Below are 230,686 nucleotides of genomic sequence, written 5' to 3' on the forward strand. Positions count from 1 at the left end.
CCTTAGGTAGATGCTCCTACATCATGGTCCAAAAACATTGAGCCACAACAGCCTCGCTCCTACGGGGGCGAGTTGACCCGATTATTCGCGTCCACCATCAATCCCTGTAGGAGCGAGGCTTGCCCGCGAAGAGGCCATCAATCACACCGAAAATCCATCAGGCGGCCGCAAACCGCTTATCCAGATAATCAATAATCACCTTGGACTCATACATCCAGGTGGTCTGGCCATTTTCTTCAATCCGCAGACACGGCACTTTGATTTTGCCGCCCTGGTCCAGCAGCGCCTGGCGATCCTGTTCGTTGTTCTTCGCATCGCGCAACGCCACCGGCACGTTCAAGCGGCGCAGGGTGCGGCGGGTTTTCACGCAGAACGGGCAGGCGTGGAACTGATACAGGGTCAGGTCCTTGGCAGCGTTGTTGACCTGGGCCTGAACCTCGGCCGGGCGCTGCTTTTTGCCCGGGCGGGTGATGAAGTCGATGAAGATGATCAGTTGGCCAAGGCCGACACGAAGCGCTTTTACGAACACGTTGAAAGCCTCACGGTGGGAATCAGGAAAGGCGCGCAGCTTACCTGATTTTTCACAGACGAAAAAAAACCGGCGATGAGCGCCGGTTTTTTTCGTACTGCGGATTACTTGATCAGGCTGAGAAACTCGCTGCGGGTCGCGGCGTTTTCCCGGAACTCACCGAGCATCACCGAGGTGATCATCGACGAATTCTGCTTCTCCACACCGCGCATCATCATGCACATGTGCTTGGCCTCGATCACCACTGCAACGCCCAAGGCGCCGGTGACTTGCTGGACCGCATCGGCGATCTGGCGGCTGAGGTTTTCCTGGATCTGCAGGCGGCGGGCGTACATATCGACGATCCGCGCGACTTTCGACAGCCCCAACACCTTGCCGCTCGGGATGTAGGCGACATGGGCCTTGCCGATAAACGGCAGCAGGTGGTGTTCGCACAACGAGTAGAGCTCGATGTCCTTGACCAGCACCATTTCGCTGTTGTCGGAGCTGAACAAGGCACCGTTGGTGACTTCTTCCAGTGTCTGTTCATAACCGCGGCAGAGGTACTGCATGGCTTTGGCGGCACGCTTTGGCGTGTCGAGCAGGCCCTCGCGGGACACGTCCTCGCCCAATTGGCCGAGAATCGCGGTGTAATTCTGTTCCAGGGACATGAAACTACCTGTGGGATTTTTCGCAAAGGGCAAGGGTACGGTGGCGGACACGGCGCTGCAAGCGTGGCGCGACAGCTTTACTCGTCACGACCTTCCATCATGGTGCGTTTGAGCAGTACATACACCGCGCCGGCGCCGCCGTGTTTCGGTTGGCACGAGGTGAAGCCAAGCACTTGGGAATGCTGGCGCAGCCAGGTGTTGACGTGGCTTTTGATCATTGGCCGCTTGCCGTCCAGGCGCACGGCTTTGCCGTGGGTGACGCGCACGCAGCGGATTTCGAATTTGGTCGCTTCGGCAAGAAAGGCCCAGAGAGTTTCCCGGGCCTTTTCCACATTCATGCCGTGCAGGTCGAGGCTGCCTTCGAACGGGATCTGGCCAATCTTGAGTTTGCGGATCTGGCTTTCCTGCACACCGTCGCGGGCCCACATCAACTCGTCTTCCGGGCCGACGTCGATCACGAACTGATCAGACAGGCCGTCAACGGTGGTGGCATCGGTGCGCACGGTGGCGGCCTGGCGCAGCTTGGCGATCTGGGCGCGGTCGCTTTTGGGTTTGCCGGTTTCGGCGCGATCGTGCTTGATCGGCTTGATGCCTTGGGTCGCACTTTTGAACAGGGAAAAATCGTCGTCTTGCATGTCAGCCTCCGCGAAGGAGGGCAGTTTACCCAAGTCGGGACGCGATCCATAACAATTGGGCCCGGCAAACTGCCGAGCCCAAGAATTCAGTCGTGTTTTTTCATCAAATGCGGGGACATGTTCAGCGCTTGCGATTGTCGCGAACGGCGACGGCAGCGACGCCACAGCCATACGCCGACGTACAGCACGAACAGGCCAATCACCAGAATCACTGCCGAACCGACCTTGTTGGTATTCAACTCGCCCAGGGCGGGCGCGTGGCCGAGCAGGCTGCCGACACCGGCCAGCGTCATCAATACGCCGAGCATCGCCAGCAGGGCGGCAATGGCTGCGCCGATTCGAAAACGCCAGTTGCTTTGGCCTTTGGGCCGCAAGCGGCGTGCATCAAAACCATCGGATAACTTCATTCCGACCTTCCTCAATGGGTATCGGCCCTTCGACCGGGAGTTGACCGGGATGTTCCTGAGGCTAAGGCAATTGCAGCAAATGAGAGGCTTTTGCGGATGAGCGGCGGCATGAACCGCTCATCGAGCGTCGATCAGATCAGATCGTGGGTCAGGGCGAGGGTGGCGAAGTTATCCGCCATGATCGCCATTTCGGTCTGCTGAACGTGCTCGGCGCTGAGTATTGAGCCCTTGTAAGGCAGGTCGCGGGTGGCACAGGCATCCTCCACCAGGGTGCAACGAAAGCCCAGGTTCTTCGCCGCGCGCACCGTGGTGCTGACGCTGGAGTGGCTCATGAAGCCGCAGACGATCAGGTCCAGGGAGCCAAGCTCTTGCAGGCGATCGTACAGCGTAGTGCCGTGGAACGCGCTCGGCAGGAGCTTGCCGATAATGGTTTCGTCAACCAGTGGCTCCAGGCCCGGGATGAATTCGCCGCGCTCGCCTTGCGGATCAAACAGCCCGCCGACAGTGCCGAGGTGACGTACATGCACGATCGGCCGGCCGGCTGCGCGGGCAGCGGCCACGATTTGCTTGATGTTCGCGACGGCAGCCTCCATGCCACTCAGGGCCAGCGGACCGCTGAGGTATTCTTTCTGGGCATCGATGATGATGAGGGTCGCCTGGCTCAGTTTGGCCGCCGGGTAACCGCGACCGCTGAGTTGAAACATCGTTTGTGGAACGGACATTCTGGGGCTCCTTGGAGTGGGGCTTTTGCGACATTGTCCTCTGGCTGAGCGGTTCTGTGAATCGCTACCATCGTAGGCACCGTCGTTGCTGGCTTGCAGCCTTGTCAAGATACTCATTCTGTTCAATAGCCAACCGAAAAAATGGATGAGTCCTACATCTGATCCGGTGTTTTTCCTGCGTCGTCGTGGCGCGTTTTGGCTGTTAGAATCGCCAGTCGTTTTGTTTGCCAGCCGTTTTATTTGGAGTTGCCGCTGTGATCACTTCCCGCCTTCGTACCCTGCGTGACCATATCCGTTGGGCCGTCAGCCGCTTCCATGGGGAGGATCTGTTTTTCGGCCATGGCACCGACAATGCCTGGGACGAAGCCCGGCAACTGGTGTTGGGTGCGTTGCACCTGCCGTGGGAAATTGCCGACAGCTATCTGGACTGCAATCTGGAAGACGATGAGCTGGTCAATCTGCAACGCTTGCTCAAGCGCCGCATCGAGGAGCGCATTCCCACCGCTTACCTGTTGGGCGAGGCGTGGTTTTGTGGCATGTCGTTCATCGTCGACGAGCGCGTGCTGATCCCGCGTTCACCGATTGGCGAGCTGATCGAAAAACGCTTTGCGCCGTGGCTGGGCAGCGATCCGGTGCGGATTCTTGACCTGTGCACCGGTTCCGGTTGCATCGGTATCGCGTGCGCCTACGAATTCCAGGACGCCGAAGTGGTGCTGGCGGACCTGTCGTTCGAAGCGCTGGAAGTGGCCAACCAGAACATCGAGCGTCATGGTGTCGATGAGCGGGTGTACACGGTTCAGGGCGATGGTTTCGATGGCTTGCCGGGTCAACGTTTCGACCTGATCGTGTCGAACCCGCCCTACGTCGATGCGGAAGATTTTGCTGACATGCCGGACGAATACCAGCACGAACCGGAACTGGGCCTGGCCTGCGGTGATGATGGTTTGAACCTGGTGCGGCGGATGCTCGCCGAAGCGGCGAATCACCTGACCGAGAAGGGTTTGTTGATTGTCGAAGTGGGCAACAGCCAGGTGCACGTCGAAGCGCTGTACCCGGAAGTCGACTTCGCCTGGCTCGATTTCGAGCGCGGTGGGCATGGGGTGTTCATGTTGACGGCGGAGCAGTGCCGGGATCATCAGGCCGTGTTTGCTTCCCGTGTTTAACCGTTAGGACGCTTTCGCGAGCAAGCCCGCTCCCACAGGAGAACGCATTCCAATGTGGGAGCGGGCTTGCTCGCGAATGGGCGCGCCTCGGTCCTGGATCTTTACCGGTGCGTCGCAATCCAGATCAACAACCCCGCCTGAAACACCGCAAACGCCACCAGGCACGTAATCGTAAACCGCAGCCCAGCGTCTTCACGCTTGTACTTGCTGACCTTTTCTTCGTGCTTCTTGAGCTTCACTTCCTGCTCGGCCAGGTTCTGTTCAGCCTGCTGCAACATCTGCGCGGCTTCGAGAATTTCCACCTGTTGCAGCTTTTCTTTATTCCAGTCAGCCAGCAGATCGCCGACCAGCACCTCTTTGACGCTGCCCTTCAAATGCTGGGCATCGGCGTACGCCACTTCAAAACCGTGCACCCGCAAAAAGTGATCGCGACGCAGGCGAGTGTCTTCGTTCAGCGCGTCCTTGTTGTTCAGGTCGGTGCCGTCGACGGTGTAGGTGGGCCAGCGTTTTTTCGCCCAGGTGATGCCCTGGGCTGCCAGGTAGCGGCCGATGCCACGGTTCATCGGTTCGATCTGCAAACCGCTGGCCGGGCCGAAATGCACGCGTTTGGTGTCGTGATCGACCCAGATATCCAGATGATTCTGCTCTTTGCGCACCCGCTGGCCCGGCAGCGAAATGGTCATGCGCATCAGGCTGCGTTCCTTGCTGTTGCGCTCGGCGTAACCGAACTCGACAAAGCGCAGCGGCCGGCCACCGGTGTTGCGGTCGGTCTGCAACGGCGCCAGGCGGAGCATCTTGTGGTGCTCGACGTGGACGTCCGCCCACGGCAGCTCGACCGCTGGCGGTGTGTCTTGTTCAGCGGTGGTGTCGGGTGAAGTCGGGGTATCAGTCATAACGGCGAGATCCTGTCCAAGCGCTGCTTGCCGCCAGTCATAGCGCTGGCGACAAAGGCTTATCGGCCGTTTTTCGAAGGACTAGAGGGCAAACAGCGCTTAAACAGCGCTTAACTGGAGCGAAGTCCGTCAATAAACCCGAGGATGCGTGAGCCAAGTTCGGCGGCCAGGGGCAAATTCGGATCCTTGTAGGAAGCCAATTGCCGTTTCACGTCGTTGGGCACGATGCGCATCACGTGGTTCATGCCTTCAATCACCGCCAGTTCAGCGTCGGGCTTGGCTTCCTTGAGCAACTTGGCGTCACCCACCCCGACCTGAATATCGCTGGTGCCCTGGATGATCAGCGCCGGCATTTTCAACCGGGCGAAAGCGGCCGCCGGGTCCTGGCGGAACAGCGAAATCAGGTACGGCTGCACGCTCGGGCGAAAAATCACCTGCAACTGCGGCGGCACGTTGTCGTCGGTGTGACCGGCCTTGAGGCTGTCGAGCAGTTCATTACTGCGCAGCATCAGCGGCGGCGGCAGGCGATTGGCCAATTGCTGGCGCAGCACCTGATCCACTGGCCGGGCGCTGCCGGACATGGAAATCACCGCGGCCGCATCAACGCTCGGCGCCGCCAGGGTGGCGATCAAGGCGCCTTCGCTGTGGCCGAGCAGAATCAATTTTCCAAAACGCGGATCGGTCTTGAGCTTGCGGCTCCAGGCCTCGGCGTCGGCCACATAGGCTTCCACCGACAGATTGCGCTCGTCCGGGGTCGCGGCCAGGCTCGCCGCCACACCGCGCTTGTCGTAGCGCACGCTGGCGATGTTGTGTTTGGCCAGCACCCAGGCCAGGCGCTTGAGGCTGTCGTTGCGCCCGCCGTCGGGGTTGTTTCCGTCACGATCCGTAGGACCGGAGCCGGAAATGATCAGGACAACCGGCACCGGCGTGTCGGATTTGGGCAGCAGCAAGGAGCCGAAAAGCTCTCCGGTGCCGGTATCCAAAGTGATCGGTCGTTGTAGGACTGTCGCCTGAACGAAGCCGGTAAAGAGGGTAAGACTCAAGGCCAGAACTCGCAGCATCATCACGCCATCATGAACAAGGTGCCGGTTGGACTCGCGGACACCGGTAAGGTTCGAGGATGAACTACTTGGGTTGCCTGCGTATACTGGCGCGCATTACGTATTCAGGTTCGATTTCACGGAGCGTCCCGCATGTCCGGCAATACCTACGGCAAGCTGTTCACTGTCACCACCGCTGGCGAAAGCCATGGTCCGGCGTTGGTCGCCATTGTCGACGGCTGCCCGCCGGGTCTGGAGATTTCCCTGGAGGATCTGCAGCGTGACCTTGACCGCCGCAAGCCCGGCACCAGCCGTCACACCACCCAGCGCCAGGAAGCCGACGAAGTCGAAATCCTCAGCGGCGTGTTCGAAGGCCGCACCACCGGTTGCGCCATCGGCCTGTTGATCCGCAACACTGACCAGAAGTCCAAGGACTACTCGGCGATCAAGGATCTGTTCCGCCCGGCCCACGCCGACTACACCTACCACCACAAATACGGCGAACGCGATTACCGCGGCGGCGGTCGTAGCTCGGCGCGGGAAACCGCGATGCGCGTGGCGGCGGGGGCGATTGCCAAGAAATACCTGGCCAGCCAGGGCATCGTCATTCGTGGCTACATGAGCCAGCTCGGCCCGATCGAGATCCCGTTCAAGACCTGGGATTCGGTGGAAGACAACGCGTTCTTCAGCCCTGACCCGGACAAGGTGCCGGAACTGGAAGCCTATATGGACCAGTTGCGCCGCGACCAGGATTCGGTCGGCGCCAAGATCACCGTCGTGGCTGAGGGCGTGATGCCTGGCCTCGGCGAGCCGATCTTCGACCGCCTCGACGCCGAACTGGCCCACGCGCTGATGAGCATCAACGCGGTCAAAGGCGTGGAAATCGGCGCCGGTTTTGCCAGCGTCGCCCAACGCGGCACCGAACACCGTGATGAAATGACCCCGGAAGGTTTCCTCAGCAACAACGCTGGCGGCATTCTCGGTGGCATCTCCTCGGGCCAGCCAATCGTCGCGCACCTGGCGCTGAAGCCAACATCAAGCATCACCACGCCGGGCCGTTCCATCGACATCCATGGCAACCCGGTGGACGTGATCACCAAGGGCCGTCATGACCCGTGCGTCGGCATTCGTGCCACGCCGATTGCCGAAGCGATGATGGCCATCGTGCTGATGGATCACCTGCTGCGTCATCGCGGGCAGAACGCCGATGTGCGAGTGAGCACGCCGGTGTTGGGCCAGCTTTAATGGCTCACCGCACAGTCGCCGGGGTCTGAAGACCTTGGCGGCGCTCCCGTACTGGCGGCTCTCCAGTTTCTATCTGTTCTATTTCGCCTTGCTCGGTTCGACGGCGCCATTTCTGGCGCTGTACTTCGATCACCTGGGCTTTTCCAGCGCGCGTATCGGCGAGCTGGTGGCGATCCCGATGCTGATGCGCTGCGTGGCGCCGAACATCTGGGGCTGGCTCGGCGACTACACCGGACGACGCCTGGCCATCGTGCGATTCGGCGCAGTCTGCACGCTGCTGACGTTCTCGCTGATCTTCGTCAGCAAAACCTACGCCTGGCTGGCGATGGTCATGGCTTTGCATGCGTTCTTCTGGCACGCGGTATTGCCGCAATTTGAAGTCATCACCCTGGCGCACCTCAAGGGTCAGACCTCCCGTTACAGTCAGATCCGTTTGTGGGGCTCCATCGGTTTCATCATCACCGTGGTTGCCCTCGGGCGGGTCTTCGAATGGCTGAGCCTGGACATCTACCCCGTGGCGCTGGTGCTGATCATGGCCGGGATTGTTGTCAGCAGTTTGTGGGTGCCGAACGCGCAACCGGTGCAGAGCGAACGAGTGACCGGGGAGGGCTTCCTCAAGCAGTTGCGCAGCCCTGGGGTGTTGGCGTTTTACGGGTGTGTGGCGCTGATGCAGATGAGCCACGGGCCGTATTACACCTTTCTGACCTTGCATCTGGAACATCTCGGTTACAGCCGTGGCGTGATCGGCATGCTCTGGGCCGTGGGTGTCGTCGCGGAAGTCCTGATGTTCCTGGCCATGAGCAAAATCCTCGCGCGCTTCTCGGTGCGCCGGGTATTGCTGGCGAGTTTTCTGCTGGCGGCCCTGCGCTGGTTGCTGCTAGGTTCGTTCGCTGAATTTCTCTGGGTGCTGCTGTTTGCCCAGGTACTGCACGCCGCGACGTTCGGCAGCTTTCACGCGGCTGCCATCCAGTTCGTGCAACGTAGTTTCGGCGCTCGTCAGCAAGGCCAGGGCCAGGCGTTGTACGCGGCACTGGCCGGCACCGGCGGCGCACTCGGCGCGTTGTATTCCGGCTACAGCTGGAATGCCCTCGGCGCCACATTGACCTTTAGTATCGCCAGCCTCGCAGCCTTCGCGGCTGCCGTTATCATCGCCACACGTATGCAAGAGGACCGGCCATGAGCCTTACCCGAGAACACCTCGCCCAGGAAATCATCGACGCCGGGCGTTTTTTGTATGGTCGCGGCTGGTCGCCGGCCACCAGCAGCAATTATTCGACGCGGCTGTCGCCCACCGAAGCGCTGCTGACCGTGTCCGGCAAGCACAAAGGCCAGCTCGGCCTCGACGATGTGCTGGCCACCGACCTCGCGGGTAACAGCCTGGAACCGGGCAAGAAGCCGTCCGCCGAAACCTTGTTGCACACCCAGCTCTATAGCTGGCGCCCCGAGATCGGTGCGGTGCTTCACACCCATTCGGTGAATGCCACGGTGCTGTCGCGCCTGACGCCGCAAGCCTTCATCGAATTCGAAGACTACGAGCTGCAAAAAGCCTTCAGCGGTGTCTCCACCCACGAGTCGTTGGTGCGGGTGCCGATTTTCGACAATGATCAGGATATTGCGCGCCTCGCCGCCAAGGTGCAGCCTTGGCTCGACGCCCATCCCGATTGCGTCGGCTACCTGATTCGTGGCCATGGCCTCTACACCTGGGGCGCGCGCATGAGCGACGCCCTGCGCCAGATCGAGGCCTTTGAATTTTTGTTCGAGTGCGAGTTGAAGACCCGCAGCGTCATGAACCGCCAAGGCTGACTTCACCAGAAGTAGCCTATTTGCCTGATGAAACGCCGCGCCCGACCGGTCTGAAAGAACCGGACGGCGCGGTCGAAACCGAGGAATTGCCCCATGAGCAGCCTGTCCGTTTATCACGTTTCAAGCCCGGAAATACCGAACAAGGTCCTGACCCACTTCGAAGACATCGCCTCGACCCTGGCCGAACAGGGCGTGCGTTTCGACCGCTGGCAAGCCACCGCGAAAATCCAGCCCGGCGCCAGCCAGGAAGAAGTGATCGCCGCGTACCAGGAACAGATCGACAAACTGATGACCGAACGCGGCTACATCACCGTCGATGTGATCAGCCTGAACAGCGACCACCCGCAAAAAGCCGAACTGCGGGCCAAGTTCCTCGACGAGCACCGCCATGCTGAAGACGAAGTACGATTTTTCGTCGCCGGCCGTGGGCTGTTTACCCTGCACATCGACGATTACGTCTACGCCGTGCTCTGCGAGAAAAATGACCTGATCTCGGTGCCGGCAGGCACGCCGCATTGGTTCGACATGGGCGAGCATCCGCATTTCGTGGCGATCCGTTTGTTCAACAACCCCGAAGGCTGGGTCGCCAAGTTCACCGGCGAAGACATCGCCAACCGCTTCCCGCGTCTTGAGGACTGATTGAATGCCGATCAAAGCGATTCTCACCGACATCGAAGGCACCACCAGCGCGGTGAGTTTTGTGTTCGACGTGTTGTTTCCCTACGCCGCCAAACACCTGCCGGACTTTGTTCGCCAGCACGCCGCACGGGCGGATGTCGCTGAGCAACTGGACGCCGTGCGCCGGGACAGCAATGAACCCGAGGCCGACGTTGAGCGCGTCATTGGCATCCTGCTGGGCTGGATTGCCGAAGACCGCAAAGCCACGCCACTCAAGGCCTTGCAAGGCATGGTCTGGGAGCAGGGTTATCAGGCCGGGCAGTTGAAGGGCCATGTTTACCCGGATGCCGTTGAAGCGCTGAAGCGCTGGCACCAGAACGGTTTTCAACTGTTTGTGTATTCCTCGGGCTCGATCCAGGCACAGAAGCTGATCTTCGGCTGCTCGGACGCGGGGGACTTGTCGCCGCTGTTCAGTGGCTACTTCGACACCACGTCGGGACCCAAGCGTGAGGCGCAATCTTACGAACGCATCACCCAGGTAATCGGGTTGGAAGCGGGGCAGATTCTGTTCCTGTCCGATATCGTCGAAGAACTGGACGCGGCGGGTGCTGCAGGCATGGCGACGTGCGGGTTGGCGCGGGAGGGCGGCGAGTTGGCGGGGCATGTGACGGTCGACAGCTTTGCGCGGATCAACCCCGCCGCCATGTAACCCACATAACCTGTAGGAGCGAGGCTTGCCCGCGAAGGCGTCGGATCAGCCAACATCTATATCGACTGACACACCGCCTTCGCGGGCAAGCCTCGCTCCTACAGGGGACTGCGTGACTCCAGAAACAACTCAGGCCGTGAAGCGAAAGCTGTCACGGCCTGTTTGTTTAAAGCGTCGAACGATTTACACCGAATGATAGGTCGGCAAAGCAAACCGTTGCTGGCTCTGCAGCATGGAAATCTGTGGCAATTCGCTGGCCTGTTCAGCCAGGTCACGACGGATCGCGCTGATCACCCACGACAGTTGGTCGCCAGCATGCAATTGCTGGTAGGAAATCGAGCGTTTAAAGACTTTGCCTTCGGTACTGCGCAGCGTCAGCAGGATGCCACCGTCAGGGCGTGCCTGGGTGGTCACGTCGAAGTTGGAGAACAGCGAAGTAAATTTTTCTTGGATCAGGCTCATGTCTATCAGCTCCGTTAGCGCTTAATTAGCAAGCATGGAGAGGTAGTTGCAGCGATTGTGCCAGCACTGAACTTTTTAAAAGTTGTTATAAATCAACAAGTTATTTATATGATGGTTTTTTACTTTCGTGCAATCTGCATGAATGGCCATCGTGCATCCTGCATTTTGCGTGGTCACGCACGATTGGATGGAACGAATGGCGCAGCCAGGGATCACCCTTGCCCAGGTATCCAGGGCGGATACAAAACATTGCAAAAACCGCGTGTACAGCTCCAGAACGGCTGACGTATTTTCGGGCTCAATCAACGCCGCCCGACAATAAGAAAACCGACCGGGAGCCACCATGAGCGACACGATTACCTGGGGCATGATGCTCCGCAAATTGCCGACCATTGCCAAAGCCATTCCCCGCGTGGTGAAGGGCATGAAGGTCGCCAACGTCAAGGATCCGACCCAACCGTGTGGCCTCGGCTGGACCTTCGAGCAGGCAACCTTGCGCAACCCCGATGGCCTCGCCTTGCTGCAAGACGCGGTGGCGCTGACGTACACCCAGGTCAACCAGTGGGCCAATCGCATCGCCCATCACCTGATCAGCCAAGGCATCGGCAAGGGCGACGTGGTGGCGGTCTTCATTGAGAACCGTCCGGAATTGCTGGTGACAATCCTGGCGGTGGCCAAGGTTGGCGGCATCAGTGCCTTGCTCAATACCTCGCAAACCCGCGACGCCTTGACCCACAGTCTCGTCCTGGTGGCGCCGGCGGCGATCATTGTCGGCGAGGAACTGGTGCCCGCGTTTTCGGCGGTGCGTCAGCGGGTTTCCATCCCGGCGCAACGCACCTGGTTCGTCGCCGATCGCGACACTTACAGCTATCCGGGCATTTCGCCCGACAGCTTTATCAACCTGATGATGGCCAGCGCCGACGCCCCGGATCACAACCCGGCCAGCAGTCAGCAGGTGTTCTGCGACGACACCTGCTTCTATATCTACACCTCCGGGACCACCGGGCTGCCCAAGGCCGGCGTGTTCAAGCACGGGCGCTGGATGCGCAGCTCTGCCAGTTTCGGCATGATCGCCCTGGATATGCAGCCGCAAGATGTCGTGTATTGCACCTTGCCGCTGTATCACGCCACCGGGCTGTGTGTGTGCTGGGGCTCGGCCATCAGCGGCGCCTCGGGATTCGCCATTCGCCGCAAGTTCAGCGCCAGTCAGTTCTGGAGCGATGTGCGCAAGTACCACGCGACCACCCTTGGTTACGTCGGCGAACTGTGCCGCTACCTGGTGGATCAACCGGCCAGCGCCGATGACAATCGGCACGGCGTGACCAAGATGATCGGCAATGGCTTGCGTCCCGGGGCGTGGCGCGAGTTCAAGACGCGCTTCGGCGTCAGCCACATCTGCGAGCTGTACGCGGCCAGCGACGGCAACATCGGTTTCAGTAACATCCTCAACTTCGATAACACCATCGGTTTTTCCCTGATGTCCTGGGAGCTGGTGGCGTATGACCACGACAGCGGCGCGCCGCTTCGCAATGCCAAGGGCTTGATGAGCAAAGTGGCCAAGGGCGGGCAGGGCTTGTTGCTGGCGAAAATCGACGACAAGGCGCCGCTGGACGGCTACACCGATCCGCAAAAGACCGAGAAAGTCGTACTCCACGATGTGTTCGCCAAGGGCGACCGCTACTTCAACACCGGCGACCTGCTGCGCAATATCGGTTTCGGTCACGCGCAGTTTGTCGATCGCCTGGGCGACACCTACCGCTGGAAGGGCGAGAACGTCTCGACCACCGAAGTCGAAAACGTCCTGTTGAAACACCCGAACATTTGCGAGGCGGTGGCTTACGGCGTGGAAATCCGCAACACCAACGGCCGCGCCGGGATGGCGGCGATCACACCGGCCGAGTCCCTGGCGACCCTGGATTTCAGCGAACTGCTGAGTTTCGCCCGCCAGCAAATGCCTGCCTACGCCGTGCCCCTGTTCCTGCGGGTGAAGGTGAAAATGGAAACCACCGGCACCTTCAAATACCAGAAGACCCGACTCAAGGACGAAGCCTTCGACCCGGACAAGACCGGCGATGACCCGATCTACGCCTGGCTGCCGGGCACCCAGACCTACGTGCAAGTCACCGGGCAGGTGCTGGCCGATATTCACGGCGGCAAGTACCGCTATTGAATCTGGCTATGGCTGCCCTTTAGAAAAAAGGAGTGACAGGCACCGGGGCGCTCGGGAAACTGTCGGCTTTCCGATTGACCGAATAGAGAGTCCCCCATGTCAGACCAAAGCCGCCAGATGACGCCCGAAGAAGCTGCCGAATTCGCCGAACAGGTGTTCAACAAAGCGCGGGAGGGCGATGCGGCCATGATGGCGGCGCTGCTGACCAAAGGCCTGCCGCCGAACCTGCGTAACCACAAGGGCGACACCTTGCTGATGCTCGCCGCGTACCACGGCCACGTCGAGACCGTGAAAGTGCTGCTGGAACACAAGGCCGACCCGGAAATCCGCAACGACAACGGCCAGAGCCCGATTGCCGGCGCCGCGTTCAAGGGCGACCTGGCGGTGGTCAAGGCGTTGGTTGATGGCGGGGCGCAAGTGGAAGGCTCGTCGTTCGACGGCCGCACGGCGCTGATGATGGCGGCGATGTTCAACCGCGTAGAAATCGTTGATTACCTGATCAGCAAAGGAGCTGATCCGAAGGCCAAGGATGCCAATGGCGTATCGGCGCTGGATGCGGCCAAAACCATGGGCGCCGTAGACACCACTGCTCAATTGCAGAAATTGCTGGCGTGACCCTGTAGGAGCGAGGCTTGCCCGCGAAGGCGTCAGCAAATTCAACATCGACGTTGACAGACACACCGCCTTCGCGGGCAAGCCTCGCTCCTACAAGGTAAATGGAGGTATCCTTCGCGCCCTCAAAATTTCCCCTCGCTACAGGATCCATCCCCATGAAAACCGCACTCGTCGAACTCATCAGCAAAATCAGCTCCGGGTGCATGGGCGAAGACGAAATCCTGAAGATCGCTGACGAAGCGGCCCAGGCCTTCGCTGATCCCGAGGCTTTCCTGGCGGCCAATCCGGACATTAACTACGACGACACCTTCCCGATGCCATTGGGCGAATGGGTCGTTGTCGGCAGCCTGCCGGAAACCGTGCTGTTCCAGGCTGACACCTACGTTGACCTGTTCGCCCAGATCGTCGCTTCGTTCGGCCCCGGTGTGGACTTCAACATCAAGCCCAAGCAACTGGCCAAGACCGAAGCCCTGACCGCGCTCAACCGCATTCAGGTGCAGATGGGCAGCATGAACAAGGAAAAAGGCGGCTACACCCTGATGAACTTCAGCCAGTTGCTCGACGACGAACTGCAAGTGGTGCTGGTCTACGGCAACGACGTGCCCCGCGTGCTTGAGTTGTGCGCCCAGGTTGGCATCGCCGCCGCACCTTCCCTGGAAGCCCTGAAAGTGGCTATCCACGTTTAACACAATAAAACGGAACCCTCCCGAGGGCCGGCTATCCTAAGACTGCATGCCACTTTCTTGGGAGCAACACTATGGGTTCCAGTTTCAACGGTCTGGTTGGCCTGATCATTCTTGCCCTGGACATCTGGGCCATCATCAACGTGCTGAAAAGCGGCGCCGAAACCGGGATGAAGATCATCTGGGTGCTGCTGATCCTGCTGCTGCCGGTGCTGGGCCTGATCATCTGGGCCATCGCCGGGCCACGGGGGAATGTCAGGATCTGACGCCTTCCTGAAGGTCCACACTTTCCCTGTGGGAGCGGGCTTGCTCGCGAAAGCGGTGTATCAGTCAAAATAAACATCAACTGACACGACGCCTTCGCGAGCAAGCCCGCTCCCACAAGGGATTGCGGCACGTCATCACGTGACGTTCGACCTGTCATGTTCCGCAACGTAGAATGCGCGCCTTTGCCGGGCAATCGAGCCTTTCGATTGGCCATCATGGGCGGGTAACCGTCCGTTGCCGCCGCATTCATCGGAGCACTTCCCATGACCACCACCAAAACCAGCGAATACCTGGAAACCCTCTACGAAGGTTACGGCCAGCGTTTTCGCATGGAAAAACTGCTGCACGAAGTGCGCACCGAACACCAACACCTGGTGATCTTCGAAAACCCGCGCATGGGCCGGGTCATGGCGCTGGACGGTGTGATCCAGACCACCGAAGCCGACGAATTCATCTACCACGAAATGCTCACCCACGTGCCGATCCTCGCCCATGGCTCCGCCAAGCGCGTGCTGATCATCGGCGGTGGCGACGGCGGCATGTTGCGTGAAGTGGCCAAGCACGGCAGCGTCGAGCACATCACCATGGTCGAGATCGACGGCACCGTGGTCGACATGTGCAAGGAGTTCCTGCCGAACCACTCCAAGGGTGCATACGACGACCCACGGTTGAACCTGGTGATCGACGACGGCATGCGTTTCGTTGCCACCACCGCTGAAAAATTCGACGTGATCATTTCCGACTCCACCGACCCGATCGGGCCGGGCGAAGTGTTGTTCTCGGAAAACTTCTACCAGGCCTGCCACCGTTGCCTGAACGAAGGCGGCATCCTGGTGACGCAGAACGGTACGCCATTCATGCAACTGGGCGAAGTGCAAACCACCGCCGGGCGCCTGCGCAGCCTGTTTCCGGACTGGCACTTCTACCAGGCGGCCGTGCCGACCTACATCGGCGGCGCCATGACGTTTGCCTGGGGCGCGACCAATACCGCGTATCGCAAGTTGTCCCGCGAAACCCTGCAACAGCGCTTCGCCGGCAGCGGCATCATCACCCGCTACTACAACCCGGAAATCCACATCGGCGCGTTCGCCATGCCGCAATACGTGCTGAACGCGATCAACAAGCCAAGCAACGACTGAAGCCGACGCGTAATCCCCTGAATAACGCGTAACCCCTGTAGGAGCGAAGCTTGCTCGCGAAAGCGGTGTATCAGTTAAAACATATGTCGACTGGTACACCGCCTTCGCGAGCAAGCTTTGCTCCTACAGGGGTTTTGTGTTTTTTCATGAGTCAGCGCCGCAATCCGTTTGAACGATCAGTCAGGCCAAAAGTCCAGATAGTTGTAAGCCCATTTGCGGGTTTGATCGAGGAGGCACTGATGCAAAAGTGGAAAATCACTTTCGTGGATGATCACGGCGAAACGCTCGATGAAGTCTTTGAGTGCGACGAGTGCCCGGATAACGAGCACGCGGCCAAACTCATCAAGGCCCGGCTTTTGCCTGTCGCTGCCGAACTGGATCTGAACGATCTGGAAGGGCGAACCGCTGATGCTTGCGTTAAAAGTCTCAAGACCCAGAACAGCATTCAAATCCTCGGCATTACTCCTGTCTGAACCTCACCTGTCTCTTTCACAACCAGACCTTGGCAGCGGCTCCGAGATGGGGCTACTCTGCAAGCGAGATCAGCGAACGGATCGCTAAGGTCTGGTCTTGTCAGCTACATGCTTAAATCCCGGCGGCAACCTGGTTGCCGTATGGCCTCCACCAATCGGTTGCGGGCCTCGGGAGTACGGAAAGTCTATCCATATGGTGTTAGGAGGACGATTCATGAGCACAGCCTATCAAGAAGACATCAGTACCAGCGTACTGCGCCGCATGAAGGAAGGCGGTTTCGACTTTTCACGGTTCCATCCCATCGAGTTCTACGCGATATTCCCGGACGAGGAGCGGGCACGCAGGGCGGCAGGTCATTTTTGTGGTGAATCCTTGAATGCCCAGATCAGCGTGCGCGACGACGGCGCATGGCATCTGGAACTGAGCAAAGTGATGTACGCCACCTACGACGGCATCGGCGACTTTGAGCAGGACTTCGAGGCCGTGGTCGAACCTCTGGGCGGCATCATCGAAGGATGGGGCGTCAAGCAGGAGGTACGAGGGCTACTCGCATAACATTATGAACAGCGACAACATCCATTAACGGCTGACCTTCGGGTTGGCCGTTTTCGTTTGTGCGGTTCCCCGTCCCCTGTAGGAGCTGTCGAGTGAAACGAGGCTGCGATCTTTTGATCTTCGCTTTTGATTCACAACATTTCAAAACCCAAAAAAAAACCGCCTAAACAGGCGGCCAAAGGGAAGTTCGAGAGGTTTTGCAACGAATGCGCGGATTATCCGCATCAACCCCCGGGCAGTGAAATCAACTCTGACTATGCTGTTGATAGGCGACAACATTGCTTCGCAATGAAGCGGGGGCGATCGGGTTGGGGCGTTTGCCGCACAGCATTGGTGCGGTGCTTTTGGGGCGATTATCCAACTGATTGAAATTTAAGCGTTTATGCCGATGGCACGGGCCTTGCGATGCCTAGATGTCCGGGTGACAAGGAGTACGGCATGATCCGCACCTATTTTGATGAGATGTACGATGCCGGCGGCCTGGTCCGCCCGCATTATCGGGAGTTCGCCCGTTGGCTGGCCGAAACGCCTGACGAGCTTTTGGCACAACGGCGACGCGAGGCCGATCTGTTGTTTCATCGTGCCGGCATAACCTTCACGCTCTATGGCGATGAGCAGGGGACAGAGCGCCTGATTCCCTTCGACACCATCCCCCGCAGCATCCCCGCCAGTGAATGGCGGATCGTCGAACGTGGCTGCATCCAGCGGGTCAAGGCGTTGAACATGTTCCTCGCCGACCTCTATCACGAGCAGCGCATTATCAAGGCCGGCATTATCCCGGCCGAGCAAGTGCTGGCCAACGAGCAATACCAGTTGGCGATGCAAGGCCTGGATCTGCACCGGGATATCTATTCCCACATCTCCGGCGTCGATCTGGTGCGCGACGGCGACGGCACGTACTACGTGCTCGAAGACAACCTGCGTACACCGAGCGGCGTGAGCTACATGCTCGAAGATCGCAAGATGATGATGCGCCTGTTCCCCGAGCTGTTCGCGGCGCAACGCATTGCCCCCATCGACCACTACCCGAACCTGTTGCTCGACACCCTGAAAAGCTCCAGCCCGATCGATAACCCGAGCGTGGTGGTGCTGACCCCTGGGCGTTTCAACAGCGCGTTTTTCGAGCACGCTTTCCTGGCGCGGGAAATGGGCGTGGAACTGGTGGAAGGCGCGGACCTGTTCGTGCGCGATGACAAGGTGTTCATGCGCACCACGGACGGGCCAAAAGCGGTCGACGTGATCTACCGGCGCCTCGACGATGCGTTCCTCGATCCGCTGGCGTTCAACCCGGACTCGATGCTCGGCGTGCCGGGGCTGCTGTCGTCTTATCGCTCCGGCAACGTGGTGCTGGCCAATGCTATCGGCACCGGGGTTGCGGATGACAAGTCGGTGTATCCGTTCGTCACGGACATGATTCGTTTCTACCTCGATGAAGAACCGATCCTGAAAAACGTGCCGACCTGGCAATGCCGCAATCCCTCGGAACTGTCCCACGTCCTGGCCAATCTTCCCGACCTGGTGGTCAAGGAAACCCAGGGCTCCGGCGGTTACGGAATGCTGGTGGGGCCGGCGGCGACGGCAGCGGAAATCGAGTCGTTCCGCGCGCGGATCAAGGCCAAGCCCCACGCGTACATCGCGCAACCGACGTTGTCCCTGTCGACCTGTCCGACCTTTGTCGAAAACGGCATCGCGCCACGCCACATCGACCTGCGTCCGTTTGTATTGTCTGGCCGCGAAACCCGGGTTGTGCCCGGCGGTTTGACCCGTGTTGCTTTGCGTGAAGGCTCCCTGGTGGTGAATTCCTCCCAGGGCGGCGGCACCAAGGACACCTGGGTGGTCGAGGATTGAAGGAAGCCTGCCATGTTAAGTAGAACTGCCTCGGATTTGTATTGGATGTCGCGTTACCTGGAGCGGGCGGAAAACCTCGCACGGATGCTCGACATCAGTTATTCGCTGTCGCTGATGCCGCAGGACGGTCGCGGCGATGGCCTGCACGAACTCGCCATGCCGCTGTTGATCACCGGCACCCTCGACGATTACCTGGAGCGCCATGGCGAGTTGCATGCCGAACGGCTGCTGCATTTCTTCGCCCTGGACGCCGAGAACCCGGCGAGCATCTACAGCTGCCTCGGTTCGGCGCGGGCCAGTGCCCATGCGGTACGTGGGCGAATCACCGCCGACATGTGGGAAAACATCAACGCCACCTGGCTGGAAATTCGCGGGATCGCCGAGCAGGGCTTGAGTCGCTACGGCATGAGCCGGTTTTGCGAGTGGATCAAGGAACGTTCCCACCTGTTTCGCGGTGCGTCCTACGGCACGATCATGCGTAACGATGCGTTCCGGTTTATTCGTCTGGGCACCTTTATCGAGCGCGCCGACAACACCTTGCGCCTGCTCGACGCCCGCTACGAAATGGCCGGTGATCAGGCTGAAGCGGTCAGCGACGGCACGGCGCACGCCTATTACCAGTGGAGTGCGTTGCTGCGGGCGTTGTCCTCGTTCGAGGCCTACACCGAGATTTACCGCGATGCACCTGGCGCCCGGCATGTTGCCGAATTGCTGTTGCTGCGTGCCGACGTGCCGCGTTCGTTGCGCGCCTGCACCGAAGAAATCGACCAGATTCTCGCCCAGTTGCCGGGGGCCAACGGCCGTCCAGCGCAACGCCTGGCGGCAGAAATGGACGCGCGCTTGCGCTACACCGGCATCACCGAAATTCTCGACGAAGGCCTGCACGCCTGGCTGACCGAGTTCATCCCGCTGGTGCGCCAGTTGGGCAACGCCATACACAGTTCCTACCTGGAGGCTGCATGAGACTTTCCATTAGCCACGAGACCACCTATCACTACGAAGATCAGGTGCGGGCGAGCATCCAGTATTTGCGGCTGACCCCTCACGACAGCGAGCGCCAGCACGTGCTCAGTTGGCAACTCGATCTGCCGCGCCCGGTGCGCGCGCAACTCGATCCGTTCGGCAATATCCTGCACGTGCTGACCATGGACGAACCCCACGAAGCGATCATCATTGGTGCCCGTGGCCAGGTCGATATCGATGAGCTGCGCGAAGCCGAGCACGAGAGCCAGTCGGCGTTGCCGTTCCTGCGCTTCACCCGGCTGACCGAACCCGACGAAGCCTTGCGTGGGTTCGCGGAAAAAGAATGCAAAAAACGCCGGGATCGCACCGCGTTGATCGACTTGATGCAAAGCCTGAATCAGTACATGACCTACACGCCGGGCTCCACCGAAGTCGACACCACGGCGGCCAAGGCTTTCGCCGGGCGTTCCGGCGTGTGCCAGGACCACACCCACGCATTCCTCGCCTGCGCCCGTAGCCTGGGGATTCCGGCGCGATATGTGTCGGGGTATTTGTACAGCGAGAACAGCGAACACTTGGCCAGCCATGCCTGGGCCGAAGCCTGGCTCGATGACGCCTGGTACAGTTTTGACGTGACCAACCAATTGGCGCGGCCGGAGCGTCACTTGAAACTGGCGGTGGGTCTGGATTATCTGGACGCCTGCCCGGTGCGCGGAATGCGCCGGGGTGGTGGATGCGAGCAGATGCACGCGAAGGTGTTTGTCTCGCCGACGCCGGTGTTTGCGCCGGTGATCTCCGTCCAGCAGCAGTAATCGGGGATACCACTTCGCGAGCAAGCCCGCTCCCACATTGGATCTGTGAACGACACAAATCCCCTGTAGGAGCGAGGCTTGCCCGCGAAGAGGCCAGCCCAGGCAGCACAGAGCTAAGGCTTAACCTTACGCCCCGCCATATGCTTCAAATACCCCACCAGCAAATCCAGATCCCCCGCCGGCAACACCTGCTCGGAAAACGCTGGCATCTTCGCCTGCGGCCACTGGCGCAAACTCTGCGGATCCCGAATGTAGCGCTTGAGGAAGTCCGCGCCGAAATACTCGGTGGGGTTGTACGGAATGTTCAGGTCCGGTCCGAACTGCGCATCACCCGCGCCATTGAGTCGATGGCAGGCCAGGCAATTCTTCTGGAACAGCGCAAAGCCCTTGTTCACCGGATCGTCTGCCTTCAACGCAGGATCGGGCAGCAGGGCAGGGAAGCGCTCGGCCACCGGCGCCAGGCGTTTGATGCTGGCGACTTCGAACGGCCATTGCTCGGGGCTGATATTGCCGGCCTTGGGGTCGGTCCAGACCAGGTAAAACGGTCCGGCGCCGGGCTTGCCCTCGGACAGCGGCGGCCACGGCTTGGCCGGGTCTTCAATCGCCAGCCAGGCTTGCGCCCCTTTGGCATTGAGCAACGGTCCCGCCGCCAGTTCGGCGGCAAAACCATCCAGTGCCACGGCTTGCAGGTGGTCGTCAGGCTTGATGCCCGTCAACAACGCCGCCAACGGCACCGCTTGATAGCGCATGTCCCGTTTGTAGGAAACGTCGTCGTTGATGGTGATGGTCTGGACCTGAGGATGCTTGAGCAGCTCCTCGGTCTGCCAGGTGCGGCTGTTCGCGCCGAGCTCAAGTTTCAGCTCTGCGGCGTGCAGGGACGTGCCGAACAGCAAGGCCCCGAACAGAATAAATGCTTTCAAGTGATCGCCGTCCGTGTCGTGGAAGTGCCGCAAAGGTTGGCACACCCACGCTGGCCCGGGTAGCGAGCCATTCACATTTTTAATAGGCGATAAAAAACTCTAGAGCTTGAGTCAGCCAATCACCTTGGTCAGGTTCGGCAAAATCAACAACAGCGTAGTGGCGAATAGGATGAGTCCGGCTTGACGTACTTTCGAATGCTTGAACATGGCTGACCGCCTTTTTTGTTATTTCCCGATGCTTGCCTGCATATCTCCATGACGGCAAAGCGCTGAACTTCCTGTAGGACGAGTGCCTCAGCAAAACCCGACGACAACTTCGTACATGTTCACCTTAGAGCCCGCGTCACGCTTGGTTTAGATCCATTTAGTATGGTGCAAACGTAAAAAGCTCTTAAAAAGGCATGAGGCCTATTGCCAGCTTCTTGGGCGCCCGTTTGCTAGACAGCTTCGTCACCTGAATCGGTTAATCCGATAGCCGACTACCGTCCGTCTGAGCGTGACCGTCAACGCCTGTGAGCATTGCGGTCATTGAATCCTTGGCCTCTCGGCTTATGGTGAGAACTCAGCATTTATCACCGCACAGGTTCGAGGACCACATGACCGAAGCTCTGATTTTCGACGCGTTACGCACGCCCCGCGGCAAAGGCAAGGCCGATGGTGCGTTGCACAGCGTCAAACCGGTGAACCTGGTGGCCGGGTTGATGAGGGCGTTGCAGCAACGCACATCCCTGGACACCAGCCAGGTCGATGACGTGGTGCTCGGTTGCGTCACGCCCATCGGCGATCAGGGCTCCGACATTGCCAAAACCGCGACGCAGGTCGCCGATTGGGACGTCAGCGTGGCGGGTGTGCAGATCAATCGCTTCTGCGCCTCGGGGCTGGAGGCGGTGAACCTCGGCGCGATGAAAGTCCGTTCCGGTTTCGAAGACCTGGTGGTGGTCGGTGGCGTTGAGTCGATGTCCCGGGTGCCCATGGGCAGCGACGGCGGTGCCTGGGCCCTGGACCCGGAAACCAACCTGCACAGCCATTTCACCCCCCAAGGCGTCGGTGCTGACCTGATCGCCACGATTGAAGGCTTCAGCCGCGAGGACGTCGACGCCTACGCGCTGTATTCCCAGCAAAAAGCCGCACGGGCCCGGGCCGACGGTTCGTTCAACAAGTCCCTGGTGCCGGTGCAGGATCAGAACGGCATCATCCTGCTCGATCACGATGAGTTCATTCGCGCCGAGTCGACTTTGGAAGGCCTGGGCAAGCTCAAGCCGAGTTTCGAAATGATGGGGCAAATGGGCTTCGACGCCACGGCGCTGCGGGTCTACAGCCATGTGGAGCGAATCAACCACGTGCACACGCCGGGCAATAGCTCCGGGATTGTCGACGGCGCGGCGCTGATGCTGATCGGTTCCGAATCCCGTGGTCGGGCGCTGGGTTTGCAGCCACGGGCGCGAATCGTTGCCACGGCGGTGACCAGTACCGACCCGACCATCATGCTCACCGGCCCGGCGCCGGCCACCCGCAAGGCGTTGGCCAAGGCCGGGTTGCGGGTCGAAGACATCGACCTGTTCGAGGTCAACGAAGCCTTCGCCTCGGTGGTGTTGAAGTTCATCAAGGACATGGCCATCGACCCGGACAAGGTCAACGTCAACGGCGGCTCGATCGCCATGGGTCACCCGTTGGGCGCCACCGGTTGCGCGATCCTCGGCACCCTGCTCGATGAACTGGAAACCCGGCGCTTGCGCTATGGCCTCGCGACCTTGTGTGTCGGCGGCGGCATGGGCATTGCCACCATCATCGAATGCCTCTGAGCCCCCGAATTCAAGGAAACGCCTTCATGACTGAAGCCATTCGTTACGAAAAAGGCCAGGACGGCATCGTCGTCCTGACCATCGATATGCCGGGCCAGAGCGCCAACACCATGAACGGGGTGTACCGCGAGGCCATGGCGGCCCGTGTTGCCCAGTTAGTGGCGGACAAGGAAAACATCGCCGGGGTCATCATCACCTCGGCCAAGAAAACCTTCTTTGCCGGCGGCGACCTTAATGAACTGATCAAGGTCGGCAAACCCGAAGCCAAAGCCTTCTACGACATGGTGCTGACGTTGAAGGGGCAATTGCGCACCCTGGAAACCCTCGGCAAACCGGTGGTCGCCGCCATCAACGGCGCGGCCCTGGGCGGCGGTTGGGAAATCTGCCTGGCTTGCCATCATCGCGTGGCGCTGGACAATCCATCGGTGCAACTCGGCCTGCCGGAAGTGACCCTTGGCCTGTTGCCGGGCGGCGGCGGGGTGGTGCGCATGGTGCGCATGCTGGGCCTGGAAAAAGCCCTGCCGTACCTGCTCGAAGGCAAGAAAGTGCGGCCACAACAGGCATTGCAGGCCGGTTTGATCGATGAGTTGGCGGCGGACCACGAGGAACTGCTGGCCAAGTCACGGGCGTGGGTCCTGGCCAATCCAACCGCTGTGCAGCGCTGGGACGTGAAGGGTTATCAGATTCCGGGCGGTACGCCGTCGAATCCGAAGGTCGCGCAAATGCTGGCCATCGCGCCGTCGATCCTGCGCGCCAAAACCCAGGGCTGCATGCCCGCGCCGGAGAAAATCCTCTGCGCGGCGGTGGAAGGCGCGCAAGTGGATTTCGACACCGCGCACCTGATCGAAACCCGCTACTTCACCGAACTGACCACCGGCCAGGTCTCGAAAAACCTGATCGGCACGTTCTGGTTCCAGCTCAATGAGATCAATGCCGGTGGCTCGCGGCCCCAGGGGTTTGCGCCTTATGTCACGCGCCGGGTCGGTGTGCTGGGGGCGGGGATGATGGGCGCCGGGATCGCTTTCGTCAGCGCCTCGGCCGGGATCGACGTGGTGCTCAAGGACATCAGCCTGGCAGCCGCGGAGAAGGGCAAGGCGCATTCGGCGGCGCTGCTGGATAAAAAAGTATCCCGTGGCCAGTTGAGCGCCGAGCAGCGTGATGCGGTGCTGGCGCGGATCAAAACCACGGAGAACGATGCCGATTTGGCCGGTTGCGACCTAATTATCGAAGCGGTGTTTGAAGATCGCGAGCTGAAAGCCAAAGTCTCGTCGGCGGCACAGAAAGTCGTCGGCCTCGACGCGGTGATCGCCTCCAACACCTCGACCTTGCCCATCAGCGGTCTCGCCACCGCCGTGCCGGACCAGAGCAAATTCATCGGCCTGCATTTCTTCAGCCCCGTGGAAAAAATGCCGTTGGTGGAAATCATCAAAGGCGCGAACACCAGCGCCGAAACCCTGGCCCGTGGTTTCGATTTCGTCCTGCAAATCAAGAAGACCCCGATTGTGGTCAATGACAGTCGCGGCTTCTTCACTTCCCGGGTGTTTGGCACCTTCACCAACGAAGGCATCGCCATGCTCGGCGAAGGCGTGAGCGCGCCGATGATCGAGACCGAAGCGCGCAAGGCCGGGATGCCGATCGGTCCTCTGGCCATTTCCGACGAAGTTTCCCTCAGCCTGATGAGCCACATCCGTCAGCAAACGGCCAAAGACCTACAAGCAGAAGGGAAGCCGCTGATAGAACACCCGGCGTTCGCCGTGATTGACTTGTTGCTTAACGAATACAAGCGGTCCGGCAAGGCGGCAGGAGGCGGTTTTTACGATTACCCGGCGGGCGGCCAGAAACATCTGTGGCCGGAGCTGAAAACCCGTTTCGAGAAGGCTGACGGGCAGATCTCGGCGAAGGATGTGCGTGATCGGCTGCTGTTCGTGCAAGCCATCGAAACCGTGCGCTGTGTGGAGGAGGGCGTGCTGACCTCGACGGCGGACGCCAACGTCGGCTCGATCTTCGGCATCGGCTTTGCGGCCTGGACTGGCGGCGCGCTGCAATTCATCAACCAATACGGCGTGAAGGATTTCGTCGCCCGCGCCCAGTACCTGGCCGAGCAATATGGCGAACGCTTTACCCCGCCGGCGCTGTTGCTGGAGAAAGCGGCCAAAGGGGAGGCGTTCTAAGGGACCGATGACGCACTTCGGGGCTTGCCTTGCCACCACGTTTCAAGGCAGGCTCTGGGGTGTGCATTATTCCCATCACGTGTCAGGTATTTTTTATGTCGTTACGCATCTGCATTCTGGAAACCGACATCCTGCGTCCAGAACTGGTCGATCAATATCAGGGTTACGGGCAGATGTTCCAGCGTCTGTTTTCGCAACAACCCATCGAAGCCGAGTTCACCGTCTACAACGTGATGCAGGGCGATTATCCCAGCGATGAACTGACCTTCGACGCGTACCTGATCACCGGCAGCAAAGCCGATTCCTTCGGCACTGACCCATGGATCGAAACCCTCAGAACCTACCTGCTGAACCGCTACGAACGCGGCGACAAACTACTGGGCGTGTGCTTCGGCCATCAGTTGTTGGCGTTGCTGCTGGGCGGCAAGAGCGAGCGTGCGACCCAAGGCTGGGGCGTGGGCATCCACAATTACAAACTCGCTGCCAAGGCACCGTGGATGAGCCCGGTACGGGAAGAACTGACGTTGCTGATCAGTCACCAGGATCAGGTCACCGCACTGCCGGAAAACGCCACGGTGATCGCTTCGAGTGACTTCTGCCCGTTCGCCGCGTACCACATCAACGATCAGGTGCTGTGCTTCCAGGGCCACCCTGAATTCATTCACGACTACTCACGGGCGCTGCTGGAGATTCGTCAGGAAGCGCTGGGTGAGCAGGTGTATTCCAAAGGTGTGGCGAGCCTTGAGCATGAGCATCACGGCACCACTGTTGCGGAATGGATGATGCGGTTTGTGGCGCATAAGCCTCAGACTGTTTAAAGGCTAAAAGCTTCGCGGGCAAGGCTCGCTCCTACAGGGGATCGCTGACTCCTGTAGGAGCGAGGCTTGCCCGCGAATGTCACACACGACGCGGTTTTGACTACAACCACCCCGACCTTTTGAAACTCGCCCACAACCCCACACACCCCACCGCAATAAACCCCAACACCGCGAAATACCCGTAATGCCAACTCAACTCCGGCATGTTCTGGAAGTTCATCCCATAGATCCCGGCCACCGCCGTCGGGAATGCCAGAATCGCCGCCCATGCCGCAAACTTGCGTTGCACCACGCTCTGGCGTGATGCCTCCAGCAACACCCCCACCTCAATGGTCTGACTGGCAATGTCCGCCAGGGTTGTCAGGTCTTCCATCTGCCGCGTCACGTGAATCTGCACATCGCGGAAGTAGGGGCGCATGTTCTTGTCGATAAACGGGAAGCTCAGCTTCTGCAGTTCTTCACCGATCTCCACCATCGGCGCCGCGTACCGGCGCAAGCGCAGCACGTCGCGGCGCAGGCTGTGGAGTTTCTGGATGTCGTATTCATTCAGCGCACTGCACAGCACGTTGCGTTCCAGTTCATCGATCTCGGCGTGGATCGCTTCGCCCACCGGTTGGTAGTTTTCGATAACGAAATCGAGGATGGCATAGAGTACGAAATCTTCCCCGTGCTCCAGCAAAATAGGACGCGCCTCACAACGCTGGCGGACATGGGCGTAGGACGCCGAGTGACCGTTGCGGGCGGTGATGATGTAGCCCTTGCCGGCAAAAATGTGAGTCTCGATGAACTCCAGCTTGCCTTCATGGCGGATCGGCGAATACGTGACGATAAACAGCGCATCGCCGAAGGTTTCCAGCTTCGGTCGGCTGTGCTTTTCCAGGGCGTCTTCGATGGCCAGTTCATGCAGATTGAACTGGCGTTGCAGGTTGGTCAGCTCCTGGGCGTTGGGCTCTTCGAGGCCGATCCACACAAAGTGACCGGTCTTGGCCGCCCAGGCAGCGCCTTCATCGAGCGTGATATTGGTGATTTTTTTACCGGCGCTATAAACCGCAGCAGCAACAACTCTACCCATGATGGTGGTTCACTTCTTATTGATTCAATGGCAGTGGCAGGCAGTGTCCAGCTTAGCCTTCTGCTTGTAGAGATTCAGTGAAATCTGTGGAGTTCACGGACAAGCGTTTCACGGGCAAAAGAAAACCCGCACAGGGCGGGTTTCTTTTCAGGCGGCTTGCAGTTGCCGATCCATCGAGGCGATGCACTCGCGCATCTGTTCGCGGCACTGGGCGATCAGCAGCGGCATGTCGTCCATGCTCAACCCGGCGGTAGGAATCGCCGGCAGCGAACGAATCAGAATTTTCCCACTGCGCCAGCGGTTCAATCGCATGTGTTTGACGTAACTGCTGACACACACCGGCACGATCGGCACCCCGGCGGCAATCGCCATCTGGAACGCGCCTTTCTTGAACGGCAGCAAGTCTTCACCGAGGTTGCGCGTGCCTTCCGGGAACACCCAGATTGACGTGTCTTCATGCTGCAAAGTGTGGGTGGTGGTGAGCATCGACTGGCGCGCCTTGTGCGCATTGCCCCGGTCGATCAACACATTGCCCGCCAGCCAGAACAACTGACCGAACAGCGGCACCCACTTCAGGCTCTTCTTGCCGATGCACACGGTACGGCGGGGCACCACGTTGCCGAACACAAACAGATCGTAGTTGGACTGGTGATTGGCGATGATCACGCAGCTGTTCGGTTTGTCCATCAACGGACCGACATCGGTCTTTACCCGCAATCGCAAAATACACATCGCCGGCCAGGCATAGAGGCGGGCGCACAAACGGCTGTTGTCCGGGTTGAACGGCCGGCACAGGCCCAGGATCACCCCCAGCACACCGGCCAGAATAAAGTGCAGGCCCATCAATAACATACGAAACACAAACAGCATTTACAGGCCCCACCGGGACAAAAGGTGGCGCAGTGTACGGATGTGCACTGTTTTCGGCAATTGCCGCTATAGAGGTGGGAGATAGGCGATGTTTTAGCGCATGTTTCCGACCTGTGGGTCAGACGCGGCCTAGAGCGGTTGCTGACTTTTCAACAGCGCATATACGAAAAAGCCCGACACGACGGTCGGGCTTTTCGTTGCGGCAGGCGACCTGGGCTTAACCCAAATGCTCCTGATCCTGGATGATCGCGTTGTCCAGCGTCTCCAGCAGTGCCTTGCGCACTTTCAGCTTGGTGTTCTTGTGGGCGGTCATGTTGATCTTCTTCAACTGACGCGCCGCCGCCAGTGCAGTGTTTTGCAGCTCTTCGGCCGACACCACGACATCGAGGAAACCGGCGGCGATCGCGCTCTGCGGGTTGAACATCTCGCCATTGATCACCGAGCGATGGAACGCCGCGTTGCTCAGGCGATCACGGGCCAGCTCAATCCCGGCGTGGTGCATGGTCATGCCAATCTGCACTTCGTTCAGGCCAATGCTGAACGCGCCATCGACACCAATGCGGTAATCCGCCGACAACAACAGGAACGCACCCTTGGCCACCGCATGCCCAGGGCACGCCACGATTACCGGGAACGGGTGCGACAACAGGCGACGGGCCAGGGTCGAACCTGCGGTCACCAGTGCCACGGCTTCTTTAGGGCCCGCCGTCATCACCTTCAGATCATAACCACCCGACAAAATCCCAGGCGTACCGGTAATGATCACCACTGCACGATCAGTCACCGCCTGATCCAGCGCAGCGTTAAACGCCGCAATCACGTCCGGGGAAATGGCGTTGACCTTGCCATTGCTCAACGTCAGGGTCGCGATACCGTCTTCGAGGTGGTAGGAAATCAACTCACTCATGACGCTATTCCTTGTATGAAAGTTGAAGCAGACGTTACCCACCGCCGTCAGCCAGGTAAAGCGCCGTGACTGACCCGCCGGTCACCCTTTCCTCGCCCGCCAGGCGTAGCCGGCTGCACCCGCCGTGCATTCCCCTCTATATAGAAGAGGGCGCGACGCCGGAGATTGGCAGGTTTGCCATGCCCCGGAACCCGCCGCAGCGCCTGAATCGCTAACCGCATGAAAATTCTGAAAAAATATTTGCCATCGGAAAAGCTTTCGACTACATTAGCGCGCCTCGACAGACAGAACTTGTTTGAAGAGATACGGTGAAGTGTCCGAGTGGCTTAAGGAGCACGCCTGGAAAGTGTGTATACAAGAAATTGTATCGAGAGTTCGAATCTCTCCTTCACCGCCAAATTCGATGTAACCAGAACCCCTGATTTCGAGAGAAGTCAGGGGTTTTGTGGTTTTATGCTTTGGAAATTTTGCCTCGCCTCTTTGTTATCTGTATGCGACGTCGTTAATACGTAAAACACTACGTGCAAATGCCGATGGTTCTTGAATAGAAGAATCGGTGTTCAGTTTTGTGTATCAAGGTCGATACCCGATAGGATTTATCTGATGGTGTGGACCATTCGACAATATGAATTATTGTTTTATTGAACCGATTAGTTAAAATTGGCGGCTATTGTGGACCTGCGCAATCTGAAGGCATTCCCGGGTCGAAATAGGTGTCGTGGAGATGAGTATATTGGATCCAGTATTTGCTATTGTTGCTACAGCCGAGTATTTGCTTCTGGTTGATTTGTCTTCCAAAAGAGTCATCCCACTGGAAAGCGAACGCCCAGAATATTACGGCGTCTCTTGGTTTCCAGGTGGCAACGAACTCGTATTGTCCCACTCGGGTATTGATAACAACAAGCTCATGGATATTCACTCCTACGCCAATTCTGAGCTCGGTTGGCTTTCCCACGGCCAGTACCGTAGTGATTCTTTCTTATCCGCGCCCCATCAAATTATCTGTGCCTCTGATGGTCGGGTGGTCAGCACCAATACTGGCAGAAATGCCATCACCGCCCTGGATCTGAATAAGCCGGGTCATTTTCAAGAGAAAAAACTGTCAGAAGCGCGTTGGGACCGTTTGTCTGTTCAAGAGATAAAAGGTGATCACCTTAATTCTTTGTTTGAAAAAGATGGCCATTTATATGTAGTAGCTCATGGTCATCATAATGGCTCATTGCTTGCTGTTCTTACATACCCGGAGCTGGAACTTGTCAGTCTGGAACCCATTGAGGGAAGAACGGGACTGCACAATATCTGGGTGTCGGATGAGGGGCAGAAGATCGCCTGTCATAGCAATATAGGTGCGCTGATCGATGTGGATTCGAACCGTATCGTTTGGGAGGCGGGAAGCCCGATCTTTACACGAGGGTTGGCTGTAACCACCGATTTTATGGTGGTGGGTGAAAGCCAGATGACAGGACGTAACTTGCGCCGCAGCTCAATGAGCGGTCTGTGGATCCTGGAACGCGATAGCTACAAGCCTTTGGATTACTTTTGCCTCGGGCCTTATGGCGCGGTGAACGAAGTTCGTTTGTTGAATGTAAGCGATTTGGCACACCATGGTCATATTTTTCCTTTCGTGTCAGAGCTTATAGAAGATAGCTTGTTTGACCGTAAGTCTGAAGAACGGTTGACTACTTGCCAGCGTTTAATTAACGCTCAAAGTGACTGGGCCGATATGGAGCTCATTTATGGCGGTCCAAAGCAACTTGCGGACGGTGGAAAAGAGGCTCAGCCTGACACGCTTTGTTTAATTAAACAGCTTAAGGGTTCCGATCAGACTGAAAAGTGCCTGGAATTCAGTTATACCCTGGACAGTACGTCATCCGATGCTCATGTCGGGGTTGTGACTTATCAGGGCAGTGGCGGTGATACGGATATGCATGCCTTGTTGATCAAGCCTTTCAATGCCATTGAGGCGGGTTTGGTATTCTGGACCAATAATGGTGTTGAGTGGGCTCAAGATCCAAGCGTTAATATCCCGGGCTTGCCGTACTCTGGTGTTATTCGAGTGGTGGCCGACGAAAGAAGCCTGGAGTTTTACGTTGACTCAAAACTGGTGCTCAGCTTGAGTGCCGAAAGACTTCCTTTCTTGAAGGGTGCATTAGGTGTTCGATGGATCGGTTCCACCATTAGACGGATCGCCAAAGACGTTGAGGCTGTTCAAGTTTAACTAGTTTCGAAGCCTGATAAGAGCGATAGCGTATAACAAAAATACGCTCTAACAATGCTGGGCATGTAAAACGCGAACTCGAAGTGATGTTTAGGCATGAAAAAAACAAAAATGGATGTCAAGGATGATGTGGTATGGCATTCAACTCGAGTGACCCAAACCGAACGTGATCAGCTGTGCTTGCAGGAGCCAATGACCATTTGGCTCACTGGTTTGAGCGGTGCAGGCAAATCAACACTTGCGTTTGCCCTGGAAAAAATCTTCGTCGAAAGTGGTCGATCTGCGTTTGTGCTGGATGGCGATAATCTGCGACACGGTTTATGTAAAGATCTCGGTTTTTCCACTGAGGACCGTTCTGAAAATATACGGCGCATCGCAGAAGTTGCGCGTTTAATGAACGAGGCGGGGGTGATGGTGATGGTTGCCTGTATCTCTCCTTGCAGTGAACAACGCGAGCAGGCCAGATCTATCCTCGGCGAGGAACGTTTTCTGGAAGTCTATTTGAGTACACCGCTGAGCGTTTGCGAAAGCCTCGACCCGAAGGGTTTATACCGTAAAGCCAGGGCGGGCCTGATTCCCGATTTCACGGGCGTTAGTGCACCTTATGAAGTGCCCGTTGCGCCCGCGTTGATTTTAGATGCCAGTGAGAAGACCGTAGCCGAGTGCCTGGGAGAGATACTCTCCAAGGTCGCGGTAAAGTGAGGTTTTTGGTTATCGGATAACCGGCAATTGTCTGATAGTTTGAGGGGGACGGATTTATTTTAGGATTCGAATACAGTCGGCATTCAACAGGCATCCACAATTCTTACGACGCTCTCGGGTATGCGCACAAAGTTCTGCAACGGATTATGCAGAATGTGAGCGTCGCCACAGGTTATCAAGTGGGTGCTGTCAGGGAAGCGGTCGATGGCGCTTTGAATTTTGCGGCCAATGTTCGGATTGCCAGTGATGCGTGCGTTCATCACCGCCAGCGGTAGTTGCGCACCATAACTTCGTACTGGGTTTCAACGGCCAAGTTGCGCGGTATAGCGCCAGTTAGCCGGCGTTTGCTGTACTCGCGATACTGCCACGATATATTTTGCCCGTTGAAAAGTTCGGGAGGATTGGCCAACTCCCACAAAAGCGGATGGGCTTTAACGATGGCGCGGTCCAGCTCTTCCTCCCTTTCATGTGTGGCTGCCGAGGGCTCGTAATTACCATGCGCTTGCAGTTCATTGCATGACTCGAGCGCTGGCGCCAGCGCGCCAAAAACAGTCAGTTCCCAGCCGAATACCCGCTGCCGGTCAACCAATCCCCTCAGACGTTCCGGGCAAATCACTGCCTACCTGGATATCGTCAGCGCCGAATCAGTTCAGGGCGGTGGTGGGGCTTGATTTCGAGATCAGCATGCCAGCGGGCAAGGGCGGGATGGTGGTGGTGTTTGTGACGGGGACGGCGGTCAAGTTGAGATGAGACGGCCCGTGGCGGTTAGCGCACGGGCGTCGTCAGGCTGATCAGACGGTATGCGGTGCGCGCTCGCCCTTGGTGTAGACCTGGTTGAAAAAATAGTTGCTCATGTTCATGTTTCCCGACTTTTGATAGGTAAACAGTTGGCCGAGATCGATGGTTTTTTCGAAGTTGTCTTTGTTCAGAACAAAGCCGCCCGTGCCCAGGTACTCCGTGTCCTCCTTCACAAAATCGAACGAACTTTTAGCGTATTCGTTGGCGGCATCTTTCAACGCGCCGGACTGATTCATGAAGTCGGAAAGACGGGAGAGGTCCTCGGCGCTGATCGAGCCGGAGAGGGACGTAGCCTTGAGTTGGCCTTGCGGATCGACGGTAAAACCGAAGTCTTTTTCCTCAAGTGCCGGGTCGATGTTTTTCAGATCGTCCAGAAACTGCATGTAGGTAGTCTTGAGGTTGTCATGGGCTGCCATCAGGCGGTCATGGGCGGCCGGAAAGTCTTTGGTGGGCTCGGTGCGGCCGATATAGGTAATGACAGCGACCAGGGGAGTTCCTGGCTCGGTGGGCTGTGACGGCGACGGATTGCTCGGGTGATAGATGACGCTAGAGTTCGGCGGCATGCCTGCCGGGTTTTTCATGTCGATAGCGCCGGAGTCGATCATCTCCTTTATTTTTTCGCCACCTGCTTTACCGGCCGCGATCTGCTCGGGGGTGAGCGTGATGGGCGTGGTGTTGATCAGTGACGGCATTCCCTTGATGTCCATGTTCTCTCCCTGAGTTTTTTGCGTAGGAGTAAGGGCAGCGGCTTGTAGCTGAAAATCTTTAGGGGCTGGGACGCGGGATGTGTTTCTGTTTGTTGCACGGCCAGTGTGCAGGAAGCAGGCATCGGCCATTCGTCGGCCCCAGCAGGACCTGAACCGCAAGTCCAGTAATGACCAGCTAGTCTCAAAAGCCTTGGTGGTCGATATTTTTCAGGCAAATAGGGCTTGCCGGTATCGACCCTGTTTTGAAAGGGGCGAAAAGATGGCTGATCCGTATATCGAAGACGATGGGGCTGAGTTTCCAATCAACAATTGCGTGCAGTGTGGCCAGACCGAATATGTGGCTGGCTTTGGCGAGGATCAGGTCAAGACTGGCAAGATCAAATCGACGGCACCTCGGGCCACCAGGTCGAAATTCCTGCCCAAAGTGGCAGCACCTTCCCGGAAGTAACCGGCAACAGCGCAGACCCCGCCATTGAGCGGGGTTTTTCATTTTTGCTGGGTCGAAATAAAGAAATGCCCTACGGACGATTCGTGATTTTCTTTCACAAACTTTTCACAAGGACCTACGTAGTCTCAGCTCATCCGTTAGAAAGTAGTACTCCAGCCCGTTTCCCCAGCGGGCTTTTTTTTGCCTGTCATAAAACCTTTTCCATAAACGCTGTCCAACCGTCGCCCATAGCGTGGTTGAGCCGGAATGTGTCTGGACTTTGCCTTCACTAAAGCATTCAATCTCCGCCTTTTCGTTCCCCCTATTGTTGAGGTTTTCGTCATGCGTTTAACACTGCCCGCCCTGGTTCTGGGGCTTTTGGTTACTCAAGGTGCGATGGCTGCCGGTCAAGGCACTGCCGCGCTCGGTGGTGGTCTGGGTGGCGCGCTGGGTAATGTGCTCGGCCAGAAAATGGGCGGCAGCACCGGCGCAGCAGTTGGTGCTGGCGTAGCCGGCGCGGCGGGCAGTGCGATTGCCGCTCCGAAAGGCAGCCGTACCAAAGCGGCTATCGGCGGTGGTGTGGGCGCGGCGGGCGGTTCGGTGATCGGCAACAGCCTCGGCGGCAAGACCGGTGCAACCATCGGCGCCGGCCTGGGCGGCGCGGCGGGCGGCGCGGTAGGTACAAACCTATCGAAAGGCCACAAGCGCCACTGATCCAGAGGGTCAGCTCAAAAGCCCGGTGTGATGCCGGGCTTTTTCGTTTCGGAACGAAATCCCCCGCAAAGGCATCCAACCTCGTATAACTAACCACGCGTTCCGTCTGCGACGCGAGTCTGGTCCCTAATGCGGAAATCTTGAGGTTCATATCATGCGTTTGACATTGTCCACGTTGGTTTTGGGACTTCTCGTCGCCCAGGGCGCCATGGCGGCCGGCGATGGCACGTCAGCAGTCGGGGGTGGGTTGGGCGGAGCGCTGGGTAACGTAGTCGGCCAGCAAATGGGCGGCAGCACCGGCGCGGCCATCGGCGCCGGGGTTGGCGGTGCGGCCGGCAGCGCGGTCGGTGCACCCAAGGGCAGTCGCACGGCAGCGGCCGTTGGTGGTGGTGTGGGCGCGGCGGGTGGCTCGGTAGTCGGCCATAGTTTGGGCGGCTCGACCGGTTCGACCATTGGCGCGGGCCTGGGTGGTGCGGCGGGTGGTGCGGTCGGCAACAATCTGGGTAGCGACGGTGGCAGCTCTCACTCTGGCGGTGGCCATAAACACAAGAATAAACACAGAAACAAACATCGCTGATTCAAATCAAGCAACAGCAGAACCCGGCCCAGTGCCGGGTTTTTCGTTTCTGTGGGTAGGGCTCTGGAACGATTGGTTGTAGGACGCCTCGAACTTCATACACTCCCTGAAATATGTGAGGCGCGCCATGACGCTTGAAACCGAAGACAAGGACAAAGATAAGGAAGAGGACTCCAGCGGCGTGCCGTATTTGAACGATCCGGGTAATGAAGACCCGGGGTCGTTGATGGACGACGCGACAGTACCGCTCAACGACTCCGATGATGCCGGGGATGTGGGCAATACGGAGTATGAAGAGGAAGACTCGGACGAAGATTGACCGATCGTCCCTTGGATAGAACGCCTGCATAGCCCCACTTTCGAAATATCAGGGCCTGCTTTTCAGGCCCTTCGAGAGGTGCTTGATGAACGCTGATCTGAAAGTCACTGACGGTGAAACGCCTGAATACCCGCTGCCTTCGCCCACTGATTCCTTGAGTCGAGATCAGCGTCCGCCTGATGATGAGGATGAGGCAGGGGTTGAACAGTTTCCGGGTAGTGATGTGAAACGGGGGGATGTTGAGGCGAGTCCGGATGATCCTGACATTGCGGGGGAGGATGGGTCGGGGGAGCCGAGTTGAAGAATGAGGCGGTGATAAAGCCCAATAGTTAGTTGGGCTTTTTGATTTGATTAAAGCAGTACCCTTCAGTTTTTTGCTGCGCTAATTATAAAATTTTGCGCTTCGGTGATTTGCATCTTGAGGGCCGAAATCGATCTGGCCTTTGAAAAAAGCTGAGGTGCGCCCCAGTCATAATCTTTGATGACACTGATCTGAAAAGAGCCGTTGATATCAAACGAGGGATACCAGCCGACATCAAGCAAATAGCAATCAGAGTATTCAACTTGCAGCAGATCTTCTTTGAGGGAATCGATCTGACTAGAAATGTCGGTGTTCTCCAGTGAAGAAAGATCATCGTAAGTGATTTTTCCCTTGATAAAAGTCAGGTCTATCACTTTGTCAGCCTCCTAAATTCGTTTTCTGAAATCGGATGTCCATGGATTGTTTTTGCGCTTAATTCAATACGTATCCAGCGGCTGGGCTTTCCTGCGCTTGCGCCGATCTCATTCTTATATTCTTTACCTTCCATTGTTCCCGTTGGTGACAGGGGTGCCGCTTTCGGAAGCCTCTCTTTCTAGGTCTAAATGTATGTGCCGTGCTTATATTTTTCGAGGCCTGATTCCGTTGCGCTGATCGTTTCCTTCCATTTTAGGATTTTTAAAGGGCTGCGCTTTTAGTCGACCACTAGCATCTCATGTCATTGACCTAGCGAGTCGATCCAGCGTTCGTAAAATTCTCTTTGTTTTTCGATTTTGTCAGTGATGTCGGTATTCTCGAAGTCGAAAATATTGACGATGTCCTCCAGTTCAGAAGTTCTTCCCATCTGCAACTCGTAAGCTACTATGCCACCCGCCATTTGGGAGCACATGCGCGAAGGATAGACGTTCAGTTTTGCCCCTTTACAAAGAAACTTTATATGCGGAAAGTCTGCTCGTAGCATCCCTAGACAGATGAAAAGATCAGATGCGCTGTATTGCTTTTTCAATCCGTCTTTCATCATGAAAACTAACGAGGGTCTTTTTCGATCACATTCGATTTTGGCAGTCTCGACAACCCCACCGATATTTAAAGAAACTTCTATTGCTTTCATGGTTGCTTCCTGTACGGGTTGGGGATCGAGTAGCCCTTATAGCTGCCGTCAGCATAGACTGGTGTAACACCTACAATGTCTTGGTTGTTGATGCCCCCAGGGATAGCAATTTCAATCTCACGTCGGTGAGGTGACATCATTCCGAGTGCTTTGTTTACATCTATCCCTCGAACATTTTTTAGTACATAAACAAATCCATCTTCATAGCCATAACCGGTTGCGAATTTTATGGCTTCCTTTTCCGAGATTGAAGTACTTACAAAAAAGCTGGGAGGACTTCTATTGTCCAGTGCATGCAAGTATAGATCTGTACTGTCACCCAGAGGCTCAAATCCCGCCTCAAAAATCTCCCAAGACTCTCGTGAGTCGCCGCGATACGAGTAATGGTTATTGGGTTTGGGGCTTGGAGTTCCAGGCTCTCCTTCATCAACCTTCGCCCTCCCAGCCGGATCCTCCTCCCCAAAGGCCGGTCTCTTACACCCATCCCCACCCGGACAAGTATTCAACCCCAACGGATCAACCCACCCCGTCGGATTCAGCCCATACCGATACCCGTTCAACCCCCCAGCCAACTTCACCGGATCCTGCGTCAGATACCTTCCAACATCCGGGTTGTAATACCGATGCCGGTTGTAGTGCAGGCCCGTCTCCGCATCGAAATATTGCCCCTGGAACCGCAATGGCTGATCCAGCACTTGATGGGTATCGCGGTTCAAGCGGGTCAGGCGACCATAGGCGTTGTATTGCGCCGCCCAGACGATTTCGCCGCTGTAGTCGGTCAGTTCTTGTGGCGTACCGAGGTGGTCGAGTTGGTAGTAGAACGGGCAGGCGTGGTGCGGGCCTTTGCCGTCGAGCATGGCCAATGGGCGGAAGGTGCCGGGTTCATAGACGTAGCTGCGGTGATGTTCGCGGCTGCTTTCGGCAACGACCTGATCGCCCTGCCAGAAGAATTCGGTGGTTTTGCCGTCGACGGTTTTGGCGATGCGGCGGCCGAAGGCGTCGTAGCGATAATTCGCACAACGTCCATCTGGCGTTGTGACGCCCACTAACCGGTGCTGGCAGTCATACCGATACTGCGTAACTAACTTTTGCCCAGTGCCCCGACGCTCGCGAATCAGGTTGCCGAAGGCGTCATAGTCGTAATGCCGATCGCCCTGCATCAGCAATCGATTACCCGAAACCTTCGTCGCGCCCGGACGGTCCTGCATCAGCAGGTTGCCCGCCGGATCATGGGCAAAGCTTTCCGGCAGATCGTCCCGGGAGTGGCGGACGCGGATCAGTCGGTCGAGAGAATCGTACTGGTAGCTGCGTTGGCCGTGGCGGGTGTCGGCGATGTGTTCAAGGTTGCCGTTAGCGCTGTAGGCATAATCGCGGCGGTACAGCGGTTGTCGTTGTTGGCTGACAGCATGGGCCTTAAGGCGCCCTTGTTCGTCGTAGGCATATTCGCTAAGCAGCAGGCCCTGTTGGCGCTGTTGCTCGCGTCCGGCGGCGAAGGTGTGGGACGTCAGCCGAGCGCCGTTGAGGTCGATGGCGGTGAGGGCGCCACCCTTGGCGTGATGGTAGTCGAGCTTGCTGTTGTCGGGCAGGCGCAGGTAGTTGAGCTGGCCGCAGGGGTCATAGCCGTAATGCAACGTGCCCCAACCCTGGTGTTCGGTGATCAACCGATCCTGTTGGTCGTACTCGAATTCCAGCGGATGGTCATGGCTGTCATCAACACTGACGAGACGCCCGAGACCGTCGTAGCGGTATTCGACCGTCGTCCCGTCGGGCAGCGTCTTGACCAGCAACCGACCGGCCGAGTCCCGTTGATAGCCGGTAATCAGTTGCGAGCCATCTGCGCCAAACTCGGTTTTCTGCAGCAGATGGCCATTCAGGTCGTATGCGTAGGCCGTGCGCTGCCCGTCGAATCCGGTTTCCTGTCGGATTAATCCATTGGCGGTGTAGTCCAGCTGATATTTTTCGCCGGATTCATTTTCTATTTCTGTCAGCAGAAGTTGCGCGTTGTCGTAGCGATACTTGAGCTGGGTGCCGTCGGGATTGATTCGGCGACTGACCAAATGCAGATCGTCAGCATATTCGTAGCGGGTGATGCGCCCGAGTTCGTCCTGTTGGGCGGTAATCTTGCCGTAGGCGTTGTAGCTGAAGGTGCGGTTGGCGCCTGTAGGAAGCGTCGTCTGAATCAGTCGGCCAACGGCGTCCCACTGGTAACGAGTGACAGCGCCATGTTCGTCCTGGCTGGTAGTCCGACGTCCCAGCACGTTGTAGGAATACTTTCGCTGCCCGCCATCCGGCAGGGTCTCTTCGACCAGTTGCCCCAAACCATTCCACAAGAACACATGGCGACTGGTATCCGGGTAGCGGATCGATAGCAACTGCCCCTGAGCGCCGTAGTGGTAATGGGTGATCTGCCCGTCGGGATCAGTCGCTTCAGTGACATCGCCCTGCGCATTACGCTGATATTTCCATACCGCTTTGCCACGTCGTCGGGCATGCAGGAAACCGTTGCGATACTCGTAGGACGTCGGTTCATCTTCCGGTGGAATCAGCGTCACCAGGCGTCCGACTTCGTCATAGCGGTATTGGGTGATCGCACCGAGCGGATCTTGCTCGGCAATCAATCGTCCCTGTTCGTCGTAGGACTTGAGGTGTTCGCCACCATCCAACTCAACCTTGCGCACCAACCGCGCCCGGTCGTCATGGACGTAAACCTCTTCGCTACCGTCGACGTTTTTGACCACGACGCCGCCTTGGTCATCCCAGGTGTAAGCCGTGTCCATCTGCGAAAACGAAGCCCGGTGCCGGACACATCGCGCAGCCTTGCCGGACTTTTCCCACTCCCAGAAGAAACTCGCCCCACCGGCCAATTGCCGCTGCAGGATCACGTGCTGATCGTCGTAGTCGTAGCGTTCGCTTTCGCCCGCAGCGTTGGTCGCCTCGACCAGGCGATGCCGGGCGTCGTAGCGGTAGGAAACCAGCGTCTGCTCGGTACGCCAGGCGTCATTCAGCGTGTCGGCGGGGTGAAGCGTCTGATACTCGACCGCGACCAGATGTCGGCGCTCGTAGCACAACAGCAGCGAACGACCGGCACCGTTGTCGAGGCGTTGAATGCGATCCTGGCGATCGCGGGTGATCCGCAGCCGATTGCGGTAGGCGTCGCTGATTGCCGTTAGCCGCCCGTTGTGAAAGTGGTAAAACCTCGGCGCGTCGCCCGCCATGGCGACGATCAGTTCCTGCGGCTCGTCCCCCAAATAGATCGCCGCTCGCGACAGACTGTTATGAATCGCCGGCCGCTCGGCGCTCGGCAGCGGAAATTTCGTACGACGGTTTTCGTGGTCGACCCAGACGACGCTGTCGCCATCGATTTCCAGGCGATGGGCCAGGGAATGACTCCAACCCCAGCCCAACCCGCCATCCAGTTCCGCCGCGCTGGTGCGATACAACCGGGTGAAATCGAAGGGCAGTACACCGTCGAGAGTGCCGTCGGTCAGGGTTAGCAGTTCTTCGCCGGTGACCATGGACACCGGACAGCCATTGGTGCAGGTCAACGGCCCGCAATCGGCACTGTCACCGTTGGGGTTTTTCGCCTGATCCGGTGCCTCGTCATGAGGTTCGTGTCGGACCATTCGCGTTTGCGCGTCGGTTTTGTCGCGAGCGATGGGGGCCGGGTTTTTCACCACCAGAAGCGGTGACTCGCCGTTGCGGATCTCCAGCGGCACCGCCGGCGTCGGCTTCAATGGCGCACGGCGCGCATTGACCGCCAACGGTTTGAGCGCGCCCGCGTGGTCATTCAGTCTCGACGCGGCGGTCAGCTCGCACAGGCGCAAGGTGGCCGCCGCCAACCATTGCCGCGCCCGTGGCGATTTGACTTTGCCCAGCACCTTCGCGCTTAAACCGAGCTTCACGCCCAGTGGGCCGGTCACGGCCATCAACAAAAACGCGATCAGCATGTCTGTGCGGATTTGCGCCACCACCTCGGCGGCGAATTGTGGCGGCAACATCCTCAGCCAACTGGTAAACGCGGCGAGGTGAATGAACAGCAGTGGCTCATCGCTCAACACCAGCAGGCCATTGGCGATGGTCTCGGCGGAAGCCGCCAGCAGCGCGTCAAGTTCGGCCTGGGTCAGGTACTCCAGCAGCTTTTCGCTGTTGGCTTGCAGGTCGGCGAGCAGGGCGTAGACCTGTTTCACGTCATCCCAAACGCCCTGCAACGAATCTCCGACACCCTGCCAATCGGCTTCCTGCAACATGCCGTAGCGATCAAGAAACCCCGTGCTGGCGAACTCTTTCCATAACGGTTCGAACTCGTTGCTCCACTCAGCGCGCAGCCAGCCTTCCAGCTCGTCGATCAAACCCTGATAAGAGGCATAGAGCACCTTGACGTGCTCGGCAGAAACATCGGGAAAAAAGGTGATGCGATAACGCTGGCCCCGTTGGCAGGCGGAAACCTCAAGAATGCCGCTCGGGCCGATGGTGTCGTGGACGGGATCGCCGAATGTCAGCTCACCGTTGTGATCGGCGATCACCGGTTCCAGCATCACCGGCGTGTTGCCGATCGGTACGAAACGCGCAGCCTCGAACATGTGGACCAGAGTCAACGGGCCTTGGGCGGGGCATTGGGCAACGACAGCGCTGACAGGATTGTCGGGTTTCAGTGGCGCACTAAGGCGAACATCGTTGCCAACCTTGAACACCTGCTCGACATCAAGCGCCGGACCGCTCCAGAAGTTTTCCGCCCAGCGTTCGTAGTCGTTGAGGCAGAGGCGGAACTCACCGAGCAACCTTTCGACGTCAGGTTGTTCCGGGTTCATGGCGGCGACCACCAAAAGGCCGATGGTGTTGTTCAAGGCCAGGAGCCGATCGGGGTCGAACATTCGCAGTCACTCGCGCGCTTAAAAATAAGGAGCGCAAGACTTTGCGGGGGATCGGCGAGGAAAGAAGTCAGGAAAGGAGGCGTTTGTTGTAGGGATAATCGCTAAATCATCGACAGCACATCGGTACAGGTTTTTTCATCCATCGGGCATTGCCCGTTGCCCTGGGCCAGTTGCGCTCGTTATGCTGCTGAACCCTTTAATCGATCCGAGCACTGGCCGTACCTGAGCCGCCTGGGATGTCATTTAAAACGGATCAGATGCGATGAATGCACCACTGAAAGCGCTGGGCCCGATCAAAGCCGTGATTTTCGACATGGATGGCTTGCTGCTGGACACCGAGGGCATCTACACCGAGGTCACCTCGATGATTGTCGAGCGTTATGGCCGCACCTTCGACTGGAGCATCAAACAGAACATCATCGGCCGTGGCGCCGGTGACCTGGCGCGTTATGTGGTCGAGGCGCTGGATTTGCCGATCACCGCCGAAGAGTTTCTGGTGATCCGTGAGCCGCTGATGCGCGAGCGTTTCCCCAAGGCCCTGGCCATGCCGGGTGCCGAGGAACTGGTTCGGCACTTGAAGGCCAACAATATTCCGATTGCGGTGGGCACCAGCTCTTCGCGCCAGTCGTTCGGCCAGAAAACCACGCTGCATCGCGATTGGTTTGCGCTGTTCGACTTTGTGGTCACCGCCGATGACCCGGAAGTCGGTGCGGCCAAACCGGCGCCGGATATCTTCCTGACAGCAGCGCGGCGCCTGGGTGTCGCGCCCGAGGATTGCCTGGTGTTCGAGGATTCGCCGTTCGGCGTCACGGCGGCGAAAGCGGCGGGAATGACCGCGATTGCGATCCCGGATGCGGCCATGGCTGACGAAAAGTATGCACATGCTGATGGCATTCTTCGTACGTTGAAGGCGTTTACGCCGAGTGCGTGCGGTTTGCCTGCTCTCGAATGGGCCTGATGATGTAAGTGTGGGAGCGGGCTTGCTCGCGAAGACGGTTTAACATTCAACGACAGTGTTGACTGTTAGACCGCTTTCGCGAGCAAGCCCGCTCCCACATTGGGTTTTGCGTTTAGCCGATCAAGCGCCGAAACCACCATCGATCGTCAGGCTGGCACCGGTGATGTAACCCGCTTCCGGACCGACCAGATAAGCCACGAAACTGGCGATTTCTTCCGCTTTGCCGTAGCGACCCACGGCCATCAGCGGGATCAGGCTCTCGGCAAAGTCACCGCTGGCCGGGTTCATGTCGGTGTCGACCGGGCCTGGCTGCACGTTGTTGATGGTGATGCCGCGTGGGCCGAGGTCGCGGGACAGGCCTTTGGTCAGGCCCACCAGTGCTGCTTTGCTCATGGCGTACGGGCCGCCACCGGCGAAGGGCATGCGGTCGGCGTTGGTGCTGCCGATGTTGATGATGCGGCCGCCTTCGGTCATGTGTTTGGCGGCAGCCTGGCTGGCGATGAACACGCTGCGTACGTTGATGGCCAGGGTCTGGTCGAAGTCTTCGAGAGTGAAGTCTTCCAGCGGCGCGACGGCCAGCACACCGGCGTTGTTGACCAGGATGTCGAGGCGACCAAAGGCTTCGACGGTAGCGGTCACGGCGTTGCGAATGGCCTCGGCGTCGGCGCTGTCGGCCTTGATGGCGAGGGCCTTGCCGCCGTTACCGGTGATGCTGTTTTGCAACTCTTCGGCCTTGGCGGTGGAGCTGACGTAAGTGAAGGCAACTGCTGCGCCTTCAGCAGCCAGCCGTTTGACGATGGCGGCGCCGATACCGCGGGATCCACCTTGAATCAAAGCCACTTTGCCGCTGAGGTTCTGAGTAGTCATAACGATCTCCAAAGTCCCGAGGCGAGATGTCTCGGTTGATGGAGCCTAGTATCGATTGCGCATTACGGTCTGTGTAGACGGTAATTGCGATAGTCTGTGTAAACCAAAAGTTTATAGTGGCGATCATGGAAACCTTCAGCAGTATCGAATGCTTCGTCCGTAGCGCCGAGGTTGGCAGCTTCGCCGAAGCCGCGCGGCGCCTGAGTTTGACCCCGGCGGCGGTGGGCAAAAGTGTTGCCAAACTTGAGGCGAGGCTGGGTGTGCGGCTGTTTCAGCGCAGCACTCGGAGCCTGACGCTGACGGAGGCCGGCCAACTGTTCTTGAGCGAAGTCAGCGCCAGCCTGCACACCATTCAAAACGCCGTTGCCAACCTGGCCAGTGCCGAAGGGCGCCCGGCCGGCACGCTGAAAGTCAGCATGGGCACGGTGTTCGGGCGTTTGTATGTGGTGCCGTTGCTGGGGGAATTTCTGCGGCGCTTTCCGGCGATCAACCCGGACTGGCATTTCGATAATCGCCAGGTGGATCTGATCGCCCAAGGGTTCGACGCGGCGATTGGCGGCGGATTTGAACTGCCCCAAGGCGTGGTGGCGCGCAAGTTGACTCCGGCCCATCGGGTGCTGGTGGCATCCGCCGAATACCTGGAGGGGCGCGAGGCGATCATCGAACCTGATGACCTCAAGCTGTGCGACGGGATTCTGATCCGCTCCCCGCAAACCGGTCGCGTGCGCTCCTGGCAACTGACCAGCCGCACCCAGCAACACAGCCCGCTGGTGCTCAAGGCGCGGATGACCATGAGCGATTCGGAGGCAGCCTGCGCCAGTGCCGCCCAGGGTTTGGGCATCGCGCTGGTGAGCATGCCGTTTGCCGTGGGGTATCTGGAGGCCGGGACGTTGCAGCGGGTGCTGCCAGACTGGTATGTCGACGATGGCAACATTTCGATCTATTACGCGGAATACAAATTGTTGCCGGGCAAGACCCGGGCGTTTGTGGATTTCATTATTGAGCAGTTTGCGGAGCGGGGGTTGGGGGAGCGGTTTAGTGCTCTTTAGGTTTGGCTTGGGACCGAGGTGTGGCCTTCGCGAGCAAGCCCGCTCCCACATTTGGAATGCATTTCCCTGTGGGAGCGGGCTTGCCCGCGAAGAACGATAACGCGCTCTACCGACCAAACCGCCCCGGCCACCCAATAATCGTCTTCGGCCGCGGCGTCGCATACGTCCGCACCTTGGACGTCGACAACCCCAACCGCACCAACGATTCGGCAATGGTCACCGCCGCCGTCACGCCATCCACCACCGGTACGCCGGTGCGCTGACGAATCTGCTCATCCAGCCCGGCCATGCCGCCGCAGCCCAGGCAAATCACCTCGGCCTTGTCCTCCAGCACCGCCAATTCCGCCTGGCGAACAATCGCCTCCAGCGCCCGTTGCGGGTCGGATTCCAGCTCCAGCACCGCCAAGCCACTGGCCCGCACCGAGGCGCAACGGTCCCACAGCCCCGACAACTTGAGGCGGTCCTCGATCAGCGGCACGGTGCGATCCAGCGTCGTGACCACCGAGTACGCATGTCCGAGAAACATCGCTGTGCTGGCGCCGGCATCGGTGATGTCCACCACCGGCACGTTGAGCAATTCCTGCAAGCCTTCGCGCCCGTGTTCGCCGTAGCCGGCCTGGATCACTGCATCAAACGGCTGGTCGTAGGACATGACCCGATCCATCACGGCGATGGCGGCCAGGTAACTTTCAAAATTGCCCTCGATGGAGTCAGCACCGAAATACGGCGTCAGGCCGATGATTTCGGTGCCAGGCGCGGCCACGGACTGGGCCTGGCGGGCGATGGCCTGGGTGATGGATTCGGTGGTGTTGACGTTGACCACGAGAATTCGCATGGGAAGTCCTTATAACGGGGTGGTTCTGCGGCCCGACGTTGCCGGGCCGCCAGGGGATTAATGGCTGACGTTATCCACAGCGATGCTTTCACCGCTGACATCGGCGTAATGCGGCTGCCGTTTGGCGATGATCAGGTAGAGCATCCCTGCAATCCCGGCGCCAATCAGCCAGGAGAACGGCGACACGCTGTGGAAACCCGGCATCAGTGCCAGGACGATGGCGATCAACGCTGCAGGAATAAATGCCGCCACGGCGCGGAGATTGACCCCATGGCTGTAGTAATAAGCGCCGTCGGGGTCTTCGCTGTACAACTGCGGCACGTTGACCTGACCTTTTCGTACCAGCCAGTAGTCGACCATGATCACCCCGTACAACGGGCCGAGCAGGGCGCCGAGGCCAGACAGGAAATACACAATCACCAATGGGCTGTTGTAAAGGTTCCAGGGCAGGATCAGCACGGCGATGGTCGCGCTGATCAACCCGGCGCGGCGGAAGGTCAGGTACTTCGGCGCCAGATTGCTGAGCACGAAGGCCGGGGCGACGAAGTTGGCCATGATGTTCACCGCCACGGTGACGATCAGGAACGCCAGGCAACCGAGGACCAGGAAGAAGGTGTTGGGAATCGAGGCGATGATTTCGGTCGGGCTTTCGATGATCCGGCCGTTGATCTGAAATTGCGCACCGCAGAGCAGGACAGTGATGCTGGCGAACACCAGAATATTTACCGGCAGGCCCCAGAAATTTCCGACCTTGATGGTCTTGCGGCACGGCGAGGAGCGGGCGAAGTCGCAGAAGTTGAGGATCAGCGTGCCGTAGATCGACAGCCACAACGCGCCGCCGGCAAAAATGTTGCGCCACATCTCGCCACCGCTCAGCGGCTCGCGGATCGACCAGGCGATGGTCGCATCGGCCTGAAAGTACATCCACCCGGCGAGTGAGGCGACGGTCAGCAGAATCACCGGCCCGGCAAACGCCTCGTAGCGCCGCACCATTTCCATGCCGTAGGCCAGGATCGCCAGTTGCACGAACCAGATCGCCACGAAACAGATCCAGCCCAGGGTCGATAGACCAAGGATCGAGTTGTGGTCGTAATCGGCGAAGCCCGGATGCACCGCCGTCAGCAGGACGCGAAACACCACCGAGGCCAGGTACGTCTGAATCCCGAACCAGGCGATGGCGATAACGGCGCGGATCAGTGCAGGAATCTGCGCTCCGTGAATGCCGAAACTGATCCGGCTGATCACCGGAAACGGCACACCGGTTTTCTGGCCCATGTAGCCGGACAGGTTCATGAAGCAATACACCAGCGCTGCGCCGATCCCCAGGGACAGCAGAATCTGCCAGCCACCCAGGCCCAAGGCGTAGAGGCCGATGGCGAAGGAGTAGTTGGCGATGTTGTGCACGTCGTTGGTCCACAGGGCGAAGATGCTGTAGCGGCCCCAGCGCCGGCCTTCAGCTTTGGTCGGCGCCAGGTCTTTGTTGTGCAGGCGTGGGCTGAGCACCACCGGGGCTTGGTCGGGTTGGTCGTGAACGTTGAAGGCAGGTTGGGAGGAGGGCAGATCCAGCGCGATGTTGTTATTGGATAGGCTAGTACGCATTCCGGCAGGCTCCTGAGGCTTGGCATCGCGATGACTGTGCATGAGCGAGGGCTCGACAAATCTTCGTCGCGGGCGGTCAGCATCATTGGTTACGGGGCATCTGCAGCCTGTACGGGATAGGGCGCTTCAGGCTTGCGGATCGAAAGTGTGTGTATGTTTTGATTGTGATTGTATACAAAACATAAGTGCACTTAAGCCAGTTCTATGCCATCTCAGGATCTATGAAGTTCTTTTGTAATTTCGTTTTGTTATTGATGGAGACTAAGTTACTGAAATAAAGACAATATAAATTGACCGATTGAACAGATATTTATTTTTTGGCGGGATGTGTGGGAAAGATCGACTGAGGAAGTCTGGAAAGGGGAATGTAACTTTTCGGGGCGTTGAAACTAAAAGTGCACACATAAATGGCACCTATGGTGACATTCGTGTGTACACATTTATTAAGTCGCTTATGTAACCCTTGTGGGAGCGGGCTTGCTCGCGAAGGCGGCGTGTCAGTCGCCTTCAATCTTGACTGACACACCGCCTTCGCGAGCAGGCCCGCTCCCACAGTTGGATCTTTGCAAGGCTGGGGGTTAAGCCTTGGATTTGCTGATGATGTTCCCCGCATGCAACCCGCATTCTTTCTGCGTCGCTTCTTCCCACCACCAGCGACCTTCACGCTCATGCTGGTTCGGCAGCACCGGACGGGTGCAGGGTTCGCAGCCGATGCTGATGAAGCCGCGCTCATGCAGGCTGTTGTACGGCAGCTCGAGCATGCGGATGTAACCCCAGATCTCTTCGCTGGTCATTTGCGCCAGCGGGTTGAATTTGTACAGCGTGCGTTCCGGGGTCGAAAACGCAGTATCGATTTCCAGCACCGCAACGGCGCTGCGGGTGCCTGGGCTCTGGTCCCGGCGCTGGCCGGTGGCCCAGGCGGTGACCCCGGACAGCTTGCGGCGCAGCGGCTCGATCTTGCGGATGCCGCAGCATTCGCCATGGCCGTCCTTGTAGAAACTGAACAGGCCCTTTTCCTTCACGAACGGTTCAAGTTTCGTGTAGTCCGGCGACACCAGTTCGATGTCGATCTTGTAGTGCTCGCGCACCTGATCGATGAAACGGTAGGTCTCGGGGTGCAAGCGGCCGGTGTCGAGGCTGAACACTTTCACGTTCTTGTTCAGCTTCCAGGCCATGTCCACCAGCACCACGTCCTCGGCACCGCTGAAAGATATCCACAGGTCATCGCCAAACTCGGCGAACGCGAGTTTCAGGATGTCCTGGGCGGATTTGTTGGCATAGGTCGTGGCGAGTTCCACGACATCGAACGATGGGCTCATCAGGGCGGCTTCCTACAGGTCGGTGGCGCTGGGCGCTCTATATGGCGTCGATGGTAACAAAATCCCACAGACCCTGGCGCGCCCTCTGCGTTGCGCGGGCTGGCCCGAGTCGCTAGAGTTCGGCAGTCCTTTTGCTCGCTCGACTCAATAATCAATACAAATGGGAGTGTCTTGTGGAAATTGCCTGTCTGGATCTTGAAGGTGTGCTGGTCCCGGAAATCTGGATCGCCTTCGCCGAAAAAACCGGGATCGAATCCCTCCGGGCCACCACTCGGGACATTCCCGACTACGACGTGCTGATGAAGCAGCGCCTGCGCATCCTCGACGAGCATGGTCTGAAGCTCTCGGACATCCAGGAAGTGATCGCCACCCTGCAACCGCTGGACGGCGCCATCGAGTTCGTCAACTGGCTGCGCGAGCGCTTCCAGGTGGTGATCCTGTCGGACACCTTCTACGAATTCTCCCAGCCGCTGATGCGTCAACTGGGCTTCCCGACCTTGCTCTGCCATCGCCTGATTACCGACGATGCCGGGCGCGTGACCAACTATCAGTTGCGTCAGAAAGATCCCAAGCGTCAGTCGGTTTTGGCCTTCAAGAGCCTCTACTACCGGGTGATTGCGGCGGGGGATTCCTACAACGACACGACGATGCTGGGCGAGGCGGATGCGGGGATTCTGTTCCATGCGCCGGACAATGTGATCCGCGAGTTTCCACAGTTCCCGGCGGTGCACAGCTTTGCGGATTTGAAGCAGGAATTTATCAAGGCTTCCAACCGCGCCCTGACCTTGTAAACCCTGTTGCTGTCGCTGATCGTTCCCACGCTCTGCGTGGGAATGCAGCCCGGGACGCTCTGCGTCCCAAAGCGGACGCGGAGCGTCCATTGAGGCATTCCCACGCGGAGCGTGGGAACGATCAAAGGCCCTGAAGGGTATCGAGCAACACCTTCACCTTGGTGATCGATTCCTGATACTCGGCCTGCCACTCCGAATCCGCAACAATCCCGCCGCCACCCCAGCAACACACCTGCCCATCCTTGACCAGCAAGCTGCGAATGGCGATGGAGCTGTCCATCTCGCCGCGCACGTCCAGGTACAGCAACGAGCCGCAATACAGCCCGCGCCGGGTCGGTTCCAGTTCATCGATGATCTGCATCGCACGGATTTTCGGTGCGCCGGTGATCGAGCCGCCAGGGAAGCTGCCGGCGATCAGGTCCAGGGCGTCCTTGTCGTCCGCCAGTTCGCCGGTGACGCTGCTGACCAAGTGATGCACGTTGGGATAGCTTTCCAGGCTGAACAACTCCGGCACCCGCACCGAGCCGATGCGGCAGGTACGACCCAGGTCGTTGCGCAAAAGGTCGACGATCATCAGGTTTTCCGCGCGATCCTTGGGGCTGGCCAGCAGTTCGGCGGCGTTGGCGGCGTCTTCGGCGGCGGTCACGCCACGGGGGCGAGTGCCCTTGATCGGGCGGGTTTCCACCTGGCGCTCGCTGACTTTGACGAAGCGCTCCGGCGACAGGCTAAGCACCGCGCCGCCGTCGGGCAGGCTCTGGAATCCGGAAAACGGCGTCGGGCAGGCGGCTCGCAGGGCGCAATAGGCGGCCCATGGGTCGCCTTCACATTGCGCGCGAAAGCGTTGGGCGAAGTTGACTTGATAGCAGTCACCGGCCTGGATGTAGTTCTGGATGCGCTCGAGGGCCTGGCGATATTGGTCGGCGCTGAGGTCGGCGCGCATCGGTGCCTTTAGCTTGAATGACTCGACGGGTGCAGTCGCAAGTTGAGTGAACAGTGCGATCAGGCGTTGCTGTTCACTGTCGGCCAGTGTCGGGTGAAACACCAACTGACTGGTCAACCGCTGGTGATCACTGATCAACGCCCAGTCATATAAGCCGAATCGCGCATCGGGCAAATGCAGGTCGTCCCGGGCCTGGTGCGGCAGATGTTCCAGATGACGGCCGAAGTCGTAACTCAGGTAACCGATCAAACCGCCGGCGAAAGGTAGCTCATCAGGGACAGACGCTTCACCCAGGCGAGTCAGATTGTCCCGCAGGCGTTGCAGGAAGTCGGCGCCGCTTTCCTCCGGCAGCACCGCCAGTTGTTCCAGCGGCCAGGCGCTGAGCAGGTCAAAACGACCGCGATCAGCCAAGGGCCGACCACTGTCGAGCAGTACGGCGCCGGGGGCATGACGAATCGCCGCGAAGTAGTCGGCGGGGTTGGTGCGATAGGGGAGCGGGTGTACGGAACAGGTCAACATGGGCGGGGCGGATCAGCCATCGTGGCGGGGTGGCGATTGTAGTCCTCTGTAGGAATTGCTCCTAGAGGGGATGTCGGGGATTGGCAGGTGGGTGGCCGATCGTTCCCACGCTCTGCGTGGGAATGCATCCCGTGACGCTCCGCGTCACAGGCGGACGCAGAGCGTCCGTGGCGGCGTTACCACGCAGAGCGTGGGAACGATCATCGGCTAGCCCTCAACCGGCGGAATATGCCCAAACATCTCCTGCACAAACTCCACCCGTTGCTGCACGGTTTCGATAATCCCGCGAGCCTTCAACTCTTCCAGCCGCGCCTCGACCGCATGGGTACGCAAGGTCAGTCCGCAGTCATTGGCAATCTGGATGTTCAACCCCGGCCGGGCATTCAGCTCAAGGATCAGCGGGCCTTTTTCCTGGTCGAGCACCATGTCCACGCCGATGTAACCCAAGCCGCATAACTCATAGCAACCGGCGGCGAGTTTCATGAAACCGTCCCAATAGGGCAGTTGCACACCATCCACGGCGTTGGTGGTGTCCGGGTGTTTAGTGATGATGTTGTTCAGCCAGGTGCCGCGCAGGGTCAGGCCAGTGGCCAGGTCGACGCCGACGCCGATGGCGCCCTGGTGCAGGTTGGCCTTGCCGCCGGACTGGCGGGTCGGCAGGCGCAGCATGGCCATCACCGGGTAACCCATCAGCACGATGATGCGGATGTCCGGCACGCCTTCGTAGCTGATGCTCTTGAAGATCTGGTCCGGGGTCACGCGGTATTCGATCAGCGCCCGGTCACGGTGGCCACCCAGGGAATACAGGCCGGTGAGGATGCTGGAGATATGGTGTTCGAGTTCCTCATGGCTGAGGATCTTGCCGGACACCGTGCGATAGCGGCCCTCGAAACGATCGGCCACCACGATAATGCCGTCGCCGCCCGCGCCCTGGGCCGGTTTGATCACGAAGTCGCTGCGCCCGCCGATGATCTTGTCGAGGTTGTCGATTTCTTTCTCGGTGGAAATGATCCCGTACAACTCCGGCACATTAATGCCAGCGGCGATCGCGCGTTCCTTGGTGATGATCTTGTCATCGACAATCGGGTACAGGCTGCGCTTGTTGTACTTGAGCACATAGTCCGCGTTACGCCGATTGATCCCCATGATGCCCCGGGCTTCCAGGGCCTTCCAGGTCTTCCAGAAACCGAACATTACGAGTCAGCCTTGAGGAACGCTTTGAAGCGGATCAGCTCGGTCAGGCGGTAACCGCGATAACGACCCATGGCCAGCATGAAACCCACCAGGATCAACAGGATCGCCGGGAAGGTGAACACGAAGTACACCAGTTCCGGCACGCTCATGATCAGGTGCGCCAGGGACGCGGCGAACAGCGTACCAATCGCCACTTTCAAGGCATGCCCGGCACCGCGTTCTTCCCAGGTGATCGACAGGCGTTCGATGGTCATGGTCAGAATCACCATCGGGAACAGCGCCACCGACAACCCGCGCTCCAGGCCAAGTTTGTGGCTGAACAGGCTGATCGCCGCGATCAGCACCACGACAAAGGTCAGCACCACCGACAGCCTCGGCAGCATTTGCAGCTTCAAGTGCTCAAGGTAGGAACGCAGCGACAGCCCCAACGCCGTAATAATCGTAAACAGCACGATCCCGAAGCCCAGTTGCGTCTCGCGGAAGGCCAGGGCGATCAGCACCGGCGTAAAGGTGCCGAGGGTCTGCAGGCCGATCAGGTTGCGCAGGATCAGGATCACCAATACGCCAATCGGGATCATCACCATGATCATGAACGTCTGCTGGGTTTGCAGCGGCAGGCCGTACAGCGAGTATTCGAGGAAGTTGGCGTCGGTGTTTTCGTCGGTCAGCTTGGCCAGGCGAATGGCGTTCATTTCGCTGTTGTTCAGGCTGAAGGTGACGTTGGCTTTTTTGCCGCCATCGACGGTGATCAGGTTTTCGTCGCCGGTCCACCACAACAGGCGGTCGGTCGGCATGCCCTGTTCGCCGGTTTCCGGGTTGAAATACAGCCAGTCGGTGCCGTTGAAACTGCGCAGCCACAGTTCAGGGATTTGCGGTTGGTCGGCCACCAGACGGATGGTGTGGACCTTCTCGACCGGCACGTGGGCAATGGACAGGACCAGCTCGACGATCCGGGCTTTGTTCGAAGTGGACGGATCACCGCCGAGCAACAGCTTCACGTTGTCGTCGTTGAGATTGTTGACACGCTTGATCGCTTCGCCGACGAAGGTTTCAACGTCGGCCGAATGTTGGCGGATCGGTGCGAGCAGGGCTTCGGCGGCGACTTTTTCCGCGCCTTCGACGGCGATGCTGTCGCGGAAGGTCGGGCCTTTGATCTTGGATTTTTCGCCGGAGTAACGTTTGGTCAGCACCAGACGGTAATAAAGGGTCTGGTTGCCCTTGGCGCGACGGGCCGACCAAGTGACCTTGCGGTTGCCATCGATCCGGTTCACCGCCACGCCGTAGTTATTGGAGATGAAGCTTTCGTTCAGGCTCACAAAGTCGCGGCTCAGGGGCGGCACGAACATCTGGATCTTGACCGGGTCCTTGGCACTGGCGACGAACTCGACCTTGGCGTCGATGTTCCACAAGTCGTCCGTGGCGTCTTCGGTGACGGGGATGCCGAGCACGAAGATCTGGTAGGCCGTAACTGAAATGCCCAGCACCACCAGAATGGCGATGAGGATTTTCAGGTGGAGGTTAAGAGAGCGCATTGGAATTACTCTGCGGTATGAGCGTCGGTGGCGCAGGCGGGTTTGCCAGCAGCGTATTTAAGACTGGGGTCGACCAGCGCATCGAAACGTTTGAGCGCCTCGGAGCCGATCAGGAGCGGGTATTGAAAGGCGCTGCGGTCGGTCAGGTTCACTTCGATGCTGCGCAACGCCGTGCCCATGCAGATATCCAGCTCGATCACCGGGCGGGCCGTGTATTTCTTGCCTTCTTCCGGGTCGTAGTCGCCGGCCCGGCGCTTGATTTTGCTGACCCGGGCCAATGGCCGTTCGATCGGATGGGAATGCGCGGCGTCGATGGCCAGATAGAAGCGCACCCAGGATTCGCCATTGCGTTTGAAACGTTTGATGTCCCGTGCACTTAAAGAAGCGGTTTTCGCCCCGGTGTCGAGTTTGGCCGCGACTTCCAGGTCAATCCCGTTCAGCGAGGCGTACTCATTGAGGCCGTACACGGTCTTTTCCCCCGCGGCGGCGACACCGGGCAGGAACAGGAAATAAAGGAATGTGGGGAAGGGCTTGAGTCTCATAAATCCTGGTGCGCAGCGGTCCGTACTTCGATTCAAGGCCCTGGCATCACTGCGCAAGCTCCCTCGTATGCCTATCAGCTATTTATGACAAGCCGTGCAGATGCAGATGACAAGCAAATGCGGGCGGCATTCTAGCACGGTGGTTTTATGGCGCCACCGCTGGCAGGAGGCTATAAACAGTGGGCCTGCTTCGTTATGGTGCAAGCGGTTATTAGACGATTGTCGACAATACCTATTTATCCTTTGACTCTGCGGGCTGTATTCGCTAGTTTTTGCCGCATTGGCTCACAAGGTGTCGACAATATGCTGGATCAACTCGATCCCCCGGTGATAACGCAGGACGATTCGGAAACACTTTCCGAGAACGTCTTCCGGCGCATTCAGGCGGCCATCGTCAAGGGCGAGATCGCTCCGGGCAGCAAGATCTCCGAGCCGGAGCTGGCCCGCACCTATGGCATCAGCCGCGGGCCGTTGCGCGAAGCGATCCACCGCCTGGAAGGCCAGCGCCTGCTGGTGCGCATCCCGCACGTCGGTGCGCGGGTGGTTTCCCTTAGCCACGCCGAGTTGCTGGAACTCTATGAAATTCGCGAGTCCCTGGAAGGCATGGCCTGTCGCCTGGCCGCCGAGCGCATGACCCTCGAAGAAATCGACGAGCTGCGCCAGGTCCTCGAAACCCACGAACGGGACGCGGCGTTCCAGGCCGGCGTCGGCTACTACCAGCAGGAAGGCGATTTCGACTTTCATTACCGGATCATCCAGGGCAGCGGCAACCGCACCTTGACCCAGATGCTCTGTGGCGAGCTGTATCAACTGGTGCGCATGTACCGCATCCAGTTTTCAACCACGCCCAACCGCCCGCGCCAGGCCTTTGCCGAGCACCACCGGATTCTCGATGCCATCGCCGACCGTGACGGTGAACTGGCCGAGTTGTTGATGCGCCGCCACATCGGCGCCTCCAAACGCAATATCGCCCGTCACTACCAGGACGGCGCCAATAAGACAGCCACTGAACGAGGTGAGTCATGAGTTCGAACAAGAGCACTCCAGGCCAGCGTTTCCGCGATGCGGTCGCCAGCGAGCATCCGCTGCAAGTCGTCGGCGCGATCAACGCCAACCACGCGCTGCTGGCCAAACGCGCCGGTTTCAAGGCGATTTACCTGTCGGGTGGCGGGGTGGCTGCCGGCTCCCTCGGCGTGCCGGACCTGGGGATTACCGGTCTGGACGACGTGCTGACCGACGTGCGCCGCATCACGGATGTCTGCGACCTGCCGCTGCTGGTGGACGTGGACACCGGTTTCGGTTCCTCGGCGTTCAACGTGGCGCGCACCGTCAAGTCGATGATCAAGTTTGGCGCGGCGGCGATTCACATCGAAGACCAGGTCGGCGCCAAGCGCTGCGGTCACCGCCCTAATAAAGAGATCGTTTCGCTGCAGGAAATGGTCGATCGCATTAAAGCCGCCGTCGATGCCCGCACCGATGACAGCTTCGTGATCATGGCCCGCACCGACGCCCTGGCTGTGGAAGGCCTGGAGTCCGCCCTGGATCGCGCCGCCGCGTGCATCGAAGCCGGCGCTGACATGATCTTCCCGGAAGCCATCACCGAACTGGACATGTACAAACTGTTCGCCAGCCGCGTGAAAGCGCCGATTCTGGCCAACATCACCGAATTCGGCGCGACGCCGCTGTACACCACCGAGCAGCTCGCCGCTGCCGACGTGTCGCTGGTGCTATACCCATTGTCGGCGTTCCGCGCGATGAACAAGGCGGCGGAAAACGTCTACACCGCGATCCGCCGCGACGGCACGCAACAGAACGTGATCGACACCATGCAAACCCGCATGGAGCTTTACGATCGCATCGACTACCACACCTTCGAGCAGAAGCTCGATGCGTTGTTTGCCGCCAAAAAGTAACGCTTACCCCCGTAGGAGCAAAGCTTGCTCGCGAAAACTGACTGACATTCAACACTGATGTCGTCTGACACACCGCTTTCGCGAGCAAGCTTCGCTCCTACAAGTTTCCCTAAAAATTTCAAGATTGGAGACAGCAATGGCCGAAGCAAAAGTACTCAGTGGCGCCGGGCTCCGTGGCCAGGTTGCCGGGCAAACCGCACTGTCCACCGTGGGCCAGTCGGGCGCCGGCCTGACTTATCGTGGCTACGACGTTCGCGAACTGGCGGCTGACGCGCAATTCGAAGAAGTCGCCTACCTGCTGCTGTACGGCGAACTGCCGACCAAAACGCAACTGGCTGACTACATCAGCAAACTGAGCAAGCTGCGCGACCTGCCGCAAGCGCTGAAAGAAGTGCTGGAACGCATCCCCGCCGACGCCCACCCGATGGACGTGATGCGCACCGGTTGTTCGTTCCTGGGCAACATCGAGCCGGAGAAAGATTTCAGCGCCCAACACGACGTCACCGACCGCTTGCTGGCCGCGTTCCCGGCGATCATGTGCTACTGGTATCGCTTCAGCCACGACGGCAAACGCATCAATTGCGTGAGCGATGAACAATCGATTGGCGGCCACTTCCTGCACCTGCTGCACGACAAGAAGCCGAGCGATCTGCACGTCAAAGTGATGAACGTGTCGCTGATCCTCTACGCGGAACACGAATTCAACGCCTCGACCTTCACTGCGCGTGTCTGTGCTTCGACCCTGTCGGACATGTTCTCCTGCATCACCGCCGCCATCGGTTCCCTGCGCGGTCCGCTGCACGGCGGCGCCAACGAAGCGGCGATGGAAATGATCGAGCGCTTCAAGTCGCCGCAAGAGGCGATCGAAGGCACCCTCGGCATGCTCGAACGCAAAGACAAGATCATGGGCTTCGGTCACGCGATCTATAAGGACAACGATCCGCGCAACGAGGTGATCAAGGGCTGGTCGAAAAAACTCGCGGACGAAGTGGGCGATACGGTGCTGTTCCCGGTGTCCGAAGCCATCGACAAAACCATGTGGGAACAGAAGAAACTGTTCCCGAACGCCGACTTCTACCATGCGTCGACGTACCACTTCATGGGCATCCCGACCAAGTTGTTCACGCCGATTTTCGTCTGCTCGCGCCTGACTGGCTGGGCCGCGCATGTGTTCGAACAACGTGCCAACAACCGCATCATCCGCCCGAGCGCCGAGTACGTCGGCGTCGAACAGCGCAAGTTCGTGCCAATCGAACAACGCTGAATGGGGGAGGGGCACCGCGTGGGTTGCTGAATGAACCGGTAGCCAAAGTGGGAGCGGGCTTGCTCGCGAAGACGGACTGACATCCAACATTGATGTCGACTGATACGCCGCTTTCGCGAGCAAGCCCGCTCCCACAGTTGACCGAGTCACCTTCAGGACCCGCGCCAGGTTCCACCCTTTTGCAACTACCGTGACCGAGTCCTGACCTGATGAACACAGAATTCCGCAAACCGCTGCCCGGCAGCCATCTGGATTATTTCGACGTCCGTGCGGCGGTCGAAGCGATCCAGCCTGGCGCCTACGACACCCTGCCGTACACCTCCCGCGTACTGGCGGAGAACCTGGTGCGTCGCTGTGACCCGGCCACGCTCACCGATTCCCTGAAGCAATTCATCGAACGCAAGCGCGACCTCGACTTCCCGTGGTTCCCGGCCCGTGTCGTATGCCACGACATCCTTGGCCAGACCGCCCTGGTCGACCTCGCCGGTCTGCGCGATGCCATCGCTTTGCAAGGTGGCGACCCGGCGCAAGCCAACCCGGTAGTGCCGACGCAATTGATCGTCGACCACTCCCTGGCCGTCGAGCGCGGTGGTTTCGATCCGGAGGCGTTCGAGAAGAACCGCGCCATCGAAGACCGGCGCAACGAAGACCGTTTCCACTTCATCAACTGGACCAAAAAAGCCTTCAAGAACGTTGATGTGATCCCGCCGGGCAACGGGATCATGCACCAGATCAACCTGGAGAAAATGTCTCCGGTGATCCAGGTGCGCGACGGCGTAGCGTTCCCGGACACCTGCGTCGGCACCGACAGCCACACCCCGCACGTTGATGCGCTGGGCGTGATCGCTATCGGCGTGGGTGGTCTCGAAGCCGAGAGCGTGATGCTCGGTCGCGCATCGTGGATGCGTCTGCCGGAAAGCGTCGGCGTTGAACTGACCGGCAAGCTGCAACCGGGCATCACCGCCACCGACATGGTGCTGGCGCTGACCGAGTTCCTGCGCAAGCAAAAAGTCGTCGGCGCCTGGCTGGAATTCTTCGGCGAAGGCGCTTCGGCGCTGACCCTCGGCGACCGTGCGACCATTTCCAACATGGCCCCGGAATACGGCGCCACCGCAGCGATGTTCTACATCGACCAGCAAACCATCGACTACCTCAAACTCACCGGCCGCGAAGACGAGCAGGTGCAGTTGGTCGAGAACTACGCCAAGACTACTGGCCTGTGGGCTGACAGCCTGAAAAATGCGCAATACGAGCGCGGCTTGAGCTTCGACCTGTCCACGGTCGTGCGCAACATGGCCGGCCCGAGCAACCCGCACGCTCGCGTCGCGACTTCGGACCTAGCCGCCCAAGGCATCTCCGGCCAATGGACCGAAGTGCCCGGCCAGATGCCGGACGGCGCGGTAATCATCGCGGCCATCACCAGTTGCACCAACACCAGCAACCCGCGCAACGTGATCGCCGCCGGCCTGCTGGCGCGCAATGCCAACAAGCTCGGGCTGACCCGCAAGCCGTGGGTCAAATCGTCCCTGGCGCCGGGCTCGAAAACCGTCGCGCTGTACCTCGACGAAGCAGGGCTGACCACTGAGCTGGAGCAGCTCGGTTTCGGCATCGTCGCCTTCGCCTGCACCACCTGCAACGGAATGTCCGGCGCGCTCGATCCGGTGATCCAGCAAGAGATCATCGACCGCGACCTGTACGCCACCGCCGTGTTGTCCGGCAACCGCAACTTCGATGGGCGGATTCACCCCTACGCCAAGAATGCGTTCCTGGCTTCGCCACCCTTGGTGGTCGCTTATGCCATCGCCGGGACCATCCGTTTCGACATCGAGAAAGATGTGCTGGGCGTGGTCGACGGTAAGGAAATCCGCCTCAAAGACATCTGGCCGAGCGATGAAGAAATCGACGCTGTGGTGAAAGCCTCGGTTAAGCCGGAGCAGTTCCGTCAGGTCTACATCCCGATGTTCGCCATCCACGAAGACACCGGCCCGAAAGTCACGCCGCTGTACGACTGGCGCGAGATGAGCACCTACATCCGCCGTCCGCCGTACTGGGAAGGCGCTCTGGCCGGCGCCCGTCCGCTCAAGGGCATGCGCCCGCTGGCCGTGCTGCCGGACAACATCACCACCGATCACCTGTCGCCGTCGAACGCGATCATGCTCGACAGTGCCGCCGGCGAATACCTGGCGAAAATGGGCTTGCCGGAAGAAGACTTCAACTCCTACGCCACCCACCGTGGCGACCACTTGACCGCCCAGCGCGCGACCTTCGCCAACCCGAAACTGTTCAATGAAATGGTCCAGGAAAACGGCAAGGTCAAGCAGGGTTCCCTGGCCCGCGTCGAGCCGGAAGGCCAGGTCATGCGCATGTGGGAAGCCATCGAAACCTACATGGAACGCAAGCAGCCGCTGATCATCATCGCTGGCGCCGATTACGGTCAGGGTTCGTCCCGAGACTGGGCGGCGAAGGGCGTGCGCCTGGCCGGTGTGGAAGCGATTGCCGCTGAAGGTTTCGAGCGCATTCACCGCACCAACCTGGTGGGCATGGGCGTGTTGCCCCTGGAGTTTTTGCCGGGCACCGACCGTCACACCTTGGGCATCGACGGCAGCGAAACCTACGACGTGATCGGCGACCGCACGCCGCGTGCGCAACTGACGTTGGTGATCAATCGCCTGAATGGCGAGCGTGTCGAAGTGCCGGTGACTTGCCGTCTCGACACCGCCGAAGAGGTGTCGATTTACGAGGCGGGTGGCGTGTTGCAGCGCTTTGCCCAGGACTTCCTTGAATCGGCGGTCGCCGTTTAAAAATACAGAGCCGCAGGGGATTTTAAGTCCCCTGTTGGCTAATAGAGGAATGACATGGCTCACGCACCCCAGATCAAAATCCCCGCCACCTACATGCGCGGCGGCACCAGCAAAGGCGTGTTCTTCAGCCTCAAGGATCTGCCCGAAGCGGCCCAGATTCCCGGCCCCGCTCGCGACGCCTTGTTGCTGCGGGTAATCGGCAGCCCCGACCCCTACGACAAGCAAATCGACGGCATGGGCGGCGCCACGTCCAGCACCAGCAAAACCGTGATTCTGTCGAAAAGCATCAAGGCTGATCACGACGTCGATTACCTGTTCGGCCAGGTTTCCATCGACAAGCCGTTCGTGGACTGGAGCGGTAACTGCGGCAACCTGTCGGCGGCGGTCGGTTCGTTCGCCATCAGCAACGGTTTGGTCGACGCCAGCCGCATCCCCCACAACGGCGTGGCCATCGTTCGCGTGTGGCAGGCCAACATCGGCAAGACCATCATCGCCCACGTGCCGATCACCAACGGTGAAGTGCAGGAAACCGGTGATTTTGAACTCGACGGCGTGACCTTCCCGGCCGCCGAAGTGCAGGTCGAATTCATGGACCCGGCGGCGGAAGAAGAGGGTGGCGGTGGTTCGATGTTTCCTACCGGCAACCTGGTGGACGACCTCGAAGTGCCCGGCATCGGGACCTTTAAGGCAACCATGATCAACGCCGGGATTCCGACGATTTTCATCAACGCCGAAGACCTCGGCTACACCGGCACTGAGCTGCAAGGCGCAATCAACGGCGACCCGAAAGCCCTGGCGATGTTCGAAACCATCCGTGCCTACGGCGCGCTGCGCATGGGCCTGATCAAGGACCTGGACGAAGCGGCCAAGCGCCAGCACACGCCCAAGGTTGCCTTCGTGGCCAAGCCTGCGGCCTACGTTGCTTCGAGCGGCAAAGCGATTGCGGCGGAGGATGTCGACCTGCTGGTGCGGGCGCTGTCCATGGGCAAATTGCACCACGCGATGATGGGCACGGCGGCGGTGGCGATTGGCACGGCGGCGGCGATTTCCGGGACCTTGGTGAACCTTGCCGCCGGTGGCATCGAGCGTAATGCCGTGCGTTTCGGGCATCCGTCCGGCACGTTGCGCGTGGGCGCCGAGGCCAGCCTGGAACACGGCGAATGGGTCGTGAAAAAAGCCATCATGAGCCGCAGTGCGCGGGTGTTGATGGAAGGGTTTGTGCGTATTCCCGGCGATTCCTTCTGAAGAAACACCAAACCCTGTGGGAGCGGGCTTGCTCGCGAAAGCGGTGTGTCAGCTTGCATTGATGTCGGATGTGCCGCCGTCTTCGCGAGCAAGCCCGCTCCCACAGTTGACCGGATTTCCACAATAAGAATGTGTTGTTACTGACTGAGATTGCCCTGAACCGAGGTCCCATCAACGAACCACTGCAAGAGTGAATCGAACATGAGCGCCAACGTCGACCTGAACAACCGCCCCGACTACGACACGGTCCTGCAGGACATCGCTGACTACGTCCTCACTTACAAGATCGAATCCAGCGAAGCACTCGACACCGCCCGCAACTGCCTGATGGACACCCTAGGCTGTGGCTTGCTGGCCCTGCGCTTTCCCGAATGCACCAAACACCTGGGGCCGATCGTCGAAGGCACCGTCGTGCCGTTCGGCGCCCGTGTCCCCGGCACGCCTTTTCGTCTCGATCCAGTCAAAGCCGCATGGGACATCGGTTGCATCGTGCGCTGGCTCGATTACAACGACACCTGGCTCGCCGCCGAGTGGGGGCATCCGTCCGACAACCTCGGCGGGATTCTCGCGGTGGCGGATCACCTGTCGCAAAAACGCCTGGCCAATGGCGATGCGCCGCTGACGATTCGTGCCGTTCTCGAAGCGATGATCATGGCCCACGAGATTCAGGGCGTTATCGCGCTGGAAAACTCCTTCAACCGTGTAGGACTCGATCACGTGTTGCTGGTGAAAGTCGCCTCGACCGCCGTCACCGCCAAACTCATGGGCGCCAATCGCGAGCAACTGTTGTCGGCGCTGTCCCACGCCTTTGCCGACGGCCAGGCGCTGCGCACCTATCGGCATGCGCCGAACGCCGGGTCGCGCAAGTCCTGGGCGGCTGGCGATGCCTCCAGCCGGGGCGTGCGGCTGGCGGACATTGCGATGCGCGGCGAGATGGGTATCCCCGGCGTGCTGACCGCCAAGCAGTGGGGCTTCTACGACGTGTTGTTCAGCCACACCAACAACGATCTGGCGCTCAAACTCGACGACAAACGCGCCTTCAGCTTCTCCCGCAAATACGGCAGCTACGTGATGGAGAACGTGCTGTTCAAGATCAGCTTCCCCGCCGAATTCCACGCGCAGACCGCTTGCGAGGCCGCTGTCACCTTGCACCCGCAGGTTCGCAATCGCCTGCACGAAATCGACAAGATCGTCATCACCACTCACGAGTCGGCGATCCGCATCATTTCCAAAGTCGGTCCGCTGGCCAATGCCGCCGACCGCGATCACTGCATCCAGTACATGACCGCCGTGCCCCTGGCCTTCGGCAATCTGGTGGCCGAGCAGTACGAAGACGACTTCCACGCTGCGCACCCGATCATCGACGTACTGCGGGAGAAAATGGTCATCGTCGAAGAACCGCGTTTCACCCGCGAATACCTGGAAGCCGACAAGCGCTCCATCGCCAATGCGATCCAGGTGTTTTTGAAGGACGGCTCCAGCACCGAGAACGTGGTGGTCGAGTACCCGATTGGCCATCGTCGTCGCCGTGCCGATGGCATTCCGTTGCTGGAAGACAAGTTCAAGGCCAACCTGGCGACGCGTTTCACGGGGCAGCGCAGTGCCGAGATTTTTGCGTTGTGCAAGGATCAGGCGGCGCTGGAAGCCACCCCGGTCAATCGCTTCGTCGACCTCTTTGTGATCTGACGCAAATCCTTGTAGGAGCCAGGCTTGCCGGCGAAGGCGTATTTGAAGACGCCTTCGCCGGCAAGCCTGGCTCCTACAAGGGCGGTCGGCGTCTGGACCGCAGCCATTTCTCCACAGGCAATTTGGTAATAGCAAACCCCGCCAACAACACCGCCGAATACCCCATCAACTCCCGCGACAGGCTCTGCCCCTCGTACCACGCGCCAATCACCACCGCGAACACCGGAAAAATAATGAACACGAACGACAAAATGATCGGGCTCAAGCGCTTGAGCAGCAAAAAGTAAACGATAAACCCACCCACCGACGCCACCAGGCCCAAGTAGAACAGGGCACCCCACGAGCGCGTGGTGATGTCGCCGAACACCGGCGCCTCAAAACCCAACCCCGCGACAAACAGCATCAAACCCGCGAGGCCGATGGGCAGTGTGTTGTAGGTAATCACGCTGATCGCGCTGCCTTGCTTCTTGGTGATCACGTAACACAACGCATGCATCAACGCCGCCGCCAGGATCGCCAATACCCCGAAGAACTCGGCATGGTCCAGATGCAGGCCCTGGCTGCGGATGATCATGAACAAACTGCCAAAGCCAATGGCGATGCCCACCACCTGCGAGGGGTAGATTTTCTCCCGCAACAACACCGCGGAAAAAATCAGGATGAACACCGGCATGCAACTGAACAGCAGCGCCGTCAGCCCCGATGAGACATGCATCTCGCCGTAGTTGAGCAGGTAATACGGCAGGCTGAAATACGACAGCGTGACGAACACGAAAAACCAGCGACTCTGCCGTGGAAACAGCAGCGGCTCGCGACGCAGCATGGCAAAGCTCAAGAACAGCGGGAAGGCGATCAGGAAGCGCAGCCCGGCGGCGGTCAGGGGCGGCACGCTTTCCACGGCAATCTTGATGCCGAGCCATGTGGTGCCCCAACTCAGGCAGACGATCAGGAACAGCACACTGGTGACCAGTCCGGCCAGCCAGGGTTTTCGGGTGTTTGAAGAAATGCTGAGGGCCATGGACATGTGCGTGCTCCTTCGTCATCGGAATTGACCTGATCGAGGATTGGGTCTATTCCTGATTGAACCTGTTTTCAGCACGCTATTCGGGATGGAAATGACTGTCAAAACAAGTATTGCCACGGTGTCAATCCTGCGAGAAGGCCTGGCCCACGGGCGCGGCGTGAAGTACAAGCGCCTGGCCGAGGCCCTGGAAAAAAGCATCGGCGAAGGCTTGATAGAGCCCGGCAGCAAATTGCCGCCGCATCGCCTGTTGGCGGACAGCCTGGGCGTGACCATCGGCACCATCAGTCGTGCTTATGGCGAGTTGGAGCGGATAGGGCTGGTGGTGGCTCGTGTTGGAGATGGCACCTATGTGCGTCAGCGCGGGATGGAACGGACGCGGGATGTTGGCTTTCGCAATGTCAGCGAAGAGCCGCAGCCTTTCTTCGACATGAGTCGGAATCAGCCGATTCCGGGGCAGGAAGCCGCGTTTCTCAGTCAGAGCCTGCACACCCTGGCCAGCGACCCGCAAACCTTACAATCGCTCAGCGGCTATACCGCCGACAGCGGATTAGAGCGCCACCGGGAGGCCGGTGCCCACTGGCTGCGGCACCAGGCCTTCGTGCCGAGCGCCGAACAGGTGATTTGCGTGAATGGCGGCCAGCACGGCTTGCTCTGCGTGTTGATGGCGCTGCTAAAGCCCGGTGACACGCTAGTAACCGAGCACTTGACCTACCCGGGACTGATCAGCGTCGCACGCATGCTGGGGATAAAACTGATCGGTGTCGGCATGGATGACGAAGGACTGTTGCCCGAAGCGCTGTCGGACATTTGCCAACATCACCGGGTATCGGCGGTTTACTGCACGCCGACCATCCAGAATCCTACGGCGGCGGTGATGTCGGTGCTAAGGCGCGAAGCGATTGCCGAGGTCTGTCGCCAGCACAACCTGTTGATCATCGAAGACGAAGCCCACGCCGTATTGGCGCAACAACGGCCCTTGCCCCTGAGCCACTTTGCCCCGGAGCGCTCGGTGCTGATCGGCAGCCTGAGCAAGGCAGTTTCGGCCGGTTTGCGCGCCGGTTATCTGCACGCACCACAACCGTTGATCGGACGCTTGAGCGCGGCGGTGCGCGGCACCTGCTGGATGGCCAGTCCGTTGTCGCTGGAACTGGCGACAACGTGGATCGAAAACGGTATTGCCGAACGGTTGCTGGGGCAGCAAATCGCCGAAATCAGCCGCCGCAAGCGGTTGGTCAGCGAGGTGTTAAAAGAGGTCAGCTACAAGACCCATCCCGATAGCCCACACTTCTGGCTCGAAGTGCCAGAGCCGTGGCGGGCTTCGCAGGTTGCGGCGGAGCTGAAGGAAAATAATTATCTGGTGGCGACTGCCGAGGCGTTTGCGGTGGGGCATGCGGCGGTGCCGCAGTTTATTCGGGCGAGTGTGTGTAATTCGGCGGGGGATGATCGGTTGTTGCTGGGCGGGTTTGAGGCGCTGGCGAGGGCATTGAGGGAGACCGTGTAATCGTTCTTCGCGAGCAAGCCCGCTCCCACAGGGGATTTGTGCACGACACAGATCCAATGTGGGAGCGGGCTTGCTCGCGAAGGCTATCTAACAGGCGCTAAAACGCTACTTGAACCGCCGCTCAACCCCTTTCTCCACCAGAATCTTCGCCGATATCTCTTCCACCGAAAAATGCGTGGAGTTGATGTGCGGGATGTTCTCCCGGCGAAACAGATTCTCCACCTCGCGCACTTCAAACTCGCACTGGGCGTAGCTCGAATAGCGGCTGTTGGGCTTGCGTTCGTTGCGGATCGCGGTGAGGCGGTCCGGGTCGATGGTCAGGCCGAACAGCTTGTGCTGGTGGGCGCGCAGGGCGGCGGGCAGGGTCAGGCGTTCCATGTCGTCTTCGGTCAGCGGGTAGTTGGCCGCGCGGATGCCGAATTGCATCGCCATGTACAGGCACGTCGGGGTCTTGCCGCAACGGGACACGCCCACCAGGATCAGGTCGGCCTTGTCGTAATAGTGCGTGCGGGCGCCGTCGTCGTTGTCGAGGGCGAAGTTCACCGCCTCGATCCGCTCCATGTAATTGGTGTTGCTGCCAATGGAATGGGACTTGCCGACGGTGTAGGAAGAATGCTCGGTCAGTTCCTGTTCAAGCGGCGCCAGGAAAGTCGAGAAAATGTCGATCATGAAACCATTGGACGTTGCGAGGATCTCACGAATGTCCTGATTGACGATGGTGTCGAAGATGATCGGCCGAAAGCCGTCGGTTTCGGCGGCCTTGTTGATTTGTTGTACCATGGCCCGCGCTTTATCGACGTTGTCGATGTACGGCCGCGTGAATTTGCTGAAGGTAATGTTTTCGAACTGCGCCAAGAGGCTCTGACCCAGGGTTTCGGCTGTGATGCCGGTGCCATCGGAGATAAAGAAAGCAGATCGTTTCATTTGCACCTTGGGCCTTAAGCTAGTGAAGATTCTTGGATATGATAGGTGCGATTTGCTGGCCACCAGTGGTCCGCATTCTCACTTATTTTCCAGGTCCAGGCCATACAGTCGGCAAAGGCTCCCCCGAGCCGCCGGCTTCTGAGCTTTTCCAACACAGTTAGTGGAGAGATCACCTTGGTAGAGTACGTAGTTTCCCTCGATAAGCTCGGCGTCCATGATGTAGAGCACGTAGGGGGCAAGAACGCATCCCTGGGCGAGATGATCAGTAACCTTGCAGGTGTCGGTGTATCGGTGCCCGGTGGCTTCGCCACGACAGCTCAGGCTTATCGTGATTTTCTGGAACTGAGCGGCCTCAACGATCAGATCCATGCCGCCCTCGACGCCCTGGACGTCGATGATGTCAACGCCCTGGCCAAGACCGGCGCCCAGATCCGCAAATGGATCATTGAAGCCGAATTCCCCGAGAAGCTCAACGCCGAGATCCGCACCGCGTTCGCCACGCTGTCGGCCGGCAACCCTGACATGGCCGTGGCCGTGCGCTCTTCCGCTACTGCCGAAGACTTGCCGGACGCTTCCTTCGCCGGTCAGCAGGAAACCTTCCTGAACATCCGTGGTGTCGAAAACGTCATTCGCGCCGCCAAAGAGGTGTTTGCCTCCCTCTTCAACGACCGCGCCATTTCCTACCGCGTGCACCAGGGCTTCGACCACAAGCTGGTCGCCCTGTCGGCCGGCGTGCAGCGCATGGTCCGCTCCGAAACCGGCACTGCCGGCGTGATGTTCACCCTCGATACCGAATCGGGCTTCCGTGACGTGGTGTTTATCACCGGCGCCTATGGCCTGGGCGAAACCGTCGTACAAGGCGCGGTGAACCCGGACGAATTCTACGTTCACAAACAAACGCTGGAAGCGGGTCGCCCGGCGATCCTGCGCCGCAACCTGGGCAGCAAAGCCATCAAGATGATCTACGGCGAAGTGGCCACGGCCGGCAAGTCGGTCAAGACCATCGACGTGGACAAGGCTGATCGCGCACGTTTCTGCCTGACCGACGCCGAAGTCAGCGAATTGGCCAAGCAAGCGATGATCATCGAGAAGCACTACAAGTGCCCGATGGACATCGAATGGGCCAAGGACGGTGACGACGGCAAGCTCTACATCGTCCAGGCCCGTCCTGAGACTGTGAAGAGCCGCACCCAGGCCAACGTCATGGAACGTTACCTGCTGAAAGAAACCGGCACCGTGCTGGTTGAAGGTCGCGCCATCGGCCAGCGCATCGGCGCCGGCAAGGTCCGCATCATCAAGGACGTGTCCGAGATGGACAAAGTCCAGCCCGGCGACGTACTGGTTTCCGACATGACCGACCCGGACTGGGAACCGGTCATGAAGCGCGCCAGCGCCATCGTCACCAACCGTGGCGGTCGTACCTGCCACGCGGCGATCATCGCCCGTGAGCTGGGCATCCCGGCCGTGGTCGGTTGCGGCAACGCTACCCAACTGTTGAAAGACGGCCAGGGCGTGACCGTTTCCTGCGCGGAAGGCGACACCGGTTACATCTTCGAAGGCGAACTGGGCTTCGACATCAAGAAAAACTCCGTGGACGCCATGCCTGATCTGCCGTTCAAGATCATGATGAACGTCGGCAACCCGGACCGCGCCTTCGACTTCGCGCAACTGCCGAACGCCGGTGTGGGCCTGGCCCGTCTGGAATTCATCATCAACCGCATGATCGGCGTGCACCCTAAAGCGCTGCTGAACTACGATGGCCTGCAGCAGGACATCAAGGACAGCGTCGACAAGCGCATCGCCGGTTACGACGACCCGGTCGGCTTCTACGTCGACAAACTGGTTGAAGGCATCAGCACCCTGGCCGCAGCGTTTACCCCGAAAAAGGTCATCGTGCGTCTGTCGGACTTCAAGTCCAACGAATACGCGAACCTGATCGGCGGCAAGCTCTACGAGCCGGAAGAAGAAAACCCGATGCTGGGCTTCCGTGGCGCTTCGCGTTACATCAGCGAAGCGTTCCGCGACTGCTTCGAACTCGAATGCCGCGCCCTCAAGCGCGTACGCAACGAGATGGGCCTGACCAACGTTGAAATCATGGTGCCGTTCGTCCGCACCCTGGGCGAAGCGAGCCAGGTGATCGATCTGCTGGCGGAAAATGGCCTGGCCCGCGGCGAGAACGGTCTGCGCATCATCATGATGTGCGAACTGCCGTCCAACGCGATTCTGGCTGAAGAATTCCTCGAGTTCTTCGACGGCTTCTCGATCGGCTCCAACGACCTGACCCAGTTGACCCTGGGCCTGGACCGTGACTCCGGGATCATCGCTCACCTGTTCGACGAGCGTAATCCGGCGGTCAAGAAGTTGCTGGCCAATGCCATCCAGGCCTGTAACAAGGCTGGCAAGTACATCGGCATTTGCGGTCAGGGCCCTTCGGACCACCCGGACCTGGCCAAATGGCTGATGGAGCAGGGCATCGAAAGCGTTTCGCTGAACCCCGATTCCGTACTGGAAACCTGGTTCTTCCTGGCTGAAGGCCAAGCCGCCGTTTGATGGTGTGTGAACGGACCTGCTCCCTGTAGGAGCAAGGCTTGCCCGCGATGGCATCTTCAAAATCGCCATCGCCAGCAAGCTGTGCTCCTACAAGGGGTAGCCGTTTTTGAGATTGAAGTAGGGCGGGCTCCTCTGGACGCCGCCCTTTTTTGTGCAAGAGCATTATGCAAAGCAGCAGCAACCTATTTCCTGTCGCCCTGATCAGCGCCGAGCGGCGCGGCGATCTGAGCGAAGACGTGTATCGATTGAAACCCGGCAACAGCCCTGACTATACCGTCGAGCTGGCGGTGACACGCCTGGGCATGGCCGATGGCGCCCAAACCCGTGGCGTTCCGGTGATCTTGCTGCACGGCAGTTTTTCCAACCGGCGGTTCTGGTTTTCCCCCAAAGGCCTGGGCCTGGGCGCCTACCTGACGCGCCTGGGATTCGATGTGTGGATCCCGGAGATGCGCGGTCACGGCTTGTCCCAACGCAATCAGGACTACCGCAAGAACCGCGTCTCGGACTACGCCCGTTACGATCTGCCGGCCATTGGTGCATTCGTGCGCGAGCAAAGTGGCCAGGTGCCGCACTGGATCGGTCACTCCCTGGGCGGTATCACCCTGGCGGCCGCGTTGGGTGGCCAGTACATCGGCGAGCCGGTGGTGGCCTCGGCGGCGTTTTTCGGTACGCAGGTCAGCCGCACCTACTGGCCACTGAAGATTCCGCCGGTGGAGTGGAGCGGGCGCTTCATTCTCAAGCGCTTTGCCCAATTGTCGGGTTCACGGCTCAAGCGCGGTCCGGAGGACGAGCCGATTGGCCTGGCCCTGGAAAGCATGCGCTGGTACGGACTGTTCGGGCGTTTTGGTGATGCCGACAAGGACTGGTGGGCCGGTCTGGCCGAGGTGCAACTGCCGGTATTGGCGGTCAGTGCAGCGGGGGATCACCAGGATCCGGCCTGGGCTTGCCAGAAACTGTTCGATCAGCTCGGTTCCGAGCACAAGCAGTTCATCAATCTTGGACGCGAGCAGGGCTTTGCCGATAATTTCGGTCATGTTGAAATGCTGGTGAGCAAAGCCGCACAGGTCGAAGTCTGGCCGTTGGTGGCGCGCTGGCTGGCGGATCAGCAGGCGCCGTTACTCGGCGAAAAGCCGGATCTGGCCACGGCAGTCTGAAGGCAATGCTCTAACAAGGGCATTTCGCTCAAGTCGGCTTGCGGCTAAGATATGACGCATTGAGCTTTTCTGGTCACTTTGCGACATCCTCGATTGTCTTCCTCTTTACAGGAGTTTCTCGATGAACCATTACCTTACGCCTGACCTGTGCGACGCCTACCCGGAGCTGGTACAGGTGCTGGAGCCGATGTTCAGCAATTTTGGCGGCCGTGATTCCTTCGGCGGCGAAATCGTGACCATCAAATGTTTCGAAGACAACTCGCTGGTCAAAGAGCAAGTCGAGCTCAAGGGTGACGGCAAGGTGCTGGTGGTCGACGGTGGCGGTTCCCTGCGTCGTGCGTTGCTGGGCGACATGCTGGCCGAGAAAGCCGCCAGGAACGGCTGGGAAGGGCTGGTGATCTACGGTTGCATCCGCGACGTCGACGTCATCGCGCAAACCGACCTGGGGGTCCAGGCACTGGCCAGTCATCCGATGAAAACCGACAAGCGTGGTATCGGTGACCTCAACGTCGCCGTGACCTTCGCCGGCGTGACGTTCCACCCGGGGCATTACATCTATGCGGACAATAACGGCGTGATCATCTCGCCAAGCCCGCTGAAGATGCCTGAATAAAGCATCGATGCGAATTTTTGTGGTAACCATGGGGTGAGGATGTTCGAGGAAGAAAACGCGCAGTGGGGGCTGGTGCATGCCCTGGTGCTGGACGGTAAAGGCGGTGCGCGTTCGATAGCCCGGACTGATCTCGACGACTTGCAGCTGCAGGCCCATGAAAGCCTGTGGCTGCATTGGGATCGCAGTCACCCGCAAACCCAGACCTGGCTGCGTAAATCCAGCGGTCTGAGCGAATTCAGCTGCGACCTGCTGCTCGAAGAAAACACCCGTCCGCGACTTTTACAGCTTTCCGACAGCGAACTGCTGCTATTTTTGCGTGGGGTGAACCTGAACCCGGGTGCAGAGCCGGAAGACATGGTTTCGGTGCGCATCTTCGCGTCCGCCCCTCGGGTGATCTCCCTGCGTTTGCGTCCATTACGCGCCACCGATGAATTGCTGGTGCAGCTCGCGGAAGGCAAGGGGCCGAAAACCGCGTCCGAACTCATCCTTTATATGGCCCAGTACCTCACCAACAAGGTGCAGGATCTGGTCACTTGCCTCTCGGAAGTGGTCGATGAGGAAGAAGAAAAACTGGATGCCGACGAACGGTATACACCCGAGCATGGTTCCATTTTGCAGATCCGCCGCAGGGCGGCCGGGCTGAAACGTTTCCTGGCCCCGCAACGGGATATTTTCGGACAACTGACGCGGATAAAACTGCCGTGGTTTGTCGAAGACGACGGTGATTACTGGAACGAATTGAACAACAGCCTGACCCGTTATCTCGAGGAGCTGGAATTGACCCGGGAGCGGGTGGGGTTGGTCCTGGAGGCTGAAGACCGGCGTTTGAGCGTGCGCATGAACCGCACGATGTACCGCTTCGGGATCATCACCGGGATCTTTTTGCCGATGAGTTTTCTCACTGGTCTTTTGGGGATCAATGTCGGTGGCATTCCGTTCTCTGCCAGCCCCTACGGCTTCCTGATTGCGTGCCTGATGATGGTCTCGGTGGCGCTCGGCCAGTGGTGGTTATTCCGACGTTTGCGCTGGGTGTGATGATGAGCCATGTGACCCGGGCAAAATTGATCGCGTCTTTCACAGACATCACGAGAGGTGCGTATGCACGATCCGTTTGAACAGTCTTTGCGTGACATGCTCAAGGCATCTCCGTCCACCCGGGACGACGATGCGTGCCTTGGCCGTGTCCTGAAAACCGCCAACCGCCAGGTCGGCGCCGGCGATCTGTTCAGCCTGCTGGGCCGCTGGCTGCCCGCGCTGATGATCGCCTTGAACAATGGATCGGCCCACGTCGCGCCGGTCTCCCGCCACCGTAAACCTACCGTTCGCACTGCTGATAAGGCTGATTGAATATGGAACTTGATCTCTGGACTCAGAGCCTCGTCACTGCAATGACTGCGTTGTGGACCAAGGTTGCCAATTTTATTCCGAACCTCTTCGGTGCCCTGGTTGTCCTACTGCTGGGTTTTGTCGTAGCCAAGCTTCTTGACACCCTGTTATCCAAATTGCTCGCCAAACTGGGCCTTGATCGCCTGATGGGCGGCACCGGTTTGACCAAGTTGCTGTCCCGTGCCGGGCTTCAGGTGCCTATCTCGACCCTGATCGGCAAGATTGTGTATTGGTTTGTTTTGCTGATTTTCCTGGTTTCTGCCGCAGAATCCCTTGGACTTGAGCGAGTTTCAGCTACGCTGGATATGCTTGCGCTGTATTTGCCGAAAGTATTTGGCGCCGCGCTGGTGTTGTTGGTGGGTGTGTTGCTGGCGCAATTGGCCAATGGGCTGGTGCGCGGGGCGGCAGAGGGTGTAGGGCTGGATTACGCGTCTGGTCTGGGGCGGATTGCCCAGGGCCTGGTGATTATCATCAGCCTCTCGGTCGCGATCAGTCAGTTGGAGGTCAAGACTGACCTGCTCAACCATGTGATTGTGATCGTATTGATTACCGTTGGTCTGGCGGTTGCGCTGGCCATGGGGTTGGGAAGCCGGGAAATTGCCGGTCAGATTCTTGCGGGAATCTATGTGCGTGAGTTGTATCAGGTTGGGCAACAAGTGCGTGTTGGCGAGGTCGAAGGTCAGATCGAAGAGATCGGCACGGTTAAAACCACATTGCTGACCGACGAGGGTGAGCTAGTCTCTCTCTCCAATCGGATCCTCCTGGAGCAGCATGTGAGTAGCCGCTAACCCGGCAAACCCTGCTAATGTATGCCGCCGCAAAATGCCCTTAAGGGCTGCGGCGGACATTGACCTGACTGTCGGCCCGACTTGTTTTGAATAAAGCTCAATCGCTCTCCACGCGCTACGACCCCCGCGAGCTCTCTGATGAGGAGTTGGTCGCGCGCTCGCATACCGAGCTGTTTCACGTAACGCGCGCCTATGAAGAACTGATGCGGCGTTACCAACGAACATTATTTAACGTTTGCGCACGATATCTTGGGAACGATCGCGACGCAGACGATGTCTGTCAGGAAGTGATGTTGAAGGTGTTGTACGGCCTGAAGAACTTCGAGGGGAAATCGAAGTTCAAAACGTGGCTGTACAGCATCACGTACAACGAATGCATCACACAGTATCGGAAGGAACGGCGAAAGCGTCGCTTGATGGACGCTTTGAGTCTGGACCCCCTCGAGGAAGCGTCTGAAGAAAAGGCGCCGAAGCCCGAGGACAAGGGTGGACTCGATCGCTGGCTGGTGTATGTGAACCCGATTGACCGTGAAATCCTGGTGCTACGATTTGTCGCAGAGCTGGAATTTCAGGAGATCGCAGACATCATGCACATGGGTTTGAGTGCGACAAAAATGCGTTACAAACGTGCTCTAGATAAATTGCGTGAGAAATTTGCAGGCATTGCTGAAACTTAGTTCAGCGCAAATATCTCTTACGTGTAGGCAAGTTCTGATAGACTTGCCGCCGAGTTGTCCCCCGGTTTGCGGGACTGCTTCACAATCACCAGATGGGGATTTAACGGATGAAACTGAAAAACACCTTGGGCTTTGCCATTGGTTCTCTTATTGCCGCTACTTCGTTCGGCGCGCTGGCACAAGGCCAAGGCGCAGTTGAAATCGAAGGCTTCGCCAAGAAAGAACAGTTCGACAGCGCTCGTAACTACAAGAACAACGGCAACCTGTTCGGCGCTTCCGTCGGCTACTTCATCACCGACGACGTAGAACTGCGTCTGGGCTACGACGAAGTGCACAACGTACGTTCCGACGACGGTCGTAACATCAAGGGCGCCAACACCGCTCTGGATGCTCTGTACCACTTCAACAACCCGGGCGACATGCTGCGTCCATACGTTTCGGCTGGTTTCTCCGATCAGAGCATCGGTCAGAACGGTTCGGGCGGTCGTGACCGTTCCACCTTCGCCAACGTTGGCGGCGGTGCCAAGCTGTACTTCACTGACAACTTCTACGCCCGTGCCGGCGTTGAAGCTCAGTACAACATCGACAAAGGCGACACCGAGTGGGCTCCAAGCGTCGGTATCGGTGTGAACTTCGGTGGCGGCTCCAAGCCTGCTGCTGCTCCAGTTCCAGCACCAGCTGAAGTCTGCTCCGACAGCGACAACGATGGCGTTTGCGACAACGTTGACAAGTGCCCGGACACCCCAGCCAACGTAACTGTTGACGCTGATGGCTGCCCAGCAGTTGCTGAAGTTGTTCGTGTTGAGCTGGACGTGAAGTTCGACTTCGACAAGTCGGTAGTCAAGCCTAACAGCTACGGCGACATCAAAAACCTCGCTGACTTCATGAAGCAGTACCCATCCACCACCACTACTGTTGAAGGTCACACTGACTCCGTCGGTCCTGACGCTTACAACCAGAAACTGTCCGAGCGTCGTGCAAACGCCGTGAAACAAGTTCTGACCAACCAGTACGGTGTTGAATCTTCCCGCGTTCAGTCTGTTGGCTACGGCGAATCCCGCCCAGTTGCTGACAACAAAACTGAAGCTGGTCGCGCTGTAAACCGTCGCGTAGAAGCGCAGGTTGAAGCCAAAGCTAAGTAATTAGCCCGCAGCTCAGGAAAAGCCCGGCTTAGGCCGGGCTTTTCTTTGTCTGCGATTTGGGTTTCAGCAAATTTCTAGCCGTGAAACACCCAATACAACACCACCAGATTCACCAGCAACGACCCCAACGCCAGCGTCCGCCAGACCTTCAGCGGTTCGCGCTCCAGCAGTGGCCTGGGTCTCACATTCAGACTGGTGCGTTCGCCCTGTTCCAGCAGCAACAACCATTCTTCCGCCGTCTCAAAGCGCTGCTGCGGATCAACCGCGACTGCGCGTTCCAGACTCTGCGCCAGCCATTGCGGCAGATCGGGACGATAGCGACTGGCACTGACCGGCACGCCAAACCGTGGTCGCTGGAAAGCTTCGATTTCGCCGTAGGGATAGTGCCCGGTCAACAAGTAAAACAGCGTCACGCCGGCCGCATACAAATCCTGCCGGGGTGTCGGCGCGTCCCCGCGAAAGGCTTCCGGCGCGATGTAGCTCGGCGTGCCGGGCAGGGCTGAGGGCTGATCTTCGGACAGGCCAGGGCAATAGGCGAGGCCGAAGTCCAGCAGCCGCAGCTCGCCGTCATCCCCCAGCAATAGGTTCTCCGGCTTGATGTCCCGGTGCAGGATCTGCCGACGATGCAACATGCCCACCGCTCGCAGCAGGCGTTCGGCCAGTTCCTGCCACTGCACCAGCGGCAGTGGCCCGGCTCGGTCCAGCAGTTCAGCCAGGGTCGAGCCCGAATATTCGCGCATCACGTAGTACAAATGCTGACGCTGGCTAACGCTATGGACTTCAGGAAAATGCCGCCCGGCCACTCGTTTGAGAAACCATTCTTCCGACAGCAAGGCTTGCCCGGCCAGATGATCGTCGTGCAAGTGCCCGGGCAAGGTTTTAAGCAGCCAGGGTTGTTGCTGGATGTCCCGCACCCGGTATAGCAGCGATTGCTGGCTCTGGCCGAGGATTGCCTCGACCTGCCAGCCTTCGAACAACTGCCCCGGCTTCAGCGCCGGTGGCAGCGGCCATTGCTGTAAATGGATCAGCGCATCGCCGATGTTGGTTTCACCGAGGGCATCGACCCGCACCAGCAGGGCGCTGGCGTTGTCCTGACTGCCGGCCAGGTGAGCGGCGTTGACCAGGGTCTGTGCCGCGCTCTCCAGATCCGGTTGGTCGCGCAAAATCGCCGCGATGGCGGTGTCGCCCAAGACCGCCCAGACCCCGTCGCTGAGCAGCACAAAACTCTCATCAAGCTGCAATTCGCCATCGAGAAAATCCAGCACCAGGTGCTGATCCAGGCCAAGGGCGCGCTTGAGCACATGTTGCATGCCCGGCTGGTCCCAGACGTGGTCCTCGCTGACCCGCTGCAAGCGATCGGCATGCCAGCGGTACACCCGGCAATCGCCGACATGGGCCAGGGTAAAACGCCTGCCGCGCATCACCAAAGCGCTGACCGTGGTGAGCAGCGGCTGCCCGCCACCGTTGGCTTGCAGCCAGCGATTTTGCGCTAATAACAAACGCTCAAGGGCCTGGGCAACGCCCCAGGTTTGCGGGGTGGCGTAGTAGTCCAGCGCCAGCGCTTGCAAGGTGGAACGGGCGGCGAGACCGCCGTCGGCGCATTGGCTGACGCCGTCGGCGATGGCGAACAGGTAACCTTTACTCGCCGCCAGCGCCGGGGCCGGGGTGACCAGGCGCAGGGCGTCCTGGTTTTCCTCGCGAGGACCGGTGGCGCTGGCCTCGGCGTAGCTCAGTTGCAGGCCCATTGAGGCCTCAGACCCGAGCCGCCGTCATCGCTGCCGAGCCCCAGGTGGTTCTCCAGCGACGTTTCACCCCGTGCAGGCCGAACCAGGCCAGCACGCCCAGGCTGGCGAACAACCACAGGGCCATTTGATAGCTGCCGGTGCTCTGCTTGATCGCGCCCATGCCCGCCGCGAGGGCGAAACCACCGATGCCGCCGGCCATGCCGATCAAACCCGTCATGACACCGATCTCCCGCCGAAAACGCTGGGGCACCAGTTGGAAAACTGCGCCGTTACCCGCGCCCAAGCCAAGCATGGTGCAGACGAAAAGTGCCAGTGCGGCGTAGGAACTTGGCAGGTTGAAACCCACGGCGGCGATGCAGGTTGCCGCCACCGTGTACATCCCCAGCAAGGTGCGGATGCCGCCAAATCGATCCGCCAGGGCGCCGCCCAACGGACGCATCAAACTGCCGCCGAACACACAAGCGGCGGTGTAGTAACCGGCAGTTACCGGGCTCAGGCCATATTGATCGTTGAAGTAGCCGGGCAGGGCGCTGGCCAGGCCGATGAAGCCGCCGAAGGTCACGCTGTAGAAGAACATGAACCACCAACTGTCGCGGTCACCCAGGGCCTTGAGGTAGTCAGCCATGGACTTGGCTTTCGGTCGTTCCGGGGCGTTTTTTGCCAGCCAGGCGAAGACGATCAACGTCAGGATCAGCGGGATCAGGGCGAAGCCGAACACGTTGCTCCAGCCGAACGCGGCGGCCAGTACCGGGGCGATCAGCGCCGCGAACACCGTGCCCGAATTACCCGCACCGGCGATGCCCAAGGCCTTGCCTTGATGCTGCGGCGGATACCATTGCGATGCCAAGGGCAGGGCGACCGCGAAAGAGGCTCCGGCCATGCCCAGGAACAGGCCCAGCACCAGCGCTTGTTCGTAGCTGTGAATGCCGAGTTTCCAGGCGCCGAACAGGGCGCAGATGACGATGACCTGACCGATCAGCCCGGCGGTTTTTGGCGACAGTCGATCCGCCACCAGCCCCATCACGAAGCGCAATACCGCGCCAGCCAGGATCGGCGTGGCCACCACCATCCCGCGTTGCTGGGTGGTCAGGTGCAGGTCGGCGGCGATTTGCACCGCCAGCGGGCCGAGCAAGTACCAGACCATGAAACTCAGGTCGAAATAGAGGAAGGCCGCGAACAATGTCGGGGTATGGCCGGTTTTCCAGAAGCTTGAATTCATCGCGCACCTCAGCTGTTAAGCGTCTCGAGAAGGAGTCATGAGCTTGCAGGTGGGGCGCCACCACGGCCGCACCACCGGCCCCGGTCCGTGGGGCCAAAACAAAAAAACGCCGCCACCCGGTCCGCCATGGGCGAACGAGGTGAGCGACGTCTTTGTCGTAGGTGGGGCAACCGCCGTTGGTTACCTGTGGGGATTACATAGCCAGATTTGTGCCAACCAGTGGGACCGAGTCGCGGCCATTCGCGAGCAAGCCCGCTCCCACAGGGAAATGCATTTCAAATGTGGGAGCGGGCTTGCTCGCGAAGATGCCTTCACAGACGCCACAAAACTTCAGCCCAGCAACTCACTCATGGCAATAATCTGCTCCGCTACCTGAATCAGTTTCTGCTGGCGGCTCATGGCCTGGCGGCGCATCAGGGTGTAGGCCTCTTCCTCATTGCAGTCCTTCATCTTCATCAGCATTCCCTTGGCCAGTTCGATGCGCTTGCGCTCGGCCAGTTGCTGATCCCGCGCATGCAGTTGGGCGCGCAGGGCCTGGTCGCTTTCAAAACGCGCCATGGCCACATCGAGAATCGGCTGCAAGCGTTGTGCGTGAATGCCTTCGACGATGTAGGCGCTGACCCCGGACTTGATCGCCTGGCGCATCACGCCGGGGTCGTGTTCGTCGGTAAACATCACGATCGGCCGGGGCTGGTCGCGGGTGACCAGCACCACTTGCTCCATCACATCGCGGCTCGGTGACTCGGTATCGATCAGGATCACGTCCGGGCGCACCGTTTCGACGCGGGCGGGCAGGTCGATGGTCAGGCCGGACTCGTCGATGACCTCGAACCCGGCCTCGGTCAGGGCCGCCTTGAGGCGACCGACTTTCTTCGCGGTGTCGTTGATCAGCAGGATACGCAACATATTCGCAGTCTCCTGTCAGCGGCTGGCGAGCAGGGGCGAGCTGTCGCTCAGGGCGTGCAGCTTGAAGCTGCGTGCGTAACCGGCCGGGTCCGAGCCGTCCCAGACTTTGCCGTCGATCAACTGACTGCTACGCATCTCCTGACCCCACGCCGCCACCCCCACCGCTGTTGCCGCCTCGCGATACAGGTCCAGTTGCTGGACCTTGCGCGCCACGCCGAGGTAATCCGGGTCTTCGCGCAGCAACCCCCAGCGGCGAAACTGGGTCATGAACCACATGCCATCGGACAGATACGGCAAGTTGACCTCACCGCCGCCGTGGAAACGCAAGGCATGTGGGTCCTGCCAGCGATGGCCCAGACCATCGGCGTAATCTCCCAGCAGGCGCGGTTCGATGCAGTCCAGCGGTGCGTCGAGGTACTCCGGCGCGCTCAACAATTGCGCGGTGCTGCGGCGGTTCTCGGTGCTGTCCTCGATAAAGCGGCTGGCTTCGAGGATCGCCATCACCAGCGCACGGGCGGTGTTGGGGTATTGCTCGACAAAGGCGCGGGTGCAGCCGAGGACTTTTTCCGGATGGTCGGGCCAGATGGTTTGGCTGGTCGCCAGCGTAAAGCCGAGGTTCTGTTTCACCGCACTGGCGCACCAAGGTTCGCCGACGCAGAAACCGTCGATACGTCCGGCTTGCAGATGCGCGACCATTTGCGGCGGCGGCACCACCACGCTGTCGACGTCCTGCAACGGATGAATGCCCTGGCTCGCGAGCCAGTAATACAGCCACATGGCGTGGGTGCCTGTGGGAAAAGTCTGGGCGAAGGTCAGTTTTGGGCGAGTTTGGTGCACATGCCGGTCCAGTGCTTCAGGACTGGTCACCCCCAGCGCTTGCAAGCCGTGGGACAGGTTAATGCTCTGGCCGTTCTGGTTCAGGCCCATCAACACCGCCATATCGGTCGACGCCACGCCGCCGATGCCCAGGTGCACGGCATAGATCAGGCCGTAGAGGCTGTGGGCGGCGTCGAGTTCGCCGCTGACCAGTTTGTCCCGCAGATTCGCCCAGGACGACTGGCGCTTGAGGTTAAGGGTCAGGCCGTAGGGTTGGGCGAAGCCCTGAGTGGCGGCGACCACCACCGAGGCACAGTCACTCAGGGCCATGAATCCTACGTTGATCGCGGACTTTTCCGGGGCGTCGCTGCCATTGACCCAGGCCAGCGGGCCGACTGTGGTTTCGTTCATCGCTTAACACCTTGCAAAAAAAAGCGTCGTCCCAGGCCTGCGCGTGAGCAGAACCGGGTGACGACGCCATTGTCCGTCGACTCATCCCGCCGTTGGCATGAGTGCATATGCCTATGCCGGTGCAAGGCATATGCCATCGAGCGTTGATTTGCGTGTGCGCCTCGCTTGCGACCCCGATGCCCGGCTATAATCGCCGCCTCATTTCGCCGCCATCCGAGTCAAACCCGCCCATGTACACCCTGGCCCGTCAGCTGTTGTTCAAACTTTCCCCGGAAACCTCCCACGATCTGTCCCTGGACCTGATCGGCGCGGGCGGGCGTTTGGGCCTCAACGGCTTGCTGTGCAAGGCCCCGGCGAAAATGCCGGTGAAAGTCATGGGCCTGGAATTTCCGAACCCGGTGGGGTTGGCGGCCGGTCTGGACAAGAACGGCGCGGCCATCGACGGTTTTGCCCAGTTGGGTTTCGGTTTCGTCGAAATCGGCACGATTACTCCGCGTCCGCAGCCGGGTAATCCGAAACCACGGATTTTCCGCTTGCCGGAAGCCGAGGCGATCATCAACCGCATGGGTTTCAACAACCTCGGCGTCGATCACCTGCTGGCCCGGGTTGCGGCTGCCAAGTACAAGGGCGTGCTGGGCATCAACATCGGCAAGAACTTCGATACGCCGGTTGAGCGGGCAGTGGACGACTACCTGATCTGCCTGGACAAGGTCTATGCCCATGCCAGTTACGTGACGGTCAACGTCAGCTCGCCGAACACCCCGGGCCTGCGCAGCCTGCAATTCGGTGATTCGCTCAAGCAATTGCTGGCCGACCTGGCCCAGCGCCGGGCTGAACTGGCGTTGCGCCACGGCAAACATGTGCCGCTGGCGATCAAGATCGCCCCGGACATGACCGACGAAGAAACCGCACAGGTGGCGCAAGCACTGATCGAAACCGGGATGGACGCGGTGATTGCCACCAACACCACCCTGAGCCGGGTTGGCGTCGAAGGCATGGAACATGGCGACGAGGCGGGCGGCTTGTCCGGCGCACCGGTTCGTGACAAGAGCACCAATACCGTTAAGGTGCTGGCGGCAGAGTTGGCCGGGCGCTTGCCGATCATCGCGGTGGGCGGCATCACCGAAGGCAAGCACGCGGCTGAGAAAATCGCTGCGGGTGCGAGCCTGGTGCAGTTGTATTCGGGCTTCATCTATAAAGGCCCGGCGCTGATTCGTGAATCCGTCGACGCCATAGCCGCCCTGCGCTAAACCCCCTTGTGGGAGCGGGCTTGCTCGCGAAAGCGGTGTGTCATTCAGCGTTGACGTCGACTGATACACCGCATTCGCGAGCAAGCCCGCTCCCACAGTTGGCTCCCATAGTTGATAGGTGTGTGGCTTAAGATTGAGCAGGCATAAAAAAGGGCACCTCGAAGGTGCCCCTGGGCCGGAGCCCGCCGTCCGGATGGGACGTGCGTGGTTAAGGTGTTACGTATTCAGATGATTGTGTTGCAGTGTCAGGCCCTTTGTTAGCCAACGGCGTGAAGTTCGTTGAGTCTATGGATTCCCGCAGTGCCGGTCATACCGTCCCAGTTGTCGCCGCGTCCTTCGCGCCAGCCGTTAATCCAGGCTTGGCGTACCGACGGTAGAGTAAATGGGCAAAGCTCACGGGATTTGCCACCAACGCCATATTGATATCCGCGCAAAAATGCTCTTTCCAACGGATCACGCTTAAGTCTTCTCATAGGGTGTTGCCCTCACTTGTTGACTGTATTTATCGCGTCGACCTCAATCGAGGTCTGGCAGAAAATCTCTGCCGTTGGCGGCTCGCTGCCGGCGTCACGAGCCAAGGTGTTGACGCCGTTGCGACGTCAACCTGTGTTGAGTTCTAACCAATAGGTCACATCGAGGGAATGATCTTTTTGTCATAAGGACGTAACCATAAAGATGCTATGGCCATAAGTAACACGATGTTTGTCCCGTGTTTATTGGCCAAACCCCGGTATGATCAGCCCCGCAGTGTATGACGGGGTTAATCCTTTAGTGAGAATGACCCACGTTTGCGCTGGGGTACTATTCGACGAAGGGTCGCTTTATGACATTTTGTTGCATCAACTTTTTTATCTGCCCTGGCATCTAAGCTCTTTTAACCCGAGCAGCCAGGGTGGGACGGCACACCTTCGTGCCACGCGGGCGCTCTTTTAGAAAAGCGCCTGATTGAAAACCGGACCGGCAATGCGTTGTCGGTTCACTTAGCCAAAGGCTCTGAAATTCCAATGTCCGATCAATTCGAAATCTTCCTCACTTGCCCTAAAGGCCTTGAAGGCCTGCTCATCGAGGAAGCCGTCGGGCTTGGCCTTGAAGAAGCGCGTGAACACACCTCGGCCGTGCGCGGCATGGCCACCATGGAAACCGCTTATCGCCTGTGCCTGTGGTCGCGTCTGGCGAACCGGGTGCTGCTGGTGCTCAAGCGTTTCCCGATGAAGGACGCCGAAGACCTGTACCACGGCGTGCTCGATATCGAGTGGCAAGACCACATGCTCAACGACGGCACCCTGGCCGTTGAGTTCAGCGGCCACGGCTCGGGCATCGACAACACCCACTTCGGCGCCTTGAAGGTCAAGGACGCCATCGTCGACAAACTGCGCACCCCCCAGGGCGACCGTCCGTCCATCGACAAGCTCAACCCGGACCTGCGCATTCACCTGCGCCTGGACCGTGGCGAAGCGATCCTGTCCCTCGATCTGTCCGGCCACAGCCTGCACCAGCGCGGCTATCGCTTGCAGCAGGGCGCGGCACCGCTGAAAGAAAACCTCGCGGCCGCCATCCTGATCCGTTCCGGCTGGCCACGCATTGCAGCCGAAGGCGGCGCGTTGGCTGACCCGATGTGCGGTGTCGGTACTTTCCTGGTCGAAGCGGCGATGATCGCCGCCGACATGGCGCCGAACCTGCGTCGCGAGCAGTGGGGCTTCACCGCATGGTTGGGCCACGTCCCGGCCCTGTGGAAAAAACTCCACGAAGAAGCCACCGAGCGTTGCGCCGCCGGCCTGGCCAAGCCACCGCTGTGGATTCGCGGTTATGAAGCTGACCCTCGGTTGATTCAACCGGGCCGCAACAACGTCGAGCGCGCAGGCCTGAGTGAGTGGATCAAGATCTACCAGGGCGAAGTCGGCACCTTCGAGCCGCGCCCGGACCAAAACCAGAAAGGCCTGGTCATCTGCAACCCGCCGTACGGCGAGCGTCTGGGCGACGAGGCAAGTCTGCTTTACCTCTACCAGAACCTCGGCGAACGCCTGCGCCAAGCCTGCCTGAACTGGGAAGCCGCCGTGTTCACCGGCGCCCCGGACCTGGGCAAGCGCATGGGCATCCGCAGCCACAAGCAGTATTCGTTCTGGAACGGCGCGTTGCCGTGCAAGTTGCTGCTGATCAAGGTCACCCCGGATCAGTTCGTCACCGGCGAACGCCGCACCCCGGAACAGCGTCAGGTCGAGCGCGAGCAGGCTGAAGTCGAAGTCGCTGACAACGACGTGGCACCGGGCAAGTACGAGAAGTACAACAAGAACGGCAACCCGATCAAACCGGCCCCGGTGGTGATCGAGCAACCGCGCTTGAGCGAAGGCGGGCAGATGTTCGCCAACCGCCTGCAAAAGAACCTCAAGGCCCTGGGCAAGTGGGTCAAGCGTGAAGGCATCGACTGCTACCGCGTGTATGACGCCGACATGCCTGAATACTCGATGGCCATCGACCTGTATCAGGATTGGGTCCACGTCCAGGAATACGCCGCGCCGAAGTCCATCGACCCGGAAAAAGCCTCGGCGCGCATGTTCGATGCCCTGGCGGCCATTCCCCAGGCGTTGAACATCGACAAGAGCCGCGTGGTGGTCAAGCGCCGCGAGCGTCAGAGCGGCACCAAGCAGTACGAACGCCAAGCGGCCCAGGGCAAGTTTGTCGAGGTCAACGAAGGCGGCGTGAAGCTGCTGGTCAACCTCACCGACTACCTCGACACCGGGCTGTTCCTCGACCACCGGCCAATGCGCCTGCGCATCCAGAAAGAGGCGGCCGGCAAGCGCTTCCTCAATCTGTATTGCTACACCGCGACCGCCAGTGTTCACGCGGCCAAGGGTGGCGCGCGTAGCACTACCAGCGTCGACCTGTCGAAAACCTATCTGGACTGGGCGCGGCGCAACCTGTCGCTGAACGGCTTCTCCGACAAGAACCGTCTGGAGCAGGGCGACGTGATGGCTTGGCTTGACGCCTGCCGTGACGAGTTCGACCTGATCTTCATCGACCCGCCGACCTTCTCCAACTCCAAGCGCATGGAAGGGATCTTCGACGTGCAGCGTGACCAGGTGCAGTTGATCGACCTGGCCATGGCGCGCCTGGCCCCGGGTGGGGTGTTGTACTTCTCTAACAACTTCCGCAAGTTCGTGCTGGAGGAGAACCTCACCACCCGTTATGCGGTCGAGGAAATCACCGACAAGACCATCGATCCGGACTTTGCCCGCAACGGCAAGATCCACCGCGCCTGGAAAATCACGGCCCGCTGACACTTGGCTTGATTGGATCCACAGAGCCTTGATTTTTAAAGGCTCTTGGATTCTGTTCAGGGCTGGCCAAATTAGTGGCTAATAGCTATAACTCAACCCATGGCCAATGGGCTTTTCCGGCACCTGGCGTTTTGAGTTGCGTTTATGTCGTTGCACGCCGTGCGCCCCAAGATCCTGGGTTTTATCAGCGAAGATGTCTCGGCCTGGCTGGTCGCGATACTGGTATTGCTCGCTGGCGGGATTCTCACGGGATTGCTGGCCTGGGCCACGCTGAATCTGTTTCACCATCAATTGCGCCAACGCTTCCAACTGCTGGCCAGTGAGCGTTACAGCCGAATCGAAGAACGTTTCGATGATCAAGAGCAGCGCCTCGACGGCCTGCGCCGTTTCTTCGCCAACTCCGAATCGGTGTCCCGTACCGAATTCGATGGCTACACCAAACCTTTATTGCACCGCACCCAGGCCTACTCGTTCGCCCAACGTGTGTCCCGTGAAGAACGTCCGGCGTTCGAGCAGCAGGTGCGCGCCGAAGGGCTGACGGACTTTTCCATCCGTGAGCTCAATCCTGCTGGCGAACTGCAACTGGCGGCGGAGCGCGATGAGTACGTGGTGGTGCTCTATAGCCAGACACAAAGTCGCCTCGGTTCGCCCCTGGGCTACGATTTGCTCGCCCAGCCGTTGCGCCGGGCCACCCTGGAGAGGGCGGGCGCTCGGGGCGGCATGGCGGTTTCACAGCCGATGCACCTGGTGAGTGTCGAACCAGCCTATGCCCGGGGCGTGTTGCTGGTGGCGCCGGTGATTCGCCGTGAAGGTGGTGAAGACCCGACAGCCAAGCCGTTCGGCTATGTCATGGCGGTGATCAGCATGCGCCAGTTGCTGGCCGACGGTTTGCCGGAGGCCGGTCACGATTATCTGACGGTGCGCATTCTCGACCTGTCCACCAGCGATCAACACGAAGTGCTGTATGAGTCACCGAACACGCCGGCCGCCAGTGAGTTGTCCGCGAGCCGCTTGCTGCGTCTGGCCGACCATGACTACCAGGTTGATATCCAGCCCAGCGAAGCCTTCCTGCAAGCCAACCATTCGTCGGTGAGCAGCCTGGTGGTACTCGGCGGCTTGCTCAGCGTGTTGCTCAGTGCCTTGCTCTACGTGTTGGTGAGCCAGCGGCAACGGGCGTTGAAAATGGTCGAGCAACGCACCCAGGAACTGCGCGCCCGCGAACAAGAACTGCGCGGCACCCATGGTCAGTTGCGCGGCGTGCTGAATGCCGCGACCCAGGTGGCGATCATCGCCACGGACCTGCGCGGGGTCATCAGCACCTTCAACGCCGGCGCCGAACAGATGCTCGGTTATGACGCCGCCGAAGTGGTAGGGCACATGACCCTGGAGAACCTGCACTTTCCCCGTGAGTTGGTGGCGCGCTCGGCGGAGTTGAGCGCCCGTTACGGCAAGCTGATCCCGACCTGCCAGGCGATGCTGGTGGAGGGCGGCGAGGAGGGTGGTCACGAGGCCCGGGAGTGGACGCTGGTGCGCAAGGACGGCAGCCACCTCACCGTGAACATGCTGGCCACGCCGGTGCTGGATGAGCAGGGGCTGTGGGTCGGGCACCTGGCGATCTGCATCGACATCACCGAGCGCAAACGGGTCCACGAAGCCCTGGCGGCGCGGGACCTGTTGCTGAAAAAACTCAGTGCCCACGTACCCGGCGGCATTTACCAATTCAAGATGGAATTCGACGGGCGCTTCAGCGTGATTTACGCCAGCGACGGTATCCGCGACATCTATGAACTGGAGCCGGATGTGTTGCTACTCAACGCCGAGGCGATCTTCACCCGTATTCATCCACAGGACTCGACTCGCGTCCGCGCTTCGATCCGCGCCTCGGCGGACACCCTCAGCCCCTGGCGCGAGGAATACCGCGTGCAACTGCCAGTCGGCGGCTTGCGCTGGGTACGGGGCGAGGCAACCCCGGAGGAACTGCCCGGTGGTGGCGTGCTCTGGCACGGCTACATCTCGGACATTTCCGATCTGAAGCGGGTGGAAGAAGAACTGCGCGCGCTGTCGGTGACCGATTCCTTGACCGGCATCCACAACCGCCGCTATTTCCAGGAACGCCTGACCATGGAAATGGCCCGTGTCGAACGCGGTGGCGGCGAATTGTCGGTGATCATGCTCGACATCGACCACTTCAAACGCATCAACGACCAACATGGCCATGCGGTGGGCGACCGGGTGCTGCAAGCGGTGTGCGAACGCATCGGCCATCGCTTGCGCCGCACCGATGTGTTCTGCCGTTTGGGGGGGGAAGAATTCATGGTGCTGTGCCCGGACATCAACGGCGAACACGCCCACGTCCTGGCCCTGCAACTGTGGCAAGCGTTGCGCAGCTCACCGATTGATGGCGTCGGCACCGTCACCGCCAGCTTCGGGATTGCCAGTTGGCAAGTCGGCGAAGGCGCGGATGCGCTGTTGCTGCGGGCGGATTCGGGGGTTTATGCGGCGAAGCAGGCGGGTCGAGATCGAGTGGAAGCCCAGCCGCACTAACGCTGCCGGTTAACCCTGTGGGAGCGGGCTTGCTCGCGAATGCGATCTAGCATTCAGCGTTGATGTTGGCTGACACACCGCCTTCGCGAGCAAGCCCGCTCCCACAATTGATTTGTGGTTGATCAGAGGAATTGTGTCTGGCGCCGAACCCCTGTGGGAGCGAGCTTGCTCGCGAATGCGGAGTGTCAGTCAACGCGGATGTCGACTGACACGGCCTCTTCGCGAGCAAGCCCGCTCCCACATTTGGATCTGTGGTGATTTAGAGTACCGAAGCGGTAGCCGGGACTTTTGGCTGGCGATACAGGTCCAGCAGCACTTGATCCAGTACCGACGAGGCGCCAAACGGGGCTTTGTCGTTGAGGATCGCGACCACGGCCCAGGTGTTGCCATTGATGTCGCGGCTGAAGCCGGAGATCGCACGCACAGTGTTCAGGGTGCCGGTCTTGATGTGGGCTTCACCGCGCATGGCGGTGGTCTTCAGGCGTTTGCGCATGGTGCCGTCGGTGCCGGCAATCGGCAGCGAGCTGATGAACTCGGCGGCGTACGGGCTGTGCCACGCGGCTTGCAGCATACCGGCCATTTCGCGGGCGCTGACCCGTTCGGCGCGGGACAGGCCGGAGCCGTTCTCCATCACCAGGTGCGGCGCGGTGATGCCTTTCTGGGCCAGCCACTGACGCACGACGCGTTGGGCAGCCTTCGCATCGTCACCGTCGGCATCGTTGCGAAACTTCTGGCCCAGGCTCAGGAACAGTTGTTGGGCCATGGTGTTGTTACTGTATTTGTTGATGTCGCGAATGATTTCCGCCAGGTCCGGCGAAAACGCCCGGGCCAGGACCTTGGCGTCTTTCGGCGTAGGAGCCAGCACATCCTTGCCCTGGATGCTGCCGCCCAATTCCTTCCAGATGGCCCGCACGGCGCCGGCGGTGTAGGTCGCGTGGTCAAGCAGTGACAGGTAAGTCTGCGAGCTGCAGCCTTCACCCAACTGGCCGCCAACGGTCACGGTTACGCTGCCATCGGCCTGGGTCACCGGGTTGTAGCGCACGCCACCGGTGCATTGTTTGGAGTTGATCGCCTTGACCTGATTGTCGATGTTGATCGTCGCAATCGGCGGCTCTACCGACACCAGCACCTTGCCGTTGTCGTTGCGCGCCACAAAACGCAGGGCCTTGAGGTTGACCATCAGCGAGTCAGGCTTGACCAGGAATGGCTTGTTCTCGTCATTGCCGTCGTCATTGAACTCGGGCAGTTGCGGTTGCATGAAGAAGCCGCGATCCAGCACCAGATTGCCGGTGACCTGGGTCACGCCATTGGCCCGCAGGTCGCGCATCAGCAGCCAGAGTTTTTCCATGTTCAGCTTCGGATCACCGCCACCCTTGAGGTAGAGGTTGCCGTTGAGGATGCCGCCGCTGAGGGTGCCGTCGGTGTAGAACTCGGTTTTCCACTGATGGTTGGGGCCGAGCATTTCCAAGGCTGCGTAGGTGGTGACCAGTTTCATGGTCGAGGCCGGGTTGACCGAGACGTCGGCATTGAAAATGGTCGGGGTGCCGGGGCCGTCGAGTGGCAGCATCACCAGGGACAGGGCGCTGTCCTGCAACTTGCTGGCCTTGAGGGCTTTTTCAACATTGGGCGTCAGCGAGGTGTTGATCTGCGCGGCGGAAACAGGGAGGGCCAGGGGGAGAAGAAGGCTGGCGAGAAGCAGTGGGCGTAAAGATTTGATCATGTGAAATAAAACCCTGCAGTCGAGGGGAAAAAAGGTGAGGGCATGAAGATAAAATCCCCCGGTGGTCATGAAAGTGTCGGCATTATGCCCCAAGGTGTAACGGCTTGTGCCGTGCTTGAGCCTTCTAATCCGCTATTTTTTTACCGACGGTAGGCTGGCCGCCACTGCGGAACGGGCAATTGGCGCCTTAAACTGCTAAAGTGCCGCCCGTTATTACTTATGAGGATTGTTCCAATGGCGACTAACCGTTCCCAGCGTCTGCGCAAAAAACTGTGCGTCGATGAATTTCAAGAGCTGGGTTTCGAACTGAACCTGGATTTCAAAGAAGATTTGGCTGATGAAGCCATTGATGCTTTCCTCGACGCGTTCCTGAAAGAAGCCATGGAAGCCAATGGTCTGGGCTATGTTGGCGGCGACGACTTCGGTCTGGTTTGCCTGCAGAAGCGTGGCTCGGTGTCCGAAGAGCAGCGCGCTGCTGTTGAAGCCTGGCTCAAGGGCCGCAGCGAACTGACCGAAGCAACCGTCAGCCCGCTGATCGACGTCTGGTATCCGGAAAAGCCGATCAATCCGGTAGCTTGATGTTCTGAAAAACGGCGACCTAAGGGTCGCCGTTTTTTTATGCCTGTTTTTTGTGGGCGCATGGCTTGGTCTGCGATGGCGATCTCGAAAACGCCTTCGCCGTAGGAGCAAGGCTTGCCCGCGATGGCGATCTCAGGTGCGCCATCGCGGGCAAGCCATGCTCCTACGGGGCTTTACGCCAATTTAAAATCACCAACGTCAACACCCCCGCGACAATCCCCCAGAACGCAGAGCCGATGGAAAATAGCGTCAGCCCCGACGCCGTGACCATAAAGGTGATCAGCGCCGCTTCCCGTTCCTTCACTTCGCTCATGGCAATGCTCAGGCCATTGATGATCGAGCCGAACAACGCCAGCGCCGCAATCGACAGCACCAACTCTTTCGGCAACGCGGCAAACAACGCCGCCAGCGTCGCGCCGAACACCCCGGCAATCCCGTAGAAAATCCCGCACCACACTGCCGCCGTGTAGCGCTTGTTGCGATCTTCATGGGCATGTGGCCCGGTGCAGATCGCCGCGCTGATCGCCGCCAGGTTGATGCCGTGGGAGCCGAACGGCGCCAGCAGCAACGAGGCGATGCCGGTGGTAGTGATCAGCGGCGAGGCCGGCACGTTGTAGCCGTCGGCGCGCAACACGGCGATGCCCGGCATGTTCTGCGAAGTCATCGCCACCACGAACAGCGGGATACCAATGCTGATGGTCGCCGCGAACGAGAAGTGCGGCGTGGTCCAGACCGGCGTCGCCAGTTCCAGATGAAAACCGCTGAAATCCAGCAACCCCATGAACCCCGACAACGCCGTGCCAATCAACAGCGCGGCAAGCACGGCATAGCGGGGCGACAGGCGCTTGACCACCAGATACGTGAAGAACATCCCCAGCACGAGGGCGGTGCGGTGCTGGGCGGCGACGAAAATCTCGCTGCCGATCTTGAACAGAATCCCCGCCAGCAATGCGGCCGCCAGCGATGCCGGGATCTTTTTTACCAGCCGTTCGAAGCTGCCGGTCAAACCACAAATCGTCACCAGCACCGCACAGGTAATGTAGGCGCCGATGGCTTCGCCGTAGGTCACGCCACCGAGGCTGGTGATCAGCAACGCTGCGCCGGGGGTCGACCAGGCGATGGTGATCGGCGTGCGATAACGTAGGGACAGGCCAATCGAACACACCGCCATCCCGATGGAAATCGCCCAGATCCACGAAGAAATCTGCCCGCTGGTCAGCCCCGCCGCTTGTCCGGCCTGGAACATCAGGACCAGGGAACTGGTGTAGCCGGTCATCATCGCGATGAAACCGGCCACGATGGCCGACGGTGACGTGTCGGCCCATGGGCGCAGCTGGGTTTGCGTGGCGTCGTTCATGACAGCGGTGTTCCTTATACGTATGAAAATGTCCGTAGCGACGCTGCACCCCCTGTGGGAGCGGGCTTGCTCGCGAAAGCGGTGTATCTGGCGATATCTATGTTGACTGACACACCGCTTTCGCGAGCAAGCCCGCTCCCACATGGGAATTGCGTTTATGCAGCGGATTGCGGGTTCAAGCCTAAACTCAAATGTAACGGACCGTTGCAATACAGCCGAGGCCGCAAACAGCCATACAGTCGTGTTGCCACCATCCATTGTGTACAATCGCGGTGTTTTTTACGCGATACTTGCCAGCGACCCACTGTGCCGTATTACAGTCACGGTCTATTCGCCGCAGTTCTCCCGACTCGAGTGCCCATGAACGAACAGTTGCAGCCCCTAAAGAAACAACCGCGAGCAGGCAAAGCCGGCCGCAGCGGGACCCAGGACGATATTGTCTACGCGCATATCTTCGAGGCCATCCTCGAACAGCGCCTGGCGCCCGGCACCAAGTTGAGCGAAGAAGCGCTGGGGGAAATTTTCGGGGTCAGCCGCACCATCATTCGCCGTGCGCTGTCGCGCCTGGCCCATGAAGGCGTGGTTTTACTGCGACCGAACCGTGGCGCGGTCGTCGCCAGCCCGAGCGTCGAAGAGGCGCGCCAGGTGTTCCTCGCACGGCGTCTGGTGGAGCGGGCGATTACCGAACTGGCGGTGCAACACGCTACCGCCGAGCAGATTGCCGAGTTGCGGCAGATGGTTAACGACGAACGCGACAGCTTCTCCCGTGGTGATCGCGGCGCCGGCATCCGTCTGTCGGGGGAATTCCACCTGAAACTGGCCGAAGCGGCGAAGAACGCCCCGTTGATCAGCTTCCAGCGCAGCCTGGTGTCCCAGACCTCGTTGATCATCGCCCAGTACGAAAGCGGCAACCGCTCGCACTGTTCTTATGATGAACATACCCAGTTGATCGACGCGATCGAAGCGCGCAACGGTGAGTTGGCGGTGGACTTGATGATGCATCACATGGATCACATCGACAGCAAACTCAACCTCGACGAAGAAAGTGCGTCGGATGATTTGCATGCGGTGTTCTCGCATTTGTTGCAGACCAAAAAGCCTGGGCGGTCTTCCGCGAAAATCTGAAAGACCGAGTCGCTCCCTTCGCGAGCAAGCCCGCTCCCACATGGGATCTCTAGCGAACACAATATGTGTGGACGACGCAGATTCCATGTGGGAGCGGGCTTGCTCGCGAAGGCAGCCTCAAGGACACAAAAAAATCCCCCGCAACCAGCGATTGCGGGGGATTGATCGTTCCCATGCTCCGCGTGGGAATGCCTCTAGGGACGCTCCGCGTCCAGTGACGCGGAGCGTCACGGGCTGCATTCCCACGCAGAGCGTGGGAACGATCGGTGCGAAGAAACCTTAACGCTGATGCACCAATTTCCCCGCCGCATAGGTCTGCAACACCGTCCGGTCATCCCCCAGCGTCATCAACACAAACAACGTTTCGGCAATGTTATTGGCCTGTTTCAAGCGATAGCTGAGCAGCGGCGTGGCGTTGTAGTCCAGCACCAGGAAGTCCGCATCCGTGCCGGCGTGCAGCGTGCCGATTTTGTCTTCCAGCCGCAGCGCCCGCGCACCGCCCAGGGTGGCCAGGTACAGCGACTTGAACGGGCTCAACCGCGCGCCCTGCAACTGCATGACCTTGTACGCTTCGTTCAAGGTTTGCAGCAGCGAGAAACTGGTGCCGCCGCCCACGTCCGTACCCAAACCGACATTCAACTTATGCTTCTCGGCCATCGGCAGATTGAACAAGCCGCTGCCAAGGAAGAAGTTCGAGGTCGGGCAGAAGGCAATCGCCGAGCCGGTTTCCGCCAACCGCGCACACTCGTCTTCGCACAGGTGCACGCCATGGGCAAACACCGAGCGCTCGCCCAGTAACTGGTAGTGATCGTAAACGTCCAGGTAGCCCTTGCGCTCCGGGAACAGCTCCTTAACCCACTCGACTTCTTTAAGGTTTTCACTGATGTGGGTCTGCATGTACAGATCCGGGTATTCACTGAGCAACTGCCCGGCGAGGGTCAGTTGTTCCGGGGTGCTGGTGGGGGCGAAACGCGGGGTGACCGCGTAGTGCAAGCGACCCTTGCCGTGCCAGCGCTCGATCAGCGCCTTGCTTTCGACGTAGCTGGATTCGGCGGTGTCGGTCAGGTAGTCCGGCGCGTTGCGGTCCATCATCACTTTGCCGGCGATCATCCGCAGGTCCAGTTGCTGCGCGGCTTCGAAGAACGAGTTCACCGATTGCGGGTGCACACTGCCGAAGACCAGCGCGGTGGTGGTGCCGTTGCGCAGCAGTTCCTTGATGAAGATGTCCGCCACTTCATCGGCGTGGGCCTTGTCGGCGAACTGGCTTTCGCACGGGAAGGTGTAGGTGTTGAGCCAGTCCAGCAGTTGCTCGCCGTAGGCGCCGACCATCCCGGTTTGCGGCAAGTGAATGTGGGTATCGATCAGGCCCGGGGTGATCAGTGCATCCTGGTAATGGATGATCTCGATGTCCGCCGGCAGGGTCGCCAGCAGCTCGGTGGCGTGGCCGATGGCGCTGATCTGGCCGTTCTCGACCACCAGCAGACCGTCCTCGAAATACTCATAGGAGGCTTCGATGCCGACTTCGGCAGGGTCGGCGATGCTGTGCAGGATGGCGGCACGGTAGGCTTTGCGAGTCAAAGGCATGTCAGTTCTCAGTTGGAGGCTTGGCTGCGGCGTGAAACGGGCAGCAGTTTGGCAATCGATGATCCGGCGCTGGCGGTCTGCTGGCCGAAATTCGCGTTATAGGTGGCGATGATTTCGCCGGCGATGGAGATGGCGATTTCCACAGGCAACTTGCCTTTGACTTCGCCGATGCCCATCGGGCAGCGCATGCGTTGCAGCACGCTGCTGTCAAAGCCGCGGTCGCGCAGGCGATGTTCGAACTTCACCCGTTTGGTCTTCGAGCCGATCAGGCCGAAGTAGGCGAAGTCGTTGCGCTTGAGGATCGCGGCAGTGAGTTCGAGGTCGAGCTGGTGGTTGTGGGTCATGACAATGCAGTAGCTGCCGGCGGGCAAATTGTCGATTTCATCCACCGGTTCTTCGGCGACGATTTTACGCACGCCGTGGGGAATCTGTTCCGGGAACTCCGCCTCCCGGGAATCGATCCAGCGCACCCGGCAGGGCAGGCTGGCGAGCAGCGGCACCAAGGCGCGGCCGACATGACCGGCGCCGAACACGGCGATCTGCGCCTGGACCTGACCCATCGGTTCGAACAGCAACACCGTCACGCCGCCGCAGCACTGACCCAGGCTGGCGCCGAGGCTGAAGCGCTCCAGGTGCGTGTCCTGCTTGCCGCTGGCGAGCATCTCGCGGCCGATCTGCATCGCCTTGTATTCCAGATGCCCGCCACCGATGGTGTCGAAGGTCTGGGTGGCGCTGATGACCATCTTCGAACCGGCATTGCGCGGCGTCGAGCCGAGCTCTTCGATGATGGTCACCAACACGCAGGGTTCACCCTGGGATTGCAGGTCGGCGAGGGCGTCGATCCAGTTGTACATATTCACCTCGACATCGTTGTTGTCTGTTCGGGCCTCTTCGCGAGCAAGCCCGCTCCCACATTTGGAATGCATTCCCCTGTGGGAGCGGGCTTGCTCGCGAATGGCCACGCCTCGGTCTCAGAGCGAAGCCAACTCCGCCGGCTCAGCCTCGACAGCCTTCGCCACCTTCAACTGCCGCATCTGCTCACACCCCCACAACACCCGCTCCGGGGTCGCCGGCGCATCGATCTTCGGTTGATGCTTGTAGTCGCCGAGGCTGGCCACGGCGTCCTTGATCGCACACCACGAGGCGATGCCGAGCATAAACGGCGGCTCACCCACAGCCTTGGAATGGAACACCGTGTCTTCCGGGTTCTTGCGGTTCTCCACCAGCTTCACCCGCAGGTCCAGCGGCATGTCCGCCACCGCCGGGATCTTGTAACTCGCCGGGCCGTTGGTCATCAGCTTGCCTTTGTTGTTCCACACCAGTTCTTCCATGGTCAGCCAGCCCATGCCCTGGATGAAACCGCCCTCGACCTGGCCGATGTCGATGGCCGGGTTCAACGAGGCGCCGACGTCGTGGAGGATGTCGGTGCGCAACATTTTGTATTCGCCGGTCAGGGTGTCGACGATCACCTCGCAGCACGCCGCACCGAAGGCGTAGTAGTAGAACGGACGACCCCGGGCCTGGCTGCGGTCGTAGAAGATTTTCGGGGTCTTGTAGAAGCCGGTGCTGGACAGCGAAACCTGGGCGAAATACGCCTGTTGGATCAGCGCTTCGAAGGTCAGGATATGGTCGCGAACCCGCACGTGGCCGTTGTGGAATTCCACGTCTTCTTCGCTGACCTTGTACTGGCGGGCCGCGAATTCAACCAAACGTTTCTTGATGATTTCTGCGGCGTTCTGCGCGGCTTTACCGTTCAAGTCGGCGCCGCTGGAAGCAGCGGTCGGCGAGGTGTTCGGCACCTTGTCGGTGTTGGTCGCGGTGATCTGCACGCGGTCCATTTCCACCTGGAACACTTCGGCCACGACCTGCGCGACTTTGGTGTTCAGACCCTGGCCCATTTCGGTGCCGCCGTGGTTCAAATGGATGCTGCCGTCGGTGTAGACGTGCACCAGCGCACCGGCCTGGTTGAGGAAACTGGCGGTGAAGGAAATACCGAATTTCACCGGGGTCAGCGCCAGGCCTTTTTTCAGGATCGGGCTGTTGGCGTTGTAGCGCCGGATCGCTTCGCGGCGCTCGGCGTACTGGCTGCTTTCTTCCAGTTCGGCGGTCATTTCCTCGAGCATGTTGTGCTCGACGGTCTGGTAGTAATGGGTGACGTTGCGTTCGGTCTTGCCGTAGTAGTTGGCCTTGCGCACCGACAGCGGATCGAGGGCCAGATGGCGGGCAATCGCGTCCATCACTTCTTCGATGGCAACCATGCCTTGCGGGCCGCCGAAGCCACGGTAAGCGGTGTTCGACGCGGTGTTGGTCTTGCAGCGATGACCGTTGATGGTCGCATCGCCCAGGTAATACGAGTTGTCGGCGTGGAACATCGCACGGTCGACAATCGACGCCGACAAGTCCGGCGAGCAGCCGCAGTTGCCCGCCAGTTCCAAAGCGATGCCATGCAGGCGCCCGGTGCTGTCGAAGCCGACGTCGTACTCGACGTAGAACGGGTGACGCTTGCCGGTCATCAGCATGTCTTCAACCCGTGGCAAACGCATCTTGGTCGGCTGGCCGGTGAGGTGCGCAATGACCGCGCACAAACACGCCGGGCTCGCCGCCTGGGTTTCCTTGCCGCCGAAACCACCGCCCATGCGGCGCATGTCGACGACGATTTTGTTCATCGACACGTCGAGCACTTCGGCTACGAGCTTCTGCACTTCGGTCGGGTTTTGCGTAGAGCAGTAGACAATCATCCCGCCGTCTTCAGTCGGCATCACCGAAGAAATCTGGGTTTCGAGGTAGAAGTGTTCCTGGCCGCCGATGTGCAGCGTGCCTTGGATGCGATGTTCGGCCGTCGCCAACGCGCCGGCCGAATCGCCGCGCTGGTGGGTGTGGCTGTCGAGCACGAAGTGGCGCTTTCTTAACGCTTCAACCACGTCCAGAACGGGTTCCAGATCTTCGTATTCAATGATCGCCGCCATCGCCGCTTTGCGTGCGGTGTCCAGATCTTTCGCCGCGACGGCAATCACCGGTTGGCCAACGAATTCCACCGTATCGATGGCCAGCAATGGATCGCCCGGTAGCAACGGCCCAATGTCTTTCAGCCCCGGCACGTCTTCGTGGGTGATGGCGATGCGTACGCCTTCAAAGGCGTAGCACGGCTGGGTATCAATGCTGATGATTTTCGCGTGGGCGCGGTCCGACAGCCGTGCATAAACGTGCAACTGGTTGGGGAATTCCAGCCGGTCGTCGATGTACTGCGCTTCACCGGACACGTGCTTGGCGGCGCTGTCGTGCTTGACGCTGCGGCCGACACCGGTGGTCAGGTCCTTGGCGAACAATTCAGCCAGTTCGGCTTGGGTCTTCTCTACAGCGTGATGATTAGACATAAGCGGTCACCCGAGTCTCGATGTGCGGCGTTTGCAGTTCGATGAAGTATTTGCGCAGCAGGTTTTGCGCGCTGAGCAGGCGATATTCCTTACTGGCGCGGAAGTCCGAGAGCGGCGTGAAATCCTCGGCCAGAGCGGCGCAGGCGCGTTCGACCGTGGCATGGTTGAACGGCGCACCGAGCAGGACGGTTTCGCAGTTTTTTGCGCGTTTCGGGATGGCCGCCATGCCGCCGAACGCGACGCGGGCATCGGCGATAACACCGTTGTCGATGCGCAGGTTGAACGCGGCGCAGACAGCGGAAATGTCATCGTCCAGACGCTTCGACACCTTGTAGGCGCGGAACAGTTGTTCGGCACTGGCCCGAGGCACGATGATCTTTTCGATGAACTCGCTTTCCTGGCGTGCGGTGACCCGGTAATCGATGAAGTAATCCTCGATGGCCAGGGTGCGGCGGGTTTCGCCTTTGCACAAAACGATCTGCGCGCCCAGAGCAATCAGCAGCGGCGGCGAGTCACCAATCGGCGAAGCGTTGCCGATGTTGCCACCCAGGGTGCCCTGGTTGCGGATCTGCAGAGAGGCGAAGCGTTGCAGCAATTCGCCGAAGTCCGGGTATTCGCTTTTCAGCGCATCGTAGCAATCGGAGAGGGCGGTGGCGGCGCCGATTTCCAGGCGATCGTCGAAGCGTTCGATGCGCTTCATCTCGGCGACGTTGCCGACGTAGATCATCACCGGCAAGGTGCGGTGGAACTGCGTGACTTCCAGCGCCAGATCGGTGCCGCCGGCCAGCAGGCGGGCCTGTGGGTAAGCGTCGTAGAGGTCGGCCAGGTCGGCGACAGTCAGCGGCACCAGGCAGCGCTTGTCGCCACTGTTGAGTTCGCCGATGTCGGTGGGGGCGATGGCTTTGAGGCGGGCGATGGTGTCGGCCTCGCGGGCGTCGAACTGGTCCGGTTGCTTGCCGCAGCAGGACTGTTCGGCGGCTTGCAGGATCGGCCGATAGCCGGTGCAACGGCAGAGATTGCCGGCCAGGGCTTCGTGGGCTTTATGGGAATCCGGTGCGTCGCTGTTCTTTTGCAGGGCGAATAGCGACATGACGAAGCCCGGTGTGCAGAAGCCGCATTGCGAGCCGTGGCACTCGACCATGGCTTTTTGCACGCTGTGCAGTTCGCCCTGGTGCTTGAGGTCTTCGACGCTGATCAGTTGTTTGCCGTGCAACGACGAAACGAACGTCAGGCACGAGTTGAGGCTGCGATAGCGAATGTGTTCGCGGCCGTCGTCATCCGTCTGCAATTCGCCGACCACCACGGTGCACGCGCCGCAGTCACCGCTGGCGCAGCCTTCTTTGGTGCCGGGTTTGCCCACATGGTCGCGCAAGTAATTGAGCACGGTCAGGTTCGGGTCCAGGGCGTGCTCGCTACGGAGTTCCTGGTTTAGTAAAAACTGGATCACGGAAGGCCTCGCAGACTCATTATTGTTGTTAACCGATTGAGCCGAATTTATCAGGTCTGACTTTTCGGTCAATGATTTTCTGACTTAAAGGTCAGGAAAACCCGTTTTGGCGATCAACAGCGCGTTTCAACAGTATTGACCCTCACGCGCTAGCCTGCTTTTTGCTTAATTCGTGCCAAAAACCGCCGGGTGGGCACTCCGCCATGACGTACCAATTGCGCTACACTGCGCCGCTTGTGCAGATCGAAGAGTTTGAAGGACAACCATGACGTTCAAGGCGCCGGACAGCCTCGCCGAGCAAATTGCTCACCACCTCGCCGAACGCATCATTCGCGGCGAAATGAAGCCGGGAGAGCGCATCCAGGAACAGAAGGTCACGCTGGCCCTCAATGTCAGTCGCGGTTCGGTCCGTGAGGCCTTGCTGATCCTCGAGCGTCGCCACCTGATCGCGATTTTGCCGCGACGGGGCGCCCACGTGACCGAACTCACGCCGCACAAGGTCCAGAGCCTGTGCACGCTGATGAGCGAGTTGTACATCTTGCTCGGCAACGCCGTGGCTACCGGTTGGCAAGTCCAGGCCGACCTCGCGCCGTTCGTGCAGATCCAGCAGCGCCTGACCGCCAGTTACGAGCGCCAGGACATCCGCACCTTCGTTGACGACAGCTTCAGCGTGATGCGCGCCGCGTACCCGTTCGCCAACAACCCGTACTTGCAGGAAACCGTCGAGAATCTGCAGCCGGCCATGAGCCGCGCGTATTTCCTCGCCCTGGAACAGCGCAAGGCCGAGATGAGCGAGTTCCTGGAACTGTTCCAGCGCCTGCTCGCCGCCGTGATTGCCCGTGACTTCCCGCAGATTCGCGTAGTGCTTACGGCCTATGCCCAGCGCAGCTGCGATCTGGTGGTTTCCGCCCTGACGGTCGCTTAAGCGTGCGGCTCAAGTGCATCAAACTGGCGGGGTTCAAATCCTTCGTCGACCCGACCACGGTGAACTTCCCCAGTAACATGGCGGCGGTGGTCGGGCCCAATGGTTGCGGCAAGTCGAACATCATCGACGCCGTGCGTTGGGTGATGGGCGAGAGCTCGGCCAAGAACCTGCGTGGCGAGTCGATGACCGACGTCATCTTCAACGGCTCCACCAGCCGTAAACCGGTCAGCCAGGCGAGCATTGAACTGGTGTTCGACAACTCCGACGGCACCCTGGTTGGCGAATACGCCGCCTATGCGGAAATCTCGATTCGTCGCAAAGTCACCCGCGACAGCCAGAACAGCTACTTCCTCAACGGCACCAAATGCCGTCGTCGTGACATCACCGACATCTTCCTCGGCACCGGCCTGGGGCCGCGCAGCTACTCGATCATCGAGCAGGGCATGATCTCCAAGCTGATCGAAGCCAAGCCCGAGGACTTGCGTAACTTTATTGAAGAAGCGGCGGGGATCTCCAAGTACAAGGAGCGTCGGCGCGAGACTGAAAACCGAATCCGCCGCACCCACGAAAACCTCGCGCGCCTGACCGACCTGCGCGACGAGCTTGAGCGTCAACTCGAACGCTTGCACCGCCAGGCCGAGGCGGCGAAGAAGTATCAGGAATACAAAGGCGAGGAGCGTCAGCTCAAGGCGCAACTGTCGGCCCTGCGCTGGCAGGCGTTGAACGAACAGGTGGGGCAGCGCGAAGCGATCATCGGCAACCAGGAAATCACCTTCGAAGCCTTGGTCGCCGAACAGCGCAACGCCGATGCGGCGATTGAACGCCTGCGCGACGGTCACCATGACCTGTCCGAACGCTTCAATCTGGTGCAGGGGCGCTTCTATTCGGTCGGCGGCGACATCGCCCGGGTCGAGCAAAGTATCCAGCACGGTCAGCAACGCTTGCGCCAGTTGCAGGACGATTTGAAGGAAGCCGAGCGCGCGCGTCTGGAAACCGAATCGCACCTGGGCCATGACCGCACCTTGCTCCTGACCCTCGGTGAAGAGCTGGACCAGCTCACGCCAGAGCAGGAAGTCACCAGCGCCGCTGCCGAAGAGGCCGCCGCCGCGCTGGAAGAATCCGAAACCACCATGCACGCGTGGCAGGAGCAGTGGGACACTTTCAACCTCACCGCCGCCGAGCCCCGTCGCCAGTCCGAAGTGCAGCAGTCGCGGATCCAGCAGCTGGAAACCAGCATGGAGCGCCTGGCCGACCGGCAGAAGCGTCTGGGGGAGGAGCGGGCGTTGCTCTCGGCCGACCCGGAAGACGCGGCGATCATGGCGCTCAGCGAGCAGCTCGCTGAATCCGAAGCGACCCTTGAAGATTTGCAGACCAGTGAACAGGCTCAGGTCGAAAAGCTTGAACAACTGCGTCAGGAGTTGCAGCACGCGTTGACCGCGCAGCAACAGGCCCAAGGGGATTTGCAGCGCCTCAACGGTCGTCTCGCGTCTCTGGAAGCCTTGCAGCAAGCCGCTCTGGATCCGGGCACCGGCACCGCCGAATGGTTGCGCGAACAGAATCTGGCGGATCGCCCGCGCCTGGCCGAAGGCCTGAAGGTCGAGGCCGGTTGGGAGCTGGCGGTGGAAACCGTGCTCGGCGCCGACCTGCAAGCGGTGCTGGTGGATGACTTCGGTGATTTTGATCTGGCCGGGTTTGCCCAGGGCGATTTGCGTTTGCTCAGCCCCGCCAGCGATGGCGTTCGAGTGGCCGGCAGCTTGCTGGATAAGGTCGAGGCGCAGCTTGATTTGTCGCCATGGCTGGGGCAGGTCAAACCGGTGGAAAGTCTTGAGCAGGCCTTGGCCTTGCGCAGTCAATTGGCCGCCGGTGAAAGCCTGATCAGCCGCGACGGTTACTGGGTCGGTCGACACTTTTTACGCGTGCGTCGCGCCAGTGAAGCGGAAAGCGGCGTGCTCGCTCGCGGCCAGGAAATCCAGCAACTGGGCCTTGAGCGTGAAGAGCGTGAAGCCACGGTCGAAACCCTCGAAACCGAACTGCAAAACCTGCGGGCGCAACAGCGGCAGCAGGAAAACGGTCGCGAACATTTGCGCCGTCTGCTGCAAGACGAAGCCCGTCAGCAAGGCGAATTGAAAGCCCAGTTGTCGGCGGGTAAAGCCAAGGCCGAACAACTGACTTTGCGCCGCACTCGTCTCGATGAAGAACTCACCGAGCTGGGCGAACAACGCGCCCTGGAGCACGAAAACATCGGCGAGGCGCGCCTGCAATTGCAGGAAGCCCTCGACGCGATGGCGCTGGACACTGAACAGCGCGAATTGCTGCTGGCCCAGCGCGACAGCTTGCGCGAACGCCTCGACCGGGTGCGTCAGGAAGCCCGGCAGCATAAGGATCACGCCCATCAATTGGCGGTGCGTCTGGGCTCGCTCAAGGCGCAGCACGATTCCACGCGTCAGGCGTTGGAACGGTTGGAGATGCAATCCGAGCGCCTGACCGAGAAGCGTGAACAACTCAGTCTCAATCTGGAAGAGGGCGAGGCGCCGCTGGAAGAGCTGCGCTTGAAACTCGAAGAGTTGCTCGACAAGCGCATGACCGTCGACGAAGAACTCAAGACCGCGCAAACGGCCATGGAGGACGCTGACCGTGAACTGCGTGACGCTGAGAAACGCCGAAATCAGGCCGAGCAGCAATCGCAATTGATCCGAGGCCAGCTCGAACACCAACGCATGGAATGGCAAGCCCTGACCGTGCGCCGCAAAACTCTTGAAGATCAGTTGCTCGAAGACGGCTACGACCTCCACGGCGTGATCGCGACCCTGGTGGCCGAGGCCAACGAGAAAGAGGCCGAGGAAGAGCTGGAGCGGATTGCCGCACGCATTGCGCGCCTCGGCGCGATCAACCTCGCGGCTATCGACGAATACACGCAACAATCCGAGCGTAAACGTTATCTGGATGCGCAGAACGACGATCTGGTGGAAGCGCTGGATACGCTGGAAAACGTGATTCGCAAGATCGACAAAGAAACCCGCAACCGCTTCAAAGATACCTTTGATCAGATCAATGCCGGAATACAGGCACTTTTCCCGAAAGTTTTCGGTGGAGGCAGCGCGTATTTGGAACTGACGGGCGAAGATCTACTCGATACAGGGGTAACGATCATGGCGCGGCCGCCAGGAAAGAAGAACAGCACCATCCATTTGCTCTCCGGTGGCGAAAAAGCCCTGACCGCATTGGCCCTGGTTTTTGCCATCTTCAAATTGAACCCGGCGCCGTTCTGCATGCTCGATGAAGTTGACGCGCCACTGGATGACGCTAACGTTGGACGCTACGCACGGCTGGTCAAAGAGATGTCGCAGACGGTGCAATTCATCTATATCACCCACAACAAGATCGCCATGGAAATGGCCGATCAACTGATGGGGGTAACGATGCACGAACCGGGTTGCTCACGCTTGGTGGCAGTGGATGTCGAGGAGGCGATGGCGATGGTGGATGCCTGACCTTTAGTTTGTAGGACAGGTACTACGAGGTCCCAGGAGCTTTTTTACTTGTCTTTTACAGGTGGCCAATCGACATATTCGCTCAAGCCATTGTGACAGACGGTGTAAAGTTGCCTTTGGTCGTGCTAGTTTAATGTCAATTTTTCGTATACGTGGGCAAAACGCCTGTCAGAACATAGAGTTGGCGCCACGTTTTAAAGCGGTTTGCACGTTGTAAACCCCTTATTTTTCAGCATTTTTTATAGAGGCACGGGATTACATGGAAATCGGTCTGCGCGAGTGGCTGATCGTCATCGGCATTATTGTCATTGCCGGTATTCTTTTCGATGGCTGGCGTCGCATGCGCGGCGGCAAGGGAAAACTTAAATTCCGTCTTGACCGAAGTCTGTCCAACCTGCCGGACGAGGACACCAGCGCCGAGCTGTTGGGCCCGCCCCGGGTGCTGGATACCCATAAAGAGCCGCAACTGGACGAGCACGATCTGCCGTCGGTGAGCATGCCGGCCCGGGAGCCCCGTGAGTCGGGTTCCAAGCGCGGCAAGCGTGGCCACAGCGAACCTTCCCAGGGTGACATGAACCTCAGTCTGGACCTGGACGGCGGCCCGAGCTTCAGCAGTCGTGACAACGATTTTCCGGACGACAGCAAGCCTTCGCCATCGGTCAGCGACAAAGAACAGCCGCAAGCCGAAGAAGTATTGGTGATCAGCGTGATCTGCCGCGACGCCGCCGGCTTCAAAGGCCCGGCGCTGTTGCAGAACATTCTGGAAAGTGGCCTGCGTTTCGGCGAGATGGATATTTTCCACCGCCACGAAAGCATGGCTGGCAACGGTGAAGTGCTGTTCTCCATGGCCAATGCGGTCAAGCCGGGCATCTTTGATCTGGACGACATCGACCATTTCAGCACCCCGGCGGTGAGCTTCTTCCTCGGCCTGCCAGGCCCGCGTCATCCGAAGCAAGCCTTCGACGTGATGGTGGCCGCGGCACGCAAGCTGTCCCAGGAACTGAACGGCGAACTGAAGGACGACCAGCGCAGCGTTTTGACCGCCCAGACCATTGAGCACTATCGTCAGCGCATCGTTGAGTTTGAACGTCGCGCATTGACCCAGAAACGATAAAGGCAAAAGGGCTGTTGTGGCGAGGGGGCTTGCCCCCGTTGGGTTGCGAAGCGGCCCCAAAACCATGGCGCCCGTTGTGCCAGATAAAACACGATCACAATATTTGCGACTGCTTCGCAGTCGAACGGGGGCAAGCCCCTCGCCACATGGTGCAAGCCTTTAGGCTATCGTGATTAGAAAATTGAGCAGCCTCGGCTGCTCTTTTGCTTTATGAGAGAACACCCATGACCGCCGCCAAAAACCGCATTCTAGAGCTGCGCGCTGAGCTGGATCAGCACAACTATCGCTATCACGTGATGGACGAGCCGAGCATTCCGGACGCCGAGTACGATCGGTTGTTCCATGAGCTCAAGGCCCTGGAAGCGGCCAACCCCGAACTGATCACCAGCGACTCGCCGACCCAGCGTGTCGGCAGCGCAGCGTTGTCGGCGTTCACCCAGGTGCGCCACGAAGTGCCCATGCTCAGCCTCGGCAACGCCTTCGAAGAAACCGACATGCGCGAATTCGATCGCCGGGTGACCGAAGGCCTGGACCTGCCGGCAGGCGATCTGTTCGGGGGCGGCGCGGCGGTGGAATATAGCTGCGAACCCAAGCTCGATGGCCTGGCGGTCAGCCTGTTGTACCAGGACGGCGTGCTGGTGCGCGGCGCCACCCGTGGCGACGGCACCACCGGTGAAGACATCAGCGTCAACGTGCGCACCGTGCGCAACATCCCGCTCAAGCTGCACGGCACCGGTTGGCCGGCGACTCTGGAAGTGCGCGGCGAAGTGTTCATGTCCAAGGCCGGTTTCGAACGGCTCAACGCCACGCAACTGGAAGTCGGCGGCAAGACCTTCGCCAACCCGCGCAACGCCGCGGCCGGCAGCTTGCGTCAGCTGGATTCGAAGATCACCGCCAACCGCCCATTGGAATTCTGCTGCTACGGCATCGGCCAGATCTCGGCGGACATTGCCGACACCCACATCGGCAATCTCAAGCAATTGCAGGTTTGGGGCATGCCGATCAGTCATGAGCTGAAACTGGCTCACGGCATCGATGAATGCCTGGACTACTACCGCGACATCGGCGAACGACGTAATGCGCTGGGCTACGAAATCGACGGCGTGGTGTTCAAGGTCAACAGCATTGCTTCGCAGCGTGAGTTGGGTTTCCGTGCGCGCGAGCCGCGTTGGGCGATTGCCCACAAATTCCCGGCGATGGAAGAACTCACCGAGTTACTCGACGTGGAATTCCAGGTCGGTCGCACTGGCGCCGTGACGCCAGTCGCACGCTTGAAACCGGTCAAAGTGGCCGGCGTGACCGTGGCTAACGCGACGTTGCACAACATGGACGAAGTGGCGCGTCTGGGCTTGATGATTGGCGACACCGTGATCATCCGCCGCGCCGGCGATGTGATTCCGCAAGTGGTGCAAGTGGTCCTTGAGCGTCGTCCGGACAATGCCCGGCCGGTGCAGATTCCGGAACAGTGCCCGGTGTGCGGTTCCCATGTCGAGCGCACGCAACTGGTCAAGCGCAGCAAGGGCCGCGAAACCGTCAGCGAAGGTGCGGTGTACCGCTGTGTCGGCCGCCTGGCCTGTGGCGCGCAACTCAAGCAAGCGATCATCCATTTCGTCTCCCGTCGCGCCATGGACATCGAAGGCCTGGGCGACAAGAGCGTCGAGCAATTGGTGGATGAAGGTCTGGTCAGTTCTCCGGCCGATCTGTACGCCCTGAAATTCGAAGACATCGTTGACCTGGAAGGCTTTGCCGAGCTGTCGAGCAAGAAACTGCTCAGCGCAATCCAGGACAGCAAGCAGCCGAGCCTGGCGCGCTTCATCTACGCCCTCGGCATCCCCGATGTCGGCGAAGAGACGGCCAAGGTGCTGGCTCGGTCCCTGGGTTCGCTGGAGCGGGTCCAGCAAGCGTTGCCGCAGGTGCTGACGTACCTGCCGGACGTCGGCCTCGAAGTGGCGTATGAGATTCACAGCTTCTTTGAAGATGCGCACAACCAGCAGGTGATCGCGGAGCTGCTCAAGCACGGTTTGCAGATTCAGGATCAGGGTGAACTGGGCGCCGAGTTTTCCGCCAGCACCACGCTGGGTGGTTTCCTCGACAAACTGCACATTCCGTCGGTAGGACCGGGCGGGGCGCAGAAACTGGCGGACAAGTTCGGTTCGCTGGAAGGCGTGTTCGGCGCTGACTGGCTGGACATGCGTCAGGCATTGCCGGAGAAACAGGCGAATTCGGTTCGGGATTTTTTCGCGCTTCCGGAAAATCGCCAGATTGCTCAAGCCGCTGAAAAGCAGTTGCGTGATTTCGGCATGCATTGGCAAAGCGAAAAGAAAGTCGTCGAAGGCTTGCCGCTGGCTGGGCAGACTTGGGTATTGACCGGTTCGCTGGAATTGATGAGCCGTGATGTGGCCAAGGACAAACTTGAAAGCCTTGGCGCCAAGGTGGCGGGTTCGGTGTCGGCCAAGACCCATTGCGTGGTCGCCGGGCCGGGGGCGGGCTCCAAATTGGCCAAGGCCAATGAATTGGGCTTGAAGGTGCTGGATGAAGAGGCGTTTGTCGAGTTCCTGCGTAAGCACGACATTTCGGTGTGATGCCCTTCGCGAGCGAGCCCGCTCCCACAGGATTGCGTAAACCCTGTGGGAGCGGGCTTGCTCGCGAAAGCGATATTTGCCGTTGCGCAAAAAGCGGGAACGATCGGCTAGCTGAAATGATCTAGTCTTGGCACCCCTCAGGGAGAGTTCGCCATGTACCGTTTCTTCGAACAGCTCAGTTCCCGCATCGCCGCGCCCTTCGCCGGCGAGAGTTCGCGCAACAGCAAGGTCTGGCATTGCCGCTGCGGGCAATCGTTGTTCTTCAGCAACAGCCAATGCCTGGCCTGCTCGGCGGCGCTGGGCTATCAGCCGCAACAGAGTCGCCTGTCGTCGCTGCAACCCGGCCCGCAAGCGGACACCTGGCTGCTCGATGTCGATCCCGAGGCAGGGCTGTTTCGTCGCTGTGCCAATCTCGATTCCCCGGCGGCCTGCAACTGGCTGCTCCCGGCCAACGACCATGATGCGCTGTGCATCGCGTGCAGCCTGAACCACACCATCCCCGATCTATCGATCCCCGAAAACCCTGAACGCTGGCGCAAGGTCGAGACGGCCAAGCGGCGCCTCGTCGCGCAACTGGTCAGCCTCGGTTTGCAGGTCATCCCCAAGACCGTGGATGAAGAAACCGGCCTGGCCTTCGACTTCATTGGCGTCGACCTCGAAGGCAAGCCGCCGACCACCGGACACGCCAACGGCCTGATCACCCTCGACATCAAGGAAGCCGACGACGCTCACCGCGAGCAATTGCGGGTGCAGATGCATGAACCCTATCGCACGCTGCTCGGGCATTTTCGCCACGAAGTCGGGCATTACTACTGGGATCGACTGATCGCCAACAGCCAGTGGCTGGAGCCGTTTCGCGGCCTGTTTGGCGACGAACGCGCCAGCTATGCCGACTCTCTCGAGCGGCACTACCAACAAGGCGCGCCGCTGGACTGGCAGCAACATTGCGTCAGTGCCTACGCGACCATGCATCCCTGGGAAGACTGGGCCGAAACCTGGGCGCACTACCTGCACATGATGGACGCCGTGGACACTGCCCTGGGCTTTGGTATGAGCGCCCGGGAGATGGACTTCGATTACCAGCCATTCCCGCTCAGCACCCTCTACGACCCCCAGCATCCCGGCGGCGCGGCGTTTCTGTCGTTCGTCAACGCGTGGATCGAGCTGGCCGGCATGCTCAACGAATTGTCCCGCAGCATGGGCCAGCCGGATTTCTACCCGTTCGTCCTGCCGCCGGCGGTGATTGCCAAGCTGCACTTTATCCACCTGGTGATCCAGCAGGAGGGCGGTCGGGCGGATGAGGTGTTAGCGCAATAAGCGCGGCTTTTCGGGGCCGGCGCATGTCATTGACCTGATTCATATTTTTAATCTGGGCCGAACGGTTGTAACTTCGTCTCAGATAGGTACAATGGCGCCGTTCGCCGTCAGGTGAATGTCGTTATGGTGACTCCATCGGTCCCCCCGCAACGATTACCCGTGAACCTGGTCAGATCCGGAAGGAAGCAGCCACAGCGGGAACATTGTGTGCCGGGGTGTGGCTGGTGGGGTTGCCTCCATAACGCCATGTCTTCAGCCTCGAAGATGTGAGCGCGCAATACCCGCCGATGTATCTCGAATAAAAAACTCTATTCCTGTTTGTCTGCTGCGTTGTCCTGTAGCGGTTTTTTCATGCCTGGCGTTTGCGAATCCTGCGCTGCCAGGTCACCCGGCAGCACAGCATGCCAATAGGCTCAGGAAGACTTGCGGCTGAACAGCTTGCGCACAAATCCTGCGATGACCACCAGGCCGACGATCACGAACTTCTTCGCGGCCAGCAGGAAGATGCCGATCTTGGCAAACAGCCCGGCCTTGGCCGCCAGGCCGCCGCCCACCAGAGCTGCCAGGCCATAAGACGCCAATTTGTCGGTGCCGGGGCTGTAGTCGGTGTACAGGTTGCCGTCGGTGAAGTTGGTGAAGTCGATGACTTTCGGCAATTCCTGCTTGATGGTCGGCAGATCCGCCATGGCGGCGACGGCGTTCAGTTCCAGCACGCCTTTGCGGCCCAGCACGCGAATGCTGTAGTTCAGCGTGCTGTCTTTGGCGTCATCGGATTTCAGTTCCCGGGCCCAGTACATTTTGTGGGTGGTTTCGTCATAGTGCGGCTGCTCGGCCCAGCCCAGCAGGTGCAGGGCGGCATAGCCGTCCTTCTGGCGCGCCTTGTTGTCTTCCTCGTCCTCTGCCTGCATTTGCTTGAGCAGGTCGGCATAGTCGATTTTTGCCGCGTCCTCGTCGGAAATATGCCCGTCATCCTTGTAGCTGACGATCACGCCCCAGCCGCTGGCGGTCAGTGGGTTGACGGCTTTTGGAATGATCATGCCCAGGGTCTTGTGGCCAGGTGGATTGCCCCAACCCTCGGTCAGCAGGCGTTCCGTGTCTTTCGGGTCCAGGTAATAAAACTCGTCGTTGAGTTTCAACGTGGCAATGCCGGAGGGCAGGGTGATGGTGCCGTGCTGTTGTTTCAGGGTGGCGAGAAACTGTGCGGGCGTTTGCTCGGCCTGGACCGCTTCAGTCGGGGTTGTCGGCGGAGTATTGCTGGCGGCCTGCGCGGGGCTGTGCAATGCGCACAACAATGCGGCCATGAGGATTGGGCGGAGGTGTTTCATCGTATTCCCTTACATTTTGAATTAATTTCGCGCGGAGAATATCGGATGGCCACTATCGATGCACGTTCTTCAATGCGCCAGGTGTGAGGATTTTCAGGCGCTGCAAAGTACAAAAGGCAGATTTATCGATTTCGACAAATCTGCCTTTTTCATTACTGGCACTAAGGCTTGGACAAGGCCTGGTCAACCGCAGCGATCAGCTTTCCCAGATCCTTTGAGGTGGCTTTGTGTATGACGCTGAACAGGTACGCCCGCTGTTCGTCTTCATCGCCCAAATCTGCGAAAAACGCTTTCAGCTTCACGCCCAGCACATCGGCAAGCAGGAACAATGCCTCCACGCTGGGGGTATAGGTGCCGGTTTCGAAGCGGCTGATGGTTTTGGGGTCAAAACCGGTTTTTTCGCCGAGTTCAGCCTGAGTAAGCCCCGCGACCTTGCGATAGCGTCGGATGGCCGGACCCAAACTTGAAATTTGCATCGCTCAATTCCCATTTAGAATCAAGAACTTAACGATAGATTTTTGCATTAGACAACTGCATGATCCATCACCTTGTCTTGCAAAATGTGATGTATTTCGTAGAATCGCCGCTCAAAGGGGACATTTGGTGACCTGCTTTCAGAAGTTGAGGCGATACGAAACCGCCAGCGTTGCGTTCCATCGCCGGGTGTGGAGAAGCCATGAGTGGCCCGAAAGCCTTGCAAAATGTTGCCCGGACCGCCGTTTCCAACTTCGCCGAGGCCTTTGAGCCTAGTTGATCTTCGACTGCCCCGGGGCCATCAAATGCTGTCATGGAGTAAGCACGTGTCTCTGCGCAGTCCGTCTCAAAACATCTCTTCCGGGCATTGTGTGCTGGTCGAGCGGTATCACCGCTAGCGACAGCGAGCCTGACTCATGGATGAGAAATACCGCAGGGCCGTGGACGCCGCCGCCATCTTTTCCGAGACGGATCTGAACGGCCGGATTACCTACGTCAACGATCAGTTCTGCGCCATCTCCGGCTATCGCCGCGAGGAGCTGATCGGGCAAGACCACAGTCTGCTGAATTCCGGCCTGCACTCCGCCGATTTCTTCGCCACCCTGTGGCGCACCATCGCCCTGGGCAACGTCTGGAAGGGAGAGATCTGCAACCGCGCCAAGGATGGCAGCCTGTATTGGGTCGACAGCACCATGGTGCCGGTGCTCAATGACGCCACCGGCCGGGTGGACCGTTACCTGTCGATTCGTTTCGATATCAGCGAAAAACGCCAGTTGCTGCATTCCCTGCAATGGCGGGTCGGGCATGACGTGCTGACAGGGTTGCCCAATCGCGCGTTTCTCTCGGACCTGCTGGACCAGGCGCTGGAGTTTTCCCGCCAGGAAAACATTCCGCTGGCGGTGTGCATGCTCGATCTCGATGGCTTCAAAGCGGTCAACGATGGCTACGGTCATGCCAGTGGCGATCTGTTGCTGGTGGAAGTGGCCAAGCGCCTGCGCGCCATTGTGCGCGGCGAAGACGTGGTGGCGCGGCTGGCCGGTGACGAGTTTGTGTTGGTGTTGCGTTACGTGCGCGACCTGCCGGAACTTCGCGCGGCGCTGAATCGGGTGCTGGGGGCGATCTCGGCGCCGTATTCGCTGCATGGCAAGAGCATCAATGTGTTCGCCAGTATTGGCGTGACCCTGTTCCCCTACGACCACGAAGATGCCGAAACCCTGTTGCGTCACGCCGATCAGGCGATGTACGTGGCCAAACAGCGCGGGCGCAACCGTTTTCACCTGTTTGATGTGTCCCGGGACCAGGAGGTCAAGGTCACGCACCAGACAGTTGCGCGGGTGCGCCAGGCGTTGGCCTCTGGGGAATTGCGCCTGTATTTCCAGCCCAAGGTGAACATGCGCCGTGGCGAAGTGGTCGGTTTCGAGGCGTTGCTGCGTTGGCAGCACCCGCAAAACGGCCTGGTGCCACCCCGGGATTTCCTGCCGCTGGTGGAGGAAACCGACCTGATCATCGACATCGGCGAATGGGTGATGGATCAGGTCCTGACACAATTGCACCGCTGGCAGCAGGCGGGGCAGGGCTGGCCGATCAGCATCAATATTGCAGCGCGGCATTTTCAGCGGGCGGATTTCGTCGAACGGCTGCAGCAGGTACTCGCTCGCCATGCCCAGGTCCCGCCGCAAATGCTGGACCTGGAAATCGTCGAGTCGGTGGCGGTGGAGAATATCCAGCATGTCAGCGCCTGCTTGCAGGCCTGTCAGGCCCTCGGCGTGCAGTTTTCACTGGGGGATTTTGGCACCGGTTACTCGTCCCTCAGCTACCTCAAGCGCTTGCGCACGCAGACCATCAAAATCGATAAATCCTTTGTGCGCGACATTCTTCACGATCGTGACGACCTGGCCCTGACCACCGCCGTGATCGGCCTGGCCCGGGCGTTTGGCCGGCAGGTGATTGCCGAGGGGTTGGAGAGTGTCGAGCATGGTCGATTGCTGCTGGAACTGGGCTGCGAAGTGGCCCAGGGGTATTTCATCGCCAGGCCGATGCCGCCTGCCGAAGTGCCGGAGTGGGTGGCCGGGTTTGTTGCGCCGGTGGAGTGGCGGGAATTGGATCAGGTTGGCTGAGTCTTCTGATCACCACGAATCCCGGGTGGGAGCGGGCTTGCTCGCGAAAGCGGTGTATCAGTCAACATCAATGCTGTATGACACACCGCTTTCGCGAGCAAGCCCGCTCCCACAGGGTTTCAGTGTTAATCGGTAAGATCGGCTCAAGGCGTACCAGGCCCCTCACCGGTATACAGTCCAATAATGTCATCAATCTCCCCCGACATTTTCATCCGCAGCAACGTGCGCAATATCCGCTGCACCGGCACACCCGGGTCGTTGCGCACGTAGCAGCCGACATTCTGTTCCTGCAACACCGCCACCGCTTGCAATTGCCCGCCGGACATCAGGCGCTGGTTGAACCAGTCCAGGGTCCATTGATTAGTGACGGCGTAGCGATAGCGTCCGACCAGGAGTTTATCCAGGACCTGTTCCTGATTACGCGCGTCTTCGCGTTGCAACTGGCCTGCGTCGAACAGCGGTTGCAGTGTCGGATAGATGTAGCCGAGCACCGTGCCGATGGACTCATGTTTCAGGCTGGCGGGGACAACTGACGTGGGCGCGCCTTGTCGGCTGACTAGCAGGTCGCGCTGCAGAAACAGTGGAATGCTCCAGATGTAATCCCCGGACTGGTTCGGCAGCCACGACTGCGCGGCATAGCAGCGCACATCGACTTCGCCGTGTTCCATGGCGCCCTGCACCCGGGCCCGGGGCAGCACGTGAAATTCGGCAGGCACGCCAACCTGGGTCGCGAGGCTGAGCATGATGTCGTAGAGGATGCCTTGGGTCGGTCGGCCCCGCTCCAGTTGCACCATCGGCATGGCCCAACTGTCGGCCATGACAAAACGCACAGGCGCGTCGGCGGCTGCGACATTCAGGCTGATCCACAATAAAGCCCCCAAGGCCAACCGCATAAACGCTCCGGTACTGATAAACCCCGAGCCGAAAATAGCCCCCCAAAGTGCAGCTTAGCCAGATTAGACGAGCACACCGGATGCAATTTCGGGCCTGCTCCGCTAGCATTAGCCGCTTATGTTCCTTCGTTGCGACGGTTTTCGATGAGTTATCAGGTTCTTGCACGTAAATGGCGTCCGCGCTCGTTCCGCGAAATGGTCGGCCAGACCCATGTGCTCAAGGCTCTGATCAATGCCTTGGACAGCCAACGGCTGCACCACGCCTACCTGTTTACCGGGACGCGCGGTGTCGGCAAGACCACCATCGCACGAATCATTGCCAAATGCCTGAACTGTGAAACAGGTATCACTTCGACGCCCTGCGGCGAGTGCTCGGTGTGCCGCGAGATCGATGAAGGGCGCTTTGTCGACCTGATCGAGATCGACGCCGCGAGCCGGACCAAGGTCGAGGACACCCGCGAACTGCTCGACAACGTGCAGTACGCCCCGAGCCGCGGGCGCTTCAAGGTCTACCTGATCGACGAAGTGCACATGCTCTCCAGCCATTCCTTCAATGCGCTGTTGAAAACCCTCGAAGAGCCGCCGCCCTACGTCAAGTTCATCCTGGCGACCACCGATCCGCAGAAACTTCCGGCAACGATTCTTTCCCGGTGTCTGCAATTCTCGCTGAAGAACATGACCCCGGAACGGGTGGTCGAGCATTTGACCCACGTCCTCGGTGTCGAACAGGTGCCGTTCGAAGATGACGCACTGTGGCTGCTGGGCCGTGCCGCCGATGGTTCGATGCGTGACGCCATGAGCCTCACCGACCAGGCCATCGCCTTCGGTGAAGGCAAGGTCATGGCCGCCGACGTGCGGGCGATGCTCGGTACGCTGGATCATGGCCAGGTGTTTGATGTCTTGCATTCGCTGATCGAAGGCGACGCCAAGGCGTTGCTCGAAGCCGTGCGTCACCTGGCCGAGCAAGGCCCGGACTGGAACGGCGTGCTCTCGGAAATTCTCAACGTGCTGCACCGGGTCGCCATCGCCCAGGCCTTGCCGGAAGGCGTCGACAACGGCCATGGCGACCGTGACCGGGTGTTGGCTCTGGCCCAGGCCTTGCCGGCCGAAGACGTGCAGTTTTATTACCAGATGGGCCTGATTGGCCGCCGCGACTTGCCGTTGGCGCCCGACCCACGGGGTGGCTTCGAAATGGTCCTGCTGCGTATGCTGGCCTTCAGGCCGGCGGATACGACGGACGCCCCGAGGCAACCGCTAAAGACAGTGGGGATCAGCCAGGCCACAGTTGATTCCGCAAATTCAGTGGCTGCCGCGCCGAAAGTTGCGCCGGTAGCCCCTGCGGCAGTTGCCCCGGTTGTACCTGCGCCTGTTGCGGCTCCGGCCCCTGAACCAAAGCCTGAACCGGTTGCGCCAGTGGTCGTGCCCGAACCCGTGGTTGAAGCGGTCGCGGTTGCACCTGTGGTCGACCTGCCGTGGAATGACCCGGTTGAACCCGAAGTGGTCCAGCAGCCGGCCGTCGAGCCAGTGCTGGAAACCGCCAGCGAGCAACCTGAATTGCCGCCGATGCCAATGCCCACGCCGGACAGCGTGGTGCCGGACGCGCCGGAATGGGCCGCCGCGCCGATCCCTGAGCCGTCCGTGGCCGAAGTCGATGCCGCCACCCCGGGCATCGACGATGATGAGCCGCCGCTGGACGAGGATTACATCGAGCCGGACATCGACTCGGCCTACAGCTACCTGGACGAACTGGCCAGCGAGCACACCGCCGAACCGACGCCGGAACCCGAGCCGGAGCCCGCCGCGATGCCGGCCACCGGCCTGGCGCTGCAATGGCTGGAGCTGTTCCCGAAATTGCCGATTTCCGGCATGACCGGCAGCATCGCCGCCAACTGCACGCTGATCGCCGTCGATGGCGACCATTGGCTGTTGCACCTGGACCCGGCCCACAGCGCCTTGTTCAACGCGACCCAGCAACGGCGCCTGAACGATGCCTTGAACCAGTTCCACGGCCGCACGTTGACCCTGACCATGGAGCTGATCAAGCCCGAGCAGGAAACCCCGGCCCAGGCTGCGTCCCGTCGTCGGGTGAACCGGCAGCGCGAGGCCGAGGAATCGATCCACGGTGATCCGTTCATCCAGCAGATGATGCAGCAGTTCGATGCCGTGGTGCGTAACGATACTATTGAACCTGTCGAAGCCCTGGTCAGTCAGGGCTAATAACTGAAGGCGTTCGGCCACATCCGCCGGGCGACGTTTTAATCCAAGTACTTTGAGGTGATTACCATGATGAAAGGTGGCATGGCCGGCCTGATGAAGCAGGCACAGCAGATGCAGGAAAAAATGGCCAAGATGCAGGAAGAACTGGCCAACGCCGAAGTCACCGGTAAGGCCGGTGGCGATATGGTCACCGTGGTGATGACCGGTCGTCACGACGTCAAGCGCGTGACCATCGACCCAAGCCTGGTAGAAGGCCTGAGCGAAGACGACAAAGAGATGCTGGAGGCCGTGTTCGCCGCCGCCGTCAACGATGCCGTGCGCAAGATCGAAGCCAACAGCCAAGACAAAATGGGCAGCGTGACCGCTGGCATGCAACTGCCGCCGGGTATGAAACTGCCATTCTGATTCGCCAAGGCGAGTTGGATGGGTTACAAAAAATGCCAGGCATTGCGCCTGGCATTTTCGTTTCCGGCTGATGAAGATGTGTTGCCGGGGAGGGCGCCTTCGCGAGCAAGCCCGCTCCCACAGTTGGAACTCGGTCACCTGTGGGAGCGGGCTTGCCCGCGAAGAAGTCGACTCGGTCCCACTGAATAAACATCGAACGCCATACCGCCACAACGGTCTGCACCCTATACCGCAAAATTCACCGATCACAGGAGACGCTCACATGCCACAAGCATTGACCCTCAACCAACGTATCGTCCTGGTGTCCCGCCCGGTGGGCGCGCCGACCCCGGAGAATTTTCGCCTGGAGCGTGTCGCGCTGCCGGACCTGGCCGACGGTCAGGTGTTGCTCAAGACCCTTTACCTGTCCCTCGACCCCTACATGCGCGGTCGCATGAGTGACGCGCCGTCCTACGCTGCACCGGTGGAAATCGACGAGGTGATGACCGGCGGTGCTGTCAGCCGCGTCGAGCGCTCGCTGAATCCGAAATTCCTGGAAGGTGATCTGGTGGTCGGCTCCACCGGTTGGCAGAGCCACAGCATCAGCGATGGCCGCAACATCATTCCGATCCCGTCCGGGCTGCCGAGCCCGTCGATGGCGCTGGGTGTACTGGGGATGCCGGGTATGACGGCCTATATGGGCCTGATGGACATCGGCCAGCCCAAGGCCGGCGAAACCCTGGTCGTCGCTGCGGCGTCCGGTGCCGTGGGCTCGGTGGTCGGCCAGGTGGCGAAGATCAAAGGCCTGCGGGTGGTCGGCGTGGCCGGTGGTGCGGACAAGTGCCGCTACGTGGTCGAGGAGTTGGGCTTCGACGCCTGCATCGACCACAAAAGCGAAAGCTTCGCCAATGACCTGGCCCTGGCCTGTCCAAAAGGCGTCGACATCTACTTCGAAAACGTCGGCGGAAAGGTCTTCGATGCCATCGTGCCGCTGCTCAACGCCAAGGCGCGGATTCCGCTCTGTGGCCTGATTGCCGGTTATAACGCCCATGAAGCGCCGAGTGGCCCGGATCGCCTGCCGCAATTGCAACGTGCCTTGCTGACCAAGCGCGCGCGGATCCAGGGCTTTATCGTGTTCGATGACTACGGTGATCGCCAACCCGAGTTCGTCAGCGCCATGGCACCGTGGGTGCGCGACGGCAAGGTCAAGTTCCGCGAAGACGTGGTCGATGGCCTGGAGCAGGCGCCCGAGGCGTTCATCGGTCTGCTGGAAGGTCGCAACTTCGGCAAACTGGTGGTGCGGGTCGCCCAGGACTGAGTATTTGACGCTGGCCAGAGGCGCGGGTATAAACCGCGTCTCGTTGTTTTGTCGGACTTTTCCCCATGAGCTTCAGCCCTCTGATTCGCCAACTGATCGATGCCCTGCGAACGTTGCCGGGTGTGGGTCAGAAAACCGCCCAGCGCATGGCGTTGCAACTGCTCGAGCGCGATCGCAGTGGCGGCTCGCGCCTGGCGCTGGCCTTGAGCCAGGCCATGGAAGGGGTCGGTCACTGTCGCTTGTGCCGCACGCTGACCGAAGACGACCTGTGCCCGCAATGCGCCGACAACCGCCGCGACGACACCTTGTTGTGCGTGGTGGAAGGTCCGATGGATGTCTACGCCGTGGAGCAGACCGGTTTTCGCGGTCGCTACTTCGTGCTCAAGGGCCATTTGTCGCCACTCGACGGCCTCGGGCCAGAAGCCATCGGCATTCCGCAATTGCTGGCGCGGATCGAAGAGGCGGGCACCTTTGCCGAAGTCATCCTGGCCACCAACCCGACGGTGGAAGGTGAAGCCACGGCGCATTACATCGCCCAGTTGCTCAGCAACAAAGGCCTGATTGCCTCGCGCATTGCCCATGGCGTGCCGCTGGGTGGCGAGCTGGAATTGGTGGATGGCGGGACGTTGGCGCATTCGTTTGCGGGGCGTAAGCCGATTGCCTTGTAGTGTTTGAGCTGACGCCTTCGCGAGCGAGCCCGCTCCCACATTGGATTTGTGTACGCCGCAAATCCCCTGTGGGAGCGGGCTTGCTCGCGAAGGGCGCACCTCGGTCAATCTGATTCACACAATCCTGTTGAAAACCAAGCAAGCGCTCGGTTAACGTCGCTGAACCCTTCAGTGGAGTTCGCCGATGCCTGCCTTTCAGGAATACTTCGACCCCAGCCACCAATTGGTCCGCGACAGCGTCAGGCGTTTCGTCGAGCGCGAGATCCTGCCGGACATCGATCAGTGGGAAGAAGCCGAAAGCTTCCCCCGGGAGCTGTACCTCAAGGCCGGCGCGGCGGGGATTCTCGGCATCGGTTACCCCGAAGCCCTGGGCGGCAGTCACGAAGGTGATCTGTTCGCCAAGGTCGCCGCCAGCGAAGAGCTGATGCGTTGTGGCTCCGGCGGTTTGGTGGCGGGCCTGGGTTCCCTGGACATAGGTCTGCCGCCGATTCTCAAATGGGCCAGGCCCGAGGTCCGAGACCGGGTGGTGCCCCAGGTGTTGGCTGGCGAGAAAATCAGCGCCCTGGCCATCACCGAACCCAGTGGCGGTTCCGATGTGGCCAACCTGCAAACCCGCGCCGTGCGCGACGGCGACTGGTATCGGGTCAGTGGCAGCAAAACCTTTATCACCAGCGGCGTCCGTGCGGATTTCTACACCGTGGCGGTGCGCACCGGTGAGCCGGGTTTCGGCGGCATCAGCCTGTTGTTGATCGAGAAAGGGACGCCGGGTTTCACCGTCGGCCGGCAACTGAAGAAAATGGGCTGGTGGGCGTCGGACACCGCCGAATTGTTCTTCGATGATTGCCGGGTGCCCGTAGGAAATCTGATCGGTGCCGAGAACATGGGCTTCGCCTGCATCATGGGCAACTTCCAGAGCGAGCGACTGGCCCTGGCGCTGATGGCCAACATGACCGCGCAACTGGCGCTGGAAGAGAGCCTGAAGTGGGCGCGTCAACGAGAGGCCTTTGGCAAGCCGATCGGCAAGTTCCAGGTACTCAAGCACCGTCTCGCGGAAATGGCCACGGCGCTGGAGGTGTCGCGGGAATTCACCTATCGCCAAGCGGCGAAGATGGCCGCAGGGCAGAGCGTGATCAAGGAGATTTCCATGGCCAAGAATTTCGCCACCGACACGGCGGATCGCATCACCACGGATGCGGTGCAGATTCTGGGGGGATTGGGGTATATGCGCGAGAGTCTGGTGGAGCGGCTGTATCGGGATAACCGGATCCTGTCGATTGGCGGCGGGACGCGGGAAGTGATGAACGAGATCATCAGCAAGCAGATGGGGCTTTGATCCTGCGGTATTGCTGCTGACGCTTTCGCGAGCAAGCCCGCTCCCACATTGGACTTGTGGTGTTCACAAAACCCCTGTAGGAGCGAGGCTTGCCCGCGAAGGCGTCCTAACAGGCGCCGCGCCTTACTGCTCGCTCAACGCAAACTGCGTCAGGCAAAACGTGGGAATCCCCATATCTTCCAACCGCTGCGACCCACCCAACTCCGGCAGATCAATAATCGCCGCCGCTTCATGCACCCGCGCGCCCATGCGGCGGATCAGGTTCGCCGCCGCAATCAAGGTGCCGCCGGTCGCAATCAGGTCATCGAACATCACCACCGAATCACCCTCGCACAGGCTGTCGGCGTGCACTTCGAGGAAGGCTTCCCCGTATTCGGTTGCGTAACCTTCGGCCAGGACGTCCGCCGGCAATTTGCCCTGCTTGCGGAATAGCACCAGCGGCTTGTTCAACTGATAAGCCAACACCGAACCGATCAGGAAGCCCCGGGCGTCCATCGCGCCGATGTGGGTGAAGTCGGCCTCGACGTAACGGTGGGCGAAGCTGTCCATCACCAGGCGCAGGGCCGTGGGCGATTGGAACAGGGGAGTGATGTCGCGAAAGATCACGCCCGGCTTGGGGAAGTCGATCACGGGACGGATCAGGGATTTGATGTCGAAGGAGTCGAAGACCATCGTCGAGTTGTCCTGGCAGGCTGCAAACGACGCAGTATAACGGCGGCTGAACCGTTTCGCTCAGCCGCAATTGCACTAATCAGTCGAGAGAACCGCCGGCCAGGGCGCAGAGCTGGATCGGGTCGAGAATATGGATTTCCTTGCCCTCGGCGGCGATCAGTTCGTTTTGCTGGAAGCGGGTGAACACCCGGGACACGGTTTCCACCGCCAGGCCCAGGTAATTGCCGATTTCGTTGCGCGACATGCTCAGGCGAAACTGGTTGGCCGAGAAACCACGGGCGCGGAAGCGTGCGGACAGGTTGACCAGGAACGTGGCGATGCGCTCGTCGGCGGTTTTCTTCGACAGCAGCAACATCATTTGCTGGTCATCGCGGATTTCGCGGCTCATCACCCGCATCAACTGCCGGCGCAGTTGCGGCAGTTGCACGGCCAGTTCGTCGAGGCGTTCGAAGGGGATTTCACAGACCGAGGTGGTTTCCAGCGCTTGGGCCGACACCGGGTGCTTCTCCGTGTCCATGCCCGACAGACCGACCAGTTCGCTCGGCAAGTGGAAACCGGTGAGCTGTTCTTCGCCGCCATCGCTGAGGCTGAAGGTCTTCAGGGCGCCGGAGCGAACTGCATAAACGGAATCGAACGTGTCGCCCTGGCGGAACAGGAACTCGCCTTTCTTCAGCGGGCGACCACGTTTAACGATTTCGTCCAGCGCATCCATGTCTTCCAGATTCAAAGAAAGTGGCAAGCAGAGGGGAGCCAGGCTGCAATCCTTGCAATGGGCCTGGCTGTGAGCGCGCAGTTTAACTGGCTCAGACATTTCTTTAATCCTTGTGGGAAAACACACATAAGCCGTAAGGGTAACTCACGGGAGGACATTCAGGCCAGCGAACGGCAATTTTGCCTTCGACAGGTTAAGCCGGGGGCCGGGTGGCCGATAACCTGTCTACTGATCGCCTGCAAGGAACCGCATTCATGTCCGCCATTGGCACGCTGAACCCCGGTAGCGGCGGCTTGTTGTCGTCGCTCGACACGTCGAAACTCGCGCCGGTGAGTGACGCGGATATCAGTGCGCAGAACGCCGACACTCCGACTAAAGTCGAAGGCATCAAAGTGTCGCTGTCCGGTGCCGGCATTGAAAAATCCGCCGAAGCCAAGGGCGAAAACAGCGACATCGAAGAAAGCGGTTTGCCGGACAACATTCAGCAGATCCTGAAAATGATTCGCAAATTGCAGCAGCAGGTCGCCGAGAAACTGGCCGAAATGCAGGCCGTGATGAAAGACAAACGGCTGAGCCCGGAAGAAAGAAAGGCCAAGCTCGGCGCCTTGCAAGCGTTTATCAACAACCTCAATGGCGGCCTGATCGTCGCCAACACCGCGCTCAGTAAAGCGATGAAGCAGGCGGGCCTGACGCCGGAGCAAATCCTCAAAGCGGCGTCGCTGGCCATGAAGTCCTAAATTACCCGCGAGAATCGCTGGCGATTCTGCTGCTCCAGGTAGGCATCAAACACCATGCACACCGAACGCACCAACAGGCGTCCGGCGGGCAGAACGGTAATCCGCTCGCTGCCCAGTTCGATCAGGCCGTCCTTGGCCATTTCCTGCAACTGCGGCCAGAGTTCGCTGAAATAGCCGCGGAAATCGATGTTGAAGGCCTGTTCGATCCCGGCGAATTCCAGGCTGAAATGGCAGATCAATTGCTGAATCACTGCTCGACGCAGGCGATCGTCGGCGTTGCACAGCAGACCACGGTTGGTCGCCAGTTGCGCCGAGGCCAGGGTGTTCTGGTACAGGTTCAAGTCGCTGCTGTTCTGGCAGTACAGGTCGCCGATCTGGCTGATCGCCGACACCCCGAGCCCGATCAAATCGCAATGACCGTGGGTGGTGTAGCCCTGGAAGTTGCGCTGCAGGGTCGACTCTTCCTGGGCAATCGCCAGTTCGTCGTCGGGCAGGGCGAAGTGGTCCATGCCGATGTAGCGGTAGCCGGCGTTGGTCAGTTGTTCGATGGTGCCCTGAAGCATTTCCAGTTTCTGCGCCGGGGTCGGCAGTTCGGCACTGTTGATCCGTCGTTGCGGCAGGAAACGTTCCGGCAGGTGTGCGTAGTTGAACACCGAGAGCCGGTCCGGTTGCAGGGCGATGACTTCATCCACCGTTCGGGCGAAGTTTTCCGGGGTCTGGCGCGGCAAGCCGTAGATCAGGTCAATGTTGATCGAGCGAAATTGCAAGGTCCGCGCGGCGTCGATCACGGCGCGGGTTTCTTCCAGGCTTTGCAGGCGATTGACCGCCCGCTGCACCGCCGGGTCGAGGTCTTGCAAGCCGATGCTGACCCGGTTGAAACCCAGTTCCCGCAGCAGGCCCATGGTCGACCAGTCGGCTTCCCTTGGGTCGATTTCGATGCCGTAGTCACCAGAATCGTCGTCGAGCAAATTGAAGTGCTTGCGTAGCTGCGCCATCAATTGGCGCAGTTCATCGTGGCTGAGAAAGGTTGGGGTGCCACCGCCGAAATGCAGTTGCTCGACCTTTTGCGCCGGGTCCAGGTGGCAGGCGATCAACTGGATCTCCTGTTCCAGACGCTGCAAGTAGGGAAGTGCGCGGCCACGGTCCTTGGTGATGACTTTGTTGCAGGCGCAGTAGTAGCAGATGTTCGCGCAGAACGGCACGTGCACATACAACGACAGCGGCCGTAGCGCCTTGCGGCTGTCGCGCAGGGCGTGGAACAGGTCGAACGTGCCGACCTGACTGGTGAATTGCACGGCGGTCGGGTACGAGGTATAGCGCGGTCCCGACAGGTCGTAACGGCGAATCAGATCAGTGTCCCAACGAATGGCGTCGAGCATGCGGGCATTCCCCCGGATAGGCTTGCAGTGGCTGCGAGTCTATGGGGTGCGGCGTTGGGGCATCTTGATTTGCATCAACGGTCGATCTATGTGGCTAGTGCGGGCCTCTTCGCGGGGCAAGCCCGCTCCCACAGGGGAATGCATTTCAATGTGGGAGCGGGCTTGCTCGCGAAGGGCGCGCCGCCGATCTAATGCCCCATCAGCCAATGCTGATGCGGCCCCGGCAATGTCCAGATCCCGAACAGAATCACCAGCAACCCGCCACTCATCCGCACACTGCGCTTGCGCAACAATGCCGTCACCCGCTCAGCCGCGAGTCCCGTGGCCAGCAACACCGGCCAGGTCCCGAGCCCGAACGCCAGCATCAACAATGCGCTATCAACTGCATTCCCTTGGCTCGCCGCCCACAACAACGTGCTGTAAACCAGCCCGCACGGCAACCAGCCCCAGAGTGCGCCCAGCAGCAGGGCGCGGGGCAGGGTCGACACCGGCAGCAGTTTGTTGGCAATCGGCTGGATATGCCGCCACAGGACGCGGCCGAGGCTTTCGATACGGGTCAGGCCGCTCCACCAGCCGGCCAGGTACAGGCCCATGGCGATCAGCAGCAGCCCGGCGATAATGCGCATGAACATCGCCGCCGGGCTGTTGGCCACCGCCCAACCCGCCAGGCCGATCAGCAGGCCGGCGGTGGCGTAGCTGAGGATTCGTCCCAGGTTGTAGGCCAGCAGCAGGCGGAAGCGGCGGCTGCGTTGTTCCTTGGGAATCGCCAGGGTCAGGGCGCCCATCAAGCCGCCGCACATGCCCAGGCAATGGCCGCCGCCGAGCAGGCCGAGGATGACCGCTGATACCAGCAGCGGTGCCAGTTCAAGCATGGGGTGGCGCCTTATCGTCAGGTTTGGCCGGGTGGCCGCTGGCCTCGTCGACGGCTGCGGTGTGGTTCGGGTCCTGATCGTCGAACAGAATGCTGTGGGCCGGGCCGTCGAGGTCGTCGTACTGACCGCTGTCCACTGCCCAGAAGAAAATGTAGACGGCGATGGCCACGATCAGCAACGCGGCCGGGATCATCACGTAAAGAGCTGGCATTGGAAGACTCCATGCCCGAGCGGCTCAGGCCGGCAGCGGGCGGGTTTCTGGCGTGGCGCGGGCCTTGGGCGTGCTCGGCATGCGAGTCAGGCGCAGGGCATTGAGCACCACGGTCAACGAACTGATCGACATGCCGACCGCGGCCCACACTGGAGTGATCCAGCCGAGGGCGGCGAATGGCAACATGAGGCCATTGTACAGCCCGGCCCACAGCAGGTTCTCGATGATTACCCGACGAGTCCGGCGCGCCAGGCTGAAGGCTTGCACCAGGGCGTCGAGTCGGTTGGACAGCAGCACGGCGTCGGCGCTGGTTTTTGCCAGATCGGTGGCTGAACCCATGGCCACGCTGATATCGGCGGCGGCCAGCACCGGCACATCGTTGACCCCATCGCCGAGCATCAACACCTTGCGTCCTTCCTTGTGCAACTGTTGCAGCACTTGCAACTTGTCATCGGGACGCAGGCCGCCACGGGCCTCGTCGATACCCAATTCGGCAGCGACGCTGGCGACCATCGGCGAACTGTCGCCGGACAGCAACAACGTGCGCCAGCCCCGGGCCTTGCAGGCCGCGAGCAGCGCCGGGGCGTCGGCGCGCAAACGGTCGTCGAGGACAAACCAAGCCAGCGGCCCGAAGCTGTCGCCGAGCAGCAGCCATTGGCCCGCCTCATTCGGCATCAGCGGCACACTGGCGCCGCTGAGTTCACAGACAAAACCCGGTTGGCCGATGCGCAGGCGTTGTTCGCCGACCAAGCCTTCAAGGCCCAGCCCCGGCGTACTGAGAACTTCTTCGGCGGCCAGCGGCGCGCGGCCAAAGGCCCGGGCGATCGGGTGTTCGGAGCGGTTTTCCAGGGCCGCCGCGAGCCCCAGGCATTCATCGCTGCCCAGGGGACCGAGCGGACGAATCAAACGCAGGGCCAGGCGGCCTTCGGTCAAGGTGCCGGTCTTGTCGAAAATGACCGTGTCGATCTGATTCAAACCTTCCAGCACATGGCCTCGGGTCAACAGCAAGCCGAGTTTGTGCAGTGTGCCGGTGGCCGCGGTCAGCGCGGTCGGCGTGGCCAGGGACAAAGCGCACGGGCAAGTGGCGACGAGCATGGCGAGCACGATCCAGAACGCCCGCGACGAATCCAGTTCCCACCACAGCAGGCCGATGGCGGCGGCGGCAATCAGTGACAGCAGCAGGAACCATTGGGCGGCGCGGTCGGCGATTTCCGCCAGGCGCGGTTTCTCGGCCTGGGCGCGGTCGAGCAGGCGGACGATGGCGGACAGTCGGGTGTCGTGACCCAGCGCCAGCACTTCCACGGTCAACGCGCCCTCGACGTTCAAGGTGCCGGCGGTGACGGCATCGCCCAGGGTGCGCGGTTGCGGCAGGTATTCGCCGGTGAGCAGGGACTCGTCGATGCTCGACTGGCCATCGAGGATCTTGCCATCGGCCGGGAGGATCGCGCCGGGATGCACCAGCACCTGATCGCCGACGCGCAATTCGCTGAGCAGGATCCTTTCGCTCTGGCCATCGGCGCTCAGGCGCAGGCAGGAGGCGGGCAGCAGGTTGACCAGTTGCGCGGTGGCGGCGGCGGTACGTTCCCGGGCGCGGCGCTCCAGGTAGCGCCCGGCCAGCAGGAACAGGGCGAACATGCCGACGGCATCGAAATACAACTCACCGACGCCGGTGATCGAGGTCCAGATCCCGGCGAGATAAGCGCTGCCGATCGCCAGCGACACCGAAACGTCCATGGTCAGGTGTCGGGTGCGCAGGTCGCGCATGGCGCCCTTGAAAAATGGCGCGCAGCTGTAGAAGACGATGGGCGTGGTCAGGAACAGTGCGACCCAGCGCAGGATGGTGTGCAGCTCGGGGCTTAAGTCGATGTTGAATTCCGGCCAGGTGGCCATGGTCGCCATCATCGCCTGGAACCACAGCAAGCCGGCCACGCCGAGTTGGCGCAGGGCCAGACGGTTTTCGCTGGCCAGTTGTTCGCTGGCGCGGTCGGCTTGATAAGGGTGGGCGACGTAACCGATGTGGCGCAGCTCACTGAGCACCTGGCTCAGCGGCAATTGCGCGTCGGCCCAGCGCACATGCAGGCGATGATTGGACAGGTTCAGTCGCGCCTCGGCCACCGCTGGCAAGGCGCGCAGGTGTTTCTCGATCAGCCAGCCGCAGGCGGCGCAGCTAATGCCCTCCATGAGCAACGTGGTTTCGGCGAGTTCACCTTCGTGGCGGACGAAGGGCTTCTGAACGTCGGGACGGTCGTACAGCGCCAGTTCGTCCACCAGTTGCACGGGCAAGGTTTCGGGATTGGACGAGGCTTCGCTGCGATGCTGGTAATAACTTTCCAACCCGCCGGCCACGATGGCTTCGGCCACCGCCTGGCAACCCGGGCAGCAGAACTCGCGGGTTTCACCGAGGACGACGGCGGTGAAGCGGCCGCCGGCCGGGACGGGCAGGGCGCAGTGGTAGCAGGGGGTTGGGGTGGTCATGGGGTTTTCATTATTGCCACTGGATCTGTGTCGTCAGGTAGGGCCTCTTCGCGAGCAAGCCCGCTCCCACAGGGATTTTGTGAACGCCACAAATCCAATGTGGGAGCGGGCTTGCTCGCGAATGCGCGAAGCGCAGGCTTTTACTTTTTCAAATCTTCAGCGCCTTGCAGCGGTTCGTCACCCAGCAGCAGGTCCTTGTCGTGGCTGACCTGTTCTTCCTCGAACATGCGCCAGGTCTTGTCGTCCTGCACGCCCAGCAACTCGACGAAGCGGCGACCTTCAACCTTGTCGCTCATCTGGCCGATGTAGCGGCCCTGTTCGGTTTCGCTGCGGGTCAGGGTGATCTTGCGGTCCTTCTCCGGTTGGGTCGGCGAAATCAGGTTCAGCTCGACGGTCTTGGGCTGGCTGTTGCCGCTCAGGCGCAGATCGACTTCACCGGTCAACTCATCCAGATGCACGTTGGCGCGCAGTTGCAGGGTCTGGGCCAGCAGTTCACGGTCCAGAGAACGGTTGATACCTTTGCCGGCCTCGTAGTAGTTGTCGTTGACCAGGTTGTCCGGATTGTTCACGGCAATGGTCACCATGGACAGGGTCAGGGTCACCGAGCAGGCGAGGATCCCGATGATGATCCACGGCCAAAGATGCTTGTACCAAGGGCTTGCGGCAGTTGCTGCGGGCATGATCACTTCTCTCAACGAATTTGTGGGCCGATGAACCGGCTCTTGGCTTCAACGTGGACGCTGTCGTCATCCGCATCCTTGAGGGTGAATTTCACCTCATTGGTACTCGATGGCAATTGCTCCGGCGCGCTGGACAGCTCCACCGGCTGGCTGAAAATTTCTCCGGCGGCGACTTTGATCTCACGCTTGCCTTGCAGCTTGAGGTCCGGCAGGCCACTGGCTTCCAGCAGGTACGTGTGGTCGCGCTGGTCCTTGTTCATGATCTTCAGGCTGTAGACGTTTTCGATCCGGCCTTCGGCGTTCTCGCGGTACAGCACACGGTCCTTGCTGACATCAAACCCCACCAGCGAACGCATGAAGAACGCGGTCACCAGCAAGCCGATCATGGTCAGCAGCACCAGCGCATAACCAATCAGGCGCGGGCGCAGTTTATGGGTTTTCTGCCCGGACAGGTTGTGTTCGGTGGTGTAGCTGATCAGCCCGCGGGGGTAGTCCATCTTGTCCATGATGCTGTCGCAGGCATCGATGCACGCGGCGCAGCCGATGCACTCGATTTGCAGGCCATCGCGGATGTCGATGCCGGTCGGGCAGACCTGGACGCACATGGTGCAATCGATGCAATCGCCCAGGCCCTGAGCCTTGTAGTCCACGCCTTTCTTGCGCGGACCACGGGATTCGCCGCGACGCGGATCGTAGGAAACGATCAGGGTGTCCTTGTCGAACATGACGCTCTGGAAGCGCGCATACGGGCACATGTAAATGCACACCTGCTCGCGCAGCCAGCCGGCATTGCCGTAGGTGGCGAGGGTGAAGAAGCCGACCCAGAAGTAGGACCAGCCATCGGCCTCACCGGTGAAGAAGTCGATGGTCAGCTCGCGGATCGGCGAGAAGTAACCGACGAAGGTCATGCCGGTGACGAAACCGATCAACAGCCACAGGCTGTGTTTGCTGAGCTTGCGCAGGAATTTGTTGGCGCTCATCGGCGTCTTGTCGAGCTTGATGCGCTGGTTGCGATCGCCTTCGGTGACCTTTTCGCACCACATGAAGATCCAGGTCCAGACACTCTGCGGGCAGGTATAGCCGCACCAGACTCGCCCGGCGTACACGGTGATGAAGAACAGGCCGAAGGCACTGATGATCAGCAGCCCCGAGAGCAGGATGAAATCCTGGGGCCAGAAGGTCGCGCCGAAGATGAAGAATTTACGTTCCGGCAGGTTCCACCACACGGCCTGATGGCCACCCCAGTTCAACCACACCGTGCCGAAGTACAGCAGGAACAACGCGGCACCGCCCATCATCCGCAGGTTGCGGAACAGGCCGGTGAAGGCGCGGGTATAGATCTTTTCTCGAGAGGCGTAGAGGTCGACGCTGTTGTTCGCGTTCTTGTCAGGCGGAGTAACGTCGTGTACCGGAATCTGATTGCTCATCATTGCATCCCACGGCAGTGGAAAAATGCCCCGGTCAGTACATGCCGACCGCGGTCAAAAAGAGGTGTTGCAGTGGCGCAATGATACGCCTGTCGCTCTAGATCAAGGGTGCGACCTTTGGTCGCGTTGGGAGAAAAGCGAAGATGGTGTAGCAGATGTAACAAAGCATGATCCAGATCAATTGACTATAGACGATCCACCATTTGCCTTGAGAGCAGCGCGTTGGCGCTGCTCCGTGTCAGGTGGCGCCTTCAAGTCCTGGGAAGGCGCCCGCCGCCCAGGCCGTCCAGCCCGCCCGAGCCGTTTCCAGGCTCCAGCGCCGAGATGATTTCAGATAGTTGGAAACTGATTTCAGAATTGGACATGTCATTTCTTCCTTGGTGATGACCTGTGAATGTCTTTCGCTGTCCTTGAAAGCTTCACTTTGGAAGGTGGGCTTTCAAGTGGTGAAAAACCTACAGGCCGCGAGGCATTCAGTCGATTAAAAATCGATCGCAAATTGTAACGGTCGCACCCTGAAAAGGGGCCGGCCATTTCATCCCTTGGAAGTGTTGAAAGTATAAAGTTGTTGTTTGTTGTGATTGGTTTCAGAAATATATTAATTTAATTGCCTTGTTTTTTCTGTTTGTGGTTTTTAGGGTTCTGGAATAAGTTGTGGTGAGTGCGCTGATAAGTTGCAGTGCACCTATCAATTAATATTGGAAATGGAATTCTATGAGTATCAAGAAAGGCGCAAGTGTATTTGCGTGTCTGTGGTTATTATCGTTGGCGACGGTTGCGCATTCGATTGAAAACATGCCTCGTCATATGGTCTTTGCTTCCGATCCGCAATACCCCTGGACGGACAAGACCGACAGTCGTGAACCGGAACCGCAAGCGGAGTTTGAGAAGCGTGCAAAATGGCTGGTGGAAACCCAGTTCGCCAGCATTGCCGACTTCCGCAAACAATTTGGTGGTCAGGCAAATGTACCGTTGATGATTAATGGTGATATGACGGCGTTTGGTCATGGCTGGCAGCGTTCATATATCAATTCGACACTGAAAAAGTACTTTGAAAAGGATTACTTGTACGGCCTGGGTAATCACGATTATGCGAATAATGTCGATGACTGTTTTAGTAATAATTGCGCTGCTGGCAGTATCGTTGAGTTTAAGGAGCATCATGAAGGGAAGGTCGATAATTTTGACTTGAAAATAACCGGTGGTTTATTGAATAAGCTGTATTCAGGCAGCCTGGCTTATTCAAAGAATGTCGGTGAGGTTCATCTGGTTCAGCTCAACTTTGAACCCACTTATGAAGTCAATATTTCCCACGCGCTGAATCCAACGACGTTCAATATTACCCATGCACTGGATTGGCTTGAGAGTGATCTGCAAGTGGCCCGGACTCAGGGTTACGCAATCATCATCAACATGCATGCGCCCGACCAATGGAAGGGCACCTGGGAGCAGAAACGGCGTTTCGCGGAGATGGTTGCAAAGTATGAAGTGACGGCCATTTTTGCCGGTCATTACCATGACGAGGGCGGTTCGACACTGTACCTGGGTGGGGTGCCAATGTTTCTCAGTGGCAGCGCTTCCCAGCAAACCTATTTGATTGCCAGTTTTTCCGAGGATCGCAAGCAGCTGCACGTCAATCTTGTGGAAAACAACGAGTGGCACAAGCGTGAGCTGGTGCGGACCGTACCGGTGAAATCGATCTTCGCCAGTCGTCCATGAAAAAGGCCCCGTCGGTTAGTCACTGGCGGGACCCTTCGTGGTGTTTCAAGCGTTTGCCTTACTGAGCATCCGCCGTCGGAGCCTTCTCGCCGTGAGACAGGCTTAGACGTAAGTGGCCATACTGCCGCGAATTCATTTATCCCAGGGATTGATCAAAGCAACACCGCTGGATTCAAAATCACCGATGTTTCGGGTGACCACGGTCAGGCCATGAACAAGTGCAGTCGCAGCGATCAACGCGTCGCTTTCGTTGACTTGATCCGGAACATGCAAGCCGGCACAGCGCAACGCCACGGCGGCATCGACAGGCAGGATTCTGGCATCAAAAGCCGGCATGACGTGGCGCTTCAACCAGGTGCGTAACACCTTCCCCTGAGCAGGATCACGACGTTCCATTCGAAGAACCCCGGTCTCCAGTTCCTTCAAGGTAATAGCCGAAATAAACAGGCGTGGTGCAATGATGCTTTTGGCCCAGGCGACAACGTTCGCATCCGCCTGGGGTTTACGCAGTTCAGAAATCACATTGGTGTCGAGTAAAAACATCAAGACAGGTCCACAGGTCGATGAGTGATCACGGCACGCTCGGTTTCGAAGTCAATGTCTGCCGCTTCTGGCATCACGAGGAGGTCGACGATGTTGGCGTTGCTGCCGGTCAGTTTTTGATACTCCTCAATACTTAGCAGTACGTGAGCCGGCCTGCCACGGTCGGTGATGATAACCGGGCCCTGACGTGTGGCTTTTTTGGCACTACTTGTGTCCTGGTTAAATTCACGACTGGAAATCGTGGTGATGGCCATCATGGCAGCCCCTCTTTAAAGTACTTTGTAGAAACGTTACTACTCGATGGTCCGTCTCGCAACCCAAGAGGGGGGAGAGCCGCGACCACTGGTCGCCATGATCACGAGTAGGCACAAACAAAACGGCCCCGCCAATTCACACTGGCGGGGCCGTTTTTTATTGCATCAAGCGTTTGCCTTACTGAGCATCCGCCGCCGGAGCCTTCTCACCGTGAGACAGGCTGTAGACGTAAGCGGCCAGCAGGTGAACCTTGTCGTTGCCTTGCAGCTGTTCTTGCGCAGGCATCTGGCCCTGACGGCCGTAACGGATGGTCTGCTGCAGTTGCGCGAAGCTCGAACCGTAGATGAACGCGGCCGGGTGGGTCAGGTTAGGCGCGCCCATGGCTGGGGTGCCTTTGCCTTCCGGACCGTGACATACGGCGCAGTTGGCGGCGAACAGTTTTTGCCCGGCAACCGGGTCGGCTTTGGTGCCTTCCGGCAGTTTGCGGCCATCGAGGTTGGTCAGCACATACGAGGCAACATCCGAAACGCCTTGCTCGCCGATCACTTCCGCCCATGCAGGCATGACGGCATGACGGCCGCCCATGATGGTGGTCTTGATGGTTTCCGGCTCGCCGCCCCAGCGCCAGTCGGCGTCGGTCAGGTTCGGGAAGCCATAAGCGCCCTTGGCGTCGGAACCGTGGCAGACCGAGCAGTTGGAGGCGAACAAACGGCCACCCATCTTCAGGGCTTGCGGGTCCTTGGCGACCTCTTCAATCGGCATGGAAGCGAATTTGGCGAAGATCGGGCCGAACTTGGCGTCCGACTTGGCCATTTCCTTTTCCCACTCGTGAACGCCGGTCCAGCCGGTCTGGCCGTTGGCGAACGCGGTCTGCTTGTCGTTATCGAGGTAGTTGTAACCCGGCAGCAGGCCTTTCCAGTTGCCCAGGCCCGGGTACAGCACCAGGTAGCCCAGGGCGAAGATGATGGTGCCCACGAACAGCATGAACCACCATTTCGGCAGTGGGTTGTCGTACTCCTCGATCCCGTCGAAGGAGTGGCCAACCGTCTCTTCGGTGGCTTCGCTGCGCTGGCCCTTGCGGGTGGACAGCAGCAGCCAGGTCAGGGCGAAGATCGTACCCAGGCTCAGGACTGTGACGTACAGACTCCAGAACGTAGTCATTCTTTGTTACTCCTAGAAGCTTGCTCGACGTGCTTGATGGCTTCGGGATCATCCGCGAAAGGCAGCAAGGTCGCGTCTTCAAACTCCGACTTGCGCTTGGGGCTGAACACCCACAACGCCAGACCGATAAAGGCCACCATCACGACAACGGTGCCCAGGCCACGAATCATCCCGATATCCATCAGATCACCGTTTGCTTTTGATGATGGTGCCCAGGCCTTGCAGATAGGCCACCAGCGCGTCCATTTCGGTCTTGCCCTTCACCGCATCCTTGGCACCGGCGATGTCTTCGTCGGTGTAAGGGACGCCGAGCGTGCGCAAGACTTCCAGTTTCTTGGCGGTGTCTTTGCCGTCGAGCTTGTTTTCCACGAGGAACGGGTAGGCCGGCATTTTCGACTCAGGCACGACGTTGCGCGGGTTGTACAAGTGCGCACGTTGCCAGTCATCGGAGTAACGACCGCCGACGCGGGCCAGGTCCGGGCCGGTACGCTTGGAACCCCACAGGAACGGGTGGTCCCAGACGCTTTCACCGGCGACCGAGTAGTGGCCGTAACGTTCGGTTTCAGCACGGAACGGGCGGATCATCTGCGAGTGGCAGCCGACACAACCGTTGGCGATGAACACGTCGCGTCCTTCGACTTCAAGCGCGGGGCGAGGCTTCATGCCTTCGACCGGCTTGTTGGTGACGTCCTGGAAAAACAGCGGAACGATCTGGGTCAGGCCGCCGATGCTGACGGCGATGACCATGAAGAAGGCCAGCAGGCCAATATTCTTCTCGACTGCTTCATGCTTCATCAGTGAGCTCCAACTACAGCAATCTGAGCGGCGGCTTCGGCTTCAGCCGGGTTCGAGGCACGTACGGTACGCCATACGTTGTAGGCCATGAACAGCATGCCGCTGGCAAAGAACGCACCGCCCAGGGCGCGAACGATGTAGCCAGGGTGGCTGGCTTGCAGCGCTTCGACGAACGAGTAGGTGAGGGTGCCGTCGTCGTTGATTGCACGCCACATCAGACCCTGGGTGATGCCGTTGACCCACATCGAGGCAATGTAGAGCACGGTGCCGATGGTCGCGAGCCAGAAGTGCGTGTTGATCAGGCCGATGCTGTGCATCTGCACGCGACCGAACAGTTTCGGGATCATGTGGTAGATCGCGCCGATCGAGATCATCGCCACCCAGCCGAGTGCGCCGGCGTGTACGTGGCCGATGGTCCAGTCGGTGTAGTGCGAGAGCGAGTTGACGGTCTTGATCGCCATCATCGGGCCTTCGAAGGTCGACATGCCGTAGAACGCCAGCGATACCACGAGGAAGCGCAGGATCGGGTCGGTGCGCAGCTTATGCCAGGCGCCCGAGAGGGTCATCATGCCGTTGATCATGCCGCCCCAGCTTGGCGCGAGCAGGATGATCGACATCGCCATGCCCAGGGACTGCGCCCAGTCCGGCAGTGCGGTGTAGTGCAAGTGGTGCGGACCGGCCCAGATGTACAGGGTGATCAGCGCCCAGAAGTGCACGATGGACAGGCGATAGGAGTAGATCGGACGTTCGGCCTGTTTCGGCACGAAGTAATACATCATCCCCAGGAAACCGGTGGTCAGGAAGAAGCCCACCGCGTTGTGGCCGTACCACCACTGGATCATCGCGTCTGTCGCACCGGAGTAGGCCGAGTAGGACTTGAACAGGCTGACCGGCAGCGACATGTGGTTGACGATGTGCAGCATCGCGGTCACGACGATGAACGCGCCGTAGAACCAGTTACCGACATAGATGTGCTTGGTCTTGCGCTTGACGATGGTGCCGAAGAACACCAGGCCGTAAACGACCCAGACGACAGCCAGCAGAATAGCCAGTGGCCATTCCAGTTCGGCGTATTCCTTGGTGGTGGTGTAACCCAGCGGCAAGGTAACGATGGCGCCGATGATCACCGCTTGCCAACCCCAGAAGTGGAAGGCCGCGAGGCTGTCGGAAATCAGTCGCGTTTGGCAGGTTCGCTGCACGACGTAATAAGAAGTGGCAAACAGTGCACAACCACCGAAGGCGAAAATCACCAGGTTGGTGTGCAACGGGCGTAAGCGTCCAAAAGTCGTCCACGGCAGACCGAAGTTCAATTCCGGCCATACAAGCTGTGAGGCGATGAAGACACCAAGCCCCATGCCAAGGATCCCCCAGACCACCGTCATGATGGCGAACTGGCGGACTACCTTATAGTTATAAGCAGTCGGACTGATTGCTGTGCTCATTCTAAGGTTCCACGGTTTGGGTGTTTTATTAGGATAAAAATCGGCCGCAAGTATGTAGAAAGCAGGGGGGCATTGCAACGCACCATGACCTGGGTCAATGCTTTCAGAAGCTGATTCTGCGGCCTTTCCATGCGCCGCGTAAGGACAAAATCAGCCCCGGACAAAATGTCGCAGCGGATGAAAAAGGCGAGGGGTTCAGGTCAGTTGTAACGGGGTATGTTCAAACGCAAGGTTCAGGTGACAGAAGGCAATTTGCACGACAGCCGGTATCTACCAGCCTTTGCGGCCTGTCATCGAGCAGATTCGTCGAACACATCGGCTAAGGTCGACCTGGAACCGGTACTTTGCCAGTCCGCATCGAGCAAGCGTAGACCCGAAACCGGGGAACCGAAAGGGAGAGTAATCGAGGGTGCGACAATGGGTCGCAAAGAAGCAGGGAACTGCCGCATCCGGGAGAATGCGGCAGCAGAGCGGTCAAGAATTATTCGCTTTTGCCTTCAGCCTGCAAGCGCTCGGTGCTGACACCGTGTGACAGGCTGAAAACATAGGCTGCAAGCAGTTGCACCTTATCGTTGCCGAGCAGTTCGTTCTGCGCCGGCATATGGCCCTGGCGGCCATGACGAATGGTTTGTTGCAGTTGCGCCAGGCTTGAACCGTAGATGAATCCGGCCGGGTGCGTCAGGTTCGGCGCGCCCATGGCTTCAGTGCCGTGGCCATTTGCCCCATGACAGGCTACGCAAGTGGTGCTGAACAATTGCTGTCCGGCTTGCACGTCGGCGTTGCTGTCGGCGGGCAGCGGCAGGCCGGCCAGTTCATGGCGTACATACGCGGCAACGTTTTTCACGCCCGCCTCGCCGAGGATTTCACCCCAGGCCGGCATCGCCGCCATGCGTCCGCCCATGATCGTGGTTTTGATCATGTCGGCATCACCGCCCCAGCGCCAATCACTGTCAGCCAGGTTGGGGAAGCCGAAGGCGCCCTTGGCGTCCGAGCCGTGGCACACCGCGCAATTGGAGGCAAACAGGCGACCGCCCATTTTCAGCGCTTGCGGATCCTTGGCTACTTCTTCCACCGGCATGGCGGCAAATTTGGCGAAGATCGGGCCGAACTTGGCATCTGCCTTGTCCATTTCCTTTTCCCACTCGTGGACGCCGGTCCAACCGTCCTCGTAGCCCGGCAGCACGCCTTTCCAGTTGCCCAGGCCTGGATACAGGACCAAGTAACCCACGGCAAACACCAGCGTGCCAGCGAACAACATGAACCACCACTGCGGCAGCGGGTTGTCGTACTCCTCGATGCCGTCGAAGCTGTGCCCCATGGTCTGGTCGACGCTGCCCTTGGTTTCGCCCTTGCGGGTGCCGATCAGCAGCCAGGTCAGGCCGATCAGGCTGCCGATGGTCAGTACGCAGATCCACGTACTCCAGAAGGTGGTCATGGCCGGGTACTCCTTGTTTCAGGTTCTTGGGTGGCGTCATCGGGTAGTGGTTCATCGGCGAACGGCAGCAAACGCGCTTCAGCGAATTCCGGGCTGCGCTTGCTGTTGAACACCCATAACGCGAGGCCGACGAAGGCCACAAACACCACGACCGTGCCCAGGCCGCGGATCATTCCACTGCTCATATCAAAGAACATGGCTCACCTCTTGCTCTTGATGGCAGTGCCGAGCACTTGCAGGTAGGCGACCAACGCATCCATTTCGGTCTTGCCCTTGAGCGAGGCGACGGCACCGGTGATGTCGTCGTCGCTGTACGGCACGCCGAGGGTGCGCATGGCCTTGATCTTGGTTTCGGTGTGGCTGCTGTCGAGCTGATTGGCCACCAGCCATGGGTAGCCGGGCATTTTCGATTCCGGCACCACGTTGCGCGGGTTGTACAAATGCGCGCGGTGCCAGTCTTCGGAGTAACGACCGCCGACTCGCGCCAGGTCCGGCCCGGTACGTTTCGAGCCCCACAGGAACGGGTGATCCCAGACGCTTTCACCGGCGACCGAGTAGTGGCCGTAGCGTTCGGTTTCGGCGCGGAACGGCCGGATCATCTGCGAGTGGCAACCGACGCAGCCTTCGCGGATGTAAATGTCGCGACCTTCCAGTTGCAGCGCGGTGTAAGGCTTCATGCCTTCCACCGGTTTATTGGTCACGTCCTGGAAGAACAGCGGGACGATCTGGGTCAGACCGCCGATGCTCACGGCCAGGATCATCAGCAATAGCAGTAGGCCGACGTTTTTCTCGATGGTTTCGTGTTTCATGGCGGACTCCTCAGGCCATCTGCGCGGCAGCGGCGGCTTCGGCAGGCTGCGAGGCCCGCACGGTGCGCCAGGTGTTGTAGGCCATCAGCAACATGCCGCTGAAGAAGATCGCACCGCCCACCAACCGCACGACGAAGCCTGGGTGGCTGGCCACCAGGGTTTCGACGAAGGAGTAGGTCAGCGTGCCGTCTTCGTTGACAGCGCGCCACATGAGGCCCTGGGCAATGCCGTTGACCCACATCGAAGCGATGTAGAGCACGGTGCCGATGGTCGCGAGCCAGAAGTGCGCGTTAATCAGGCCGATGCTGTGCATCTGTGGGCGACCGAAAATTTTCGGGATCATGTGGTACAGAGCGCCGATGGAAATCATCGCCACCCAGCCGAGCGCGCCGGCGTGAACATGGCCGATGGTCCAGTCGGTGTAGTGGGAGAGGGCGTTCACGGTCTTGATCGCCATCATCGGCCCTTCAAAGGTCGACATGCCGTAGAAGGCGAGGGAGACCACGAGGAAGCGCAGGATCGGATCGCTGCGCAACTTATGCCAGGCCCCCGAGAGCGTCATCATCCCGTTGATCATCCCGCCCCAACTGGGCGCGAGCAGGATCAGCGACATCACCATGCCCAGTGACTGCGCCCAATCCGGCAATGCGGTGTAGTGCAAGTGGTGCGGACCGGCCCAGATGTACAGGGTGATCAGCGCCCAGAAGTGCACGATCGACAAACGATACGAGTACACCGGACGTTCGGCCTGTTTCGGCACGAAGTAGTACATCATTCCGAGGAAACCGGCGGTGAGGAAAAAGCCTACGGCGTTGTGGCCGTACCACCACTGCACCATGGCGTCAGTGGCGCCGCCGTACAGCGAGTAGGACTTGGTCCAACTGACCGGGATTTCCAGGTTGTTGACGATGTGCAGGATCGCCACGGTGACGATGAACGCGCCGAAAAACCAGTTACCGACATAGATGTGCTTGGTCTTGCGCTTGGCCAGCGTGCCGAAGAACACGATGGCGTAGGCGACCCAGACGATGGTGATCAGGATGTCGATCGGCCATTCCAGCTCGGCGTATTCCTTGGAACTGGTGTAGCCCAGCGGCAGGCTGACGGCCGCCAGGACGATCACCAATTGCCAGCCCCAGAAGCAGAACTGGGCGATTCTTGGTGCAAACAGTTGGGTCTGACAGGTGCGTTGCACCGAATAGAACGAACTGGCGAACAGGGCGCAACCGCCGAAGGCGAAGATCACCGCGTTGGTGTGCAACGGGCGCAGGCGTCCGAAACTGGTCCACGGCAAATTGAAGTTGAGTTCGGGCCAGACCAATTGAGCCGCGAGAAAAACCCCGAGCCCCATGCCGACGATGCCCCACACCACCGTCATAATGGCGAATTGGCGGACCACCTTGTAGTTGTAGGCGGTACTGATAGAAGTGTTCATGGTTCCCCATCCACGGTTCAGCCGAAGTGAATGCGCGCGCACGAGGCAAGCGCTTCCTTCGCCTGGAGTTATAGGCAGACTAAAAGCGAGGCAAGCATGGACAAAGAGCACAAGGCCAGTATTGACGGGGATCAATGGGGGCGGTGCGTGGCGGAAAATGGCTGGCTGTGGAATGCGGCGTCGAAGCCGTCATCGGCCACGCTGATCCTCGCCCACGGTGCCGGCGCGCCGATGGACAGCGGCTGGATGAGCGACATGGCTGCACGCCTTGCCGCACTGGGCGTCAACGTGTTGCGCTTCGAGTTTCCGTACATGGCGCAACGTCGCGCTGACGGCGGTAAACGCCCACCCAACCCGGCACCGAAACTGCTGGAATGCTGGCGTGAGGTGTATGCCCAGGTGCGACGCCATGTCACTGGGCGTTTGGCCATTGGTGGCAAATCCATGGGCGGGCGGATGGCCAGTTTGCTGGCGGATGAATTGGGCGCGGATGCGCTGGTGTGCCTGGGCTATCCGTTTTACGCAGTGGGCAAACCGGAGAAACCGCGGGTCGAGCATTTGGCCGTGCTCAAGACCCGGACCTTGATTGTCCAGGGTGAGCGGGATGCGTTGGGCAATCGGGAAGCGGTCGAGGCTTATGCGTTGTCGCCGAGTATCGAGGTGTTCTGGCTCGTGGCCGGGGATCATGATCTGAAGCCGTTGAAGGCTTCCGGGTTTACCCATGAGCAGCATTTGGCGGCTGCGGCGCAGAAGGTGGCTTCGTTTCTTCAGTGATGTGTGCGGTGTCAGTGAGGGCCTCTTCGCGAGCAAGCCCGCTCCCACCTTTGGAATGCATTCCCCTGTGGGAGCGGGCTTGCTCGCGAAAGCGGTCTGCCAGGTAAAAACTGGAGCGCAATGGCTATTCGATTTTCAATTGAAACGCGCCTTCCGGCGTCAGGCCAACAGACTTGAAGTTGGCGTTAAAGTCGCCTCGCACGGTTCTTTTGATCGGGTCGAGCCGGATCGTCAGTTCGGCATAGTCGGCGTCGATCACCTCGATGACGCTGACCCCGTCAGGGCCAGGCAGCGAGTAGGTGTGGGTAACGCGCAGTCCTTGCCCATCCCCGAGCTGGTAAGTGCGTTCCAGCACATCGTCACCCAGGTCAGGCACATTGAAATCCAGGCTGAAGTAATTGTCTTGATCAGGGGAACCTGTAAGTCCGCCGAAAACCCAGCGACCCTGTTCAGACAGCATTCGGCAGAAAAAGCTGTGCTGCGCGTGGATTCGATTACCGCCCAGACTCCAGCCGAAGGTGTTCCCCTCTATCTGAATACTGTTCTGTTTCGGGATGACAATCTTTCGTGGGGTCATTGCAAAATCCTTTTCCTCGCAGGGGTATAAATCAACTGCCGAGCCGTGTGTTGGCGAGCAATTGATAGGGCCTCTGTTCAGAAACGTCTACTGTCAAACTTGACAGCTAGACGCCTTGTCAAAAACATGCTTGGTGCTTGTCGGCGATCAATCTCATGGGCCAAAAAAAGCCCGGAAGCCTTAGCTGTCCGGGTTTTTGTCTTCCAGCAACAATCAGCGGTTAAACCGCTCCACCAACGAATACTGGGTATTTGCAGTTTTGGTCAGCTCTTCACTCAACAACGCCGAGTGTTGCGCCTGTTCCGAGGTCTGGTCCGCCAGTTGCGAGATGTTGCTGATGTTACGGCTGATTTCCTCGGCCACCGAGCTTTGCTCTTCGGTCGCGGCTGCAATCTGCGTGGTCATGTCGGTGATGTGCGCCACCGCTTCGCTGATGCCGATCAGTGCCTGGTCCGCTTCCAGTACCCGCGCTACGCCTTCTTCGGCCTGGCGATGCCCGGCGTCCATGGTTTGCACGGCGGTGTTGGCGGTCTGTTGCAGTTTGGCGATCAGGGCATGGATCTGCCCGGTGGATTCGCTGGTGCGTTGCGCCAGTTGCCGTACTTCATCGGCAACAACCGCGAAACCACGGCCCATTTCACCGGCGCGAGCCGCTTCGATGGCGGCGTTGAGCGCCAGCAGGTTGGTCTGGTCGGCGATGCCTTTGATCACATCGACCACGCCACCGATTTCGTCGCTGTCCTTGGCCAGTTGAGTCACGGTCTGGCCGGTTTCACCGACCACCACCGACAGGCGCTGGATCGCTTCGCGGGTTTCCCCGGCGATGTCACGACCGCGACCGGTCAGGCGATTGGCTTCCTGGGTGGCGTCAGCGGTGCGTTGCACGTGGCTGGCGACTTCCTGGGTGGTGGCGGCCATCTGATTGACGGCGGTGGCCACTTGCTCGGTTTCGACGCGCTGGCGTTCCAGGCCACTGGAGCTTTTGTGCGCCAGGGTGTCGGACTGCTTGGCTTGTTCGGTCAGGTGCTCGGCGGTGTCCTGCAGACGGGTCAGGCAGGTTTTCAGGCGTGCTTCCTGGCTGAGGATCGACATCTCCAAACGCGCCTGGGCGCCACGGCTGTCGGTGTACATCTGCGCGATCAGCGGATCGGAAGTGGTTTGCCCGGCCAGTACCAGCAGGCGTTTGAGGCCGCGCTGTTGCCAGCTCAAACCCATCAGGCCCAGCGGCACCGATAGACCGGCAGCCAAGGCAAACCCCCAGTGGGAGTTGAGCGAGGCACCGATCATGAAGCTGACCTGGCTGATCAGAATGAACGGCACCCAGTCCTGCAGGACCGGCAGCCATTTATCGGTCGAAGGAATCGCCGACTTGCCCTGGTTGATGCGTTGGTAGAGCGCTTCGGCACGGCGGATCTGTTCGGCGGTGGGTTTGATCCGCACCGACTCGTAACCGACCACCTGATTGCCTTCGAAAACCGGTGTGACATAGGCGTTAACCCAGTAGTGATCACCGGTCTTGCAGCGATTCTTGACAATGCCCATCCATGGCAAGCCTTGTTTCAAAGTCCCCCACATATGCGCGAAAACCGCCGCCGGCACGTCAGGGTGACGGACCAGGTTGTGCGGCGCACGGATCAGCTCTTCACGGGAAAACCCACTGATTTCGACAAAGGCGTCGTTGCAGTAAGTGATCACGCCTTTGGCGTCGGTCGTGGAAATCAACCGTTGCTGAGCCGGGAAGGTCCGTTCGCGTTGTGTAATGGGTTGGTTGTTACGCATGGCTTTTTCAATCCGTGAGGCTTTGAGAGGTTGTCGGCGTGGTCAGGGAATTGTTGAAAATATTTTTCAATAATCAGCAGCGCGTCGCAAAACGACCGTTGCGTCAGCCGGCGAGCATCGGGTAGGTGAATAGACCGAAATGCAGCAGGTTCAAGCCGAAATGGGTAGCGATGGCCGCACCCAACCCGCCAAATCGGTAGGCCAGACCATAGCCGACACCGGCCAGGCTCGCCAGTAACACCCATTGCCAGCCTGCGCCCAGATGCGCCAGGCCGAACAACAGCGAGGCGAGCAGCAAGGCGAGGTTTTCACCGTAGGGCAGGTGTTTGAAGCGTCGGCTCAGACCGCCCTGGATATAGCCGCGAAACAGCGCTTCTTCGACCAGGGTGACCAGCAGCAGGTTGTTCAACACCCAGAGCCAGGCTTGGTCGGGCCATTTCGGTGCCCAACTGATCATGCCGAGCAATAGCGCGCCACCAAGGGCGAGTACGACGCTCAGGGTCAGCGCCAGCGCGGTGGCGTAAATCGACAGCCGCAGCGAGCGCCGGCCGACAATCCATGGGCAAACCAGTAACAACCAGAAACCAATCAGCGGTTTGTCCTGGTTCAAATACATGGAAAACGGCACGGCATCATCGGTGAAACGCTGCGGGTCGATGCCGCGACCGTTGTAGAAACCAGGCAGCCAATGCATCGCCAGCGCCAGGGCGAGGACGATGAACAGACCATGGCCGATGTAGCGGCCGGCCTGGATCTTTTGCTGGCGCACGGCGAAACCGGCGAACAGCAGCAGCGCAATGGAGATCGCCGCGAGCCAGCCAAGTTGGCCGTAGATCAGCGCGATTGCATAGCCGATGGAGAGGAGTGCCAGGTAGAGCCATGGCAGAGCGAGCATGGGAAGTCCTTGTACCAATAAATGTGCAATGTGACGCAGTACCCTGTGGGAGCGGGCTTGCTCGCGAAAGGGCCAGTACATCCAACATCAATGTCGCCTGCTACACCGCTTTCGCGAGCAAGCCCGCTCCCACAGTTGATTGGTGGTGTTTTGGGGATTTGTGTTCGACACATAACCCCTTGTGGGAGTGAGCCTGCTCGCGAAAGGGCCAGTACATCCAACATCAATGTCGCCTGACACTCCGCTTTCGCGAGCAGGCTCGCTCCCACAATGGATCGGCGGTGTGCAGGGTATTTTTGTTCGGTGCAGGACACAAACAAAAACACCGCCCGAAGGCGGTGTCTGTGTCAGCAGCGGTGCTTATGAGGCAATCAACTGGCGCAACACGTAATGCAGAATCCCCCCGGCCTTGAAGTATTCCACTTCGTTAAGCGTATCGATCCGGCACAACACCTCGACCTTCTCGCTGGTCCCGTCCTCGCGGGTGATGACCAGTGTCAGGTTCATGCGTGGGGTCACCTCGACGCCGGTCAGCCCGAGAATGTCCACGGTCTCCTTGCCCGTCAGGTTCAGGCTCTTGCGGTTCTGATCCAGTTTGAACTGCAGCGGCAGTACGCCCATGCCCACCAGGTTGGAGCGGTGAATCCGCTCGAAGCTCTCGGCGATCACCGCTTTGACCCCTAGCAGATTCGTGCCCTTGGCCGCCCAATCGCGGCTCGACCCGGTGCCGTATTCTTGCCCGGCGATCACCACCAGTGGCGTGCCCGACGCTTGATAACGCATCGCCGCATCGTAGATCGGCAACCGTTCACCGGTGGGAATGTAGATCGTGTTGCCACCTTCTTCGCCACCGAGCATTTCATTACGAATGCGGATGTTGGCGAAGGTGCCGCGCATCATCACTTCGTGGTTGCCGCGACGGGAGCCATAGGAGTTGAAGTCCCGTGGCTCGACGCCTTTCTCGCGCAAGTAACGCCCGGCCGGGCTGTCGGCCTTGATATTGCCGGCGGGGGAGATGTGGTCGGTGGTCACCGAATCGCCGAGCAGCGCCAGCACGTTGGCTTTCTTCACGTCCTGGATCACCGGCAACGGCCCGCCGATGTCATCGAAGAATGGCGGATGCTGGATGTAGGTCGAATCTTCCTGCCACACATACGTTGCGGCTTGCGGCACTTCAATCGCCTGCCACTGCTCATCACCGGCAAACACTTCGGCGTATTCCTTGTGGAACATCGCGGTGTTGACCTGATTCACCGCGTCGGCGATCTCCTTGGTGCTCGGCCAGATATCCCGCAGATACACCGGGTTGCCGTCCTTGTCATCGCCCAAGGGTTCGCTGCTGATATCGATGCGCACCGTACCCGCCAACGCATAAGCGACCACCAAGGGCGGGGAGGCCAGCCAGTTGGTTTTCACCAGCGGATGCACCCGGCCTTCGAAGTTGCGGTTGCCGGACAGCACCGAGGCCACGGCCAGGTCGGCTTTCTGAATCGCTTTCTCGATCGGCTCCGGCAACGGCCCGGAGTTGCCGATGCAGGTGGTGCAGCCATAACCGACCAGGGCAAAACCCAATTCATCGAGGTACTGCGTCAGCCCGGCCGCCTTGTAATAGTCGGTAACCACTTTCGAACCCGGCGCCAGCGAACTCTTGACCCACGGTTTGCGCTTCAGGCCTTTCTCGACCGCTTTCTTCGCCACCAACCCGGCCGCCATCATCACGCTCGGGTTGGAGGTGTTGGTGCAGGACGTAATCGCCGCAATCACCACTGCGCCGTTTTTCAGGCGATAGGTGTGGCCTTCAGACTCGTAGTCCGCTTCGCCAACCATGTCGGCGTTGCCCACCGCGACGCCACCGCCGCCCTCACTTTCCAGGCGACCTTCTTCCTTGCTGGTGGGTTTGATTTGCAGGCCGAGAAAATCGCTGAAGGCCTGGGCGACATTTGGCAGCGAAACACGATCCTGCGGACGTTTCGGCCCGGCGAGGCTGGCTTCGACGCTGGCCATGTCCAGTTCCAGGCTGTCGGTGAAAATCGGTTCCTTGCCCGGCAGGCGCCACAAGCCCTGGGCCTTGGTGTAGGCCTCGACCAATTTGACCACTTCGGCGGGGCGGCCGGACAGGCGCAGGTAGTCCAGCGTCACGTCGTCCACCGGGAAGAAACCGCAGGTGGCGCCGTATTCCGGGGCCATGTTGGCGATGGTCGCGCGATCGGCCAACGGCAGGTCGGCGAGGCCGTCACCGTAGAACTCGACGAATTTGCCGACCACGCCTTTCTTGCGCAGCATTTGCGTGACGGTCAGCACCAGGTCGGTGGCGGTGATGCCCTCCTTGAGCTTGCCAGTGAGTTTGAAACCGATCACTTCCGGAATCAGCATCGACACCGGTTGGCCGAGCATCGCCGCTTCCGCTTCGATCCCGCCCACGCCCCAGCCGAGCACGCCGAGGCCGTTGATCATGGTGGTGTGGGAGTCGGTGCCGACCAATGTGTCGGGGAAGGCGTAAGTGCGGCCGTCCTCGTCCTTGGTCCAGACCGTGCGTCCGAGGTATTCCAGGTTTACCTGGTGACAAATACCGGTGCCCGGCGGCACCACGCTGAAGTTGTCGAAGGCACTTTGGCCCCAGCGCAGGAACGCGTAACGCTCACCGTTGCGTTGCATTTCGATGTCAACGTTCTGTTCGAAGGCGCTGGAACTGGCGAATTTGTCGACCATTACCGAGTGGTCGATCACTAGGTCCACGGGAGATAGCGGATTGATTCGCTGCGGATCGCCGCCAGCCTTGGCCATGGCGGCGCGCATGGCGGCCAGGTCGACCACGGCGGGCACGCCAGTGAAATCTTGCATCAGGACGCGGGCCGGGCGGTACTGGATTTCGCGATCGGAGCGGCGTTCCTTGAGCCACGCGGCAATTGCCTTGAGGTCGGCGCCGGTGACGGTTTTTTCGTCCTCCCAGCGCAGCAGGTTTTCCAGCAACACTTTCAACGACATCGGCAGCTTGTCGAGATCACCGAGGCTCTTGGCAGCGTCGGGCAGACTGAAATAGTGGTAGGTCTTGTCGTCGATTTGCAGGGTTTTAAGGGTTTTCAGGCTATCGAGGGACGGCATTTGAAATAACTCCTTTGGGTCCGCACGGCTACGGACTGACGGGACAAGCAGAGCCTTTAACCTAGCCCTGTTCATTCGTTAAAGCTAATAACTGGACTCTATGGGCGAGTCCAAGGTTCCGAACTCGGCTATCATGCGCCGGTTTTCGTGACAGGCTTTGCTTCAACGCAAGCCTGGGCATCGCGCAGTGGCTGAATTCTCGCCATCTGCCCAGGAGTAAGAATGAACACCCTCTTTATGCATTGCCGGCCGGGCTTCGAAGGCGAAGTCTGTTCCGAGATTGCCGAACACGCCGCACGGCTGAACGTGGCCGGTTATGCCAAGGCCAAGACCGCCAGCGCCTGCGCCGAATTCATCTGCACCGAAGAAGACGGTGCCGAGCGCCTGATGCGTGGCCAGCGTTTCGCCGAATTGATCTTCCCGCGCCAATGGGCCCGGGGGATTTTCATCGACCTGCCGGAAACCGACCGCATCAGCGTGATCCTTGCGCACATCGTCGACTTCCCGGTATGCGGCAGCCTGTGGCTGGAAATGGTCGACACCAACGATGGCAAGGAGCTGTCGAACTTCTGCAAGAAGTTCGAAGGTCACTTGCGCAAGGCGCTGATGGCCGCCGGCAGACTGGTGGAAGATGCGAGCAAACCGCGCCTGTTGCTGACCTTCAAAAGCGGTCGTGAAGTGTTCGTCGGCCTGGCCGAGTCGAACAACTCGGCGATGTGGCCGATGGGGATCCCGCGCCTGAAGTTCCCGCGGGACGCGCCAAGCCGTTCGACTTTGAAGCTGGAAGAGGCCTGGCACCACTTTATCCCCCGGGATCAGTGGGACGAGCGTCTGCACAGCGACATGACTGGCGTCGACCTCGGCGCCGCGCCGGGCGGCTGGACCTGGCAACTGGTCAATCGCGGCATGCTGGTGACTGCCATCGACAACGGCCCGATGGCCGAAAGCCTGATGGACACCGGTCTGGTACAACACTTGATGGCCGACGGCTTCACCTTCAAACCCCGTCAACCGGTGGACTGGATGGTGTGCGACATCGTAGAGAAACCGGCGCGCAACGCCGCGATGCTCGAAGAGTGGATTGGCGAAGGCCATTGCCGCGAAGCGGTGGTCAACCTCAAGCTGCCGATGAAACAGCGTTACGCGGAAGTGAAGCGCCTGCTCGAACGCATCGCCGAGGGCTTCAAGGAGCGCGGGATCAAGGTCGAGATCGGCTGTAAGCAGCTGTACCACGACCGCGAAGAAGTGACCTGCCACTTGCGCCGGATCGACGTGAAGAAACCCAAGTCCCGCTAAGCCACACCGCCTACCCCGTATGTGCGGGGCGCTACACAGCCCTGTAGGAGCGAGGCTTGCCCGCGAAGCTTTTAGCGTCTTCAAGGACGCCTTCGCGGGCAAGCCTCGCTCCTACAGGGGCGGGGGCGGTGTTATGAGACAGATGACCGAACACCCGGCAATGCGCAACAATGCCGGCCAGTTTCAGGAGTGAATCATGAGTGAAATGATTGATACGCCGGTTGACGGCACCCTCGACGCCACCGGCCTCAACTGCCCGGAGCCGGTGATGATGCTGCACCAGCACATCCGTGATCTGGCGCCCGGCGGCCTGCTCAAGGTGATCGCCACCGATCCGTCGACCCGGCGCGATATCCCCAAGTTCTGCGTGTTCCTCGACCATGAACTGGTCGGCCAGCATGAAGAGGCCGGCACCTACCTCTACTGGATCCGCAAGAAACTCGCTTAACCCGTCGACTTGCTGAGGCGGATCCGCTTGCGTGCACTGCGCGCCAGGCGGATCGACAGCATCAGCGCCGCGCAACTCAAGCCCACGATCAAACCCTGCCACAGCCCGCTCGGGCCGCTTGGCGCGCCCAGCCAGTCGGTCAGGCCCAGGGCGTAGCCCACTGGCAAACCAATCCCCCAGTAGGCGAACAACGTCAGGATCATCGTCACCCGGGTGTCCTGATAGCCGCGCAACGCACCCGCCGCTGTGACCTGGATTGCATCGGAAAACTGAAACAGCGCCGAATACACGATCAGCATTGCCGCGACATGAATCACCGTCGGATCAGTCGTGTAGATCGTGGCAATGTGTTCGCGCAGCAACAGCATCATGCTCGCCGACAGGCAGGCATAGGCCAACGCGCTGCCCATGCCGACACCGGCGGCGAAGCGCGCTTCCCGTGGTTCGTTGCGACCGAGTGCCTGGCCGACGCGCACGGTCACAGCCATGCCCAACGAGTAAGGAATCATGAACACCAGGGAGCTGACGTTCAGCGCAATCTGGTGACCGGCCACGACCGTCGCGCCCAGGCTGCCGATCAGCAGGGCGATCACCGCGAAGATGCTCGATTCGGCAAACACCGCGATGCCGATCGGCAGGCCGATGCCCAGCAAGCGTTTGATCACCGACCATTGTGGCCAGTCGAAACGGCTGAACAGCTCGCTTTTCTGGTAGGCCGGCGCCCAGCGCGTATAGGCCACCATGCCGAGGGCCATGAACCACATGACAATCCCCGTCGCCCAGCCACAGCCGGCGCCGCCCATGGCGGGCACACCCAAGTGACCATAAATGAACACGTAGTTGAGCGGGATGTTCAGCGCCAGTGCGCACAGGCCGAGGATCATCGCCGGGCGCGTGCGGCCCATGCCGTCGCTGAAACAGCGCAACACATGGTAGAACGCCACCGCTGGCAAACCGGCGGCAATGCCGTGCAGGTATTGCATGCACGGGCCGATCAGTTCCGGATCGACTTTCATCAGGTGCAGGATCGGTTCGGCGGCGACGAGCATGGCCGTCGCCATCAAGCCCACCACCAGCGCCAGCCACAGGGCCTGCCGCACGATCGGGCCGATCTCGCTGTGGGTGCCGGCGCCGAAGCGCTGGGCGACTTTCGGTGTGGTCGCCAGCAGCGTGCCGGTCATCAACAAAAACACCGGGACCCAGATCGAGTTGCCCAGCGCCACGGCGGCCAGGTCTCGCGGCCCGACCCGGCCGGCCATCACCGCATCGACGAAGCCCATGGCGGTGGTCGCCAGTTGCGCGATCATGATCGGCAGCGCCAGGGCGAACAGGTTCTTCAGCTCCAGGCGAACCCGGGCGGGGCGGGTGAGGGCGGTTGCAGTGGGGCGGTCAGTCACGGAATTCAAGGGCGAAGCGTCCAGGGTATTTGATGCGCAAGGGCGGCGCATTCTACCCGCTGACGCGCCAGTCAGGAAAAGAGCTGTGTTAGGGATTTGTAATCCTCTCTCACCTGCAAGCTAGGCGTGGCGTGTCATCTACAACTACACTGCCGATCCGCCAAAGGAGCCTCGCCATGCTGATTGTTGCCGACGAAAATATCCCGCTGCTCGATGCCTTCTTCGAAGGTTTCGGTGAAATCCGCCGGGTGCCGGGGCGTTCCATCGACCGTGCGACGGTTGAACAGGCCGATGTATTGCTGGTGCGTTCGGTGACCAACGTCAACCGCGCATTGCTCGAAGGCAGCAATGTGAAGTTTGTCGGCACTTGCACCATCGGCACCGATCACCTGGACCTGGATTACTTCCAACAGGCCGGCATCACCTGGTCCAGCGCACCCGGCTGCAATGCCCGGGGCGTGGTCGACTACGTGCTCGGCAGCCTGCTGACCCTGGCCGAAATCGAAGGCGCCGACCTGACTAAACGCACCTACGGCGTAGTCGGTGCCGGCGAAGTGGGCGGGCGACTGGTCAAAGTCCTGCAAGGCCTGGGCTGGAACGTGCTGGTCTGCGATCCGCCCCGGCAAGCGGCGCAGGGCGGCGATTTCGTCAGCCTTGAGCAGATCATCGAACAGTGCGACGTCATCAGCCTGCACACGCCGTTAAAGAAGCACGGCGCGCAATCGACCTGGCATCTGTTCGATAAAACCCGATTGAATCAACTCAAGCCCGGCACCTGGCTGATCAACGCCAGTCGCGGTCCGGTGGTGGATAACGCCGCTTTGCGCCAAGTGTTGTTGCAGCGTGAAGACTTGCAAGCGGTGCTGGACGTGTGGGAAGGCGAGCCGGAAGTCGACGTGGCGCTGGCTGACCTGTGCGTGCTGGCGACCCCGCACATCGCCGGTTACAGCCTCGACGGCAAGCAGCGCGGCACGGCGCAGATCTATCAGGCGTATTGCGACTTCCTCGGTCAACCGGCCCAGGTCAGCCTCAGCGATTTGCTGCCAGCGCCGTGGTTGTCGCAGGTGACCCTCAATGCTGAAAGCGATCCGGCCTGGGCGTTGGCGATGTTGTGCCGTGGCGTGTACGACCCGCGCCGCGACGATGCGGATTTCCGCCGCAGCCTGGTCGGCACGGTGAGCGAACAGCGGGTGGCGTTTGATGGGCTACGGAAAAATTACCCGTCGCGCCGGGAGATTGATGGGTTGCAGGTGAGAATTGAAGGGGAATCGGCAGAGTTGCAAAAGATAGTGGCGGCCCTTGGCGCGGTGGCGGTCTAGGGATCGAGTCGGCCCCTTCGCGAGCAAGCCCGCTCCCACAGGGATTTTGGGTAAACTCAATTATGTGTTCGACCGACATCCCTGTGGGAGCGGGCTTGCTCGCGAATAGCCGCACCACTATTCCCTGACGAACACCCACAAAAAACCCGGCCAACCAGGGCCGGGTCAAGAAGACGGTGGCTATATCACTCTTGTTCGGCAGGCTTGACCAATCGCTTCTCCAGTTCGCGGCAAGCGTCCTGGATCATGCCTTCAGTGATCGGTACTTCGCGCCCGTCTGCATCGATAATCGAGCAACCCAGAGACTGGTCTGGCTGTGTGCGGATCACTTGAATCTTGTCTTCGCTGCTGTTTTGCAAGGACATGGCCTGTCTCCTCATCAGGTTGTGTGCTTACTGTAAAACCGCCAAGTGACCGGGCTGTGACAACTCCCTACGGTCTCTCGAGGTCGGCAATATCAGTCCACCAGAAATAGTGCATCGTTGCCACCCGGACTTTAGACCAATAGCGTCTAGGCACTAGTCGCGGCGGTCATAATTAACCTGACTCATTGTGATTTACAGAGTTCCACCCCATTGAGAGTGTAGGCAGGCCCTATCAATCGCTACTGTCGCGAACCTGGATGAACCCGATGCTCACTTCCCGTCACCGTCGCGCCTTGCGCCTGACCCTTCATTTTCTTGCGCCGTATCGCTGGCCGGCCATTGGCGCCTTACTCGCGTTGATCGTCACGGCGGGCATCACGTTGTCCATGGGCCAGGGCATTCGCCTGTTGGTGGACCAGGGTTTCATGACCCAATCGCCGCATTTGCTCAACCAGTCCATCGGCTTGTTCATGGTCCTGGTGGTCGGGCTGGCCATCGGCACGTTTGCGCGTTTTTATCTGGTGTCGTGGATTGGCGAGCGGGTGGTCGCGGACATTCGCCGCCAGGTGTTCAACCATCTGGTTTACCTGCACCCAGGTTTTTATGAAGACAACCGCAGCTCCGAAATCCAGTCGCGGCTGACTGCCGACACCACGCTGCTGCAATCGGTGATCGGCTCGTCGCTGTCGCTGTTTTTGCGCAACTTGCTGATGGTGATCGGCGGGATCGTGTTGCTGTTTATCACCAACCCCAAGCTCACCAGCATCGTGGTGATTGCCTTGCCGCTGGTGGTCGCGCCGATCCTGATCTTCGGGCGGCGGGTCAGGAGCCTGTCCCGCGAAAGCCAGGACCGGATCGCCGATGTCGGCAGCTACGTCTCCGAAACCCTCGGCCAGATCAAGACCGTGCAGGCCTATAACCATCAGGTCCAGGACGAAAAACGCTTTGCCATCACCGTGGAACAAGCCTTCGACACCGCGCGTAAACGCATCCTCCAGCGGTCGTGGTTGATCACGCTGGTGATCGTGCTGGTGCTGGGGGCGGTTGGGGTCATGCTCTGGGTCGGTGGCATGGACGTGATCGCCGGGCGGATTTCCGGTGGCGAACTGGCGGCGTTTGTGTTCTACAGCCTGATCGTCGGCAGTGCCTTCGGCACTTTGAGCGAAGTCATTGGCGAGTTGCAGCGGGCGGCTGGCGCGGCGGAGCGGATTGCCGAACTGCTGCGCTCGGAAAACATCATCCAGCCGCCGACCAGTGGGCTGGTGGCGTTGCCCGAGCGGGTGAAAGGGAACCTGGAGTTGCAGGATGTGCGTTTTTCCTACCCGTCGCGTCCTGAAAGCTACGCGGTCAATGGCCTGAATCTGACGATCAACGCGGGCGAAACCCTGGCGCTGGTCGGCCCCTCCGGCGCGGGCAAGTCCACCGTGTATGACCTGCTGCTGCGCTTCTACGACCCCGCCGAAGGACGCATCCTCCTCGACGGCGTGCCGCTGACCCAACTCGATCCACTGGACCTGCGCCGCTGCTTCGCCCTGGTCTCGCAAAACCCGGCGCTGTTCTTCGGCAGCATTGAAGAGAACATCCGCTACGGCAACCCGGGCGCGACCCTGGCCCAGGTCCAGGAAGCGGCAAAAATCGCCTACGCCCACGACTTCATCGAACAAATGCCAAACGGCTACCAGACCCACCTCGGCGACGGCGGCCTCGGCCTGTCTGGCGGCCAGCGCCAACGCCTGGCCATCGCCCGGGCGCTGCTGGTGGACGCCCCCATCCTGTTGCTGGACGAAGCCACCAGCGCCCTCGATGCCCAAAGCGAACACCTGATCCAGCAAGCCCTGCCCAGCCTGATGAAAAACCGCACCACCCTGGTCATCGCCCACCGCTTGGCCACCGTAAAAAACGCCGACCGGATCGCGGTGATGGACCAAGGGAAACTGGTGGCGGTGGGCACGCATCAGGAGCTGGTGGCGAGCAATGCGTTGTATGCGCGGTTGGCGGCGTTGCAGTTTAGTGATGGTCGAGATACTCAGACCGACCCAGTAACCGACCCAGTAGCGACCAAGTAACCGACTAAGTAACCGACCAAGTAGAGCGTCACAAAAAATGCCCGCATCAATCGATGCGGGCATTTTTGTTTACGGTTCAGCGCAAGATCAATAGACCATCACTGATCATCGAAATACCGCTCATGCCAATCCACCAGCGGTTGCGGCGAGTTCAGCTTCTGGCCGTAGATCACTGAGTACGACAGTACGTTTTGCACGTATTGGCGGGTTTCGTCGAACGGGATGCTTTCCACCCACACGTCGAAGCTCAGGTGATCCGCGCCGCGCAGCCATTGGCGCACGCGGCCGGGGCCGGCGTTGTAGGCGGCGGAGGCGAGGACGCGGTTGCCGTTGAACTGGCTGTGGACCTGGCTCAGGTAAGCGGCGCCGAGCTGGATGTTTTTGTCCGGATCGAGCACTTGCTGGGGCGAGGCCAGGGGGATGCTGAACTTGCGCGCGGTTTCCTTGGCGGTGCCGGGCATCAGTTGCATCAGACCGCTGGCGCCGACGCCGGAGCGGGCGTCGTCCATGAACGCGCTTTCCTGGCGCGTGATAGCGAACACCCAGCTCGAATGCAGGCCACGGACCTTGGCTTCACGCACCAGAGTGTCGCGGTGGGCCATCGGGAAGCGAATGTCCAGGTCGTCCCAGTACTGCGCCTGACTGATGGTGCGGATCGCCGGGAAGTACCATTTCAGGTCGTAGGCCAGTTTTGCCTGGGCAACCATTTCGTCGCGGCTGAAGTGGCGGCTGACGTAATACCATTCGCGACGGCCATCGACCACCTGGCCACGGGCGTGCAGCTCCAGGGCGCGACGGATACCGGGGGTGTTGCGCACTTTATTGATGGTGGCCTGGCTGAGGACCAGTGGTTTGTTGAGCAGCGAGTAAGGCAGTTGCGAACGGTCGGCGGCAAGGAAACCGTAGAAGTCACGCTCGCGGGCTAGGCCCTTGTACAGCGTTTGCGCTTCCGGGTTCTGCGGCTGCGCCAGTTCCAGGCTGCGTGCCTGCCAGTAGCGCCAGCGATTGGTGGTGGCCAGGTCCTGGGGCAAGCGGCGGGTCAACTGATAGGCGTCGTCCCAGCGCGCCAGGCGCAGCAGCAGGCGCAGGCGCCATTCGGACACGGTGTTGTCCCGCAGCTCCGGGTCGTACTTGGTCATCACATCGAGTGCGCGGGGATCATAGCGCCGGGCAAGAGTCAGGCCGATTTCCCGGGCGATCGCCACTTTTTCATCCCGGGAGAAGTGCATGCTGCTGGCATAACCGTCGAGCAGGTCCATGGCCTTGTCCGGATCCTGCTTGGCCAGGCGGCGCAAGCCAAGGCTGACGATGTCGGACATCGGCTCGTCGGCCGGGACAAATCGTGAAGGCTGGTTGAGCAACTCGGGTTTCTGCGCCACATCAATCAACAGGCGACCGCGTGGGGCGAGGGTGCTCAGGCCATTGACCAGGCTGTTGGCCAGCGGATAGTTGCGTGCCTGTGCCGCGAGTTTGGTGCGTTCCCAGCGTTTCTGTTCGGTCAGTTGACCGTCGGCGGCCCAGGCGCCGAACAGACCATCGCAGGCCTCGGGTTGGGATTTGCCGGTCAGCCAGAGTTTGTCGGCGTTGGCGTAACCCTGGGCCTTGAGGTTATGGCCGATCTCGTACTGCGCGTTCAGGCAGTCCAGTTCGGTGAAGTTGAGCTTGGGGTCGTAATACTTGACGAAGGTCGCCCAGTCCCCGCGATCGGCCAGCCAGCGCAACCAGCGTAATTTCATCCAGTTGGCCTGGGGCAGATCACCGTGTTCGGCGAGGAATTTCTCGATTTCGGCGTTGCTCGCGGTTTTAAGGCGCGCGGTCAGTTCGTCGTAGGCGAGGTACGGTTCCAGCGGGTAATCACTGAGGGCCTGGCTGTAACGGAAATAAGGCTCGGAATCGCCTTTGGCCAAGGCACGCTTGGCTTCATCGTAATACTGGCGTTGGGTGGACAGATCCACCGCCTGGACTGATTGGGCGGCAGTGGCAGAAAGAAGCAAACACGAAAAAAGACTGAAAAGGCGACTGCGCATGAGACATCCGGGCAGAAAAATCATGACAAGTGCTGGCGATGCCCACACTGAATAATCTGTAGCTTAGCCTTTTGCCAGCGACGGGCGAAAGCTTTGCCGGCCTGTCAGTGCAAGATCGCAACAATTGTCATGCAGAGTGCTACACAGGTGAAATTGCCGGCCTTCTGAAGCCTCAAGTCAGGTAGAATGCGCGCCCGGTTTTTGGAGAAGCTCATGACCCTGCTCAAATTCAGCGATGTGTCCCTTGCTTTCGGCTCTACGCCGTTGTTGGACAAGGTGTCCTGGCAGATCGCCCGTGGTGAGCGGGTGTGCATCATCGGCCGCAACGGCACTGGCAAGTCCAGCATGATGAAGCTCGTCAAGGGCGACCAGAAGCCCGATGACGGCTCCGTTTGGCGTGCACCCGGCCTCAAGATTGGCGAATTGCCGCAAGAATTGCCGGTAGCCGACGAGCGGACCGTGTTCGACGTCGTCGCCGAAGGCCTGGACGGTGTGGGCGAGCTGCTTGCGCAGTATCACCACCTGAGCCAGAACATCGTCACCGACGCCGACCTGGACAAACTGATGCACGTCCAGCACGACCTCGAAGCCCGCGACGGCTGGCGTTTGCAGCAATTGGTCGACAGCACCTTGAGCCGTCTGCAATTGCCGGCCGACAAGACCCTCGCCGAATTGTCCGGCGGCTGGCGTCGCCGCGTCCTGCTGGCCCAGGCCCTGGTTTCCGAACCGGACTTGCTGCTGCTCGACGAACCGACTAACCACCTGGACATCGGTGCGATTGCCTGGCTCGAAGAAGCGCTGAAGGATTTCCAGGGCGCCGTGCTGTTCATCACGCACGACCGTTCTTTCCTGCAGAACCTCGCGACCCGCATCCTCGAACTGGATCGCGGCGGCTTGATCGACTGGAACGGCGACTACGCCAGTTTCCTGGTGCACAAAGAAGCCTCCCTGGCTGCTGAAGACACCGCCAACGCGTTGTTCGACAAGAAACTGGCCCAGGAAGAAGTCTGGATCCGCCAGGGCATCAAGGCACGCCGCACCCGTAACGAAGGCCGCGTCCGTGCCCTCAAAGCCCTGCGTAACGAGCGTAGCGAACGTCGTGAGCGCACCGGCAAGGCCAACATCCAACTGGATACAGCCGACAAGTCCGGCAAGCAGGTGATGGTCCTCGAGAACGTGAGTTTCGCTCACCCGGGCGGCCCGTTCCTGATCAAGGATTTCTCGATGGTCCTGCAGCGCGGCGACCGTATCGGTCTGCTGGGCGCCAACGGCACCGGCAAGACTACTTTGCTGAAACTGATGCTCAACGGCTTGCAGCCCACCAGCGGCACTGTGGAAGAGGGGACGCGCATCGACGTGGCCTACTTCGACCAGTTGCGCCATCAACTGGACCTGGAAAAGACCGTGATCGACAACGTGGCCGAAGGTCGCGACTTCATCGATATCGATGGTCAGAGCCGTCACGTGCTGAGCTACCTCGGCGACTTCCTGTTCAGCCCGCAGCGTGCCCGCACGCCGGTCAAGGCGCTGTCCGGTGGTGAGCGTGCCCGCTTGCTGTTGGCCAAACTGTTCAGCAAACCGGCGAACCTGCTGGTCCTCGACGAACCGACCAACGACCTCGACGTTGAAACCCTCGAACTGCTGGAAGAGGTCCTGCTGACTTTCAACGGCACCGTGCTGATGGTCAGTCACGACCGGGCATTCCTCGACAACGTGGTTACCAGCACCCTGGTCTTCGAAGGTGAAGGCAAGGTTCGCGAGTACGTCGGTGGTTACCAGGACTGGCTGCGTCAGGGCGGCTCGCCGCGCCTGCTGGGCGTGACCGAGAGCAAGTCCGGCAAGGCCGACCTGACCTCCGCCGTCGTGACCGCCGAAGCGGCGCCTGTTGCTGCAGTGGAAGCGCCGGTGGCGAAGAAAAAGCTCAGCTACAAGCATCAGCGTGAGCTGGAAATGCTGCCGGGCCAGATCGAAGCCATGGAACAACAGATTGCCGCCGTTGAAGCGCAGATGGCGGATGTCGCTTTCTACCAGCGCCCGGCCGCCGAGACCGCAGCGGTGATTGCTCAGCTTGAGCAATTGCAGGCTGAACTCGAGGTGATGGTCGAGCGTTGGGCCGAGCTGGATGCCTGATTGATCCTGCTGCCATAAAAAAGCCCGGCGTTCAGAAATGAACGCCGGGCTTTTGGTATGGAATGCGATCTACCGGGCTGCCAAAGATCCAATGTGGGAGCGGGCTTGCTCGCGAAAGTGCTGTATCAGTCAGCGTATTTGTTGAATGTTAAGCCACCTTCGCGAGCAAGCCCGCTCCCACATTGATCCGCGTTGTCAGCTTTTGATCAGGCGCACCGCAAGCACATCGCAGGGCGCACCGTGCAGCACGTCGTTGGCGGTAGAGCCGAGCAGCAGAGCTAAACCATGTCGACCATGGCTGCCGACCACAATCAGGTCGCAGGTTTGTTCCTTGGCCAGGTGGTGAATCTCCTGGCGCGGTTGGCCGTAAGTCAGGTGGCTGTATTCCTTGGTGAGCTCCGGGTATTTCAGGATCAGGCGGTCAAGCCGCTCCTTGGCTTGGTCAAACTGCTGTTGTTGCAGTTGTGACAGGTCCATCGGCACGTCGCCGCCAAAGGCCATGGCCATCGGCTCGACAATGTGCACCAGGGACAGCTTCGCGCCGTTGCTCACCGACAGCTCGCGAGCGCGGTGGATTACAGGATCGCACTCTTCGGTTAGATCTACAGCGACCAGAATATGGTTGTAGGGCATGAGGTGCTCCTCCTGAGGATTGCAATATTGGTAAGTATGGCTGGTTTCAAGCGCAATGGTTCCAAAGTGACCCAAAGCGCTCATCAAGAATCGGGAGTACAGATATGACGGTCTGGATAGTGGTGTCAATCCTGCTGGTGGTCCTGAGTCCGCTGGCATGGTTGCGGCCGTCCCGCCACCAGAGCGGCCGCATGGCCTTGCGCATGGAGGCGCGACGCATCGGCCTGGCCATGCAGCTGGCGCCCCAGGAGTGGCCGCACTGGCTGAGCCAGGAGCCGCCGAGCCCGTGTGCCCAGTACCATCGGCCGCGCCGGGGCAATCAGCCGAAGTGCTGGAGTTATTGGCAAAAGTCCCCGGGTGTGTGGGTCAATCAGTGGCAGGAGGTCTGTGAAGATCCGGCGCTGCTCAATCATTTCGAAAAATTGCCGGACAACGTCTACAAGGTCGAAGCGGACAAGCAGATGATCACCCTGTACTGGGGCGAGAAGGGCGAAGCGACGGTTTTGCAGCAAATTGACGGGGTGCTGAAAGCACTGGCATGACTTGCGGAAATTTCGCGCTGCAATGGCGCGAAACGTCTGGCAGACAGGCAATAAAAAGCCCGACATCATCATCGGGCTGGAGTTGGCCAGGCAGGCCGGAAATCTGTGTGGCGCTGATCTTACGCCGGGCATTCGCCAAAAGTGTCGAATTTTTTCCTCAACGTCCCGCCAGCGTAGCTGCTTGAACACAGGTTGCCGTGAATTAGGGCGACTTTTCTAACTATTGATTCTATGAATGGCCTCACATGCACCTGCGTGTTGTGCACCTTCGTCTTACGGAAATGACTGCAAAGTCGCGTTTCAACCCGCATTTTGGGCGATTGACAATTGCCGGAAATTCCGTGAAGGTGGCGTACCCAAATCAAACGGGCGTATGAATTGAGCGTTTGTCTTACAGAACGCTCCTACAGAATCCCGACTATCGCGTTGGCGGGTGTGCCGGGTGGATTGGCGTTAGCATCGACGAAAAGCGTCCTGCCAAGCCATTCGCCTGCGTCCGACGTGTACTGTTCAGCTTCCATATCGTGGAGATCAGTTGATGATTTACGAAGGTAAAGCCATCACGGTTAAGGCTCTTGAAAGTGGCATCGTCGAACTGAAGTTCGATCTCAAGGGTGAGTCCGTCAACAAGTTCAACCGTCTAACCCTGAACGAATTGCGTCAGGCTGTAGACACCATCAAGGCAGATGCTTCGATCAAGGGTGTGATCGTCAGCAGTGGCAAGGACGTATTCATCGTCGGCGCCGACATCACCGAATTTGTCGAGAACTTCAAGCTGCCTGATGCAGAGCTTGTCGCTGGCAACCTCGAAGCCAACAAGATTTTCAGCGATTTCGAAGACCTCAACGTCCCGACAGTTGCCGCGATCAACGGCATCGCCCTGGGTGGCGGTCTGGAAATGTGCCTGGCGGCGGACTACCGCGTCATGTCCACCAAGGCCAAGATCGGTCTGCCAGAAGTCAAACTGGGCATCTACCCGGGCTTCGGCGGCACCGTGCGCCTGCCGCGCCTGATCGGTGCCGACAACGCCATCGAGTGGATTGCCGCCGGCAAGGAAAACCGTCCTGAAGACGCGCTGAAAGTCGGCGCCGTCGATGCCGTGGTTGCCCCTGAGAAACTGCAGGAAGCCGCCCTGGAACTGATCAAACGCGCCATCTCCGGCGAGTTTGACTACAAGGCCAAGCGTCAGCCGAAGCTTGAAAAGCTGAAGTTGAACGCCATTGAACAAATGATGGCTTTCGAAACCGCCAAAGGTTTCGTGGCCGGTCAGGCTGGCCCGAACTACCCGGCGCCGGTTGAAGCGATCAAGACCATCCAGAAAGCGGCGAACTTCGGTCGCGACAAGGCGCTGGAAGTCGAAGCCGCCGGTTTCGTCAAACTGGCCAAGACCTCTGCCGCGCAGAGCTTGATCGGTCTGTTCCTGAACGATCAGGAGCTGAAGAAAAAGGCCAAGGCCTACGACGAAATCGCCAAAGACGTGAAGCAGGCTGCCGTATTGGGCGCCGGCATCATGGGTGGCGGTATCGCTTATCAGTCGGCCTCCAAAGGCACGCCGATCCTGATGAAGGACATCAACGAGCACGGTATCGAGCAGGGTCTGGCTGAAGCCGCCAAGCTGCTGGTCGGGCGCGTTGATAAAGGCCGCATGACCCCGGCGAAAATGGCTGAAGTGCTTAACGGCATTCGTCCGACCCTGTCCTACGGCGATTTCGGTCACGTGGATCTGGTTGTCGAAGCGGTCGTCGAGAACCCTAAGGTCAAGCAAGCCGTACTGGCTGAAGTCGAAGACAAGGTCAAAGAGGACACCATCCTCGCGTCCAACACCTCGACCATTTCCATCACCTTGCTGGCCAAGGCCCTCAAGCGTCCGGAAAACTTCGTCGGCATGCACTTCTTCAACCCGGTACACATGATGCCGCTGGTTGAAGTGATCCGTGGCGAGAAGTCCAGCGAGCTGGCTGTTGCCACCACCGTTGCCTATGCCAAGAAAATGGGCAAGAACCCGATCGTCGTCAACGACTGCCCGGGCTTCCTGGTCAACCGCGTACTGTTCCCGTACTTCGGCGGTTTCGCCAAGCTGGTCAGCGCCGGTGTGGACTTCGTGCGTATCGACAAGGTCATGGAAAAATTCGGCTGGCCAATGGGCCCGGCGTACCTGATGGACGTGGTCGGCATCGACACCGGTCACCACGGTCGTGACGTGATGGCTGAAGGTTTCCCGGACCGCATGAAAGACGATCGCCGTTCGGCTATCGACGTGCTCTACGAAGCCAAGCGCCTGGGCCAGAAGAACGGCAAGGGTTTCTACGCTTACGAGACCGACAAGAAGGGCAAGCAGAAGAAAGTCGCCGACCCGTCGGTGCTGGAAGTGCTCAAGCCGATCGTCTACGAGCAGCGCGAAGTCACTGACGAAGACATCATCAACTGGATGATGATCCCGCTGTGCCTGGAAACCGTGCGTTGCCTGGAAGACGGCATTGTCGAAACTGCCGCCGAAGCCGACATGGGTCTGGTCTACGGTATTGGTTTCCCTCCATTCCGTGGCGGTGCGCTGCGCTACATCGATTCGATCGGTGTTGCAGAGTTCGTTGCCCTGGCTGACCAGTACGCTGATTTGGGCGCGCTGTACCACCCGACCGCGAAGCTGCGTGAAATGGCCAAGACTGGCCAACGGTTCTTCGGTTAAGCGTCCCAACTTTTGAGCGAGAGTGAAATTTTATGAGCTTGAATCCAAGAGACGTCGTGATTGTCGACTTCGGTCGTACTCCGATGGGCCGCTCCAAGGGCGGCATGCACCGCAACACCCGCGCCGAAGACATGTCTGCGCACCTGATCAGCAAACTGCTGGAACGCAACGTCAAGGTTGATCCGAACGAAGTCGAAGACGTGATCTGGGGCTGCGTGAACCAGACCCTGGAGCAGGGCTGGAACATCGCGCGCATGGCGTCCCTGATGACTCAGATCCCGCACACCGCCGCCGGCCAGACCGTCAGCCGCCTGTGTGGTTCGTCGATGAGCGCGCTGCACACCGCTGCGCAAGCGATCATGACCGGCAACGGTGACGTATTCGTCGTCGGCGGCGTCGAGCACATGGGCCACGTGAGCATGATGCACGGTGTCGATCCGAACCCGCACATGTCTCTGTACGCGGCGAAAGCCTCGGGCATGATGGGCCTGACCGCTGAAATGTTGGGAAAAATGCACGGCATCACTCGCGAACAACAGGACGCTTTCGGCGTGCGCTCCCACCAACTCGCCCACAAGGCGACCGTGGAAGGCAAGTTCAAAGACGAAATCATCCCGATGCAGGGCTACGACGAGAACGGTTTCCTGAAACTGTTCGACTACGACGAAACCATTCGTCCGGAAACCACCCTGGAAAGCCTGGCGGCTCTGAAGCCTGCTTTCAATCCAAAGGGCGGCACCGTGACAGCCGGTACTTCGTCGCAGATCACCGATGGTGCTTCGTGCATGATCGTGATGTCGGCGCAGCGTGCACAAGACCTCGGCATCCAGCCATTGGCGGTGATTCGCTCGATGGCAGTGGCAGGTGTGGATCCGGCGATCATGGGCTATGGTCCAGTTCCGGCAACACAAAAAGCACTGAAACGTGCGGGCCTGGGGATCAACGATATCGACTTCTTCGAGCTCAACGAAGCTTTCGCCGCACAGGCCCTGCCCGTGCTGAAAGATCTGAAAGTGCTCGACAAGATGAACGAGAAGGTTAACCTGCACGGCGGCGCGATTGCCTTGGGTCACCCGTTCGGTTGCTCCGGTGCGCGTATCTCCGGCACTTTGCTCAACGTGATGAAGCAAAATGGCGGCACCTTCGGGGTGGCCACCATGTGCATTGGTCTCGGCCAAGGCATCTCCACCGTCTTCGAACGCGTTTAAGCGTCTCGTTGATGGAAGCCGGGGCCAAGTGCCCCGGTTTTTGTTTTTCTGAATTTATTTTTGTTTTTATTTTAAAAAGATTTGAGCGAGGGCCGAAGCATGCCGATACAACCTGGGCTCTACCAACATTACAAAGGTCCGCAGTACCGTGTATTTAATGTTGCGCGGCATTCCGAGACCGAAGAAGAAGTGGTCTTTTACCAAGCCCTGTATGGCGATTACGGCTTTTGGGTACGTCCCTTGAGCATGTTCCTGGAGTCGGTCGAGGTTGACGGCGAACAGGTCCCACGCTTTGCTTTGGTGCAAGCCGAACCGAGCCTTTTTTCCAAGCCATAAGCTGAGTGCGCGCCGAACCCTGCGCTTGACCTCACCTTGTAGCCACTATATATAGCGGTGCCGCGTCAGGCGCCAACCGCCTTTCACTTCTAGAATTCAGGAATTTTCTGATCCATGGGCAAATCGCTGGTCATTGTGGAATCCCCGGCTAAGGCCAAGACCATCAACAAGTATCTGGGTAACCAATACGTGGTGAAGTCGAGTATCGGCCATATCCGAGACCTGCCCACCAGCGGTTCGGCTAGCGCCAGCAAAGAGCCAGCCGCCAAGCGCGGCAAGGCCGCCGCGGGTGAAGGTCCGGTGCTTACGCCGAAAGAGAAGGCGCGTAAGCAGCTCGTCTCGCGCATGGGTGTCGATCCCGATCATGGCTGGAAAGCCAAGTACGAGATCCTCCCGGGCAAAGAGAAAGTCATCGAAGAGCTGCGCCGGCTCGCCAAAGATGCTGACACCATCTATCTCGCAACCGACTTGGATCGCGAGGGGGAAGCCATTGCCTGGCACCTGCGCGAAGCCATCGGTGGTGACGACAGCCGCTACAAGCGCGTGGTGTTCAACGAAATCACCAAGAAGGCGATTCAGGAAGCCTTCTCCAAGCCGGGCGAGCTGGATATCGACCGTGTAAACGCCCAGCAGGCGCGTCGTTTCCTCGATCGCGTGGTGGGTTACATGGTTTCGCCGCTGCTGTGGGCCAAGGTCGCTCGCGGCCTGTCCGCCGGCCGCGTGCAATCGGTTGCGGTAAAACTGGTCGTTGAGCGTGAGCGAGAAATCCGCGCGTTCAACCCGGAAGAGTACTGGGAAGTCCACGCTGACCTCGGCACCGCCAAAGGCGCCACCGTGCGTTTCGACGTGGCCCGCGAGAAAGGCGAAGCCTTCAAGCCGCTCAACGAAACCCAGGCCATGGCCGCGCTGGAGAAGCTTAAGTCTTCCAGCTACAGCATCGTCAAGCGTGAAGACAAACCGACCAGCAGCAAGCCGTCGGCACCGTTCATCACCTCCACCCTGCAGCAGGCCGCGAGCAACCGCCTGGGCTTCGGGGTGAAGAAAACCATGATGATGGCCCAGCGTTTGTACGAAGCGGGCTACATCACGTATATGCGTACCGACTCCACCAACCTCTCGGTTGATGCGGTGGCGATGGCGCGTACTTATATTGAAGGCGAATTCGGCAAGAAGTACCTGCCGGAAAACCCGAACGTTTACAGCAGCAAGGAAGGCGCACAAGAGGCTCACGAAGCGATTCGTCCCTCCGACGCCAACACCGAGCCAAGCAAGCTGTCGGGCATGGAGCGTGATGCCGAGCGTCTGTACGAGCTGATCTGGCGCCAGTTCCTCGCTTGCCAGATGCTGCCGGCGCAGTACCTGTCGACCACGGTGACCGTGGGTGCAGGTGATTTCGAACTGCGCGCCAAGGGCCGCATCCTGAAGTTCGACGGCTACACCCGCGTCATGCCGCAAATCGCCAAGCCAGGTGATGACGACGTGTTGCCAGACATGGCTCAGGGCGACGCGATGAAGCTAATCAAGCTTGATCCGACCCAACACTTCACCAAGCCGCCGGCCCGTTACTCGGAAGCGAGCCTGGTAAAAGAAATGGAAAAACGCGGCATCGGTCGTCCTTCGACCTACGCGGCGATCATTTCCACCATCCAGGACCGCGGCTACGTGGCGCTGCACAACCGTCGTTTCTACTCGGAAAAGATGGGCGATATCGTCACCGAGCGCCTGGCCGAGAGCTTCTCCAACCTCATGGACTACGGCTTCACCGCCGGCATGGAAGAGAACCTCGATGACGTGGCCCAGGGCGAACGCGACTGGAAAAACGTGCTCGACGAGTTCTACGGCGACTTCAAGAAGAAACTCGAAGTAGCCGAAAGCGCTGAGGGAGGCATGCGTGCCAACCAGCCAGTGATGACTGATATTCCATGTGTGGTGTGCGGTCGTCCGATGCAGATTCGTACCGCATCCACTGGCGTGTTCCTCGGTTGCTCGGGCTACAGCCTGCCGCCGAAAGAGCGCTGCAAGGCCACCGTCAACCTAGTGCCGGGCGATGAAATCGCTGCGGACGACGAGGGTGAATCGGAATCCCTGGTCCTGCGCGGCAAACACCGCTGCCCGATCTGCAGCACGGCGATGGACGCTTATCTGCTGGATGAAAAACGCAAGCTGCACATCTGCGGTAACAACCCGGATTGCGACGGCTACGAAATCGAAGAAGGCAGCTATCGCATCAAGGGCTATGAAGGTCCGAGCCTGGAATGCGACAAGTGCGGCAGCGAGATGCAGCTCAAGACCGGCCGTTTCGGCAAGTTCTTCGGCTGCACCAATGCGACGTGCAAGAACACCCGCAAACTGCTGAAAAGCGGTGATGCGGCGCCGCCGAAGATGGATCCGGTGAAGATGCCTGAGCTGAAATGCGAAAAGGTCAACGACACCTACATCCTGCGCGACGGGGCTTCCGGCCTGTTCCTGGCGGCGAGCCAGTTCCCGAAAAACCGCGAGACTCGTGCTCCGTTGGTGATCGAGATCGTGCCGCACAAGGATGAGATCGATCCGAAGTACCACTTCCTTTGCGAAGCGCCGAAGAAAGATCCGGATGGCCGTCCATCAGTGATCCGCTACAGCCGCAAGACCAAGGAGCAGTACGTGCAGACCGAAGTCGAAGGCAAGCCTACTGGCTGGAAAGCGTTCTACGACGGCGGTAAGTGGACGGTTGAAGACAAGCGGACCCCCGCGAAGGCTTAAAACGTCGCTGCACTGAAAAGGCCGCATGACAATCCTCGGATTTTCATGCGGCCTTTTTGTTTTGGGCTTGCGGTCGGCTCGGCTGATCCACGACACTGTCGGGCCTGTGTGACGCAATTATTTCGCTGTGGAGGCTGCCGTCATGGCCCACGAACTCTATACCCGCACCAACCAGAAAATTTATTTCGCCGGCCTGTCGCTCGAAGCGCTCGCCAGGGCCGAAGAGGGGCGGGCGATGAACTCCCTGGCGTTGATCCAGGCCGGGCGCGAATCGGCGTTGTTTCACCTTTACGGTGCGCTGCTCGGGTTGTGCCATGAGATTGCTGGTTTCTATCGCTTGCCTCAGGCCAATGCGCCGCGGGCGGAGATGTTGCTGACCCGCGAAGTGCTGCAAGCCATCGCCATTCCTGAAATGGCCGAGATGGTCGAGTTGGCAGGGAATTCGGAAACCTGGCTGGCCAAACTGCTGGCGGCCCATGCTGCACTGTTTCAGCCTCCGCGGGCGCCGCACAAGCCGAAGGTTGATGTGACGCAGCCGTTGATCCTCGCGGTTAACCTGGACGAAGAAGAAGCACCTCAAGAACTGAGCCGTGAGGAGCTGGAGAGCTGGCGTCAGAACCTGAAAGGACTGGCGATCCGCTTTCGTGAAGGATTGAACGAGTGCTAAGCGATTAAGCGCTGTGGTGGATGACCTTCCAGGCCGCCCTGCAGTGAAGAGTACTAACAGATATTTCATCGTGATGACTTCTGGTCAAGATCCCGAGCGAAGCCTGGCCGATGCCTATATAATCCCCGCCTTTCGTGGAGAACAGACCTTTATGCCAACGTCCTTTCTAGAAATTGTCGAGTTACCAGACGGCCGAATCGAGCTGCGCAGGGCCGAGGACGAGGGTTCTCTGGTTACTTTGGATTTCTCCGAGGACGCCAAAGCGTTCCTGCAAGGCAATCACGTGGAAGTCGCCAAGGCGATGTTGAGTGTTGGTGTGCAGATGGCAGGGCGCCTGGTTGAAGGCGAATTCAACAAAGATGAAGAGCCGCGGATCCTGCACTGATCCCGCCCGTCGGTTTCTGCTGATACCGCGACAGATCGGCTTCTCTATCCTTGGAGAAGCCTGGCGCTGTTTAAAGCGCACATTGAATCTCAATTACCCCAGTCGAATATTCAGGCTTTGAGCGTCCCCGGTGCGGGCGGCGCTGATCAACTGTTGCCGTAAAGCGGCGTTCAACGGATTAAGCCAACTGACGACGGTGTGGCTGCGGCCCAGTCGCAGGGCTTCGCAAGTCAGTTGCTGGGCGCTCTGAGTTCCGCGGGGTTGCAGCAGCAGAATGCGTTCGCGGTTCAGGCCGGCGTCCCGCAGCCAGGCCTGGGTCAGGCTGGCGGGCGGAGCGATCAGGGTGAGCCAGCGTGCGTCCTGGTCCTGGCTTAATTCCCGAAGAATCGGTGCCAGAAGGTTCAGGCAGCTCCCTGCTGCACCACGCAGTGACAGCTCGCTGAAAACCTCGGGCTCTGCGCTCCAGGGCGACTCGACCACGTCTTTCAGGATCGGCGCCAGCGGTTGCGCCATGAACGCCTCGAACAACGGCAGTTGGGCATGCTGTGGTGTATGTGGGAACTGCATAAAGCCTCCTTTAGCGGCGAATCACTCCGACACTCAAGCCTTCGATCACCAGTTCCTGATCTTTCAGGTTGACTTCGATGGGGGCGAACTCGGGGTTTTCGGCTATCAGCCAGACCTTGCTGCCATCGCGCTTGAAGCGCTTGACGGTCACTTCATCGCCAATCCGCGCCACCACGATCTGGCCATTGCGGGCTTCACGGGTGGTGTGTACGGCCAGCAGGTCGCCGTCGAAAATGCCCACGTCCTTCATGCTCATGCCATGCACCCGCAACAGGTAGTCGGCACGGGGATGGAAAAACGTCGGATTGATGTTGCAGGATTCTTCGATGTGTTGCTGCGCAAGGATTGGCGCGCCAGCGGCCACGCGACCGATGATCGGCAGGGTGGACTCGTCGGCCTTGGCTTCGAAGCCGGGAATGCGGATGCCACGGGAGGCGCCCGGGGTCATCTCGATCGCACCTTTGCGAGCCAGTGCCTTGAGGTGTTCTTCCGCCGCGTTCGGCGATTTGAAACCCAATTCCTGAGCGATTTCCGCGCGGGTCGGCGGGTAGCCGTTGTCTTCGAGGCAACGTTTGATGAAGGCCAGAATCTCTGCTTGGCGTGGCGTCAGCTTTAGCATATTGATCGCTCTGTCTTTTTATACAGTGACTGGGATTATATACAGTGAAAGCTTCTTGGCAATGCCCCTTTTTTCCCTCGCCGCTGGACGGTCAGTCAGCTCGCTGATTAACGACGCAGAGTTGTATGGTTAAATAGCTGACCGACCATTCCCAAAACGAACCGGCAGGCTTGACAACGCACAGGCTGAAACGTATGTTTCAAACAAGTGTTTGTCAGGCGGAGTAGCCATGGCCCAGTCGGAAACCGTAGAACGCATTCTCGATGCTGCCGAGCAGTTGTTCGCGGAAAAAGGTTTCGCCGAAACCTCGTTGCGTCTGATCACCAGCAAGGCCGGGGTCAATCTGGCGGCGGTGAACTATCATTTCGGCTCCAAGAAGGCGCTGATCCAAGCGGTTTTCTCGCGTTTCCTCGGGCCGTTCTGCCTCAGCCTCGATAAAGAGCTGGAGCGGCGCCAGGCCAAGCCGGAAAACAAGCCGACGCTCGAGGAACTGCTGGAAATCCTCGTCGAGCAAGCTCTGGTGGTGCAGCCACGCAGCGGCAACGATCTCTCCATATTCATGCGTTTGCTGGGCTTGGCCTTCAGTCAGAGCCAGGGCCACTTGCGTCGTTATCTGGAAGACATGTACGGCAAGGTTTTCCGTCGCTACATGATGCTGGTCAACGAGGCCGCGCCGCGTATTCCACCTATCGAACTGTTCTGGCGCGTACATTTCATGCTCGGTGCCGCGGCGTTCAGCATGTCCGGGATCAAGGCCTTGCGCGCCATTGCCGAGACCGATTTCGGCGTCAACACTTCCATCGAGCAGGTGATGCGCCTGATGGTGCCGTTCCTCGCCGCTGGCATGCGGGCCGAAACTGGCGTCACCGATACGGCCATGGCCACTGCGCAGTTGCGTCCGCGCAGTAAATCGACGCCGGTGGCCGCCAAGGTTTAACCGCACACGGGTGGGCGCGGCAGCTGACATCCGCTAAGCTAGCCGCCCATGCCGACTCTCGTTTTGAACCCGTTCTCCATTGATATCACCGACCTGCCGGGCACAGCCCTCGGCGGCGAAATCGTGTGGGGCGGGTTTTTCGTTTTCAAGGAATTCCTATGACTGCTGGCCTGCAAGGCTCGTTGATGGTGGACGTCGCCGGTACTTGGCTGACGGCTGAAGATCGCCAATTGTTGCGCCAGCCCGAAGTGGGTGGCCTGATCATTTTTGCCCGCAACATCGAGCATCCGCGCCAGGTACGCGAGCTGAGTGCTGCAATCCGCGCCATTCGTCCTGACCTGCTGCTGGCGGTGGACCAGGAGGGCGGTCGGGTCCAGCGCTTGCGCCAGGGCTTCGTGCGCCTGCCAGCCATGCGCGCCATCGCCGACAATCCGAATGCCGAATACCTGGCCGAGCAGTGCGGCTGGATCATGGCCACCGAAGTGCTGGCCGTCGGCCTCGACCTGAGCTTCGCCCCGGTGCTGGACCTGGATTATCAGCGCAGCGCCGTGGTCGGCACCCGCTCGTTTGAAGCCGATCCAGAGCGCGCTGCCTTGCTCGCCGGTGCCTTTATTCGCGGCATGAACAGCGCTGGCATGGCCGCCACCGGCAAGCATTTCCCGGGACACGGTTGGGCCGAGGCCGATTCCCACGTTGCCATTCCCAATGACGAGCGCAGCCTCGACGAGATCCGCGCCAACGACCTGGTGCCGTTCGCCCGATTGAGTAAGCAATTGGCCGCTGTCATGCCGGCCCATGTAATTTATCCACAGGTCGATGCACAACCTGCCGGTTTCTCCCGGCGCTGGTTGCAGGACATCCTGCGTGGCGAGTTGCAGTTCGATGGTGTCATTTTTAGTGACGATCTTTCCATGGCCGGCGCCCACGTAGTCGGCGATGCTGCCAGCCGCATCGAAGCCGCGTTGACCGCCGGTTGCGATATGGGCCTGGTGTGCAACGACCGCGCTGCTGCTGAATTGGCCCTGACCGCCGCCCAGCGGATGAAGGTCAAGCCGTCGTCGCGTATTGCGCGGATGCGCGGGCAGTCTTTCGCCGGCATCGAATACCGCCAAGACCCGCGCTGGCTCACGGCGGTCGGCGCGCTCAAAGAAGCTCAACTGATTGATTAAGGACGTTTCGTTATGACGGTTTACGCGATTATCGGTGGCACCGGCCTGACTCAACTCGAAGGCCTGAGCATTCGTCAGTCATTGGCGGTGGACACTCCTTACGGCCCGCCTTCCGGCGAGGTGCATATCGGAGTCTACGCCGGCAAGGAAGTGCTGTTCCTTGCGCGCCACGGTCACCCCCATCGATTCCCGCCGCATCAGGTCAACTATCGCGCCAACCTCTGGGCGCTAAAGCAGGCCGGGGCCGAAGCGATTCTTGCGGTCAACGCCGTGGGCGGGATTCACGCCGCAATGGGCACCGGCCACTTCTGCGTACCTCATCAGTTGATCGACTACACCAGCGGTCGCGAGCACACCTATTTCGCCGATGATCTGGAACACGTCACCCACATCGATTTCAGCTATCCGTACAGCGAGCCGCTGCGCCAGCAGTTGATTGCGGCGTTGGCGGCTGAAGGCGTCGGCTACAGCAGTCACGGCGTGTACGCCTGCACGCAAGGCCCACGCCTGGAAACCGTTTCTGAAATCGCCCGGCTGGAACGTGATGGCTGCGACATCGTCGGCATGACCGGCATGCCGGAAGCGGCGCTGGCCCGTGAGCTGGAGCTGGATTACGCCTGCCTGGCGCTGGTAGTGAACCCGGCGGCAGGCAAGTCCACGGCGGTGATCACCATGGCCGAGATTGAACAGGCGTTGCATGACGGGATGGGCAAGGTGAAGTCGACGTTGGCGCGGGTGTTGGCGGGTTGAGTTTCTGCGGGCAGATAAAGGGTCTGGCCGATTCATTGAATCAAGCGGCGTCGATTTCATGACAACAATAACTGAGCAACTTCTTGCGCTACCTTGGGCAGAGGTGTTCAGTCATCGCGCTCTGGAAAAGGCCCGCAGGTACGCGGATGAGGATCGTGTAACAATCCATCAGAACGACGGCTCGATGATTATCGCAACGTGCGTCGGCTCTGAAAGACAGGAATACGAGCAGAACATCGAGCTCATCAAAGATCGGGATGGGGGCTGGCGGTTCGGATGCATTTGTACCTGTCCTGTTTCATACAACTGCAAACACTGCGCCGCAGTCATCTATCACCTGCAAGGCCTTCCCGCTAAACCATCCGAAAGCACCGCACAGGTCCACCTGAGTCGCGAGCTGGAGCGCTGGCTCGACGGAATTCCCGCTACGGGCAAGACGGTTGATGAGCCGGCGCTGGGGACAAACACGCGCCTGGTCTACCGGCTCAAGGCCACAACCGTAGCAGGGAAGTGGACACTGGAAATTTTCAAGGCCCGCCAACTCAAGAGCGGCGTCTTGCAAGACCTCAAGCCGGTGTACTCGTTATCGGAAATGCTATTGCGCCAACCCGGCTACCTGGCTGAACTGGACCTTCGGATCGCCAGGCTGCTGGTGGCCATTCACTCCCATCACGCCTATTACGGTGGCTACCCCTTGGAAGGCAGTAGTGGCGCTGAACTCCTGGAGATGTTGGTGCGTACCGCGCGACTGTTCCTCGATTTCGAGCAGCCGCCCCTGGCGTCGGGAGCGAAGCGGGCAGGTCGGTTTGCCTGGGCCGAACAATCCAACGGCAGTTTTCGGCCTCAATGGAGCAGCGACGAAGTCGAGCCGGAAACGGTACTGGCGATTGAACCCTTGTACTACCTTGACCGCGAGCGACTGCACGTCGGAACCTTGTGCACCGAGCAGGATGAAAAACTGGCGTGTCACTTGACCTTGGCGCCGGATATCCCGGCGCGCCAGGCGATGCAGTTCAGCCATCGGATGAGTTCCGCGACGCAAGTGGCCCCGCCGCACCAGCTGACGGAACGGGTGGTCGATGACATTTTTCCCAAGGCGCACCTGACGCTCAACAGCGGTAAACGCTACAAGAACTGGAAGTATGAGGCGGAGCACCGTGCCGCGCTGGCGTTCACCTACGACGGGCACCCGGCCACGGACCGAAACCCCGAAGTGTTGATCCTTTCTGGCACCGAAACCCAGCGTATCCAGCGCAAACCCGCCGCCGAAAAAGCCTTGCGCCAAGCCCTGCAAAAACACGGTTTTAAAAAGGCTACGATTAAAAGCAGTGTGGACCGCCCGGGCGAGATGTTCGGGTTGCCGGATGATTCAGCCTGGCTTGCCTTTGTGCAAGAAGGAATCCCGCTGCTGCGTAAGGCAAATTGGCACGTCGATATCAGTCATGCCTTTCACTTCAATGTGCAGCCGGTAGAGCAGTGGTATGCCGATGTTGAGGAAGAGTCGGCGCACCAGTGGTTTGATCTGCAACTGGGCATCGTGGTCAACGGCGAGCGCCACAGCCTGTTGCCGATCTTGCTGCATTTGCTGCGCAGCCAGCCACAATTGCTCGATCCCGCCAGCCTGGCTAAACGCAACGATGACGAACAACTGTTGATCGAGCTTGGCGGTTCCAAGGCGCATGTGAAAGTTGCACTGCCCTATGGTCGCATCAAACCGCTAATGGCCACCCTTGGCGAGTTGTACCTGGGTGCCCATGAGGGCGACTCGTTGCGTTTGACTGCGCCGGACGCCGCACGCCTCAGTGCGCTGGAAGGCGTGCCGCTGGTCTGGCAGGGCGGCGAGCGACTGCGCAGTTTTGCCAAACGCTTGCGTGAATGGACGCACGTTCAGGTCGCGGCGCCCGAGGGCCTGAAGGCGACGCTGCGCCCGTATCAGCTTGAAGGCCTGAACTGGATGCAAACCCTTTGCGAGCTGGAAGTGGGCGGCATCCTCGGCGACGACATGGGCCTGGGTAAAACCCTGCAGACCCTGGCTCACCTGCTGACGGAAAAACTGGCCGGGCGACTTGATCGTCCAGCCCTGGCCGTGATGCCCACCAGCCTGATCCCCAACTGGCTCGACGAGTCCCAGCGCTTTACCCCGCAACTCAAGGTGTTGGCGCTGCATGGCGCCGCCCGGCAAAAAGACTTTGCCCGCCTTTCTGAATACGATTTGGTATTGACCACTTACGCGTTGCTGCCTCGGGACCTGGAGATTTTGCAGCCGCAGGTCTGGAGCGTGCTGATTCTCGACGAAGCGCAGAACATCAAAAACCCGGTCAGCAAAGCCGCTCAAGCCGCCCGCGATCTTCAGGCCCGCCAGCGGTTGTGTCTGTCTGGCACGCCACTGGAAAACCACCTCGGCGAGTTGTGGTCGCAATTTCACTTTCTGTTGCCCGGCTGGCTGGGCGACAGCAAAACCTTCAACCGCGATTACCGTACGCCGATCGAAAAGCATGGCAACACCGAACGGATGCAACACCTGACCGCTCGGATAAAACCCTTCTTGCTACGTCGCAAGAAAGACCAGGTGGCGACTGAGTTGCCGCCGAAAACCGAGATTGTGCATTGGGTTGATCTCAGTGACGGGCAGCGGGATGTGTATGAAACCGTGCGCGTGGCGATGGACAAGAAAGTCCGCGACGAAATCGCCCGTAGTGGCGTTGGGCGCAGTCAGATCATCATTCTCGATGCGTTGCTCAAGTTGCGTCAGGTCTGCTGTGATTTGCGGTTGATCAAGACGCCACTCACCGCCAAGGCTCTGCGTTCGGGCAGTGGCAAACTGGTCAGCTTGATGGAGATGCTGGAAGAACTGCTCAGCGAAGGCCGCAAGATTTTGCTGTTTTCGCAGTTCACGTCAATGCTCGCCCTGATTGAAGAAGAGCTGCAGCAGCGTAACCTCAGCTACTCGATACTGACCGGGGAAACGACGGACCGGCGCACGCCGGTCAAGAACTTCCAGAGCGGTAACGTGCCGTTGTTCCTGATCAGTTTGAAGGCCGGCGGCACCGGGCTGAATCTGACGGCGGCGGACACGGTGATCCATTTCGATCCGTGGTGGAACCCTGCGGTGGAAAACCAGGCGACCGACCGTGCTTATCGCATCGGGCAAAACAAGCCTGTGTTTGTCTACAAGCTGATTGCCCGGGGCACGGTGGAAGAAAAGATACAGGCATTGCAGCAGGAGAAAGCGGTTCTGGCCGAAGCGGTGCTTGAGGGTGGGGCGACGGGTGGGTTGAAGCTTGAGCAGAGTGATATTGAGGCGCTGTTTGCGCCGCTGCCCAATCTCAAGGCCTGATAAGGGGGTTCGTCAGTGTTGGCCCCTTCGCGAGCAAGCCCGCTCCCACACTGTTTTTATGTTATCTCCACGATGGTGGGCTAACTCAGATCCAATGTGGGAGCGGGCTTGCTCGCGAAGGCGATCTACCAAACACCGCGAATCTCAACGCTTCTCCAACTTATCCGGCAACGGCGCGAACAGCGCTTCAATGTCATCACTTTGCAATTTCCAGTCCCCAGCCGAGCGTCCATCCAGTACGCCCGACGCGAGGTCGGACTTTTCCTTTTGCAGATGCTGAATCTTCTCTTCCACCGTGCCCCGGGCAATCAGCTTGTAGACGAACACCGGTTTTTCCTGGCCGATGCGATACGCACGGTCGGTGGCCTGGTTTTCCGTTGCCGGGTTCCACCACGGGTCGTAGTGAATCACCGTGTCGGCTTCAGTCAGGTTCAGGCCCACGCCGCCAGCCTTCAAACTGATCAGAAAAATCTGACGCTTGCCGCTCTGGAAGTCCTTCACCGGTGCGCGGCGGTCGCGGGTCTGTCCGGTCAATATCGCGTATTCAACGCCGCGTTTTTTCAGTTCATCCTCGATCAGTGCCAACATCGACGTGAACTGCGAGAACAGCAGAATCCGCCGGCCTTCTTCGAACAGCTCATCCAGCATTTCCATCAAGCTGTCGAGCTTGCCGGACGTGCTGCCGCGAGTGGGCAGGGCGGCGTCGTTGACCAGGCGCAAGTCGCAGCAGACCTGGCGCAGTTTGAGCAGCGCTTCGAGGATGATGATCTGGCTGCGGGCCACGCCTTTGCGGGTGATTTCGTCGCGGACTTTCTTGTCCATGGCCAGGCGCATGGTTTCGTACACGTCGCGCTGGGCTTCGTTGAGTTCGACCCAGTGGATGATTTCGGTTTTCGGCGGCAATTCGGTCGCCACCTGTTCCTTGGTCCTGCGCAGCAGAAACGGCTTTATCCTACCGTTGAGGTGCTGAAGCCGGACTTCGCTGCCGCGTTTTTCAATCGGCACCCGGTAGTCCCGGTTGAAGCTTTTCACATCGCCGAGCCACCCGGGCAACAGGAAGTGGAACAGCGACCACAGCTCGCCCAAGTGGTTTTCCAGCGGCGTGCCACTCAAGCACAGGCGCTGCCGCGCATTCAACTCGCGGGCTGCCTGGGCGGCCTTGCTGTTGGGGTTCTTGATGTATTGCGCTTCATCCAGCACCAACACGTGCAGCGGCACCGCCGCCAGGGTTTCAACGTCCTTGGGCAACAGCGCGTAGGTGGTCAGGATCAGGTCGTAATCGGTCAGGTTGTCGAAATGCTTTTTGCGGCTGGCGCCGTACAGCGCCAGTACGTTGAGCTGTGGTGTGAAGTGCGCCGCTTCGTCGAGCCAGTTGGGGATCAGGCTGGTGGGCATCACCACCATGCACGGGCGATCGAGGCGTCCGGCGATTTTCTCGCTGAGAATATGCGCCAAGGTCTGTAGGGTTTTTCCCAGGCCCATGTCGTCCGCGAGAATCCCGCCGACTTCCAGTTGCCGCAGCGACTGCATCCAGCTCAAACCTTCGAGCTGATAAGGTCGCAACGTCGCGTTCAAGCCCTCTGGTGCAACGGTGGTGAAGTCCTTGATGTCCCGCAAACGCTGGGCAAAGGTGCGGATCTGCTCACCGCCTTCCCACAGCAGCGGCATGCCTTCCAGCGGATTCAGTCGTGTGGCGTCGGCCTTGCTCAGGCGCAGCGTGGTTTCGCCAGGCTCTTGCAGGTAGAACTCGCCCAGGGTCGCCAGCACCGGTTTCAAACGGCCGAAGGGCAGGGCGACCTGCAGCGGGCCGTATTCGGAGTTCGGGCGGTTCGGAATGTTCACCAGGATCAACTCGTCATCGCGACGTCGGGCCAGGCGTTCCGGGTTGAGGATTTCGGTGTGCGAACGCATCAGGTTCAGCAGGATCGGCAGCAGACTCAGGCGCTCGCCATTGACGATGATCCCCAGTTCCAGGTCAAACCAGTCGCGCTCCGGCGCCTGTTCGACGGTGGCGTACCAGTCGTCCACGGCAGTCAGGTCGAAACCGAAATCCTCGTCGATCTGCAGCTCCCAACCCTGGGTGCGCAGCTTTGGCAGTTCATTGAGGGTGAAGGTCAGCCAGGCGCTGTCGTTGACCATCTCAAACAGCTCGCCGGCGCTTTCCGGCAAGGCCTTGCTTTGCCGGGTAGCGATCTTGAAACCGAGGATTCGTAACTGTTCCCTGTAGGCCTGTTCGACTTCCGGGTGACGTTTTATCCGTAACGTCTGTGTCTCCTGACGAATCAGGATGTCGGCATTCTTCTGCCCGGACACGTATTCATCCAGATAACTGAAGGACAACGCCGCGCGATGCTGGATATAGCGCTGCATCTTGCCGTTACGCGGTTCGAAGGCGCTGAACTCGATGCTCGCCAGCCACAGGCGCGGCAGCGGTTGCACGTTATCCACCGGCACTTGCGGCAGCGCCTTGGGGCCACGGTTTTCCAGTACGGCCTGGAGTTTTTCCAGCAGTTCCGCGTCTTGCGCAGCAGCCGGGTAAGCCAGGGTTTCCTGGACTTTGAGCAGCACCGCCGCGCAATGTTTGCAATTGCTGTGGACCGGGCAGGTGCAGTTGGCGTCGATCATCAGCAACGTGCCTTTGGCCGACTCACGCAGGCGAATGGTCTGACGATAAACGTTACCGCCCGAGCCTTCACACGCGGCGATGATCGTGGCGTCACCGGCCTCGACGATCCTGACGCGGTTCTCCAAGGCGTAGCGGCGGCCACGCTCCAGGCTCTGTTCCTTGAATCGGCTGACCCAGGAAGGTGCGAGAGGTTTGCTCAGGGTCGACATAAGGACTCGATCAGTCCGGAATTTCTTCGGGGGCTGGCCGGGGCGCCGGGGCGGTGAGCGAGGTGATCTTGATCAACAGGCCCAAGTGGCCGTTGTCGAGGAAGTTCAGCTGGCCGTTCTTGGTGTGGCTTTCCTGCTTCAGGCGTTCGCTGGCGGTCACCATGCCGTTGCCGTCGATCTGGTTGACCCAAAAGTCGGCGTCAACGTCGGTGAAGCGCCCCAGTTTCAGGTTGAGCGTGCCCTCGATCGGGAATTGGCCGAACTGCTCCGTGCCGTCGCTGATCGCGACTTTGCTTTCGGCTTCACCGAGGGTCTGTTGCCAGGCCTTATGCAGCAACACGGTGTAATCGTTGCTGGCAGTGAGTTTCTCCACTTCGCCATTCAGGCTCGGCGTGCGCTGGCTGTCGGGGCTGAGGCGCTGGGCGCCGGCGGCCCAGTCTTCGGGTGCGGCACGACTGACGATGGCCGGCACGGCGTTTTGCCGGACCAGAATCATTTCGACCTGATACAAATCATCGGCAAACGCCGAGGGAGCAACCAGCGTCATCAACAAGGTCAGTGAGCGAAACAGGCGCATGCGGCGTCCTTCAAGCAGTTTTCGGGAGGAGGCGCTCAAACAGCGCCTCTACAGTATTAAAGCGCTCTTCCGGGCGCTCCATTGGCACCATGAATTTGAACATCGTGGCGCCTTCGAATTTGTAGCGTTTGGGTTGGCTCTGGATCAGCTTGATCAGCGTCAACGGGTCGACCGGGGTCTGGGCGGCGAATTCGATACGCCCACCTTGCGGGCCGCCATCGACTTTCTTGATGCCCAGTTGCTCAGCCTGCAATTTCAGCAGCGTGATGCGCACCAGGTTCTTGGTCGGCTCCGGCAACAGGCCGAAACGGTCGATCATCTCCACTTGCAGGTCCTTCAGACCTTCCTCGTCGGTGGCCGAGGCAATGCGCTTGTAGAGAATCAATCGAGCGTGAACGTCTGGCAGGTAGTCCTCGGGAATCAACGCCGGTACGCGCAAGTTGACTTCCGGGCCACCGCCCAGCGGCTGGTCGAGGTTTGGTTGTTCGCCCTTGCGGATCGACTTCACCGCGCGCTCGAGCATTTCCATGTACAGCGTGAAGCCCACCGCCTGAATCTGCCCGCTCTGGCCGTCGCCCAGCAGTTCGCCGGCGCCACGGATTTCCAGATCGTTGGTGGCGAGCACGAAGCCCGCGCCGAGGTCCTGGGTGTTGGCGATCGCTTCCAGACGCTTCTCGGCATCGCCGGTGATTTGCTGGCGCGGTGGCGTCAGCAGGTACGCGTAGGCCTGGTGGTGACTGCGACCGACCCGGCCGCGCAATTGGTGCAACTGCGCCAGGCCGAACTTGTCGGCACGCTCGATGATGATGGTGTTGGCGCTCGGCACGTCGATGCCGGTCTCGATGATGGTCGAGGCGATCAGCACGTTGAAGCGCTTGTGGTAGAAGTCGCTCATCACCTGTTCGAGTTCGCGCTCGCGCATCTGCCCGTGGCCGATGCCGATCCGGGCTTCCGGCACCAGTTCGGCGAGGTCGGCGGCGCATTTCTCGATGGTTTTCACGTCGTTGTGCAGGTAGTAGACCTGACCGCCGCGCAGCAACTCACGCAGCAGCGCTTCCTTGACCGTGCTTTTGTTCTGCTCCATGACGAAGGTCCGCACCGACAGGCGACGGGCCGGCGGCGTGGCGATGATCGACAGGTCCCGCATGCCCGACACCGCCATGTTCAGCGTGCGCGGAATCGGCGTGGCGGTCAGGGTGAGGATGTCCACTTCACTGCGCAGGGCCTTGAGCTGTTCTTTCTGGCGCACACCGAAACGGTGTTCTTCGTCGATGATCACCAGCCCGAGGTTTTTGATTTTCACATCGTCGGACAGCAACTTGTGAGTGCCGATGACAATGTCGATCTTGCCTTCGGCCAGCTCAGCGATGGCGGCATTCACTTCCTTGGTCGACTTGAAGCGGCTCATCACTTCCACGCTCACTGGCCAGTCGGCGAAACGGTCGCGGAAGCTGTTGTAGTGCTGCTGGGCGAGCAGGGTGGTCGGCACCAGGATCGCCACTTGGCGACCGCCGTGCACCGCGATGAACGCGGCGCGCATCGCCACTTCGGTCTTGCCGAAACCCACGTCGCCGCAGACCAGGCGATCCATTGGCTTGGGGGCGAGCATGTCGGCGCGCACGGCGTCGATGGTGGTCTGCTGGTCCGGGGTTTCTTCGAACGGGAAACCGGCGCTGAACGTCGCGTAATCGGCTTTCGGGTCGGCGAAGGCGTAACCCTCGCGGGCGGCGCGGCGAGCATAGATGTCGAGCAGTTCGGCGGCGACATCGCGCACTTGTTCGGCGGCTTTGCGCTTGGCTTTCTGCCAGGTCTCGGAGCCGAGACGGTGCAGCGGGGCGAGGGCATCGTCGCTGCCGGTATAGCGGGCGATCAGATGCAGGTTGGCCACTGGCACGTAGAGCTTGGCGCCTTCGGCGTATTGCAGGGTCAGGAACTCGGCGGCCTGGTCGTCGATTTCCAGGGTCGCCAGACCGAGGTAACGGCCGACGCCGTGATCGATGTGCACCACCGGCGCGCCTTCGCGCAGTTCGGTGAGGTTCTTGATCACCGCATCATTGTTGCCGTCGGCGCGTTTTTCCCGACGCCGACGCTGCATCACCCGCTGACCGAACAATGGGCTTTCGGCGATCAGCGCCAATGCCGGATCGTCCAGCAGCAAGCCTTCATCCAGCGGCGCGATGGTGATCGCCAGGCGATCCTTGCTCGCGACAAAGTCTGGCCAGCTATCGACGGTTTTCGGCCGCAATTTCAGGCGTTCGAGCAATTCCAGCAGCACTTCACGACGGCCCGCAGACTCGGCGGTAAACAGCACGCGGCCCGGGAACTCGTCGAGGAAACCGGCCAAAGCAGCGAGTGGCTGGGTGGCCTTGGCCTCGATGGCCAGGTTGGGCAACAACTGCGCCGGGAAGCGTTCGCGGCCGACGCCGGTTTCCACGTCTTGTTGACTGGCGACCACGCGCGGCCAGTTTTTCAGGCGTGCGAAGCAGTCTTCCACCGGCAGAAACAACTCGGCTGGCGGCAATAAAGGACGGGAAGGATCGACGCGGCGTTCTTCATAACGATTGCGCACGTCGTTCCAGAAGTTCTCCGCGGCTTGTTCGATGCCCGGCAGGGAAAACACTTGGGTGTCTTGCGGCAGGTAATCGAACAGGGTCGAGGTTTCATCGAAGAACAGCGGCAGGTAGTACTCGATACCGGCCGGGGTAATCCCGCTGCTGAGGTCCTGGAAGATCGGGCAGCGGCGGAAGTCCACGTCGAAACGCTCACGGAACCGCGCCTTGAAGCGGGTGACCGCATCCTTTTGCAGCGGGAATTCCCGGGCCGGCAGCAGGCGAACCGTGTCGACTTTATCGATGGAGCGCTGGTTGTCGGGATCGAAGGTGCGCAGGGTCTCGATTTCGTCGTCGAACAAGTCGATCCGGAACGGCAGTTTGCTGCCCATCGGGAACAGATCGATCAGCGAGCCGCGCACGGTGAATTCGCCGTGCTCGTACACCGTGTCGACGTAGCGATAGCCGCTGGCTTCTAACCGGGTGCGCATTTGCTCGACATCAAGCTTCTGGCCGACATCCAGCACCAGGCTGCTGCCGAGCAGGAATTTGGTCGGCGCCAGGCGGTGCAGGGCCGTGGTGATTGGCACCACCAGCACGCCATGAGTCAGCTCCGGCAGCCTATATAAGCTGGCAATGCGCTGGGAGATGATGTCCTGGTGCGGCGAGAACAGGTCGTAGGGCAGGGTTTCCCAGTCGGGAAAATGCAGCACGGGCAAATCCGGGGCGAAGAAACCCAGCTCCTGTTCCAGCCGTTCGGCACTTTGGCTGTCGGCGGTCAGCAGCAAGGTAAAGCGCTTGGCAGCGCTGGCGGCCTCGGCGATGGCCAGGCTCAGGGCGGCACCGGGCAGGTTGCCCCAGTGCTGTTTACCTGCCGCGGCAGGGAGAAGCGGTAGACGCAGAACGGGCACGGAAGGTTGAGCTCCAAGCGTTGCGACAAAGTCGGTAATTGTAGCGGCCTCAGGTGCCGGCTGTCAGTTGCAGATATGTCTATTACGCGGGTTGGGCGAAATGTAGTGGTAAAGACAATATATGCCCGTTTTTTGCTGAAAAAAGCCAATTATGTAGTGGCAAAAACAACCGGTGTTACGGATGGTTACGGACAAGGCAGCGCTACCTCCAAAAAATTGACTGCGCTGCAAGGCCCGTATTTACTGGGCTCCAGCGCGGCGTAATTTTTTTGAACGGAAATTTGTTACGGCTCGCACGACAGGCGCGCATTGCTACGAGAGGCACTCGGCGGCATAATGTAGCCCCTTTTTTCTGCCCCTACATATGTGGAAGGTTCCCGTGACTCAGAAGCCCGACCAGTGTCTTGGTGAATGGATCGACCGTGAAGCACTCGCAGAAGCGATGATTCCGCTTATCGGTCAGCTCTACCGCAATAACAACGTGGTGAGCTCGATCTATGGCCGCAGCCTGATCAATCGTTCAGTCATTGCGATTCTCAAAGCTCACCGCTTCGCTCGCCATCGCCAGTCCGATGACAGCGAACTGTCCGTCCACGAAACATTCCCGCTGCTCAAAGCCATGAGCGAGCTCAAGCTCGGTGCCGCTTCGGTTGACCTGGGCAAGCTGGCGGTCAAATTCAAGGCCGAAGGCAATGGCCGCACCGCCGAGCAATTCGTCCGTGAAGAACTGGCCGATGTGGTTGGCCAGCAAAACGTTGCCGCGCGCAAAGGCACCGACGTTGTCCTCTACGGCTTCGGTCGTATCGGCCGCCTGCTGGCGCGCATCCTGATCGAGAAAACCGGTGGTGGCGACGGCCTGCGTCTGCGCGCCATCGTGGTCCGCAAGGGCGCCGAGAACGACCTGGTCAAACGCGCCAGCCTGCTGCGTCGCGACTCGGTTCATGGTCCGTTCGATGGCACCATCACTATTGATGAAGCCAACAACACCATCACCGCCAACGGCAACCTGATCCAGGTTATCTACGCGAAAAACCCGACTGAAGTGGATTACACCCAGTACGGCATCAAAGACGCGCTGCTGGTGGACAACACCGGTGTATGGCGTGACGCCGAGGGCCTTGGTCAACACCTGGCTTGCCCGGGTATCGACCGCGTTGTGCTGACCGCGCCTGGCAAAGGCAAGCTGAAGAACATCGTTCACGGCATCAACCACGGTGAAATCACCGCTGATGACAAGATCGTTTCCGCGGCTTCCTGCACCACCAACGCTATCGTGCCGGTGCTGAAGGCAGTCAACGACAAGTTCGGCATCGTCAACGGTCACGTTGAAACGGTTCACTCGTACACCAACGACCAGAACCTGATCGACAACTTCCACAAAGGCGATCGCCGTGGCCGTAGCGCCGCGCTGAACATGGTGATCACCGAGACCGGTGCTGCCACCGCTGCTGCCAAGGCCTTGCCTGAGCTGGCCGGCAAGCTGACCGGTAACGCGATCCGCGTTCCGACGCCGAACGTGTCGATGGCCATTCTCAACCTGAACCTTGAGAAAGCCGCCACCCGTGAAGAGATGAACGATTACCTGCGTTACATGGCGTTGCACTCCGATCTGCACAAGCAAATCGACTACGTCAATTCGCAGGAAGTGGTGTCCACTGACTTCGTTGGCTCGCGCCACGCCGGCGTTGTGGATGCTGAAGCGACCATCACCCAAGACAACCGCGTTGTTCTGTACGTTTGGTACGACAACGAATTCGGTTACAGCTGCCAGGTGGTTCGCGTGATGGAAGACATGGCCGGGGTCAACCCGCCAGCATTCCCGCGCTAAGCGTTAGCTTCAAATGAAAACGCCCCGACTTGTCGGGGCGTTTTTGTTTGTGGCGTTTGTCTGTTGCAGGTGTGTTGCCTGGGCGGGCCTCTTCGCGAGCAAGCCCGCTCCCACATTGGATTAGTGTCGTACACAGATCCAATGTGGGAGCGGGCTTGCTCGCGAAGGCGATCTATCGAGTGCCGCCTACTACAGCGGCCTGCGCAGTCCGCAGTTCATGCCGATTGCCACGGAACAGCACCAGCGTCGCGATCAACCCCAGTATCGCTGCACCACTGAGCCAGATCCCCGGCGCAGCTTTGTTGTCCAGCACATGAATCAGGTAAGTACAGGCCGCCGGGGTGAAGCCACCGAAGGTCGCGGTCGCCAGGCTGTAGGCCAGGGAGAAACCGGTTGTACGCACTTCCACCGGCATGATTTCGGTCAGGGCCACCACCATGGCGCCGTTGTACGAGCCATACAGGAACGACAGCCACAACTCGACGATCAGCAGATGGCTGAAGCTCGGGTTGGCCACCAGCCAGGACAGGGCAGGGTAGGCGGTCAGGATCGCCAGAATCGTCGCCGCCAGCAGTAGGGGTTTACGCCCGATCTTGTCGGAAAGCGCACCCATCACCGGCAACCAGAAAAAGTTCGACAGGCCGATGCACACCGTCACCAGTAACGCATCCAGGTCGGACAAGTGCAGTTCGGCTTTACCGAAGGTTGGGGTGTAGGCGGTGATCAGGTAGAAGGACACGGTGGTCATGACCACCAGTGCCATGCCAGCGATGACGATGCCGAAGTTCTGACCGATCGAACGGACGATTTCCTGCAGGGAAGGACGGTGTTTACGCGCCTGGAACTCAGGGGTTTCTTCCAGGGAACGACGAATCACGAAGATCACCGGCACGATCATGCAGCCGATCAGGAACGGTACGCGCCAGCCCCAGTCACCCATTTGTTCCGGGCTGAGCCAATGGTTGAGGCCCACACCCAGCAAACCGGCGAACACCACGGCGGCTTGTTGGCTGGCGGATTGCCAACTGACGAAGAAGCCCTTGCGGCCCGGGGTGGCAATTTCTGCCAGGTACACCGACACACCGCCCAGCTCCACGCCCGCCGAGAAACCTTGCAACAGTCGCCCGAACAGCACGATCAACGGCGCGGCCACGCCCAGGGTGGCGTAACCCGGCACGCAGGCAATCAGCACCGTACCGGCGGCCATCAGGGCGAGGGTGATGATCAGCCCTTTGCGACGGCCATGACGGTCGATGTAAGCGCCGAGGAAAATCGCACCCAAGGGACGCATCAGGAACCCGGCGCCGAATGTCGCCAGGGACAGCATCAGGGACGCGAAGGCGCTGTCGGTCGGGAAGAAGGTCTTGGCAATGGCTGTGGCGTAAAAGCCATAGACCATAAAGTCGAACATCTCAAGAAAATTACCGCTGACAACGCGAAAGATCGCTTTGCCTTTGCCCGTATTCGAGGACATGTGAACGCACTCACTTTGGCTGTCTTATTGGAAATCCCTGGTCTTGACGCTTCCCTCCTGTCGGCCCCAAACACGCAGGCATGCGCCGAACAGTTTTGTAACGATATGTGTATGAAGATGGATAGGCAACCACTAGTTAGGCTGCTGCTTAAACGTTATAGCCATTACGCGGCATGAAATTAGAGATGGAGCGAATTAGCCTTTGTAGGAGCGAGGCTTGCCCGCGAAGGCGATAAACCTGACACACCGCCTTCGCGGGCAAGCCTCGCTCCTACAGGGAGAGTGCATAATGGCCACCCTCGGTGTTGTGCCAGGGGAGTCAGGGGGAGTGAGATTGTTGAGACGGAAGGGTTTTGTCGTGGTGCTGTTCGTTGCCCTTTCCGGCTGCGGCAGCGGCGATTCCATGGAAAGCTTCGGTGGCCCGACCATGGGCAGCACCTATTCCATCAAGTACGTGCGTACCCAAGGCCTGCCCGCACCGAAAGACGTACAAGTCGAAGTCGAAAAAATCCTCGCCGACGTCGACCGGCAAATGTCCACCTACCGCAGCGACTCGGACATCGAACGTTTCAACGATCTGCCTGCCGACCGCTGTCAGACCATGCCCGCGCCTGTTCTCGAATTGGTCCGCGTCGGCGAGCAACTGTCGCAACAAAGCGAAGGTTCCTACGACCTGACTGTGGAACCGCTGATGAACCTCTGGGGATTCGGCCCACAGGCCAGGGAAGAAAAAGTCCCGACTTCCGAAGCGCTGGCCGCTGCCATGCAGCGCATCGGTCACGCTCACCTGCGCATCGACGGCGATCAACTGTGCAAGGACGCTGCCGTGGAGGTCGACTTCAACAGCATCGCCGCCGGTTACACCGTGGACACCATCGCCGCCAGACTCGAAGCGATGGGCATCCACAACTACCTCGCCGAAGCCACCGGCGAACTCAAGGCTGCCGGCAAAAAACTCGACGGCTCGCCGTGGAAGATTGCCCTGGAAGAACCCCGGGACGACCAGCAAGTGGCCGAGCGCATCATCAACGTTGATGGCTACGGCGTCTCCACTTCCGGCGACTATCGCAATTATTTCGAGCAAAACGGCCAGCGTTATTCCCACACCTTCGACGCCCGCACCGGTGCGCCGATTACCCACAGCCTGGCCTCGGTGACGGTAATTAATCCTTCAACCCTGATGGCCGATGGCTTATCGACGCTGTTGCTGATTCTCGGTCCCGAACGTGGATGGGACTACGCACAAAAACACAACATCGGTGCATTCTTTGTGATTCGTGCCGATACAGGTTTCGTCACACGGACCAATCAGGCCTTTGAGCGGCTCGGTGGCGGCAAAACCGAATGATTACGGCGATTCAAACATTGAAGACTGGCGTTGTAGCGCAGGCAAAAGTAGCCTACGACGCGACCAAGGGTTAATGTGCGCGGCGTTGACGCTTCTATAGACTGTGTCCGGGTTCTGCACTGGCCCCAAATTGTTCCTTCACGCCGCAGATTGGCGTGATTTAGCCGCAGGTGCCGATGGCGCCGCGGCCTGTTCTGAGGAGTACGCATGGCTGTCTACAACTACGACGTGGTGGTGCTGGGTTCCGGCCCGGCAGGAGAAGGCGCGGCAATGAACGCCGCCAAAGCAGGACGCAAGGTGGCGATGGTCGACAGCCGTCGCCAGGTCGGCGGCAACTGCACCCACCTGGGCACCATCCCGTCCAAGGCATTGCGTCACTCGGTCCGGCAGATCATGCAGTTCAACACCAACCCGATGTTCCGGGCCATTGGTGAGCCGCGTTGGTTCTCGTTCCCGGACGTGCTGAAAAGCGCTGAAAAAGTCATTTCCAAACAAGTCGCTTCGCGCACCGGCTACTACGCCCGTAACCGCGTCGACGTGTTCTTCGGCACCGGCAGCTTCGCCGACGAGCAAACCATCGAAGTGGTCTGCGCCAACGGCGTTGTCGAAAAACTGGTGGCCAAGCACATCATCATCGCCACCGGTTCGCGTCCCTATCGCCCGGCGGACATCGATTTCCATCACCCGCGTATCTACGATAGCGACACCATCCTCAGCCTCGGCCACACCCCGCGCAAACTGATTGTTTACGGCGCTGGCGTGATCGGTTGCGAGTACGCTTCGATCTTCAGTGGTCTGGGTGTGCTGGTTGAGCTGGTGGACAACCGTGGTCAGTTGCTGAGCTTCCTGGACTCGGAAATTTCCCAGGCCTTGAGCTATCACTTCAGCAACAACAACATCACGGTTCGCCACAACGAAGACTACGACCGCGTCGAAGGCGTGGACAACGGGGTGATCCTGCACCTCAAGTCCGGCAAGAAGATCAAGGCCGATGCCTTGCTCTGGTGCAACGGTCGTACCGGCAACACCGACCAGTTGGGCCTGGAAAACATCGGCGTGAAGGTCAACAGCCGTGGCCAGATCGAAGTCGACGAAGCCTATCGCACCTGCGTGCCGAACATTTACGGTGCCGGTGACGTGATCGGTTGGCCGAGCCTGGCCAGTGCCGCCCACGACCAGGGTCGCTCGGCCGCTGGCAGCATCGTCGATAACAATAGCTGGCGCTTCGTGAATGACGTGCCGACCGGCATCTACACCATTCCGGAGATCAGCTCGATCGGCAAGAACGAGCAAGAGCTGACCCAGGCCAAAGTGCCGTACGAGGTGGGCAAGGCGTTCTTCAAGAGCATGGCGCGTGCACAGATCGCCGGCGAGCCCCAGGGCATGCTGAAGATCCTGTTCCACCGCGAAACCCTGGAAGTGCTGGGCGTTCACTGCTTCGGCTATCAGGCGTCGGAGATTGTTCACATCGGCCAGGCGATCATGAGCCAGCCGGGCGAACTGAACACCCTCAAGTACTTCGTCAACACCACGTTCAACTACCCGACCATGGCCGAAGCCTATCGGGTAGCGGCGTACGATGGCCTCAACCGGCTTTTTTAAGCGGCTCCGGCCGGTGGCCTGAGCCGGCCGGGGAGACCGATTTCAGCAATTCTCGAGGGTGGCAGTGGCCAAACCGGGAAAGTCTGTAATCAGGCTGTCAACGCCGAAGTCGGCGAGTCTGCGCATCAGCGCGGGCTCGTTGACTGTCCATACCGACACATGCAGCCCCTGACGCTGCGCCTTCTGCAGGCGTTCCGGCGTACATAGGGTCCAGTTCAGCGCCAGAATCTCACAGCCATAGCTTTGCGCGACCTTCAACGGGTCGAGCCAGGCGTACTCGGCCACCAATCCGCGTGACACATCCGGCACCAGGTCCAGCGCGGCTTTCAGTACTTCGCGGGAGCTCGAGGTGATGGTCACCTTGTCCAGCAGGCCGTGGCGAACCGCCATTTCACGGATGGCCAGCACGGTGGTCGCGGCGCGGGTGCGTGAAGCGCTTTTGACTTCCAGTTGCCAGTGCTCGAAATCGCATTTCTCGAACAGTTCTTCCAGGGTCGGAATCGGGCACGGCTTGATCCAGCCCGGGCCGCCCTTGCGGGCGTCGTAGGTCACCAGGTCCTTGGCCGTATGCTCGACTACTTTGCCGCGACGGTCGGTGGTGCGCTTGAGCGTCGGGTCGTGGATGACCATCAACTCACCGTCCATGGACAGGTGCAAATCCAGTTCGCAACGGCGCACGCCGTGCTTGAGACATTCCTGAAAACTGGTCAGGGTATTTTCCGGTGCTTCGCCCTTGGCGCCGCGATGGCCGTAGATGAGGGTCACGGTTCTTCCTTAATTAAATGCCTGATTCGTTTTGTTCGCGGGCCAGGCGTCGTTCCTGGGCCTGCTTTTGCAAGATGTAGCGGGCGAGCAATTGCCGTTGGGCGTCGGTGGGGTACTCGAACTCGGTGCCGACGTCATAGCCATCGCCCTTGCGGTCGCAGTGGGTGACTTTGGCCCGCAACAACAGGCCCAGCGCCTGCGGCATCAGCACCAGTTTGACCGACAGGTGCGCGCCGACGGCAATCGGGGTCGGGTGCTGAAAGTCGATGCCGCCTTCGGAGATGATCACCGGTTGCGGCTCGCCGATCTGCCCCAGCACGGTCAGGGCGACCACCTGGCTGAGCAGGTCGATGCGTTTGTTCTGGGATTTCAAGAATGCCGCAATCGCCCGGTCGCGCTCACTGATCTGGCGCAACAGGTGCTGCGACTCGAATTCGCTCAGGTGCAGTTCGCTGAGCAAGTTGAAGAGTGGGGAAGCATCCTGCAACACTTCCTGGCCTGCGGCTTCGGGAGCGGACAGGAGCCGAATTTCCAGTGCGATCGCGTCTTCGATACGGTAGTATTCGCGGCGATCTTCTTCATCTAATGTCGACATGGCGAACCCATGGTAGCGGCGGTGGTCTGAGTGTAAAGCTGGTTATCGACCCCCGCCACAAGGACGTTCCTTTTCCCTCCGAACAAGCCCCGACATGTTCAGACCTCTCTTCGTATTTATTGGCACGCGTTATACCCGTGCAAAGCGTCGCAATCATTTTGTGTCGTTCATTTCCCTGACTTCGATGATCGGGCTCGCCCTTGGCGTGGTCGTGATGATCGTCGTGCTGTCGGTCATGAACGGCTTCGATCATGAGATGCGCACCCGCGTGCTGGGCATGGTGCCCCACGCGACCATCGAGTCCGGTGAACCCATCAGCGACTGGCAAAGCCTGGCCGCCAAGGTCAAGCGCAACCCGCAGGTGACGGCCGTTGCGCCGTTCACCCAGATGCAGGGTCTGCTGACCAACAACGGCAAGGTCTCCAAGGTGCTGCTCAATGGCATTGACCCGGCGCTGGAGCGTCAGGTCTCGATCATTGATAACTTCATGCAGCAGGGCAAGCTCGACGACCTGGCCCCCGGCAGCTTCGGCATCGTCATCGGCGACAGGGCGGCGGCCAAGCTCGGCGCGGCCATCGGCGACAAGCTGACCTTCGTCGCACCGGAAGTCACCGTGACCCCGGCCGGGATGTTCCCGCGCATGAAACGCTTTACCGTGGTCGGCATCTTCCATGTCGGCGCCGGTGAGCTGGATGGCTACCTGGGCGTGACCAACCTGCAGGATCTGGCCAGGCTGCATCGCTGGAAGCCGGATCAGGTCCAGGGCATCCGCCTGAAGTTCGATGACCTGTTCCAGGCGCCACGCGTGGCGTGGACCCTGGCCCAGCAACTCGGCGAAGACCATTACTACGCCCGCGACTGGACCCGCACCCACGGCAACCTGTATCAGGCGATCCGCATGGAAAAAGCCATGATCGGTCTGCTGTTGCTGCTGATCGTTGCCGTCGCGGCTTTCAACATCATCTCCACACTGGTGATGGTGGTGAATGACAAGAAGGGCGATATCGCGATCCTGCGCACCCTGGGCTCCACGCCGGGGCAGATCATGGCGATCTTCATGGTCCAGGGCACGGTCATTGGTGTGATCGGAACGCTGATCGGCGCCGTGGTCGGGATCTTCGCCGCGCTGAACGTCAGCGCCGCGATCTCGGCGCTGGAAGGCCTGATCGGGCATAAATTCCTTAATGCCGACGTGTATTTCATTGATTACCTGCCATCGCAAGTGCAGAGCCAGGACGTATTGATGGTCTGCGCCGCTGCGTTGGTACTGAGTTTCCTCGCCACCCTGTATCCAGCCTGGCGTGCCGCGCGCACCCAGCCTGCGGAGGCGCTACGTTATGAGTGAGTCGGGCATGAGTGAAAAAGCAATCTTGAGCTGCCGCAACCTGGGCAAATCCTACGAGGAAGGTCCGGAGTCGGTAGAAGTGTTGGCCGGTCTGCAACTGGAGTTGCATCCGGGTGAGCGCGTGGCGATTGTCGGCACCTCGGGTTCGGGCAAAAGTACCTTGCTCAACCTGCTGGGCGGTCTCGATACGCCAACCAAAGGCAGCGTCTGGCTCGATGGCGAAGAACTCTCGGCACTGAGCGAGAAGAAGCGTGGCCTGCTGCGTAACCGTTCCCTCGGGTTCGTGTACCAGTTCCACCACTTGCTGCCGGAATTCACCGCGCTGGAAAACGTGTGCATGCCGCTGCTGATCGGCAAGACCGCGATCCCGGAAGCACGTAAACGCGCCACCGCGTTGTTGGAACGGGTAGGGCTGGGCCATCGTCTGGAGCACAAGCCTTCGGAGCTGTCCGGTGGCGAACGTCAGCGTGTTGCCATCGCCCGTGCCCTGGTGAATAACCCAGGCCTGGTGATGCTCGATGAGCCGACCGGCAACCTCGACTCCCACACTGCCCAGGGCATTCAGGATTTGATGCTGGAGCTCAGCACCTCGATGCGCACGGCGTTCCTGGTGGTGACTCACGATATGAACCTGGCTCGCCAGATGGATCGCGTCCTGCATTTGCAGGAAGGTTGCCTGACGCCCATCTGATTGACCAAAACCCGGCGTGGCTGAAAAGTCCGTCGGGTCTTTTATTTTTATACGGTGCCCAAGCGAATGTTCAGACCGTTATCGATCTTTATCGGCGCGCGCTATACCCGCGCCAAGCGCCGCAATCGCTTTGTTTCCTTCATCTCGATGACCTCGATGATCGGCCTCGCCCTGGGCGTGCTGGCGATGATTGTGGTGCTCTCGGTGATGAACGGCTTTCAGCGCGAAATGAGCTCGCGCATCCTCGGCATGGTGCCCCACGCGACCATCGTTGGCGTGAACCCGATCAACGATTGGCAGCCCGTCGCTGCCGCCGCGATGAAAAATCCCGAAGTGACCGCCGCTGTGCCGTTCACCGAAATGGAAGGCATGCTCTCTTATAAAGGCTCGATGCAGCCGATCCAGGTCAGCGGCATCGACCCGGCGCAGGAAGGCAAGGTCTCCATCGTTGCCCAGCACATCGTCCAGGGTCGTCTCGAAGACTTGAAGCCTGGCGAGTTCGGCGTGGTAGTGGGTGAAATCACCGCCCGGCGTTTCCGCTTGAATGTCGGCGACAAGATCACCCTGATCGTGCCGGAAGTCAGCAGCGCCCCGGGTGGCATCACCCCGCGCATGCAGCGGCTGAATGTGGTGGGTGTGTTCAAGGTCGGCGCTGAACTGGACGGTTCGATGGCGCTGATCCACATGGCCGACGCCGCGCAGATGCAGCATTGGCAGCCGAACCAGGTGCAGAGCGTGCGCGTGGCGGTGAAGGATCTGTACGCGGCTCCGAAGGTGTCGAACGACATCGCCAATGGCCTCGGCACCGCTTACAAGGCTGACGACTGGACCCACACCCAGGGCAGCCTGTTCAGCGCGATGAAAATGGAAAAAACCATGATCGGCCTGCTGTTGCTGATGATCGTCGCCGTGGCGGCGTTCAATATCATCGCGACCCTGATCATGGTGGTGAACGACAAGGGCGCGGACATTGCGATCCTGCGCACCATCGGCGCCACGCCACGCCAGATCATGGCGATCTTCATGGTCCAGGGCACGGTGATCGGCATTGTCGGCACGTTGATCGGCGGCGTGCTGGGGGTAATTGCGGCGTTGAACGTCAGTGAACTGGTGGGTTGGGTGGAGCGGGTCACCGGGCAACACATCTTCAGTTCGGACGTGTACTTCGTCAGTAACTTGCCGTCGGAATTACAGGGTGGGGATGTGCTGTTGATTTGCTCGGCGGGGTTCATCCTGAGCTTCCTCGCCACCGTTTACCCTGCCTGGCGGGCGGCGAAGATTGAGCCGGCTCACGCGTTGCGGTATTCGTAAGCCGTTACACCGCTTTCGCGAGCAAGCCCGCTCCCACATTTGATCGAGTTGAGCCAAGATTTATGGCCAACTCAGATCCCATGTGGGAGCGGGCTTGCTCGCGAAGGGGCCGGCCCTGCTGGCCTCAATCCCCCTTCGGCAACTCAATCACAAACCGCGTCCCCCCATTCTCTGATTCGCAACGAATCTGCCCGCCATGGGCACGAATGATCGACTGGGTGATCGCCAAACCCAACCCCGCATGCTCACTACTCCCTTCCTGACGCGCCGGATCAGCTCGATAGAACCGGTCGAACAACCGCGGCAGCAACACCTCAGCAATTCCGTCCCCACTGTTCTCAACCGTCAAACTCAAGCCTTTGGGCTGATCAACAATCCGCACCCGAACTTCACCGCCAACCGGCGTAAACCTCAACGCGTTATCCAGCAAATTGGAAAGCGCCCGTCGCAACATGCTGCGATCCCCCTCCATCCGCGCCATTCCGTCGCGACTCAACGTCACCCGAGCGTCCTCGGCCAGCGGCGCAAAGAACTCCAGCAACACATCCGCTTCTTCCGCCAGTTCCAGCGGTTCGCGCTTGGGCGTCAGCAAGCCGTGGTCGGCCTTGGCCAGGTACAACATGTCATTGACCAGTTGCGCCATCCATTGCAGTTCTTCGAGGTTGCTGTGCAGCGCTTCGCGGTAATCCTCGAGGGGGCGCGGGCGGGTGAGGGTGACTTGGGTGTGGGTCAGCAGATTCGACAGCGGCGTGCGCAGTTCATGGGCGATGTCGGCGGAGAAGGCCGAGAGCCGTTGAAAAGAGTCGTCGAGGCGACCGAGCATGGCGTTGAAGTTGTGGGCCATTTCCGCAAGCTCCGGCGGCATGTTTTCCTCCGGCAGCCGTGCGTTGAGCGAGTTCGCCGAAACACCACTGGCCACCGCGCTCATGCGGCGCAACGGACGCAAACCGCTGCGCGCCGCCCAGGCCCCGAGCAGGGCCGTGGCCAGGGCCGAGAGGCCGACGGTCAGCCAGATCAGGTGCTGCATGCGTTGCAGAAAGTGCTGGTGATGGGTGATGTCCAGCAGCAGCGTCAATTGCGGCGAGTCAGGTTTGCCGGGATACAGTGGCGCATTCAGCACGCGATAGTCGGTCCCGTCGCTGCTCAACGTCGTTAATCCCGGTGCTTTCGGCAACTCCTTGGGCACGCGAATGGAGCTGTCATACCAGCGCTGGCCATCACTGCCGGTGATGCGCAGCGACAAATCAGCCTGTCGGCTGAGCTCATCCTGCAGTTTGACTTCGCTTTCGCTGGACTGAATGTCCTGCAACGCCCGGCGCAAACCAATCAACTTGCCGTCCAGCAATTGTTGGTCGAGCTCAATAAAATGCGCTTCGCTGGCGCGACTGAACAACACCCCGGCAAACAACGACACCACCGCCGTGCAGGCGGCAAACAGCAGGGCCAGGCGATTGCTCAAGGACAGTCGGCGCATCAGGCGTCGCGCTCTTCGAGGACGTAGCCCATGCCGCGCACGGTGTGGATCAGTTTGTTGGGGAACTCGTCATCGATTTTCAGGCGCAAACGCCGGATCGCCACTTCGATGACATTGGTGTCGCTGTCGAAATTCATGTCCCACACCTGAGAGGCGATCAGCGACTTGGGCAACACTTCACCTTGTCGACGCAGGAGCATTTCCAGCAGGGCGAATTCCTTGGCGGTCAGGTCGATGCGCTGACCGTTGCGTTCGACCCGGCGACGAATCAGGTCCAGGCGTAAATCAGCCAGTTGCAGGGTGGTTTCTTGAGGGGCGGCGCTGCCTCGGCGCAACAGGCTGCGCACCCGCGCCAGCAGTTCGGAAAACGCAAAAGGCTTGACCAGGTAGTCGTCGGCGCCCAGTTCCAGGCCGTGAACCCGGTCCTCCACAGCATCTCGGGCGGTCAGAAACAGTACCGGCGTGTCGAGGCCGGCGCCGCGCACCGCTTGCAGAATCTGCCAGCCATCGCGGCCGGGGAGCATCACGTCGAGGATCAGCAAGGCGTATTCGCCGCTCAGCGCCAATTGCTGGCCGGTGTTGCCGTCGGCTACCAGTTCAGTAGTGAAGCCGGCCTCGGTCAGGCCCTGGCGCAAATAGTGGCCGGTTTTGGCCTGGTCTTCGACGATCAGCAGTTTCATGGATAGCTCTGTTTAAGTGGAACGAGCGCTTTATACCGTGGGTGGCAGTGATGCAGGCCAACCTGACAAAGTTGTAATCTGCCTGTCAGGTTGCGGGCAGGCGTGTCAGTTTAGAGTTTTCCACAGGCTGAACCTTATCTTGTTGGAGTACGACTATGTTTTTGCGCAATCCCCTGGTGCTGGCCGCGTGTTTACTGACGCTGAGTTCGCCGGTGTGGGCCTCGCCCGCGCAGAGCTACGATTTCGGGCAACCTGCGCCGGCGGCCAAGGCCAGCCGCAGCGTTGAGGTGGTGATGGGCGATATGTCGTTCGATCCGAAGGCCATTGAGATCAAGGCCGGTGAGACGATTCGCTTTGTGCTGGTGAATAAGGGTCAGTTGCTGCACGAATTCAACCTGGGGGACGCGGCGATGCATGCCGCGCACCAGCAGGAAATGTTGAACATGCAGCAAAACGGCATGCTGACGCCTACAGCCATGAAGGAAATGGACCACGGCGCCATGCCCGGCATGAAGCATGAAATGAAACATGACGACCCCAACAGCGTGCTGGTGCCGCCGGGCAAAACCGCCGAGCTGACCTGGACCTTCACCAAGGCCACCAGCCTGGAATTTGCCTGCAATATTCCCGGCCACTATCAGGCAGGCATGGTCGGCAAACTGACAGTCAGTCAGTAAGCACTCAAAGGCGCGGGCAAAGGCTGATAGAATCCGCTGATTCTTCAGTCAGGTTTCCGCCATGCATCCCGCAGCCGAACATTCGCCGCTGGGCAAATCCAGCGAATACATCGCCACCTACACGCCGTCCCTGCTGTTCCCGATCCCGCGCACTGCGAAATGGGCTGAGTTGGGCCTGACGGCGGACACCCTGCCGTATAAAGGCGTGGATTTCTGGAACTGCTTCGAGCTGTCGTGGCTGCTGCCGTCGGGCAAACCCGTGGTGGCGATCGGTGAATTCAGCATCCCGGCGGATTCGCCGAACATCATCGAATCCAAGTCTTTCAAGCTGTACCTCAACTCCTTGAACCAGACGCCGTTCGCCGACACCGCGAGCCTCGAAGCGACGCTGGTGAAAGACCTTTCGGCCGCCGCCGGTAAGTCGGTTGGCGTGCGCATTCGCAGCCTGCGCGATGTTGAAGCGGAAGGCGTCGTGGCGTTGCCGGGCGTGTGCATCGATGACCTCGATATCAGCGTCAGCAACTACGAGCACCCGCGCCCGGAACTGCTGCGTTGCGATGATTCGCGGATTGTTGAAGAGGCCGTGCACAGCCATTTGCTCAAATCCAATTGCCCGGTCACCAGCCAGCCGGACTGGGGCAGTGTGGCGGTGGAGTACCGTGGTGCGGCGCTGGATCACAAGAGTTTGCTGGAATACATCGTCAGCTTCCGTCAGCACTCGGACTTCCACGAACAGTGCGTGGAGCGGATCTTCCTCGATCTGCAACGGTTGTTGAAACCGGAGAAATTGACCGTGTATGCGCGGTATGTGCGCCGGGGCGGGTTGGACATCAACCCGTATCGCAGCACTGAATCGGTCCAATTGCCGAACCACCGCCTGGTCCGTNNGAAAGCGGTGTAGCAGTCAGCATCTCTATCGACTGACCCACCGCTTTCGCGAGCAAGCCCGCTCCCACAGGGGACTGCATTTCAAGTCGCAGAAATTAAAAAGCCCCGCTATCGCTAGCAGGGCTTTTTTGCATCTGGCGGGTTCAGATCCCGATATTGCCCAGTGTTTGCACGATGTTGCGCAAAGTACCGGCAATGGCGGGGTGTTCGAGTTCGAAGCGTTCGACAGCCAGGTTCACGCCATCGGCGAGGTTGGAGTCTTTGGTTTTGGTTTCCAGCTCAAGTTCGAGTTCGATCTGCTGCATCAGTGCGTGCAGGTCTTCGCGCTCGGCTTCGGACAGCGGCGGATTCTGTTCCAATTGCTCGCGCAGGGTATTGAGCTGTTCTTGCAGTTCGCGGGCAGGCATGGCGTTCTTCCTTTTATCGATAGGCACTGGCATAGACCGCGACGACACGCCAAAGGTCTATGGCTGACCTTTAGATTAATCCACTCGCGGGCAGGCTGCATGATCTCTATCAGGATCAGGGCTTTTCGCCCTTGAGTCGGCGCAGGCTGATGTCGGCCAGGCAGGTGTCGAGCTCACCGAGGTGATCGATCACCGAATGCACCCCCAAGCCAAACAGTTGCACTGTCGCCTTGCCGCGCAAGCGTTCACGGTCCTTTTGACTCAAGGCCTGCCATTCATCCGGCGCCAGCCCGCACAGCGAACCGCAGGACGCCAGGCCAATGGTCCACAGTCCGGCATTGAGCCCGGCTTGCAGCAATCGCGGTTCGCCGCTGACCAGTACGCAGCCGTCCAGGCGCTCGACATTCAGCGCCATCAAGGCCTGCCAGCAGGCGTTTGGCGCTGGCCATGGATTGATTGTTGCGGGATGTTGCGAAGGTTTGATCCACGCCGGCAAGCCAGCGGCCAGGGTTTGGCTGAGGGCAGGGGGGAGTTCATCGAGCCAGGCGCAGGGTATTTGCTGTTGTTGCAAGCTGCGCAGGCTATCGAGAGCGCCGGGAGTGACTTCGGCGTGGTCGGCGCTGGGTGCGCCGGATTGATGTGTGCGGGCGCCGAAATCCACCAGGCAACCGCTGAGGCCGAACAGTACGGCGGTCAGGCTTGGCGCGGCGATGGGCAAGGTCTCGGCATGCGGCATATCAACGTCCCTGAAATAGCGACAAGGCTAGGGTTCAACCGTGACAGTTGAGTGACATTGATGTGAATCGCTCGCAGTCGTCTCGCAACATCGACAGGCCGACTGTTAGGGAGCTGCCTAAACCGGCTTTTCCGTCTTATACTAGCCGACTTAACGCCTGGGCCAAGCGCCCGCGCCAGTACAATCCAAGGAGTTTTCTATGCGCTGGAGCAATCAACTCGCTCAGCTATGTGTGTGTGCCAGCGTATTGCTGGTTCCGTTTGCTGCCCAGGCAGCATCGGAAGATGATCCTTGGGAAAGCGTCAACCGCCCGATCTACCAGTTTAACGACTTCGTTGATACCTACGCGCTCAAGCCCATTGCCCAGGGTTATGAGTTCGTGACGCCGCAGTTCCTGGAAGATGGTATCCACAACATGTTCCGCAACGTCGGTGATGTCACCAACCTTGCCAACAACGTGTTGCAGGCCAAACCGGCGGCGGCTGGTGTCGACACCGCGCGCCTGATCTTCAACACCACCTTCGGCTTGCTGGGCTTCTTCGATGTGGGCACCAAGATGGGCCTGCAACGCAGCGACGAAGACTTCGGCCAGACCCTCGGTTACTGGGGTGTCGGCAGCGGTCCGTACGTGATGCTGCCATTGCTCGGCCCCAGCACCCTGCGTGATGCGCCGTCCAAGTTCGTCGACAGCTACACCGGCCCGTACCGTTACATCAACGACGTGCCGGTGCGTAACTCGATCTTCGGCCTGAACATCGTCGATACCCGCGCCAGCCTGTTGTCGGCCGAGAAGTTGATCAACGGTGACAAGTACATCTTCATCCGCAATGCCTACCTGCAAAACCGCGAATTCAAGGTCAAGGACGGCCACGTCGAAGACGATTTCTGATTCAGCGCGGTAAAACGAAGAAGGCGGCCCTCGGGCCGCCTTCTTTGCGTCTGAATCTGGTTTATTTCATCTTCAAGATTGTAAGCCCGAGTTTCTGGCTGCCACCGTCCTGTTCCTTCACCCAGACCACTTCGGTGTCGGCCTCAAGCCCTTTGAGCGCCGTGTGATCGGAATCGATCCGCACGCTGAGCCGGTCTCCAACCTTGAACAAACGCGGTGCCTCAACCTGCATGCCACTGCTGGAAAGGTCGATGCAGACGGCTGCAACCTCATCGCCCTCGTGAATCAGCGAGACATCGGCATCGACCCGCATGCGGATGAAATCGCGCTTTTCGCTGTAGTCTCGATCGGTTTGACTCATGGGCTCGATCCTTCCATTGGGTTACGGTTTTGCCTGTTCTTATAACTCCCGGTGATTTGAGAAGTAAAGACGTCAAGCGACCATCGGCGTGAGCTTGAAACGCCTCGCGGATGGGAGTACCGTCTGCGCCTTAGAAGGGCACCTCTGGTGGACCTGTGTGTCGGGCAAACGCTCGAAAACAGTGCAACAGAGAGGCTAGAAAGCGAATCCAGTAGTGTGAGCCGGGATAAAACCCGTGCCTGCTACGCCAACCTAATTCTGGCGCCGTTTGCCCACATGCCAAAAACCAGTGCCACGCTGCTGATAATCGATGATGACGAAGTAGTGCGCGCGAGCCTCGCCGCCTATTTGGAAGACAGTGGTTTCAGTGTCCTGCAAGCCAGCAATGGCCAGCAGGGTCTTCAGGTATTCGAGCAAGACAAGCCCGAGTTGGTCATCTGCGATCTGCGCATGCCGCAGATGGGCGGGCTCGAACTCATTCGTCAGGTCACCGAGCTGTCGCCGCAAACCCCGGTCATCGTGGTGTCGGGTGCCGGCGTGATGAACGATGCGGTCGAGGCCCTGCGCCTGGGCGCGGCGGACTACCTGATCAAGCCCCTCGAAGATCTGGCCGTGCTCGAGCACTCCGTGCGCCGGGCCCTGGATCGCGCGCGGCTGCTGCTGGAAAACCAGCGTTACCGCGACAAGCTTGAAAAGGCCAACCGCGAACTCGAAGCCAGCCTGAACCTGCTCCAGGAAGACCAGAACGCCGGTCGCCAGGTGCAGATGAACATGCTGCCGGTCAGTCCCTGGACGATCGACGAGTTCCAGTTTGCTCACCAGATCATCCCGTCGCTGTACCTGTCGGGTGATTTCGTTGACTACTTTAGGGTCGACGAGCGTCGGGTAGCCTTTTACCTGGCGGATGTTTCCGGGCATGGCGCCTCTTCAGCCTTCGTCACCGTGCTGCTGAAGTTCATGACCACGCGCTTGCTGTTCGAATCCAAGCGCAACGGCACATTGCCGGAATTCAAGCCTTCTGAGGTGCTTGGTCATATCAACCGAGGCCTGATCAGTTGTAAGCTGGGTAAACACGTCACAATGGTCGGTGGTGTCATCGACGAGGAGACAGGTTTGTTGACCTATAGCATCGGCGGTCATTTGCCGTTGCCTGTGTTGTACACGCCCGACAGTGTTCGTTATCTGGAAGGCCGTGGCCTGCCGGTGGGCCTCTTCAATGAAGCCACCTACGAAGACCACGTGATGGAGTTGCCGCCGACCTTCAGCCTGACGCTGATGTCCGACGGCATTCTGGACCTCTTGCCAGAACCTACACTCAAAGAGAAAGAAGCGGCGTTGCCCCAACGGGTCAAGGCTGCGGGCGGCACCCTGGATGGGCTGCGGCAGGTTTTTGGATTGGCCACGCTTGGGGAGATGCCGGATGATATCGCCCTGTTGGTGTTGAGCAGGAATCTTTAATGAGTACCGGTAGAATCCAGTTCGCCGAGCAGGACGGCACCTTCGTCCTGAAGTTCGTCGGTGAAGTTCGCCTGACCCTGTGTTCGGCGTTGGATGCGACTATTGAGCGGATCTTCACGGCGTTGAACTTCAACGCGATCGTGATCGACCTGACCGAAACCCGCAGCATCGACAGCACTACGTTGGGCCTGCTGGCCAAACTGTCGATCCTGTCGCGGCAGAAGGTCGGCTTGCTGCCGACCGTGGTCACCACCCACGAAGACATCACCCGTCTGCTGCAGTCCATGGGCTTCGAGCAAGTGTTCAACATCGTTGACCGCCCGATCCCATGCCCTGAGTGCCTGACCGACCTGCCAGACCAGGATCAGTCCGAGGAAATCGTGCGGATCAAAGTCCTTGAAGCGCACAAGATCCTCATGGGGCTGAACGACTCCAATCGTGAAGCATTCCATGACCTGGTGAATGCGCTGGAGCGGCACTGATCCCGAGCAATTCCCTTGTGGGAGCGGGCTTGCTCGCGAAAGCGGTGTATCAGCCAGCATAGATGTTGACTGACCCACCGCTTTCGCGAGCAAGCCCGCTCCCACATTGGTCAAGCGGCGAATTCAACGCACAAAAAAGGGCGAACCCACCGGGTTCGCCCTTTTTGCATTGCGCCGAACTAAATCACAGCTTGGCTTGCAGCAACGCCTCGAGCTTTTCCTGATCGCGAGCAAACTGACGAATACCTTCCGCCAGTTTCTCGGTCGCCATCGCGTCTTCGTTGGACAACCAACGGAACTGCGCTTCGTTCAGGCTCAGACGTGCTTCGCCGGCGTGCCCTGGCGCCAGTTTGCGCTCCAGCTTGCCGTTGTCCGCCGCCAGTTTCTCCAGCAGGTCCGGGCTGATGGTCAGGCGATCGCAACCAGCCAGTTGCTCGATCTGATTCAGGTTACGGAAGCTCGCGCCCATTACCACGGTTTTGTAGTCGTTGGCCTTGTAGTAGTTGTAGATGCGGGTCACCGACTGCACGCCCGGATCATCCGCGCCGGTGTAGTCGTTGCCGTTAGCCTTCTTGTACCAGTCGTAGATGCGGCCCACGAACGGCGAAATCAGGAATACGCCAGCATCAGCGCAAGCAGCGGCTTGAGCGAAGGAGAACAGCAGGGTCAGGTTGGTCTGGATGCCTTCCTTTTCAAGGATCTCGGCGGCGCGGATGCCTTCCCAGGTGGAGGCGATCTTGATCAGTACGCGGTCGCGGCCAATGCCAGCCTTGTCGTACAGCTCGATCAGACGGTGCGCGCGCTTCAATACGGCGTCAGTGTCGAACGAAAGACGTGCATCCACTTCGGTGGAAATACGGCCAGGGACCACTTTGAGAATTTCTTGACCCACCGCGACGCCAAAACGGTCGCTGGCCAGGCCCACATCGCCCTTGCAGTCATGAACGCAAGCGTTCAGCAGCTCGGCGTAGCCGGGAATGGCCGCCGCTTTGAGCAGCAGGGAAGGGTTGGTGGTAGCGTCCACGGGTTTAACGCGAGCGATTGCTTCGAAGTCGCCGGTATCGGCAACGACGGTAGTGATTTGTTTGAGTTGTTCCAGCTTGGAAGTCATGGGCGTGCTCTGTCCTATGGGTCTGATGACATTACCCGAGCGCTGACAGCCACTCAAGGGCGGGTGTGCGTATCGATGGCCCCAATGGCAACATCCTGAAAACAGGTGTTTGAATGGCGGGGCGTGGTATCGGTAAATACGATGCCTGAATCGGGCACAGGTTCAAAGCAACTGACCGTTGACGGTCTACTTCGCATTGAGCAGCGTCCTGACCGCCGTTTCCGCCGGCTTCGGTTGACCATCAGCGGTCAGCAGGCCGAAATTCTTCTCCCGATCGTTGCCGCCCGAATCGCTGTTCTTCCATTCATAAAGCGACGTCAGCGCGATATTCAGTTTCTCGACGTCGGAAATGAACGCGCCGACTTTGCTGGCCTGCCCGTCGACCCCACCGTTGGACCCGAGCGCCGACACCCCCCACTCGCTGATCACCCCCGGCAAATGAAAGTTCTGCTGGATGAACGCCTGGGCCGTGGTGATCTGGGCCGCGGACAAGCCATAGGGATGATAGGAAATCGCGCTGAGGCATTTGGGGTATTCACTGACAATCCGGTTCAGGGCCACCGTGGACTCGGAGCCCGCACTCGGCGCTTTTGCGAAGCCGAAGCCGATCAATGGCGTGGTTTGCGCCTTCGATCCCAAGGAATGGCACATGGCGCTCATGAACGGCACGAAGGTGGTCTCGAAGTTGCCGGTCGGCCAGTACTTGTCCAGGTCCGGCTCATTCCAGATTTCAATCGCCACCAACTGTGTGCGGTAGGACTGTTCCAGGGCGAGCACCGACTTGGCGAACAGTGCGCCTTGCGCCGCCAGCTCGCTGGCCTTGCCGAGCGGCTCGGTGGCGCGAACGGTCATCAACACGGGTAATCCGGCGGCCTTGGCGACGGCGAACGCGTCGCTGATCTGCTTTTGATAGGCCGAAACATCCAGGTTTTCTGTCCATACGCCAAAACGCACGAAGCCGAACCCTGCCGTTTTGATTTGCCTGGCATCGGCGGGGGTGAAGTTCTGGATCTTGACCTGGACCCCGAAGGTTTTGTCGGTCAGGGCGGGGAACAGTTGGCTGGCGTGAACCTGACTGGCGCTACAGAGCATCAGTAGCGTGGAGGCGGCAAGGCGTTTGCACTGCATGGCGAATTCCCTCTCGTTGAGTTGGAAATAACATTGATTATTGGTTTTTTACGGCTATTAGTTCGATAACCATTAAGTTGCTAAGTGCACGACTGTTATGTTTTGTCGGAAAGCCCATGTTAGAAAACGTTCGTTATTTTTGGTCCGGCTATTGTGGTTGGGTGGCTTTTGACTGTCGTGGTACTTAATACGCTTGTATTTGCAAGGCTGATCCGTTTCTGAGTGCGGGATGAACCCGTGGGTTCACGCTAATCCCCACGACGCATTGGTTGATTCGACATTACACGGGAAGCGTTGCCTTGTTCAGAAAGATCCTTGTCGTCTGCGTGGGCAATATCTGCCGAAGCCCTACCGCAGAACTGTTGCTGCGAAATGCATTGGCCTCTTCCTCCATCGCTGTGACCTCGGCGGGCCTGAGCGCTCGCGTTGGCGAAGCCATGGAGCCGGCGGCGCGCCAAGTGCTGGAAGAGCGTGGGCATAGCGCCCAAGGGTTTAAAGCACAACAAATAACCCCGGATATCGTCAATGACTCAGACCTGATTCTGGTCATGGAAAAAGAGCATGTAAAACAAGTGCTGAAGATGGCATCCCACGCCAGGGGCAAAGTGTTTCTTCTCGGCAAGTGGCAGGGTGAGCGAGAAATACAGGACCCGTATCGTCAAGGAAAAGCAGCTTTTATTCATGCCCATGCATTGATTGAAGATGCTGTTTGCTCATGGGCGCAGCGCCTGGGGCATTGATGAATAATTTTCAGATCAGTAAAGGGTAAGAACCCACTTATGCAGTTACCGTCAGTAGTCGGCACCCGGGACAACGAGCGAGATGATATTGATCTTCTCGGTATATTCGGCAGTTTAATTGATCAGAAATGGTTGATCGGCACGCTCACCGGGGCATTTATGCTGACCGGCGTGGCTTATGCGATTTTAGCGACGCCGGTGTACCTGGCGAACGCCGTGGTCCAGGTCGAACCGAAAAAGAACGACATGCTCGGTTTCTCCGATCTCAATAGCATGCTCAACGGACAATCACCGTCGGTGACCGAGATCGGCATCATCAAGTCGCGGGCGGTGATCGGTAAAACCGTCGACGACCTGCACCTGGACATCGACGTCACGCCCAACACCTTCCCGTTCATTGGCGGCTTCCTGGCCCGACGCTACAAGGGCGACGCCGTGGCACCGCCGCGTTTGGGCCTGAACAGCTACGCCTGGGGCGGTGAACGTCTGGAGATCGCCCGGCTCAACCTGCCGGAAGAGCTATTGGGCAAGAAATTGACCTTGGTGGCCGCCGAGCAGCAGCGCTTCCAACTGTTCGACGACAACGACAATCTGCTGGTGGAAGGCGTCGCGGGCGAAGGCTTTGCGCAAAACGGCGTCGAGGGGCGGATCGCCGAATTGAAGGCCAACCCCGGCACCCGTTTCGAAGTGGTGCGCAGCCCGAGAATCGTCACCATCCTCGATTATCAGGATGACCTGGATGTGTCCGAGCAAGGCAAGGAGTCAGGCATCATTCGCCTGGCCCTGGCCAGCCCTGACCACGCCCAGGCTGTGAAAATCCTCAATAAGGTTGCCTCGTTGTATGTGCAGCAAAACGTCGAGCGCACCTCGGCGGAAGCGGCGCAAAGCCTGGATTTCCTGCAAGGCCAACTGCCCCAGGTCAAGAAGGATCTGATCAAGGCCAGCGAGGCGCTCAACCGTTATCAAACTCGCGGCAAGACGGTCAATATTTCCCTCGAAACCCAATCGGTGCTGGAACAGATTGTCACCCTCGCCACGCGTATTTCCGAGTTGAAGCTGCAACAGGCGGAACTGGATCGCAAGTTCACCAAGCAGCATCCGGTCTATCGCGCCCTGATGGCGCAGATCGGCGAATTGACCCAGCAGCAGCGGAGCCTGGAGAGCAAGGTCCAGGACCTGCCCGCCACGCAACAGGAATTGCTGAACCTGACCCGCGATGTGGAAGTGGCGTCGCAGATCTACACGCAACTGCTGAACAAGTCCCAGGAGCTGGATATCGTCCGGGCCGGGGCGGTGGGCAATGCGCGGCTGATCGATGCCGCCGACGTGGACAAGACCACTCCTGTCAAACCGCGCAAGGCGTTGATCGTGCTGATTGCGACCTTCCTCGGCGGGTTTGTCGGCGTCGCCCTGGTGCTGGTGCGCAAATCCCTGAGTCGCGGTTTGGAAGGGCCGGAAGCCATTGAGCAACTCGGCTTGCCGGTCTACGCGTCGATTCCCTACAGCGTGTTGCAACAGGAAGAGGACAGTAAAAAGCTGCGCCTTAGCGACGAGTCGCGGCGCCAGGCGTTCCTGTTGGCCCTGCGCAACCCTACCGACCTGTCGATCGAATCGATCCGCAGTCTGCGCACCTGCCTGCACTTCGCCGGGCTGGACTCGACCAACAATCGCATCATGATTTCCGGCCCGAGCCCGCAGGTCGGCAAGACCTTCGTCTCGTCCAACCTCGCGGCGGTCATGGCCCAGAGCGGGCAGCGGGTGGTGTTGATCGATGCCGACATGCGCAAAGGGCATCTGCACAAGACGCTTAATACGCCGATCACCAATGGCTTGTCCGACCTGTTGGTCAAGCGTTGCAGCATCGAGCAGGGCATCCATGAAACCGAGGTCGAGAACCTGCATTTCATCAGCCGTGGCCAAGTCCCGCCCAACCCGTCAGAACTGTTGATGCACGCCAACTTCCGCGACCTGCTGGCGCAACTCAGCGAGTTGTATGACGTGGTGATCATCGACACGCCGCCATTACTGGCAGTGACCGACGCCGCAATCGTCGGTCGGGAAGCAGCGATCAGCCTGATCGTCACCCGCTTCGGTGTGAACCCCGCCAAGGAGATTGAACTGACGATCCGGCGATTCGCCCAGAACGGAATCCAGTTGAAAGGCGCGGTGTTCAACGGCGTCGAGAAGCGTGCCGCGAGCTACTACGGCAATGGCGGGTACGGCAACTACAACTACGAGTATGCGTCCGACAAGGCTTGATTCGGCGATGGTTATTACCTGCATGGAAATGGGTGGATTGTGAAAAAAATACTGCATGTGGCCGAGACGATTAAGGGTGGTGTGGCCACCGTTATCCGCACGATTTCGGCGCCACCTGAGGGCGAGGCCGGCAACTATGAACTGGTGTACCTGATCCCGTTCGATCAGAAAAAAGAGCTGCACGGCATTGATGAAAAACAGATCAAGACGTTCGACCGGACCAAGCGCGATGTGCGCTCGCTGCTGCGCTTCGCCTGGCAACTGGGCCGTTTGATCCTCAAGGAAAAACCCGATGTGGTGCATTTGCACAGCACCTTTTCCGGGGTCATTGGCCGCGTGGTCTGCGTGCTGCTGCGGCCATGGCGCTCGCCGAAAATCGTCTACTGCCCCCATGCCTTTTCATTTCTGATGGAGAGTTCGCCGGCCAAGCAGAAAGTCTATTCGCTGATCGAGCGGCTGCTGCAGAAGGTCACCGACCGGATCATTTGCGTCAGTCAGTTCGAACTGGATAAAGCCGCGCAGTTCGGCATCGACCGCCGACGCATGACCTTGATCTACAACGGCATCCCTTACAAAAGCGATGAGCCGAAAACCGCCGATCAAGCGCCGATCCATTTGCTGTTTGTGGGGCGGCTCGACTATCAGAAAGGCTTTGACGTCTTGCTCAAGGGCTTTGCTGGCGTCCAGCGTACCGACCTGAAACTGACGGTGGTGGGCAGTGCGGTCAACGAGGAAACGGTCGAGTGCCCGGTGATGGACGGGGTCGAGTACGTCCCCTGGGTGACGCCGGCGGAGGTGCATGCGCTGTATCAGGCGGCGGATGCGCTGATTGTTCCCAGTCGTTGGGAAGGCTTTGCCATGGTGCCGCTGGAAGGCATGGCCCTGGGGCTGCCGGTGATTGCCAGTGACTGCACGTCCTTGCCCGAATTGGTCACCCACGGCGTGACCGGTTTCGTCTTTCCCTCCGGCGATCACCAGGCCCTGACCAACGTACTCGTGAACATCGATAAGCCACGCTTGCAACTGCTCGGCGCCCAGGGGCGGCAGAAGGTCCGCGAGCGGTTCAGTGCCACGTTGATGATCCAGCAAACCTACGACGTGTATTCCGCTCCCTCTTATTAAGTAGATATCCGCTTATGAACGTAACTATTTTGCATGGCTACAGCGCCTCCAACTCCGGTGATGGCCTGCTCGTGGACCTGGCCATCGCCCTGGTGCTGCGCAACTTTGGCGCCGACACCTCGATCAACGTCGTGGCCTCGGACCCCAAATCCTTCAGTTACTTGCCGTACAAGCGCTATGACGCGCCGGTGATGGCGGCCAAGGGCCTGGGCCGGGTCAGGCAAGCGCTGTTCCTCAATCAGTCCTACGCCGGGCTTGCGGACCTGTTGAGTTCGAGTGACTTGATCGTCGGGGTCGGCGGCGGTTACATGCGCTCCAAAAGTGCCTTCGAACACATCAAGTTGAAGCTGGGGCACGCCAAGCAACTGGAAACGGCGATCCAGAGCAAAGTGCCGTCGGTGTACCTGCCGCAGAGCATCGGTCCGTTCCACGGTGAGGGCAGCAGGATCGTCGAGCATTACGCCCAGGCCGATGCGGTGTTTGTGCGGGACAACCGCTCCTCGGAGATTTTCGGCACCCACGAAAATGTCTACCGCGCCCCGGATCTGGCGGTGCAGGCCCTGGCCAGCAAGATTCTCCAGCAACCCAAGTTCACCCGTTGCGCGTCGACGCCGGCGACGGTCTGCGTGGTGCTGCGCAAACCGCCGGCGTGGAGCAAGGAAAAGAAAGTCGCCTACGTGGCCAACCTGAAACGGCTGCTGCAGCGCTTGAAGAACAAAAGCAAAGTGGTGTGCGCGGTGCAGAGCGCGGTGCGCGGCAACGATGACGGCGCGTTCTATCGCGAGCTGGGCATCACCGAGGATTTGCTGCCGTTGAAGGCGACCCTGGCCAAATATCAACCGGACCTGGTGATTTCCGTGCGCCTGCACGGCGCCATCGAATCGCTGCTGGCAGGCGTTCCGGCGTTCCATATCAGCTACGAGCGCAAGGGCTTCGGCGCCTATCAGGACATGGGCGTGGAAGACTGGGTGATCAACGGCGGCGACATCAATGTCGACACCATCATCGATACCGTTTACGCACCGAATGCCTTGTCCCGATTTGGCCAGCGATTGACAGACACCTGCCGGGAAATCGAAGCCAAGACCCTGGTCATGGACGGGATCATCAAGGGCATTGTTCGATGATATTCCGGCTACTGCTGCGGGGCGGGGCGTTAGGCGCGAAGTTCCTGCTGGTGTTGGCCATCACCCATTACCTGGGCTATGACGCCTTGGGGTTCTACGGCGTGGTGGTGGCGGCCTCGTTGATTGCGTCGAAGTTCTACAGCGTCGGGTTCAGTTCCGAGATCAATCGGCTAATCAGCGTGGGCCGCAGCTCACGGTTGGTGATCGACAGGGTTTTGCTGTTGTACCTGGCCGTGGGCGTGGTGTTGTCGGTGGCGACCGTCACGGTGTATTCGCTGTTCCAGGGCATCGAAGCGAGTGCCACGCTGATCCTGTGTGTGGCGTTGTTGCTGCTCACCGAGCACCTATCGTTCGAAATCAATTCCTTCGTGTTCTCCTCGCAGAAAGCCACCTGGGGCGCGTTGCTGTTCTTTATCAAGACCGGGCTCTGGGCGCTGCTGGCGCTGGGCGGGATGATGCTCGGCTGGGTGTCCGACATCGCCAGTGTGCTGTGGTTGTGGGTGGCGGCGAACGTGTTGGTGATGGTGGCCGGTTACCTGATTGTGGTGAATGTGCATCACGGGCGGGTGACCGGTGCGCTGACCACGGCTTCGGTGTGGAAGGCCGGGTTGCCGTTTTATTTGGGCACGGGCCTGATCGCGTTGAGTCAGTACGCCGAGCGCTTCCTGATTATCGACCTCGAGCCCTACGCCAGCCTGGGTAAATACGTTTACGCCTGGTCGGCGGCCAACACCTTGCAAGCGTTGTCCTACGCGGTGGTGGCGGTGGTGGGCATTCCGGTGCTCGCCAAGCGTTATCAGAGTGATCAGCAGCCGCTGACGTGGCGGCAGTTGTTCGTGAATAAGTGGGTGATGCGCGCACTCGTGGTGTCCGCCGGCGTGGCGCTGATGATTTTTCTGTTCTTCAATGTTGTGCTCGATTACGTCGCGACTTCGGTGCCGCGTCCGGATAACGACCTCCTCGCCGTGCTGATTTTTTCCTTCGCCTTGCGCGCTGTTGGCGACATCGTTTGGGGCGGGTTGATCGCCTCGAAAAACAGCCGGGTGTCATTGGCTAGCGCAGCGGTTTGCCTGATGGTTTCCCTGCCGGTCAGCTACCTGCTGATCAAGCAGTACTCGATTTATGGCGCGGCCTGGGGCAACGTCTTTTCGATCACTGTGCAACTGGGCGTCATTGCCTTGCTGACTCGGTTCGCCCGGGTGAAGGTGACCGCGTAATGGCGCTGAAACTGCCCTCCATCGAGTTTCGCGGCAGAAAACTCGACTCGTATATCTCGTTCCTGATTCTGTTCACCGGCCTGTTCCTGTCGGTGGCCATGCCGTTGCTGATGCACCGCGATCCCGGCCCCGATGCCATGACGTTGTGGTCGTCCTACGCCCGCGCCGACAACTGCAATTTCTGGAACCCGTTCTCGCCGGACCGCTCGTCCTACGAGTGCTCGGCGTACCTGCTGCGACCCACCGGCATCAACCTGACCAATGCCTGGGCCTACGGCATGGCGTGCAACCTGTTCCTCACCGCCGTGCCGGTGTTGATGTTTCGGCGCATGCCGTTGACGATCTTTTTTACCCTGTGTTTGTGGGGCGTGGTGCGCTCGTTTTTCCTGGAAAACCTGACCAAGGAAATCATCGTTTCGGTGGCGATGATTTCGATTTTGCTGTTCTCGTTTTCCCGGCGTTATCGCGGCGGATTTTTCTGTTCGGCGGTGATTTACGGCGTGTTGATCCGGCCCTACTGGATCCTGTTTTCCCTGGCCTGGTTCGGCGTGTGCGTGATGAAGAAGTACGTGTCGCGGATGACCTTCTTCCTGATGCTGTTCCTGTTCTACCTGGCCATCGCCACCGCCATTCAATTGGTGGTCGGTTATTCGGTGTCGTCGATTCGCGCCAGCAACAACGAGCTGCGCACGGCGGGCGAGGAGGGCTCGAAGTCGCTGATCGTGTCCTGGATCAGTGGCGGTGACTTCGTGTCCCAAGCGCTGGACTCGATGAGCATCTTCTTCCGGCTGTCGTTTCCGGTGGAGCTGATCCTGCTCTCGGGCCTGGGCCAGATCATCTTCGTGGTGTTGATGATGATGACGTCTTTGCTGATGTTTCGAATGATCACCTCAAGTGATTACAAGGGCGTGCGCATCGACACCAAGGTCAAGGAACTGATCGCCATTCCCCTGTCCTTTCTGCTGGTGCAGGGCTTGTTCGAACCGGACTTCGGGTCCTTCGCCCGGCATTTTTCCATGGTGGTGCCGGTGCTGTTCATGGGCCTGGGTTTGCAGTTGCGCGCAAAGAAACCTGTGCTGGTTGAATCAAGAATCCTGAGCTGAGGTTTGTGCTTTATGTCGAGCAAGAAGAAGTCGCTGGAGATCGAAACCCTGCGCGGCCTGGCCTGCCTGTTGCTGGTGCTTTATCACGTGATCGGGCCGCTGGGTGGCGGCTTGAAAATAGACGTGGGTTCGCCGTTCCGGGTGATCGCCGACTCGATGGTGTACGTGCGCATGCCGCTGTTCACCTTTATCTCGGGCTATATCTATTCCCTGTACAAAATTCGCGGCAATGACTTCCAGGCCTACGTGAGCGGCAAGGTCCGGCGGCTGATCGTGCCGTTGTTTTGCGTGGGGGTGCCGTTCTCGGTGCTGCAAGCGGTCGGGCCCGGGGTGAACAAGGACGTTGGTGTGATCGATGCGCTGTTGTCGTTCTATATCCCGGTCAACCACTTCTGGTTTTTGCAGGCGGTGTTCATCATTTTCATGTTTGTCGGGCTGCTGGAATGGCGCGGCCTGTTGCAGACCATGACGCGCCAGTACCTGTTGCTGGCGTTTGCGGCGGCGGTGTTTTTGTTGCCGCCGTTTGCGGTGGATGCGTTCGGTATCAACGGCGCGGTGTATCTGTTGCCGTTTTTTGTGCTGGGGATGATTGGCCACGAAAAGGTCAGCGAGATCCGGCAAACATTCAGGGTGATCGGGCCGTTGGTGTTCGTGTTGATATCGGCAGTGCTGTTGTATGTGGCGACGGTGGATCGTGGATTGATCGTCGATCGCCGCAGCCTGGTCGGGTTGCTGGTAGGGTGTGTGTCTTGCCTGGCGCTGCTGTCGAGTAACCTGCAGGCGCGTTGGCTGATTTGGCTCGGCGGTTATTCCTACGCAATCTTCCTGTTTCATGTGCTGTTTGCCGCCACTTCTCGAGCCGTGCTGGGGCGTTTAGGGATCAACGATGAGAGCGTTCTGGTGCTCAGCGGCGTGACCTGTGGTTTGTTGGGGCCGGTACTGTTGTCGAGTATTTTCAGCCGCTTCAGCATCACCTCCGTGCTGTTTCTGGGCGAGCGGGCCACGCGTAAAAAGCCGCCGGTTTCCGCCATTCCAGTCAGCTAAGCCGAATGCGATCTGTAGGGGCGCAATCCTGATGATTGATTTGATAAAGGACATATCGCGTGGTTGCAGTTGATGATGTGCGTCCCGTAGCGGCGTCGGTGATCGAAGTCGGTGACGCTCGCGAGCGCTTTGCGCAATGGCGCGAAGGCAAGGCGGGGAAGGTGTTGGCCATCTCGGTGATCGGCGACAGCTATAGCGCCGGGCAGGATTTTTACTTGAACAAGCTTGTTCAGCGGCTCACCCACAAAGCGGGTTTTGCCGGGCCGGGCTACGTCGGCTTCAACCACGGCGCGGCGCTTGGTGGCACCCACTACAAATACACCCGCAGCAGTGAAAAGTATTTTGGCGGTGATTGGGCCGTGTCCGGGCTTGGCCAGGCCAGCCCGGACAGTCGCACTATCACGGGCCGGCCCGGCGCTTATCTGGAAATCGATGCCCACCCGACGCCAGCCGTGGACACGTCCATTGCTCAGGCGAAATTGCTCTACCTGGGGGACGGCAAATCCAGCGAGGTGCGCTATCGCTGGACGGCATCAGACACTTGGCATTCATTGAAACTCGACGGCTCAGGTGCTCAGGAAGTCCAGTTGCCCGGGTTTTCTCGGCAGCCTGAGTGGGCGTTTCGCCTGGAAGTGGTCAAAGGCGCGCCAACCCTGTTTGGCTTGTGGATGAGCAATCAGCAGGGCGGCGTCAGGGTGTCCAAGCTCGCGGCTTCCGGGGCGTCATCCGCGGATTTCTATCACAGCGATGCTCAGTGGCAGGCGCAGTGGAAAGCGGTGGTGGCGAAGATTCCAGCGGATATTTACCTGATCATGCTGGGCGGCAACGACCAGGGTTTTGGGGTGAAACCGCAAGCCTATCTGCAGAACATTCAAGGCCTGGTGCGGATGGTGCGCGAGGTTCACCCCAAGGCGAGCATCAACCTGATCCTGCGTCAGGACACCACGCGGTCGAGTGCTTATCCGATGTCGGCTTATGCCCAAGTGCTGGCGCCCTGGGCGCGCAGTGAACATTTGGGCTACGCGAATATGCAGTGCGCGTTTGGTGCCGACGTCAAACGGTATGCGCTGGGCGGGGCGGCCCCGATGATCGGGCCGGACAAGATTCACCCCATTCCCGGGTCGGGCGGGCGGGTGATTGCGGATTACCTCTATAGCCTGATCGTCGCGCCGCAGAACACCTGCCAGTGAGCTGAAACACAAAACCTGTAGGAGCGAGGCTTGCCCGCGAAAGCGTCATGTCAGTCAACATCAAGTCGCCTGACACACCGCTTTCGCGAGCAAGCCCGCTCCCACAGGTTCGACCTCAGCGCATGCCTTTCTCGAAGTGCTCCAACTGACTCAACAACTCCGCCGTCTTGAGCGGCATCAACTGCGCATCACACCGTGTTTCCACGGTAATCACGATAGCCGGTTCGCTGCCGACAACCCGCGCCCGAAAGCGCCAGTCGCTGAAAATCACCTTCAGCCCATTACGCTCATCAACATCGAGCGCCTGTTGCGCATACAGCGCTTTGAGGTGGGCGAGGAGGGCGTCGGGATCGGGAATCGGTCGACGGATTTCCCCGGACGAAGGAAACACGCCGATGCGCTCCACCAACAGTGTGGCGCCCAGCCAGGAATCGGCCGGGGAGGGCAGCGACGGGTTCAATGACAACCAGGCCATTACCCCGACGTTGCCCTGTTCAATGTCTGCCGAGTGTTTTGCAATGTTCATGGTTGCCTGCCTGGATGAAGAGTGGATGACGGTTGAATGCCGGGTCAGAGGCCCTTGAGGTACAGGTGCTCGTAGCAGAAATTGGTCGCGTCGAGATAACCCTCGGCACCGCCGCAATCGAAGCGCAGGCCCTTGAATTTGTAAGCCAGCACGCAACCGTTTTGCGCCTGCTTCATCAGGGCATCGGTGATCTGGATCTCCCCACCTTTGCCGGGTTGGGTGTCGGCGATCAGGTCGAAGATATCCGGGGTCAGGATGTAGCGGCCGATGATCGCCAGGTTCGACGGTGCGTCGGCCGGAGCCGGTTTTTCCACCATGCTGCTGACCCGATAGACGTTATCAGCGATCAGCTCGCCGGCAATCACGCCGTACTTGTGGGTCTGGTCATGGGGCACTTCCTGAATGGCGACGATCGAGCAGCGGTATTTCTTGTAGAGCTGGATCATCTGCGCCAGAACGCCGTCGCCTTGCAGGTTCAGGCACAGGTCGTCCGCCAGCGACACGGCGAAAGGTTCATCACCGATCAATGGACGGCCGCTGAGAATCGCGTGGCCCAGGCCTTTCATTTCCACCTGGCGGGTGTAGGAGAAGGTGCAGGTTTCGATCAGCTCGCGGGTGCCGGCCAGGAATTTCTCTTTCTCGGTGCCGCGAATCTGATGTTCCAGTTCATAGCTGATGTCGAAGTGATCTTCCAGGGCTCGCTTGCCCCGGCCGGTGACAAGCGCCATGTGTTGCAGGCCGGCGTCTCGTGCTTCCTCCACCGCGTACTGGATCAGTGGCTTGTTGACGATCGGCAGCATCTCCTTGGGCATGGCTTTGGTGGCCGGCAGGAAACGCGTGCCATAACCCGCGGCAGGGAACAAACATTTACGAATCATAAAAGTATCCTGGAAGTCATTGATCGCAACCAACTACGGATATAGCGAGTGGCTGTAAATTTTTAAATAAGCGACTACTTTAATACCTGAGATGGCAATTATTGTCAGGTGCATAACAACGCAATGTTAGGAGTTGTCGGTCGGTGGTCTGTTAGTTAGTTTTCGTCGGTATCTGTTGATAGTGGTGAGCGGTTCAGAGTGCTAAATAAGTACCCGGTATGACGGTCTGGTCCAAGTCACTGTTTTGATCAGTACTGGTTATTGCGCACTTTACGACCCACTAGGGACCGCTCTATGAAGATTCTGGTAACGGGTGGCACCGGGTATATCGGTTCGCACACCACACTTGCGCTGCTTGAAGCGGGCTTTGAAGTGGTGGTGCTGGACAATCTTTGCAACAGCTCCGACGCTGCGCTGCACGCCGTTGAAGCCATTTGCGGCAAGCGCGCGCTGATGATTCATGGCGACGTCTGCGACAGGGCGTTGCTGGACCGGATTTTCCAGCAACACGCGATTGATGCGGTGCTGCACTTCGCCGGGCTCAAGGCTGTCGGCGAAAGCGTGCGCAAGCCGCTTGAATACTATGAAGCCAATGTCGGTGGCAGCATCACCCTGTGTCGGGCGATGGCTGCCGCCGGGGTGTTTCGCCTGGTGTTCAGTTCATCGGCCACGGTCTACGGCGCGCCGGAGCAGATGCCGATCAGCGAGGATGTGCCCACGGGCAGCCCGACCAATCCCTACGGCCAGTCCAAGTTGATCGTCGAGAACCTGCTGCGCGACCTGTGTGCCGCCGAGCCGCGCTGGAGCATCGCGCTGTTGCGTTACTTCAATCCGATCGGCGCCCATCACAGCGGCCACTTGGGCGAAGACCCTAATGGCATCCCGAATAACCTGGTGCCCTACATCAGCCAGGTCGCGGTGGGCAGCCTGAAAGAGTTGTCGATCTTCGGCGACGATTACCCCACGGCGGATGGCACCGGGGTGCGTGACTACATCCATGTCGTGGACCTGGCGGAGGGGCACCTGAAGGCGTTGCAGACGATTTCCCAAACCACCGGCATCAACATCTGGAACCTTGGCACGGGCGATGGCTACAGCGTGATGCAGGTGTTGCACGCGTTTGAACAGGCATCGGGGCGGCCCGTGCCTTATCGGATCTTGCCGCGCCGCGCCGGGGATGTTGCCGAGAGCCTGGCCGACCCGTCCAAGGCCGCCCGTGAACTGGGTTGGAAGGCCACCCGCGGTTTGCAACAAATGATGACCGACACCTGGCGCTGGCAATCCAATCATCCGAAGGGTTATCTCGGCTAAGTATCGATTGTGTCGAATGTTATAAAACGACAGCCATGTTAAGTAACGTCGGGAAATTAGGCTGGAGTTAGATCCGGCAAATCCGTAGATATAAGCCCTGCCGTTCGACATTTATCAGTTGCGTTTGACTGTGAATGAACAACGGATCTTGTTCGCACTTTTTGCGGCTTGATCTTTCCACCTCTAACTGCCCACCGTGTTTCTGACAGGGTAGACGTTAGAAAGGAGTTGATATGAAAAAAGTGATGGCAATTGCCCTGTTGTCGATGTTTGGCAACTGGGCATCCGCAGCGGAAGCACCGCTGACACAGGCAACTAATGTCGCCGGTAACGTAGCCGCTTCCCAAGCGCCTGCGGCCAGTACGGCAATGGTTGCAGGTGCAGTGGCCGCTTCCAACAGTGGCGGCAACGCCAACGGCGGAACTACCGGGACTACAGGTACAACCGGTACTACCGGCACCAGTAACTGAAAAACCCTGTAGGTGTAACACAAGGTCGCCCGATGAAAGTCGGGTGACCTTGTCTGGATTTGCCCTTGAATAGCGTAGTGCCATTATGAATCGTAGTTTTCCTTTGTTGATGTTGGCCGGTATCGCTTTGCAAGGTTGTATGTTTTCTCCGGGGCAATACCTGAGCACCAGCGATATCACGCGCCAGGGCGCCAGTGAAAGCAGTCGCGTGGAGCTGATCCCGATCACGCCCAAGCTGATTGCCATGGACCGGGCCACGCAGAAACACCTGTCGTTGCCGGCGGAATTGTTGACGACCCCGGCCGAATACCGCATCGGCAACAACGATGTGTTGTACATCACGGTCTGGGATCATCCGGAGCTGACCGCCCCCTCCGGCGCGCAACAGCAGATCGATGCCAACGGTCGCCTGGTGCGCTCCGATGGCACGTTGTATTACCCCTATATCAAGGAAGTCCAGGCTGCTGGCCGGACCATCCAGCAACTGCGCGAGGACATCTCCGAACGCCTGTCGGCCTTCATTGCCGACCCGCAAGTGGACGTCGCGGTATTGCGCTTCGCCAGTCAGAAAGTCGTGGTGTCGGGGGCCGTGGTGAAGGCCGGTCCGCAGCCGATTTCCACCAACCCGTTGAACGTGGTCGAAGCCCTCGGTACGGCCGGTATCGATCCGCAGAACGCGGACTTGTCCGGCCTGCTGCTGACGCGCAACGGGCGGGTCTATCCGCTGAACCTCGATGCGCTCAATCAACAGGATTCCGAGTTGCAGAACGTCTACCTCAAGGGCGGCGATCAGTTGTACCTGCCGTACAACGACAACAAGCGCATTTACGTCATGGGCGAAGTCAATCAGCCCCGGGCCCTGACGTTCAAGACCGGCACCATGAACCTGTCTGATGTGCTCGGCTCGGTCGGCGGCTTGAGCCAGACCACCTCCAACGGCAACGCGGTGTACGTGATTCGCGGTGTGGAAAACCTCGATGTGGAACCGGCGAAAATCTACCAGTTGCAAGCCGAGTCGCCGACCGCCATGGCCTTGGCCACGCACTTCAGCGTACGCCCCCAGGACATCGTCTACGTCGGCCCCGCCAACGTGACGCGCTGGAACCGCTTCATCAGTCAATTGGTGCCTTCGGCCGCCATTCTCGGTGTGGGGGCTTCCTCGGCGAAGAACCTGAGTGAAGTCCGGGACAACGGCAAATAAGGTCAGGTCTGTGAAAACGTTGAATGTTGGCGTCTGCGTGATAGCGGCCGTGTTGTTGTGTGGCTGTAACCCGCTGATGACCGCGTCCCTGGGCAACTTCAAGGCCGCGGTGATCGGCCCCGATGAGGTGCACGTCACGCCTGAGCAAGTGGCCCGGGTCGAGTTTCCCCAGCTCACCTTGACCACGCCGTCCGGCTCCGGGGTGTTGGCGATGGTGCGTGAGCGCGGTGACCTGCAATTCTGGGTCGCGTCGGGCAAACAGGTGTTGCTGCTGCGCGATGGACTCGCGGTGCGCAGCATCGGCCTGGGCCTCGAGGGCGATCTGGACGGCACGCGACTGGCGGCGTCTTCGCCCTTCAAGCAAGGCCTGCAAACCCTGCCGGATGGTTACACCAGCCAGCGCTGGATCGATCTTTATCAAGGCAGCGAAACCGGCGTGACCCTGAACAGCCGCTTCTCGCGCAAATCCATGGAAACCCTCCAGATCCTCAACAAGGAATACGCCGTGCTACGTGTCGATGAGCAGATTGACGCCCCGGCCATTGGCCTGCGGGCGACCAATCGTTATTGGGTCGATCCCGTTGACGGTTTCATTGTGCAGAGCGAGCAGCAACTGACCACACGCCTGCGGGTCAAGATCGTGCAACTGACCCCTGAACGCAGGTTTGCCCGTTGAAGCGGCTGCCGTTTCTGTCGGCGTGCCTGCTGTTGATCACCAGCGTCAGCCAAGCAGCGGTCACCGTGACTGGCGATGTGCAAGTCCCGGGGCCAGTGGAGTTGCCGCCAGGTGGGCGGTTGACGGATGTGATCAGCGTCGCGGTGCCCAATGCAGAAAGTTACTGGCTGGCCGCCGGGTTGCTGCGCCAGTCGTTGCTGGAGGAGCAGGGCCGGCTCAAGACCGGGGTGCTGTTTGACCTCGAAGTGTTGCGCCGCACGGCGTTGCTGTTCGACCGACCCGAGCGCGCCGACCTGGCGCTGCGTCTGCACGAACAAGTCAGCCGCATGCCGGTCACCGGGCGTCAGGTCACGGTGCTGGACCCGGTGGCCATCGAAGTCGGGTTCGCCCCAAACGTCCTGCTGGGCGACGGCGATCGCCTGATCTATCCGTTGCGCGTCGATGAAGTGGAAGTGCTGGGCGCCGTCGCGCAGCCGTGTCGGTTGCCTTATGTCGTCCAGCAAGAAGCCCGGGATTACTTGAACGACTGCCCGAGCCTGAGCGATGCGGAGGCCGATTACCTGTGGCTGATCCAACCCAACGGCGCCACTCGCCGGGTCGGCATCGCGCCGTGGAATCGCGAACACGGGCAGGTCCCTGCCGCTGGCAGCAAGCTCCTGGTCCCGGTGAAAAATGATGATCTCGATCCGCCTATCCCTGAACTGAATCAGCAGTTGGCCGAATTTCTTGCCACGCAATTGGCTGAGGTGGTTCATTGAATTTACGTTTTGCAGCCGTGTTGTTATTGCCCTGTGGACTGGCGCATGCCGAGCCGCGTCTGACCCAGAATGATTTCGGCGGTGTCGGCTTGTTGCAGACGCCGACTGCGCGCATGTCCCCGGCCGGCGAGTTGAGCGTAAGCGCCAACCGCACCGAGCCCTACAGTCGCTATAGCGTGGCACTGCAGCCGTTCGACTGGCTGGAAGGCGCGTTCCGCTACACCGCCATCACCAACCGTCCTTATGGCCCGGAGTCGCTGAGCGGCAACCAGAGCTATAAGGATAAGGCGGTCGATCTCAAAGTCCGGCTGTGGCAGGAAACCCATTGGGCGCCCGACGTGGCGCTGGGCTTCCGAGACATTGGCGGTACGGGTCTGTTCTCCAGTGAGTTCCTGGTGGCCAGCAAGCGCTATGACGATTTTGATTTCAGTGCCGGGATTGCCTGGGGTTACCTGGGCAATCGCGGCGATTTCGATAACCCGGCGGGCTGGCTCGATGATCGCTTCAAGACCCGGCCGAACATGGAAGGCACCGGCGACGTCAACGCCGGCGCCTACTTTCGCGGCAAGCCTTCGCTGTTCGGCGGCGTGACCTATCAGACACCGTGGGACAGGCTCAGCCTGAAACTCGAGTACGAAGGCAACGACTACAAACATGAGCCCAAGGACAACGTGATCCAGCAGGACTCACCGATCAACCTTGGCGCGGTGTTCAAAGTCACCGATTCCCTGGACCTCAGCGCAGGCTGGGAGCGCGGCAATACGGCGATGTTTGGCCTGACTTTCCACACCAACTTCGTCAGCCGCAAGGCGCCGGCCAAGACCTTCGATCCGCCGGCGGAACCGTTGCCGGCCAAGGCGCCGGCGGTCGCGATGGATCAGGTCAACTGGCCGGACGTGTCCCGGCGCCTGCAGCAAAATGCCGGCTACAAGGTCGAGCGCATCAGCCAGCGCGGGTCCGAGCTGATCGTCTACGGCGAGCAGGGCCGCTATTTTCATTCGGCCAAAGCGGTCGGTCGGGCCAGCCGGATTCTGGACAACAGCGTCAACGCCGATATCGACTGGTTCACCCTGGTGAACAAGCGTTACGACCTGCCGCTGGAAGAAACCAGCGTGCCGCGCAAGACCTTTCGTGAAGTGCTGAACAATGAGGAACCGCTGCAAGCGCTGCACCGCACCACCGAGATCAACCCGGCGATGCCGCACAACGAAAAGACTCTCTACACCGAAGCCCGCGACCCGTTCAGCTACGGCGCCGGGCTCGGCTTCAAACAGAACGTTGGCGGCCCTGACGGCTTTTTCTATCAGTTCAGCGCCGATGCCGACGCCGAGTATCGTTTCAACCGCAACACCTGGTGGAGCGGCCTGCTCAGCGCTAATCTGCTGAACAACTTCGACGGCTTCAAATACGACGCGCCCAGCGGCTTGCCCCGGGTTCGTACGGATTTGCGTCAGTACCTGACCACCTCCGAAGTCACCATGCCGCTGTTCCAGGTCAGCCACGCCGAACAGTTGGACAAGGACCTGTATGGCATGGTCTACGGCGGTTATCTGGAATCGATGTTTGCCGGTGTGGGTGGCGAGGTGCTGTTTCGCCCGACGGGCCAGCGCTGGTCGGTCGGCGCGGATTTGAACTACGTGCGTCAGCGCGAATTCGACCAGGGCTTCGGCCTGCGGGACTACTCGGTCGTCACCGGGCATATCACCGGTTATACCGATTTGCCCTACGACACCCTGGCGGCGGTCAGCGTCGGACGTTACCTGGCCGGGGATTGGGGCACCACGGTCGATCTGTCCCGGGAGTTCTCCAACGGCGTGCGCTTCGGTGCCTGGGCCACCATCACCACCGCCACCGGCGCGCAATATGGCGAAGGTAGCTTCGACAAAGGCCTGTACCTGTCCATTCCGTTCGATGAACTGATGAGCATGTCGACCATGCGCCGCGCCAACCTCGTCTGGTCACCACTGACCCGGGACGGCGGCGCACGGCTCAACCGCAGCTTCCAATTGCACTCAATGACCGACAGCCGCGACAACGACATGTTCTACCGCAACTTCGAGAAGATCACCGAGTAACGACCGGGACCCTGTGGGAGCGAGCTTGCTCGCGAAGAGGCCGTGTCAGTCGACATATAAGTGACTGACACACCGCCTTCGCGAGCAAGCCCGCTCCCACAAGAGTTCGGCGTTGTTCATCAACTTATGCCCACCCCACGAATCCCTGTGGGAGCGGGCTTGCTCGCGAAGAGGCCGTGTCAGTCGACATATAGGTGACTGACACACCGCCTTCGCGAGCAAGCCCGCTCCCACAAGAGTTCGGCGTTGTTCATCAACTTGTGTCCACCCCACGAATCCCTGTGGGAGCGGGCTTGCTCGCGAAGAGGCCGTGTCAGTCGACATATAAGTGACTGACACACCGCCTTCGCGAGCAAGCCCGCTCCCACAAGAGTTCGGCGTTGTTCATCAACTTATGCCCACCCCACGAATCCCTGTGGAAGCGGGCTTGCTCGCGAAGAGGCCGTGTCAGTCGACATATAAGTGACTGACGCACCGCTTTCGCGAGCAAGCCCGCTCCCACAAGAGTTCGGCGTTGTTCATCAACTTATGCCCACCCCGCGAATCCCTGTGGGAGCGGGCTTGCTCGCGAAGAGGCCGTGTCAGTCGACATATAAGCGACTGACGCACCGCCTTCGCGAGCAGGCTCGCTCCCACAAGAGTTCGGAGTTGCTCATCAGCTTATGTCCACCCCACAAGGGATTTGTGGATGGACATGGATGATGAATAACTTTCACCGATTAATCACAGCCACGAAAAAGGGGACTTTCGTCCCCTTGTGGTGATGCTGTTTCAGCCGTCACACCATCAATAGATGTCCTTCGAGAGCAAGGTAAAGGGCGTCTTCACCAGGATCTTCAGGTCCAGCCACAACGACCAGTTGTTGATGTATTTGAGATCGATCTCCACACGCTTCTGCATCTTGTCGATGGTGTCCGTCTCGCCCCGGCAGCCATTGATTTGTGCGAGCCCGGTGATCCCCGGCTTGATTCGGTGGCGCGCCATGTAGGCCAGAATCTTCCCCGAATAGTAGTGGTTGTGGGCAACCGCGTGCGGCCGTGGGCCGACCAGCGCCATGTGCCCTTGCAGCACGTTGAACAATTGCGGCAGTTCATCCAGCGACGTGCGGCGGATAAAGCGGCCGACGGCGGTGATGCGCGAGTCGTTGCGGCTGGCCTGTTTAACTTCGTGGTCGTCATGGACACGCATCGAGCGAAACTTCCAGACCTGGATCACCTTGCCATTCCACCCATGGCGATCCTGTTTGAAGAAAACCGGGCCGGGTGAACTGAGCTTCACCGCCAGCGCAATCACCGCCAGCACCGGGCTCAACAGGACGATGGCCAGCAGCGCCACGCTTTTTTCCACCAGGCTTTTGCTCAGGGCGGCGGTGGGTTGGCTGGTCAACGGGCTTTCATTCAGATAGATCGCCGGCAGACCGTCCACGACCCGCACCGAGTGATTGAGCAGCGTCAGGCAGTTCAAATCCGGCACCCACACCACATCGACGTTGGCACCCAGCAAATCGACGTACATGGCTTCGATTTTCGCCGCTTCGCTCAGCGGCAGGGTGATGTACAAACGACGAATGTCGTGGAGGCTGATCAGCTCCAACAGATCTTCCTGGACTCCGACGATACGGGGCGCATCCGACTCCAGCGCAGTGACGGCGCCAGTGCTGACCAGGCCAACCAGCGGCAGGTTTTCGACGCTGCTCAGCTTCTTGGCCAGGCCAAGCGCCAGTTCACCCGTGCCGACGATCAGGGTTCGATGCTCGCTCTTTCGTGACCGCTGATAGTACTTGGAGAACCCGTGCAACGGCGCGTACAGCAACGCCTGGCCGAGGAAGCCGTACACCGCCCAACTGAGAATCACCTGCCGGGAAAACAGCTCGTCGGCCTTGCAGATAAATGCCACGCAAGCCAGCGCCGCCATGGTCATGGACCAACCCATGAACAAGCGTCCCAACCCCGTCAGATAGCTGTCTCTCTTTCGGTAGACACCGCTGAACGTGTAGGCCGGCACTGAGGCCAGTACGGTCAATGCCGCGCAGACTCGGTAATAGAACTCGACCGCTCCGGTGTGCTGCTCGGCGAGAATAAACAACAGCGCAACGACAAAGCCCTGCGCCAGCGCCCATTGGCCCCAAAAGGTAAGTCCCTTGAGGCCGGTATTTCGATTGATACGAAGAGTAAGATCCATGCGATATCCCCAAAAGACGTCCATTCAGGTATCGACAGTCGAACCGCGAGTTGTTTAAGCAGGATTGTTATTGTTTTAACTAATGCCCTGGGACTAACAACGTCGAGAGGGTCGAACTGTCGTCAGTCAATAGATTAAGTTATTGTCGGGGAGGGCTGTCTGACGAGTTCTAACAAGATGGCAAAGTGCCAACTTGCGTGTGGGGAAGTGTGGGATGTTAGAAAAGGTCGATGTCTTGGTTATAGCGGGAGGCGGGGCGGGAATAACAAACAAAGTGCACTTTTTATTATTGTAATAGCACTGTCATATGTTTGTTCTGAGGAGGTCAGGCGTGATGGGGCTCTGATACAACTTCCTGGATAAGGCAATAGCCGCGATTTCTCACCGCACGAAACAGTCGCTCGCCTTTGCTGGCACTTTTGAACTTGTCTTGCAATCGACTCAGGCACATTTCCAGGCCGCGATACTGCTCCGGTTCGCGGCCGATGCTTAGAATCAGATCATCGCGGCTGACGACTCGATCTTCATGGTGGAGCATCTTTTTGACGAGGGCGGCTTCCAGTCCGGTGAGGTTGATCTCGACATTCTCTTTGATCAGTACACTTTGATTATTATCGAGTTGCCACGCTTCGCTGTAAGGCTCGTTGTCCCCGTTTTCATGAGGTATTTCACTGAGTTCAGTTTGATTGGGCAAGGCGACGGGGCGAGTCCCGGATTGCGCCGCCAACCATTCCGCTTCCAGGGTGGCCAGTATGTTTTGTGTTTCATGTTCGATTGTGTGGGCGACATTTTTCCTTGTCCCACTGGGGTAGGTGAATTCCATCAGCACGGGCGCGCAAGAGGGGGGGGCAACACCTTCGATAAACATTTGTGCCTGGGAAGTACCAAACGAGTTGAAACGCTCGCTGGACAGTATGGTCTCGAGCTCACGCTGGCAAGTTGTGCTGTGAGTCACGACAACAAAATATTTTCTGGGGAGGGTTGTACTGATTTCCACGTCGCTCTCCTAAAGTAGTCACCAAAGTCGGTTAAAGATGATCGGCAGGGGAGTAATAACTCCCTTGAAAGTAATCAAAGGGCAGCGCCCGGGCCAATGAATGGCCTTCGATATGCTCTACTCGATCGGCAATAAAAGAAATCTTGTTGTTGTGGATCAGTGCCACCATACGGTCATGGAGTCGATTGAAAAACTCAGGGTTACTATTGAGTTTAAAACACTGGTCCAGGGATGCAATGGATACCTTGATGTAGTTAAACAGATTCAGAGTAGTGAAGCATGTTAGTGCTTCCCGCTGGAGGTTGTAGTCATCCAGTGCGATTTCTATACCATGATCTTTCAAGCGATACATATGATAAATAATGTTTTTTTTATATTTGGAATCTACTTCCCAGAATGGTCGTTCCTTGAGTGACACGACCAGTGTGTGGCCAAGATCGCGCAAGTTGTTGCCAGACTGGATCAGCTCTTCGGCCAGTGCAAAACTGGCAAGGCTCAGTTCAGACAGGCGGACGACGGTTCGGTTCAGGTATTTTTTGGGGGTGGGCGAGCGGCCCCGATGCATGTGCGTCAATGTGTCGCTGCCGCGCTCACGGGATTGACCCGCTTGGGTCGTCCAGGACGACAGCGCGGGAAGAGGGCGATCTGCTTCGGTGGTAGTGCTTATCTCGCTGGCAAACGGACGGTCATCACGTGACAGGATCAGTTGCCGGGTGAGATAGCGATGCGGGGCCTGTGCGGGTGAGGTGCCTCCAATCGCATTCATGCAACAACTCCTTTCCATAGGTGAATCAGGCGGTCGAGATCAGACCCCTCATCAGACGGTATCCATACCCACGAATACTTTGAATGGCATTAGTGCCATACATGCCTTTGATCTTTCCGCGAAGTCGACTGATCGATTTCTCCAACGCCCTGGGGTCATAGAAGTTGGTGTTCAGCCCCATGATTCTGGCGATTTCATCGTGACTCAGGATATGGTTACTGGTTTGCGCAAATGCCTCGAGGATTTTCATTTCTGCAAACGAGATCTCCAGCTTCTTGCGAGTGCCCATCAGGCAAATACGCGTGGGGTCCAACACCAGGTTGACTTCCCGTTGCCACTCTTCGCTGTTGAAAAACTCGGACAGGAACTCAGTGCTATCGTCGGACAATGTATTGATCTTGATGCAGCAGTCGGCGCCGGCAAGATAATATTTCATCTTGTTGTACGCGCCGCGGCCCGTGATAACCGCACATATGATGGGGTTCAAGTTGGTGGAGCGAAGTTTTTCCACCAGCGCCAGGCTCTCATCAAATGCGTGAGGGCTGTCGATAATGATGAAGATGGCACGGTACAAATCCGCGTGTTCATTCTTCTTATGTAAATTAGTGTAAGCGCTAGCATCGAGCGCTATATCAGAGTGCACATGCCTTGCGACTAATGCTCTAAAATTTTCGGCCACGCTGCGGGTTCGGCCCAGGGTGAGAACACCGGGTTCCTCATTTGTCGGGCGCTGGCTTCTAGTCGCTAATGTCCCTGTAAGCATCATGCTTTTTGACTCGAATGGGTGCTGACATCAGGATGTTAAAGCACCGGTTCTCATCTGTGACTGACAATTGGTAACATTCAAAACGCATTTCAGGCCCGACAACCGGAGTTTTCTAACATAAACAAAGGTTTTCGACCCTTTAGTTGCTTCTCGCGGCCATCTGAACTAATGAAATGGCCCTCTTAGATGATGGCCATGTGCAATGGTGCCACTATTTTTAGTCGGTGGCGATTCGTTTTTGCACTCAAAACGCCATCACGTTCATGAGCGGCGATTCCGGGGTATTGTTCCTTAGTATGTGCGCCGCGTCACATTTTGCCGTAGCGCCATCTGTACTGGCTGCACCGGTGTTTTCTGTCATTGGTTAGCCGGACGATTAATAACAAGTATTGAGTGTGTGGTTTGATCAGTCCTATTATCCGCCTGTGCCCTCCGCTAAATGATCATGAACGAGCAAGTGTTTAAGAAAGCGTTGAGTGTCTGTTTGTTGTTTAATTGTTTAACAAGATAATTGGGCGTTCAATAAGAACGGCTCGACGGAGGATTGATGGAGTTTTGGACCCTTGTACAAGTATTGGTGTTAGGCGCAGTAGAAGGGTTGACAGAGTTTTTGCCAATCTCCAGTACCGGTCACCAGATTATTGTTGCGGACTTGTTGGGCTTCGGTGGTGAACGCGCCATGGCGTTTAATATCATTATTCAACTGGGCGCCATATTGGCTGTGGTCTGGGAGTTTCGTCCTAAAATAGTCGAAATCGTCAAAGGCCTGCCAACTCAACGTAACGCACAGCGTTTTACATTGAACTTGCTGATCGGTTTTCTTCCGGCCGTTGTCCTGGGTGTGTTATTCGCCGATAAGATTCATGAGTATCTGTTTAATCCGATTACCGTAGCGGTCGCGCTGGTGGTCGGCGGGATCATCATGTTGTGGGCCGAGCAGCGGCAGCATGTGGTGCATGTCGAGCACGTTGATGACATGCGCTGGCCCGATGCGTTGAAGGTAGGTTTTGCACAGTGCCTGGCGATGATCCCGGGCACATCCCGCTCCGGATCGACCATCATCGGCGGCTTGCTGTTTGGCCTGTCGCGCAAGGCGGCGACCGAATACTCGTTTTTCCTGGCGATGCCAACAATGGTCGGCGCTGCCGTGTATTCCGGCTACAAATACCGCGACCTGTTCCAGGCCAACGACTTGCCGGTATTTGCCCTGGGTTTCGTCACCGCGTTCATCTTTGCGATGATCGCTGTGCGCGGCTTGCTAAAGTTCATCGCCAGCCACAGCTACGCGGCCTTCGCCTGGTATCGAATCGTCTTCGGCTTATTGATCTTGGCGACTTGGCTATTCGGTTGGGTGAACTGGACGGCGGCCGCGGCGGCCTGACCGTCCACAAGTGAAAGGAGGGGACTAGCGCCCCTCCAACAACTGCGCCGCCTGATCCAGCAACACCAAAGGCTCTTTCGCCTTGTGAATATCCACCGACAACAACTGCCGAAACTTGCGCGCCCCCGGAAACCCGGTGCCCAGCCCCAGCACATGCCGGGTGATATGGTGCATCGAACCGCCGGCATCAATGTGCGCCGCTATATAAGGCCGCAACTGCGCCAACGCCTCAGCGCGAGTAATCACCGGCGCCGTGCTGCCGAACAGTTGCTGATCCACCTCAGCCATCACATAAGGATTGTGATACGCCTCGCGACCCAGCATCACGCCGTCAAACGTCTGCAAATGCTCGTGACACGCCTCAAGCGTCTTGATCCCGCCGTTGAGAACAATCTCCAACTCCGGAAAATCCTGCTTCAACTGCGCCGCCACGTCATAGCGCAACGGCGGAATGTCCCGATTCTCCTTCGGCGACAACCCCTCCAGAATCGCAATCCGCGCATGCACCGTAAAACTCGTACACCCCGCATCCCGCACCGTCCCGACGAAATCACACAACTGCGCGTAACTGTCCCGCCCATTAATCCCGATCCGATGCTTCACCGTCACCGGAATCGACACCGCATCGCGCATCGCCTTCACACAATCCGCCACCAACTGCGGATGCCCCATCAACACTGCGCCGATCATATTGTTCTGAACACGGTCGCTTGGGCAGCCGACGTTCAAATTCACCTCGTCGTAACCGTGGTCCTGAGCCATGCGGGCGCAGGCTGCCAAATCTAGCGGGACACTGCCGCCGAGTTGCAGGGCGAGGGGGTGTTCGGCTTCGTTGTGGCGCAGGAAACGGTCGTGGTCGCCGTTGAGCAGCGCGCCGGTAGTGACCATCTCGGTGTAGAGGAGGGCGTGTTTGGAGAGTAGGCGTAGGAAAAAACGGCAGTGACGGTCAGTCCAATCCATCATCGGGGCGACGGAGAAGCGGCGGGAGAGCGGGGCGGGTGTGGCGGTGATTGGGGGCATTTGTAGTTCAGAGTAGTTCGGAAAAGCGAGAGTTTATCAGGGATGGGCTAGGATTGATGGACACAAAAGGCGGTAGGTAAAAGTCTCAACAGCACTGAAAGCGTATTTGCGGTGCGTGAGCGCGGTGGACACTGATTGTAGGAATGGGTAACGTTGCTACTCTATGTGCGCTACCTAATAAAAATACAGCTTTCACGGTTTAGACTGTCGCGCGTTTAGATGGAATTGATGGCATCTAGAGAATTTTGAAGTAAAGAGTTTTTCTTAATGATGGGCGCAAAATAAGGAAGTGGTTATGGCTATAGTCGTATCGATGATTAACATGAAAGGTGGGGTCGGCAAATCTACGCTGACGTTTAACCTAGCTTGGCGATCTGCTTGGAGGGAGAAGTTGCGTGTCTTGGCTGTTGACTTGGATCCTCAGGCAAACTTAAGTCAGTATTTTCTCGGTGCACAAAAATACTTGGAGCTGCTGAATAATGGTTCGAAAACCATTGTTGATGTTTTTGAACAGTTTTCAGCGCCAAGTGCAATTAGAGGAGCTCCGACATTGGTAGAGCCCCATGAGGTTATTCATGATCTGCACCAATGGGATGATGGAAGTGTATTGCATTTGGTGCCGTCTCGACTGGAACTTTCGTGGACTTTGAAAAACCCCACAGAGAAAGCTCAACTGTTGCCTCAGTTTCTTTCGAAGGTTCAAGATAAGTATGATTTGATTTTAATTGACTGTGCCCCTACCGAGTCTATCCTTACAGTGGCTGCCTATCGATCTAGTAGGTATGTTTTTGTCCCAGTAAGACCCGAGTTTTTGGCTACCATCGGGCTCCCGTTGCTTGCCCGCTCTCTGCAGGAGTTTAAGCTGCAGCATCAAAACCAGGAAATCGAAATGGGTGGTATTGTGTTTAATGGGCTGCGCAGGAGTAATACTCCCCCTGAACAAGTACGCTCAATGGCAGATGTAAAAAAGGTTGCGGCTACGCAAGGCTGGCCGGTCCTGGAAAATCCAGCTCATCATTCCGATTCATATCCTGCGGGGTCGAGAGATGGTACTCCTATATTTCATACTTCATATGCGCGAGATTACGTGGTAAATGAATTTGATCGTGTCGCTACTGAATTTTTAACAAAGGTAGGTTTAAAGTGAAGCCAAAAGTCAAGCTGGCCGTAACGAGAATCCTCTCTCTCCAGACTGAATTTACCGCAGCAGAGCTTGCTGAGGCTTTAAATTTTATCAAGGCATTTGGTCTTGACACTATGTTTAATACGTCTGCACTAGAGAAAAAGAAGAATGGTGAAAGTTTAGCTTCGAAACCAGTTGGCAATGCACCATCGAATATAAAAAATGGGTCTGCAAGAATTTTGGCTGATCTGGAGACTGTAGATCATGATAAGTTTGAGGCGCTTTCTCAGTTTGAGGTTTTTCTCAGGAGCGGAAAGTTACTGTCGAAGTTGGATAGTATAAGGAGGGTGGGGGTTTCTATAGATAAAACTTTTCAAACGGGTAAGTCGAGAAAGGACGCCATACCTCGTTTGATCGGTTTGCTCGCGAAGCTTCCACTTGCTGAAGCAAAGCAGGTTATTTCTAGAGTTTCTGAGGAGTATGAAGACGCTGGTATGCTTGATGAGGGTTACCAGAATTTAGCAAACTTCTTATTGAGGGTTAAATCCTAGGAGTAGGTTGAGGGCAAATTTTTTGGAGTGATTCTAATAATCTAGTTTGCTCTCAGATTTTTTGTGGGTTATATGTCGGGCAACATTGCGCGACATGTGTAATGTCATGAATAAAGTCATCCACCAGCATGTTGAAATAGTTTTACTTTTTCTAATTGGTTTGCGATGAATGTGATTTAGGTCGCCAAAAAGAAGAGCCCTGGTTTCTTTTTTTTCGAAAATTAGCTGTTCCATTACGGTTGACGATTATTCGTGGCAAGTATTCGAAGTTAGAAGGCGGGAGGGCTCTGAGTTAGCACCGAAAATGCTTCAGCGCCTGCGTATGTTAGGCACCAATTTTTGGCGCGTATGCTCATTTATTTTTGCGACAGCAACTGCTGTCCCGATTTTTAATTGTCTAATAGCATCGGAAGTATAAATGCACAAAAAATTATCGGTGCGTTCGAACTGGGGTGATAATGACTGAAGGCCTTGGAGGCCCTCAGTCGAAGTGGCTATTACAAACTAATGCCATACATGTTTTTAACTCGAATAGAATTTAACTCATTCTCAGCGGCAATTATCTTTAGCGCTTCCTCAACAGTATTGCTGATCGCAGAATAATTTCTTGAGTCCTCAGGATTTGAGGTGGCAATATTTTTGAAGGTGAGCAGGCCTGATCTAAGCTTCACTGTCAATTCGTCTGGCTTGGAATGAATCCACTCGACAAAGTCGCTCACTGTTAAATTTGAAAGATATATAATATCCTCCTGATTCCATGTGCGACTTTTCCCAATTTTCGAGGCTATCCCATCTATTGTGAAGCTTCTTCCGTCCTTGCTTGCTTCAATTACTTTTTCTCGAAGGTGTTTGTCTGTTACGCGATCAAGGCTTAAAGACGATGAGATGGCTTCATCTTTAAGATTTTGATAGTTTGCTGTTATATATGCATCAGTATATAGGTCAACCGGTTCGCCCAGTTGCTTGAGTATTTCAATTGCAGAAGAAAAGTCGGATAATGCCAAGGCGTCAAGTTCGTTGTCAAGAATATGCTTTAGACTTGATTTGAACTCTTCGCTATCGTCCTCGAAAGAGTCGTGATAAATCTTCCAAGCCTTCTTAAGTTTAGCATCTACCGAGCTAACACGATAACGTTCCTCGAGCGTACCAATAGTAAGTTTTAAAGGGTTTTCATCCACATATCCACATTCTAGATAGTCGCCAATATGAACATCAAATTTTGATTCTGACATTTGTAAAGTGGCATTGATATTTTTGAAGCTCTTCTCATCTGGTGTCAGGTCTTCTGCACTTGTTGACAAATATTTTGCCCAGGTCCCTCCCGCCAAACTGGTTCTCAGAGCATCATATTTTATAAAGCTATCGCCTGTGTAATAAGATGCGCATAATACTGCGGAGTGCAATAAAAACTCTTCTGACAATGCTTTGTTCTTTCCTTTAAAAAACACAGAGTGCACATTTAAGAGGTTTTTTAATTTTCTCAAGACTCTGACGTTCTTTACATTAATCTTCAATATTACCGACTTTAGAAAATCATACCCGTCCATGTTTGAAGCGAAGACATGTGAGAAATTTGTTTCACATGATGGATTATAGAGTAACTCAACATCTACAACCTTCTCCCTGTAAGAGTTAAAGTGTTCAAGATCCTTGCCATCCTTGTCAAAAGATTTGTCATTAAAAATCAATACTACTTTGCAATATTTTCTCTGTGCCAGCTCATCTGCTAACCCCATTAGCTCTTTAATGCTTAAGCTGCTACCTTTTCTTTCTATATCATCAAAACAGATAATATAATTATTTACTAGGCTGTATTCAATGCTAGAAAGAAGGCTTGAGAACTTGTCGAGTACGGGCATCCGCTTAGCAGTATCGGTTAGTTTTCCCAGCCAAGTAGATTTTGTTCGAGCAAAACTCCAAATGCCTTTTACGCGAGGGAACTTAGAATACAAGGTTCCTGCCTTCCTTAATTCCTCCTCGAAAGAACTTACTATTGTATCATCGGTTGCGATGGCCTTCGCGTTCTGAAAAACACTTGACTTGATCTCTAATAGCGAATTTTTCCCGAATAAAGAAACGTAGCTATAAGCTATTTGCTCTAGATTTTTTTGAGAAATACGCTCGTTAATATATTGATCCCAAAAAAATGTTTTTCCGACACCCCAGTCACCTCTAATGACGACTACACCTGGATCGGCCTTAAAAAAAACATCAAATGATTTCTTCAAATACTCCATTGATACCTTTCCTTAAACTCACGCTTTCGTATGTTAAGAGGATAGCAGTTCACCGTGGAATCTATTCTATCTGCTCCACATGAATCGGAAGAAAATTTTAGAAACGAGAACAGGAAAAGGAGGAGTATCTTTTTTCACGTTGTTTTCAAGAGTCCGGTGGATCGTAGCTTCTGGCATAAGCAGTTTGCATTGCACGAATAGCATCGAACGCCCCGATTACTCGGGGCGAATATAAGAATGGTTCTTCGCTATTTAGCTGTTTTCTTTATCGAAAGATTAGGTCGCGGTGAAACGGCTTTCATCACATCATCAATGATTGCCTTACCCATCGCCGTCAGATAGTGCGCGGCCCACGCGTGACGGTCGGTGTCTCTCTCGAACGCGGCGTCCTGCGCAAGCGCCTTGGCCAAGGACAGCAAGTCTGACGCTTTTAACAATGCTTCGCTGACCGGTACATCCGCACTGACGTGGAACATTGCCCGTTCTGAATCTGGGCAGTAAATGCAGGGGGTAAAGCCGAGGGTTTTAATTTCTGTGGGATCGGTCATATGTCTCCTCCGGTGCGGGCGAGGCAGCAGGAGAGGTCTAGCGAAGGGGCATCACGCGACACGGAATTACGTTGAAGGGTAAGGCTGAGTTGATACGGATTTGCGCTGTGCATTGTCGAACTCCTTGACATAAGGAGCTGCCACTTTCGTTTCCAAGCGAATGGGTGGCAGCTATGCGCAGGTTGGAAAACCGGGAGTCAAGGAGACCGGCACGCCCGAAGGCGTCCCGCGCACAGCTGCCATAACACAAACTCGTAGGCGTAAAGCCGCCATGAATTGTGAAGAGAGCGCTGTTGCGTGACTCGACGGGTTTCCAAGCCCGGTCGCTGATGTGCAGCGACGTCGGGAGAGTATCCGTCGAAGATATGGCCAACAAGAAGCTTGCTAGCCCGAAAGCACGGTAAACGTACCCTCTTACGCAACTCTCGGATTTTGCCTACAACTTCATCGAGAGTCACTGGATATTCTGAAAGCGATCACCGCCATATCGTGTCGAGCACAATTTAGATTACCGGGCCCGGCTAATTGAAATAGAGCGCTTGCCGGTGATCACAAGCCCATCGAACACGTTATGTCCGTCACGTGCGGTTTTAGTTCGCGCCCAATTTAAACTTGATGTTGTCGGACGGCCACCAAGACCACGACGGCGGCGGGGTGTAGCAGCCTGGCTGGTTGGCCGGTGTGGCATCGCAACGGACGGTGTAGCCCTTGTTGTTGATTTCCCTTCCGCCTTCGCCGGTGCCGCGTTCACTGTATGAGGAGCAGCCACCGAGCAACGCGGTGGTCAAAAGGATCGTTATATATTTCATAAATGCCTCCATGCGTGGGCGTAGATAAATATGTCCTGGTTCTTCAGCGCTTTCTACAACTCTTAGGACTGTGTCGCGGGTACAAGTTGGCAAAACCGCATTCTAAGCTCGGCATCCAGTTGGGGCACTAGTGCCCAGCGAAAGAACAAATGCTCCCCGCTAAAGCGTCCATCCTTGACCACGCCAAGGGTACGGTTGTCAGTAGGGGCGGTGTTTCCGACTTCTGCCGCGATGAAGTAGACGTTGCCTTTTTTGACACTGATGTTGAAGCGATCGCCTAGAAAGTCTCCGCCCAGCGGTGGTGTGACCGCTTCAAAAAGATGAGTGCCTTCGGGCATTTGGAGTTTGATATAACCGCCAGAAGGCAGCTCTGCTACCGGTTGCTCATCGAGCTTTATCGACAGGTTTATAAAACGGTTGCCGTTGTCCGTTGGGCGGAATACATAGACCGTAGCGCTATCGGATCTGGCTTCCATGGGCCCCTTGTAATAGGGCTGGTTTTCCAGCGAAGGCCCACTTGAACAGCCTTGCAGCAAGGCCAAGGTTCCCATCAGGAAACTGAGCAACAACACGCGCAACATCAGAATTTCTCCGCTTACTGCCTTAGTTAGTAGGTTGTGCAGCAGCGCGGAGTATCGTTCTTTTACTTGATTCTGCCCACCGTCCGATCGTTCGGTACACTTCTGGCCCACCCACTCAACGCGTAGCCTTCACCCCACCCACATCCGCCATCGTCCCACTCCCACAATTAACAAACGAAGACGTCTTCAACCAGCGCTGATCCGGGTAATAAGAAAACAACAACTGCCCATCCTTCATCGAATCAATCAACCGATGCGCAATTGCCGGCCTTACCGCCGGGCATCCCAAGCTACGACCGATTCTTCCATTGATCTTCGCCAATTTGGGGCTGACATACGGTGCGCCGTGAATCACGATCGCCCGGTCAAACGCGTTGTCATTAAACCCAGGTTCCAACCCTTCCATG

201 protein-coding genes, 1 tRNA gene and 1 other RNA gene (1 of these 203 cut by a window edge) are annotated in these 230,686 nt (G+C 59.1%); 109 read left to right on the top strand and 94 right to left on the bottom strand.

Annotation, left to right across the window (positions count from 1 at the left end):
• Positions 1-157: 157 nt before the first annotated feature.
• The 5 genes from BK665_RS04125 to BK665_RS04145 all read right to left on the bottom strand — a co-directional run bounded on the left by BK665_RS04125 (position 158) and on the right by BK665_RS04145 (position 2,943).
• On the bottom strand, positions 158-529 hold the full coding sequence (locus BK665_RS04125; RefSeq protein ID WP_123403140.1) for a glutathione S-transferase N-terminal domain-containing protein: 372 nt from the start codon (positions 527-529) through the stop codon (positions 158-160).
• 104 nt (positions 530-633) lie between these two features.
• Positions 634-1,179: a GTP cyclohydrolase I FolE gene (folE, locus tag BK665_RS04130; protein ID WP_003204506.1), complete on the bottom strand. Its 546-nt coding sequence runs from the start codon at positions 1,177-1,179 to the stop codon at positions 634-636.
• Between the two features lie 77 nt (positions 1,180-1,256).
• On the bottom strand, positions 1,257-1,814 hold the full coding sequence (locus BK665_RS04135) for a Smr/MutS family protein (RefSeq protein ID WP_123403142.1): 558 nt from the start codon (positions 1,812-1,814) through the stop codon (positions 1,257-1,259).
• A gap of 86 nt (positions 1,815-1,900) precedes the next feature.
• Entirely contained in the window at positions 1,901-2,221 is a 321-nt protein-coding gene (locus tag BK665_RS04140) for a hypothetical protein (RefSeq protein WP_123403144.1), read from the bottom strand.
• A 131-nt stretch (positions 2,222-2,352) separates the two neighbouring features.
• Positions 2,353-2,943, bottom strand: coding sequence for a cysteine hydrolase family protein (locus tag BK665_RS04145; RefSeq protein ID WP_123403146.1), 591 nt, complete (start codon positions 2,941-2,943; stop codon positions 2,353-2,355).
• Positions 2,944-3,197: 254 nt separating this feature from the next.
• Between BK665_RS04145 and prmB the strand changes: the two genes are divergently transcribed.
• A complete protein-coding gene (gene prmB, locus BK665_RS04150; RefSeq protein WP_123403149.1) occupies positions 3,198-4,106 on the top strand; it encodes a 50S ribosomal protein L3 N(5)-glutamine methyltransferase in 909 nt (302 codons plus the stop codon).
• Positions 4,107-4,207: 101 nt separating this feature from the next.
• On the opposite strand, the gene BK665_RS04155 is transcribed toward prmB, so the two are convergent.
• The gene (locus BK665_RS04155; RefSeq protein ID WP_123403150.1) at positions 4,208-4,999 is read right to left on the bottom strand and encodes a hypothetical protein; all 792 of its coding nucleotides are present in this window, start codon (positions 4,997-4,999) and stop codon (positions 4,208-4,210) included.
• Positions 5,000-5,109: 110 nt separating this feature from the next.
• Positions 5,110-6,063 (bottom strand): alpha/beta hydrolase, encoded by a 954-nt coding sequence (locus BK665_RS04160; protein WP_123403152.1) that lies wholly within the window; start codon positions 6,061-6,063, stop codon positions 5,110-5,112.
• Between the two features lie 129 nt (positions 6,064-6,192).
• Between BK665_RS04160 and aroC the strand changes: the two genes are divergently transcribed.
• The 5 genes from aroC to mtnC all read left to right on the top strand — a co-directional run bounded on the left by aroC (position 6,193) and on the right by mtnC (position 10,414).
• Complete coding sequence (gene aroC, locus BK665_RS04165) at positions 6,193-7,284, top strand: chorismate synthase (RefSeq protein WP_123403154.1); 1,092 nt, start codon at positions 6,193-6,195, stop codon at positions 7,282-7,284.
• Positions 7,285-7,318: 34 nt separating this feature from the next.
• Positions 7,319-8,464 (top strand): MFS transporter, encoded by a 1,146-nt coding sequence (locus tag BK665_RS04170; RefSeq protein WP_123403156.1) that lies wholly within the window; start codon positions 7,319-7,321, stop codon positions 8,462-8,464.
• Entirely contained in the window at positions 8,461-9,087 is a 627-nt protein-coding gene (locus BK665_RS04175; protein WP_123403159.1) for a methylthioribulose 1-phosphate dehydratase, read from the top strand. Before BK665_RS04170 ends, BK665_RS04175 begins: the two co-directional genes overlap by 4 nt.
• 93 nt (positions 9,088-9,180) lie before the next feature.
• Complete coding sequence (locus tag BK665_RS04180; RefSeq protein ID WP_123403161.1) at positions 9,181-9,726, top strand: 1,2-dihydroxy-3-keto-5-methylthiopentene dioxygenase; 546 nt, start codon at positions 9,181-9,183, stop codon at positions 9,724-9,726.
• Positions 9,727-9,730: 4 nt separating this feature from the next.
• Positions 9,731-10,414, top strand: a complete 684-nt coding sequence (mtnC, locus tag BK665_RS04185) for an acireductone synthase (RefSeq protein ID WP_123403163.1) — start codon at positions 9,731-9,733, stop codon at positions 10,412-10,414.
• Positions 10,415-10,597: 183 nt separating this feature from the next.
• On the opposite strand, the gene BK665_RS04190 is transcribed toward mtnC, so the two are convergent.
• On the bottom strand, positions 10,598-10,876 hold the full coding sequence (locus BK665_RS04190; protein WP_123403165.1) for a DUF3509 domain-containing protein: 279 nt from the start codon (positions 10,874-10,876) through the stop codon (positions 10,598-10,600).
• Between the two features lie 343 nt (positions 10,877-11,219).
• Here BK665_RS04190 and BK665_RS04195 point away from each other — a divergent pair, with 343 nt between their 5' ends.
• From BK665_RS04195 to BK665_RS04245, 10 genes are all read left to right on the top strand, one after another.
• Positions 11,220-13,046 carry a long-chain-acyl-CoA synthetase gene (locus BK665_RS04195; protein WP_123403167.1) on the top strand — a complete coding sequence of 609 codons (1,827 nt, stop codon included), beginning with the start codon at positions 11,220-11,222 and terminating at the stop codon, positions 13,044-13,046.
• A 96-nt stretch (positions 13,047-13,142) separates the two neighbouring features.
• Positions 13,143-13,661: an ankyrin repeat domain-containing protein gene (locus tag BK665_RS04200; RefSeq protein WP_123403169.1), complete on the top strand. Its 519-nt coding sequence runs from the start codon at positions 13,143-13,145 to the stop codon at positions 13,659-13,661.
• A gap of 155 nt (positions 13,662-13,816) precedes the next feature.
• Positions 13,817-14,347: a hypothetical protein gene (locus tag BK665_RS04205; RefSeq protein ID WP_123403171.1), complete on the top strand. Its 531-nt coding sequence runs from the start codon at positions 13,817-13,819 to the stop codon at positions 14,345-14,347.
• A 71-nt stretch (positions 14,348-14,418) separates the two neighbouring features.
• Positions 14,419-14,610 carry a PLDc N-terminal domain-containing protein gene (locus BK665_RS04210; protein WP_123403173.1) on the top strand — a complete coding sequence of 64 codons (192 nt, stop codon included), beginning with the start codon at positions 14,419-14,421 and terminating at the stop codon, positions 14,608-14,610.
• A gap of 264 nt (positions 14,611-14,874) precedes the next feature.
• Positions 14,875-15,750 (top strand): polyamine aminopropyltransferase, encoded by an 876-nt coding sequence (gene speE / locus BK665_RS04220; RefSeq protein ID WP_123403175.1) that lies wholly within the window; start codon positions 14,875-14,877, stop codon positions 15,748-15,750.
• A gap of 239 nt (positions 15,751-15,989) precedes the next feature.
• The gene (locus BK665_RS04225; RefSeq protein ID WP_123403177.1) at positions 15,990-16,223 is read left to right on the top strand and encodes a hypothetical protein; all 234 of its coding nucleotides are present in this window, start codon (positions 15,990-15,992) and stop codon (positions 16,221-16,223) included.
• Between the two features lie 214 nt (positions 16,224-16,437).
• Positions 16,438-16,779 (top strand): ribonuclease E inhibitor RraB, encoded by a 342-nt coding sequence (locus BK665_RS04230; protein WP_054048564.1) that lies wholly within the window; start codon positions 16,438-16,440, stop codon positions 16,777-16,779.
• A gap of 438 nt (positions 16,780-17,217) precedes the next feature.
• Positions 17,218-18,627, top strand: coding sequence for a circularly permuted type 2 ATP-grasp protein (locus BK665_RS04235; protein ID WP_123403179.1), 1,410 nt, complete (start codon positions 17,218-17,220; stop codon positions 18,625-18,627).
• 12 nt (positions 18,628-18,639) lie between these two features.
• Positions 18,640-19,590 carry an alpha-E domain-containing protein gene (locus tag BK665_RS04240; protein WP_123403181.1) on the top strand — a complete coding sequence of 317 codons (951 nt, stop codon included), beginning with the start codon at positions 18,640-18,642 and terminating at the stop codon, positions 19,588-19,590.
• A complete protein-coding gene (locus BK665_RS04245) occupies positions 19,587-20,402 on the top strand; it encodes a transglutaminase family protein (RefSeq protein ID WP_123403183.1) in 816 nt (271 codons plus the stop codon). The genes BK665_RS04240 and BK665_RS04245 overlap by 4 nt, the downstream gene beginning before the upstream one ends.
• A 113-nt stretch (positions 20,403-20,515) precedes the next feature.
• Here the strand turns inward: BK665_RS04245 and BK665_RS04250 are convergent, their stop codons facing one another.
• On the bottom strand, positions 20,516-21,322 hold the full coding sequence (locus BK665_RS04250; protein ID WP_185076425.1) for a c-type cytochrome: 807 nt from the start codon (positions 21,320-21,322) through the stop codon (positions 20,516-20,518).
• 596 nt (positions 21,323-21,918) lie between these two features.
• On the opposite strand from BK665_RS04250, the gene BK665_RS04255 reads away from it, so the two are divergent.
• From BK665_RS04255 to BK665_RS04265, 3 genes are all read left to right on the top strand, one after another.
• Complete coding sequence (locus tag BK665_RS04255) at positions 21,919-23,124, top strand: acetyl-CoA C-acetyltransferase (protein WP_123403185.1); 1,206 nt, start codon at positions 21,919-21,921, stop codon at positions 23,122-23,124.
• A gap of 26 nt (positions 23,125-23,150) precedes the next feature.
• Positions 23,151-25,295, top strand: a complete 2,145-nt coding sequence (locus tag BK665_RS04260; protein ID WP_123403187.1) for a 3-hydroxyacyl-CoA dehydrogenase NAD-binding domain-containing protein — start codon at positions 23,151-23,153, stop codon at positions 25,293-25,295.
• A 95-nt stretch (positions 25,296-25,390) separates the two neighbouring features.
• Positions 25,391-26,113: an amidotransferase gene (locus BK665_RS04265; protein WP_123403189.1), complete on the top strand. Its 723-nt coding sequence runs from the start codon at positions 25,391-25,393 to the stop codon at positions 26,111-26,113.
• 100 nt (positions 26,114-26,213) lie between these two features.
• On the opposite strand, the gene BK665_RS04270 is transcribed toward BK665_RS04265, so the two are convergent.
• From BK665_RS04270 to BK665_RS04280, 3 genes are all read right to left on the bottom strand, one after another.
• Positions 26,214-27,185, bottom strand: coding sequence for a magnesium and cobalt transport protein CorA (locus BK665_RS04270; RefSeq protein ID WP_123403191.1), 972 nt, complete (start codon positions 27,183-27,185; stop codon positions 26,214-26,216).
• 147 nt (positions 27,186-27,332) lie between these two features.
• Positions 27,333-28,055, bottom strand: a complete 723-nt coding sequence (locus BK665_RS04275; RefSeq protein ID WP_123403193.1) for a 1-acylglycerol-3-phosphate O-acyltransferase — start codon at positions 28,053-28,055, stop codon at positions 27,333-27,335.
• Between the two features lie 217 nt (positions 28,056-28,272).
• Positions 28,273-28,962 (bottom strand): crotonase/enoyl-CoA hydratase family protein, encoded by a 690-nt coding sequence (locus BK665_RS04280; protein ID WP_123403195.1) that lies wholly within the window; start codon positions 28,960-28,962, stop codon positions 28,273-28,275.
• Positions 28,963-29,269: 307 nt separating this feature from the next.
• Between BK665_RS04280 and BK665_RS04285 the strand changes: the two genes are divergently transcribed.
• From BK665_RS04285 to cysC, 3 genes are all read left to right on the top strand, one after another.
• A tRNA-Ser gene (locus BK665_RS04285) sits at positions 29,270-29,359 on the top strand.
• 327 nt (positions 29,360-29,686) lie between these two features.
• On the top strand, positions 29,687-31,180 hold the full coding sequence (locus BK665_RS04290; protein ID WP_123403198.1) for a hypothetical protein: 1,494 nt from the start codon (positions 29,687-29,689) through the stop codon (positions 31,178-31,180).
• Positions 31,181-31,291: 111 nt separating this feature from the next.
• A complete protein-coding gene (cysC, locus tag BK665_RS04295) occupies positions 31,292-31,882 on the top strand; it encodes an adenylyl-sulfate kinase (RefSeq protein WP_123403200.1) in 591 nt (196 codons plus the stop codon).
• Positions 31,883-32,141: 259 nt separating this feature from the next.
• Here the strand turns inward: cysC and BK665_RS34415 are convergent, their stop codons facing one another.
• Together BK665_RS34415 and BK665_RS34725 are read right to left on the bottom strand one after the other, a co-directional pair.
• Entirely contained in the window at positions 32,142-32,498 is a 357-nt protein-coding gene (locus BK665_RS34415) for a hypothetical protein (RefSeq protein ID WP_185076450.1), read from the bottom strand.
• Between the two features lie 175 nt (positions 32,499-32,673).
• Positions 32,674-33,387: a hypothetical protein gene (locus tag BK665_RS34725; RefSeq protein WP_259699572.1), complete on the bottom strand. Its 714-nt coding sequence runs from the start codon at positions 33,385-33,387 to the stop codon at positions 32,674-32,676.
• Between the two features lie 259 nt (positions 33,388-33,646).
• Between BK665_RS34725 and BK665_RS04305 the strand changes: the two genes are divergently transcribed.
• The 5 genes from BK665_RS04305 to BK665_RS34730 all read left to right on the top strand — a co-directional run bounded on the left by BK665_RS04305 (position 33,647) and on the right by BK665_RS34730 (position 35,725).
• Positions 33,647-33,835, top strand: a complete 189-nt coding sequence (locus BK665_RS04305; protein ID WP_123403202.1) for a hypothetical protein — start codon at positions 33,647-33,649, stop codon at positions 33,833-33,835.
• Positions 33,836-34,156: 321 nt separating this feature from the next.
• Positions 34,157-34,528 (top strand): bacteriocin, encoded by a 372-nt coding sequence (locus tag BK665_RS04310; RefSeq protein WP_123403204.1) that lies wholly within the window; start codon positions 34,157-34,159, stop codon positions 34,526-34,528.
• A gap of 154 nt (positions 34,529-34,682) precedes the next feature.
• Entirely contained in the window at positions 34,683-35,105 is a 423-nt protein-coding gene (locus BK665_RS04315) for a hypothetical protein (protein WP_123403206.1), read from the top strand.
• A gap of 127 nt (positions 35,106-35,232) precedes the next feature.
• A complete protein-coding gene (locus BK665_RS04320) occupies positions 35,233-35,424 on the top strand; it encodes a hypothetical protein (RefSeq protein ID WP_123403207.1) in 192 nt (63 codons plus the stop codon).
• Positions 35,425-35,509: 85 nt separating this feature from the next.
• The gene (locus BK665_RS34730) at positions 35,510-35,725 is read left to right on the top strand and encodes a hypothetical protein (protein WP_123403209.1); all 216 of its coding nucleotides are present in this window, start codon (positions 35,510-35,512) and stop codon (positions 35,723-35,725) included.
• Positions 35,726-35,790: 65 nt separating this feature from the next.
• Here the strand turns inward: BK665_RS34730 and BK665_RS04330 are convergent, their stop codons facing one another.
• The 3 genes from BK665_RS04330 to BK665_RS04340 form a co-directional block, all read right to left on the bottom strand.
• A complete protein-coding gene (locus tag BK665_RS04330) occupies positions 35,791-36,099 on the bottom strand; it encodes a hypothetical protein (RefSeq protein WP_123403211.1) in 309 nt (102 codons plus the stop codon).
• 302 nt (positions 36,100-36,401) lie between these two features.
• On the bottom strand, positions 36,402-36,794 hold the full coding sequence (locus BK665_RS04335; protein WP_123403213.1) for a hypothetical protein: 393 nt from the start codon (positions 36,792-36,794) through the stop codon (positions 36,402-36,404).
• Positions 36,791-41,665 carry an RHS repeat-associated core domain-containing protein gene (locus BK665_RS04340; protein ID WP_123403215.1) on the bottom strand — a complete coding sequence of 1,625 codons (4,875 nt, stop codon included), beginning with the start codon at positions 41,663-41,665 and terminating at the stop codon, positions 36,791-36,793. The genes BK665_RS04335 and BK665_RS04340 overlap by 4 nt, the downstream gene beginning before the upstream one ends.
• A gap of 262 nt (positions 41,666-41,927) precedes the next feature.
• On the opposite strand from BK665_RS04340, the gene BK665_RS04345 reads away from it, so the two are divergent.
• Complete coding sequence (locus BK665_RS04345) at positions 41,928-42,623, top strand: HAD-IA family hydrolase (RefSeq protein ID WP_123403217.1); 696 nt, start codon at positions 41,928-41,930, stop codon at positions 42,621-42,623.
• Positions 42,624-42,743: 120 nt separating this feature from the next.
• Here the strand turns inward: BK665_RS04345 and BK665_RS04350 are convergent, their stop codons facing one another.
• Positions 42,744-43,490 carry a 3-oxoacyl-ACP reductase family protein gene (locus BK665_RS04350; protein ID WP_123403219.1) on the bottom strand — a complete coding sequence of 249 codons (747 nt, stop codon included), beginning with the start codon at positions 43,488-43,490 and terminating at the stop codon, positions 42,744-42,746.
• A gap of 125 nt (positions 43,491-43,615) precedes the next feature.
• Between BK665_RS04350 and BK665_RS04355 the strand changes: the two genes are divergently transcribed.
• On the top strand, positions 43,616-44,539 hold the full coding sequence (locus tag BK665_RS04355; protein ID WP_123403221.1) for a LysR family transcriptional regulator: 924 nt from the start codon (positions 43,616-43,618) through the stop codon (positions 44,537-44,539).
• 106 nt (positions 44,540-44,645) lie between these two features.
• Here the strand turns inward: BK665_RS04355 and BK665_RS04360 are convergent, their stop codons facing one another.
• The 3 genes from BK665_RS04360 to BK665_RS04370 form a co-directional block, all read right to left on the bottom strand.
• Entirely contained in the window at positions 44,646-45,374 is a 729-nt protein-coding gene (locus BK665_RS04360; protein WP_123403223.1) for an aspartate/glutamate racemase family protein, read from the bottom strand.
• A 57-nt stretch (positions 45,375-45,431) separates the two neighbouring features.
• Positions 45,432-46,973, bottom strand: coding sequence for an NCS1 family nucleobase:cation symporter-1 (locus tag BK665_RS04365; protein WP_123403225.1), 1,542 nt, complete (start codon positions 46,971-46,973; stop codon positions 45,432-45,434).
• A 578-nt stretch (positions 46,974-47,551) separates the two neighbouring features.
• Positions 47,552-48,292: a phosphoadenylyl-sulfate reductase gene (locus BK665_RS04370; RefSeq protein WP_008042297.1), complete on the bottom strand. Its 741-nt coding sequence runs from the start codon at positions 48,290-48,292 to the stop codon at positions 47,552-47,554.
• Positions 48,293-48,465: 173 nt separating this feature from the next.
• On the opposite strand from BK665_RS04370, the gene thrH reads away from it, so the two are divergent.
• Positions 48,466-49,083: a bifunctional phosphoserine phosphatase/homoserine phosphotransferase ThrH gene (thrH, locus tag BK665_RS04375; protein ID WP_123403227.1), complete on the top strand. Its 618-nt coding sequence runs from the start codon at positions 48,466-48,468 to the stop codon at positions 49,081-49,083.
• A 121-nt stretch (positions 49,084-49,204) separates the two neighbouring features.
• On the opposite strand, the gene pabB is transcribed toward thrH, so the two are convergent.
• The 4 genes from pabB to rloA all read right to left on the bottom strand — a co-directional run bounded on the left by pabB (position 49,205) and on the right by rloA (position 53,810).
• Positions 49,205-50,542, bottom strand: a complete 1,338-nt coding sequence (gene pabB, locus BK665_RS04380; RefSeq protein WP_123403229.1) for an aminodeoxychorismate synthase component I — start codon at positions 50,540-50,542, stop codon at positions 49,205-49,207.
• 207 nt (positions 50,543-50,749) lie between these two features.
• Positions 50,750-51,736, bottom strand: a complete 987-nt coding sequence (locus BK665_RS04385) for an alpha-L-glutamate ligase-like protein (protein ID WP_123403231.1) — start codon at positions 51,734-51,736, stop codon at positions 50,750-50,752.
• Positions 51,736-53,268: an osmotic stress tolerance membrane protein RloB gene (gene rloB, locus BK665_RS04390; RefSeq protein WP_123403233.1), complete on the bottom strand. Its 1,533-nt coding sequence runs from the start codon at positions 53,266-53,268 to the stop codon at positions 51,736-51,738. The genes BK665_RS04385 and rloB overlap by 1 nt, the downstream gene beginning before the upstream one ends.
• Before the next feature lie 5 nt (positions 53,269-53,273).
• A complete protein-coding gene (gene rloA / locus BK665_RS04395) occupies positions 53,274-53,810 on the bottom strand; it encodes a retropepsin-like aspartic peptidase RloA (RefSeq protein ID WP_123403235.1) in 537 nt (178 codons plus the stop codon).
• A gap of 306 nt (positions 53,811-54,116) precedes the next feature.
• Here rloA and BK665_RS04400 point away from each other — a divergent pair, with 306 nt between their 5' ends.
• From BK665_RS04400 to prpD, 6 genes are all read left to right on the top strand, one after another.
• Positions 54,117-54,836: a GntR family transcriptional regulator gene (locus BK665_RS04400; RefSeq protein ID WP_185076442.1), complete on the top strand. Its 720-nt coding sequence runs from the start codon at positions 54,117-54,119 to the stop codon at positions 54,834-54,836.
• On the top strand, positions 54,833-55,723 hold the full coding sequence (gene prpB / locus BK665_RS04405; protein ID WP_008146328.1) for a methylisocitrate lyase: 891 nt from the start codon (positions 54,833-54,835) through the stop codon (positions 55,721-55,723). The genes BK665_RS04400 and prpB overlap by 4 nt, the downstream gene beginning before the upstream one ends.
• A 136-nt stretch (positions 55,724-55,859) precedes the next feature.
• On the top strand, positions 55,860-56,987 hold the full coding sequence (gene prpC / locus BK665_RS04410) for a bifunctional 2-methylcitrate synthase/citrate synthase (RefSeq protein ID WP_123403238.1): 1,128 nt from the start codon (positions 55,860-55,862) through the stop codon (positions 56,985-56,987).
• Between the two features lie 209 nt (positions 56,988-57,196).
• Positions 57,197-59,788, top strand: a complete 2,592-nt coding sequence (gene acnD / locus BK665_RS04420; protein WP_123403240.1) for a Fe/S-dependent 2-methylisocitrate dehydratase AcnD — start codon at positions 57,197-57,199, stop codon at positions 59,786-59,788.
• A gap of 54 nt (positions 59,789-59,842) precedes the next feature.
• Entirely contained in the window at positions 59,843-61,033 is a 1,191-nt protein-coding gene (gene prpF / locus BK665_RS04425; protein WP_123403242.1) for a 2-methylaconitate cis-trans isomerase PrpF, read from the top strand.
• Positions 61,034-61,234: 201 nt separating this feature from the next.
• Entirely contained in the window at positions 61,235-62,719 is a 1,485-nt protein-coding gene (gene prpD, locus BK665_RS04430) for a 2-methylcitrate dehydratase (protein ID WP_123403244.1), read from the top strand.
• 73 nt (positions 62,720-62,792) lie between these two features.
• Here the strand turns inward: prpD and BK665_RS04435 are convergent, their stop codons facing one another.
• Complete coding sequence (locus tag BK665_RS04435; RefSeq protein ID WP_185076444.1) at positions 62,793-63,698, bottom strand: DMT family transporter; 906 nt, start codon at positions 63,696-63,698, stop codon at positions 62,793-62,795.
• 136 nt (positions 63,699-63,834) lie between these two features.
• On the opposite strand from BK665_RS04435, the gene BK665_RS04440 reads away from it, so the two are divergent.
• Positions 63,835-65,244, top strand: a complete 1,410-nt coding sequence (locus BK665_RS04440) for an aminotransferase-like domain-containing protein (protein ID WP_123403748.1) — start codon at positions 63,835-63,837, stop codon at positions 65,242-65,244.
• 105 nt (positions 65,245-65,349) lie between these two features.
• Here BK665_RS04440 and ppsR read toward each other — a convergent pair whose 3' ends face one another.
• Complete coding sequence (gene ppsR / locus BK665_RS04445) at positions 65,350-66,168, bottom strand: posphoenolpyruvate synthetase regulatory kinase/phosphorylase PpsR (RefSeq protein WP_123403248.1); 819 nt, start codon at positions 66,166-66,168, stop codon at positions 65,350-65,352.
• A gap of 174 nt (positions 66,169-66,342) precedes the next feature.
• Here ppsR and ppsA point away from each other — a divergent pair, with 174 nt between their 5' ends.
• From ppsA to BK665_RS04485, 8 genes are all read left to right on the top strand, one after another.
• Complete coding sequence (gene ppsA / locus BK665_RS04450; RefSeq protein ID WP_123403250.1) at positions 66,343-68,718, top strand: phosphoenolpyruvate synthase; 2,376 nt, start codon at positions 66,343-66,345, stop codon at positions 68,716-68,718.
• A 164-nt stretch (positions 68,719-68,882) separates the two neighbouring features.
• Positions 68,883-69,872: an alpha/beta fold hydrolase gene (locus tag BK665_RS04455; RefSeq protein ID WP_123403252.1), complete on the top strand. Its 990-nt coding sequence runs from the start codon at positions 68,883-68,885 to the stop codon at positions 69,870-69,872.
• A 121-nt stretch (positions 69,873-69,993) separates the two neighbouring features.
• Positions 69,994-70,485 carry a ribonuclease E activity regulator RraA gene (rraA, locus tag BK665_RS04460; RefSeq protein WP_123403254.1) on the top strand — a complete coding sequence of 164 codons (492 nt, stop codon included), beginning with the start codon at positions 69,994-69,996 and terminating at the stop codon, positions 70,483-70,485.
• Between the two features lie 39 nt (positions 70,486-70,524).
• Positions 70,525-71,520: a divalent cation transporter CmaX gene (cmaX, locus tag BK665_RS04465; RefSeq protein WP_123403256.1), complete on the top strand. Its 996-nt coding sequence runs from the start codon at positions 70,525-70,527 to the stop codon at positions 71,518-71,520.
• 63 nt (positions 71,521-71,583) lie between these two features.
• A complete protein-coding gene (locus BK665_RS04470) occupies positions 71,584-71,832 on the top strand; it encodes a hypothetical protein (RefSeq protein ID WP_008146303.1) in 249 nt (82 codons plus the stop codon).
• A gap of 2 nt (positions 71,833-71,834) precedes the next feature.
• Entirely contained in the window at positions 71,835-72,659 is an 825-nt protein-coding gene (locus BK665_RS04475; RefSeq protein WP_054054005.1) for a mechanosensitive ion channel family protein, read from the top strand.
• 86 nt (positions 72,660-72,745) lie between these two features.
• Positions 72,746-73,336, top strand: coding sequence for an RNA polymerase sigma factor SigX (sigX, locus tag BK665_RS04480; RefSeq protein WP_008146300.1), 591 nt, complete (start codon positions 72,746-72,748; stop codon positions 73,334-73,336).
• Between the two features lie 107 nt (positions 73,337-73,443).
• Positions 73,444-74,478 carry an OmpA family protein gene (locus tag BK665_RS04485; RefSeq protein WP_123403258.1) on the top strand — a complete coding sequence of 345 codons (1,035 nt, stop codon included), beginning with the start codon at positions 73,444-73,446 and terminating at the stop codon, positions 74,476-74,478.
• Between the two features lie 74 nt (positions 74,479-74,552).
• On the opposite strand, the gene BK665_RS04490 is transcribed toward BK665_RS04485, so the two are convergent.
• From BK665_RS04490 to BK665_RS04510, 4 genes are all read right to left on the bottom strand, one after another.
• Entirely contained in the window at positions 74,553-76,223 is a 1,671-nt protein-coding gene (locus BK665_RS04490; RefSeq protein WP_123403260.1) for a bifunctional protein-serine/threonine kinase/phosphatase, read from the bottom strand.
• A 7-nt stretch (positions 76,224-76,230) separates the two neighbouring features.
• Positions 76,231-77,442: a nitrate/nitrite transporter gene (locus BK665_RS04495; protein ID WP_123403262.1), complete on the bottom strand. Its 1,212-nt coding sequence runs from the start codon at positions 77,440-77,442 to the stop codon at positions 76,231-76,233.
• A 330-nt stretch (positions 77,443-77,772) separates the two neighbouring features.
• Positions 77,773-78,348: an ANTAR domain-containing response regulator gene (locus tag BK665_RS04505; protein ID WP_123403267.1), complete on the bottom strand. Its 576-nt coding sequence runs from the start codon at positions 78,346-78,348 to the stop codon at positions 77,773-77,775.
• 15 nt (positions 78,349-78,363) lie between these two features.
• Positions 78,364-79,575, bottom strand: a complete 1,212-nt coding sequence (locus tag BK665_RS04510; protein ID WP_123403269.1) for a CmpA/NrtA family ABC transporter substrate-binding protein — start codon at positions 79,573-79,575, stop codon at positions 78,364-78,366.
• 230 nt (positions 79,576-79,805) lie between these two features.
• Between BK665_RS04510 and BK665_RS04515 the strand changes: the two genes are divergently transcribed.
• Positions 79,806-80,825: a quinone-dependent dihydroorotate dehydrogenase gene (locus BK665_RS04515; protein ID WP_123403271.1), complete on the top strand. Its 1,020-nt coding sequence runs from the start codon at positions 79,806-79,808 to the stop codon at positions 80,823-80,825.
• Between the two features lie 257 nt (positions 80,826-81,082).
• Here BK665_RS04515 and BK665_RS04525 read toward each other — a convergent pair whose 3' ends face one another.
• Positions 81,083-81,298 (bottom strand): BatR family protein, encoded by a 216-nt coding sequence (locus BK665_RS04525; protein ID WP_003223300.1) that lies wholly within the window; start codon positions 81,296-81,298, stop codon positions 81,083-81,085.
• A gap of 531 nt (positions 81,299-81,829) precedes the next feature.
• On the opposite strand from BK665_RS04525, the gene rlmKL reads away from it, so the two are divergent.
• Positions 81,830-84,100 carry a bifunctional 23S rRNA (guanine(2069)-N(7))-methyltransferase RlmK/23S rRNA (guanine(2445)-N(2))-methyltransferase RlmL gene (gene rlmKL, locus BK665_RS04530; protein ID WP_123403273.1) on the top strand — a complete coding sequence of 757 codons (2,271 nt, stop codon included), beginning with the start codon at positions 81,830-81,832 and terminating at the stop codon, positions 84,098-84,100.
• 144 nt (positions 84,101-84,244) lie between these two features.
• On the top strand, positions 84,245-86,644 hold the full coding sequence (locus tag BK665_RS04535) for a sensor domain-containing diguanylate cyclase (protein WP_123403275.1): 2,400 nt from the start codon (positions 84,245-84,247) through the stop codon (positions 86,642-86,644).
• Between the two features lie 259 nt (positions 86,645-86,903).
• Here the strand turns inward: BK665_RS04535 and dacB are convergent, their stop codons facing one another.
• On the bottom strand, positions 86,904-88,364 hold the full coding sequence (gene dacB, locus BK665_RS04550) for a D-alanyl-D-alanine carboxypeptidase/D-alanyl-D-alanine endopeptidase (protein ID WP_123403277.1): 1,461 nt from the start codon (positions 88,362-88,364) through the stop codon (positions 86,904-86,906).
• A gap of 234 nt (positions 88,365-88,598) precedes the next feature.
• Between dacB and BK665_RS04555 the strand changes: the two genes are divergently transcribed.
• Positions 88,599-88,943, top strand: a complete 345-nt coding sequence (locus tag BK665_RS04555) for a YggL family protein (RefSeq protein WP_007896965.1) — start codon at positions 88,599-88,601, stop codon at positions 88,941-88,943.
• 163 nt (positions 88,944-89,106) lie between these two features.
• On the opposite strand, the gene BK665_RS04560 is transcribed toward BK665_RS04555, so the two are convergent.
• The gene (locus BK665_RS04560; RefSeq protein ID WP_123403279.1) at positions 89,107-90,300 is read right to left on the bottom strand and encodes a benzoate/H(+) symporter BenE family transporter; all 1,194 of its coding nucleotides are present in this window, start codon (positions 90,298-90,300) and stop codon (positions 89,107-89,109) included.
• A 360-nt stretch (positions 90,301-90,660) separates the two neighbouring features.
• On the opposite strand from BK665_RS04560, the gene BK665_RS04565 reads away from it, so the two are divergent.
• Entirely contained in the window at positions 90,661-91,425 is a 765-nt protein-coding gene (locus BK665_RS04565; RefSeq protein ID WP_123403281.1) for a GntR family transcriptional regulator, read from the top strand.
• Between the two features lie 279 nt (positions 91,426-91,704).
• Here the strand turns inward: BK665_RS04565 and guaD are convergent, their stop codons facing one another.
• The 4 genes from guaD to xdhA form a co-directional block, all read right to left on the bottom strand.
• Positions 91,705-93,009, bottom strand: a complete 1,305-nt coding sequence (gene guaD / locus BK665_RS04570; RefSeq protein WP_123403284.1) for a guanine deaminase — start codon at positions 93,007-93,009, stop codon at positions 91,705-91,707.
• Positions 93,010-93,017: 8 nt separating this feature from the next.
• The gene (gene xdhC, locus BK665_RS04575; RefSeq protein WP_123403286.1) at positions 93,018-93,863 is read right to left on the bottom strand and encodes a xanthine dehydrogenase accessory protein XdhC; all 846 of its coding nucleotides are present in this window, start codon (positions 93,861-93,863) and stop codon (positions 93,018-93,020) included.
• A gap of 117 nt (positions 93,864-93,980) precedes the next feature.
• Complete coding sequence (gene xdhB / locus BK665_RS04580; protein WP_123403288.1) at positions 93,981-96,383, bottom strand: xanthine dehydrogenase molybdopterin binding subunit; 2,403 nt, start codon at positions 96,381-96,383, stop codon at positions 93,981-93,983.
• Positions 96,376-97,830 carry a xanthine dehydrogenase small subunit gene (xdhA, locus tag BK665_RS04585; RefSeq protein ID WP_123403290.1) on the bottom strand — a complete coding sequence of 485 codons (1,455 nt, stop codon included), beginning with the start codon at positions 97,828-97,830 and terminating at the stop codon, positions 96,376-96,378. The genes xdhB and xdhA overlap by 8 nt, the downstream gene beginning before the upstream one ends.
• Positions 97,831-98,095: 265 nt before the next feature.
• Here xdhA and BK665_RS04590 point away from each other — a divergent pair, with 265 nt between their 5' ends.
• The 6 genes from BK665_RS04590 to ffs all read left to right on the top strand — a co-directional run bounded on the left by BK665_RS04590 (position 98,096) and on the right by ffs (position 107,489).
• Complete coding sequence (locus BK665_RS04590; protein WP_123403292.1) at positions 98,096-98,755, top strand: GntR family transcriptional regulator; 660 nt, start codon at positions 98,096-98,098, stop codon at positions 98,753-98,755.
• A 2-nt stretch (positions 98,756-98,757) separates the two neighbouring features.
• Positions 98,758-102,246 carry a chromosome segregation protein SMC gene (gene smc, locus BK665_RS04595; protein ID WP_123403294.1) on the top strand — a complete coding sequence of 1,163 codons (3,489 nt, stop codon included), beginning with the start codon at positions 98,758-98,760 and terminating at the stop codon, positions 102,244-102,246.
• A 259-nt stretch (positions 102,247-102,505) separates the two neighbouring features.
• Positions 102,506-103,360 (top strand): cell division protein ZipA, encoded by an 855-nt coding sequence (zipA, locus tag BK665_RS04600; protein ID WP_123403296.1) that lies wholly within the window; start codon positions 102,506-102,508, stop codon positions 103,358-103,360.
• A 224-nt stretch (positions 103,361-103,584) separates the two neighbouring features.
• On the top strand, positions 103,585-105,942 hold the full coding sequence (gene ligA, locus BK665_RS04605; RefSeq protein ID WP_123403298.1) for an NAD-dependent DNA ligase LigA: 2,358 nt from the start codon (positions 103,585-103,587) through the stop codon (positions 105,940-105,942).
• A gap of 153 nt (positions 105,943-106,095) precedes the next feature.
• Positions 106,096-107,259 carry a zinc-binding metallopeptidase family protein gene (locus BK665_RS04610; RefSeq protein WP_123403300.1) on the top strand — a complete coding sequence of 388 codons (1,164 nt, stop codon included), beginning with the start codon at positions 106,096-106,098 and terminating at the stop codon, positions 107,257-107,259.
• A 133-nt stretch (positions 107,260-107,392) separates the two neighbouring features.
• An RNA gene (gene ffs / locus BK665_RS04615) (signal recognition particle sRNA small type) lies at positions 107,393-107,489 on the top strand.
• A 183-nt stretch (positions 107,490-107,672) separates the two neighbouring features.
• Here ffs and BK665_RS04620 read toward each other — a convergent pair.
• Positions 107,673-108,584 (bottom strand): DUF2167 domain-containing protein, encoded by a 912-nt coding sequence (locus BK665_RS04620; protein WP_123403302.1) that lies wholly within the window; start codon positions 108,582-108,584, stop codon positions 107,673-107,675.
• A gap of 161 nt (positions 108,585-108,745) precedes the next feature.
• The gene (locus BK665_RS04625) at positions 108,746-109,060 is read right to left on the bottom strand and encodes a helix-turn-helix domain-containing protein (protein ID WP_123403304.1); all 315 of its coding nucleotides are present in this window, start codon (positions 109,058-109,060) and stop codon (positions 108,746-108,748) included.
• A gap of 414 nt (positions 109,061-109,474) precedes the next feature.
• On the opposite strand from BK665_RS04625, the gene BK665_RS04630 reads away from it, so the two are divergent.
• The gene (locus BK665_RS04630) at positions 109,475-111,175 is read left to right on the top strand and encodes a putative bifunctional diguanylate cyclase/phosphodiesterase (RefSeq protein WP_123403306.1); all 1,701 of its coding nucleotides are present in this window, start codon (positions 109,475-109,477) and stop codon (positions 111,173-111,175) included.
• Between the two features lie 143 nt (positions 111,176-111,318).
• Here BK665_RS04630 and BK665_RS04635 read toward each other — a convergent pair whose 3' ends face one another.
• Complete coding sequence (locus tag BK665_RS04635; protein WP_123403308.1) at positions 111,319-112,068, bottom strand: substrate-binding periplasmic protein; 750 nt, start codon at positions 112,066-112,068, stop codon at positions 111,319-111,321.
• A 144-nt stretch (positions 112,069-112,212) separates the two neighbouring features.
• Here BK665_RS04635 and dnaX point away from each other — a divergent pair, with 144 nt between their 5' ends.
• From dnaX to BK665_RS04660, 5 genes are all read left to right on the top strand, one after another.
• Positions 112,213-114,285 carry a DNA polymerase III subunit gamma/tau gene (dnaX, locus tag BK665_RS04640; protein ID WP_123403310.1) on the top strand — a complete coding sequence of 691 codons (2,073 nt, stop codon included), beginning with the start codon at positions 112,213-112,215 and terminating at the stop codon, positions 114,283-114,285.
• A gap of 66 nt (positions 114,286-114,351) precedes the next feature.
• Complete coding sequence (locus BK665_RS04645) at positions 114,352-114,690, top strand: YbaB/EbfC family nucleoid-associated protein (protein ID WP_123403312.1); 339 nt, start codon at positions 114,352-114,354, stop codon at positions 114,688-114,690.
• Between the two features lie 262 nt (positions 114,691-114,952).
• Positions 114,953-115,987 (top strand): NADPH-dependent curcumin/dihydrocurcumin reductase, encoded by a 1,035-nt coding sequence (gene curA, locus BK665_RS04650; RefSeq protein ID WP_123403314.1) that lies wholly within the window; start codon positions 114,953-114,955, stop codon positions 115,985-115,987.
• A 65-nt stretch (positions 115,988-116,052) separates the two neighbouring features.
• Positions 116,053-116,655: a recombination mediator RecR gene (gene recR, locus BK665_RS04655; RefSeq protein WP_123403316.1), complete on the top strand. Its 603-nt coding sequence runs from the start codon at positions 116,053-116,055 to the stop codon at positions 116,653-116,655.
• A gap of 184 nt (positions 116,656-116,839) precedes the next feature.
• Positions 116,840-117,988: an acyl-CoA dehydrogenase family protein gene (locus BK665_RS04660; protein WP_123403317.1), complete on the top strand. Its 1,149-nt coding sequence runs from the start codon at positions 116,840-116,842 to the stop codon at positions 117,986-117,988.
• Between the two features lie 123 nt (positions 117,989-118,111).
• Here the strand turns inward: BK665_RS04660 and BK665_RS04665 are convergent, their stop codons facing one another.
• Together BK665_RS04665 and fnr are read right to left on the bottom strand one after the other, a co-directional pair.
• Positions 118,112-118,660, bottom strand: a complete 549-nt coding sequence (locus tag BK665_RS04665) for an adenine phosphoribosyltransferase (protein ID WP_123403319.1) — start codon at positions 118,658-118,660, stop codon at positions 118,112-118,114.
• A gap of 79 nt (positions 118,661-118,739) precedes the next feature.
• On the bottom strand, positions 118,740-119,471 hold the full coding sequence (gene fnr / locus BK665_RS04670) for a fumarate/nitrate reduction transcriptional regulator Fnr (RefSeq protein ID WP_123403321.1): 732 nt from the start codon (positions 119,469-119,471) through the stop codon (positions 118,740-118,742).
• Between the two features lie 155 nt (positions 119,472-119,626).
• On the opposite strand from fnr, the gene BK665_RS04675 reads away from it, so the two are divergent.
• Positions 119,627-120,109: a hypothetical protein gene (locus BK665_RS04675; RefSeq protein WP_123403323.1), complete on the top strand. Its 483-nt coding sequence runs from the start codon at positions 119,627-119,629 to the stop codon at positions 120,107-120,109.
• Here the strand turns inward: BK665_RS04675 and hemN are convergent.
• From hemN to ccoG, 6 genes are all read right to left on the bottom strand, one after another.
• Positions 120,106-121,488 (bottom strand): oxygen-independent coproporphyrinogen III oxidase, encoded by a 1,383-nt coding sequence (hemN, locus tag BK665_RS04680; protein WP_123403325.1) that lies wholly within the window; start codon positions 121,486-121,488, stop codon positions 120,106-120,108. The two genes, BK665_RS04675 and hemN, sit on opposite strands and share 4 nt — an antisense overlap.
• A gap of 188 nt (positions 121,489-121,676) precedes the next feature.
• Entirely contained in the window at positions 121,677-122,360 is a 684-nt protein-coding gene (locus BK665_RS04685) for a sulfite exporter TauE/SafE family protein (RefSeq protein WP_123403327.1), read from the bottom strand.
• The gene (gene ccoS / locus BK665_RS04690; protein ID WP_047531427.1) at positions 122,353-122,571 is read right to left on the bottom strand and encodes a cbb3-type cytochrome oxidase assembly protein CcoS; all 219 of its coding nucleotides are present in this window, start codon (positions 122,569-122,571) and stop codon (positions 122,353-122,355) included. Before ccoS ends, BK665_RS04685 begins: the two co-directional genes overlap by 8 nt.
• Positions 122,572-122,595: 24 nt before the next feature.
• A complete protein-coding gene (locus BK665_RS04695) occupies positions 122,596-125,046 on the bottom strand; it encodes a heavy metal translocating P-type ATPase (RefSeq protein WP_123403329.1) in 2,451 nt (816 codons plus the stop codon).
• A 140-nt stretch (positions 125,047-125,186) separates the two neighbouring features.
• Entirely contained in the window at positions 125,187-125,726 is a 540-nt protein-coding gene (locus BK665_RS04700) for a FixH family protein (protein ID WP_123403332.1), read from the bottom strand.
• 11 nt (positions 125,727-125,737) lie between these two features.
• On the bottom strand, positions 125,738-127,153 hold the full coding sequence (gene ccoG / locus BK665_RS04705; protein ID WP_123403333.1) for a cytochrome c oxidase accessory protein CcoG: 1,416 nt from the start codon (positions 127,151-127,153) through the stop codon (positions 125,738-125,740).
• Positions 127,154-127,867: 714 nt separating this feature from the next.
• Here ccoG and BK665_RS04710 point away from each other — a divergent pair.
• A complete protein-coding gene (locus BK665_RS04710) occupies positions 127,868-128,872 on the top strand; it encodes a metallophosphoesterase family protein (protein WP_123403335.1) in 1,005 nt (334 codons plus the stop codon).
• Positions 128,873-129,004: 132 nt separating this feature from the next.
• Here BK665_RS04710 and BK665_RS04715 read toward each other — a convergent pair whose 3' ends face one another.
• From BK665_RS04715 to ccoN (BK665_RS04760), 10 genes are all read right to left on the bottom strand, one after another.
• Complete coding sequence (locus tag BK665_RS04715; RefSeq protein ID WP_123403339.1) at positions 129,005-129,415, bottom strand: type II toxin-antitoxin system VapC family toxin; 411 nt, start codon at positions 129,413-129,415, stop codon at positions 129,005-129,007.
• Positions 129,415-129,669 (bottom strand): type II toxin-antitoxin system Phd/YefM family antitoxin, encoded by a 255-nt coding sequence (locus BK665_RS04720; protein WP_185058284.1) that lies wholly within the window; start codon positions 129,667-129,669, stop codon positions 129,415-129,417. The genes BK665_RS04715 and BK665_RS04720 overlap by 1 nt, the downstream gene beginning before the upstream one ends.
• A 178-nt stretch (positions 129,670-129,847) precedes the next feature.
• Positions 129,848-130,831 carry a cytochrome-c oxidase, cbb3-type subunit III gene (gene ccoP, locus BK665_RS04725; protein WP_123403343.1) on the bottom strand — a complete coding sequence of 328 codons (984 nt, stop codon included), beginning with the start codon at positions 130,829-130,831 and terminating at the stop codon, positions 129,848-129,850.
• Positions 130,828-131,013: a CcoQ/FixQ family Cbb3-type cytochrome c oxidase assembly chaperone gene (locus BK665_RS04730; RefSeq protein ID WP_003175465.1), complete on the bottom strand. Its 186-nt coding sequence runs from the start codon at positions 131,011-131,013 to the stop codon at positions 130,828-130,830. The genes ccoP (BK665_RS04725) and BK665_RS04730 overlap by 4 nt, the downstream gene beginning before the upstream one ends.
• A 4-nt stretch (positions 131,014-131,017) precedes the next feature.
• On the bottom strand, positions 131,018-131,626 hold the full coding sequence (gene ccoO / locus BK665_RS04735) for a cytochrome-c oxidase, cbb3-type subunit II (RefSeq protein WP_054054085.1): 609 nt from the start codon (positions 131,624-131,626) through the stop codon (positions 131,018-131,020).
• Entirely contained in the window at positions 131,626-133,068 is a 1,443-nt protein-coding gene (ccoN, locus tag BK665_RS04740; RefSeq protein ID WP_123403345.1) for a cytochrome-c oxidase, cbb3-type subunit I, read from the bottom strand. The genes ccoO (BK665_RS04735) and ccoN (BK665_RS04740) overlap by 1 nt, the downstream gene beginning before the upstream one ends.
• Before the next feature lie 481 nt (positions 133,069-133,549).
• Positions 133,550-134,503, bottom strand: coding sequence for a cytochrome-c oxidase, cbb3-type subunit III (gene ccoP / locus BK665_RS04745; protein ID WP_123403347.1), 954 nt, complete (start codon positions 134,501-134,503; stop codon positions 133,550-133,552).
• Complete coding sequence (locus tag BK665_RS04750; RefSeq protein ID WP_123403349.1) at positions 134,500-134,700, bottom strand: cbb3-type cytochrome oxidase subunit 3; 201 nt, start codon at positions 134,698-134,700, stop codon at positions 134,500-134,502. The genes ccoP (BK665_RS04745) and BK665_RS04750 overlap by 4 nt, the downstream gene beginning before the upstream one ends.
• Before the next feature lie 3 nt (positions 134,701-134,703).
• A complete protein-coding gene (ccoO, locus tag BK665_RS04755; RefSeq protein ID WP_123403351.1) occupies positions 134,704-135,312 on the bottom strand; it encodes a cytochrome-c oxidase, cbb3-type subunit II in 609 nt (202 codons plus the stop codon).
• 10 nt (positions 135,313-135,322) lie between these two features.
• Entirely contained in the window at positions 135,323-136,747 is a 1,425-nt protein-coding gene (gene ccoN / locus BK665_RS04760; RefSeq protein WP_123403353.1) for a cytochrome-c oxidase, cbb3-type subunit I, read from the bottom strand.
• Positions 136,748-136,843: 96 nt separating this feature from the next.
• Between ccoN (BK665_RS04760) and BK665_RS04765 the strand changes: the two genes are divergently transcribed.
• Positions 136,844-137,521, top strand: coding sequence for an alpha/beta family hydrolase (locus BK665_RS04765; protein ID WP_123403355.1), 678 nt, complete (start codon positions 136,844-136,846; stop codon positions 137,519-137,521).
• A 124-nt stretch (positions 137,522-137,645) separates the two neighbouring features.
• Here BK665_RS04765 and BK665_RS04770 read toward each other — a convergent pair whose 3' ends face one another.
• From BK665_RS04770 to acnA, 4 genes are all read right to left on the bottom strand, one after another.
• Complete coding sequence (locus BK665_RS04770; protein ID WP_123403357.1) at positions 137,646-138,098, bottom strand: hypothetical protein; 453 nt, start codon at positions 138,096-138,098, stop codon at positions 137,646-137,648.
• Between the two features lie 213 nt (positions 138,099-138,311).
• Positions 138,312-139,877, bottom strand: coding sequence for a methyl-accepting chemotaxis protein Aer (locus BK665_RS04775; protein ID WP_123403359.1), 1,566 nt, complete (start codon positions 139,875-139,877; stop codon positions 138,312-138,314).
• A 103-nt stretch (positions 139,878-139,980) separates the two neighbouring features.
• A complete protein-coding gene (locus BK665_RS04780; protein ID WP_123403362.1) occupies positions 139,981-140,772 on the bottom strand; it encodes a CPBP family intramembrane glutamic endopeptidase in 792 nt (263 codons plus the stop codon).
• 360 nt (positions 140,773-141,132) lie between these two features.
• On the bottom strand, positions 141,133-143,874 hold the full coding sequence (gene acnA, locus BK665_RS04790) for an aconitate hydratase AcnA (protein ID WP_123403364.1): 2,742 nt from the start codon (positions 143,872-143,874) through the stop codon (positions 141,133-141,135).
• A gap of 222 nt (positions 143,875-144,096) precedes the next feature.
• Between acnA and rlmM the strand changes: the two genes are divergently transcribed.
• On the top strand, positions 144,097-145,170 hold the full coding sequence (gene rlmM / locus BK665_RS04795) for a 23S rRNA (cytidine(2498)-2'-O)-methyltransferase RlmM (RefSeq protein ID WP_123403366.1): 1,074 nt from the start codon (positions 144,097-144,099) through the stop codon (positions 145,168-145,170).
• Positions 145,171-145,366: 196 nt separating this feature from the next.
• Positions 145,367-145,618, top strand: coding sequence for a sulfurtransferase TusA (gene tusA / locus BK665_RS04800; RefSeq protein ID WP_123403368.1), 252 nt, complete (start codon positions 145,367-145,369; stop codon positions 145,616-145,618).
• Here the strand turns inward: tusA and BK665_RS04805 are convergent.
• Positions 145,615-147,024: an MATE family efflux transporter gene (locus BK665_RS04805; RefSeq protein WP_123403370.1), complete on the bottom strand. Its 1,410-nt coding sequence runs from the start codon at positions 147,022-147,024 to the stop codon at positions 145,615-145,617. The genes tusA and BK665_RS04805 overlap by 4 nt on opposite strands.
• A 167-nt stretch (positions 147,025-147,191) precedes the next feature.
• On the opposite strand from BK665_RS04805, the gene pdxB reads away from it, so the two are divergent.
• Positions 147,192-148,334 carry a 4-phosphoerythronate dehydrogenase PdxB gene (gene pdxB, locus BK665_RS04810; protein ID WP_123403372.1) on the top strand — a complete coding sequence of 381 codons (1,143 nt, stop codon included), beginning with the start codon at positions 147,192-147,194 and terminating at the stop codon, positions 148,332-148,334.
• A gap of 185 nt (positions 148,335-148,519) precedes the next feature.
• Here the strand turns inward: pdxB and BK665_RS04815 are convergent, their stop codons facing one another.
• On the bottom strand, positions 148,520-148,699 hold the full coding sequence (locus BK665_RS04815) for a PA1571 family protein (RefSeq protein ID WP_123403374.1): 180 nt from the start codon (positions 148,697-148,699) through the stop codon (positions 148,520-148,522).
• 257 nt (positions 148,700-148,956) lie between these two features.
• On the opposite strand from BK665_RS04815, the gene BK665_RS04820 reads away from it, so the two are divergent.
• On the top strand, positions 148,957-150,765 hold the full coding sequence (locus tag BK665_RS04820; protein ID WP_185076427.1) for an ABC transporter transmembrane domain-containing protein: 1,809 nt from the start codon (positions 148,957-148,959) through the stop codon (positions 150,763-150,765).
• Positions 150,766-150,863: 98 nt separating this feature from the next.
• On the opposite strand, the gene BK665_RS04825 is transcribed toward BK665_RS04820, so the two are convergent.
• On the bottom strand, positions 150,864-152,792 hold the full coding sequence (locus tag BK665_RS04825) for a transglycosylase SLT domain-containing protein (RefSeq protein ID WP_123403378.1): 1,929 nt from the start codon (positions 152,790-152,792) through the stop codon (positions 150,864-150,866).
• 213 nt (positions 152,793-153,005) lie between these two features.
• Here BK665_RS04825 and BK665_RS04830 point away from each other — a divergent pair, with 213 nt between their 5' ends.
• Positions 153,006-154,922 carry an ATP-binding cassette domain-containing protein gene (locus BK665_RS04830; RefSeq protein WP_123403380.1) on the top strand — a complete coding sequence of 639 codons (1,917 nt, stop codon included), beginning with the start codon at positions 153,006-153,008 and terminating at the stop codon, positions 154,920-154,922.
• A 195-nt stretch (positions 154,923-155,117) separates the two neighbouring features.
• Here BK665_RS04830 and BK665_RS04835 read toward each other — a convergent pair whose 3' ends face one another.
• Positions 155,118-155,555, bottom strand: coding sequence for a universal stress protein (locus tag BK665_RS04835; protein WP_123403382.1), 438 nt, complete (start codon positions 155,553-155,555; stop codon positions 155,118-155,120).
• 104 nt (positions 155,556-155,659) lie between these two features.
• On the opposite strand from BK665_RS04835, the gene BK665_RS04840 reads away from it, so the two are divergent.
• The 7 genes from BK665_RS04840 (at position 155,660) to BK665_RS04870 (ending at position 164,121) form a co-directional block, all read left to right on the top strand.
• Complete coding sequence (locus BK665_RS04840; RefSeq protein WP_123403384.1) at positions 155,660-156,097, top strand: hypothetical protein; 438 nt, start codon at positions 155,660-155,662, stop codon at positions 156,095-156,097.
• A 538-nt stretch (positions 156,098-156,635) separates the two neighbouring features.
• Positions 156,636-158,783 carry a fatty acid oxidation complex subunit alpha FadB gene (gene fadB / locus BK665_RS04845; RefSeq protein WP_123403386.1) on the top strand — a complete coding sequence of 716 codons (2,148 nt, stop codon included), beginning with the start codon at positions 156,636-156,638 and terminating at the stop codon, positions 158,781-158,783.
• A gap of 32 nt (positions 158,784-158,815) precedes the next feature.
• Positions 158,816-159,991: an acetyl-CoA C-acyltransferase FadA gene (gene fadA, locus BK665_RS04850; protein WP_008028488.1), complete on the top strand. Its 1,176-nt coding sequence runs from the start codon at positions 158,816-158,818 to the stop codon at positions 159,989-159,991.
• Between the two features lie 99 nt (positions 159,992-160,090).
• Positions 160,091-160,327 (top strand): DUF1653 domain-containing protein, encoded by a 237-nt coding sequence (locus tag BK665_RS04855; RefSeq protein ID WP_092270764.1) that lies wholly within the window; start codon positions 160,091-160,093, stop codon positions 160,325-160,327.
• Positions 160,328-160,441: 114 nt separating this feature from the next.
• Positions 160,442-163,069: a type I DNA topoisomerase gene (gene topA, locus BK665_RS04860; RefSeq protein ID WP_123403388.1), complete on the top strand. Its 2,628-nt coding sequence runs from the start codon at positions 160,442-160,444 to the stop codon at positions 163,067-163,069.
• 142 nt (positions 163,070-163,211) lie between these two features.
• A complete protein-coding gene (locus BK665_RS04865) occupies positions 163,212-163,736 on the top strand; it encodes a DUF6586 family protein (RefSeq protein ID WP_123403390.1) in 525 nt (174 codons plus the stop codon).
• 151 nt (positions 163,737-163,887) lie between these two features.
• Positions 163,888-164,121, top strand: a complete 234-nt coding sequence (locus BK665_RS04870; protein WP_123403749.1) for a hypothetical protein — start codon at positions 163,888-163,890, stop codon at positions 164,119-164,121.
• Positions 164,122-164,214: 93 nt separating this feature from the next.
• Here the strand turns inward: BK665_RS04870 and sulA are convergent, their stop codons facing one another.
• A complete protein-coding gene (gene sulA / locus BK665_RS04875; RefSeq protein WP_123403392.1) occupies positions 164,215-164,688 on the bottom strand; it encodes an SOS-induced cell division inhibitor SulA in 474 nt (157 codons plus the stop codon).
• A 10-nt stretch (positions 164,689-164,698) separates the two neighbouring features.
• Positions 164,699-165,307, bottom strand: coding sequence for a transcriptional repressor LexA (gene lexA / locus BK665_RS04880; protein WP_054054288.1), 609 nt, complete (start codon positions 165,305-165,307; stop codon positions 164,699-164,701).
• A gap of 229 nt (positions 165,308-165,536) precedes the next feature.
• On the opposite strand from lexA, the gene BK665_RS04885 reads away from it, so the two are divergent.
• From BK665_RS04885 to BK665_RS04900, 4 genes are all read left to right on the top strand, one after another.
• Complete coding sequence (locus tag BK665_RS04885; RefSeq protein WP_007933170.1) at positions 165,537-166,244, top strand: TetR/AcrR family transcriptional regulator; 708 nt, start codon at positions 165,537-165,539, stop codon at positions 166,242-166,244.
• A gap of 170 nt (positions 166,245-166,414) precedes the next feature.
• Positions 166,415-167,413 (top strand): beta-N-acetylhexosaminidase, encoded by a 999-nt coding sequence (nagZ, locus tag BK665_RS04890; RefSeq protein WP_185076446.1) that lies wholly within the window; start codon positions 166,415-166,417, stop codon positions 167,411-167,413.
• 12 nt (positions 167,414-167,425) lie between these two features.
• Positions 167,426-168,163: an S-methyl-5'-thioinosine phosphorylase gene (locus tag BK665_RS04895; RefSeq protein ID WP_123403396.1), complete on the top strand. Its 738-nt coding sequence runs from the start codon at positions 167,426-167,428 to the stop codon at positions 168,161-168,163.
• A gap of 58 nt (positions 168,164-168,221) precedes the next feature.
• Complete coding sequence (locus BK665_RS04900; protein ID WP_123403398.1) at positions 168,222-171,500, top strand: DEAD/DEAH box helicase; 3,279 nt, start codon at positions 168,222-168,224, stop codon at positions 171,498-171,500.
• Between the two features lie 144 nt (positions 171,501-171,644).
• Here the strand turns inward: BK665_RS04900 and BK665_RS04905 are convergent, their stop codons facing one another.
• The 3 genes from BK665_RS04905 to mfd are packed head-to-tail and all read right to left on the bottom strand — an operon-like array spanning position 171,645 to position 178,372.
• Positions 171,645-174,335 carry a DEAD/DEAH box helicase gene (locus BK665_RS04905; RefSeq protein WP_123403400.1) on the bottom strand — a complete coding sequence of 897 codons (2,691 nt, stop codon included), beginning with the start codon at positions 174,333-174,335 and terminating at the stop codon, positions 171,645-171,647.
• Between the two features lie 10 nt (positions 174,336-174,345).
• Positions 174,346-174,912: a CsiV family protein gene (locus tag BK665_RS04910; protein WP_123403403.1), complete on the bottom strand. Its 567-nt coding sequence runs from the start codon at positions 174,910-174,912 to the stop codon at positions 174,346-174,348.
• 10 nt (positions 174,913-174,922) lie between these two features.
• A complete protein-coding gene (gene mfd, locus BK665_RS04915) occupies positions 174,923-178,372 on the bottom strand; it encodes a transcription-repair coupling factor (RefSeq protein WP_123403405.1) in 3,450 nt (1,149 codons plus the stop codon).
• A gap of 364 nt (positions 178,373-178,736) precedes the next feature.
• Here mfd and BK665_RS04920 point away from each other — a divergent pair, with 364 nt between their 5' ends.
• Positions 178,737-180,200, top strand: coding sequence for a glyceraldehyde-3-phosphate dehydrogenase (locus BK665_RS04920; RefSeq protein ID WP_123403407.1), 1,464 nt, complete (start codon positions 178,737-178,739; stop codon positions 180,198-180,200).
• A 172-nt stretch (positions 180,201-180,372) separates the two neighbouring features.
• Here the strand turns inward: BK665_RS04920 and BK665_RS04925 are convergent, their stop codons facing one another.
• Entirely contained in the window at positions 180,373-181,674 is a 1,302-nt protein-coding gene (locus BK665_RS04925; protein ID WP_123403409.1) for an MFS transporter, read from the bottom strand.
• Between the two features lie 361 nt (positions 181,675-182,035).
• Here BK665_RS04925 and BK665_RS04930 point away from each other — a divergent pair, with 361 nt between their 5' ends.
• Both BK665_RS04930 and sthA read left to right on the top strand, forming a co-directional pair.
• On the top strand, positions 182,036-183,022 hold the full coding sequence (locus BK665_RS04930) for an FAD:protein FMN transferase (RefSeq protein WP_259699577.1): 987 nt from the start codon (positions 182,036-182,038) through the stop codon (positions 183,020-183,022).
• Positions 183,023-183,229: 207 nt separating this feature from the next.
• On the top strand, positions 183,230-184,624 hold the full coding sequence (sthA, locus tag BK665_RS04935; protein WP_007907752.1) for a Si-specific NAD(P)(+) transhydrogenase: 1,395 nt from the start codon (positions 183,230-183,232) through the stop codon (positions 184,622-184,624).
• 42 nt (positions 184,625-184,666) lie between these two features.
• On the opposite strand, the gene BK665_RS04940 is transcribed toward sthA, so the two are convergent.
• Positions 184,667-185,389: a glycerophosphodiester phosphodiesterase gene (locus BK665_RS04940; RefSeq protein WP_123403413.1), complete on the bottom strand. Its 723-nt coding sequence runs from the start codon at positions 185,387-185,389 to the stop codon at positions 184,667-184,669.
• Positions 185,390-185,402: 13 nt separating this feature from the next.
• On the bottom strand, positions 185,403-185,984 hold the full coding sequence (locus BK665_RS04945) for a PilZ domain-containing protein (RefSeq protein WP_123403416.1): 582 nt from the start codon (positions 185,982-185,984) through the stop codon (positions 185,403-185,405).
• A 94-nt stretch (positions 185,985-186,078) separates the two neighbouring features.
• Here BK665_RS04945 and BK665_RS04950 point away from each other — a divergent pair, with 94 nt between their 5' ends.
• The 3 genes from BK665_RS04950 (at position 186,079) to BK665_RS04960 (ending at position 189,331) form a co-directional block, all read left to right on the top strand.
• Positions 186,079-187,329: a lipoprotein-releasing ABC transporter permease subunit gene (locus BK665_RS04950; protein WP_123403418.1), complete on the top strand. Its 1,251-nt coding sequence runs from the start codon at positions 186,079-186,081 to the stop codon at positions 187,327-187,329.
• A 7-nt stretch (positions 187,330-187,336) separates the two neighbouring features.
• The gene (gene lolD, locus BK665_RS04955) at positions 187,337-188,020 is read left to right on the top strand and encodes a lipoprotein-releasing ABC transporter ATP-binding protein LolD (RefSeq protein ID WP_185076429.1); all 684 of its coding nucleotides are present in this window, start codon (positions 187,337-187,339) and stop codon (positions 188,018-188,020) included.
• 66 nt (positions 188,021-188,086) lie between these two features.
• Entirely contained in the window at positions 188,087-189,331 is a 1,245-nt protein-coding gene (locus BK665_RS04960) for a lipoprotein-releasing ABC transporter permease subunit (RefSeq protein ID WP_123403422.1), read from the top strand.
• Positions 189,332-189,455: 124 nt separating this feature from the next.
• On the opposite strand, the gene BK665_RS04965 is transcribed toward BK665_RS04960, so the two are convergent.
• Complete coding sequence (locus tag BK665_RS04965; protein WP_123403424.1) at positions 189,456-190,805, bottom strand: heavy metal sensor histidine kinase; 1,350 nt, start codon at positions 190,803-190,805, stop codon at positions 189,456-189,458.
• Positions 190,805-191,485 (bottom strand): heavy metal response regulator transcription factor, encoded by a 681-nt coding sequence (locus tag BK665_RS04970; protein WP_123403426.1) that lies wholly within the window; start codon positions 191,483-191,485, stop codon positions 190,805-190,807. The genes BK665_RS04965 and BK665_RS04970 overlap by 1 nt, the downstream gene beginning before the upstream one ends.
• A 155-nt stretch (positions 191,486-191,640) precedes the next feature.
• Between BK665_RS04970 and copI the strand changes: the two genes are divergently transcribed.
• Both copI and queF read left to right on the top strand, forming a co-directional pair.
• Positions 191,641-192,162, top strand: coding sequence for a copper-resistant cuproprotein CopI (gene copI / locus BK665_RS04975; RefSeq protein WP_123403428.1), 522 nt, complete (start codon positions 191,641-191,643; stop codon positions 192,160-192,162).
• Positions 192,163-192,223: 61 nt separating this feature from the next.
• Positions 192,224-193,063 (top strand): NADPH-dependent 7-cyano-7-deazaguanine reductase QueF, encoded by an 840-nt coding sequence (gene queF, locus BK665_RS04980; RefSeq protein ID WP_123403430.1) that lies wholly within the window; start codon positions 192,224-192,226, stop codon positions 193,061-193,063.
• Positions 193,064-193,193: 130 nt separating this feature from the next.
• Here queF and BK665_RS04985 read toward each other — a convergent pair whose 3' ends face one another.
• Together BK665_RS04985 and pcrP are read right to left on the bottom strand one after the other, a co-directional pair.
• On the bottom strand, positions 193,194-193,457 hold the full coding sequence (locus BK665_RS04985) for a DUF4404 family protein (protein ID WP_123403432.1): 264 nt from the start codon (positions 193,455-193,457) through the stop codon (positions 193,194-193,196).
• A gap of 115 nt (positions 193,458-193,572) precedes the next feature.
• Positions 193,573-194,193, bottom strand: coding sequence for an HAD superfamily inactivated hydrolase PcrP (pcrP, locus tag BK665_RS04990; RefSeq protein ID WP_123403434.1), 621 nt, complete (start codon positions 194,191-194,193; stop codon positions 193,573-193,575).
• 199 nt (positions 194,194-194,392) lie between these two features.
• On the opposite strand from pcrP, the gene BK665_RS04995 reads away from it, so the two are divergent.
• Positions 194,393-195,082, top strand: coding sequence for an MlaA family lipoprotein (locus tag BK665_RS04995; RefSeq protein ID WP_123403436.1), 690 nt, complete (start codon positions 194,393-194,395; stop codon positions 195,080-195,082).
• A 61-nt stretch (positions 195,083-195,143) separates the two neighbouring features.
• On the opposite strand, the gene BK665_RS05000 is transcribed toward BK665_RS04995, so the two are convergent.
• Positions 195,144-195,443 carry a PilZ domain-containing protein gene (locus BK665_RS05000; RefSeq protein WP_123403438.1) on the bottom strand — a complete coding sequence of 100 codons (300 nt, stop codon included), beginning with the start codon at positions 195,441-195,443 and terminating at the stop codon, positions 195,144-195,146.
• Positions 195,444-195,719: 276 nt separating this feature from the next.
• On the opposite strand from BK665_RS05000, the gene rssB reads away from it, so the two are divergent.
• Together rssB and rssC are read left to right on the top strand one after the other, a co-directional pair.
• Complete coding sequence (gene rssB / locus BK665_RS05005; RefSeq protein ID WP_123403440.1) at positions 195,720-196,901, top strand: two-component system response regulator RssB; 1,182 nt, start codon at positions 195,720-195,722, stop codon at positions 196,899-196,901.
• Positions 196,901-197,383 (top strand): anti-sigma factor antagonist RssC, encoded by a 483-nt coding sequence (gene rssC, locus BK665_RS05010; RefSeq protein ID WP_123403442.1) that lies wholly within the window; start codon positions 196,901-196,903, stop codon positions 197,381-197,383. Before rssB ends, rssC begins: the two co-directional genes overlap by 1 nt.
• 184 nt (positions 197,384-197,567) lie before the next feature.
• On the opposite strand, the gene tal is transcribed toward rssC, so the two are convergent.
• Together tal and BK665_RS05020 are read right to left on the bottom strand one after the other, a co-directional pair.
• Positions 197,568-198,494: a transaldolase gene (gene tal, locus BK665_RS05015; protein ID WP_123403444.1), complete on the bottom strand. Its 927-nt coding sequence runs from the start codon at positions 198,492-198,494 to the stop codon at positions 197,568-197,570.
• A 186-nt stretch (positions 198,495-198,680) separates the two neighbouring features.
• A complete protein-coding gene (locus tag BK665_RS05020; RefSeq protein WP_123403446.1) occupies positions 198,681-199,622 on the bottom strand; it encodes a glycosyl hydrolase family 5 in 942 nt (313 codons plus the stop codon).
• Between the two features lie 299 nt (positions 199,623-199,921).
• Here BK665_RS05020 and BK665_RS05025 point away from each other — a divergent pair, with 299 nt between their 5' ends.
• The 8 genes from BK665_RS05025 to BK665_RS05060 are packed head-to-tail and all read left to right on the top strand — an operon-like array spanning position 199,922 to position 209,424.
• Positions 199,922-200,362, top strand: a complete 441-nt coding sequence (locus tag BK665_RS05025; protein WP_123403448.1) for a low molecular weight protein-tyrosine-phosphatase — start codon at positions 199,922-199,924, stop codon at positions 200,360-200,362.
• Between the two features lie 39 nt (positions 200,363-200,401).
• The gene (locus tag BK665_RS05030; RefSeq protein ID WP_123403450.1) at positions 200,402-202,621 is read left to right on the top strand and encodes a polysaccharide biosynthesis tyrosine autokinase; all 2,220 of its coding nucleotides are present in this window, start codon (positions 200,402-200,404) and stop codon (positions 202,619-202,621) included.
• A 39-nt stretch (positions 202,622-202,660) separates the two neighbouring features.
• A complete protein-coding gene (locus BK665_RS05035) occupies positions 202,661-203,743 on the top strand; it encodes a glycosyltransferase (protein WP_123403451.1) in 1,083 nt (360 codons plus the stop codon).
• A 14-nt stretch (positions 203,744-203,757) separates the two neighbouring features.
• A complete protein-coding gene (locus tag BK665_RS05040; RefSeq protein WP_123403452.1) occupies positions 203,758-204,870 on the top strand; it encodes a polysaccharide pyruvyl transferase family protein in 1,113 nt (370 codons plus the stop codon).
• Positions 204,867-206,087 (top strand): MATE family efflux transporter, encoded by a 1,221-nt coding sequence (locus tag BK665_RS05045; RefSeq protein WP_123403454.1) that lies wholly within the window; start codon positions 204,867-204,869, stop codon positions 206,085-206,087. The genes BK665_RS05040 and BK665_RS05045 overlap by 4 nt, the downstream gene beginning before the upstream one ends.
• On the top strand, positions 206,087-207,190 hold the full coding sequence (locus BK665_RS05050) for a hypothetical protein (RefSeq protein ID WP_123403456.1): 1,104 nt from the start codon (positions 206,087-206,089) through the stop codon (positions 207,188-207,190). Before BK665_RS05045 ends, BK665_RS05050 begins: the two co-directional genes overlap by 1 nt.
• 12 nt (positions 207,191-207,202) lie before the next feature.
• On the top strand, positions 207,203-208,234 hold the full coding sequence (locus BK665_RS05055) for an acyltransferase family protein (RefSeq protein WP_123403458.1): 1,032 nt from the start codon (positions 207,203-207,205) through the stop codon (positions 208,232-208,234).
• Between the two features lie 59 nt (positions 208,235-208,293).
• Positions 208,294-209,424, top strand: a complete 1,131-nt coding sequence (locus BK665_RS05060; RefSeq protein ID WP_123403460.1) for an SGNH/GDSL hydrolase family protein — start codon at positions 208,294-208,296, stop codon at positions 209,422-209,424.
• A 115-nt stretch (positions 209,425-209,539) separates the two neighbouring features.
• On the opposite strand, the gene BK665_RS05065 is transcribed toward BK665_RS05060, so the two are convergent.
• Entirely contained in the window at positions 209,540-209,950 is a 411-nt protein-coding gene (locus BK665_RS05065; RefSeq protein WP_123403462.1) for a phosphohexomutase domain-containing protein, read from the bottom strand.
• Positions 209,951-209,994: 44 nt separating this feature from the next.
• Positions 209,995-210,828, bottom strand: a complete 834-nt coding sequence (gene galU, locus BK665_RS05070) for a UTP--glucose-1-phosphate uridylyltransferase GalU (RefSeq protein ID WP_123403464.1) — start codon at positions 210,826-210,828, stop codon at positions 209,995-209,997.
• Between the two features lie 294 nt (positions 210,829-211,122).
• Here galU and galE point away from each other — a divergent pair, with 294 nt between their 5' ends.
• The 6 genes from galE to BK665_RS05100 all read left to right on the top strand — a co-directional run bounded on the left by galE (position 211,123) and on the right by BK665_RS05100 (position 217,319).
• On the top strand, positions 211,123-212,139 hold the full coding sequence (galE, locus tag BK665_RS05075) for a UDP-glucose 4-epimerase GalE (RefSeq protein WP_123403465.1): 1,017 nt from the start codon (positions 211,123-211,125) through the stop codon (positions 212,137-212,139).
• Positions 212,140-212,372: 233 nt separating this feature from the next.
• Positions 212,373-212,609: a hypothetical protein gene (locus BK665_RS05080; protein ID WP_123403467.1), complete on the top strand. Its 237-nt coding sequence runs from the start codon at positions 212,373-212,375 to the stop codon at positions 212,607-212,609.
• Between the two features lie 85 nt (positions 212,610-212,694).
• Positions 212,695-213,810, top strand: a complete 1,116-nt coding sequence (locus tag BK665_RS05085; protein WP_259699573.1) for a polysaccharide biosynthesis/export family protein — start codon at positions 212,695-212,697, stop codon at positions 213,808-213,810.
• A 10-nt stretch (positions 213,811-213,820) separates the two neighbouring features.
• Positions 213,821-214,486, top strand: a complete 666-nt coding sequence (locus BK665_RS05090; protein ID WP_123403469.1) for a YjbF family lipoprotein — start codon at positions 213,821-213,823, stop codon at positions 214,484-214,486.
• Entirely contained in the window at positions 214,483-215,244 is a 762-nt protein-coding gene (locus BK665_RS05095; protein WP_123403471.1) for a capsule biosynthesis GfcC family protein, read from the top strand. Before BK665_RS05090 ends, BK665_RS05095 begins: the two co-directional genes overlap by 4 nt.
• Entirely contained in the window at positions 215,241-217,319 is a 2,079-nt protein-coding gene (locus tag BK665_RS05100; protein ID WP_123403473.1) for a YjbH domain-containing protein, read from the top strand. The genes BK665_RS05095 and BK665_RS05100 overlap by 4 nt, the downstream gene beginning before the upstream one ends.
• A gap of 786 nt (positions 217,320-218,105) precedes the next feature.
• Here BK665_RS05100 and BK665_RS05105 read toward each other — a convergent pair.
• From BK665_RS05105 to BK665_RS05120, 4 genes are all read right to left on the bottom strand, one after another.
• Positions 218,106-219,500, bottom strand: coding sequence for an undecaprenyl-phosphate glucose phosphotransferase (locus tag BK665_RS05105; protein WP_123403475.1), 1,395 nt, complete (start codon positions 219,498-219,500; stop codon positions 218,106-218,108).
• Between the two features lie 325 nt (positions 219,501-219,825).
• Positions 219,826-220,497 carry a winged helix-turn-helix domain-containing protein gene (locus BK665_RS05110; RefSeq protein WP_123403477.1) on the bottom strand — a complete coding sequence of 224 codons (672 nt, stop codon included), beginning with the start codon at positions 220,495-220,497 and terminating at the stop codon, positions 219,826-219,828.
• 31 nt (positions 220,498-220,528) lie between these two features.
• Positions 220,529-221,263 (bottom strand): EAL domain-containing protein, encoded by a 735-nt coding sequence (locus tag BK665_RS05115; RefSeq protein ID WP_123403479.1) that lies wholly within the window; start codon positions 221,261-221,263, stop codon positions 220,529-220,531.
• Between the two features lie 25 nt (positions 221,264-221,288).
• Positions 221,289-222,029, bottom strand: a complete 741-nt coding sequence (locus tag BK665_RS05120; RefSeq protein ID WP_123403481.1) for a winged helix-turn-helix domain-containing protein — start codon at positions 222,027-222,029, stop codon at positions 221,289-221,291.
• A 547-nt stretch (positions 222,030-222,576) separates the two neighbouring features.
• Here BK665_RS05120 and BK665_RS05125 point away from each other — a divergent pair.
• Entirely contained in the window at positions 222,577-223,410 is an 834-nt protein-coding gene (locus BK665_RS05125; RefSeq protein WP_123403483.1) for an undecaprenyl-diphosphate phosphatase, read from the top strand.
• Positions 223,411-223,434: 24 nt separating this feature from the next.
• On the opposite strand, the gene dusA is transcribed toward BK665_RS05125, so the two are convergent.
• A complete protein-coding gene (gene dusA, locus BK665_RS05130; RefSeq protein WP_123403485.1) occupies positions 223,435-224,430 on the bottom strand; it encodes a tRNA dihydrouridine(20/20a) synthase DusA in 996 nt (331 codons plus the stop codon).
• A gap of 295 nt (positions 224,431-224,725) precedes the next feature.
• Here dusA and BK665_RS05135 point away from each other — a divergent pair, with 295 nt between their 5' ends.
• Complete coding sequence (locus BK665_RS05135) at positions 224,726-225,577, top strand: ParA family protein (RefSeq protein WP_123403487.1); 852 nt, start codon at positions 224,726-224,728, stop codon at positions 225,575-225,577.
• Entirely contained in the window at positions 225,574-226,104 is a 531-nt protein-coding gene (locus BK665_RS05140) for a hypothetical protein (protein WP_123403489.1), read from the top strand. Before BK665_RS05135 ends, BK665_RS05140 begins: the two co-directional genes overlap by 4 nt.
• 497 nt (positions 226,105-226,601) lie before the next feature.
• Here BK665_RS05140 and BK665_RS05145 read toward each other — a convergent pair whose 3' ends face one another.
• The 5 genes from BK665_RS05145 to BK665_RS05165 all read right to left on the bottom strand — a co-directional run.
• Complete coding sequence (locus BK665_RS05145; RefSeq protein WP_123403491.1) at positions 226,602-228,341, bottom strand: P-loop NTPase fold protein; 1,740 nt, start codon at positions 228,339-228,341, stop codon at positions 226,602-226,604.
• Between the two features lie 248 nt (positions 228,342-228,589).
• The gene (locus BK665_RS05150) at positions 228,590-228,889 is read right to left on the bottom strand and encodes a DUF3077 domain-containing protein (RefSeq protein WP_123403493.1); all 300 of its coding nucleotides are present in this window, start codon (positions 228,887-228,889) and stop codon (positions 228,590-228,592) included.
• A gap of 590 nt (positions 228,890-229,479) precedes the next feature.
• Positions 229,480-229,698 (bottom strand): hypothetical protein, encoded by a 219-nt coding sequence (locus BK665_RS05155; RefSeq protein WP_123403495.1) that lies wholly within the window; start codon positions 229,696-229,698, stop codon positions 229,480-229,482.
• A gap of 62 nt (positions 229,699-229,760) precedes the next feature.
• A complete protein-coding gene (locus BK665_RS05160) occupies positions 229,761-230,279 on the bottom strand; it encodes a DUF2846 domain-containing protein (RefSeq protein ID WP_185076432.1) in 519 nt (172 codons plus the stop codon).
• Between the two features lie 115 nt (positions 230,280-230,394).
• Positions 230,395-230,686, bottom strand: the 3' portion of a protein-coding gene (locus BK665_RS05165; protein WP_123403497.1) for a murein L,D-transpeptidase catalytic domain family protein. 413 nt of this gene lie beyond the right edge of the window; 292 of the gene's 705 nt are visible here — the last part of the coding sequence; the start codon falls outside the window, past its right edge; the stop codon is at positions 230,395-230,397.

It is taken from the genome of Pseudomonas frederiksbergensis, from assembly GCF_003732665.1.
GTDB lineage: Bacteria > Pseudomonadota > Gammaproteobacteria > Pseudomonadales > Pseudomonadaceae > Aquipseudomonas > Aquipseudomonas frederiksbergensis_G.

What these genes read in the sequence shown, in the direction of transcription:
- folE (WP_003204506.1), bottom strand. Translation starts at nt 1,179, where the DNA reads ATGTCCCTGGAACAGAATTACACCGCGATTCTCGGCCAATTGGGCGAG.
- BK665_RS04135 (WP_123403142.1), bottom strand. Translation starts at nt 1,814, where the DNA reads ATGCAAGACGACGATTTTTCCCTGTTCAAAAGTGCGACCCAAGGCATC.
- BK665_RS04140 (WP_123403144.1), bottom strand. Translation starts at nt 2,221, where the DNA reads ATGAAGTTATCCGATGGTTTTGATGCACGCCGCTTGCGGCCCAAAGGC.
- BK665_RS04145 (WP_123403146.1), bottom strand. Translation starts at nt 2,943, where the DNA reads ATGTCCGTTCCACAAACGATGTTTCAACTCAGCGGTCGCGGTTACCCG.
- BK665_RS04155 (WP_123403150.1), bottom strand. Translation starts at nt 4,999, where the DNA reads ATGACTGATACCCCGACTTCACCCGACACCACCGCTGAACAAGACACA.
- BK665_RS04160 (WP_123403152.1), bottom strand. Translation starts at nt 6,063, where the DNA reads ATGATGCTGCGAGTTCTGGCCTTGAGTCTTACCCTCTTTACCGGCTTC.
- aroC (WP_123403154.1), top strand. Translation starts at nt 6,193, where the DNA reads ATGTCCGGCAATACCTACGGCAAGCTGTTCACTGTCACCACCGCTGGC.
- BK665_RS04175 (WP_123403159.1), top strand. Translation starts at nt 8,461, where the DNA reads ATGAGCCTTACCCGAGAACACCTCGCCCAGGAAATCATCGACGCCGGG.
- BK665_RS04180 (WP_123403161.1), top strand. Translation starts at nt 9,181, where the DNA reads ATGAGCAGCCTGTCCGTTTATCACGTTTCAAGCCCGGAAATACCGAAC.
- mtnC (WP_123403163.1), top strand. Translation starts at nt 9,731, where the DNA reads ATGCCGATCAAAGCGATTCTCACCGACATCGAAGGCACCACCAGCGCG.
- BK665_RS04190 (WP_123403165.1), bottom strand. Translation starts at nt 10,876, where the DNA reads ATGAGCCTGATCCAAGAAAAATTTACTTCGCTGTTCTCCAACTTCGAC.
- BK665_RS04195 (WP_123403167.1), top strand. Translation starts at nt 11,220, where the DNA reads ATGAGCGACACGATTACCTGGGGCATGATGCTCCGCAAATTGCCGACC.
- BK665_RS04200 (WP_123403169.1), top strand. Translation starts at nt 13,143, where the DNA reads ATGTCAGACCAAAGCCGCCAGATGACGCCCGAAGAAGCTGCCGAATTC.
- BK665_RS04205 (WP_123403171.1), top strand. Translation starts at nt 13,817, where the DNA reads ATGAAAACCGCACTCGTCGAACTCATCAGCAAAATCAGCTCCGGGTGC.
- BK665_RS04210 (WP_123403173.1), top strand. Translation starts at nt 14,419, where the DNA reads ATGGGTTCCAGTTTCAACGGTCTGGTTGGCCTGATCATTCTTGCCCTG.
- speE (WP_123403175.1), top strand. Translation starts at nt 14,875, where the DNA reads ATGACCACCACCAAAACCAGCGAATACCTGGAAACCCTCTACGAAGGT.
- BK665_RS04225 (WP_123403177.1), top strand. Translation starts at nt 15,990, where the DNA reads ATGCAAAAGTGGAAAATCACTTTCGTGGATGATCACGGCGAAACGCTC.
- BK665_RS04230 (WP_054048564.1), top strand. Translation starts at nt 16,438, where the DNA reads ATGAGCACAGCCTATCAAGAAGACATCAGTACCAGCGTACTGCGCCGC.
- BK665_RS04235 (WP_123403179.1), top strand. Translation starts at nt 17,218, where the DNA reads ATGATCCGCACCTATTTTGATGAGATGTACGATGCCGGCGGCCTGGTC.
- BK665_RS04240 (WP_123403181.1), top strand. Translation starts at nt 18,640, where the DNA reads ATGTTAAGTAGAACTGCCTCGGATTTGTATTGGATGTCGCGTTACCTG.
- BK665_RS04245 (WP_123403183.1), top strand. Translation starts at nt 19,587, where the DNA reads ATGAGACTTTCCATTAGCCACGAGACCACCTATCACTACGAAGATCAG.
- BK665_RS04255 (WP_123403185.1), top strand. Translation starts at nt 21,919, where the DNA reads ATGACCGAAGCTCTGATTTTCGACGCGTTACGCACGCCCCGCGGCAAA.
- BK665_RS04260 (WP_123403187.1), top strand. Translation starts at nt 23,151, where the DNA reads ATGACTGAAGCCATTCGTTACGAAAAAGGCCAGGACGGCATCGTCGTC.
- BK665_RS04265 (WP_123403189.1), top strand. Translation starts at nt 25,391, where the DNA reads ATGTCGTTACGCATCTGCATTCTGGAAACCGACATCCTGCGTCCAGAA.
- BK665_RS04270 (WP_123403191.1), bottom strand. Translation starts at nt 27,185, where the DNA reads ATGGGTAGAGTTGTTGCTGCTGCGGTTTATAGCGCCGGTAAAAAAATC.
- BK665_RS04275 (WP_123403193.1), bottom strand. Translation starts at nt 28,055, where the DNA reads ATGCTGTTTGTGTTTCGTATGTTATTGATGGGCCTGCACTTTATTCTG.
- BK665_RS04280 (WP_123403195.1), bottom strand. Translation starts at nt 28,962, where the DNA reads ATGAGTGAGTTGATTTCCTACCACCTCGAAGACGGTATCGCGACCCTG.
- BK665_RS04290 (WP_123403198.1), top strand. Translation starts at nt 29,687, where the DNA reads ATGAGTATATTGGATCCAGTATTTGCTATTGTTGCTACAGCCGAGTAT.
- cysC (WP_123403200.1), top strand. Translation starts at nt 31,292, where the DNA reads ATGGATGTCAAGGATGATGTGGTATGGCATTCAACTCGAGTGACCCAA.
- BK665_RS34725 (WP_259699572.1), bottom strand. Translation starts at nt 33,387, where the DNA reads ATGGACATCAAGGGAATGCCGTCACTGATCAACACCACGCCCATCACG.
- BK665_RS04305 (WP_123403202.1), top strand. Translation starts at nt 33,647, where the DNA reads ATGGCTGATCCGTATATCGAAGACGATGGGGCTGAGTTTCCAATCAAC.
- BK665_RS04310 (WP_123403204.1), top strand. Translation starts at nt 34,157, where the DNA reads ATGCGTTTAACACTGCCCGCCCTGGTTCTGGGGCTTTTGGTTACTCAA.
- BK665_RS04315 (WP_123403206.1), top strand. Translation starts at nt 34,683, where the DNA reads ATGCGTTTGACATTGTCCACGTTGGTTTTGGGACTTCTCGTCGCCCAG.
- BK665_RS04320 (WP_123403207.1), top strand. Translation starts at nt 35,233, where the DNA reads ATGACGCTTGAAACCGAAGACAAGGACAAAGATAAGGAAGAGGACTCC.
- BK665_RS34730 (WP_123403209.1), top strand. Translation starts at nt 35,510, where the DNA reads ATGAACGCTGATCTGAAAGTCACTGACGGTGAAACGCCTGAATACCCG.
- BK665_RS04335 (WP_123403213.1), bottom strand. Translation starts at nt 36,794, where the DNA reads ATGAAAGCAATAGAAGTTTCTTTAAATATCGGTGGGGTTGTCGAGACT.
- BK665_RS04340 (WP_123403215.1), bottom strand. Translation starts at nt 41,665, where the DNA reads ATGTTCGACCCCGATCGGCTCCTGGCCTTGAACAACACCATCGGCCTT.
- BK665_RS04345 (WP_123403217.1), top strand. Translation starts at nt 41,928, where the DNA reads ATGAATGCACCACTGAAAGCGCTGGGCCCGATCAAAGCCGTGATTTTC.
- BK665_RS04350 (WP_123403219.1), bottom strand. Translation starts at nt 43,490, where the DNA reads ATGACTACTCAGAACCTCAGCGGCAAAGTGGCTTTGATTCAAGGTGGA.
- BK665_RS04355 (WP_123403221.1), top strand. Translation starts at nt 43,616, where the DNA reads ATGGAAACCTTCAGCAGTATCGAATGCTTCGTCCGTAGCGCCGAGGTT.
- BK665_RS04360 (WP_123403223.1), bottom strand. Translation starts at nt 45,374, where the DNA reads ATGCGAATTCTCGTGGTCAACGTCAACACCACCGAATCCATCACCCAG.
- BK665_RS04365 (WP_123403225.1), bottom strand. Translation starts at nt 46,973, where the DNA reads ATGCGTACTAGCCTATCCAATAACAACATCGCGCTGGATCTGCCCTCC.
- BK665_RS04370 (WP_008042297.1), bottom strand. Translation starts at nt 48,292, where the DNA reads ATGAGCCCATCGTTCGATGTCGTGGAACTCGCCACGACCTATGCCAAC.
- pabB (WP_123403229.1), bottom strand. Translation starts at nt 50,542, where the DNA reads ATGTTGACCTGTTCCGTACACCCGCTCCCCTATCGCACCAACCCCGCC.
- BK665_RS04385 (WP_123403231.1), bottom strand. Translation starts at nt 51,736, where the DNA reads ATGTTCGGTTTCTGGAAGACCTGGAAGGCCCTGGAAGCCCGGGGCATC.
- rloB (WP_123403233.1), bottom strand. Translation starts at nt 53,268, where the DNA reads ATGCGCTCTCTTAACCTCCACCTGAAAATCCTCATCGCCATTCTGGTG.
- rloA (WP_123403235.1), bottom strand. Translation starts at nt 53,810, where the DNA reads ATGAGACTCAAGCCCTTCCCCACATTCCTTTATTTCCTGTTCCTGCCC.
- prpB (WP_008146328.1), top strand. Translation starts at nt 54,833, where the DNA reads ATGAGTTCGAACAAGAGCACTCCAGGCCAGCGTTTCCGCGATGCGGTC.
- prpC (WP_123403238.1), top strand. Translation starts at nt 55,860, where the DNA reads ATGGCCGAAGCAAAAGTACTCAGTGGCGCCGGGCTCCGTGGCCAGGTT.
- acnD (WP_123403240.1), top strand. Translation starts at nt 57,197, where the DNA reads ATGAACACAGAATTCCGCAAACCGCTGCCCGGCAGCCATCTGGATTAT.
- prpF (WP_123403242.1), top strand. Translation starts at nt 59,843, where the DNA reads ATGGCTCACGCACCCCAGATCAAAATCCCCGCCACCTACATGCGCGGC.
- prpD (WP_123403244.1), top strand. Translation starts at nt 61,235, where the DNA reads ATGAGCGCCAACGTCGACCTGAACAACCGCCCCGACTACGACACGGTC.
- BK665_RS04440 (WP_123403748.1), top strand. Translation starts at nt 63,835, where the DNA reads ATGACTGTCAAAACAAGTATTGCCACGGTGTCAATCCTGCGAGAAGGC.
- ppsR (WP_123403248.1), bottom strand. Translation starts at nt 66,168, where the DNA reads ATGAAACGATCTGCTTTCTTTATCTCCGATGGCACCGGCATCACAGCC.
- BK665_RS04455 (WP_123403252.1), top strand. Translation starts at nt 68,883, where the DNA reads ATGCAAAGCAGCAGCAACCTATTTCCTGTCGCCCTGATCAGCGCCGAG.
- rraA (WP_123403254.1), top strand. Translation starts at nt 69,994, where the DNA reads ATGAACCATTACCTTACGCCTGACCTGTGCGACGCCTACCCGGAGCTG.
- cmaX (WP_123403256.1), top strand. Translation starts at nt 70,525, where the DNA reads ATGTTCGAGGAAGAAAACGCGCAGTGGGGGCTGGTGCATGCCCTGGTG.
- BK665_RS04470 (WP_008146303.1), top strand. Translation starts at nt 71,584, where the DNA reads ATGCACGATCCGTTTGAACAGTCTTTGCGTGACATGCTCAAGGCATCT.
- BK665_RS04475 (WP_054054005.1), top strand. Translation starts at nt 71,835, where the DNA reads ATGGAACTTGATCTCTGGACTCAGAGCCTCGTCACTGCAATGACTGCG.
- BK665_RS04485 (WP_123403258.1), top strand. Translation starts at nt 73,444, where the DNA reads ATGAAACTGAAAAACACCTTGGGCTTTGCCATTGGTTCTCTTATTGCC.
- BK665_RS04490 (WP_123403260.1), bottom strand. Translation starts at nt 76,223, where the DNA reads ATGGGCCTGCAACTGAGCTACGCCGAGGCCAGCGCCACCGGTCCTCGC.
- BK665_RS04495 (WP_123403262.1), bottom strand. Translation starts at nt 77,442, where the DNA reads ATGAATTCAAGCTTCTGGAAAACCGGCCATACCCCGACATTGTTCGCG.
- BK665_RS04505 (WP_123403267.1), bottom strand. Translation starts at nt 78,348, where the DNA reads ATGTTGCGTATCCTGCTGATCAACGACACCGCGAAGAAAGTCGGTCGC.
- BK665_RS04510 (WP_123403269.1), bottom strand. Translation starts at nt 79,575, where the DNA reads ATGAACGAAACCACAGTCGGCCCGCTGGCCTGGGTCAATGGCAGCGAC.
- BK665_RS04515 (WP_123403271.1), top strand. Translation starts at nt 79,806, where the DNA reads ATGTACACCCTGGCCCGTCAGCTGTTGTTCAAACTTTCCCCGGAAACC.
- BK665_RS04525 (WP_003223300.1), bottom strand. Translation starts at nt 81,298, where the DNA reads ATGAGAAGACTTAAGCGTGATCCGTTGGAAAGAGCATTTTTGCGCGGA.
- rlmKL (WP_123403273.1), top strand. Translation starts at nt 81,830, where the DNA reads ATGTCCGATCAATTCGAAATCTTCCTCACTTGCCCTAAAGGCCTTGAA.
- BK665_RS04535 (WP_123403275.1), top strand. Translation starts at nt 84,245, where the DNA reads ATGTCGTTGCACGCCGTGCGCCCCAAGATCCTGGGTTTTATCAGCGAA.
- dacB (WP_123403277.1), bottom strand. Translation starts at nt 88,364, where the DNA reads ATGATCAAATCTTTACGCCCACTGCTTCTCGCCAGCCTTCTTCTCCCC.
- BK665_RS04555 (WP_007896965.1), top strand. Translation starts at nt 88,599, where the DNA reads ATGGCGACTAACCGTTCCCAGCGTCTGCGCAAAAAACTGTGCGTCGAT.
- BK665_RS04560 (WP_123403279.1), bottom strand. Translation starts at nt 90,300, where the DNA reads ATGAACGACGCCACGCAAACCCAGCTGCGCCCATGGGCCGACACGTCA.
- BK665_RS04565 (WP_123403281.1), top strand. Translation starts at nt 90,661, where the DNA reads ATGAACGAACAGTTGCAGCCCCTAAAGAAACAACCGCGAGCAGGCAAA.
- guaD (WP_123403284.1), bottom strand. Translation starts at nt 93,009, where the DNA reads ATGCCTTTGACTCGCAAAGCCTACCGTGCCGCCATCCTGCACAGCATC.
- xdhC (WP_123403286.1), bottom strand. Translation starts at nt 93,863, where the DNA reads ATGTACAACTGGATCGACGCCCTCGCCGACCTGCAATCCCAGGGTGAA.
- xdhB (WP_123403288.1), bottom strand. Translation starts at nt 96,383, where the DNA reads ATGTCTAATCATCACGCTGTAGAGAAGACCCAAGCCGAACTGGCTGAA.
- BK665_RS04590 (WP_123403292.1), top strand. Translation starts at nt 98,096, where the DNA reads ATGACGTTCAAGGCGCCGGACAGCCTCGCCGAGCAAATTGCTCACCAC.
- zipA (WP_123403296.1), top strand. Translation starts at nt 102,506, where the DNA reads ATGGAAATCGGTCTGCGCGAGTGGCTGATCGTCATCGGCATTATTGTC.
- ligA (WP_123403298.1), top strand. Translation starts at nt 103,585, where the DNA reads ATGACCGCCGCCAAAAACCGCATTCTAGAGCTGCGCGCTGAGCTGGAT.
- BK665_RS04610 (WP_123403300.1), top strand. Translation starts at nt 106,096, where the DNA reads ATGTACCGTTTCTTCGAACAGCTCAGTTCCCGCATCGCCGCGCCCTTC.
- BK665_RS04620 (WP_123403302.1), bottom strand. Translation starts at nt 108,584, where the DNA reads ATGAAACACCTCCGCCCAATCCTCATGGCCGCATTGTTGTGCGCATTG.
- BK665_RS04625 (WP_123403304.1), bottom strand. Translation starts at nt 109,060, where the DNA reads ATGCAAATTTCAAGTTTGGGTCCGGCCATCCGACGCTATCGCAAGGTC.
- BK665_RS04630 (WP_123403306.1), top strand. Translation starts at nt 109,475, where the DNA reads ATGGATGAGAAATACCGCAGGGCCGTGGACGCCGCCGCCATCTTTTCC.
- BK665_RS04635 (WP_123403308.1), bottom strand. Translation starts at nt 112,068, where the DNA reads ATGCGGTTGGCCTTGGGGGCTTTATTGTGGATCAGCCTGAATGTCGCA.
- dnaX (WP_123403310.1), top strand. Translation starts at nt 112,213, where the DNA reads ATGAGTTATCAGGTTCTTGCACGTAAATGGCGTCCGCGCTCGTTCCGC.
- BK665_RS04645 (WP_123403312.1), top strand. Translation starts at nt 114,352, where the DNA reads ATGATGAAAGGTGGCATGGCCGGCCTGATGAAGCAGGCACAGCAGATG.
- curA (WP_123403314.1), top strand. Translation starts at nt 114,953, where the DNA reads ATGCCACAAGCATTGACCCTCAACCAACGTATCGTCCTGGTGTCCCGC.
- recR (WP_123403316.1), top strand. Translation starts at nt 116,053, where the DNA reads ATGAGCTTCAGCCCTCTGATTCGCCAACTGATCGATGCCCTGCGAACG.
- BK665_RS04660 (WP_123403317.1), top strand. Translation starts at nt 116,840, where the DNA reads ATGCCTGCCTTTCAGGAATACTTCGACCCCAGCCACCAATTGGTCCGC.
- BK665_RS04665 (WP_123403319.1), bottom strand. Translation starts at nt 118,660, where the DNA reads ATGGTCTTCGACTCCTTCGACATCAAATCCCTGATCCGTCCCGTGATC.
- fnr (WP_123403321.1), bottom strand. Translation starts at nt 119,471, where the DNA reads ATGTCTGAGCCAGTTAAACTGCGCGCTCACAGCCAGGCCCATTGCAAG.
- BK665_RS04675 (WP_123403323.1), top strand. Translation starts at nt 119,627, where the DNA reads ATGTCCGCCATTGGCACGCTGAACCCCGGTAGCGGCGGCTTGTTGTCG.
- hemN (WP_123403325.1), bottom strand. Translation starts at nt 121,488, where the DNA reads ATGCTCGACGCCATTCGTTGGGACACTGATCTGATTCGCCGTTACGAC.
- BK665_RS04685 (WP_123403327.1), bottom strand. Translation starts at nt 122,360, where the DNA reads ATGCTTGAACTGGCACCGCTGCTGGTATCAGCGGTCATCCTCGGCCTG.
- ccoS (WP_047531427.1), bottom strand. Translation starts at nt 122,571, where the DNA reads ATGCCAGCTCTTTACGTGATGATCCCGGCCGCGTTGCTGATCGTGGCC.
- BK665_RS04695 (WP_123403329.1), bottom strand. Translation starts at nt 125,046, where the DNA reads ATGACCACCCCAACCCCCTGCTACCACTGCGCCCTGCCCGTCCCGGCC.
- BK665_RS04700 (WP_123403332.1), bottom strand. Translation starts at nt 125,726, where the DNA reads ATGCCCGCAGCAACTGCCGCAAGCCCTTGGTACAAGCATCTTTGGCCG.
- ccoG (WP_123403333.1), bottom strand. Translation starts at nt 127,153, where the DNA reads ATGAGCAATCAGATTCCGGTACACGACGTTACTCCGCCTGACAAGAAC.
- BK665_RS04710 (WP_123403335.1), top strand. Translation starts at nt 127,868, where the DNA reads ATGAGTATCAAGAAAGGCGCAAGTGTATTTGCGTGTCTGTGGTTATTA.
- BK665_RS04715 (WP_123403339.1), bottom strand. Translation starts at nt 129,415, where the DNA reads ATGTTTTTACTCGACACCAATGTGATTTCTGAACTGCGTAAACCCCAG.
- BK665_RS04720 (WP_185058284.1), bottom strand. Translation starts at nt 129,669, where the DNA reads ATGGCCATCACCACGATTTCCAGTCGTGAATTTAACCAGGACACAAGT.
- ccoP (WP_123403343.1), bottom strand. Translation starts at nt 130,831, where the DNA reads ATGACTACGTTCTGGAGTCTGTACGTCACAGTCCTGAGCCTGGGTACG.
- BK665_RS04730 (WP_003175465.1), bottom strand. Translation starts at nt 131,013, where the DNA reads ATGGATATCGGGATGATTCGTGGCCTGGGCACCGTTGTCGTGATGGTG.
- ccoO (WP_054054085.1), bottom strand. Translation starts at nt 131,626, where the DNA reads ATGAAGCATGAAGCAGTCGAGAAGAATATTGGCCTGCTGGCCTTCTTC.
- ccoN (WP_123403345.1), bottom strand. Translation starts at nt 133,068, where the DNA reads ATGAGCACAGCAATCAGTCCGACTGCTTATAACTATAAGGTAGTCCGC.
- ccoP (WP_123403347.1), bottom strand. Translation starts at nt 134,503, where the DNA reads ATGACCACCTTCTGGAGTACGTGGATCTGCGTACTGACCATCGGCAGC.
- BK665_RS04750 (WP_123403349.1), bottom strand. Translation starts at nt 134,700, where the DNA reads ATGTTCTTTGATATGAGCAGTGGAATGATCCGCGGCCTGGGCACGGTC.
- ccoO (WP_123403351.1), bottom strand. Translation starts at nt 135,312, where the DNA reads ATGAAACACGAAACCATCGAGAAAAACGTCGGCCTACTGCTATTGCTG.
- ccoN (WP_123403353.1), bottom strand. Translation starts at nt 136,747, where the DNA reads ATGAACACTTCTATCAGTACCGCCTACAACTACAAGGTGGTCCGCCAA.
- BK665_RS04765 (WP_123403355.1), top strand. Translation starts at nt 136,844, where the DNA reads ATGGACAAAGAGCACAAGGCCAGTATTGACGGGGATCAATGGGGGCGG.
- BK665_RS04770 (WP_123403357.1), bottom strand. Translation starts at nt 138,098, where the DNA reads ATGACCCCACGAAAGATTGTCATCCCGAAACAGAACAGTATTCAGATA.
- BK665_RS04775 (WP_123403359.1), bottom strand. Translation starts at nt 139,877, where the DNA reads ATGCGTAACAACCAACCCATTACACAACGCGAACGGACCTTCCCGGCT.
- BK665_RS04780 (WP_123403362.1), bottom strand. Translation starts at nt 140,772, where the DNA reads ATGCTCGCTCTGCCATGGCTCTACCTGGCACTCCTCTCCATCGGCTAT.
- acnA (WP_123403364.1), bottom strand. Translation starts at nt 143,874, where the DNA reads ATGCCGTCCCTCGATAGCCTGAAAACCCTTAAAACCCTGCAAATCGAC.
- rlmM (WP_123403366.1), top strand. Translation starts at nt 144,097, where the DNA reads ATGAACACCCTCTTTATGCATTGCCGGCCGGGCTTCGAAGGCGAAGTC.
- tusA (WP_123403368.1), top strand. Translation starts at nt 145,367, where the DNA reads ATGAGTGAAATGATTGATACGCCGGTTGACGGCACCCTCGACGCCACC.
- pdxB (WP_123403372.1), top strand. Translation starts at nt 147,192, where the DNA reads ATGCTGATTGTTGCCGACGAAAATATCCCGCTGCTCGATGCCTTCTTC.
- BK665_RS04815 (WP_123403374.1), bottom strand. Translation starts at nt 148,699, where the DNA reads ATGTCCTTGCAAAACAGCAGCGAAGACAAGATTCAAGTGATCCGCACA.
- BK665_RS04820 (WP_185076427.1), top strand. Translation starts at nt 148,957, where the DNA reads ATGAACCCGATGCTCACTTCCCGTCACCGTCGCGCCTTGCGCCTGACC.
- BK665_RS04825 (WP_123403378.1), bottom strand. Translation starts at nt 152,792, where the DNA reads ATGCGCAGTCGCCTTTTCAGTCTTTTTTCGTGTTTGCTTCTTTCTGCC.
- BK665_RS04830 (WP_123403380.1), top strand. Translation starts at nt 153,006, where the DNA reads ATGACCCTGCTCAAATTCAGCGATGTGTCCCTTGCTTTCGGCTCTACG.
- BK665_RS04835 (WP_123403382.1), bottom strand. Translation starts at nt 155,555, where the DNA reads ATGCCCTACAACCATATTCTGGTCGCTGTAGATCTAACCGAAGAGTGC.
- BK665_RS04840 (WP_123403384.1), top strand. Translation starts at nt 155,660, where the DNA reads ATGACGGTCTGGATAGTGGTGTCAATCCTGCTGGTGGTCCTGAGTCCG.
- fadB (WP_123403386.1), top strand. Translation starts at nt 156,636, where the DNA reads ATGATTTACGAAGGTAAAGCCATCACGGTTAAGGCTCTTGAAAGTGGC.
- fadA (WP_008028488.1), top strand. Translation starts at nt 158,816, where the DNA reads ATGAGCTTGAATCCAAGAGACGTCGTGATTGTCGACTTCGGTCGTACT.
- BK665_RS04855 (WP_092270764.1), top strand. Translation starts at nt 160,091, where the DNA reads ATGCCGATACAACCTGGGCTCTACCAACATTACAAAGGTCCGCAGTAC.
- topA (WP_123403388.1), top strand. Translation starts at nt 160,442, where the DNA reads ATGGGCAAATCGCTGGTCATTGTGGAATCCCCGGCTAAGGCCAAGACC.
- BK665_RS04865 (WP_123403390.1), top strand. Translation starts at nt 163,212, where the DNA reads ATGGCCCACGAACTCTATACCCGCACCAACCAGAAAATTTATTTCGCC.
- BK665_RS04870 (WP_123403749.1), top strand. Translation starts at nt 163,888, where the DNA reads ATGCCAACGTCCTTTCTAGAAATTGTCGAGTTACCAGACGGCCGAATC.
- sulA (WP_123403392.1), bottom strand. Translation starts at nt 164,688, where the DNA reads ATGCAGTTCCCACATACACCACAGCATGCCCAACTGCCGTTGTTCGAG.
- lexA (WP_054054288.1), bottom strand. Translation starts at nt 165,307, where the DNA reads ATGCTAAAGCTGACGCCACGCCAAGCAGAGATTCTGGCCTTCATCAAA.
- BK665_RS04885 (WP_007933170.1), top strand. Translation starts at nt 165,537, where the DNA reads ATGGCCCAGTCGGAAACCGTAGAACGCATTCTCGATGCTGCCGAGCAG.
- BK665_RS04895 (WP_123403396.1), top strand. Translation starts at nt 167,426, where the DNA reads ATGACGGTTTACGCGATTATCGGTGGCACCGGCCTGACTCAACTCGAA.
- BK665_RS04900 (WP_123403398.1), top strand. Translation starts at nt 168,222, where the DNA reads ATGACAACAATAACTGAGCAACTTCTTGCGCTACCTTGGGCAGAGGTG.
- BK665_RS04905 (WP_123403400.1), bottom strand. Translation starts at nt 174,335, where the DNA reads ATGTCGACCCTGAGCAAACCTCTCGCACCTTCCTGGGTCAGCCGATTC.
- BK665_RS04910 (WP_123403403.1), bottom strand. Translation starts at nt 174,912, where the DNA reads ATGCGCCTGTTTCGCTCACTGACCTTGTTGATGACGCTGGTTGCTCCC.
- BK665_RS04920 (WP_123403407.1), top strand. Translation starts at nt 178,737, where the DNA reads ATGTGGAAGGTTCCCGTGACTCAGAAGCCCGACCAGTGTCTTGGTGAA.
- BK665_RS04925 (WP_123403409.1), bottom strand. Translation starts at nt 181,674, where the DNA reads ATGTCCTCGAATACGGGCAAAGGCAAAGCGATCTTTCGCGTTGTCAGC.
- sthA (WP_007907752.1), top strand. Translation starts at nt 183,230, where the DNA reads ATGGCTGTCTACAACTACGACGTGGTGGTGCTGGGTTCCGGCCCGGCA.
- BK665_RS04945 (WP_123403416.1), bottom strand. Translation starts at nt 185,984, where the DNA reads ATGTCGACATTAGATGAAGAAGATCGCCGCGAATACTACCGTATCGAA.
- BK665_RS04950 (WP_123403418.1), top strand. Translation starts at nt 186,079, where the DNA reads ATGTTCAGACCTCTCTTCGTATTTATTGGCACGCGTTATACCCGTGCA.
- lolD (WP_185076429.1), top strand. Translation starts at nt 187,337, where the DNA reads ATGAGTGAAAAAGCAATCTTGAGCTGCCGCAACCTGGGCAAATCCTAC.
- BK665_RS04960 (WP_123403422.1), top strand. Translation starts at nt 188,087, where the DNA reads ATGTTCAGACCGTTATCGATCTTTATCGGCGCGCGCTATACCCGCGCC.
- BK665_RS04965 (WP_123403424.1), bottom strand. Translation starts at nt 190,805, where the DNA reads ATGCGCCGACTGTCCTTGAGCAATCGCCTGGCCCTGCTGTTTGCCGCC.
- BK665_RS04970 (WP_123403426.1), bottom strand. Translation starts at nt 191,485, where the DNA reads ATGAAACTGCTGATCGTCGAAGACCAGGCCAAAACCGGCCACTATTTG.
- copI (WP_123403428.1), top strand. Translation starts at nt 191,641, where the DNA reads ATGTTTTTGCGCAATCCCCTGGTGCTGGCCGCGTGTTTACTGACGCTG.
- BK665_RS04985 (WP_123403432.1), bottom strand. Translation starts at nt 193,457, where the DNA reads ATGCCTGCCCGCGAACTGCAAGAACAGCTCAATACCCTGCGCGAGCAA.
- pcrP (WP_123403434.1), bottom strand. Translation starts at nt 194,193, where the DNA reads ATGCCGCATGCCGAGACCTTGCCCATCGCCGCGCCAAGCCTGACCGCC.
- BK665_RS04995 (WP_123403436.1), top strand. Translation starts at nt 194,393, where the DNA reads ATGCGCTGGAGCAATCAACTCGCTCAGCTATGTGTGTGTGCCAGCGTA.
- BK665_RS05000 (WP_123403438.1), bottom strand. Translation starts at nt 195,443, where the DNA reads ATGAGTCAAACCGATCGAGACTACAGCGAAAAGCGCGATTTCATCCGC.
- rssB (WP_123403440.1), top strand. Translation starts at nt 195,720, where the DNA reads ATGCCAAAAACCAGTGCCACGCTGCTGATAATCGATGATGACGAAGTA.
- rssC (WP_123403442.1), top strand. Translation starts at nt 196,901, where the DNA reads ATGAGTACCGGTAGAATCCAGTTCGCCGAGCAGGACGGCACCTTCGTC.
- tal (WP_123403444.1), bottom strand. Translation starts at nt 198,494, where the DNA reads ATGACTTCCAAGCTGGAACAACTCAAACAAATCACTACCGTCGTTGCC.
- BK665_RS05020 (WP_123403446.1), bottom strand. Translation starts at nt 199,622, where the DNA reads ATGCAGTGCAAACGCCTTGCCGCCTCCACGCTACTGATGCTCTGTAGC.
- BK665_RS05030 (WP_123403450.1), top strand. Translation starts at nt 200,402, where the DNA reads ATGCAGTTACCGTCAGTAGTCGGCACCCGGGACAACGAGCGAGATGAT.
- BK665_RS05040 (WP_123403452.1), top strand. Translation starts at nt 203,758, where the DNA reads ATGAACGTAACTATTTTGCATGGCTACAGCGCCTCCAACTCCGGTGAT.
- BK665_RS05045 (WP_123403454.1), top strand. Translation starts at nt 204,867, where the DNA reads ATGATATTCCGGCTACTGCTGCGGGGCGGGGCGTTAGGCGCGAAGTTC.
- BK665_RS05050 (WP_123403456.1), top strand. Translation starts at nt 206,087, where the DNA reads ATGGCGCTGAAACTGCCCTCCATCGAGTTTCGCGGCAGAAAACTCGAC.
- BK665_RS05055 (WP_123403458.1), top strand. Translation starts at nt 207,203, where the DNA reads ATGTCGAGCAAGAAGAAGTCGCTGGAGATCGAAACCCTGCGCGGCCTG.
- BK665_RS05065 (WP_123403462.1), bottom strand. Translation starts at nt 209,950, where the DNA reads ATGAACATTGCAAAACACTCGGCAGACATTGAACAGGGCAACGTCGGG.
- galU (WP_123403464.1), bottom strand. Translation starts at nt 210,828, where the DNA reads ATGATTCGTAAATGTTTGTTCCCTGCCGCGGGTTATGGCACGCGTTTC.
- galE (WP_123403465.1), top strand. Translation starts at nt 211,123, where the DNA reads ATGAAGATTCTGGTAACGGGTGGCACCGGGTATATCGGTTCGCACACC.
- BK665_RS05080 (WP_123403467.1), top strand. Translation starts at nt 212,373, where the DNA reads ATGAAAAAAGTGATGGCAATTGCCCTGTTGTCGATGTTTGGCAACTGG.
- BK665_RS05085 (WP_259699573.1), top strand. Translation starts at nt 212,695, where the DNA reads ATGAATCGTAGTTTTCCTTTGTTGATGTTGGCCGGTATCGCTTTGCAA.
- BK665_RS05105 (WP_123403475.1), bottom strand. Translation starts at nt 219,500, where the DNA reads ATGGATCTTACTCTTCGTATCAATCGAAATACCGGCCTCAAGGGACTT.
- BK665_RS05115 (WP_123403479.1), bottom strand. Translation starts at nt 221,263, where the DNA reads ATGAATGCGATTGGAGGCACCTCACCCGCACAGGCCCCGCATCGCTAT.
- BK665_RS05120 (WP_123403481.1), bottom strand. Translation starts at nt 222,029, where the DNA reads ATGATGCTTACAGGGACATTAGCGACTAGAAGCCAGCGCCCGACAAAT.
- BK665_RS05125 (WP_123403483.1), top strand. Translation starts at nt 222,577, where the DNA reads ATGGAGTTTTGGACCCTTGTACAAGTATTGGTGTTAGGCGCAGTAGAA.
- dusA (WP_123403485.1), bottom strand. Translation starts at nt 224,430, where the DNA reads ATGCCCCCAATCACCGCCACACCCGCCCCGCTCTCCCGCCGCTTCTCC.
- BK665_RS05135 (WP_123403487.1), top strand. Translation starts at nt 224,726, where the DNA reads ATGGCTATAGTCGTATCGATGATTAACATGAAAGGTGGGGTCGGCAAA.
- BK665_RS05145 (WP_123403491.1), bottom strand. Translation starts at nt 228,341, where the DNA reads ATGGAGTATTTGAAGAAATCATTTGATGTTTTTTTTAAGGCCGATCCA.
- BK665_RS05150 (WP_123403493.1), bottom strand. Translation starts at nt 228,889, where the DNA reads ATGACCGATCCCACAGAAATTAAAACCCTCGGCTTTACCCCCTGCATT.
- BK665_RS05155 (WP_123403495.1), bottom strand. Translation starts at nt 229,698, where the DNA reads ATGAAATATATAACGATCCTTTTGACCACCGCGTTGCTCGGTGGCTGC.
- BK665_RS05160 (WP_185076432.1), bottom strand. Translation starts at nt 230,279, where the DNA reads ATGTTGCGCGTGTTGTTGCTCAGTTTCCTGATGGGAACCTTGGCCTTG.